The sequence below is a fragment of the Rubrobacter aplysinae genome, from assembly GCF_001029505.1.
GTDB classification, from domain to species: domain Bacteria; phylum Actinomycetota; class Rubrobacteria; order Rubrobacterales; family Rubrobacteraceae; genus Rubrobacter_A; species Rubrobacter_A aplysinae.
Window position 1 is genome coordinate 1 of record NZ_LEKH01000005.1, and the last position, 205,890, is coordinate 205,890.

Here is a 205,890-nt window from a genome sequence, read left to right on the forward strand (position 1 = left end):
TGGTAAGCTCAAGTGCTTCCGGCGTATCGCCACTCGTTACGATAGGAAGGCCCTGTACTATAAGTCTTTCGTGTATCTGGCAGCTTCTCTAATGTGGCTATGATCCGCAAATGTCGATTCTGCCTAGGCGGTAGAGTCGAAGACGGCCGCAGGGTCTACGACATGAATCTCCTCGTTCAGGAAGCGGCTGCCGAGGCTCGCGAACTCATCGGGGTCCGCACTGCACACGAATGTCGAGGCACCGGTATCCTCCGGGTCGCGCGGGCGGCGCAGGTAGCCCCTGCGCGAGAGTATCCGGCCGACCTCTAAAGCGGTTTGACCGGCGGAGGAGATCAAACGCACCTCCGGCCCGAGGGCGCGGTTGATGGGGGCCGAGATCAGGGGATAGTGGGTGCAGCCGAGTACAACAGCGTCCACCTCGCTCTCGCGGAAGTGGCGGGTGTAGCCCTGGAGGGCCTCGTCCAGCTCCCGTCCTTCCACTATGCCCCGCTCTATAAGCGGCACGAGGTCCGGCGCGGCCTGCTCGTGTACCTCGATACCGGCGTCCAGGTAATGCACCGCCCGCCGGTAAGCCCGGCTCGTGACCGTCCCCTGCGTGGCGAGCACCCCGACGTGCCGGGTACGGGTCTCAAGCGCCGCCGCCCGGGCTCCGGGCTCGATCACGCCGACTACCGGCACGTCGAACTCGGTCTGGGCCGCCTTGAGCGCCGCCGCCGTGGCCGTGTTACAGGCGACCACGACGAGCTTTACGTCCATCCCGATCAGATACCGGATGATCTCGAACGCAAACTCCCTCACCTCCCGGAGCTGCCGCACCCCGTAAGGCACCCGAGCCGTGTCCCCGAAGTAGACGGTGTGCTCGAAGGGCAGCCGGTCCCGGATCTCCGCCAGCACCGTCAACCCCCCGACTCCCGAGTCAAAGACCCCTATGGGACGAGCGTCGCTCACGAGGCGGCATTATACCCGTTTACGAGTGGGGTGAGGGGTCCGGCAAAATCCCGGCGAAAAAGAAGCCCCGGTCCTTTGACCGGGGCCTGATGGTGGAGGCGGCGGGAGTTGAACCCGCGTCCGCAAGCGCGTCGTCCGTGAGATTTTACGAGCGTTGCACCCGGTTTAATCTTCGCCCTCACCAGCAGACCGGGGCGCCGCTGGAGGGGCTAGCCCGTTGAGTGTCCCCAGAGTGTCCCGGTGCCAGGACACAAAGGGTAGAGCCTGCTAAGCGACGCCGATACCCGGATCACAGGCTATCCGGGTCGACGGCTGCTTTTATTTAAGCAGCTACAGCCATTTCATCGTTGGCGTGTCTTTTTAGACACCGGCGTTTATCGAGTCTCCGGTGAACTCGACTCGTCTCACTGGACGCTGTCCGCTTCCGTCGAAGCCATAACGCCCCCATATAGACCACATTATACCGCCGCAAACTCTCGCTGCAAGCCGTCGGCTACGCCGGGGGTCAGACCCTGGAGCGCTCCTTTATGGCCTTCTCGGTCTCGCGCTGCATGGTCTTCTTGGCGATCTCGCGCCGCTTGTCGTACTCCTTCTTGCGGCTCGCGACCCCGATCTGGAGCTTTATCAGGCCGTTCTTGGCGTGCAAGTCCAGCGGCACTATCGTCTTGCCGCTCTCCTGACTCTTGCCCACCAGCCGCGCTATCTCCCGCTTGTTGAGTAGGAGCCTGCGCTGGCGGGTCGGGTCCTGCGTTACGTGGGTGGCGTTCTCGTACGGAGAGACGTGCGCCCCTACGAGGAACGCCTCTCCGTCCCGGATGCGGGCGTAGCTCTCCTTGAGGTTCGCCCGTCCGGCGCGGATGGACTTTACTTCCGGACCAGTAAGCTCTATCCCGGCCTCGTAGGTCTCCTCGATGGTGAAGTCGTGCCGGGCTTTCTTGTTCTGCGCGAATAGCTTCATCAGGCGGTTATTGTACCGCGAGAATTTTACGGATGTTACTTCAGATGTTACAGCCGCTTGACGACCCGGAGCTCCGCCCGGCGCATCAAGGGGCGCACGTCCAAGAGCTCCACGAGCACCCGGTCACCGACGCTGTAGGAGGCTCCTATCTCCGGGTTCGAGAGCACGACGCCGCTCTCCTCTAGCTCCCACCAGCCGGGTAGCTTGCTCACGTGGACCATGCCGGTCGCGCCCTCGTCCAGCTCGACGAAGAAGCCGAAGGACGCGGTGCCGACCACGGTGCCTTCGAGCGTGTCGCCGACCCGGTCGCGCATCAGCCACATCAGGGTGTAGTCGTCGGCGGTGCGCTCCGCGATGGTGCTCCGGTACTCACGGTCGGAGATCTCGGCTGCGGCCTCGTCGAGGTCCTCGGGCGGCGTATCCCCCAGAAGCGCCCGGTGCACGATCACGTCCGAGTAGCGCCGGATCGGGGACGTGAAGTGCGTGTAGTTCTCCAGGGCGAGCCCGAAGTGACCCATGTTGTGCGGCGAGTAGAACGCCCGCGGCAGAGAGCGCAGTATGAGGTAGTCCACCCCGGAGGCTTCGGTACCGGCCGAGATCTCTCCCAGCGTCTGTGGCGTCGGCTCGGCCTCGATGCCGAGCGCGGCGAGCCGCTCGCCGAGGGTGTCGAGGTCGTCGGCGTCGGGCTCCTCGTGCACCCGGAACACGCCGCCCTGACGCTCCAGGAGCATCCCGGCGACGGCGACGTTGGCCAGGATCATGAGCTCCTCTATGAGCTCGCGGGCCTCGGTGGAGTACCGGATGCCGGCCCTCACGGGCAGACGCTCCTCGTCTATCTCGTAGTCCGGCTCGCGCCCGGCGAAATCCAGCTTGCCCCGTTGGGCCGCCTTTTTCTTCAGCTTGTGGGAAAGCTCCTGAGCCGCTCCGACGAGCTCTTTTTGAGGCACCTTGCCCTCACCGGAGAGGAAGCGGTCCACCTCCTCGTAGGTGAGCCGGGCGTCGCTGCGGATAATGCTGCGGTACGCGCGGCTGCTCGTGAGATCCCCCGCCCCCGTGACCTCCATCTCGACCGTCACCGCCACCCGGTCCTCGTCGGGCCGTAGCGAGCACACGTCGTTTGAGAGCCGCTCGGGGAGCATCGGGGCGACGGTGCCGGGCAGGTATACGGAGTTTCCGCGCCGCCGGGCCTCCCGGTCGAGCATGCCGCCGGGCTGCACGTAGTGGGTCACGTCGGCGATGTGGACCCAGACCCGGTAGCCAGGCTGCCCGTCCTCCCCGCTCTCGGCTCCACCCTCGCCGCCGGGCGTGATCCGCTCTACCGAGATGGCGTCGTCGAAGTCCTTGGCGTCCGCGCCGTCTATGGTAACCGTGGGTAGGCTACGGAGGTCTTGCCTATCCGACGTATCAGGCTCGCGCCCGGCGACCACTTCCGCCTCTTCGCGGGCCTTCTTTCCGAAGCCTCGTCGGGTGTCTATGGAGGCCAGGAGGGCGTCGTATACGTTGCGCGGGTCCTCAGAGGAGCCGAAAACCTTCGTGACCTCGCCCCGCAACGACCGGCCCTTCTCGCGGGCGTTGACGAGCACCAGGTCTCCGGCCTCCGCCCCGCGCCGCAGCTTGCGGGCCACGAGCACGGGCCGTCGCTCGTCGGAGAACATGGGCTCGGCGACGGAGTACTTGCCCCGGCTCACGAGCAGCGCCGGGAGTATCACGGCGTTACCTGGGGCTCTGAAACTCTAGAAACGGATAACACAGGCGGAGTCTAACACGGGGCCCGGGCGCGGCTCCCGACGCGGGCCGGCGGCTGTCTGGCACCGCTAACCGATAGGCAGGTCGCGTACGGAGCCTTCGAGGGCGATGGTGCCCTCGCCGGTCTCGACGCCGGTGACCTCGCCGTTGAACGGCAGGTTCTCGACCGGGTAGCCGAAGTCCGTGCCGGAGAGTATGCGGTCGGTCACGTCCTCCGGCAGCGGGGTGCCGAAGGCGGCGGCCTCCTCGGGGTCGAAGACGATGCGGCCGCCTTCGACGTCCACCGGCCCCCGCACGGAGATGGGCACGCTGACGCCGAGAACCTGAGCGGCAGAACCCACGGTAAGGTTTCCGCCGGAGATCCCGATCCGGCGCACCGGCACCGACTCGATGCCTACGCTCGCGATGCGCTCTAGCTCCTCTTCCGAGAGCACGACCCGGATGTCTCCCGACAGAGGGTTATCCGTGATCAGGGTTCCCTCACGCAGGCTCCGCCACGGCTCGACCTCGAAACTACCCAGCCGCATGCGCACCCGCTCCGGCCGCACCCCGGCGAACTCCGGCTCCCGCAGGATCACCTCCCCGGAGTCGAAACGCCCGGCGAGTATCTCGTACGCCGGGTCCGAGGAGAGGCTGACCTCTGGCGTGCGCGAGAGCCCGAGGTTGCTCTCGAGGTTCCGGGCCACCATCCCCTCGACAAGGGCGGGGAGGAAAGTGTAGGCCCCGATCACGAGCACCGCCACGACGAGCGCGACGAGTGTGATAAGCCCGATCAGTACGCCAGACGTCCACGAGACCTTCCGCGTCGGGACGTGGGGCCGCTGCTCTGACGTGGGTTAGCCCCCGTCGCGGGTCTTTAGATAGGCGTAGATAAAGGAGTCGAGATCGCCGTCGAGCACCTTGTCCACGTCCGCGCCGCTAGCCTGCTCGCCGGTGCGCAGGTCCTTTATGCGGCGGTCGGGGTGCAGGGTGTAGGACCGGATCTGGGAGCCCCAGCCTATATCCGACTTCTCACCGGCCTGCGCCGCCATCTCCCGATCCAGCTTCTCCTGCTCCAGCTCGTACAGCCGGGCGCGTAGGATGCGCATGGCGACCTCTCGGTTCTGGTGCTGACTGCGCTCGTTCTGACACTGCACCACTATCCCGGACGGCTGATGGGTGATGCGCACGGCGGAGTCGGTCTTGTTGACGTGCTGGCCGCCAGCCCCCGAGGCCCGGTAGGTGTCCACCTTGAGGTCCTTCTCGTCTACCTCGACCTCCACGGCGTCGTCTATGACCGGCGCGACGGCGACCGAGGCGAAGCTGGTGTGCCGCCGCCCGCCGGCGTCGAACGGGCTGATGCGCACCAGCCGGTGCACCCCGCGCTCGGCGGCCAGGAGACCGAAGCCGTAGTCTCCGTCGGAGCCGACGGTGTAGGTGGCGCTCTTGAGTCCCGCCTCCTCTCCATCGGTGTGCTCGATTACGGAGAGCTTCAGTCCCCTCGTCTCGGCCCAGCGCCGGTACATGCGGGCCAGCATCCCGGCCCAGTCCTGAGAGTCCACCCCTCCCGCACCCGAGTTTATGGTCAGGATCGCCGGCCCCTCGTCGTAGGGGCCGTTGAACATGCGAGCGGCCTCCTGCTGCTCGACGGTGGCCTCTATCTGCCCGACCTCCCGCTCGACCTCGCCGAGCATCTCGGGGTCGCCGTCGTACAGCCCGAAGAGCTCCTCCGAGTCGTCGAGGCGTCCCCGCAGGCTCTCCAGAAGCGCGATGCGCTCCTCTATGCGCGAGAAGCGCGAGGATACCTCCCGGGCCTCCTCGGGGTCGTCCCAGAAGCCGGGGTCGCTCATCTCCTCGGAGAGCTCGGCGGCGCGCTCCCGCAGCCCTTCGAGGTCGAAGAAGGTTTCGAGCTCGCCCAGGCGGCGGTCGAGCTCCGAGATCCTCTCCGCGAGCTCTGCCACTACCTCCGCTGGCTCCGGTCCTCGTGGCTTACGTCGCGGTGCCCGTTCTGGCCCTCATTCGGGTCTTCTCCGTTTGTCGCCTCCTCGCCGGAGCCCTCTGGCAGGGTGTCGTCCGCCGCGGCCCGCGTGGTGTCGCGCCGGGGCTCGCCGGAGGCGGCGGCCGCGCCGTGACACTTCTTGTACTTCTTGCCCGAGCCGCACGGGCAGGGGTCGTTGCGCCCGACCTTCTGCTCCACCCTGCGGGGGGCCTTCGGCTGCGGGTCGGGCTCCTCCCCGCCGCCGCTGTAGGAGAGTTCCTCCTCTTCCTGGGGCTCCGGCAGCTCGACGTTCTCGATGCGGTAGATGTAGGTCACGTAGTCGGCTTTAAGACCCTGCTGCATCTCCACGAACATGTCGTAGCCCTCGCGCTTGTACTCAACAAGCGGGTCACGCTGGCCGAGGCCGCGCCAGCCGATGCCCTCGCGCAGGTAGTCCATGTCGTAGAGGTGCTCGCGCCAGCGGGAGTCTATGATGGAGAGGAGCGTGATGCGCTCGGCCTCCTCGAAGCTCGCCACGCCGTCGGTGCGCTCGAAGCCGCGCCGGGCGAGCTCCTCCATCCGCGCGTCCCACTCGGAGCGGCGCTCCTCTAGCTTCGCCGCCGCGTCCTCGACGACCATCTCGGTTATACCCTCGGCGTCCAGGCTCTCCCGGTCCAGGTTCTCGAAGTCTATGGAGCTCGGGTAGAGGCGGTTTACCTCCGTGGAGAGCGCTTCGAGGTCCCAGTCCTCCGGGTACTTCTCCTCCGAGACCTGCTCGGCGACGGTGTCGCGCAGGATCTCGTCGGCGTAGGCGAAGGTATCCACCTGCTCCCCGTTCAGGATCTCCCGCCGCATCTCGTAGATCACCTGCCGCTGCTTGTTCAGGACGTCATCGTACTCCAGGATCTTCTTCCGCGTCTGGAAGTTGCGGCTCTCGACCTGCTCCTGGGCGCGGCGGACGGAGTTTGAGATCATACCCGCCTCTATCGCCTCGTCTTCTTCGAGCCCGATCCTGTTTATGAGGCCCTGCATGCGCTCGCCGCCAAAGAGCCGCAGCAGGTCGTCCTCGAACGAGAGGTAGAACCGGGACTCGCCGGGGTCACCCTGACGCCCCGAACGGCCCCGGAGCTGATCGTCTATGCGCCGGGACTCGTGGCGCTCGGTGCCGAGCACGTACAGCCCACCGAGCTCGGCCACGCCGTCGCCGAGCTTCACGTCGGTGCCGCGCCCGGCCATGTTGGTCGCGATGGTGACCGCGCCCTTCTCTCCGGCCTCGGCGATGGTCTCGGCCTCGCGCTCGTGGTTCTTGGCGTTCAAGACGTTGTGGGGTATGCCCTGCTTCTTGAGCTCGACGGAGAGCTGCTCGGAGACCTCGACCGAGACGGTGCCGACCAGGACGGGCTGGCCCTTCTCGTGGCGCTCGGCGATGTCCTTTACGGCCTGGTTGTGCTTGCTGCCCCGCGTCTTGTACACGAGGTCTTCCTTGTCCTCCCGGATCATCTCCTTGTGCGTCGGCACGGAGACGACTTCCATGCCGTAGGTCTGGTCGAACTCGGCGGCCTCAGTGGCGGCGGTGCCGGTCATGCCGGCGAGCTTGTCGTACTGGCGGAAGAAGTTCTGGATCGTCACCGTGGCGACGGTCTGGTTCTCCTCCCTTATCTGCACGTTCTCCTTGGCCTCTATGGCCTGATGCAGCCCTTCGGAGTACCGGCGGCCTTCCATGACGCGCCCGGTAAACTCGTCGATGATGAGGACCTCGCCGTCGCGTACCAGGTACTCGTCGTCGCGCTTGAACAGCGTGTGCGCCCTGAGCGCCTGGTTGAGGTGGTTGACGAGGTTGCGGTTCACGTCGTCGTAGAGGTTCTCGATGCCGAGCATCTTCTCTACCTTCTCCACGCCCTGCTCGGTCGGCGAGACCTGGTTTTTCTTCTCGTCGACCTCGTAGTCCTCGCCTTCCGTGAGGCGCGGCGTGATGGCGGCGAAGCGGTAGTAGGTGTCGGCGGCGCTCTCGGGCATGCCGCTAATTATTAGCGGCGTCCGGGCCTCGTCCACGAGGATGGAGTCCACCTCGTCCACTATCGCGTAGTGCAACTCGCGCTGCACGAGACGCTCCACCGAGGTCGCAATGTTGTCGCGCAGGTAGTCGAACCCGAACTGGGCGTTGGTGCCGTAGGTGATGTCGGAGGCGTAGGCTTCCTTGCGCTCGTCGAAGCCGAGCCCATCCTGCACGATGCCCACAGTAAGCCCGAGGAAACGGTACACCTCGCCCATCCACTCGGAGTCGCGGCGGGCCAGGTAGTCGTTCACGGTGACGACGTGCGCCCCCCGGCCTTCGAGCGCGTTGAGGTATACGGGCATAGTAGCGGCGAGCGTCTTGCCCTCACCGGTCTTCATCTCGGCGATCTTGCCCTCGTGCAGCACGATGCCGCCGAGGACCTGTACGTCGAACGGGCGCAGGCCCAGGGTACGTTTCGCGGCCTCCCGGACCACGGCGAAGGCCTCGGGCAGCAGGTCGTCCACCGTCTCGCCGCCGCCTTCGCTATCCAGCCGCTCCCGGAACTCCTCCGTCTTGGCGGCGAGCTCCTCGTCTGAGAGGGTCTCGACCTCCGGTTCGAGGGCGGACACCTCTTCGACGCGGCGCTGGAGGGCCTTGACCTTGCGGCCCTCGCCCATGCGCAGTATCTTCGTTAGCAGGTTCGACAAGGGCACACTACCTTACTGCGGCCTCCTACACTCCGGGGTTACACTCCCGGCGTGCGGCCGCCTCGCTCTACCGTGTCCGTACCGTATCAGTTGGCGGGATCTATCTTACAGGCTCTATGAGGCCGTAGTCTCCGTCGCGCCGCCGGTATACCACATTTATATCGCCGGTCTCGGCGCTGGTAAAGACGAAAAAGGCGTGATCCAGGAGCTCCATCTGTAGCGCGGCCTCCTCGGAGGTCATGGGCTTCATCTGGAACTGCTTGGTACGGACTATGCGGGTCTCGAGTTCGTCCTCGGTCCTGGTGGCCGCAGGTGCGGCTCCGTCTTCGGAGACTTTCGCCTGGCCCTTCTTGCCGTGCCAGCGGTCGATCTGGCGCCCCCGGTAACGCTTTACCTGACGCTCCAGCTTCTCGTACATGCCGTCTATGGAGGCGTACATGTCCCCGGAGGCCTCGCGGGCCTTGAGGACGCTGCCGTTGATGAACAGCGTGGCCTCGGCGACCTCCGGGTCGGGTATGGAGGAGTTCCGCTGGTGGAAGAGCTCCACCTCGGCCCGCGCGTCGCTCTTCTCGTCGTCGAAGAACTTGTGTACCCGCTCGACCTTCTCTCTGGCGTGACGCTCCAGGGCCTCGGTGAGAGAGATGTTGCGCCCCTTGACCGCTACCTCCACGAGCCGCTCCCTTCCTGTTACGGGACGGTGAAAAGATCGCCGGGAACCGCTCGGCCCCGTAATATCATCTCACCGGCCAGACTTCCCTTGTGCGTGTTCCCCGTATCTTAGCAGGCCCGGCAGAGGCTGAGGCAGTGGACCTCGCCCGCTCCGGCCTCTTTCAAAGCCCCGGCGCACTCGCTCAAGGTGGCGCCGGTGGTGAGCACATCGTCCACCAGCAGCACCCTGCCGCGCACCGGACCCTCGACCCGGAAAGCGTCCCGCACGTTATCCCGCCGCTCGGAGGCCGTTAGCTCGACCTGATCCCGGGTGGCCCGCACCGCCCGGAGCGCCTCCGCGCATTTTGCTCCCAGGCTCGCCGCGACCTCCTGGGCGAGCACCGCGGCCTGGTTGAAGCCTCTCTTGGCCAGGCGTGAGCGGTGGAGCGGCACGGGCACCACGGTGTCGAACCCCGCCTCATCCCTGACGGAGCCCACCATCAGCGGGGCGGCGAGCCGCGGCGCGACGGTCAGGTAGGCCCGGTACTTCAGGGCGCGCACGATCTCCTCCCCCACACCCTCGTACCTGAGCGGCGCGCGGGCAGAGTCGAAAGAGAGATCACGCCCCTTGCAATCCTCGCACACCGGCGTGTCGAAGGCCGTCGGCAGCCCGCACCGGCGGCATACCGGAGGCTCAATTACGGGCAACACCCCGTGGCACCCGGCGCAGAGCAGATCGCTCGCCCGCCCACCGCAGCCGACGCACCGCTGCGGATAGAAAAGATCCGTCAGTGCTTTTACATAGCTCCCGGATATCGGCCCTGACCGGCTCCTCATCGAGACCCTAGAAGTTCAGGCTGCGCGGCTGCAAGACGACCCCTGGGTTCACCCTGAGCCCCTGATCCAGTACGTTTCCCTCCCCTATGACGGCCTCCGCACCCAGCACGGAGAGGCCGCGCACGATGGCGTCTTGCCCCACCCGGACCTCCGGCCCGATAACGGAGCCGCGCACCACGGCTCCGGGCTCTATCTCGGCCCCGTCCAGCACCACGCTGCCCTCGACCGTCGCGCCCCGGCCGATCCGGCAGCCACGGCCGAGCGAAGAACGCCCCCCGACGGTCGCACCTTCCTCGAACACGCAATCCGGCGCTATGGAGAGCGGCGGCAGGAGCTTTACGCCCTTGCCTACCTTCGTAGAGGCGTCTATCTGCAGGTACTCGAAGCCCGGCTCGGTGCCGACTGCGCCAGAGAGCACGTCGTGGGAGGCCATGAGGTAGCTGCGAGGTGTGCCGACGTCCCGCCAGTAGGCGCTGGATACGTGGGCGCGTAGCGTGCCCCGGGCCTGTAACTCCGGGAAGATTTCACGCTCTATGGAGACTTCCTGATCCGCCGGGATCATCTCCAACACCTCGGGCTCCAGCACGTAGATGCCGGCGTTCACGAGGTTCGTCGTCACCTCGTCGTAGGCCGGCTTCTCCAGGAAGCGATGCACCTGCATCTCCGAGTCCACCTCTACGAGCCCGTAGGCGGTCGGGTCCTCGACGCTGGTGAGGGTGATCGTGGCCTGCGCCCCGGACTCCCGGTGGGCTTCGAGCAGCTCCCCGAGATCCAACCCGGTCAGCACGTCGCCGTTGACCACCACGAGCGGCCCGTCTCCCCGGTCCAGATAAGGCTCGGCGTTCTTGAGCCCGCCCGCCGTCCCGAGCGGTCTGTCCTCGACGGCGTAATCCAGTGAGAAACCGTCTAGGTCTTTGCGATCGGCGAAGTAGGCCTGGATCGGGTCCGGTAGGTATCCCAGCGAGAGTACGGCCCCGTCGAGCCCGCCGCGCCGCAGGAATTCCACCATGTAGCCCATGAATGGCTGGTTGCGCAACGGCACCAGCGCCTTCGGGATGTGGTACGTGATCGGGCGCAGCCTGCTGCCCTGCCCCCCGACTAGAATAACGGCTTTCATACTTTCATAGCTCCCTCATAGGAGAGCCAGCTTACAACAGACCGGAGGCCCCGACCAGTGCGGTTAGCGGCACGATCAGCACCGCAAACCCGACCGTCGCCGCCGCGAGAAGATACACCGAGAACCGCACCGCCCCGTCGTCGGCGTCTCCACCGCCGGACTCGCCCGGGTCGGTGGCCGGCTCCTCAAATACCATGCTGCGGAGGATGCCGAAGTAGTACGGCACCGAGAGCACGCTGTTCACCACGACCGCCCCGACTACGACGTACACCGCAACCGATCCCGACTGCGCGCCGGCGATGATCACCCACAGCTTGCCGAAGAACCCGGCCAGCGGCGGAAAGCCGAGCAAAGACGCCATGAAGATGCCCATCGCAACCGCCACACCGGGCCGGGTTTTTATGAGGCCGTTGTAGCTTTTTGCGTCCTCGCCGACGAGATCTATGACCAGGAACGCCCCGAGGTTCGTGACCGCGTAGGCCGCCGAGTAGATCAGGACCGCCTGCACCGCCGTCCCCAGCGCCGGACCCTGGAGCGCGGCGAAAGCCGCCAGGATGTAGCCCGAGTGCGCGACCGAGCTGTACGCGAGCATCCTTCTCACGTTTCGCTGCTGCAGGGCGAAGAGGTTGCCGACGAACATCGTGGCGATGGAGAGGAAGACCATGATCCCGGTCCACGTCGGCGTGGCCTCGGGCAAACCTTCGAGAAGTATTCTGAGTAGCACCGCGAAGGTCGCCGCCTTTGGCGCGACCGAGAGGAATGCCGCCGCGCTGGTCGGCGCGCCCTGGTAGGCGTCCGGCGTCCAGAAGTGGAACGGCACCGCCGAGATCTTGAACGCGAACCCGCTGACCGCGAGCGCGAGCCCCAGGAGCGCAACCGGGGTCATACCAGAGGAGAACGCCGTGCCGATCTCGGATAACGCGGCGGAGCCCGCGACGCCGTAGATCAGGACGAACCCGTACAGCAGCACCGAGGAGGCGATCACGCCGGTCACGAGATACTTCATCGCACCCTCGGAGCTCTCGCGCCGTGAACGGTCGAAGGCCACCAGAGCGTAGGACGGAATAGTCGCCAGCTCCAGCGCTAGGAAGATGCCGAACAGGTCCCTCATGGAGACCAGCAGCAGCGCCCCGACCACGACCGAGAGTATTAGTGCCAGATACTCCGGCTCGTCGTCCGTCCGGGCCGACCACCGCGACGCCGCGATGATGGCGAACAGCGCCGCGCCCGCGACGACCAGCTTGAAGTACAGCGCGAAGTTGTCCACGACGTAGCCGCCGCCGAAGAAGCTGCCGGAGAACCCGCCTACGAACAGCGCCGCCGCGGCCACGAACGTAGCCGCCGCCCCGAGCGTGGCCAGCCCGGCGGTGAGTCCCTTCGAGGAGGGCGCGAAAGCCCCCACGAGCAATACCAGCATCGTAAACCCGAACGCCACGAGCTCCGGCAGGAGCCCGAGGAAAACCGCGGGCGAGACGCTCATACTAGCTCCCTCCTATCGCGGATATTACCGATTGCACCGCCGGTTGCTGCACCCCGATCAGTATCCCGGGGAATATGCCGAGCACCACCACTAGCGCGGCGAGCGGCGCTATCGCGGACATCTCCGTCCGGTTCGCGTCCTTTATATTCTCGTACTCCGGGTTCTGTATCGGGCCGAAGATCACGCGCGCCAGCATGTACAGCATGTACACCGCGGACATCAGTATCCCGAGCGCCGCCAGCGCGCCCTGCACCGGGTACGCCTCGTAGCCGCCCATGATGCTCATGAACTCGCTAACGAACACCGCGAGCCCCGGCAGCCCCATCGCCGCCAGGGCCCCGAGCGCCAGCAGCCCCCCGGCCCACGGCATCCGGCCTATAAGACCGCCGAGCTCCGAGATCCGGCGTGTGCCGGTGCGGGAGGCGATCACGCCGACCAGGATAAACAGCAGCGCCGAGTAGATGCCGTGCGTCACCTGCTGCAACACCGCCCCGTTCAGCCCGAGCGCGTTCGTCGAAGCCACCCCGAGCAGGATAAACCCGAGCGTCCCGATGGAGGAGTACGCGATCAGGGCCTTGAGGTCCGTCTGGGCGAAGGCGACGAACGCCCCGTACAGGATGTTTATAACCCCGAGAGCGGCGAGATACGGCAGGAACGGCGCTACCCCCTGCGGCAGCAGCGGCAGGGCTATCGCGATCAAGCCATAAGTCCCGAGCTTCGGTAGCACCCCGGAGAGCATCACGTTCGTCGAGGTCGGGCTGGCGACGTATACGTCCAGCAGCCAGCCGTGCAGCGGAACCGCCGGGACCTTCACCAGCAGCCCGAGCAGCACCGCCGCGGCGACGGCTATCTGGGCGGTGCGGGAGAGCCCGCCGCCGCCCTGCAGCGCGTCCATCGCGAAGCTGCCGCCGAGGATGCCGAAAGCCAGGAACCCGGCGAGCATCACCGTGCTCCCGAGGAAGGTATAGGTGAAGAACTTCGTGGCTGCGGGCCGCCGGTTCTCGTCGCCCCAGAAGCCGACCATCAGGTACATCGGCACCAGCGTAAGCTCGAAGAACACGTAGAACAGCACCAGGTCCTGGGCGGCGAAAACCCCGAGCATTCCGGCCTCCGCCACGAAAAGCAGTGCGAAGTACTGCCGGAGGCTCCGGTCCACGTCCCACGAGGCCGCCACCGCGATGATCGCGAGCAGCGCGGAGAGGGCGAACATCCCGAACCCGAGCCCGTCCAACGAGACCCGGTATCCGACGTTTAGAGCCTCGATCCAGGTAACGTCCTGCGATAGCACGCCCGCGCCGAGTCCCGGACCGTAGGCGAAGTAGATGAACACCACCAGCGCCAGCGGCAACGCGGCCACCCCCAGCGCGGCGCGGCGCACGGAGGACGCCCGCGTCGTCACCGGGAGCCCGAGCATGAGAAGCGTCCCGAGTAGCGGGAGCAGGATGGTTATCGTCGTGATCACAGCCTGACCCCCACCGCTATGACGGCGACGGTGAAGATGGCTATCAGACCCGCCACCAGCACCACGCCCTGCGCCCCGGCGACTACCCCGATGGCCAGAGCGCCGAGCAGCAGGAACAGCGCGTAGCTCTGCACCGCGCCCCCCTGCATCCCCCGCAGCCTCTCGCCGGTCCAGCCCACACCACGGCTCAAGCCCTCGACGGAGCCCCGGATTACGCGCCGGTCGAACGAGCCCGCCACGCGCGCCAGCCGCTTCGCGCTCCGCACGAAGAGCACGTCGTACAGCGTGTCGAAGTACCAGCCGTTCTCCAGAAAGCGGTACGTCCTCGGCAGCCGCCTCGCCATCGCCTCCGCGAAAGCGGGCTTCCTCACGCATAGCACGTAAGCGAGCCCTATGCCGGCCAGCGCCACGAGGGTGGAGACGATAGCCATTATGTAGTTGAACGGGTGAGGTTCGAGCCCGAGCGCCCCGCTGGCGAACTCACTCGGCGCCACGAAGCCCCCGAACCAGTCGGCCCCCGGCAGACCGACCCAGCCGCTCCCGATAGAGAGCACGGCGAGCGCGATCATGGGCACCGCCATGACCCCCGGCACGTCCACCGCGTTCCGCGCGGCCTCGGACTTCGGCTCGCCGCCAAAGGTCATGAAGATCGCCCGGAATATGTAGAACGCCGTGAGCAGGATGGTCACCACCGCGAGGGCGAACAGCACGTAATGCCCGCCCGCCAGCGTCTCCGAGACTATCGCCTCCTTGCTCCAGAACCCGGAGAACGGGAACACCCCGGCCAGCGAGAGTCCGGCTATGACCATCACCCAGAAGGTGACCGGCATCCGGCGCCGTAGGCCGCCCATGTCGGCCATCTTGTAGCTGGCGAGCATGTACCCGAGTCCGCCCGCTATGAGGAACAAAAGCGCTTTGAAGAACGCGTGGTTGAAGATGTGGAAGACCCCGGCGGAGTACGCCCCGACCCCGAGCGCGAGCATGATGTAGCCGAACTGCGAGATAGTGGAGTACGCGATGACCTGCTTTATATCCTTCTGCACCAGCGCCATCGTCGCCGCCATGAAAGCGGATATGGCCCCGACGTAGGCGACGGTCAGCATGGCCGCCGGGCTCTGCACGAAGATATCGTAGGTCCGGGCTATCAGGTACACGCCGGAGACGATCATGGCCGCGGCATGGATCAGGGCCGAAAGGGGCGTCGGGCCATTCATGGCGTTCGAGAGCCACACGTGTAGCGGGAACTGCGCGCTCTTGCCGGTACATCCGAGCAGCACCATTATTAGCGCCACCGTCAACAGCGTCGGGGCTATGAACCCGGACTGCGCCGCGTCGGAGATGCCCGTAAACGAGACGGTCCCCGCCTGCCGCCAGAAGATGATGATCCCGATGAACAGCGCCGTGTCGGCCACCCGGTTCACGATGAACGCCTTTAGCGCCGCGTAGGTCGCCGCCGGCCGCTCGAAGAAGAAGCCGTGGATCAGGTACGAAGTGGCCCCGACGAGCTCCCAGAAAAGATACAGCTGAATGAAGTTCGGCGACACGACGAGCCCGAGCATCGAGGCGGTAAAGATGCTCGCCACGGCATAGTACCAGGCGAAGCGCGGGTGCCCTTCCATGAACCCGCCGGAGAATAGCTGCACCATGAGGCTCACGAAGCACACCACCACCAGCATCACGGCGGCGAGCGGGTCCACGTACACGCCCATCGGGAAAGCGCCACCGTCCCCGAGCTGTATCCAGGGGACCGCGTAGTCTATGGGTCCCGCCGGCACCCCCGGCAGCCAGCCCGCAACGGAGGCCAGCACCGTTACAGAGAACACCAGCGCGCTCGCCACGGCGAAGACCGAGACGTACTGCGCGTTCTCCTTGAGATAGCGCCCGAAAAAGACCAGGATGACGAACGAGAGTATCGGCAGGGCCGGTATCGCGGCGACTATTAGCTGTCCCCCGACGCTATCCGCCATCTAGCTTCTCTCCCCGCGCATACGCCGCAACGCCACTCCTACCATTTCGCTACCACTTCATTACCATTTCATCAGGTTCGCCTCGTCCAGGTCCACCGTGCGGCGCGCCCGGAACACGGCGAGCACGACCGCGAGCCCTACCGCGACCTCCGCTGCGGCGATGGCTATGATCAGGACCGCGTAGCTCGCCCCGGCCCCGTTCGCGCCGGGCAGATAGTCCGCAAAGGCCACGAGGGTAAGGCTTACGCCGTTGATCATCAACTCCACGCACATGAAAACCACCACGGCGTTGCGCCGGATGAGCGCCCCCCAGGCCCCGATGGCGAACATGAGCGCCCCGACCACCAGGTACGCCTGTAGCGGCAGCGCCGCCGTGAGCGTCCCGCTCGCAGACTCCAGAATCCCCTGCACTACGCCTCCTCCTGGTCGGCGTCGCGGCGGCGGCTAATCACTATGGCCGCCACTATCGCCACGAACAGCAGGACCGCCGCGACCTGGAAGAGCAAGGCGAAGATCTGGGGCCCACCGCCGACGCCGAGCAGGTTTTCACCGAAGGTCTGCATCTGCCGGGGACCGTTTCCGGGGCTCACGCTGCCCCAGTCCTGCACGGTGAGGAAGTACGAGAGCACGGCCCCAAAACCGAGCGCGACCGCGAGCCCGGCCCACACCTGACGGTTGAGGATCGTAGCGAACGAGCGGGCAGAAGGCCGCTGGGTGAACATGATGCCGAAAAGCATCAAGACCGTTACCGCACCGACGTAGATCAGGAGCTGAAACGCCGCGAGCGCCGGGGCGTTCAGCATCACGAAGAACCCCGCCACCCCGAGAAAGGCCCCGGACATGAACAGCGCCGAGTGCACGATGTTACGGCTGAGTACCACGCCGAGGGCGCAGATCAGGGTCATACACGCGAGGAAGATGTACGCGACGATCAAGCCGCGTCCTCGCCGGGCTTCTCCTCGGGGCTCTTCTCGGTATCTCCCTCGGCGGCCTTTTTGCCCTTGGGCTTTTCGCCTTTCGCGCCATCCTTGGCGCTTTTCTTGGGCTTCTTCTTGGTCGGCGGCTGCGGGTCTATCGTCGGGTCCACCGGGCGCTCGCCGAACTGCCGGGCGAGCTCGAGGCGGTTGTAGGCCTGAACCTCGAACTCCTCGGTGTGGTAGATGCAGTTGACCGGGCAGACCTCGACGCACAGGGAGCAGTACATGCAGCGCGAGTCGTCTATGACGAAGCCTATGGCGTAGGGCTTGGGCTTGCCGGAGCCGTCGAAGTCGCGTTTCTCCTGCTCGATGGAGATGCAGTGGTCCGGGCAGACCCTCATGCACTGCAGGCACGCGATGCAGCGGTCCATGTCCACGGTGAGCATGCCACGCGCACGTTCGGGCAGATCGCGCTTGTACTCCGGGTACTGGCGGGTGATCTTCTTGCTGAAGAGGTGCTTGATGGTTATACCCATACCCTTCAGCGTGCCCTGTCCTAGCTGGGGCAATCTACGAAACCTCCATCCCTTCCGTCACTTCCTTGTCTTCAGTATCCAAGTCTCTAGAAGATAGCCATCCACGCGGCGGTCACGAACAGCCAGATGAGCGCGCCCGGCACGAGCACCTTCCAGCCAAAGTCCATGAGCTGATCCATGCGCAGACGCGGCACGCTCCACCGGATCCACTGGAAGGTGAACATTATGATCGCCGCCTTCATGCCGAACCAGAACCAGTTGAACACTCCGAGGTCCATGAAAGGCAGTGGCGGCTGCCACCCGCCCAGGAAGACCGTCGCTACGATGCCGCTCATGAGTCCCATCCCGGCAAACTCCGAGGCCTGTATGAGCCCCCAGGTCATGCCCGAGTACTCGACCATGTAGCCGCCCACGATCTCACTCTCGCCCTCGGGCAGGTCGAACGGGACGCGCTTTGCCTCCGCTATGGCGGACATGTAGAAGATGAGGAACATCGGCAGCTGCGGCCACACGTACCAGTGCCAGAATCCGCCGCTCTGGCCGTTCACCACATCAACCAGTGAGAGGCTGCCCGTGATCATGATGACCCCGAGCAGACTCAGGATCAGCGGCACCTCGTAGGAGATCATCTGCGCCGCCCCGCGCAGGGCGCCGAGCAGCGAGAACGTCGAGCGGCTGCCGTAGCCGGCCATGATTACACCCAGAGCCCCTATGGAGGTGATCGCCACGAAGAACAGCAGCGCGATGTTCATGTCGGCGATTACGGAACGTTCCGTAAACGGGACCGTCATCCACACTATCGCCACCGGGATGAACATGGCTATCGGGGCGGCGAGGAAGATCCACAGGTCCGCCCGCGCCGGGGAGAGATTCTCCTTGGTAAACAGCTTCAGTATGTCGGCGAGTGGCTGGAAAAGCCCCCGCGGCCCTACCCGGTTCGGCCCGTACCGGAGCTGTATGTACCCGGCGGTCTTGCGCTCGCTCATTACGAGTATCGCCGAGAGGTTCAGCGTCAGAAAGAGCACGCCGGCAAGGCCGACTATGAAGCGGAAGGGCTCCTGGTTCAGAAAGTCGAGAAAGCTAAACAATCCCTGCCCCTACTTGTCCCAGCCGCCGCTTACCGGGTCTATCAGGCCCATGATCGGCATGATGTCCGGCAGATAATGCCCGGGCACTATCTCCTGCAGAAGCTGCATGTTCACGAAGCTCGGGTCGCGGTAGTGGACGCGGTAGGGACGGTCCGAGCCGTCGCTTACTATGTGTACCGCGAACTCCCCGCGCGCGCCCTCGACGCGGCCGAAGCCCTCACCCTCTGCGGGCCGGATGCGGCGGCCCATGTCGGCCATGACCTCGCCCTCGGGCAGCATCTGGAGCACCTGCTTGATGATCCTGATGCTCTGCATACACTCCGCGATGCGCACCCGGTACGAGGCCTCCACGTCCCCGGCTTCGTCCGTGACGACGTCGAAGTCCACCCGGTCGTACCAGCCGTAGGGATAGTCGCGGCGCACGTCGAAGTCCACACCGGTGCAGCGTAGGGGCGGCCCGGTAAGGCCCATCTCAAGGGCCTGCTCCGGCGTCATCTTACCGACGTTTCTGGTACGGCCGATGAAGATCTCGTTACCCTGTATGAGGTCCACGAGGTCGGGCTGGAAACGCTCCTCAAGTCCCTCGATGAACTCCCAGATCTTCTCCGGCATTCCGGGCGGCAGGTCGGCCTTCACGCCGCCGATGCGGAAGTAGTGGTACATCATGCGCACGCCGGTGATCTCCTCGAAGATGTTCTGCAACCGCTCCCGCTCGCGGAAGGCGTACAGGATCGGGGTGAACGCCCCGAGCTCCAGCATCAGAAAGCCTATCGAAGGTATGTGGCTCGCCAGCCGCATCAGCTCGCTCATCAGCACCCGGATGGCCTCGGCGCGGGGCGGTATCTCCGCCTCCAGCAGATCCTCTACCGCCAGCACGTACCCGTGCTCGTTGTGGATGTTCGCCAGGTAGTCGAGGCGATCCGTCAGCGGGATGACCGCCGGATACATCCGGTTCTCGGCGATCTTCTCCTGGCAGCGGTGCAGGTATCCCATTACGGGATCGCAGCGCACCACGGTCTCGCCGTCGAGCTCGAGTATCAGCCGCAGCAGGCCGTGCATGGCGGGGTGCTGGGGGCCCATGTTCATGTCCAGCGCCTCCAGCCCGAACTCGTCGCGCACGTCGGGACCGGAGAGCCGTCCGGTCTTTCCGCTCAGGCTCGGCTCTAGCTGGTGGTCAATGCGTTCCTTGTCGAGCATCTAACGCAACCCCTCGAATGTCCGTCTGGTGCTGATCTCGAAGCTCTTTACGAGCGGGTGGTGGTCGAAGTTGTCCTGCCACATGTACGGCCGGCGCAGATCGGGGTGCCCGGCGAATGCCACGCCGAACATGTCGTAGGCCTCCCGCTCGTGCCAGTTGGCCGTCGGGTACACGGCGGTGGCGGTCCCGATCACAGGCTCCTCGCCCTCGATGGCGGTCTTGATCATCACGCGCCCGCCACGCAGGTCCAGTAGCTCGTAGGTAAACTCGAACGAGCCTTCGCGGTCAACCACGGTGATGAACGAAAGGTGGATTATGCCGAGATCCTCCTTCGCGGTGGCGAGCACGGACTGCAGGCTCTCGGGAGGTATCACGACCTTCAGGGCGTTGCCCTTCGTGTCGTGCTCTTCCAACTCGTGCCGATCCCTGAAGCCTTCCAGGTAGCGCTCCAGTCGGGTGTCGAGATCCCCCTCGGGCAGGCTTATCGCCATCTACTCGCCGCCCCTCTTCTCTCCGTTTTCCGCGCCATCGTTCTTCTGAGAGCCGCTCTCTTCGTTCTCTTTGCCCTCAGACTTTTTCTCGGCGGTCGCGGTGGCGGACTGCGGCTCGGTGTTCTCGGCCTTCCCGGCCTCTTCCGACTTCGCCTTCTCGGCCTCCTTGCGGGCCTTCTCCTCGGCCTTGAGCTTCTTCTTGGTCTCGGGCGGGATCCAGCCCACATCCGTCTGCGGGCCGGGCGGCATGCCCTTGCGCTCGAACACGTAGGTGCGGGGCATCTCTTTTATGCCCGCCGGGCGGTCGGCCTTGCCCTCGCTGATGTTCGCGTACTCGCGCTCGGGCAGGTACTCCTGGATCTCACCCTCGTCGTCCACGAGCGCCGGGCGGGGCTTGTCGTAGCGCACCTGTGAGTCCCGCTCTACCTTCTTTTGTAGCGTGAGGATACCGTAGATCAGGGCCTCGGGCCTCGGCGGACACCCGGGGACGTACACGTCGACCGGAATCACCCGGTCCGCCCCCATGAGCACCGAGTATCCGTCGAGGAACGGACCACCCGAGATGGCGCAGGCCCCCATCGCTATCACCCACTTGGGCTCTGGCATCTGCTCGTACAGCCGGGTCATGCGCTCGGCCATCTTGGTCGATACGGTGCCGCTGACGATCATCACGTCGGCCTGTCTCGGGGAGCTCATGAACGGGCTGCTCCCGAACCTCTCGAGATCGTTGTGCCCCATGCCCGTGCTCATCATCTCTATGGCGCAGCACGCCAGCCCGAACTGCAAGGGCCACAAAGAGTTCTTGCGGGCCCAGTTGAACACCCGATCCGTGCTCGTGGTTATTATGTTGGGCTCGCTGAAGCTCTGCATTACACCCACTTTAGAGCCCCCTTCTTCCACTCGTAGATAAGCCCCACCGTAAGTATCCCGACGAAGATCGTCATCTGCACGAAGCCGTACAGCCCGAGGTCGCCGTACACCACGGCCCACGGAAACAGAAACAGCGCCTCGACGTCGAAGATGAGGAACGTCAACGCAAACACGTAGTACCGCACCGGAAACGGCCTCCAGGGGTCCGTCACCGTCTTCTCGGAGGTCTCGTAGGTGGCCCGCTTGTCTACGGAGCCCTGTCTGCTGGGAGAGAGCAACCGAGCCAGTACCATTACCACGGCCACGAAACCCGCTATGAGCAGGAGAGATATACCGAGATAAGCATACACGGCCCCGTAAGCCATCTCCTGCTGTACCAGCGCCAACAACACGGACCCCAACGATCAACTCCTCTCTTATATGCCGCAAATATACTCGTGTCACAAACAACTTTCAAGGAGCTACTATGAGTAGCAAAATGCGTTACAAGCCCGGCGCGTACCGCCCGGCCCGGGTTTGGGGCAGCGGTTTTCCGGGCTTTACCAGAGCTTTATCCGAGCTGCTTGAGCGGGGGTTGCGGAGCCTCGTGTTTGGCCCGGCCGTTGCGGGAGAGTATCTGGACGAACTGGACGAGCATCTGGCGGTAGGTTTCGAGGGAGCCGGAGAGCACGTGCTCGCGGGGACCGTGGTGACCGCCGCCGACGGGCCCGAACTCCACGCCCGGGACCCCGGCTCGCTGGAAGTAGACTATGTCGGAGGCCCCGTGGCGGCCGACGCTCACGGGGTTGCCGTGAAAGTGGCGGGCGGCCACCTCGCGCAGGGCCTTGACGAAGGGGTTGCGGCGGGAGACGTAGGTCGGCTCGCGGGAGAAGAGTACCTCGGCGTCGGCGGGGAGTTCTATGGAGCGGATCTGGCGCAGTATCTCCCGGGGCTCCTGATCCGGCAGATACCGGATGTCCAGCTCGTAGGAGCAGGTGTCGGGGACCCGGTTTATGACGTCTCCGCCGTGTATCTTTGCCAGGTTGACGCTCGGATGCGGGAAGAGGTCGCTGCGTTCGGAGGCGAACGGTAGCTCCTGCACGCGTCTGTAGTGCTCGTGGGCCAGCAGCACGGCGTTCTTGCCGAGCCAGGGCTGTGAGCCGTGGGCGCTCTCGCCGTGGGTGGTGATCTTCAAGTCGAGCACGCCCTTTGCCTGGACCCCGACGTGGAAGTCCGTCGGCTCTCCGGTTATAAGAAAATCCCCGGTGTGGCCGTTGTCTATGAGCACCTCGGCCCCGTTGGCCCCGCCGTACTCCCGCTCCTCGTCCGGCACGATGAGTAGCTCCACCGTGCCGTTGCAGCCTATGGAGTGCAGGTCCTTGACCGCGTACATCATGGCCGCTAGCGCGCCCTTCATGTCGTAGACGCCGCGGCCGTACAGCTCGCCGTGCTCCTCGACGGCTTCGAACTGCTCGTCACAGCCGGGTACCACGTCGGCGTGGCCGTGGAGCAGTATGCGCGGTCCCCCGGAGCCGACCCGGGCCACGAGCGAGGTGAGCTCGCCGGCCGGCCCCGCTCCTTTGTAGAGTGCGGTCTCTATGCCGCGGGCGTCGAACCACCCGCTGATGAAGTCCATCGCAGACTCGACGGCCGCCGGGTGGTGAGACCTGTACCGGACGAGACGCCGGGTTAGAGAGAGAACCTCACCTCTGTCGAACCCGCCAACCAGAAAACCTGCACCGTCCTAGATTTCCTAACACTTTCCAACACAAGACACGAAGCCGTGTACGAAATTGTGTTCTTAACGCACGTAGACATACTATCATCCTCGCGGCGGGATGGATCAGGCTTCGACCGAGGCGCCAGACTGGAAGACGACGCACGCGCCGAGCGAGGAGAGCTTTTCCTCGAAGCCGTCGTAGCCGCGGAGTATGTGACGGGCGCCGTCCACCGTCGTCGTACCCGAGGCGAGGAGGCCGGCCATCACCAGGGCCGCCCCGCCCCGCAGGTCGGGGGCCTCTACGATGGTGCCGGAGAGCTGATGAGGGCCTTTTACGAGAGCCCGGTGGCCGCCGAACAGGTCTATACCGGCGTCCATGCGGTTAAGCTCCTCGGCGACCTGCAGCCGGTTCTCGTACACGTTCTCGGTGATGATCCCGGCCCCGTCCACCTGCGTGAGGAGCACCATCATCTGGGCCTGTAGGTCGGTGGCGAACCCCGGAAACGGCAGCGTGGAGACGTCCACGCCGCGTAGATCCCGCGGGTCCTCCACCCGGACCCGCAGGCCCCGGCCGTCGGCCACGTTTTCCACGTCCAGGCCCATGTCGTGTAGCTTCTGGAGCTCCATCTTGAGATGCTCGGGCCGCGCGCCCAGCACGGTCACGTCGCCGCCGGTGGCGGCGGTCGCCATCACCAGGGTTCCGGCCTCTATCCGGTCGGGCATCACGTCGTGCTCGGCCGGATGAAGCTCCTCGACGCCCTCTATGGTTATGAGCTCCGTACCGGCCCCCTCGACGTGGGCTCCCATGGCGTTCAGGAAGTCCGCCAGGTCCACCACCTCGGGCTCGCGGGCCCCGTTCTCTATGGTGGTGCGGCCGTGGGCGAGCACGGCCGCCATCATCACGTTCTCGGTGGCGGTAACGCTCGGGTACTGGAACACGATCTCGGCCCCGTGCAGGCCGCGCGGCGCCTCGGCCTTTATGAAGCCGTGGTCGAGCTCGATCTCGGCCCCGAGCGCCCGCAGCCCGTCGAGGTGGAAGTTGAACTTTCTGAGGCCCAGGTTGCACCCGCCGGGCGCGGAGACCTCGGCCTCCCCGAACCGGCCTACGAGGGGGCCGAGCACGACGAGACTCGCCCGCATCTGGCGCACCAGCTCGTAGGGGGCCGTGTAGGAGTCTATGCGGGCGGCGTCCACGTGTAGGGTGTCGCCTTCGAAGTCCGCCTCCGCGCCCAGACCATCCAGCACGGCGCACATGGTGTCCACGTCCTTTATTCGCGGGACGTTGTGCAGGGTGCTCCGTCCGGGGGCGAGCAGGGCGGCCGCGATCAGCTTCAGCGCCGCGTTCTTGGCCCCGGAGACCTCCACCTCCCCGTGGAGCCTCTGGCCGCCTTCTATAAGGAACCTATCCGTGTTCTCCAATTTAGCTCTCCCTCCCAAGAGAGTGTGGGTAAATCTAGCTTATACAAGCCCAGTGCTTCTTACCCCCCTAACCCTGGCCGTACTCCCGCGCCACCCGTACCAGGCTCTCCGCCACCTTCACGCGACGGTCAAAGTCACGCTCGGCCCTTTCGGGGTCCTCGCTCTCGGAGATCCCTTCCGAGCGCTCGCGCTCTATCTCCTCTATACGGCTCTCGGCAGCCTCTACGTCTATCTCCCCGGCCTCGACCGCCTCCTCGACCAGGATCAGGGCCAGGTTCTCGGAGACCTTGAAGAAGCCGTCGGAGGTTCCGTAAACTCGGGTCTCATTCCCCTGCTTGATGCGCACCGCCCCGGGCTCCGCGGTGGAAACCACGGGGGCGTGGTCGGCGAGGACGCCGAGGTCCCCGTCGGCTATGCGAACTATCACCCGGTCCACCTCGCCGTCGAAGACCATGCTCTCCGGAGTTATAACCCGGCAGAATAGCTGCCGGCCTCCGGTTCCGCGGCTCTCCGTCAACCTGCTACGCCTCCTGCTTCTGCATACTCTCGGCCTTCTCGACCGCCTCTTCTATGCCGCCGACGAGCAGGAAGGCCTGCTCGGGAAGCTCGTCGTGTTTGCCCTCCGCGACCTCCTTGAAGCCCCGGATGGTCTCCTCCAGCGTACAGAACTTGCCCGGTATGCCGGTGAACTGCTCGGCGACGAAGAACGGCTGCGACAGGAACCGCTGCAGCCGCCGGGCGCGGCCCACGATCACCTTGTCCTCCTCCGAGAGCTCGTCCATGCCCAGGATCGCGATGATGTCCTGAAGCTCCTTGTAACGCTGCAGAATAGCCTTCACTTGCTGGGCGACCTCGTAGTGCTCCTGACCGACCACGTTCGGGTCGAGGATGGTCGAGGACGAGGTCAGCGGGTCGACCGCCGGGTAGATACCCTGCTCCACGAGCCCGCGCGAGAGCTCCACCGTGGAGTCGAGGTGGGCGAACACGGTGAACGGCGCCGGGTCGGTAAAGTCGTCCGCCGGCACGTACACGGCCTGGAAAGAGGTGATCGAGCCATTCTTGGTCGAGGTGATCCTCTCCTGCAAACCGCCCATCTCCGTCTGCAAGGTCGGCTGATAACCGACCTCCGACGGCATCCGGCCCATCAGCGCGGAGACCTCGTTGCCGGCCTGCACGAAGCGGAAGATGTTGTCCACGAAGAACAGCACGTCCTGGCCCAGGACGTCCCGGAAGTACTCCGAGAGCGTCACTCCGGTCAGCCCAACGCGGAAGCGGGCGCCGGGCGGCTCGTTCATCTGGCCGAACACGAGGCCCGTGTTCTTGAGGACCCCGGCCTCCTCCATCTCGCCGTACAGGTCATTGCCCTCACGGGTGCGCTCGCCGACCCCGGCAAAGACCGAGGTGCCCTCGTACTGCAGGGCGATGTTGTTTATGAGCTCGGTGATGAGCACCGTCTTGCCCACGCCGGCGCCGCCGAAGAGCCCGGCCTTACCGCCCCGGCGCACCGGGCAGAGGAGGTCTATGACCTTGATGCCGCTCACGAACTGCTCGGCCTGGGTGGTAAGCTGATCGAAGCTCGGCGCGGTCCGGTGTATCGGCCAGTAGTCATCGGCGCCCTCAATATCACCGGCCTCGTCCACCGGGTTACCGAGCACGTCTATAACGCGCCCGAGCACGTTCTTGCCGACGGGCACGGTTATGGGCTGTCCGCTGTCGCGCACGTCTATGCCGCGCCGTAGACCGTCGGTCGCGCCCATCGCCACGGTGCGCACCACGTCGTCTCCGAGGAGCTGCTGCACCTCCAGGGTCAGCTCGTGCTTCTCACCCTCCTCGGGCTCGAACTCGACGAGCAGTGCGTTGTAGATCTCCGGTATCTCCTCGGCCTCGAACCGGACGTCCACGACCGGACCCTTGACCTCGATGATCCTGCCGAGCCCGCCCCGGGCGTTATGCCCATCGCGCCCTGCGCCCTGCTCCGCCGCTACTCCGCGGCCGTTGCCACTGCTCTCCGCCATCTCAAAGCTCCTTATCCATACTTCTCCGGCTTCTCTAGCGCCATCCAGAGGCCCTCTAGCCCGTAGATAGCGCCTCCGCGCCGCTGGCTATCTCTAGTATCTCCTGGGTGATCTGGGCCTGCCGCGCCTTGTTCATCTGCATCGTGAGCCTCTCCGACAGGTCGTTGGCGTTGTCGGTGGCGTTCTTCATCGCGGTCATCCTGGCTCCATGCTCTCCGGCGGCGCTTTCGAGCAGCGCCTGGAAGATAACCGTATCCACGTACCGGGGGATCAGACGCGACAGCACCGTGTCCGCGTCGTCCACGTACTCGAACGGGAGGTTAGAGGACCACTCTCCGCCTCCGGACTCCTCGTCCGCGGCCTCGACGCCGGGCGCCACCGGTAGCAGTCGGGTCACGGTCGGCTGCTGCACCAGCGCGCTCTGGAAGCGATTGTAGACGAGATACACTTCGTCGGCCTCTTCGCGCTCGAACGCGCGCGTCAGATAGTCGCCTATCTGCTGGGCGTTGGAGTACTCCGGCGCGTCGGAGAAGCCGGAGAAGGTCTCCAGGAGAGGAATCCGCCGGAACCTGAAGAACGCCTCCGCCTTGCGGCCGCTGGCGACCTGCTTTAGCTCCGCGCCCCCACCCACCCCGCTCGTTCCGCCTTTCTCTTGCCTGAGACGCATGGTGGTCCTGAGAACCTGGGCGTTGAAGCCGCCGCACAGTCCACGGTCGGCGGTGAGGGTGGCGACGATGGCGGAGCGCGACTCTCCCCGGCCCGCCATCAGCGGGTTGTTGCTCGTGGACTTGCGGGCTATCTCCCGCATCATCTCCTCCATATTGTCGGCGTAGGGCCTCGCCCTGCCGACCCGGGCCTCGGCCCGCCGGAACTTGACCCCCGAGACCGTCTGCAGGGCGGAGAAGACCCGGCCCTGGTTGCGTACCGTATTCCTCTGACGTTCGAGATCCCTGAAGGAGGCCAATCTCTAGCCGCCCTGCTCCCCGGAACCCCCGGAGCCTTCGGAACTTTCAGCCTCGCCTTCCGGCTCGCCCGCAACGACGTTTGCGATGGTTCCGGTGTCGAGCGGCCGGTAGCTCTCGCTGAACCTGGCGAGCGCCTCGTCCAGCTTCTGCTTCGTGGCGTCCGACATCTCTTTCTCGTCCCGGATGGCGGCGAGGACCTCGCCGTGGGAGTCCCGGAGACGGTCCAGGAGCTGGGACTCGAAGTCCAGAACATTGTCGGGCTCTACGTCGTCCAGGTAACCGTTCGAGGCGGCGTAGATCACGGCCACCTGCTCCTCGACCGGCATCGGCTCGCCCTCGTTCTGGGTCAGTATCGCCGTCAGGCGCTCGCCGCGGGAGAGCGTGGCCTGGGTGGCGGCGTCGAGGTCGCTGCCGAACTGCGCGAAGCTCTGCAGCTCGCGGAACTGCGAGAGGTCAATGCGCAGGGTGCCGGCGACCTTCTTCATGGCCCTGATCTGGGCCGACCCGCCGACGCGGGAGACCGAGTTACCGGTGTCTATGGCCGGCCGCTGGTTGGAGTTGAAAAGGTCGGCGTCGAGGAAGATCTGGCCGTCCGTGATGGAGATGACGTTGGTCGGGATGTAGCTCGATATGTCCCCGCCCTTGGTCTCGACTATGGGCAGCGCCGTTAGAGAGCCGCCACCACGCTCGTCGGAGAGCCGGGCCGCCCGCTCCAGGAGCCGCGAGTGCAGGTAGAACACGTCGCCGGGATACGCCTCGCGGCCCGGAGGCCGCCTGAGGAGGAGCATCATCTGCCGGTAGGCGGTCGCGTGCTTGGAGAGGTCGTCGTAGATCACCAGGGCGTCCTCGCCCCGCTCCATGAAGTACTCGCCGATGGCGCAGCCGGCGTACGGGGCCAGATACTGCGCCGTCGCGGACTGCGAGGCGGAGGCGTTGACGATGGTCGTGTACTCCAGCGCCCCGGCCTCTTCGAGCTCGCCCATCACACCCGCTATGGAGGAGTCCTTCTGGCCGACGGCGACGTAGATGCACTTAACGTCCTGGTCGCGCTGGTTGATTATGGTATCTATCGCGATGGAGGTCTTGCCGGTCTTGCGGTCGCCGATTATGAGCTCCCGCTGACCCCGGCCTATCGGGATCATGGAGTCTATTGCCTTGAGCCCCGTCTGCAGCGGCACGCTGACCGGCTGGCGGCGGATGATCCCGGGAGCCACGACCTCGACGTCCCGATCCTCCTCGAAATCTATCTGGCCCTTGCCGTCCATCGGCTCGCCCAGGGGCGTGACCACCCGGCCGAGCACGCCGCGACCCACGGGGATCGAGGCAAGCTCCCCGGTCCTGCGAACCGTCGAGCCCTCCTGGATGTGACGGTCGTCGCCCGCGATGATCGCGCCGACGTTGTCCTCCTCCAGGTTCAGCGCGAGCCCGAGCACCTTCTCCCCGCGGGTGTCCTCGAACTCCAGCATCTCCTGATACATCACGTTCGACAGCCCGAATACCTGGGCGATGCCATCGCCGACCTCCAGAACCTGCCCGACCTCCTCGGTGCGGACCCGGCTCTCGTAGTCCGTTATGGCGCCCTTCAGAATGGAGGAGATCTCCTCCGGCCTCAGCCTACCCACTTGCAACACCTCTCTCAAGCATCTTGTCCCGGAGCCTCTCTAGCTGCGCCCGGACGCTACCGTCCACTCGCCTGCCGCCAAACTTGAAGACCGCGCCGCCTATGAGGCCCGGGTCCACGCTCTGCCGGAGCAGTACCTCCCGGCCCTCTAGTATCTTGCCCAGCCTCTCCTTTATGCTCCCGAGCCTCTCCTCGGAGACCTCGACCGCCGTGACCAGCTCGACCTCCATCCTGCTCAGGTGCTCCTCGACCATGCTCTCGTAGCTTCGGACCGCGTCCTCCACGATCTCGGTGCGGTCATTGTCGGAGAGCAGCTTCAGGAAGTTGCGCGAAGACAGGGTCATGCGCTCTGTAAGGCCGTCTATGGCCCGCCGCTTCTGGCTCTCCGGCAGCTGGGTGCTGTGATAGAAGAGCCTTAGCTCGTCGTTCTCGCCGAGCGACCCGATAAACCCTTGCAGGTCCTCTAGCGTCTGCTCGAGCTCCTCGCGCTCGACGGCGGCCCCGAACAACGCCTCGGCATAGGTGGATGCGGCGCTCACGCGAACCTACCTACCGCCGGGAGTGCCGGAGGCGGCCATCTCGGAGTCCAGGTCGTCGAGGGCCTGTTCAATGAGCCGCTCGTGCTCGTCGCGGTCCACCGCGCGGCCCAGGACCTGCTCGGAGGCCTGTATGACCATGCCCGCAGCCTCCTGCCGTACCTCCTGGAGCGCGGCGTCCCGCTCGCGACCGATCTCCTCCCGCGCCCGCTGGATTATGCGGTCGCTCTCCTCGCGGGCCTCGGTCCGGGATCGCTCTAGCTGGGCCTGGCCCTGCTTGCGAGACTCGTCGAGAATGCGACGGCCCTCGCCACGGGCCTCGTCTATCTGCCGCCGGTACTCCTCGAGGAGGTTCTGGGCCTCGCTCCGGGTCCGCTCGGCCTCCTCTATGGCCTCCTCTATCTGACTCTGGCGCTGCTCGATCCTGTCCCGGATCGGTGGGTACACGTACCTGTACAGGAGGAGCAGGAGGATAATGAAGGTGATTATCTCCCAGAATATGAGGCTGGTATTCGGGAGGTCAAAGATTCCGGTCTCGTCCGACACGCGCCCTCCTTTCCCTGGTTAGTTTCGCAGGTCCTTACGGGACTCTAAAGGACGAAAGCGATGAGAATTGCGAACACCAGGCCGTAGAGCGCGAACGCCTCGACCAGACCTATGCCCAGGAACATCCACACCCGGGACTGCTCGAAGGCCTCCGGCTGGCGGTGGATGCTCGCGATGGTCTGGCCCAGCAGGTATCCCATGCCCGCGCCGGGACCGATCACCGCCGCGCCGGCCGCCACGCCGGTGCCCACGTACTTCATCGCCTGCTCTATGTCGCCCGAAGCCTGGAGCAACCCTAGTATCTCCACGGTTTTTAGCAGCGCCAGTATATCCATCTAACTTGCTCCCCTCTCTTTTCTTACTTTTCTTGACTATCTTCTTATCCGACTTACTGAACTACCTACCTTACCAATCGGCCCGGCAAGCGCGGCCGGCCTCACGCCGCCTCGACCCAAGAAACCGCGCGGACGAAGCGGCGGCGTCCGGGCCTTTGCCGCTTACCCGGGCACCTTAATGAGAATCCCCCGCGAACATTGCCATCTCGATGTAGACCTGGGTGAGTATAGCGAATATATACGCCTGGAGCACGGCGACGAAGATCTCGAACGCGTAGAAAACCAGCGCTGCGGGCACCGAGACCGGAGCCATAAAGGTCCCGAAGGACAGTATGAAGCTCAGAAACACGAAGATTATAAGGTGGCCCGCGAGGATGTTGGCGTAGAGCCGCAGCCCGAGTGTCAGCGGCTTGGTGAACTCCTGCAGTATCTCGGTAAAGAACATGAACGGGACGAAGATCGCCTTTACCGGCAGTCCCGGTATCACGAAGCTACCGAGGTACCCCTTGGGCCCGTTGCGCTTGAAGCCCTGATACTGGGTTATGAGGAACGTCAACAACGCCAGCGTCAGGGTAAAGGAGATGTTGCTCGTCACCGGATAGCTGTTCGGGATCAGCCCGATCAGGTTCAACGTCAGCACGAAGATGAAGATCGAGAGCGTATACGGGAAAAACTTCTTCCCATCCTCTCCGAGCTGCCCGCCCAGGGAGTTACGCCCGAAGCCGTATATCTCCTCCACGATCACCTGATAGGCGCCCGGGCGATCCTTGAGCAGCCGGGAGCCGACGAACAGTATCAAAAAGGTCACGATGGCCCCGATCCACAGGAACCAGGTGATCTTGGTTATAGAGATGTCTATCGGCCCTAGCTCAAGGGGTATCTTCCAGGCATCCTGGCCCACCTCCCAGGTGTGCAGGATCTCATGCCTCACCTCTTCCTGGCTGAGTTGGGCCAGCGCAAACAGGCTCATCTACTCACTGCCTCCACTCCGTCATGTCGTTGTCGGGCGCCGCTTTCGCGCCGGTCTCGCTCATCGCCTTCATGAACCCTGGTAAGAGCACCGTGTTCTCCGTCAGATATACTCCGGCGAAGCCTCCGAGCATGGCGACTCCTGGCCATAGCCCGAGATAAGCGGGTATCCCGAGAGTCACGGCGACGAAAATATACCGTACAAAGAAGGTCGCCGCTCCCAGCATCCGCCACAATCCGGGACCTTTCGTTAACAAAGACACGGTTAACGCGGTAGAAAAGAGGCTCAACACCCCTATAGCCGCGCCATGCCAGAAGGCACCGGCCTGGGAACCGCCGTACACGTAGAAGAGCACGCCGCCGACGAGAACGGCCATGCCCGCTATCCAGAGCGAGGAGCGGAAGGCCAGCATCCAGTGCCGGCTCATCGGCCGCGCTCCTCTTCCATCTTCTTGATGGCAAAGTAGATATACAACATCCCCAGCGCGAACCCGGCAACCAGCCCGACGAGCATGAAAAGCGGCAACGTATCCAGCACCCGGTCGATCAGGAACCCTCCGGCCGAGAGCCCGACGATTATCATGAAAAACGAAAACCCCACCCCGATCAGGCGCGCATAACCGCTGCCTCTGTTGGTTCGGGAGTCGGAGTTAGCCATTGTTACCTAATATAACCCAGCCTCCACATTGCGGCAAAGGCTACAGTCTCTGGCGCGCGAGACGCTCGTGACAGTTTCCACGGCCTGTCCGGGCTCGCGGCCTAGCCGGGTTCGGGGAGTTGGATCATCTCCAGGCCGCCCTCTTCGGCGAGCTCGACGGCCAGTGGGTCCGGATATCCGCCGGTGTAGTACACCTCTGTGATACCAGCGTTCAGGATCATCTTCACGCACAGAAGGCACGGCTGGTGGGTGCAGTAGATGGATGCGTCACGCACGGATACGCCGTGATAGGCGGCCTGTATGAGGGAGTTCTGCTCGGCGTGCAGCGTGCGCTGACAGCTCTCGCGGCCATCTACGATGCGGATCAAACACCCGACGTCCTCGCAGTGCGGCATTCCGGAGGGACTGCCGTTGTAGCCGGTGGTGAGTATCCGCTTGTCGCGCACCACGACCGCCCCGACGGCGAGCCGGGGACAGGTGGAGCGGGTGGCGACCTCTCTGGCGATGCGCATGAAATACTCGTCCCAGGAGGGCCGGGCCGCCTGGACTCCGCTGGCAGAGAGCCCCTCCGGCGGCTCGGCGGGGTTCCTAGAGGGTTCCATACAGCCTGTCTCCGGCATCGCCCAGGCCCGGCACTATAAACGCGTTCTCGTCCAGCTCCGGGTCTAGAGCAGCGGTGTAGAAGTGTACGCCGGGGTGCTCGGCGGTTACCCGATCCACCCCCGGCCCGGCGGAGACGGCGTGCAGGCAGGAGATCCAATCAGCCCCGTACTCTTTTAGCTTTGTCAGCGTAGCCGATAAGCTGCCGCCGGTGGCGAGCATCGGGTCCAGCACGATAACGAAGTAGCCCTCGAGGTTGCCCGGCAGGTTCACGTAGTACTCGACCGGCTGGGCGGTCTGCTCGTCCCGGAAGAGCCCGACGAACCCGACGGTCGCCTCGGGCAGGAGCGCCAGGGCCCCGTCGAGCATCCCGAGCCCCGCGCGCAGCACGGGCACCAGGCACACGGGGCCGGCTATCTCCTGGGCCTTGGTCTCCGTGAGCGGGGTGTTTATGCTCGCCGTCCTGGTCGGCATGCGGCGGGTCGCCTCGCCGACCAGTATAAGGGCCATCTCCCGCATCGCCTGCCGAAACTCACGCTGGTGCGTCCGCTCGTCGCGCAACACCGCCATCTTGTGGCGGCTCAGAGGCTCGTCAACGACGTGGACGTTGCCGCTCTCCGTCCCCGGCAAGCCTCCGGGATTTTGGGGACCTTCAGGCATAAAGCGGGAAAGACTCCGTTAGCGAGGCGACGCGCCTGGAGAGGCCCTCGGTCTCGCCACGGGAAGCGTGGACGATGATGTCCGCGATCTCGCGCATCTCGGCGGTGCCCATACCGCGAGTCGTCATGGCGGCCGTCCCGAGCCTGACGCCGCTGGTCACGGTCGGGGACTCCGGGTCGTTCGGAACCATGTTCTTGTTGCAGGTGATCCCGACCCTTTCGAGGTTCTCCTCCAGCTCCTTGCCGGTGGTGTCGGACTCGCGCAGGTCCACGAGGTTCAGATGGTTGTCCGAGCCGCCGCTAACGAGGCTCAGGCCGCCTTCGAGCAGGCCGTCGGCGAGCGCCCGGGAGTTCTCGACGATGCTCTCGGAGTAAGCCTTGAAGTCCGGCTTCAGGGCCTCTCCGAAGGCCACGGCCTTGCCGGCGACGGCGTGCATGAGGGGGCCGCCCTGCATACCGGGGAAGACGCGACTGTTGATCTTCTTCCCGAACTCCTCGCGGGCCAGGATCATGCCGCCCCGCGCCCCGCGCAGCGTCTTGTGGGTCGTGGTGGTCACGACCTCGCAGTGGGGCACCGGCGAGGGGTGTACGTCGGCGGCGACGAGCCCGGCGATGTGGGCCATGTCGGTCAAGAGATACGCGTCCACGGCGTCGGCTATCTCGCGGAACTTCTCAAAGTGTATGGTGCGCGGATAGGCGCTGGCGCCGGCTATGATCATGCGCGGCCTCTCCTGCTCGGCGATCTCCCGCACGGCGTCGTAGTCTATGTAGCCGTCCTCGCCGACGCCGTAGTGGACGAAGTCGTAGGTCCGGCCCGAGAAGTTGAGGTGCATGCCGTGGGTAAGATGCCCGCCGTGGGCGAGGTCCATCGCGAGCACCTTGTCGCCGGGGTCTATCAGCGCGGCGTAGGCGGCCTCGTTGGCCTGGCTGCCGGAGTGGGGCTGCACGTTGGCGTACTCGGCCCCGAAAAGCTCCAGAGCCCGGTCTATGGCGAGGGTCTCTACCTTATCCACCTCTTCGCAGCCACCGTAGTAACGCTTACCCGGATAGCCTTCTGCGTACTTGTTGGTAAGCACCGAGCCCTGTGCGGCGAGCACAGCGGGCGAGGCGAAGTTCTCGCTGGCTATGAGCTCGATAGTGGCGCGCTGACGATCCAACTCTCCATCCAACGCCCCCTGAACCTCGGCGTCAATGACCTCCGTATACGGGCCTATCATCTGTTAATACCTCCGGTTGGGTGTAGCGGAAGATCCGGGAACTTTCCGGCGCTGACATCCTGACTGCGGCGTTTCGAAATCCTACAATTCGCCGGGTGCGCCGGACGCGCCCGAGGACTGGCCTCTGTCTCGCGGCCGGTATCCTCCACTCCGGTCGTTTGTCCAAAATGGAGTATACCGGCTCCGGATACTCTGCTCAACGGGCTTGACCCGACCTGCCCTACTCCTGCTCCCGGGCCATGCGAGAGAGCGTCTCCTCGGATAGCCAGGGTGTCCGGCGCAGGAGCCGCGCCTTGCCGCCGCCGGACAGATCCACGACCGCAGAGGCCTCTCCGCCGCCGGCCGCTCCTTCCACCACGAGGTCCACGGAGCGCGAGACCTCTGAGGAGACCTCGGCGAGAGTGCCCGGCGCGGGCTGACCGGCGAGGTTGGCGCTGGTCGCGTAGAGCGGCCCACCGTACGCCGCGAGCAGCTCACGCACCACGGCGTGATCCGGCACCCGGACCCCGATGGTCCCGCCGTTTCTGGGGTCTGGCGCGTCGAGAACCAGCGTCAGGGGCCCGGGCCAGAATCGCCGCGCGAGCTCCCGAGCCAGCGGCGGAACGTCCGCGGCTAACGAGAAGGCCTCCGTGGCGGAGGCGCAGAGCGCGGCCACGGGCTTCGCAGGATCGCGGTTTTTGATCTCCGCCAATCGAGCCAGCCCGCTCTCCCCGGCCACGAGCCCGACGACCGTGTCCGTAGGCACGAGCGCCACCCCGCCGCCGCGCAGCTCCTCTCCGGCCCGGGTGGTGTCCGCGACCTTCAACGCGGGCCTCTCAAGGACGGCCGAGCAACACGGCTCGCACGGCTCTGGTCAGGTCGGTTCGGGTTCCGAGCGGCTCATACCCGGCGTCGCGGCCGAGACTCTGTACGGCCTCTGCCTGTCCATCCCCGACCTCTAGCACTAAACGGGCATCGGGGGCGAGAAGCGGGGAGGATTCCGCGAATATACGGCGATACAAGTCCAGGCCGTCGCCACCGCCGTCCAGCGCGGTATGCGGGTCCCAGTCCCGCACCTCGGGCTCTAGCCGGTCCAGCTCCGCCGTCGGCACGTAGGGCGGGTTGGAGACGAGCACGTCCACTCCGCCCGCCAGCGAGTCCAGACCTGCCGCGAGGTCGGCGTGGTGGAACCGGGTACACCTGCCGGCGCGGGCGGCGTTTTTGCGGGCGACTCGCAAGGTCTCTCCGGAGAGGTCCGAGGCGTGGACCTCGCATGCGGGACGCTCGTCGGCGATAGAGACGGCTATCGCCCCGGAGCCGGTCCCGAGATCCAGAACCCGGCATCCCCCGCCGAGGCGATCCACGGCCTCCAGAGCCGCGTCCACGACGCTCTCGGTATCGGGGCGTGGGATCAGGGCCTCCGCGCCCAGCTCCAGCGTCAGGTTGCGGAAGTACGCGTGGCCCAGTATGCGCTGCACGGGCTCCCGCAGCCTCCGGCGCAGCACCCAGCTCTCGTACAACGCGGCCTTATCACCGCAGAGGGGCTCCGGGATCAGGGAGAGCTCGCCCCGTGGCCGCCCGACGAGCTCGGACATGAGTATCTCGGCCGAGGCCAGCGGCTCCGGTACGCCAGACTCCTCCAGCATGCGCGCCGCCTCCCGCACGGTGTTACGGGGAGTACCGGTGTGCACCGCGTCGGCCAGGAAGCCGGTCTGCTGCTTCGGCTGGCTCAAGATGTTTCGGCTAGGCTCCGGCACCGTTGCCCTGATGGGTCTCATCTCCGGTCGAGAGCTTCTCGGACCGCTCCTGGGCCGCCAGAGCCCGGGTAAAGTCCTCCAGGTCGCCGCCCAGGGTGGCTTCGAGGTTGTGGGAGGTCACGTTCACCCGATGGTCGGTGATACGGCCCTGCGGGAAGTTATAGGTTCGTACCTTCGACGACCGCTCCGCCGTGCCGGCCTGGGCCTGGCGCAGCTCGCCCTCCTTCTCCCGCTGCTCGGCCTGCTCGCGCTCCAGCAGCCGGGAGCGGAGGATGCGCATCGCCTGCTCCTTGTTCTGGAGCTGGCTCTTCTCGTTCTGGCAGGTCACGACCACGCCGGTCGGCTTGTGGGTCAGCCTCACGGCGGAGTCGGTGGTGTTCACGCTCTGGCCGCCGGGACCGCTCGAACGGTAGGTATCCATCTCCACGTCGCTCTGATTCAGCGCGACGTCCACGCTCTCGGCGGCGGGCAGCACGGCCACGGTGGCGGTCGAGGTGTGGATGCGGCCCTGGCTCTCGGTCTTGGGGACGCGCTGCACCCTGTGGGGACCGCCCTCGTGCTTGTACACGGAGTACGCGCCGTCGCCGGAGATCTCGACCGACACCTCCTTGAAGCCTCCGGACTCAGCCTCGCTGGAGGAGAGCATCCGGTGCTTGAAGCCCAGACGCTCGGCATAGCGGACGTACATCTCGTACAGCTCTCCGGCCCAGATCGCGGCCTCGTCGCCGCCGGTTCCGGCCCGAATCTCGAGGATTATGTCCTTGTCGTCGTTGGGGTCGCGGTCTATGAGCTCGAGACGCACCCGTTCGGTGAGGTCTGTGACCCGCTCTTCGGCCGCCTCGGCCTCTGCGGCGTAGAACTCCCGCTCCTCGGTGGAGTCGGCGGAGGGCATCAGCTCCCGCGCCTCCTTCTCCTCCTGTATAGAGGAGAGCAGCGTCTCGCACATGTCCGCCCCACGCTTTAGCCGGGCGTGCTCCCGGGCGACCTCCGCGTAGCGTTTCTGGTCTGAGTAGATGTCCGGCTCCGAAAGCTCGTCATTAAGCTCCCGATAACGGGCCAGTGTCTCCTCCGCTAGTTTTACGACTTGTCGATCCAAGAGCCTCTCAACGACTTTCCGAAGTTCCCAGGGTTCCTAGTCATCCAAACGCGGCCGGAAACGCCTATAAACAGCTATATAACGAGCTTGTTGGTGGCCTCGTCCGCTTTGGCCTGCGACGCCTCTTCCAGACCCACGACCTTCTGCAACGAGGCCATCGCGACCTCGACCATGTCGTCCGACGGCTCGCGGGTGGTCAGCCGCTGCATCATGAGCCCCGGCCACACCAGCACCCGCACGACGGCGTTGTCCTGGTGCCGCGCGCTCCACATGATGAACTCGAACCCGAGCCCGGCGACGAGCGGGATCACGAGTACCCGGCTGAGCACCATGAACAACCACCCGTGCGTGCCGAGCAGGGCGAACACGAGGATGGACAGCACCAGCACGTACAGCACGAAGCTCGTGCCGCAGCGGACGTGGCTCGTGTCGAAGCGGTGTGAGCTCTCCGGCACCATCTCGTCGCCGGACTCGTAAACTTTAATGGCCTTGTGCTCCGCGCCGTGATAGGCGAAGAAACGCTTTATATCCCGGCTAAAGGCGCTAATGACCAGGATGTAGCCTATAAACACCCCGATCCTGATAACACCCTCGACTACGTTGAAGAGCACCGGATTCTCTATGGCCTGACCAAGGAGCGCCCCGATGCCCTTCGTGCCGAGCACCGGCGCTACGAGGAAGAGCAGAAACGCGAGCCCGAGGCCCACGAGCATGGTAAGCGCGATCTCCTTCTTGGAGAGATCCTGCTCCTCGCCGAGAGCTATGTTGGTCGATCGCGTAAGCGCCCTCATGCCGAGGAAAAGCGTCTCGCCCAGCGAGAGAAAGCCCCGCACTATGGGCAGGCGGAATAGCCGGCTCTTCTTGGTTACCGAGGTAAAGCTATCAGACTCGAGCTCTACCTCACCGTTCGGGTTCCTGACGGCGATCCCCCAGAAGTTGGGGGATCTCATCAGGACGCCCTCCATTACCGCCTGTCCGCCTACCCTCATGCCGGGTCTCTAGCTCTGGTTGTTCTGATTGCTCTTGTTGCGCTGCAGCCGGTTCTGGAACCGCTGCACCCGGCCGCCAGAGTCCACAATGCGCTGCTTGCCGGTGTAGAACGGGTGGCAATTGGAGCAGACGTCGACGCTGATCGAGCCACTCTCCTCGGTGGAGCGGGTCTCAAACTCGTTGCCGCACGTGCAGTGCACGATAGTCGTGTTGTAGTTCGGATGTATGCCGGTCTTCATGCAAGCCTCCGCTTTCGTACTTTCGTATTTTCCAGGGTACCGGCTAATTATAACGCCGGGTAACGCTACAGGGTTATACCACCACTGTCCACGGGGCTCTCCGGGATCACGTACTCTCCGGGGAGCCTCGGGGAGATCACCCCTCGCACTAACTGATTCTTACGTTTTTACGCTTCTACTGCCGCTACTGCCGGACCCGCTGTAGCTCGCGCAGGAACTCGGCGTTTGAACGAGTCTCCTTGAGCTTCTGGATGAGGAGCTCTATCTTCTGGCCGGAGTCCAGGGCGTTCAGGATGCTGCGCACCTGCCACACCCGCTGCGCCTCGGCGCTCTCCATAAGGAGCTCCTCCTTGCGCGTCGAGGAGTCCTCTATGTTTATGGCCGGGTAGGTCCGCTTGTTGGCGAGCTTGCGGTCGAGGTGGAGCTCCATGTTGCCGGTGCCCTTGAACTCCTCGTAGATCACCTCGTCCATGCGGCTGCCGGTCTCCACGAGCGCGCTGCCGAGGATGGTCAGCGAGCCGCCATGCTCGATGTTGCGCGCAGCGCCGAAGAACTTCTTCGGCGGATACAGCGCCGCCGAGTCCACGCCACCCGAGAGGATGCGCCCCGAGGCCGGAGCGCCGAGGTTGTAGGCCCGGGCGAGGCGGGTAATGGAGTCGAGCAGGACCACCACGTCCTCGCCGTCCTCGACCATGCGCTTGACGCGTTCGAGCACCAGCTCGGCCACCGCGATGTGGTTGTCAGCGGGCTGGTCGAAGGTCGAGGATACGACCTCGGCCTCGGCAACGCTCCGCTCCCAGTCGGTGACCTCCTCCGGCCGCTCGTCGGCCAGGAGGACGAGGAGCTTGGTCTCCGGGTAGTTCGCCACGATGGACTGCGCGATCTGCTTCAGGATCGTCGTCTTACCGGCCTTCGGCGGCGAGACGATCAGACCCCGCTGCCCCTTGCCGATTGGCGCTACGAGGTCTATTACGCGCGGGGCCAGGTCGTTTGGCTTCCACTCCAGCCTGAGCCGGTCTTCCGGGTATAGCGGGGTGAGGTCGTCGAAGTTCTGGCGCTTGCGGCCCTTCTGCGGCTCCTTGCCGTCCACGGACTCTATACGCACCATCGCCGGGTACTTCTCGCCCTCGCGGGCCTGCCGGATCTGGCCGACCAACTTGTCTCCCCGGCGCAGGTTGAAGCGCTTGATCTGGCTCGTGGAGACGTACACGTCCTTGTTGGACTGGCTGTAGCCGCTGGTCCTCAAGAAGCCGAACCCGTCGGGCAGCACGTCGAGGACGCCGCTCTGTAAGGACTCTTGCCCGTCCTGGGAGCCGTTCTGGGAGCCGTCCTGACGGCCCTCCTGACGCTCCTGCTTTTCCTGGCGATTCTTTCCCTTCGCCTTGCCGTTCTGCTGGCCCTGCTCCTGGCCGCCCTGCTGGCGGGGCTTTTCCCGGCGGTCCCGCTGCTCTCGGTGCTCCCGTTGCTGGCCCTGCTCCTGACGCTGTTCTTGAGACTGCTCCTGCTGAGGATCCGGCTTCGTGCCCTCCTCCGTGCCAGCCTCCTGAGGGATGAGCGGTTCCGGGTCGGGGGAGCGGGCGGGCTCCTGGGTAATCGTACCGGCCTCAGACTCGGGCGAGCCGTTACCGCCGGACCCATCCGCCGCCTGGCCGTTGCCGGCCTCATGCTGTCCACCGGCTTGCTCGGTGGCGGCCTTGTAGATCACCTCCGCCAACTCGGGCTTGCGGTACTTCCGGTACCGCGGGATACCAAGCTGGGCGGCGATCTGGTGCAGATCGCTCAGGCGCTTGTTCTCCAGGGTGCCTAGCTCCGTCATATTCTTCTACCTCTCATGGTGTCTTCGTGGTTTCTCTGTGATCTCTGTGATTTCTCTGTGCGTTCACTGTGTACCGGCTAGCGATGGGGAGGGCTCTGGGCGAGCCTCCGGGATACTTTCTCGTCTCTATCAGGTGCGGTCCGCGGCTTCCAGCGAGGGGAGCCCGGAGGGGCTAGAGTTGGAAACCCTGCATGCCAGCCTCGGGTTCCAGCGCGTGAATGGTATCCAGGAATCTTATCACACGAGGCTTGGTGGACATCACCAGGGTGTGGGTCCTCCCGCCTCCCCGGAAGTATCTTACACTCTTTAGCGTGTCTCCGGCGGTGATGCCGGTGGCCGCGAACACCACCTCCTCGCTCTGGATCATGTCGTCCAACGTCAGCTTCTTCTCGAGATCATCCATCCCCCGCTCCTTGAGCATCTCGACCTGCGACCGCTGCGTGGGCCACATCCTGGCCTGCATCTCGCCGCCGAGGCACCTTATGACCGCGGACGCGAGTATCCCCTCCGGCGCCCCGCCGATCCCGATAACCGCGTGGAGCTCGGAGCCCCGGACCCCCACGTCTATCGCGGGCGTAAGATCGCCCTCGGCCCGGATCTGTATCCGGGCTCCGGTCTTGCGGATATCCTCTATAAGACCTTCGTGCCGCTCCCGGTCGAGCACCGCGACCGTCATCTCGGAGGGCTTGCGGCTCAGGGCGTCGGCTATGGCCCGCACGTTCTCTTCCACCGGGGCGTCTATATCTATACACCCCTTCGCCCGGGGGCCGACGATGATCTTGGACATGTACATGTCGGGTACCTGGAGCATGCTGCCTTCGGGCGCGACCGCGACGGCCGCGATGGAGCCGGGCTGACCTTTGGTCAAAAGCTGCATCCCCTCCACGGGCTCGACGGCCACGTCTACCTCCGCCCCGCCGGCCCCCAGTTTGTCTCCGACGCCGAGGATGCCGCTTCGCAGCTTCAGGGGCTTCATGCTGCCGCTCTCGTCCAGACGCTCCTCGCGCAGTATCGCGACGTGGCAGGAGTTCGGAATCCCGCCGAGCCCCCGCTTGAAGGCCTCGGTGGCCTGGGTGTAGGTCTCCTCCGGCGAGCCGGCACCCTCCTGACGACCCGCCGTCAGGGCGACCTGCTCGGTTACCGAGGCGTACTGGATGGCCGAGTCGCCTATGGAGTTCTCATGGGAAACCCTGGTGCTCATCTTAGAAGCTCCCGTATCCTCCCGTACCGGCTACGCCCCAGGATGGGCGACTCTCCGCCGCTCAGAGCTTTCGTCGGAATCGGGCGAGACGTTAATCCGGCCACTCGGCGTATCCCCTACGGGTGCGCGGAGGTAACCGGTGTCTGCCCTACACTTCTATTCTATACCAGCCACCGGGCCCCGGCCAACGTAATCGGCCAACATAGACGACGTAAAGCCAAGGGACAGAGATCAGAATATAGAGCCGCCCTAGAACTCCGAGGCGGATGCCCTGGCGAGGCCGAGCAGCGTCGTGTCCAACCCTTCTCCCACGGGTTCGTTGTCGCAGTATATAACCGGCTTGCCCTCGCGCTCGCCCCGGCGGGCCACAACGTCTATTGCGGCGGCCTTGATCTCGGTCAGATACGCGTCGGCGGCGGCCAGCCGGTCGAGGTCCTCCTCCAGACGCCGCCGGTCGGAGAGCGAGCCCGAGACCCCGACCACCTCACAACCGTACTCGGCCTCCAGGTAACTCCCCAGACGCTCCAGTACAGACTCTGGCGCGGTCGAGACGTACGCCACGCGCAGTCCCCGCACGTCGCCGACGGGCCTGGGCCGGAACACGGTCGATATCACCTCCATCTCCGGCTTCAGCTCCTGTACGGCGCGTGTGATCTCCTCCACCCGACCCGGTCCGGCCATCGGCTCCTCGCTCATGGTCAGCAGCAGCACGTCGCAGAGCAGAACCCGGTATGCCCCGAGGTAGCCCGTTATGTACTCCGGGTCCTGGTGGGCGCCCGCGACGAGCACCCTCCTCCCCACCTCGACCGGCGGGACCACGGCCCCGGAGCCGTCGAAGATCGTCATCCGCGTATCCAGCGCGTTGGCGAGCTTCGCGCCTTCGAGCACGTTGGACACGAAAGGCTCCCCGGCGAGCCCGCCGCCGCAGCGCCGACAGCCCACCGTCACCACCCGGCTCAGGGCCGCCGTCTCATAGTAGTCGCTCGCGGCGTGGGCCCCGCGCTCCAGCGCCTCCAGCAAAAAGCTCCCGCCCACCTCCATCTTGCCGCCCTCCACGATCTCGGGCTCCGGCGGCCCGCCCCGGCCCATCGAGACGACGCCCGGGGCGAAGCCCTCCGCATCCAGCAGCCGCGCGACATACCCGGCGACGGCCGTCTTGCCGACCCGCTTGCCGGTCCCGGCCACCGCGAGCGCGGGCTTCGTGGAGATTTCCCTGAGATCCGGCGGCCGGAGCTCGAAATCCGCCCCGATGTACCGGGCTCCAGCGCGCAACACGAACGAGGCTATCCGCATCCTCTCCCGGTAACCGATAACGGGCTCGTCCGAGAGGTCCACCACCGCCTCCACCTCGTATAACGAGAGCGCCGTACGCACTGCGGACACGGGGTCTTCTGGATCATCTCCTCTTACTAGTGGCATCCCGTAATCGGTCTCCGAGCCGATCTTCTCCGTGCCGCCGAGGAAGGCCGCCGCCACCGCCTCCGCGCCCCGGCTTTCTCCTACGCTCCGCATCGCCTCTATGACCACCGGCGGGTAGTGCTCACCGTCTATCAGGAAGAGCGTGCGCATGCGGGCTCCGGGTACTGTCCGGTTTTCTAGTCGCCGGTTTCGGGGTCGCCGCCGGGCAGGCCTCCGCCCACCACGTCGGCGGGGTCTCTGGCGAGCTCCTGGGCCACGTTCTCCCCGACCCTGGTGTACTCGTGGGTCTCGGCGTTGAAGTCCACAGCGAGCTCCCGCTCCTTGAACGGGTACTTCCGGAACACCCGCACGCGGCCGTCCTCGATCTCGATGACGTTGTAACAGGGCCGGGTGTTGCCCCTCAGGCGAGTAGTGGAGGCGGTCCCGGCGTTCACCAGGAACATGTTCTCCATCTTCCAGGAGTGCGGCACGTGCTTGTGGCCCATGAGCACCAGGTCCACGCCGACGTCGTTCAACAGCTCCAGCAGATCGCCCGCGTCGAAGATGATGTTCCGCTCGCGGCCCGTGCCCGGTATCGGCACGAGGTGATGGTGGACCACGAAGATCTTGAGCTTGTCCTCGGCCTCGGCAAACGCCTGCCGGATGAAACCGTAGTGCTCGCGCCCGACCCTACCGTCGTTGAGATCCGGCTCCGATGAGTCCACGCCGACCATTATCGCCTCGTTAAAGTCTATTACCGAGTAACGCTCACCGAACAACCGCTCGAAATGTATGTAGCCCACGTTGCGCGAGTCGTGGTTTCCGGGGATGACCATCACGTTGTCGCACTTGAAGCGTCTGACGTACTCGGCGGAGGTCTCGAAGTCCTGCCGGTAGCCCGCGTCGGTGAGGTCTCCGGAGACGACTACCGCGGTAGGCTCCAGGTCGTTTATCTCCAGGATCGAACGCTCCAACAGATCCGGTATAAAGTACGGGCTGCCGCAGTGGATGTCCGAGATCTGGCATATGGTTAGCCGACCTTGTGTGCCCATGCCCTCCCCGAGCCTTCTACAGCGAGCAAGATCAATTTGGAGCCATCGTGGAGCAGTACGGGTTTCAGTATAGCAAAGCGCCGCCCGCACAATCCCGGCAGACACTATCCACGTCTTCTTACATCTTCTCCGGCGCGACGACCCCGAGCATCCCCAGCCCCGAGGCGAGCACGGACTTCGTGGCGGCCGAAAGCGCCAGCCTGCGCCGCTGCACCTCCCCGTCGTCCACCAGCACCCGGTGCACCGTGTAGAATTGATGGTAGCGGGTGGCGAGCGTCTCCAGATAGGTCGGCAGTGGATGCACCTCCCGCTTCTCGGCGGCGTTTCGCACCACCCTCGGGAAGTCGAGCAGCTCCAGCAAGAGCGCCCGCTCCTCGGCGGCGAGCCTCCCTGTGGGAACCTCCTCCACCGACTCCGGAGAGACCCCCGCCCGGCCGAAGATGCTGGCTATCCGGGCGTGGGCGTACTGCACGTAGAAGACCGGGTTCTCCTCGGACTGCCGGATGGCGAGGTCCAGGTCGAAGTTCATCTCCGTCTTGTGAGACGAGCGGACGAAGAAGTACCGGGCCACGTCCTCCCCGACCTCGTCCACGAGCTCGTCCAGCGTCACGAAGTTGCCGGCCCGTTTGGAGACCTTCACCTCCGCGCCCTCTCGCAACAGCTTCACGAGGCGCACTATCTCGACCTCCAGAAACTCTGCGTCCACCCCGAGCGCCGCGAGCCCGGCCCGGATGCGCGGCGGGTACCCGGCATGGTCCGCGCCCAAAATATCCACGGCGACGCCGTAGCCGCGCTCGTGTTTGTCGAGGTGATAGGCGAGATCGGGGGCCATGTAAGTATAGGTGCCGTCGCTCTTTACCAGCACCCGGTCCTTGTCGTCGCCAAGCCCCGATGAAGCGAGCCACAACGCGCCGTCCTCCTCGTAGGCGTGGCCGCTCTCCCGGAGACGCTCGACCACGCCGTCCACCGCGCCGGAGTCGTAGAGGCTCTTCTCGTTGAAGTAGCCGTCGAACGGGCTGCGGATGCGATCCAGGGTCTTCTTGATCCCGGCCATGCACCAGTCGGCGGCGAAGTCGCTAATAGCCGTCAGCGCCTCCGCGTCTTCAGGGGCGAGGTACCTCTCGCCGTGCTCGGCGGAGAGGTCCCGGGCTATGTCTTCTATGTACCCGCCCCGGTACAGGGCGTCCGGGTCCTCGACCGGCCACTGCGTTCCGTGGAGCGCGGCGTAGCGGACGGCGACGGACTCGCCGAGGAGCCGGATCTGGTTCCCCCCGTCGTTGAAGTAGAACTCGCGCGTCACGGGATAACCGGCCGCCGTCAATAGACGGGCGAGCGAGTCGCCGTAGGCGGCGTGGCGGCCGTGGGCCACGTGTACCGGACCGGTGGGGTTGGCGCTGACGTACTCCAAGAGCACCGGCTCGCCGCGAGTCTCCGTGGTGCCGTAGCCCTCCCGGTCCCGCAGGAGCACCGCGAGTTCCCCGCACAGCGCCTCGTCGGTAAGCCAGAAGTTCACGAAGCCGGGCCCCGCGACCTCCACGCGGGCGGCGAACGGGGCCTCCACGGTCTCGGCTATCTTCTCGGCAACCTCTCGCGGGTTGCGCCGGAAAGCCTTTGCGTTGGCGAGGGCGAGGTTCGAGGCGAGGTCCCCGTTTACCGGGTCGTTCGGGCGTTCGACGTGGACCTCCGTAAGCTCTACGCCGTACGCCTCTCTGGACGCCTGCCGGAGCGCCCCGGCGACCCTCTCCTCGAAGCTCAAATATACTCCTCGCTGTCTCTAGATCTCCGGCTATAGCAAGCCGTATGTTAGCACCCGGCGCAGATATTACGTCTCCCAGCGCCCTCTCTACCCTCTGTCCCCTCTCTTCTTACTACCAGTGATATTTCTCGCCCCGCTCTATCTTCACTCCACGGTACACCTGCTCCAGCAGCACCACCCGCGCCAGCGCGTGCGGCAGCGTTATCTCCCCGAAAGACCATGCTTCGTCGGCCCTCGCGAGCACCTCCGGCGAGAGGCCGAGCGGGCCCCCGAGCAGGAACGCCACGTGGCTGCGGCCGGCGGTGCCGTAGGACTCCAGCCTGTCGGCCACCGCTTCGGAGGCGAGCCTGCGCCCCCGCCCACGGTCCAGCGCCACGGTGTAGGCGCCGTCCGGCAACTTCTTCAGCAGCCGTCCGGCCTCCGCCGAGACAACCTCATCGGCAGAGCGGCGGTTCATGTCCTCCTCCGCGACCTCTATCACCTCCACCGGGAAGTGCCGTCGCAGCCGCTTTGCGTAGTCCTCGGCGCCCTCGGCGGCCCAGCCCTTCAACCGGCCGACCGCGACTATCGTGGCGCGGCGTATCATCGGGCGTGGCTCACGGGTTGCGGCTCATTCGACCTCGAAGAGCCTATCTCCGGCTCCTGCGGCAGAGGGCCTGGAGGAAGGCTCGTACCCCGCCGTGTAGCGGTAGACATACTCGCGCCCCGCGAGCGGCTCTCCGACCTCGATCCAGGGCGTCGGACGCCCGGCGACGGCGGCCCGCACCCGGAGGTCCGCGTGTCCGGCACTGCGGAGCACGCTCCGGGCCGTACCGCAGGCCCGGGCGGGAGAGTTGTTTTTCTCGGAGAGATGGGCGAGCACAAGGTCCTTTAGACCGTGAGGCACCAGCGCGAGCGCGGTCCCGACGGCCTGGGCGTTCGAGAGATGTCCGACCGGCGACGCGACGCGGCGCTTCAGCTCCCGCGGGTAAGAACCGCCCCACAGCCAGTCCTCGTCGTGGTTGGCCTCGATCACGGCCGCCTCCACGCCCCGCATCCGGCTCATTGCGGCCTCCGGAACTTCGCCGAGGTCCGTGGCTATCGCGGCCGCGGTCTCGCCGTCCGAGATACGCAGGCCGTAGGTCGGGGTGTCGTGGGGCACCTCGAAGAATACGGCCTCGAGAGCACCGAGCGCGAGGGCCTCCTCCGGCTCCACCAGGCGCGCGCCGAGCTCTTCTCCCACGCCCGGCGCAGAGTAGACCGGCACACCGCACTCCCGCGTCAGCCTCGGCACCCCGGCGGTGTGATCGCCGTGTCCGTGGGTGAGCAGTAGCGCCCCCACATCGTCGAGGCTCCGGCCCACGAGGCCGAGCAGCTTCACCAACTTGCGGCAGGATACGCCCGCATCCACCAGGACCCCCGGTCCCGCAGTAGGCTCGACGTAGGCGGCGTTGCCCGAGCTGCCGCTGGAGAGCACGGTCAGACGCAAAGGGTCACACGCAAAAGAAGGCGCATTGTGGTCGTAGATAGAGGATACGAGGAGACTAGCACACCACTCTGGCGTTACGTGCGTTACGCTGCCGCGCCGGTTAGCTAGCCGTGGTATCGCCCTGGATAAGCTCACCCTGGACCACGATGCGTTCCTTGTAGTCCGGCAGGGTGCAGGTCTGGAGGGTCAGAATGCTGCCGCCGCCCTCGGGCGGGTTCATCACCTGGACGTTATCCGATCCGACTACGTCCTTGCTGGTGATGCGGTACACGTACTCGCTGCCCGCGGCATCCGCGACGGTAACCTCGTCCCCGGCGGCGAGCTGGTCCAGGTCATAGAAGATCTTGTCCGAGCGAGTGCCGGGATAACCTATACGATGTCCGGCAATGTACGTGTTCGCCCCCTGCTGCCAGGGGAACCCGGTCGCCGGGACGTGGATCACGCCCTGCTTGAGCTTCTCCTCGGTGGTGGAGTCGAAGGCCGGCACTGACTCGAGGCCGAGCTTCGGGATGGTCAGGTAGAGGGTCTTGTCCTGCGGCCCGCCCGGGTCCCGGCCGAAGTTGAACGGCTTGACCGCCGGTACCGCGCCGGCGGAGGTGCCGGTCTGGATCTGCTTTACCTCGGAGCCGGTCTCCTTACCCCAGGCTTCCGGTTCCTGAAAGCCCGTGCGCTCCTTCTCGGAGAGCACGTCCTCGGGCTCTACGGCCTCGACCTCCTTGCCGGAGTTGGTCGTCTCCGGGGCGGAATCCTGGCCCTGCTGGGAGCCCTGCGCCCCTTCCGAAGAGCCCTGATCCGAGCCGCCACAGGCGGAGGCTAGGAGGATGAAAAAAGACAGGAGCAGGGCGGCGATTGCGGCCCTGCTCCTTGTGTTAGCGAATCGTGTCAAGGTTGCGGCCGGGTCGCTACTGGGCGACGCCGCCGGTGTCCGGCATCTCGGCCATGCCCATGAACGGCGCTATAGCCGCGAGGACCTGATCCTTGGTAAGCGCCTCCGGGAACGCGGTGTTCGCCGGCGGCACCACACCGATCAGGTCGTTGACGGCGACGACGTGCTCGCCCTCTATAACCTCGATGCTTCCGGCCGCGGCTAGTACCTCCGGGCTCTGGATCATCGGGCCCGCGCCGAGGTACGCACCGACGCCGACAGGCTCCAGGGTGGCAGCCGTCTCCAGAATGGCGGCCTGGCTAGCGAGCGCAGAGTCCGGGAAAGTGAACTCGGGCTTGGCGACCGGGGTTCCGCCAGCGTCCTGAATCAGACTGCTTACGGCGTCTGCGTGGGCTAGCTCGTGGTCGCGGAGGTTGGTTACCACCGCGAGAGCCTCGCCCGCGAGCATGCCGGAGTTAACCGCGAGAGTGTAGAACTCCGCCTCCAGGAACTCCAGAGTAAGAGCGAAGTTGGCTATCCCGATGTCGCCGCCACTGGTGCCGTACTGGGCGAATGCCCGCGGGGTTAGCGCCGCCGCACCGGCCGCCGCGCCAAAGCCGGCGACGGCGAGGGACTTGAAGAAGTCCTTCCGGGTCCTGGGCTGCGCCAGGGCGCTAGCCTCCGGGACGTTAATTACTGGCTTGTCCATAGCTGGTTAGTCTCCTCCCTTTCTAGAGCCCGAAGGGTGCCACTGCCTGCTGGACCTCGTTCAGAGGCAGCGCCTCTCCGAAGGCCAGGTTGTTCGATGGCACGACGCCCTGCAGAATGTTGATGGCCACCCGGTGCCGGCCCTCGGCGTTGTGGATCGAGAGCGCGGGCGCCAGGTACTCGGAGCCTATGAGCGCCGGAGCGGCACCCTGGTAAGCGCCGATACCGACCGGCTCGAAGGTGGCCGCGAGATCCAGGAACGCCGCCGGATCGGCGAACACGCCCTGCGGGAACGTGAAGTTCGGCGTAGCCGGAACCGGCTCCCCGATCTCGTTCAGTATCCCGGCCAGCGCGTCGGCGTGGGCCATCTCGTTGTCTCGGATCTCCGCGATCTGCGCCTGGGCGTTACCCGAGAACAGACCGGCGTTGACGCCCATATCGTAGAACGTGCCCTCGAGCAGCTCTAGCTGATAGGCGAGCGTTACTATCGCAGCCGGCCCGGCCGCGGCGTAACCCTCGTGCGCGGCGTGCGCCGGACGGGCCATGAAGCCTACGCCTCCGATGCCCGCCGCCGCCAGGGCCGCGCCACCGGCGGCGGTTACCTTGACGAAGTTGCGCCGCGAGAACTCCTTCTGGCTCAGGCCATCCGGAGCGAGGCGGCTCTCCGCTTCACTCATCACGCATTCTCCTCTCTTTCTTCGGCTCACAAACTCCGAATATCTTCCACTTCACCCGTCTCTACGTGTCTCGTCAGGCGCCGGATCACACCGGCTTCCTAATAATTTCCTCCCCCGGCACACGTTTCGTGCCCGTCGTTAACACTTAATCGCTAAACGTTAACATAGTATAGTGTTTGTGGTAAGGGAGATGGTTCCCGTAATCTCCAGTAGCATGGGCAGCATAGATAAAGTAGCCGAGTTGGCGCCAGGGGTTGATCCGGCCCCGGCCCCGGTTCCGTATAGCGGATATTGGCGGACAGTAATTGGCGGACAAGACCAAAAAGTATCTGCTCCTCGCGGACGAGGACCTCATCTCCCTGGTCGAGGCTGGCGACGCCGAGGCTCTGGCCGGGCTCTATGACCGGCACGGCCGTTCGGCCTACTCTCTGGCGTACAGGATGATGGGAGAGCGGCAGTCTGCGGAGGATCTCGTACAGGACTCGTTCATCAAGGTCTGGAGATCCGCCAGAAGCTACAGGGCCGAAAGAGGCAGCGTGCGCACCTGGATACTCTCCATCACCCACAACCGGGGCATAGATCACCTCCGCTCTACGGCCAGCCGCCGCAGGACCCAGGAAAGAGTCGAGGGCTCCGCCGAGACCACGCAGCAGAGCGAGGCCTTTGCCGAGACGTGGCGCAACTCCCAGCGCAGTCAGGTCCAGGAGGCCCTGAAGACGCTTCCGGAGGAACAGCTAAAGATACTGGAGCTAGCCTACTACTCCGGCTACACCCACGCCGAGATCGCCGAGATGCTCGACCTGCCGCTCGGCACGGTCAAGGGCCGCATGAGACTCGGGATGAAGAAGATCAAAGCCTTCTTCGACGCCAAGGGCATGGCGGTGCCGCTGTGAGTACCGTGAGTGAACTGTGAGCGAAATGGGCCGCATGGATCACGACCGCTTCGAGGAGCTAAAGGAGGCGTACGCCCTGGACTCTCTCTCCGAGGGGGAGCGTCAGGAGGTGGAGCGTTACCTGGCCGAGAACCCTTCCGCGCGGGCGGAGGTGGAGGACCTCTCCCAGGTAGCCGCCCTGCTCGCCCTCGCCCCCCGGGAAGAGGAGCCGCCCGCCCGGTTGCGCCGGAACCTGATGAGCCGGGTACGTTCGGAGGCAGAAGATTCGGAGAGCGGCGAGACGAGCGGTAGCGCCGAGTTCTCCGGCCGTGGCCGCGAGCACCGTGGCGGCCGGGCGCGGCGTCTTCTCGGAGCCCGGAGACTGGCGGCCGCCGCTGCCGTCGTGGCCATCGTCGGGCTCGGGGTGTGGAACGTCTCGCTCCAGTCGGAGGTGCAGGACCTCCGGGACTTCCAGATGAGCGCCTACGAGCTACAGGGCTCGGGCGAGGCGGAGTCGGCGCACGGCCAGGTCGTGGAGATAGGAGACAGGGGCGCGATGATGGTGGCGGCGGACCTTCCGAGCCTCCCGGAGGGTAAAACGTACGAGATGTGGAGCATAAAGGGGGACAAACCGGAGTCCTGCGGCCTCATCAAACCGGGCAGCGGGCTCACTGTCGAGGGAGTGGACGAGCCGCTCTCGGGGGCGGAGCAGTTCGCGATCACCGTGGAGCCCGAGGGTGGATCGGAGCAACCGACGACAGAGCCCGTGATGAGCGCGGACCTCACCAGCGGAGCTTGAGCATCCTTCCTCCTTCCGGTCCACCGTGGCCGCTGCCGTGGCCGCTGTATTTTTTCGGGGCGACTCGCGGCTTCTGTGGCGCGGGTTTTTGCCCGGCTCGGCGGCGAGGCCGGGCGTGCGGGTCCGGGTAATTCCGGGTAACAGCCCATGATCCGGCTCGGCTACCCGGCGCAGAACCTCTCGCTCCCCGCGTCCACCAACCACACGCTCCGGCTGGCCAATCTGCCGGATGCAAACCGCGTCCGGTCGCTGGTGCGGGAGAACCTCCGGGCGCTGGAGGAGATCCTGCACTGGAACGCCGGGCACGGCGTGTCGCTGTTCAGGATCGGGCAGAGCCTGATCCCCTTCGCCTCGCACCCGGACTTCCCGTACGACTGGGCCGTGGAGCACGCCCCGGATCTGGGGCGTGCCGGGAGCCTGGCGCTCTCACTCGGCGTCAGGCTCTCTTTCCATCCCGGACAGTACACCCAGCCCGGCAGCCCCAGGCCCGAGGTGGCGGCGCGCAGCGTGATGGAGCTGCGATACGTGGCCCGGGCTCTCTCTTTGATGGGCAGCCCGGACGGCGTCGTGGTGCTACACCTCGGCGGGGCCCACGGGGACCGGGAAGCCGCCAAGACCCGGTTCGTGGAGGCGCTAAGGCACGAGGAAGAGGTGCTCCGCTTTCTCGCCCTGGAGAACGACGAGCGCACCTGGACCGTGTCCGAGACGGTAGAGGTGTCCCGCCGGCTGGGCGTCCCGGCCATCGTGGACACCCTGCACCACGCGCTCAACCCCGGCGGCCTGAAGCTAGTGCAGGCCCTGGACCTAGGCCTCCCGACCTGGCGGACACGCGGCTCTAACCCGAAGCTCCACATCTCCTCCCAAGACCCCGAGAAAAAGCCCGGGGCCCACGCCTGGGCGATACACTCGGAGGACTGGTCAGGCCTCGTCGAGGCGCTGGAGGCGGTAGACAGCCGGAGCGCGGACGTTATGGTGGAAGCCAAGGGCAAGGAGTTGGGCCTGCCCGACGTCGGTGCTAGTCGGTACTAATGAGTCACGTAGAGAGCCCTGAGGGCCAACGGAGGAGACGGAGATGATGAACCCGGCGTGGGAGGAGATACGTGGGCTGCTGGGCGAGGCCCGCAACGTGGCGGTGGTTGGACTCTCCAACGACCCGTCGCGTCCGAGCCACGACGTCGCCCGGGCCCTGCAAGGCTACGGGTTCAGGATATTCCCGGTAAACCCCACCTTGAACGGTCCGGTGCTCGGCGAGAGGCCCTACGCCTCGGTGCGGGAGATACAGGAGCGGATAGACATCGTGGACGTTTTTCGCGGTAGCGAGAAGGTGATGCCCGTCGCCGAGGACGCGGTGGCGGCCGGAGCCCGGATGCTCTGGCTGCAGCTCGGCGTTATCAACGAGGAGGCGGCCTCATACGCCGCGGGCTCCGGACTGACCGTGGTATCCAACCGTTGCCTGAAGGTGGACTACGCCGCCCTGGCCGGAGCGTAGAATGAGCTTTTTCGAGGCGCGCATCTTCGGGTAAGATGAGACGCGTAACCACATGCGGTGCGCGTAACGGCGCGCAAAACACGCAAAATACGGGAAACCGGGTCGAGACCCGGAGAAGGAGGTAGGTTTGCCCCGCACCCACGCTGTAGAGCCGGAGAACGCCCCGGAGCAGTCCAAGCCACTGATCGAGGAGGCCAAGAAGGCGGCCGGAGGACAGGTGGTCAACTTCCACCGGCAGATGGCGGTGGCCCCGGCGGCCTTCAAGGGCTACCTGGACCTGGCCGGCACCCTCGCCGGAGGGGCCCTCAGCCGCAAGGATCAGGAAGCAATCGCGATAGCTATCTCGGACAAGCACGGCTGTACCTACTGACTGTCGGTCCACTCCGCAGTTGCGGAGCAGATGGGCCTCGACGAGTCCGAGCGCGGCAAGGTGCAGCGGTTCGAATCCGGTGATCCTGGCAGGGCGGCCCTGCTGAGGTTCGCCTACGAGGTAGACGAGACCCGCGGTCACCCCTCGGACGACGCGTTCGGGAGCCTCCGGGACGCCGGCTACACCGACGAGCAGACGCTCGAGATCATCGCGCACGTCGCCCTCACGACGTACTCCAACTACATGAACGACTCCATCGGCACCGAGCTCGACATACCGGTCGTCGAGCCCGTACAAGGCTCGTAGCCCACTTGCGGGGGCGGGCCTACCTGTCCGCTCCCGCACGTCTCCTACCAAAAGACACAAAAGACACGAAAGGCCGCGATGCCCCACGCTATAGGCTTCGACATCTACGGCACCCTGGTAGACCCCTTGGAGATGACCCACGAGCTCCGGGCGCTGGCCGGTGACCGGGCGGAGCGCATGTCCGAGCTGTGGCGGCAGAAGCAGATCGAGTACGCCCTGCGCCGGGGTCTGATGCGCGACTATCAGAGCTTCGGGGTGTGCACGGCCCAGGCCCTGAGATACGCTGCGGAAGCGGTGGACGTGGAGCTGCCCGAGGCCGAGGAGCGGCGGCTGCTCGAGGAGTATCAGAACCTCCGCGCCTTCGCGGACGTTGGTCCAGCCTTAGAGAAGATGAAGGCGGACGGTCACCGGATGGTCGCCTTTTCCAACGGGGTGGAAGAGACGGCGAGGACCCTGCTGGAGCGCGCCGGTATTCTGGATCACCTCGGAGGGATGGTGAGCGTGGACGACCTCGGCACCTTCAAGCCCGACCCTCGGGTATACGAGTATCTCGCGCAACGCCTACAGAGCCCGGTAGAACAGACGTGGCTGGTATCGAGCAACCCGTGGGACGTGATCGGGGCCAAGACCGCCGGTCTCAGGGCGGCCTGGATAAGGCGCTCCCCCGAGGCCGTCTTCGACCCCTGGGAGGTCGAGCCGGACCTCGTGGCCGGGGACCTGCTGGAGCTTTCGCGCTCCCTCTCTCCCGCCTCCTGAGCGGCCGGCTGGGCCGGCTACGCCGGTTATACGCCGCGCTTGTTGCCCCAGAGCAGGACGTGTAGCTGGGGCAGCATCGTGGCCTCGTTCCACCCGTCGGAGATCACCTTCTCCACCAGCCACTCGTAGCGATCCAGGAGCTTCGCGTTATCCGGCTCGGTAACGTCGTCCGGCTCCGGTCCGGGCGGGTCGTCGTTACCCACCTGCAGGTACATGGGCACGTCCGGGTGGCTATGCCCGACCTCGCGGGCATACTCGTAGTCGGCGTCGTCGAATACCACGACCTTCAGAGAGGCATGCGTATCCTTACCGGCGGCGTCGAGGCAGCGCGCGAGGCGGCTCCAGTCGGTCCTCATCCCGGAGCTCGGCGGCTTCGGGGAGACGGTCAGGTAGTCGAGAGCCGCGAACCAGTCCTTGTGGATGGTGCCCTGGGTTTCGATGGCGAAGGTGTAGCCACGCTCGCGGCCGAGCCTTATAAGCTCCCCGAGTGGCTGTATAGCCGGGTTGCCGCCAGAGAGGGTGACGAGGATCGGCTCGCCGCCGGAGAGGCGCTCGACCTCGGCGAAGACCTCCTCGGGGCTCAGGCTGCGCCACTGATCGCGGTACTCCGGCAACACGGCGAACTTCGAGTCGCACCAGCGGCACCTGTAGTCGCACCCGCCGGTACGCACGAAGACGGTCGGCTTGCCGATCACGGCCCCCTCGCCCTGTACAGTGGGCCCGAAAATCTCCGATACTGCTATCTTGTCCCGGCTGGAGCGGCTCAACGGTTAGTTCCCCGCTCCTCCGGGACGATACTCGGCCCAGGTCTTCGGGGTCTCGCTGACGCGCACGGCGGCCACCTCGGGCCAGCGGTCGGCGGCGAACTCGTAGAGGAACCGCGCTACGTTCTCGGCGCTGGAGACCGTGCCCCCGGGCAGCACGTCGTCCAGGTGCCGGTGGTCGAGCCGCTCGTCTATAAAGTGCTTCAGAGGGCTAAGCTCGCCGTAGTCGCGGACGAAGCCGTCGGCGTTCAACTCCGCGCTCTCCAGCACGACCTCCACGACGTAGTTGTGGCCGTGTATCCGGGCACAGGGATGGCCCTCTGGCAGATGATCCAGCCTATGACTCGCCGAGAACGAGAATTGCTTGGTGATCCGGTACATGGAGCTATTGTATATGCGGGGCTAGGCCCGGTACCGCGTGGGGTCTGGCACTCCGGCTCGGGCGAAGGCTTCCTTGCGCTCGTTGCAGGTGCCGCAGAGGCCGCAGTGGATGTCTCCGCCCTCGTAGCAGCTCCAGGTCTCCTCGAAGGGCACGCCGAGCCTCGCCCCGGTCCGCACGATGTCTTCCTTACCACCGCTTATGAAAGGGGCATAGAGAGACAGGCTCTCGTGGCCGAAGCCCTCGACGGCCCTGGCCTGCATGGCGGCGAACGCCTCGGTGAACTCGGGCCGGCAGTCGGGGTAGACGTAATGATCGCCGGTGTGCATCGCGGCCGCCACGAGGGCCGAGCCGTCGGTCACGGCGGCGCCGTAGGCTATGGAGAGCATGATCGCGTTCCGGTTCGGCACCACGGTTATACCCATGTTCTCGGCCGCGTAGTGGCCGTGGGGGACCTCCACGTCGTCGGTCAGGGCGGAGCCGGACAGCAGCCCGCCGACCCCCCGGATGTCCACCGCGTCGAAGCCGGCCCCGAGCCGTCCGGCGCAGCGCCGGGCATAGTCGAGCTCCTTGCCGTGGCGCTGGCCGTAGTCGAAGGCGAGCAGGCGCAGCCCGTAGCCCTGACTAGCAAGCAGGTAGGCCAGGGTAACGGAGTCGAGGCCGCCGCTTACGACGGCGACGGCGGTCTCCCCGCTGGCCTCTCTACCAGCCGCCATGTTCTCCACCGTATTCTCCGGGAGCAATCCGGGGTCTAGCCTTCTTCCCTGCCGGGCTCTTTCCAGGCCCCGGCCTCGGTCCGCTGTGAGAGCGCGAACTCGAAGCGCAGGATGTCGCCCTTCTCCGTGCCCTCGGGCAGCTCGGAGAGCGAGACCTGTAGCTCATCCTCACCCACGAGGAGCCTTGCCTGATCACCCTCCACATTGTCTACGGTCGCGGTAAGCGCCAACTCGTCCGTCCTTCATAATTTGGGTAGTGCACTGGATACGCCGCGACTATTCTATGCCACGAACCCGGGTTTGCACGGTGAGCTTTCACGGTTGGCCCGGGTGGGAGCACACGATCCGGTACGGGAAGATGGATCACGATGTCTCGCAGCCGGGTCCGGAAGGCGGGATCTCTTGCGGAAGGATGAGCTCCCGGCGGCGGACTCCTCTTCGGTGAGGGCAGGGTTCCCGCGCCGGGTCAGTGCACCGCCTTTTCCCACTTACGAGCCGGGCACGGAAGCGCCGCCAGATACACCCGGCGGCGCTCGGACCCCAGGCGGAGCCGTGCGAAGCTCTACCGCTTGCTCATCGGGACGTAGTCGGCGTCCCGGGCGCCGGTGTAGATCTGACGCGGGCGGGCGATCTTCATCTCGGAGTCGTTCAGGAGCTCGGTCCACTGGGCGATCCAGCCCGAGGTCCGCGCCACGGCGAACATCACGGTAAACATGTCGGTCGGGATGCCCATCGCCTCGTAGATCAGGCCCGAGTAGAAGTCCACGTTCGGGTAGAGCTTGCGGCTGGTGAAGTACTCGTCGTCCAGCGCCCGCTTCTCGAGCTCGATTGCTATATCCAGCCAGGGACTCTGCTTGTTGGTCGCCTCCAGCACCTCGTCCACGTCGTCGCGGATGATCCTGGCCCGCGGGTCGTAGTTCTTGTACACCCGGTGGCCGAAGCCCATGAGCCGCTCGTCGCCCCGCTTGACGCCTTCGAGGAAGTCCGGCACGTTCTCCACGGAGCCGATGCGCTGCAGCATCCGCAGCACCGCCACGTTAGCCCCACCGTGCAGCGGCCCGTACAGCCCGGCTACGCCCGCTCCGATGGCCGAGTACGGGTCCACCCGGGAAGACCCGGCCACCCTCACGGCGGCGGCCGAGCAGTTCTGCTCGTGATCGGCGTGCAGGATGAACAGCTTGTCGAGAGCCCTTTCGAGGCGCGGGTCCGGCTCGTAGCGCGGCTCGGCCATCTTGAACAGCATGGAGAGGAAGTTTCCGGCGTAGGAGAGGTCGTTGTCCGGGTAAACGTACGGCAAACCGAGGCTGCGGCGATAGGAGAACGCGGCGAGGGTCGGGATCTTGGCGATCAGGCGCACCGCCGCCATGTAACGCTCGCGCTCGTCGTCTATGTTCGCCGCGTCGGGGTAGAAGGTCGAGAGCGCGCCCACGCTGGAGAGGAGCATGCCCATGGGATGGGCGTCGTGCCAGAAGCTGCCCATGTGCTCCTTGATGTTCTCGTGCACATATGTGTGGTGTGTAATGTCGTGGGCCCACTGATCGTACTGCTCCTGGTTCGGCAGGCTGCCGAAGATGATCATGTACGCCACCTCTAGATAGGTGGAGTGCTCGCAGAGCTGCTCTATAGGGATTCCCCGATGCTCGAGGATACCCGCGTCGCCGTCTATGTAGGTAACGGCGCTACGACAGGCTGCGGTATTGGTAAAGCCCGGATCGTAGGTCATCATTCCGAAATCGTCTTCGGAGACCTTGATCTGGCGCAGGTCCATCGCCCTCACGGTGCCGTCCGTGACCTCGACGTCATAGCTCTTACCGGTGCGGTTATCCGTTATGGTAAGGCTGTCGTTGCTCTCCGTCGTCGAGTCAGCGCCGCTACCCGTGCTCTGCAAACCGTCCGTCACCTCTACCGCCCCTTCCTTAACTTCTTTAAGCCTGCCTCGTCCCTTGGCAGGGAACAAAACTTTCGGAGTACCCGGGCTTCAGAAGCCTTGTACTCCGAGATATCCAACTTACCCAATTATCGCTCACCAACCACAAAACGGAAAGCACCTCCCCCGAACAGACCCCGAACAGACCCCGAATCCCCCGGTCTGCGGCCACGGGAGTCTCTCCAGAGCCCGGCCGTAACCCAACCATAACCCGGTAAAACACGCCGGAAACACCCGATCTACTGCCACCTAAGCCCGCTACCAGAAGCAGGCAAACACTCGCCGGCTACCCACCACACCGCCCCCGCCGGCCCAGCTAGAAACCCCAACGTCCGTGCACCTCTCCCGGCTTCTTTTCCAGCTACCCTTTGGCTCTATTCGAGTGCGCTCCGGCAGCCCGATCGTGACCCGTAAGCAGGCTACCCGGGCGTTGCATAATAATTCTTAAAACTTGAAACGGAGTGGCATATCCTTATACTGTCCTCTAACTACTTCCCGCTCGGATTCGAGGGATCGCCGTAGGGAAGCCGAATCGGGGACGATTCAGAGCATCGTCCAGAGATCCCGCAGGCGACCAAAGGAAGGTACATGGGAAGATTACAGGAGCATTTCAGGCAGCACACCAACCCGCCGGTGTTCTTCATCTCGGCGGCGGTGGCCATAGCGTTTGTCTTGTGGGGAGTGCTGGCCTCCGGTAGCCTGGGAACCGTGGCGGGAGGCGTGTTCGCCTGGATCGGCGAGTACGCCGGATGGTGGTACATGCTAGCCGCGAGCGCCTTCTTGATCGTGGCGCTATTTTTGGCGTTCAGTAAGTTCGGAAGCGTAAAGATGGGCCCGGATGACGCTAGACCAGAGTTCGGGACTTTCGCGTGGTTCTCGATGCTCTTCACCGCCGGCATGGGCATCGGGCTCGTGTTCTTCGGCGTGAACGAGCCCGTGAGCTTCCTCACGGACCCGGCCGCTCCGGTCGGCGAACCCGGAACCGCCGGTGCGGCAGTGGAGTCGTTCAGGTATACGCTCTTCCACTGGGGCCTGCATCCGTGGGCGATCTACGTCGTACTGGGTGCCGCGCTCGGGTACTTCGCCTTCCGGCGCGGCCTACCTTTGAGGCCTTCCTCGGCTTTGTACCCTCTCATAGGCGATAGGATCCACGGCAGCGTCGGAAACGTCATAGACATCCTGGCCGTGTTCGGCACCCTGTTCGGCCTGGCCACCTCACTCGGGCTCGGTGCGGGACAGATCTCCGCCGGTCTTAGCAGCACGCTCGGTACGCCGGACAACGTCTGGGTGCAGGTCGCCGTTATCGCCACGCTGACCCTGATCGCCGTGGGTTCGGTGTTATTCGGCATTGATAAGGGGATCCGGCGTCTGTCGCTGGGTAACCTCGTTCTGGCTGCCATCCTGGCCGTAGTGGTGTTCGTCGTAGGTCCGACGCTGGTCATACTGCAGTACTTCACCTCGGGTCTCGGCAACTACCTGCAGACGCTACCGCAGACCAGCTTCAACATGTTCCCCGGAAACGCCGCCGCCCAGGAATGGAACGCCGGCTGGACCATCTTCTACTGGGGCTGGTGGATGTCGTGGTCACCGTTTGTCGGCATGTTCATCGCCCGCATCTCCTACGGCCTGACCCTGCGTAAGTTCATCGTGGGCGCCATGATCGCCCCGACCCTGGCCTCCACTGTGTGGTTCGCCATCTTCGGCGGTGGCGCAATGAGCCTCGTCGTCAGCGGCGGCAACCAGGCCCTCGCGAACGCCGACAGTACCAGCGCCATGTTCACGTACCTGAGCGCGCTGCCGATAGCCGGAGTCCTCGCGACGGTGCTCTCACTCCTTGCCATCGTGGTAGTGGCCCTGTTCTTTGCGACTTCCTCGGACTCCGGCTCGTTGGTCGTAGACATCCTCACTAACGGCGGCGACCCGAACCCGGACTGGAAGCAGCGTCTGTTCTGGGCGGTAGCCGAGGGTACAATAGGCGCGATCCTGCTCGTGGCCGGTACGTTCGCGGGCGGCGATCCACTAAGCGCCCTGCAGTCCGCCTCCGTATCCGCCGGGCTGCCGTTCTCGATAGTCCTCGTGCTGGTGGCCATAGGTCTCCTAAAGGGACTCTCCGAGGAGAGGGCGGAGCAGGCCGCGCCCGAGCCGGGCAGGTCCGCCACTCCTCATCCCGGCGGCGCCCGCACCTCGGGCCGCGCCACCGCGCCCCAGCAGGTGCAGCAGATGAGCTCGGAGAACCCCACGGAAGGCGGAAACCGCAGCAGCTAGCTCATACCGCAGGCGACTACAAGCGGCTACAGGCACGGCGTGCCGGACACGCCGGCTAGAGCTAGAGAGACCGCCCGTTGCGCAAAGCGTGCAACGGGCGGTCTCTTTCCGTTAAACTCGAAAACGTGGGACACAAGGATGAGTAGTTGCTAGAGGCCGGATCTGGCAGACAGGAGGATTGGGATATGGCTCGGAGAAACCCTTTCAGGGGGTTCACGGACCTCATCAGCGAGACAAACCGCGCGACGGAGAACTGGATGACCGGCACTAACGCGTCGTCCGAAGACCCCAAGCAGGGTCAGGCGACGGCCTGGGCCCCGGTAACGGACATCTTCACCCGGGGCGAAGACATGGTAGTGCGGTGTGACCTGGCGGGCGTGATGCGCGAGGACCTCGACATCACTCTCTCCAACGGAATCCTCACCATCTCGGGCGAGCGCCGGGTCCCCGAGGACGAACGCGACTCCTCCTTCTACGTTAGCGAGCGCAACTACGGGTTCTTCAGGCGCAGCATGAGCCTCCCCGAAGGCGTGGGCGAGAAGGACATAGAGGCGCTGTTCGAGGAAGGCGTTCTGGAGGTCGCGATCACGGGTGGAGCCCAGCTACCCTCGCCCCGCCGCATCCAGATAGGCGGCTCGGGCACCTAGAGGACATGAAGCTCCGGGTATCAGAGCTTTAGGGTATTCACGGCAGGGGCCAGCTGGCACGGAGTCGGCTGGCCCCTTTTTAACTTTCGAGAGTCGAGCCAGAGTAGGGTCCGCCCCGTGGCGGCAGGCCCGCGCGGCCGCGATTATCCGCCGGCCTCGAACATCACCTCACCGGTTTTTACTCTCTTCCTTTTTACGCCGGAGACTCTAAACTCGTCGGCGTTTGCGACCACCACCGGGGTAATCGGGTCGTAGCCTGTGGAGCGTATGGTCTGGAGATCCATGCAGACTATGGGCCGTCCGGCCTCCACGACGTCACCCTCGGCGGCGAGCTTTTCGAAGCCCTTGCCGGCAAGCTCTATAGTGTCAAGCCCGAGGTGCACGATCAGCTCCATCCCGCCGCTTCCGCAGTCGGCGAGCAGGCCGAACGCGTGGCCGCCTTCGAATAGCTTGGTGAGCCTGCCGGAGACCGGCGCCACCACCTCTCCGCCCTCATCCGGTACTATAGCGGCCCCCTCGCCCGCCATGCCTCCAGAGAACACCTCGTCGGGCACCTCGCTCAAGGGCACGACACTCCCGCTCACCGGGGCCAAAACCTCCAAGGAAGATCCTTTCTCTACGAGTTCCGGGACGGCGCCCATCATCACACGGCGACAGGATTCACGGCACGACCGCGGTATGATCATGGCGCAGCCGGGGCACGCCCCTCCACACCGCGCCGCCCCTACAGGCCGGAGACTCTAGCATCAACTCCGTCTCCGGTGCAGATAGGGTACATATAGGAGACCACGCGAGGGCCGGTGGCGGGTTCGGGTGTGATCCGTGCTGTAGTAACATCTTCTGCCAGTGAGTCCTCCCGCCCGAAAAGTTCCCGTAACGGTAGCTAGAGAGGTGACACCGGCTCTTGCAGGAGCGGCTCTAGCCCTGCTGTTCGCCACGTTGTACCTGGGTACCCTGGCCCCCACCGTCCTCTACTTCGACTATCCGGAGATGTTCGACTCCGCCATGTTACAGGCCGCGGCTCCGGTGCTCGGCCTCGGTCACCCGACCGGGTACCCGACGTACATGATGCTGGCCCACCTGTTTACCTACCTACCGGTGGGTGACGCGGCGTACCGGGTCAACCTACTCTCCGCCGTGGCTGGCGTCGTGGCGGTCGTGCTGGTGTACCTGGTCGGGCTCAGGCTTACCCGGCGCGTCGTCGCGGCCGCGGCCGGTGCGCTCGCGTTCGGGCTCGCGCCCATCTTCTGGAGCCAGGCAGTTATCGCCGAGGTTTACACGCTGAACGCCGTCTTCATAGCCTCCGTACTGTACGTGTTGCTGGCGTGGCGAGATAGCGGGCGTGACCGTCACCTGCTGCTCGCGGTTTTTCTGATGGGGCTCTCGCTAACCCACCACCTGACGAGCGCCCTGATGTTGCCGGCGACGCTGCTCTTCGTGTACCTCACGGACCGGAGCCGGTTGCGGAGCGCCGGGCTCTGGATCAGGGGTACAGGGCTCTTCGTCCTCGGGCTGCTGCCATACCTGTATTTGCCGGGCCGGGCCGCGGCGGACGCCCCGCTCAACGAGGCCGACCCTTCGAGCGTCGAGCGTTTCCTGCTGCTGGTTAGCGGGGGCAGCTTTCTGCTGAAGAACCTGCTCGACGTCACTGGTAGTGCCCCGGCGGGGTCATCCGGCGGCTCGCGCCCGGATCTATGGCACGGTCTAGGTGAGGCCGGGGCCCGGGCGCTGGAGAGGCTCGCCCCTACCGGAGTTTACGTGGTGGGCCAGTTCCCGGCGCTGGTCCTGGTTGCCGGAATAGCGGGGCTCTCGTACCTCCTGGTCACGGACCGGGCTATGGCGGCGATGCTGGGCATCCTCTTTCTCGGCTGGCTCGCCCACGCTCTGGCGTATACCGTCTCGGACTTCTACGTGTTCTTTATCCCGGCCTATCTGATCTTCGGTCTGTTCGTGGCCTGCGGTACGGGACTTCTCATGCGGGAGACGGAATCTCTGACCCGCCGGATGTCTCGCCGGAGCGGCACCGCGCTCGTGGCCGGTCTCTGCGCGCTCGTGCTCGCCATTCCGCTGGCGCGGGCCCCGGAGACGTACGCCGCAGAGGACCGGAGCGGGGACTACCGGGGGCGCGAGATCCTGGAAACCGTCGCGGCCCAGGCCGAGCCCGACGCCACCATACTGCACCACCGCAGCTCGCTGTGGTATCTGGTGCTGGTCGAGGAGAGGAGGCGGGATCTCACGCTCGTGGACCCATTCGAGACCTCCTGGGTCCGGCAGACCGACCTCGTGTGGCCCGACGACCTGGACGCCGGAGAGTCGGCCTCCCGCTACGGAACGGGGGATCTCTCGGGCGTGGATTCGGCCAGGATCGCCACCCGTAAAGGCCCCGTCTATCTGCTGAATCAGGGGACGGAGGACGTGGGCGAGTTCCGGGAGGCGGGGTTCAAGGTAGAGCCGGTGGATGAGAACGGAGTGCTGTACGAGCTAATACCGGGCAAAGGCACCAAGGAAGCACGGGGCGGGCGGTCGTCGTGATGATGTCGGGTGTATCGCATACACTATCCGGCGACGGTATCCTGGTTACGGCCAGAGACGAGGTTCGCGAAGTTCGCGGGGTAAGACGTTGATTCGAGGGATTCGAGGTGAAGTTCCGCGGAAAAAGCCCGGTGCGAGGCGTAGCCGCCACCTTGGTGGCGCAGCGGTCTTCGTCCTGCTCGCGGCCGTGACCCTGCTGGTGTATCCGGTCCACAACCTCGCGGGAGGCCTCTCCCGGGACGGGGCCATCTACCTCTACAGCGGCCAGCAGCTACTCGAAGGCGTACCACCCTACGTGAGCGTCTTCGACCACAAGGGGCCGCTCACGCCCATGATCTCGGCCCTCGCGCTCCTGGTCGCCAAGCTCTTCGGCGCCTCCCAGGTCGTTACGGTCAGGGTGATATTCCTGATCTGCGGGTCACTGACAATCGCGGCGGTTTACTTCCTGAGCCGCCACCTCCTGCGGTCCATGAGCGGTGCCGTGTTCTCCACGCTAACGTTTATCGGGTTCTTCTCCTTTGCCCGGTACGCGGTCGCGGAGCCGGAGGCCAAGACGCCGATGCTGCTCTTCCAGTCGCTCTCGCTGCTGTTTACCTTGCAGAAACGCTGGTTCCTCGCCGGGCTCTGTGGCTCTCTGGCGGCGCTCGTGTGGCAGCCGATGGCCGTGTTCGCCCTCGTAACCGTTCTCTTGGCGGCGGCCCGTCCGGGCGATGCTGGTAGACGCGCGGCCCTGTTCAGGGCCGTCGGTGGGGTGGCGGTCCCTGTGGCCGTCGTGCTGGTGTGCTTCTATCTCTGGGGGGCGCTCTATGAGCTGTTGAACGGCACCATAATCTTCAACCTCCTCTACCTGGACCAGGAGCGGCTCTCACTGGTAACCCAGATACTCGACGCCGCACAGGCGATCTTCGTGGGCTATAGCTCCCTGCTGGTCCCGCTGACGATAGCCTCCATGCTCGTGATAGCCGTCGCGGGGTTCGCGGCGGTGATCCGGCTCTACGTGGTGAGGATCAACCGCATAGTCACGACGGGTGAGCCGGTGAAAGAGCTGCTGGACAGCCGGTATGCCCCGCTGCTCCTCTCGCTACCGTTCCCGGTTGCGTGGTCGCTTTTGGACTTCCAGGGCTACCCGGACTTCTACGTCTTCCTCCCCTACGTCGTGGTCGGCTTCGGGGGGGCTCTGGATCTGGCCGTGCGCCGCATATCGCGCAGGTACCGCCTGTCATACCGCCTGTCTCTACTAGAGGCCCGGAAGGTGGTATCGGGGGGCTTTATGACGGCGCTCGTCCTCGTCGCGCTGGTAAGCTCGATGATAGTCGTGAGCCCGGCGCAGCGGGCGAGCTCCCTGAGCATCCAGGAAGACAGCCTGAGCCCCACGGACCTCCAGGATCAGCGCCAGGCGGCCCGTGAGATCGAGCGCAGGTACGGCGAGGACGCCCGGATAGTCTCTATCGGCGTGCCGCAGCTGTTAGTACTGCTGCACGAGACGAACCCGAACCCCTACGCTTTCGTCATCCGGGGTATAGACCAGGAGATAGCCGAGACCACGCCCGGCGGCTTCGACGGCTGGCTGCAAGAGCTACGGGGCTACGACCCGGACGTGATCGCCCTCGGCCCGACCACCGGCGACTACGAACCCTTGCTCCTCAGGTGGCTCAACGACAACTACAAGCGAGAGCAGATCGGACCCTGGACCCTCTACGTCGAGCCCGACCGGGCAAGAGGAGGTCTCGCCGAGCCTGGTCTCCCGGACGGCTCTAAGCCTCAGATCCGGGAGATATCGAGCGTGGACACGTGAAGCCAGCCTACCCAGCGCCTTCGAAATGCCTCAATGCAGGGAAGGCAGGGTATTAATTTAGCTCGCTACTTTATCTCGTCACGCCAAGCGCCTCTCTTTCGCCGTTGACGGCGGCCTGGGCCGCGGCTAGCCGGGCCACCGGCACCCGGTAGGGCGAACAGGAGACGTAGTCCAGCCCCGTCTCGTGGAAGAAGCGGATGCTCTCCGGGTCGCCGCCATGCTCGCCGCAGACGCCCAGCTTAATGTCGGGGCGGGACTCGCGGCCACGCTTGCAGGCCATCGCCACCAGCTCGCCTACCCCGTCCTGATCCACCGTCTGAAACGGGTTCTTCTCCAGAATGCCGCCCTCAAGGTAGCTGGCGAGGAAGGCGCTCTCGGCGTCGTCGCGGGAGAGGCCGCAGGTGGTCTGGGTGAGGTCGTTGGTGCCAAAGGAGAAGAAGTCGGCCTCCTGGGCTATCTCGTGCGCCACGACGCAGGCTCGCGGTAGCTCTATCATGGTGCCGATCCTGACGGGAGACTCCGGCCCGAGGACCTCGCCTACAACGGCCTCGATCTCGGTCCGGATCCCGGCCAGCTCGGTCCTGAAACCGACGAGCGGGACCATGATCTCGGCGATGGGATTCAGGCCTTTCTCCCTAGCATTCTTCGCGGCTTCGGCTATCGCCCTGGCCTGCATCCGGTACAGCCCGGGGCGAACGATCCCGAGCCTGCACCCCCTCAGGCCGAGCATCGGGTTCGCCTCTTCCAGACTCTCCACCACCCGCAGTTGCCGTCTTATCTCGGTGGCTTCGCTGGACTCCTCATCCCCGAGTTCGGCGAGCCTCTCGTAGAGATCCACCGAGTCCGGCAGGAACTCGTGCAGCGGCGGGTCGAGCAGCCTTATGGTGACCGGCAGGCCGTCCATCTCCTCCAGAATGCCCTCGAAATCGCCGCGTTGTAGCGGTTCGAGCCTGGAGAGTGCGTCGGTGGTCGCCTCGTCGGTGTCCGAGAGGATCATATCCCGCACGATCTCCAGCCGGCCCTCTTGCATGAACATGTGCTCCGTCCGGCACAACCCAATACCCTCTGCGCCGAGCGACCGTGCCCGGTTCGCGTCCTCCGGCGTGTCGGCATTCGCCCTCACGCCCAGATCCCGGGTCTCGTCCGCCCAGGCGAGCAGCCGCTCCAGATCCCCGCTCATCTCGGGCTCGACCAGCGGCGCGGCGCCCTCCACCACCCGGCCTGTAGAGCCCTCGATGGTGATGGTGTCCTCTCCGGTAAATGTCTTGCCGTCTATGCTAAAGCCTCCTGCAGAGGAGTCGATCTTCAGCGCCTTGCAACCGGTCACAGCCGGGATACCGAGCCCCCGGGCGACGACGGCGGCGTGGCTCGTCATGCCTCCGAGAGCCGTGAGAGTCCCTTTTGCGCGTACCATGCCGTGTACGTCGTCGGGGGTGGTCTCCTTGCGCACCAGGATGACGCTCTCTCCGGCACCACCGCGTTCTTCGGCCTCATCTGCGGAAAACACCACCTTTCCGGTGGCAGCGCCCGGAGAGGCGGGCAATCCCTCGGCGAGTATCTCCAGCTCGGCCTCGGGGTCTATGTAGGGGTGGAGCACCTGGTCCAATTGGCTCGGGTCTATCCGCGTTACGGCCTCCTCGCGGCTGATGATGTCTTCCTCGGCCATCTCGCGGGCGATCTTGAGCGCGGCGGCCGCCGTGCGCTTGCCGCTGCGAGTCTGGAGCATATACAGCTTGTCCCGCTCGACGGTGAACTCGATATCCTGCATGTCCCGGTACTCGTTCTCCAGCCGCCGCATGGTTTCGAGTAGCTCCCCGAAGGCCCGGGGTAGGAACGCCTCCATCTCCGCGATCGGCTTTGGAGTGCGGATTCCGGCCACCACGTCTTCGCCCTGGGCGTTGAGTAGAAACTCGCCCCAGAGGCCCTGATCCCCGGTTGAAGGATCGCGGGTAAAGACGACGCCCGTGGCCGAGCTGTCTCCCATGTTGCCGAAGACCATCGCCTGTACCGTAACGGCAGTCCCAGAGTCGTCCGGGAGATCGAACTCCTTGCGGTAGGAGATTGCGCGCGGAGTGTTCCAGGAGTCGAAGACCGCCTGTATAGATAGCTCTAGCTGCTCTCTGGGATCCTGCGAAAAAGAGCTCCCGGTCTCGTCTTCGACGACCCGCTTGTAGCGCTCTATTAGCCCCTTGAGATCCTCTGCGGAGAGATCCGTGTCGTCCTCCGCCCCGGCCTCTATCTTTAGAGATTCTAGCTCCGCTTCGAACTTCTCGTGTTCCACCTTTAGGACCACGTCGCCGAACATCTGGATAAATCGCCGGTAAGAGTCGTAGGCGAAACGTTCGTCTCCGGTGCTGGCAGCGAACCCTTCCACCGCAGCATCGCCCAGTCCCAGGTTCAGGACGGTATCCATCATCCCCGGCATGGATACGGTGGCCCCGCTGCGAACCGAGACCAGCAGAGGGTCCTCCGAGTCCCCGAGCCGCTTGCCAGCCGACTCCTCCAGCTTACCGAGCTGCCGCTCTACCTGCTCGACGATCTCACCGGAGAGCCCGCCCGCCGCCATATAGTCCCGGCAAGCCTCAGTGGTAATGGTAAAGCCCGGCGGCACCGGCAGGCCCAGGCTGCTCATCGCCGCGAGCCCGGCCCCCTTGCCGCCCAAAATCTCCTTCGAGGCTAGCGCCTGCTCGGAGCCCTCGGAGAACTCGTACGCGAATGTACCCCTCGCAACGGTCATGGTATCCCTTTCCCCTTACCGGCGAGCCCGGAGCCTGATCCACCCTGATTTACTGGATCAGGCATTCTTGTCAGATATCCCGCAGCCCCTTCTCTATACCGGGTTTCCGATAACTTGCGGGCTCTAGCCTCTCACTCCGGCTCGCCGTCGAGAGTTTCGGCCAGAGTCCACCGGTCTCCGGGAGGAAGCCGGCTCGGTCGCTTTGCCGACCTGAACCGGCCTTCTCCCAGGCCTCTCCTTATAAACACGCACTCACTACGAATCATTCCCCGCGAATCCGGTACTTCAGATCTCGGACACCACCTTCTTCGCCTTGGGGATGGAGGGCGCGCTCATAGAAAGCTCTTTGACCCCGAGCTCCACGAGCCTCGGTATGAGCTCGGGGTCGGCGGCGGCCTCTCCGCAGACCCCGGCCCATATGCCAGCCTCCTCGGCGGCCTTACAGGTCATGCCTATCAACTTGAGCACGGCGGGGTGGTCCGCACCCTGGAAGTGCCGCAGGCGCTCGTTGCCCCGGTCAGCGGCCAGGGTGTACTGAACCAGGTCGTTGGTGCCGACGGAGAAAAAGTCCACCTCCCGGGCTATCTCCGCGGCGCACAGCGCCGCCGCCGGGGTCTCTACCATCACCCCGACATCCACGGAGCCGAACTCGACGCCTTCTTTCTTGAGCTCACCCCGGCACTCGTCCAGGAGGCTCCGCGCCGAGCGCACCTCCTCGGAGTTCACGATCATGGGGAACATCATCTTGACGTTGCCGTGGGCAGCGGCCCTCAGGAGTGCCCTTAGCTGGGGCTTGAAGAGCTCGGGCACGTCCAGGCACATCCTTATGCCACGCCACCCGAGGAACGGATTCTCCTCTTCGGGCTGCTCCACGCCGGGCAGATCCTTGTCTCCCCCGACGTCCAGGGTGCGGAAGACGAGCGGCTTCTCACCGAATGCCTCGGCGGCACTGCTGTACACCTCGTACTGCTCTTGTTCCGTGGGTAGCTCGTCGCGCTCCATGAACAAGAACTCCGTGCGAAAGAGCCCGACGCCTTCCGCCCCCCAGTCAAGGGCCTCCTTGGCCTCGTCCGCGGAGCCCAGATTCGCGGAGATCTCGACGCGCCGGCCGTCGCTGGTGCGGCCCTCGACGCTTTTGTACTCCTCCAGGGCGGCCCGCTCTTCTTCCAGGCGCTCTTTGAGGCGCTGTATGTCTTCCAGGGCCTCGTCGTCCGGGTCGGCTATGGCGTAGCCCTCGCCGCCGTTTATGGCCACGGTCTCGACGTCGAGGGCTTCTTCGAGGTTGACGCCCACGCCGACCACGGCCGGGATGCCCATCGAACGCGCCATGATCGAGACGTGAGACGTCTTCGAGCCCTCGGCGGTTACGAAGCCCAGGGCCATGCCTTTCGGGACCCGCGCCGTGTCGGACGGCGCGAGGCTCCGGGACAGTATTACGGACGGCTCCTGCAGGGCTTCCAGACTCGCGAAGGTGTCGCCCGTGATCTCGACGGCTATCTGGCGTACTACGTCGCGCACGTCGTCGGCCCGGGCGGCCATGTACGAATCCTCCATGCCGGCGAACATCTGGGCGTACTCCTCGCCCACCGCGAGCACCGCCGACTCGGGGCTCTCCCCGTTTCTCACGCGCTCCGCGACGCCTTCGGCAAGCTCCGGATCCTGGGCGAGCTCGATGTGGGCGTCGAAGATCGCCGCCTCGTTATCGTTGCCGTTATCGCGCATCTTCTCCGCGGTCTCCGAGAGCTTCGGGACGACGGACTCGACCGCGTTGTCGAAGCTTTGCACCTCCTCTTCCTCGGTGCCGGGGACGATGGTCTCGCGCTCCGGCTTGAACTCTCCGGGGCTGTGTACGAAGACCGGACCCACGGCCACGCCCTCGGATGCCGCAACGCCGGTGAGCTTGCCCTTGAGTTCCATGAGTAATCCCTTCCCTAAGCCTACGTGTCTTTCCCTTCCGCGCTATCTTCCTATGTGGCCTCCGTAATGAGGGCCGCCAACCGGTCTACCGCCGACTCTTGGTCGTCGCCCTCGGCCCGGATAACGAGCTTATCTCCCTTTTTAGCGCCGAGGCTCATGAGGTTCAACGAGCTCTTTGCGTTGGCCTCGGTACCATTTTTTACGACTTTTATATCCGAGCTGTACTCCTTGGCCGCCTTTACGAACTCCGCGGCCGGGCGGGCATGGAGCCCCTCTTCGGGTACTATCGTGACCTCTTCTTCCTTCACCGCGCGCTCCCTTCTATCTTTTTTCTATCTCCTCGAGTACGAGCTCGACTAGCGGGTGATCTTCTGAGATACCGGCACACTGAGCAAGCGTCGCGCGTTCTCCGCCAGAGTGGATCATCTCCTGCAACTCTACCGCCTCCTCGTCTCCAGAGTCCTCGTAGCGCAGCACGGCACCGATCACCTCCGCCAGGTGTACGGGCTCCACGCCACGCTCAAGTAGCTGCGACGCCGGTGATACCAGGCGCTCCTCGCGGCCCAGCTTGCGGATCGGCGTGCGTGCCACCCGGGTAACGTCGTCCGAGATGTAAGGGTTGCGAAAACGGGCCAATATCTTGTGCTTGTACCGGTCGTGATCTGCCTCGTCGAAGTCGTGCTTCTCCACCAGCAGACGCCCGGTCTCACCCAGCACCCCGAGCACCTCTTCCCGCAACGAGTCATCCTCGACGCTTTCGGCGATGGTGGACCAGCCACGCGCGTAACCAAGGTAGGCCACCGCCGCGTGTCCCGTGTTAACGGTAAAGAGCTTCCGCTCGATGTATGGTGCCAGCTCGTCTACGTACGTGATCCCCTCGACGTCCGGCCTCTCGCCCTTTATCCGGGACGTCTCGACCACCCACTCGTAGAACGGCTCGACGGAGACGTCCAGACCCTCGTTACTCTGCTCCGGCACGATCCTGTCGACCGCCGAGTCAGGGAAGGCCGAGACGCGCTCTACGTCTCCGGCGCTCTCCTCCGGGACGTGCTGCATAACGTACCCCCGCAGCGCCTCACTGCCGCCGACCATGTTCTCGCAGGCTATTACGTTTACGGGCGGCGCACTGGCGCGAGCGCGTTCGGCAAGTCCGTCCGCGATTATCCCGCTAATCGCGGGCAGGACGTTCGGGCCCACGGCGGTCGTGACGAGATCGGCGCCCGCCACTCTCTCGACCACCGCCTCTTTATCGTTCCCGGAGTGCAACGCGGTAACCCCGTCCACGGGAATGCGCTCTCCAGACTCGTCGGCCAGGATCACGTCGTAACGCCGTTCCTTTTGCAGGGCGTCCACGATCTTGTCCTGTACGTCCACGAAGGTGATCTCATACCCGGCCCGGTTCAACACCTGGCCGATAAACCCCCGGCCGATGTTGCCGGCACCGAAGTGTACGCTCCGCATCTAGGCCACGTCTTCGAAGAACGCCATCAGCTCCTCCTTGCTCTGTGCGTGGACGATCTTGTTTACGTTCTCCTCGTCCGAGCACACCAGCGCTATGTTGGAGAGGATCTCCAGGTGCTCGTCGCCTTTACCGGCTATCCCGACTATCAGCTTCGCGACGTTACCATCGCCGTACTCCACACCTTCGGGGACGGTGATGATAGAGAGCCCCGACTGCGACACCCACTGTTTGGAGTCGCTGGTTCCATGAGGGATGGCCACCGCGTTACCCATGAACGTCGAGACCGACTCCTCCCGCTCGAACATCGAGTCTATGTACTTTTCCTCGACGTGGCCGTTCCCCACGAGCAGCTCGCCGGCGCGGCGTATAGCTTCCTCCTGATTGCTCAGGCTGGCCCCCAACACTATGTTCTCCTGACTCAGTATCTCTGACATCCGCAAGCTCCTTTCACGAGTTTTGTGCATTCTGTAAGTACCGGAGGATCCTCGGTCCTACGATAGTTTGTCGTGTAGATAGCGGCCAAAGATATTTTCGAGCACCTCCACTATGCGCTCCTCGGAACCGGACTCGAACGCTTCACGCTCCGCGGGCTGCTCGACCATCGCGACCGAGATCTCGCTGATGGCCTCCAGGGCCACGGGAGACAGGCTCATCGGCGCCACCATCAACAGGCTCCTGTGAATATCCATGTCGGCATCATCCAACCCCTTTATCTCTAGAGGCTCGTCTTCGAATGCATGTACCGAGAACGATGGCCGGGAGACGGAGCCGTCGCGGGCGTGAAACAGGGCCAGCGTGGTATCCGGTATACCCACGCCCCCGAGCTCCATCCTCGAGATCAGGCTACCCTCCAGGCTCTGTGGGTGCGTGACGAGCCCTCTACCAGCGAGGGAGGCGCACATCTTCCGAACCGCCTCGGTGAGCGATCCTTCCGCCTCGTGCTCGGCGAGAAACGCCTCGTCCACTAGCTCGGCCACGACCTGCGTCGCCTCCACCATCCGGTGGAACCTCTCCTGACCGCCACCGAAGACCTTCAGGGACTCGAAGGCGGCCCGGTTCGACGGCCGGGCGCTGATGCTCTTCTCCCTGAGATGGCCCCGTATCCGCTCCACCTCATCGCCCGAGAGAAACGGCTGTACCTGTACGTAAGAATCATCGGGTATAGGCAGCGGCACGGTGGAGATGATCAGGTCGAAGCCGCCGGTATCCAGCTCGCCCAGCTCAAAGAGCGAGGAGTTTTTTATGGTCTGTATCTGGGGGAAAGACGTCTCTAGCCGGGAAGCGAGCATCCGGGAGGTTGCGATACCGCTGGAACAGAGTACCAGTACGTGCCGGGGAAAGCCCCCCTGGGCGCGGTCCAGGGCCGCCCCGAAGTGCATGGCGACGAACCCGACCTCCTCCTCCGGGACGTTCTCCTGTACGAACACCCGCTTCATACCCTGGCTAACCAGCTCGAATAGCGCCGGATAGTCTTGCTTTACCTCCGCGAGTAGCGGATTGTGGATGCCCATGCTCTCTTCGAGCCGCTGTATGGCCCGCCCTATGTGCGCGAGAAGTCCCGTATACAGAGGGCTGTCGTCTCCAAGCTCTACGGCGGTCTGGTCTTCCACGTAATGGATCAGGGCCTTCACCTGAGAGGCTATCTTTATGTCGGCGGTCTCGAAGTAGTCTTTTAGAGACTCGTCCTCCCGGAGCTTGGTGCCGCGTAGATGCATGGTCACGTAACCGATCTCCTCGGCAGGTAACTCCAAGACAAAGCTCTCTTCCAGGCTTCTAACTAGGCTCAGGGCGTAAGCGTACTCCTCCGTATTTTGAAGTCTCCCCAGCATCCCGCCGCTCATCTCGATCTCCCCTCCCGAAAGACGCCGCTCGACCATCAACGCGACGTGGACGGTCAGGCTGGCGAAGGCGCTGTCGGTTATGGGGTACGGAAGGGTACGGGCAATCTCCTGGGTCAGCGCTCTAACTTTCCGCAGGCGCTCCTCATCGATGAGTTTCATCAGGCGCCCCGTCACACCGCTCGTCTGCCGCACCGGAGACTGGCTTTCGACCCTTACAGACTCTTCAAAGTCTGAAGAATCCCCCTCGGACTCACGGGGACGGGGGAGCAGAGCAGTCTCGTCCAGGCTCTCGAACACCAGCTGGCTCATGGCCCGGCGGCGATCGTCTTCCCTGCCAGAGATCTCGACCCCGTAGTTACGCTTGCGTAAGAGTGAGAGGCCGTATTCGGAGATCCACCTTTCGGACTCGTCGAGGTCGCGGCTGACCGTTCCGACGGCGACGTCGAGCCCGCTCGCCAGGGCCCGGAGCTTGATCGGCTGTCTCGCGGAGAGCAGTGTACTGAGCAGCGAGAGCTGTCGCTCTTGTGGAGGCAGGCTGACCGGCCCCATCGCGCCTAGGGCTTCGAGCGCCTCCTCCCGCCTCTCCGCAGAACCTTCCAGGCTAAGCCCTCTCCCCGATTGCCTGACGAGCCTCAGCCCTTGCGAATCGAGGAATTCCGATACGGGCTGCAGATCCCGGTAGACGGTGCGGGCGCTCACGCTGAGCCTCTGCGCCGCGTCATCGGCGGTCAGGCCCCTGGGATGGCGCAGCAGGACCTCGGCCAGACGTATCTCCCGGACCGAGAGTCCCATTGCGCCTTTTTCCCCGCGTTCCCGCCGTCCCGTACTAGACCCGGGCCGAGGAAAGCTGGCCGATAAGCTCGTCATACTTCGGGCTGCCCAGGAAGTTGTCCACCGAGATGTGGTGCGCCCCGGGTACTTTCTGCTGGGCACGTCCAGTCAGGTCCTTGTGGGTTATGACAACGTCGGCGTCGCTCGGGAGGTCGTTGATCGCCACGTTCTTGACCTCTATATCCGTCAACCCGGCCTTCTTTGCCTTGTCGCGCACCAGCGAGGCGCCCATCGCGCTCGACCCCATCCCCGCGTCGCAGGCGAAGATGACCTTGTCCACGCTGGCGTAGTCGAAGGACTCCTCTTCGTCTCCGGCGGTGACCACACTGCTCTCTTCCTCGGAGGAGCCATTTGAGCTAGAACCTGCACCCGAGGTTCCAAGGATCTCGGCGCCTGTGCTCTTGCTGCCCTTCATCTCCTCCATCTGCTGCGTGGCCTGGCTAAGATCCTGCTGATCTTCCGGGCTCGCTGGAGAGCGCCGGATAATCACCGAAGCTACCAGGAAGGAGGCGGCGGTGGCGGTGGCGACGCCCACTAGTACGCCAATGAAGTTACCGGGGGGCGTGAGCGCCAGTATAGCGATGATGCTACCGGGCGCGGGCGTGGAGACGAGCCCGACGTTGAAGATGGACTCTACGAAGAGGCCGCTGGATCCACCCGCGATGACCGCAAGAACCAGCGCCGGCTTCATCAGAACGTAGGGGAAGTAGATCTCGTGTATGCCGCCGAAGAAGTGGATGATCGCGGCACCGGGGGCGGAAGCCTTCGATACACCGCTACCCACGAACCAGTACGCGAGGAGCACACCAAGACCAGGGCCGGGATTCGTCTCTACCAGGAAGAGTATGGATTTACCCGCCTGACTCGCCTGATCCAGGCCAAGCGGGGTAAGGACTCCGTGGTTTATCGCGTTGTTCAGGAACAGCACCTTCGCCGGCTCGACGAAGATGCTCACGAGCGGCAGCAAGCCCAGGTTGATTATGAACTCCACGCCTCTGCCGAGGGCGCCACTCAGCGCGCCGACGATGGGCCCGACCCCGTACAGTCCGAGTATCGCGAGGCCGCCACCGAGTATCCCGGCGGAGAAGTTGTTGACGAGCATCTCGAAGCCCTGCCGGATCTTGCCTTCGAGCAGGCCGTCGAAGCGTTTGATCACCCAGCCGCCGAGCGGGCCCATGATGAACGCGCCGAGGAACATCGGGATGTCGGTACCGACTATGACGCCCATCGTGGCTATACCACCGACGACGCCACCACGCACCCCGTAGATCATTCGCCCGCCGGAGAAGGCGATGAGCAGCGGCAGCAGGTAGATGATCATGGGGTCTACCAGCCCGGCCAACCGCTCGTTCGGGAGCCACCCATCCTCGATAAACAGGGCCGTGATCAAACCCCACGCGATGAACGCCCCGATATTCGGCATCACCATCCCACTGAGATAGCTGCCGAACTTCTGGACCTTTACCCTGATGCTTGTGCCGGTCGACTCGCCGCCGGCGGTTCCCGCCTGAGCCATCGTCCTCTCCCTCTATCCAACACGCTCTACTCCACCTTTAACGAGCAGTTTACGAGGATAAATTCGTTTGTGCAATTAGTTATTAATGTTGTTCCGGCATGAGAGTTGTTGACAGAATAGTTGTTTTTGGCGGTTATTGACGGTTGTTGGCAAGATCGGGTTTAGGGTTTTTGAGGACGTTCCTGGGTCTCTGCCCCGTTCCACGGAATCGGGTCCGCTCACGCGCGGCGAGAGGCGCGAGCGTCGAGCCCGGAAGAAATCAGAACCCGCCGAAGAGGTTGTCGAAGGCTAGGCGGGCTCTTCTTTGGAGATCAGCTCGGCCAGCGCGCTGGTGGCCGCTTCGGCGTCCTCGCCTTCGGCGAGTATCTTGATGGTGTCTCCCTTTTTGGCCCCGATCGTGAGAATCTGCAGGGAGCTCTTTGCGTTTGCTTCGCGCTCGTCGTGCGAGATCTTGATCTCAGAGGAGTATTTTTTGGCTTCCCGGACGAATACCGCGGCCGGACGGGCGTGCAGACCTTCCACGGGGCCCACGGTTGCCTCTTTCTCTACCATACGTCTTCCTCCTCGCGCGGGCCTACTATTATGGGAATGTGTCTAGTCGTGCCAGTCCAGGCTCCCGCCGGACGGCGCTCATACGTCCACTGTAGCGGATGCGGAATGACACTTCACGCCCGTTCACGTCCGGGACGGGGCCCGCAGCCGATCCAGCGCACCCGCCACCTTCTCACGCACCTCCGAGCGGCTGGTGAAGTTCTGGATGGCGACCACCGGCGCGCTCTCATTCACCAGGGTCGCGCTGAACTCGTCGGTGACGAATATGAGGTCGGCCCAGAGACCGGCGGCGTCGCCAGCGTCCACGACCTCCAGCTCGTACCTCGCTCCCCGGGCGTCGAGAGCCTCCTTTATCCTGTCTCCGATAATGTCCCCGGCCCCGAAATCCATTCCGCATACGGCGCATATCCTGAGCACGCTCACCAACCCCTTTCGACCGGCCGTCTCACCCACCTCGGTCCCCGTAAGCTACGCCTTCCGGCAACGAGGTGTGGCGTGTGAAACCAGGGCTCTCTGTCTCCCTTTTGCTCGCCGGGCCTGTTTAGCCGACGATCCCTTCCTATGAGAATTGTACATTTCGCTCCCCCGGCCGACATGGTTTCACACGCCGCACGGTCACCGGCTACCGGTTCTCCACGGGACCCGGGCGCAACGGTAGCCGGAGCACGTCCGGCTCAACCGCCGGAGTCCCCGCTCTTTTGGAAGAGGGGCCGCAGGTCGTCTAGCTTATCGTAGGTCCACCACAGGTAGTTGCGGGTGCCATTCTCCCGCAGGGGATGGAGGTCCTCGTGTTCGGGGTCTTCTATGAAGTCCTGAAACGCCTGCTTCGACGGCCACTCTACGAGCACCATGACGCGTCGGGGCTCCACCTCCGGCTCCTGCTCGTATGCGCCGTCGAGCCCGCCGAGAGCCACGACCTGGCCGCCGTGCTTCTGTACGGCCGCCACCGAACGTTTGGAGTATTCACGGTACAGATCGTTATCCGCGAGATCGAAGAGATTAAGCGCGTAGAAAGCCATGCAGCCCCTCTCGTGTGCGTGCGCACAGCCAGGGTCCGGCCGTGCTTCCGGGATGTACAACGAGTGCCATCGTACTCCAAATAGCGTCCCTACACCGCCGGCCTAACGACCGGTACCGGTCGGCCGGGAGGAGTTCCGGGACGTCCTCTCGGCGAGCGTGCGGGCCCCGTGGATAACGCTCCGGCCGGGTTGTCCGGCGCGGACGACGGGTACGCCCAGGAAGGCCTCCATCACGGGCTCTCTTCCGACTGCATCCCGCGCCAGGCTCACGAAGAGGTCGGAGCGCGTCACCCCGCCGCCGAGCACGACCACGCCGGGGTCGAAGCTATAGATAAAGTTTACGAGCGCCTTTCCGAGGTACGAGGCCGCCTCCTCCAGCGCCCGGTGCGCGACGGGATGACCCCGTTCTGCGGCGTACGCGACCGCGCGCGAGTCGGTCTCCCCGGGGTCCGGCGTCCAGCCGAGCTCCAGGGCACGCCGGGCTATCGCCGGGCCGGAGGTCAGGGCCTCGACACAGCCGGCGCGGCCGCAGCCGCATACCGGACCGCCGGTCTCCAGCACGGTATGGCCGAGCTCCAGCGCGAATCCCCGGTTGCCGCCGAAGATTTCTCCCCCGCTCACCAGCCCGGCTCCGACGCCGGTGGAGACGGTAACGTAGAGCACGGAGTCGTAGCCCTTGCCGGAGCCGTGATCCCACTCCCCCAGCGCCCCGAGGTTACAGTCGTTCTCGAGCGCGGCCGGGGCCCCGAGCTCGCCGGCGAGGCCGTCCGCGAGGCGTAGGCCCCACCACTCACGCGAGAGGTTCGGGGGGTTCAGGATCACACCCCCCAGCGGATCCAGAGGCCCCGGGCATCCGACTGCCACGGCCTCTACATCCTGCCCACCCGCCACACGGCGCACGGACTCCGCCAGATCCCGTACCAGCTCCCCGGACCCCGGAGTGGGGCTTTCCTCGCTACCGGCAGGCTCCCTCTGGCCGCTCTCGTAGACCTCGATCAGGGTCTTGGTGCCGCCGATGTCTATGGCAGCTACCGGGGACGCCACGCCCGTGGACCTTCCCGGCCTAGAACCTGCCGCGGCGTTCGAGAACCTCGATCTGGTACCCGTCCGGGTCCTCGACGAAGAAGAACTTGCCGAGCACCTCGCCGCCGAACTCGAGCTCTTTCACGTCGCGGGGCGCGAATCCGGCATCCTCGAAACGGGCGTGCTCGGCCTCGACGTCCTCGACGCGAAACGCTACGTGACCGTAGCCGTCGTCGTGACCGTAGGGCTTCTCGCGGCCCTCGTTCAGGGTGAGCTCCAGCTCGTGATCGGCCTCCTCGTTCGAGAGATACACGAGTACGAAGCCGCCGAGGTCGTAGCGGTTCGCGACCTCGAGCCCGAAGGCCTCCCGGTAGAAAGAGATGGACCGGTCGAGATCCAGCACCCGTACCATCGTATGTATCAGCTTCGCCAAAGCATCCTCCTCTCGTCCTGTTCCCGGACCATTTCCGCTACTCCCTATGAACTCCCGACTCTATCTTAGCGTCTAACTCGATGTCCAACGCGCTGATACATCCCGGGGCGTTCCACAGCCGTACAGTGCACAGGGAGACCCGGTACGATCCACACAGCTACCCGGTGAAAGTTCCGCAGCAGACCCGGATTATATAGGGAGGGGACGATGCAAGAGAATGGTGGGCGTCTGGTACAACAGGCCAGGATAGTGCTGGACTTCAACTGGGCCGGCGCGTACACCAAGCCGAGCCCGAGGCTGTATCCGCACCAGTGGTCCTGGGACTCGGCGTTTATCGCGCTCGGCTACGCGACCTACGATACCTCCCGTGCCTGGCGGGAGCTGTCCAGCCTCTTCGCCGGCCAGTGGTCGAACGGGCTATTGCCCCACATCGTCTTCAACCCGGAGCTTAACAACTACTTCCCCGGCTCCCGGGTGTGGCGCACGGAGCTCAGCCCCCACTCCCCCGGGGAAATCCGGACATCCGGCGTGGTCCAGCCTCCGGTACACGCCATCGCCGCCCGCCGGGTGTACGAGAGGCTGCTACGGGAGGACTCCGCCGGCGCCGAGGCGTTCGCGGAGCAGATCTACCCGGCTCTCGCCGCCTGGCACGGCTATCTGCACCGGGAGCGCGACCCCGATGGCACGGGGCTGGTATATATCCGGCACCCGTGGGAGTCCGGCATGGACAACTCGCCGCTGTGGGACGGGATACTGCAGCGCATCAGGCTCCGGCCCGGTCAGGTACCGGAGTACCAGCGGCTGGACGTCGGCTTCGTGGCGGAGGAGGACCGCCCCGTGGACGCCGAGTACGACCGCTACATCCACCTCGTCCGGCACGCGGCGGACCGGGGCTATGACGAAGCGGCGATCCGCGAGGACGCGCCCTTTCTGGTCTGGGACGTGCTCTTCAATACCATCCTCTGCGCCGCGGACCGGGATCTCGCCGCCCTGGCCCGCTCCGTCGGAGAAGACCCCACCTCCCACGAGGCGGCCGCCGACGCCACTGGACGCGCCATGAACGCCCGGCTCTGGGACGAGGAGAGCGGCCTCTACCTGGACCACGATCTGGCCGCCGGGAGAGACATAGAGGTCTACGACGCCCTCTCTAGCTTGCTACCGCTCTACGGCGGCATCCCGGACCCGGGGCGCGCCGGGAGGCTGGTCCACAACCTGGAAAGCTCGGGGTTCTTTGTGGGCGGGGACGGCTACCCCGCCCCGAGCTACGCCCGATACGGCTACGGCTACTCGCCGGTAAAGTACTGGAGGGGGCCGGTCTGGATCAATACGAACTGGCTCCTGATGCACGGGCTCCGGCGTTACGGCTACGAGGAACACGCCGAGACGTTGAGGTCCACCATCGTCAGTCTCGTACAGAGATCCGGCTTCCACGAGTACTTTCATCCCGCCACGGGCCGGGGCCACGGCTCGGACTTCTTCTCCTGGACCGCCGCCCTGCTACTTGACGTTCTGAGCATGGGAGATACAGATCATGCCTACTGATGTTTCCTAACAAAGAGGACGTCCGCAACCCGGACAGTGTTCCAGGTTTACGGCTTCCTGCTCGGCTGAGAACCGCCCTGTAGCCTCCGGATTCTTTGTGAAGCCAGAGGCAGATACAAAAACTCTCGGGAGACTTTATAGGTTTAGTTGAGGAGAGCCGACGAGCGGACTCGAACCGCTGACCTGCTCATTACGAATTGGATTTGGCCTCATATCGCCGCATGCCGCTGAGTCCGCAAAACCCCTATTTTAAGAGGAATTCGCGCCTTTTGAGAGGTGGCGGAATGTCGTCGAGTACCGTCTCATGTCGTTCCGGTTGGCATCAGCGTTGGCATCAAAATCGGCAAGGATTAGCTCGCTCATTATACGAAAGTCTAGCGACCATAGCCGTACGTTTAGAGGCAAGATCCAGTAAGTTGTGTGCGTACCTCTTGGAAAATCTTGTCTTCAATCACCGCTTTTGTCATTTTCTGTGAGGTTGGGTTCGCTCTGGCGTGCTTGGCGTAGCCTGCTCTTGATGCTACGTATGGACTCGTGACAGTTATCGTCTAGTTCTCTACTTACAGCCACCTTCTCAAGATGCCATCGCTTCAGCTTCAGAAATCTACGCTCTGGTATCTTCGGTAGCTCACGGGAGTCGAGGTAACGCTCCTCGATTTGCCTAACAGATTCTGCAGTCAAAACGTCGGCAGCATCCAAGTGCCGCCCAACTTCGTACTTGGCCTTTGTATAGTGGCTTACGGCCTGACGGTGGCTGGCAGCTTTCGCAGCCGGCTGCCAGGCAAGATTCAATAGGGTAATTAGAAAATTGATGATGGCCGCTATGCCGGTAGTCCATTGGAAAGCAGCCGTTGAAACCCCGGTCGTCCTCTGCACAAAGTCAGCAGCAAATACTAACGACAACAGAACCACGGCTAGTAAGAGAGAGCCAAACGTTAGGGTGACGCTCCAGCGGCCATAATGATCGCTTAACCAACCATGCATCGATGCCTGCTGGTTTGAGAGCCTTAGTACCCTTCGTAGTCGCCCAACCAGGGGGTCAGCCGATGCGTCCGCCACCAAACATATCCTCCCAGTTCGAGATACGCCGCTGCCTGTCCGCATCCTCCATCCGCTGCACAATTCTTCCTAAGAAGCGGGAAGCACGCTGTCGCTCTTCGCTACCCGCAACTCCCATGTAGTCGTCCACATGGACGGACTGACCTGTCCGGTCTCTGACCGGAGACTTGACGCTCTCAGCGGCGCTCCGACATAGGTGCGTGAGCATGTCTTTGTAACTCGTGCCTCCATCATAGGCTTCGAATGCCTGTACGGCCAGCGACTCCGTATGGTAGCCAGAGAGCCTAGCGTTCTCGGGTATGCTCTCTTGGGCCGCCTTGAAAAGTTTGATGGTAGGTACCACCCGATTGGCGCATCTACGATTAACCTCAGTTAGTTTGCGAGCGAACGCCTCGGGCCGGATCACATTGCTCCAACCATTGCCCGACGGCTTGGGTATCCTTACCCCTCCGCCGCTAGTGGATAAGGCGGGTAGAACTTGTAGTTCGTGTCCGTCGGAGTAGCGAACCGTGATAGCAAGCTGCCCAGGAGTGACATCTGTATTTGGAAGACGTTGTTTGATGCGGGCGGCGAAACGGTGCAGGAGCTGTTGAGGGGACAGTGAAGTGAGTGACGGATCGTTGATCCGGGCCAATAGGTCGACGTCACTGAGCCCGTTGACGTAAGTGTGCTTCTGAGTTGATCCACCGAACAAGAGGTCAACGGTGCCCTCCACATCAGACTCCAGCGCCTTCTTCAAAGTCTCGATGTGCCGCCTTATGATCTCGACGTCTCTATCGCTGTATTCGCTTACCGCTTCTTGGAGCAAGGCGTTCACCTGTGCGTCATAGGAGCCGCGCTCTGCCGCCGCTCCGGCGCCGCTTACCAACTGGTCGAGTCCGCTCGATGTACGCCGAGATGCAGTCTCCGCGTTTCTACTGCTACCACCCACGCTAGCCCTCCTTTTTAAATTTCGAGCCCCGCCTCTCTGACCAAGCCGAGCACTTTCGGTAGATGTTCTCGCCAAGAAGAAAACTCTTCGAGCGAGAGCGTATCGCAGTAACCAGTCATACCCCTGTTGAGATCACGAAGCGTACGCAGGTTCCGAACCCATCGTGCCACTAGGAGATCCGCATCTCGGAACTTCCACTCCTCACGCAGGATCGCATCGACCTGACCATACAACGGAAGCCCCTTAGAGAAAGCGAGACGCAGCCAGGTCAATCCATCGAACACATCCGCCCCACACAGGAAGTAGGAAACAATGGATAGGGGCTCCATACACCCGAAGACGTGTATGGGAGTCTCCGAGTCCGCTGCAAGCAGCGCGGCCCTTATCCGCAACAGGTTGCAGCACCGCTCAAGCAGGGAGTCACCAAGTTCCTTCTCCGTCACCCCTAAAAGTGAGAAGTATGCGGCAACCTCGTTAATATTCTTGACTAGGTCGTCTACGTTCATGAACAAGGAACCGTCTTCCGGCTTACATAAGAAGTCAGAGGCATATTGCGGATAATCGCAGAATAGAGTTCTTGCCTCCTCTACCTGCATCATAAGCGGACTAGGATCAGCGTGATCAAAACTGACCATCACTAGCTGGGATAATGGTGAAAGCCCGTCCAGTACTGTTCGGTAGTCTTCTAGCGACCACGGGCGACCACGACGGTCGTCGTTATAAACCTCGTCCGGATCGTAGATTAGCTTCGCTTCGTAGCCACCGCTATCTATGAAGAGTACGTCAGAGCAGTAGATATCCTGTCCGGCCAGGGGTCCGTAGCTGAGATCGTAGGCACTCACCAAGGAAGCCTCGAAAATTTCATCTCTCATGTTCAGATGTATGCCGGAGATGTCGGGGAAACCGCGGCTGGAGAATGACGGCACGAGTAGCGGCGTGAATGCCCCAACGATCGAGATCGTACGTCGTTTACATGCCTCAGAAGCCTTCATATCCCTCGCCCAGCGTTATGCGCTCTTTGCATGAGCTGCACTCGCCACATGAGTTATTGGATCGCTCGCAGCTAAAAGTAAGATCTACCGGTACTCGATGGCGAAGACAAAAGTCGAACACATCCCGCTTGGTAAACTCCAAAAACGGAGCTTCGACCTGCACCGTGCCACTAAAGTATCCGTCAAGAAGACGCTGTATGTCAGTTAAGAAAGAGGGCGAACAGTCATAATAGGGCGTTCCTGAGTGAATTCCGATAGATAACCTACCCTCTGTACTGTCGAGGATGCTGGCAACTCCGAGAAGGAGCACAGCATTTCTGCAAAGATACTCACCGCTAACACTTACGATAGGCAGCCCAAGTTCAATACTTTTCACCGGCACATCGTAGTGTATGCCCACTTCGCAAATGGCTCGTCGCTCTGCCTCGCCACTGGGTTGTCCATAGTCGAAGTGGATCCCCTGAATAATATCTCCTCGGGAGAGATAAAATGGTATCAAGGCAGTCGAGTCTATCCCTCCCCCGAGAAGAACACAGACCTCCTTCAATGTCTGTTTTGTCATTAGTGTAATCGTACCCGACTATGCACTAGATCCGAGTCCAAATTCGCAACCTGCAGTACCTTGTGAGCACACTGCCTGCGATTGTTAGCGCCAGCTATTGCACTCATGTTACTGCCCACTCCCGGGAGAGTACTTCCGCCTGTTCCAGTACGGTCTTGGTGGCCTGCTCCTGCTTGTCCGGCGGGTAACCGTTCTTTCGCAATATTCGCTTCACGAGTACTCGCAGGTGCGCGCGGACGTTCTCGCGCATGGTCCAGTCTATGGTTACGTTCTCGCGGACGGTGGTTACGAGCTCCCGCGCTATGGCGCGCAGGGTCTCGTCGCCCAGGACCTCGACGGCGCTGTCGTTGACACCTAGGGCATCATAGAAGGCGACCTCTTCCTCGTTCAGGCCAAGTTCTTCGCCGCGTGCGTTGGCCGCGCGGATCTGTCTCGCAAGCTCTATGAGTTCCTCGATAACCTGCGCCGCCTCGATGGCACGGTTCTGGTAGCGGCTGAGCGTCTGGCCCAGCATCTCCTCAAACGACTTGGCTTGCACGACGTTCTTGTGGTGGCGCGTCCGGATCTCGCCTGAGAGAAGCTTGTTTAAGGTCTCGATCGCAAGGTTGCGCTGAGGCATGCCCCGCACCTCGGCGAGGAAGCTCTCGGAGAGGATCGAGATGTCCGGCTTTTCGAGACCGGCGGAGGCGAAGATGTCCACTACGCCCTCGGGCGCGAGCACTCGCGAGACGAGCTGTCGTACGGCGTGGTCCAGATCCTCGTTCGTGCGCGTATCGCCGGGGGTGCGCTTCGCCAGCACGGAGCGTACAGCCTGGAAGAAGGCGACGTCGTCCCGGATGCGGAGCGCCTCTTCGTGCGGGGCAGCCAGCGCGAACGCGCGGGACAGGTCCCGCACGGCGCCGAGCAGCCTGCCCTTGCCGTCCTCCTGCGAGAGGATGTGCTCCTGGGCCTGGGGTAGCAGGCTCAGGCGCTCCTGCGGGGTGCCCTCTATCCACTTCGACCAGTCGAAGCCGTGGAAGAGGTTCAGGCAGCCCTCGTACTTCTCCAGCATGGCCGAGACCGCCTCATTCTGGTCTATCGCGGTCGTGCCTGTACCGCCGCTCTCGGTATACGTCGCAAGCGCCCGCCTCAGCTCGTGGGCGAGGCCGAGGTAGTCCACGATCAAGCCGCCGGGCTTGTCCCTGAATACGCGGTTCACGCGGGCGATGGTCTGCATGAGCCCGTGAGCCTTCATCGGCTTGTCCAGGTACATGGTGTGCAGCGAAGGCGCGTCGAAACCGGTGAGCCACATGTCCCGGACGATGACGAGCTTGAACGGGTCGTCCGGGTTGCGGAAGCGGTTGGCGAGCGCCTCGCGGCGGGCCTTGGTGCGGATGTGGGGCTGCCAGTCCTGTGGGTCGGAGGCCGAGCCGGTCATCACGACCTTGATCTCCCCCTCCTCGTCCCCCTCACCGCGCCAGTGCGGGCGGAGCGCCACGATCCTCTCGTAGAGGTCCACGCAGATGCGGCGGCTCATGCCGACGACCATCGCCTTGCCCTGCATCGTCTCCAGCCGCCGCTCGAAGTGCTCGACGATATCCTGAGCGACGAGGTCAAGCCGCTTCTCGGAGCCGACGATGGCTTCGAGCTGGGTCCACTTGCCCCTGAGACTCTGGGCGCGTTCCACGTCCTCGCCCTCGGTCACCTCCTCGAAGTCTTCGTCGAGCGTCTTGCTGCCGACCTCGTCCAGCTCCAGCTTCGCCAGGCGGCTCTCGTAGTAGATCGGCACGGTCGCCCCATCCTCGACGGCGCGCTGGATGTCGTAGACGCTGATGTAGTCGCCGAAGACCCGGCGGGTATCCTTGTCCGTCAGCTCCAGCGGCGTGCCCGTGAAGCCGATGTACGAGGCGTTTGGGAGCGCGTCGCGCATGTGCCGGGCGAAGCCGTCTATGAAATCGTACTGGCTGCGGTGGGCTTCGTCGGCGATGACGACTATGTTCCGCCGCCGCGAGAGCACGGGGTGCTGGTCTCCCCTCTCCAGCGGCAGGAACTTCTGGATGGTGGTGAAGACCACGCCGCCCGCGTCCACCGCCAGCTTCTCGCGCAAGTCGTCCCGGCTTTCGGCCTGCACCGGAGGCTGGCGCAGCAGGTCGCGGCAGCGCGAGAAGGTGCCGAAGAGCTGGTCGTCCAGGTCGTTGCGGTCGGTTATGACGACGACCGTGGGGTTCTCCATGCGGGGCTCGCGGATCACCCGCCCGACGTAGAACGCCATGGTCAGGCTCTTGCCGGAGCCCTGCGTGTGCCACACCACGCCCGCGCGCCGGTCCCCCGGCTCGCCGCCGGACTGCCGCCACGTCTCGTACCTCCCAGGGCTCTCGGCGACTTGGCCCGTCTCCTCCCGTGCCTGCGAGGCGCGCAGCGTCTCCTCCAGTGCGACCCCCACGGCGTGGAACTGGTGGTAGCCCGCGACCTTCTTCTCCAGAAACTCGCCACCCGAGTCCTCGAAGAGGATGAAGTACCCGATCAGATCCAGCAAGCGCCGCCTGTCGAAGACGCCCTCGATCACGACCTGTAGTTCCGGCAGGTTGGAGTCGGCGAGCGTTTCGCCCGAGATCGTGCGCCAGGGCTTGAACCACTCCCGGCCGGAGGTGAGCGTGCCGATACGCGCCTCCATCCCGTCCGAGACGACGAGTAGCTCGTTGAACGCAAACAGGGTTGGCAACTCCGCCTTGTAGGTCTGGAGCTGTGCATAGGCGGACCAGATCGTGGCCTCCTCCGCCGCGGCGTTCTTCAGCTCGATCAGGGCCAGCGGCAGCCCGTTGACGAACAGCACCACGTCCGGCCTCCGAACGTGCCGGTTCTCGCTCACAGTAAACTGGTTGACCGCGAGCCAGTCGTTGTTATCAGGACCTTCGAGGTCCAGCACCCGCGCCTGCGCCCCACCGATTGAGCCGTCCTCCCGTCGGAACTCCACCGTCACCCCGTCCACCAGCATCCGGTGAAATGCCCGGTTGCGCGTCTCCAGCGCCGGTCCCTCGAGCCGAGTGAGCTTACGGAAGGCTTCGTCGATGGCCTCGTCGGGAAGCGCAGGGTTTAGAGACGAGAGTGCCTGAGTCAAGCGCTCTTCTAGAACAACTTGATCGTACGTTTGCCGTTCGGCGTCTGGGTCTTCACTAGAGACAGCCCCGAGGCCGTGCCCGATTGTCCATCCGAGAGCCTCTAACCAGGCAAGTGCAGCCTCTTCAACGGCAGATTCGTTGAACTCTTGACGGATCATGCGGACTGCCCCTCATCTTTATCATAATTTGCAGATTCGCAAAGTTCAGCCCCTACCTCACGGTAGAATGCCTCGTCTAAAGTAAACAGGATCTCGCTTACGCTGTACTTCCGGCCGCTAATGTTCACATCATCGTATACATTGTTTATAGCTTCATCATATTCCACGTCGTTCTGAGGAGCGGTAGGGGAACGTTTCTCAATCTCTTCTGATATGTGTTGTTCTGTATCTGTAACGTCATATAGGGTACTAAACACCCACAATGCAGCTTCGCGTATACCTTCGAGTTCGTATCCCTGGGGCACTGTCGCACCGCCAGAATGATACTGACCGTTTCGCACATCGTGGTACCAAACAAACTCGGCCTTCTCGCAAACCAGCGACAAGTCTCGGGACGAAATCTCTTCCATGAAGAAGTCGATTTTCGTATGGTAATTACTTAGCCATTGTTGGATGTCAGCTCTTGCGTATTCCCGGTTCAGACGCTGAATAGGATGTAGGGTTAAGTAAGTACTTATCGCAACTTCGATAGCATTATCATAGCTAATCACAGCCATTCTACGGTCGAAATCTTCCCCTCTTCCCCATTTCTGTAATGGGTCTCCGCATGTACGAGAAGCTCAAAAGGACCCCGCGCCCACGGCCTTAGCGTACTCATTGAGACTTCTCAACAATCTGTTGCGCATCCGAAACTCCCAATTCGCCGGAGATAAGCTGGGGTAGTAGCGCACTGCGAATATGAGCAAGGGTGACATTCTGCGCCTCGTTGCTATAGATACTTTGAAATAGGGACCCTATTACGTCATTGTATACTTCAAGAAGCTTTTCTGGTGGCATTGTGAATCGGTATGATTCCACCGCACCTTTAGCAAGGTGAAGTACAGTAGTACCCGTCGTATGAGCGTACGTGTGGTCGGTAAATGCAGTGGACTCAAAAATGCCGTAGAGAAAAGGTATTGACAAAGACTTGTTCCGAGGCCGAGCAATAAGAGTGTCAAGAGAGGCTACTAGCGTAGTGTATTGGCTGCTATTATGAACGACCGCAGGTCGCCCGATGACTTCAGCCGCCTGAGTAACATCCGTACAAGCGACTACAAGCTCTCCCGGATAGATTAGCTGTTCAGGCTTATAGTCACCACAATACGGTTTGAGTCCGTCGGCCCGGTAGCCGCCACCACGAGCAAAGGACTTGAGAGTGACAAGCGCGGTTCCGCTGTCTTGCAAATCTTTACTCCTGTACGATCTTCCCTTTACAAATTGAACGTGATCACCAATCGCTTCCACGTTCCAACCCGCCGGAATCTTGCCTAACTCGGAGTCCTCGAGGCGATCTGGGAAGAGGTCGGTGATGTGTTTGGGGAGGCCAGAATCCCGGCCTTCGGCTTTGGCGCGAACGGGATCGAAGTCCACAAACCACGACTTGAAGATCGCCCGTGCCATCTCCTCTAGCGTCTCGTTCGTGCGGCGGTTCATCTCGATCTTGTCGTCCAGCGTTCCGAGAACTTGGGCGATAGCTCGTTGTTCAGTCAGATCACTTGGAAAACTAACATGAGCTTGATGGAGATGGTTGCGATTGATTCCAGGTACGGCTGCCTTATCGGAATAAGATAAGAAGTTAATAGTCGCAGGAAGTAGCTTACAAATCTTGGATCGTTCCCCTTAAAGTCGCGGACATAGAGGGTAGTGTTGAGCGGCCAAAAATTATCTGCAATGTAGAAGACCTCTCCAAGAGTACCGTATCGTCCTGTCACCACCCCTGGCCCTGGCACTTTAGCCTCCGAATGGTAGCCTGTTACCCCCGAGGAAGATACTATAGGGCTCGTGCCTTGAGTGCGAAGCCGCTGTGGGAGATCATAGCCGCGTTTCAGCTCAACTAGGTCTCCCAAAGTAGCGCTTCGCCACTCACCTGCCATACTCAGACTCCTTCAAGAGCGATTCGGAATTTTCAAGCAGCGAGGGAACTTCGTTCTGGACGATAGCCCAGACTATCTCGGTGTCTACCTCCGCGTACTCGTGGATGATCCGGTTTCGGAAGCCCACGATCTGCCGCGCGGGGCCGATGGACTCTTCCAGGTCAGGGAAGCGACGGGTGGCCTGACTCATAGCCTCGCCCACTACCGAAAGTTCTCGCTCGACCGCCCGCCGGAGCATCCGGTCATGCTCGTAATCAGAGAACTCCTTGCCCTGCACGTACTCCAGGATGGCCCGGCAGCGTCCGTGATGTCCCACAGGTAGGCTTCCCGGCTACGCTGCGGCATAGAGGGTTTCCTGCTCCTCCTCTATGCTCCTGCGCAGATAGGGGTTGCGTACAGCCCCGATCTCCACCAGGTCTACGCGCCGCCCGAACAGGCCTTCCATATCCTCTGGGAGCCCGAAGTAAGAATCCGCGTGCTCCCGGGGAGTCATGGGCGCGAACTCCACGGCGAGGTCCAGGTCGCTCTGCTCAGGGTCGAAGTCTTCCCGGAGCGCAGAGCCGAACAGGGCCAGACGTTCGACCTTATAGCGGTCACACAATGCCTTCAGCTCGGGCTTTCTGGCTTCGATCAGCTTGGTCACGGCTCAGTCCTTCTTCCCGACAGGATAGCCCAGGCCCCGCAGGTTCGTGCGAATCTCCTTCTCCAGTCTCTCCGACTCTGCGAACTGCTCTCCGAGCGTCGTGGTGAGCCGCTGCATCTTCTCCTCGAACGGCTCGCCATCGTCCTCGGCGGCCTCGGCCCCGACGTAGCGTCCCGGGGTGAGGACGTGGCCGTGGCCCCTAATCTCTTCGAGCGTCGCCGACTTGCAGAAGCCCGGTACGTCCGAGTACTCTCCCGCTCTCTCTATAGTATCGGGCTCACCGCGCCAGGCGTGGTAGGCGTCTGAGATGCGGGCGACGTCCTCACTGGCGAGCCTGCGGTGGGTGCGGTCCTCCATCTCGCCGAGCTTGCGGGCATCAATAAAGAGCACCTCGCCGCGTCGGTCGCGGAAGCGGTGGTTCCTCTTGTCGCGGGCAAGGAACCAGAGGCAGACCGGGATCTGGGTGGAGTAGAAGAGCTGCCCCGGCAGGGCGACCATACAGTCCACGAGGTCCGCCTCGATGATGTTCTTGCGGATCTCCCCCTCCCCGGACTGGCTCGAGGACATCGAGCCGTTGGCGAGCACGAAGCCCGCCGTGCCGGTCGGTGCGAGGTGGTGGATTATGTGCTGCACCCAGGCGAAGTTGGCGTTGCGCGCGGGCGGCACGCCATACTGCCACCGTTTGTCGTCGCGCAGCAGCTCGCCGCGCCAGTCGCTGACGTTGAACGGCGGGTTTGCGAGTATGTAGTCGGCCTTGAGATCCGGGTGACGGTCGTTGTGGAAGCTGTCGCCGTGGACGATCTGGCCTTCGATGCCGCGAATGGCGAGATTCATCCGCGCGAGCCGCCAGGTGGTGTAGTTGGACTCCTGGCCGTAGATGCAGTTGGACTCCTGGCCGTAGATGCTGATGTCGTCCAGCCTGCCACTGTGCTCGGTGACGAACTCCTCCGACTGCACGAACATCCCCGAAGAGCCGCAGCAGGGATCGTACACGCGGCCTTTGTACGGCTCCAGCATCTGCACTAGCAGGCTTACGACGGAGCGCGGCGTATAGAACTCGCCACCCTTCTTACCCTCGGCGCTAGCGAATTGGGCGAGGAAATACTCGTACACGTCTCCGAGTACGTCCCTGGAGCGGCTCTCACTGTCGCCGACGGCTATGTTGCTTACGAGGTCGATGATCTGTCCGAGACGCTCCTTGTCGAGAGCCTGCCGGGCATAGTCTCTGGGTAGCACACCATTTAGCGTAGGATTGTCCCGCTCTACGCCCGACATGGCATCGTCTACCAGCGAGCCGATGGTGGGCTGGCGGGCCTGGGACTTGAGATGCGACCAACGCGCCTCAGGCGGCACCCAGAAGATACCTTCCGCCCGATACTCATCCGGGTCTTCAGGATCGGCGCCCTGGGAGATCTCAGCTTCGAGCTGCGCGTACTTCTCCTCGAAAGCATCGGAGATGTACTTGAGGAAGATCAGACCCAGAACGACGTGCTTGTACTCGGCGGCGTCCATGCTGCCGCGCAGAGCATCGGCGGTCCGCCAAAGCTCGGCCTCAAGCCCGGCATTGGTGGCTGTGCCGTTTCCGGTTGCTTTGTTTACGCTCCCGCCCTCGGCTCGCATCCCCTCTAGGGGATCTTGATTAGCACTCAATCTATACCCAAACCATTTTGCGCAGCATAGATCTTTGTAAGTTCACACCACTCAACCAGTACGGGAAATAGCAGCAAACTCTTGATAATCGAACCTTCTTCTTCTCTTATAGTCTTCAGCAAGCCGCGTAGCTCAAAATAGTTCAAGAGCTCTTCGTGTCTCTTCCCACCTTACCGCAGACCGTTCAGTATACGTACTAGCCAACCCTCAGACCAGCCGTGATCCACCCGATTCCGAGTCTCGGATAATTATTCGATACCAGGAGTCTAGACCTTTAGCATCCACCGCTATAGGTCGGAAGCCATGCCCGGCGATAACCACTACGCCGCTACCAGTCCCCGGGATGAAAACGGTCTCAAGCCCCCCGCTCTGCCCCCGACCTTGCTGACCGGAGAAGTATCGGCGTTGATCTAGACTCTCTATTCCGGACATCTTTTTATGCCAAGCCATAGTATATCTGGCGATACTATCGAGAAGCGATCAGTATCTCAGTAGCAAGTCGGCAATGCAGGGTAGGCTTCATAAACGTGAGCTTATTGGCAGGTCCCTACCTTCGATAGCAGCCGGCCGCGGCGACCCACGCCCGGGCTATGATGTCATCGGATCAGTTCGTTCCATTCAGCAACTCGAACTCGGCCACGAGCAGGTCATGGTCGCTCTCCAGATACTTCTCGTCAGTGGCGAAGGCTACGGACTCGTCGTTCGGGATCTTGTTGTGAACCTCCGGTCCTCGGTAGCGGGTCCGAGAGGCCACAGGAGGCGAGCAGGTGGTCCAGCATCCGTTTCTGCCCACGGTGGAACAGCGTATAGCGGGTGGGCTCGGGGATGCTCCGCTCACAAGGAACCATGACCCTCGCAGCGAGACCGGCATTGCCTGTCTCCTCGACGTCGCCTTGGATCGCCTTTACCGGGGCTTCCTCCGGTCGGCGTTGAGGTCGCCGCACACGGAGATGAAGGCATTCTCGTCGGCGTCGAAGATCTCGCCTATCAGCATGCGAGTCTCCAGAACCTGCCCCACCCACTTCTTCGAGGAGGGGAAGAACCCCTCGGCCCAGCCGACGACCGTCTTTCAGGTGTAAAAGTCCTTCTTCTGTACCTCGATGGGCGTCGGGATGCGGCTCTTGAGGTGCAGGTTTATAACGCTCAGCGTTTTGCCCCCGCCCAGCTCGACGGTGGCGCGCAGGATCGGACGCTCATAGCCAACCTCGTCGGCCTCCTCCTGCGCGTTCACTTCCTGCAAGCACAGAGCGTCCGCATCCAGCAGCCGCCGCAACTGGAGACGCATCACCTCGATGCGAGCCTCCAGAGTAGGTCCGCTCTCATCGGAGGGCATTTCGTCGAGATTCTCCAGGTTGCAAGTGGCGATACGCAGCTTCTCAGACATTCTCCCTTCCGCGCCGCTCCGCGTCCAATGCTCGTGCGCTCGACGCTGCCCTATCGTTCGGGCGCATCGTAAATGTGTAACGCCCGCTCGCGACAATATACCGAAGCGGCCGCAGCGGGTCCGAAGCACGGTCCTTTCGCCCCGAGAAGTTTGAGCTTTTTGTTAAACTCAGTTTAATAACTGCCGGGAGGTGATGTATGGCCGAGAAGCGTCAGCTAAAGAGGATCGGGGGCTCGCTGATGGTCAGCCTGCCGCCGGAGGCCCTCGCGGGGGCGAGGCTCTCCGAGGGCTCCGAGGTACGGGTAAGAACCGAAGCTGGTCAGGTGATTTTGGAGCCCGTTGCGCCAGCCCCTTCTGATGATCTGGTGGCTTTCGCCGAGAGGTTCATGGACCGTTACGAAGCGGCTTTCCGCGAGCTCTCCGACAGGTAGAGTTTGGAGGGAGTACGGCCGACGGTCGGAGAGGTGCTTTTTCTGCACTCGGTCGTGATCGGCACCCACGGGGGCTCAGAGGGAGTCAGGGACGTAGGGGCGCTTGAGGCTGCGGTCCATAGGCCATGGGGCGCGTCGTTCGGTCGGGAGCACTTTGAGAGCGCGTGGAGCAGGGCTGCGGCGCTGACAGAGAGCATTATCAAGCGGCATCCGTTTGTGGATGGCAATAAACGCACTGGGGTGTTTGCCGGAGTGAGGCTTCTGGATCTGGCAGGCTATGAACTCGTGGCTACGGACGAGGAGTTGGTACGGCTAGCTGTCGGGGTAGCGGAAAGGAAGATGGACATAGAGAAGATCTCACAGTGGTTTGCCGACCACACCGCGGCGAATCAGTAGCAGACGAGAGCCGGGGGGCCATCAAGAGCGAGGTCGCGCGAAGCGCGGGTGAGCCACCAACATTCATGCTTTCCGGCGTACGGCGCAGTTCCTCCGATTTCCACGGGCTGACGGCCGGATCTCTGTCCGGCCGCCGCTCGCGGTTATTGGTTTTCAGTATTCGGACGGTAACAGCAGGCAAGTGCTCGACCTGTCGGACTCGGTGTATGTTATGTGGAGTTAGGCATGAGCTAGTAACGCTAGCCCTGGATATCCGGTTAGGCGACTCTGGGAATGTGTTTTGGGGTGAATTCGTAGGAGGAGATGCCAGCGTATTCTAAGAAGCGAAAGGAGAGTAGGCCACCACGTGCCAGACTTCCCCGGCCTCGCCTTCTCTTAGCTCCATCTGGACGAAACCGGCGGTCGAACCGTCCGTGCGGCTGACCTCGACGTGCAGTCCGCGCCCTCCGTCGTAGGTGAAGTCCACGACTCCCACGCGCCCGGCCTCGACGCCAAGCTCCGGTACGTCCTGCGGAATGGGGAACGTGTCGAGTTCCTGGTATGTGTACGTCCTGGGCATGGCATCGATATTCTAGCGTCTATGTGCTGTTCTGTTGACAGAGGCTAGTCCACCACTGGTTGTGCGGTGGAAAGCCGGGGAGCATCGGTAGAGATAGCAGGGTCGAAGGCCCAGCCGGTGAGCACCGGCCCCACCTCGCCGTTGGGTCCCTGGAATCGGGGGATGACGACCTCCCACTCCCGCACTAAGCGTCTGGGCTCCTCGACGGTCTTACCGGGGCGCTCCTCGGGCGTGCCCTGCGTGAGCTGTTCGCGGATCAGGCGCTCCAGCAGATCGGCGTCGTCCTCCTCGAAGCCAAAAACGCTGTTCCATAGCCGGAACTTGTTCCGCCCGACGGGGTGGTCGGGAGAAAGCAGGTAGTCTTCCAGCTTCTGGCGCGGGATGAGGCCGGACGCGAACCACTCGACTGGCGGCGGCTCGGAAGGTGGACCCTGGGTGCTCATGAGCTGAAAATCCTACGTCATCCCGGAGAATGCTGCTCCGAGCTTCCGGCGAGGTCGGACTGGTCCGGGCGAGCCGCCGCCGACTTACGCTGCCCTCAGATCCGGCGTCACTCCTCCGAGTTCCACGAGCAGACGGCGGGATCTGCAATCCCGCCGCCGCTCGCGGCTCCTTTTCTCAATACTCGGACGGCAAGAGCAGGCAGGTGCTGGACCTGTCTGCTTCGGTGATGATCCAGGTCCGCTCTTCGCCGATGGGGTAACTCGATAGGATGCGGAAGCCGTGCTTTACGCTGCGCTCGTTCTCGCGGGCGTCCTCTGGCGGGATCTCTCCCCAATCTCCTGACTGGTGACGGCCGAGAAGCTCTACCGGCGAGACGCCGGAGGCCTCCAGGGCCTCCAGCGCGCCGGGCGTGGCTACGATGCGGCCGAGCGTAAAGCGGGCGGCCATTAGACGCCCTCCAGCTAGTAGCCGGTCCTACCGCCAAAGGTCAAGGGCGGCGCTCCGATGATGTGCGGGTGGTAGCTACCAACCTTCCGCTCCTTCGCCCACTGCCGGATAAGGTCGCCGGCGTCCTCTGGGTCGTCGGTCTCAGCGGTCGCCTGCTCGCAGACCGCTATCGCGTCCAGCTTCCGTGCGGGTACGCCCATGAAAGCCGTCCGCAGATGAAACTGCCTGATGCCGTAGTCCTCTTCGAGCAGTTCGAGAAAACGGTAGTCGCAGTACCGGCGGGCGCGCTCGGCCTTCTCACGGTAGATCACGGCCGCGTAGATGTGCTTGCACAGCAGCCCATCCTCGGAGCACCTCTGCTGATAGTCCGGGCAGGTGCAGGTCTCCTCGCGGAGATCCACCGTGTAGGCATCGGCGCTGCATCCGGGGACGAGGTAGGTCTGAGGGCCTACCTTCCTGATCTCTTCTCCGCGCTCGTTGTAGAGGCGCATAGCCCGCTCTGCGCGGGCCCTCTCGTGTACACTCACTTCGGCCATTGGGTCACTCCCCTGTGGTCCGGGCCTCGGGGTGTTGGAGCACCGCCGGGGCCGATTTTCTACTCCAGGTCCCCAACAGGAACCTTTGCCATGAAGGCTCGATTCCGGCGGCAAGGAGCGGAGTCAAGGGTGGGTCCCGAAAAGTTTTTGTGGAGCCCCGCGGAGCAAAACCCGGAGGGCGGTCAGGCGAAGCCTGGCCGAGTTTTCGGGTGCCCTTGACGGAGGGACGCCGCCGGTACGCTGACAGGCGGCAAAGGTTCGATACACGCCAGCGGAGAAAGCATCGAGGTTACCCCCAACGGATCCAGCCTCTACAAGCGGGGAGCGGGCGCAGCCCGCTGGCCGCGCCTCCACGTCTCTCCTACCGCCAAGAAACGCATAGGGGCTCTGGGCGACCTGGCGAAGCCTGGGCGCCCTGTGGCCCGTACCACAGGGTCGCTTGCTACTATTGCCTCGCGCTTACAGAAGTAGCGTTATTCGGAAGCTCACTCGTCCAGGGGGCTCTGGAGAACCCGTACCAGCTCTTGGGCTGCGTAGACTCGGTTCCGCCGGCGCCCAGTTATCTCTTCCAGCAGTCCTTCTGCCTCGAGGGACGACACCAGCCGGCGCGCCGCCTCGAAAGAAATACTCAAAGCGTTGGCTAGCTCCCGTATGTCCGTCACAGGACGAGCGAATAGATGGTCCAGGGCCGAAATCACGTTTGCTCCGCTGCCCGCCTTCTGGAAGCGCTCCCGGTAGGATTCGCGCAGATCGAAGAGCTTCCCAGCTCGCCGGGCCGCGTCGCGGGCCTCGGTGACCACGCCTCGTAGAAAGAAGAGCAGCCACTCCTCCCAGGCGCCTCTACGGCTGACGGCGAGCAGATGATCGTAGTACGACTCGCGGTGGCGCTCGAAGTAGGCGCTAAGGTACAAAAGCGGCTCGGGCAACAGGTCGCGCTCGATGAGCATGAGCGTTATCAGAAGCCGCCCTATACGGCCGTTGCCGTCGAGGAAGGGATGTACGGCCTCGAACTGATAGTGGACGAGGGCGATGTCCACGAGATGCGGCAGCCTGGTCTCCTCGTGAATGTACCGTTCAAGCTTCCCCAGAGAGGATGAGATCTCACCCGGGGGCGGGGGCACGTAGGTGGCCTCTCCCGCTTCCGCTCCCGGGGAACCTATCCAGTTCTGTACGCGGCGGAACTCTCCCGGAGCGCGCTGCGCCCCTCTTACGCCTTCCATCAGGATCTCGTGCATCTCCCTCAGAAGCCTCAAGGAGAGCGGCATATCCTGTAGCCGTCCCATACCATGCTCCAGCGCCCGCACGTAGTTCTGGACCTCCTGCACATCCCCCTCTGCTCCGGCGAGCCGAAGAGCGGAGGCTCGGCCTCAAAGGCGTAGAGGTCCACAAGCGAGGCCTGGGTACCCTCGATGCGGGAAGAGAGCACGGCCTCGCGCCTCAGAAAGGGCCGGGTCAGCAGATAGGGATTCGGCAGGGTGCGGCTCAGGCCGGCCAACTCGCCCAGAGCGCGGTCGGCCTCCGACAGAGCCCGGATTAGCCGGGGAGAGTACTCCAGATCCGGTGGAAGAGGATCCGGCACGAAGGCCCATGCCCGGTCTCCGATGGATACGAGCTGTCCAGATTTGTCTGGTGTGAAATCCTCCTGGTGCATTGCGAGGCTTATTCTACACAATTGCCCTTTTGTTGAATAACTCTGCTGCTATTCAACGCCGGTTGTGTGAGAGTCGAAGGCTCATTCACTCTTGCGGGAGGATTGCGCTCTGATTCATCAGCCTTCCAGGAGGACGAGGGTTTTCCTCGTCCTCCTGGCCTACATTCGTGTCTCCCCGTTCTCCCGGGTAGCGCCGCATCTAACCGCACTATTTTGGCGGCCAGCTTCTGCGTACAGACTTCGTGGAGCGGTGCGTGAGTAGGCCATTAGTCTCCGACGGGAACTCGCTCGGATGTTCCTTGAACACGAAGAAATCGTCCTGGCGATAGCTCTGTGCCAGCTCCTCGACCTGTTGCATGGCCTTCTCGTGGGCGAAGAACAGGTAGACCCGGTCTATATTCGGGTCAGCACAGTAGCTGTCGAGGATGGACTCGTAGGCGGAGAGCCTGCTCTTGCTGACGTGCGTAAGCTCGAGCCCGACCGCCGCGACAGCGCCACTGTCTCTGAAGAACAAAACACCCTCGGGAGTCGCCGGCCAGGCCTTATGAGCGCCCGGGCTGGAAGCGGGCAACTTGCGACCTAGCTTCTCTTCCCGCTCTGCCCTGACCTCCTCGCTCATAAGCTCGCGGCCGGTTATCCACTCCGCCCGGCCGCCAAGCGAGTCCATCATGTTCTGGTAGAGACCTACCATCTTCTTGTAATAGTCGAGCCCGTGCGCCAGGTCGATTACAGACACGTCAGGGAGGTTACTCATTCCCGCGGCTTCTTCTCCCTCGCGGGTTATCCGGTAGACGGTCTCCGAATCGCTCTGAAAGTATTGGACATTGGCGTCGATCATTCCTTCCCGACGCATAAGCTCGAGCTGGTCGCAAGCCCGATCCTCGGAGTCGAAGAACCGCTCTGCCGCCAGAGAAAAATTGCTCTGGGCGAACAGATTCTTCCAAATTGGATACCGATTCATTAGCTGCTTCACATCGGCCGCGATGAACCTCGCAAGGAACTGCAGCACCTCACGCTCGAGATCGCGGTTTCTCGGAATGCTCGTGGACACACGGGAGGACGTAGGCTTTCGGTTCCGTAGGTCCCGGCCCGGCTGACGCCGCTCTTCGTTGACTACCTCGAGCGGCTCTTCCTCGCCTCCTACTATCTCTATGCCTTCCGGTACGATCTCCGGCTCTTCTGAACCAGGAAACACTCTGCGATTTGAGGAGTTACCAGTCTCCGATGAGGAGGACAAACTCCTAGACTCAGTCTTCTCGGAGGCGCTAACGGGAGCCGGGACGATCGCCGCTACCCGGGCGGGGTCGAGATACACCGGAGCCCGATGACCATCGCGGGCGGTGTAGGTGCATTTCTGCAGCCCGCCGTCTTGAGAACCCCCTTCTAGCTCGATATCGGCATCTTCGGCCAGCAACTCTATCGGGGTTCTGCCGTCGTCGAAGTGGATGGTCACCTGATACATACCTGCCTCCTCTAGTACGCTGTTTTCTATACTCAGCTTCATTTACCTATCAGCCACCCGTGATCCAGTTCTTCACGGCGTCTTTCCGCCGCTGTTTCTTCTCCTCTTTTTCCCGTACCGCCTGACGATTGGCCGATGCTGCTTCGATGATCGCCTCTCTAAGCTTTCGTTCGCGGTCTCCCCGGGAGAGGTTGCTACCCCCAAGCTTTCTGGCGACCTCGTCTTGGACACGGCGCTGCTCCTCCTCTGTCAGGTAATCCAGGGCCTGCTCGTAGAGCTTCTTTTGCCTTGCCTCCTCCTCGCGCTTGCGCTGTTCTTCTCTCTCGCGGAGTTCCTTCTCCTCCTGCTCGCGGCGGCGTTGTTCCTCGGCGCGCCGTTTGCGCTTCTGCTGCTCTCTCCACTTGTTCATGGGCGGAAGCTCAGGACGGGCGGCACCGTGGAAGCGTAGGTTTAGGTGGTCCGCGCTCTGGCGCCTTTTCGCTCTATCATCGACAACCTTCTGGGCTTCGGCGAGCGCCCTCTTCCTTTTCTTCTCGGAGAAGAAGTACCAGACGACGCCGTCCACCTCGCCATCGCTGTCGAAGTAGTCCTCGAGCTGCTCTCCCAAATCCCAGTTGCGAGAGTCGTCAGGTATGTGGCTCCGGTGGCGGCCTGCGTACTTCTCGCACGCCTCGTAGTAGCGCTGGGACTCCTTACCACTAACCTCAAGTTCGACCGCCCAGCGCTCCCCGCCCGGTCCCAGGAGGAGGCCGTCCGGAACCCGCCCTATGCTCATCCCGGGTTTCAGGCGGCTGCGGATCATACGCTCTGTGATCCAGCCTTCGAGGTCATAGCCCGTGAGGCCGAGAGCGAGGTCAACGACCTGCAGGTCGTGCTCGTAGTCCCGCTTGTCCAGGCTCGCTGGAACCAGGTCAAGCCCGACCAGGGCAAGCCCCCGCTTCGTGGCCCGGTACACGCCGTGATCGCCGACCCAGGTGTACCGGTGCTCCAGGAACCCGGCCCCGCAGAGCTTGCGCAGCCTCCTGTAGACGGCCTGCTCCGACACTGTTCTCAGCCACCCGGTCTCATCAAGGTAGTCGAAGGCGAACAGCTTGAGCTGCGGCATAGTCACCCACCCGTTTACGCCGGCCATCCAGACGATATTCCGGTCTCTGGGCTGGATCCTGATCCCCTTCCGAATCCGGCTGACAGACGCAACAGAGGCTGCGGCTTCACGAGACGCCATGTATCCTCCCCTCAGACCACGCTCTGTCTATGCCCGACCAACGTGGGCGCTCTTCGCAGCGACTGGAAAAGTCCGCAGACCCACACCCAGAAACAGCAGGTAGGGCGAGTAAGCTGTGCAAGAAACCACCTCACCATAATTCCTTTACCTAGGAGGGATGCGAGATGTTCAGGTTGTTGAGAAGGCTGTAGTTTCGGGCTCAACAACTTCCTAAACACCGGGTCCAACGAGTTCAGGAAAGCTTCATCTGTTCGGGACGCATGGTTCATCGTCATCCAATCGTGTTCGTAGTTGCATATTGGACACTTCCACTAGCTCAGAAAGACGTCGACGCCCGTACTGTCGGCATTCCCCCGAGGATGGGATACTCATGGTTGGCCAACCAGCCTCTGCCGAGACTCCTCCAGACGGCGACGAAGCCTCGCTTTCCTTATGCCGCATCTTCAACCCTCCTCCAGTTCCAGCGCGGCTTGCGGGTCATTGGAGACGGCGCGCCACGCCTCGGCGAGCTTCCCGCCAAGCTCGTAGCGCGTAACCTCGGCATAGGTTTCGCCGTATATCTTGGCGGAGGTCGGGAGGCGCACGCGCAGCGTGGACCCGAGAAGCTCTGCGCCTACACACCAGGGTCCGAACCACGGCGGCACCTCCTCCGCTTCCATTAGCGAAGAGGCTACCCTCAACCACGCGGACTCGGCTTCAGACAACTCGGACATGCTTTCATCTTCTTCTGTTTGATCTCTATGGGTATTCTCTGAATTAGAAGGTGAGTTTTCCGCATACTCGTTGGCGGTTTGTTCTTGATCTTGCTCGCCCGTACCCTGCAATCTTGAATGCTCGTGCTCCCCATCCTTGTCTGGGGCTTTTCCGCAAACTTGAGAATCCTGAGGCTCGTCGATCAGCTCGAAGAAACGGTGCCAGTTGATCCGATAGTGCAGCCGCGCGGGGACGCCGCGCCGGCTCTCCTCGATCACGCCCTTCCGTCGTAGCGCCTTACGGGCGCCTTCCTGTTCGTAGCGGGTCATGGCCGTCTCGGCCTCCAGTTCGGACTGGGTCTTCCAGATCCAGGCGCCGTAGCCGGCCTCGGAGTCGTTCTTGGTGTTCGACCAGAACGCTACCTGCTGGAATAGTAGGGCGGCGTTGATCCCGCCAAATAGCCGGGCAAGCTGAGGATGGAACGCTACGGGTTTATCCGACAGCAGCCCCCGCATACGTTCATAGGACCGCACAGGCTACCCGAAGAGGCCACCGTGAGGCTGATGCCCCGCCTCCTCGCGCTGCTCGGCGAGCCAGGCTACTACGTCGCTACGCCTGACTATCCTGTTTCGCCCGACCCGATAAGAGGCGATCTCGCCTGATTGAAGAAGCTCGTATGTCTTCGTGCGCCCACACCTCAATAGTTGAGATACCTCTTCCGGCTTCAAGAACTCGGCGCTGGTAGCTTCCTTCTCCATAGACTCCCTCCTACATCCCGTTACATCGCACACACTACTACACATTCTTGAGTAGTGCAAAACGATATGTACAAATCTCTGCTGGTATCATATGGTGTTGGAGACTGGCTACGAAGTGAGAGTGCGGAGGGAGATGGAAGAGAGAGACACGCGGTTACTCAAGGGGACACTGGACATCTGCCTACTGGCGATGATCGAGGAGAAGGATTGCTACGGGTACGAGATGATAAGTACCCTGCGGGATAAGGGTTTCCCTTTGGCTAACGAGCGCAGCGTCTACCCCTTGTTGGGGAGGCTCGAACTCGACGGGCTAATCGAAGGGTACCTGCAGGCCTCTAACGACGGTCCTGCTCGAAAGTATTATCGAATTCAGCCCGAGGGTTGCACTCGCTTACGCGAGCGAGCGAGGAGAACCTTCGAGATCTACGAGCTCGCCAGAGAGATAGTCACTGAGAGGGTTGATCTTGAGCAGCAAGTTTCTACATGATCACGTCGACAATTATGTAGCTGAGTGTGTAGAGCACTGGACCCGAGCGGGCCTCTCCCGACGGCGCATCGAGCTATTGAAAGGCGAGATGGAGCCCAGCATCCAGGCCGCGACAAACAGGGGCCAAGCTCCCGAAGAGGTGATGGGCTCTCCTCGCGAGTGGGCGGAGTTGCAGTATGAGCTATACAGTGAAGAACTATCACCTCGGCAACAGCGGACTTTCAAGTTGCTGGGCTCGGTGTTTCTCTTCCTCTTTATAGGAACACTTGTAATCGTGGCCCAGCACGTCTTCCACTCGAAATGGGCCTTCCCGCTCGTCCCCGGTTTCTTCGCGTGGCCGATCTTTCTGGGAGTCATTGTTTTCCTGTCCAAGTCCGCCAGGGTGACCTCTTCTATATTCAACCCGGCGAAGCGCAAAGGCAACCTCACCCACGGAGACTACCTGATCTACGCCTCAGGCTTTCTCCTGGGTATCCTAGTCCCGATCAGGAACTTAGGAGAGGCCTCTCCGGGACTTATCGAGTGGCACTGGTACTACAGTCTGGCGCTGGTCATCCTCACGGCCTTCGTCGGCGCGATGTTCTTCAGGCAGGACCCTACACGCCACGGTGAGAGCGATCCGGCAATAGAAGAATCCCTAGGACTCTTCCCCAACGAGAAGGCCCAGCGGCAGCGGAACCGTAAGCTCAATCGAATAGTTCTGGCTTGCATCTCGTGGTCCGCGCTTTGTTTCGGGGTAGCATGGCTCCTCACTGCTCCCGCGACGCGCGAATCCGTTGGAATAGCCGTGATGATTTCCCTGTGCTGCTTGCTGGTTCTGGTCAGCGACGAGCTTGCCAGCAGGCGCCGAAACAAAAGCAGCGCTCGCGCATGACTCGAGCACAAGGAGGCCATCCTCTCGACGGATACCCCTCTTGAGCCAGAGTCCAGGTAAATGATCCAAAGGAAAATATTGCAACAAACCTGTAGTGAATATAGCAATGGTAGTGTACACTGTAGTGTGTCTTTTTGGTCTACACTTTTTACGTAGAGAGGCTGGCCGGGTGAAGTTTGTCAGTTCGCGGGAGATCAGGGTAAACCCGAAGCCCGTTTTCGAAGCGCTCGAAGATGAAGAAGTCGTACTCACCTCCCGGGGCAAGCCGGTGGCGTTGCTCCTCGAAGTCAGCGGCGATGATCTCGAGGAAACCGTTCGACTCGTCAGACGAGCCAAAGCTCAGGCCGCCACCTCCCGCCTGCGCAAGAGCGCCATGGAGCAGGGCGCGGATAAGTTGAGCCAGGAGGAGATAGAAGCAGAAATAGAGGCTACTCGTAGCGAACGCTCGGAACGGTGAGCCTGGAAGGGGTGGTGCTGGATACCAATGTCCTGGTGTCCTCTCTACTTAACAGTTTCGGAGCACCCGGCAGGGTGCTCGATCTGGTGCTAGCCGGTGAGCTAAGCGCCGCCCACGACGACCGCGTCCTGAGCGAATATCGGGAGGTGCTCTACCGGGAAAAGTTTGGCTTCTCCCCCAGGGACGTGGAGGGGCTTCTGGACTTTCTGGAGGCCGAGGGGATCAAGGTCAATCCGCCGGTGCTCGGCGCCGAGCTTCCAGACCCAAACGACTCTCCGTTTCTCGAGGTGGCTCACGCCGCAGGTGCCGTGCTCGTCACCGGGAACCTCAAGCACTATCCAGAGAAGGAGAGACAGGGTGTCGAGGTACTGGACCCAGCCACATACCTCCAGAGATGGCTCTCGCACGTAGGAGACTCTGAGTCGTAGAGGGAAAGGGTTTGTAGAGTGTCCAGGAAAAAGGCTAATGGAGAAGGCTCTCTGACCAAATACAAGGACGGCCGCTGGTGCGGGCGGTGTACGGTCACCAGGCCCGATGGGAAACAGAGACGCATAGCCGTCTACGGTCGCACTAAAGAAGAAGCCCGGATCAAGCTCACCAAGAAGATGGCCGAGAGCGACTCGGGCGTTGTCTTCGACGCTGAGAATCAGACCGTGGAGGAGTACGTTACCCGCTGGCTGGAGGACTCGGCCAAGGGCAACATCGCTCCTCGCACCTACCACAACTACCGCCTACAGCTAAACAGGCACATCATTCCCGCACTGGGTAAGCGCAAGCTCGACAAACTCACGCCGCCGCAGATCCAGCGCCTCTACCGCTCCAAGCTCGACGACGGGCTCTCTCCCTCGAGCGTCCGCTACATCCACGCCGTGCTGCACCGCGCCCTGGAGCAGGCCGTCAAGTGGCAGCTCATCCCCCGCAATCCCGCAGACAGCGTGGACCCGCCAAAGGTCCGCCAACAGGAGCTGCAGCCGCTGGACGCCGAGCAGGCGCGCAAACTCCTCGAGGCGGCAAGTGGGGACAGGCTGGAGTGCCTCTACGTCGTGTCCCTGACGATAGGCCTCCGGGCCGGGGAGGCGCTCGGGCTGAAGTGGTCGGACATAGACCTCGAAGAGGGCAAGCTGCGAGTAAGCCGCCAGCTACAGCGCATGAGGGATGGCGGGGGACTCGTCTTCTCGGAGCCCAAGAACGCCAGCCGCCGCACCGTGGACCTCCCCGAGAGAACAGTGGAAGCCCTAAAGCTCCACCGCAGGCGGCAGGCCGAGGAGAGGCTGATCGCGGACTCTTACGGGGATCAAGACCTCGTCTTCGCCACCACCAGAGGCACTCCCCTGGACGCTCAGAACGTAGTCAACCGTTCCTTCAAGCCCCTGCTAAAGCGGGCAGAGCTTCCTGACATCCGGTTCCATGACCTGTGGCATACCTGCGCAACCCTGCTACTCGGACGCGGAGTACACCCTAAGATGGTTCAGCACCTCTTGGGACACTCCACCATCGCGATGACTCTCGACCGCTACTCCCACTGGGTACCGAGCATGGGCAGACAGGCCGCGGACGGGATGGACGCCGCCCTCTCGTAGCGGCCGGTTGGCATCACGTTGGCATCAAAAAGCCCCCGGCCCGATCCGGGGGCTTTTCCTTTTCCCGCATTTGCAGGAAATTCGAGAGAGCCGACGATCCGATTCGAACGGACGACCTGCTCATTACGAATGAGCTGCTCTACCTGCTGAGCTACGTCGGCGTGGTGCGTAGGGAGTATATCGTAGGGGCCGGGGCTCGTCACGGGTCTACGTATTCCGGGCGACCAGCCACCTGAAGCGGGCGGTGGTAACGGTCTCGGCGCGCTGGTTCTTTACCGTTAGCCCAGAGGTCACGAGCCCGGCTTGATCCCGGCTCTCCAGATCGAGCACCTCGGTTTCGGCGTGTACGGTGTCTCCTATAATGGTCGGACGTCTGAAGCGCAGGCCCTCTATGCCGTGAAACGCCTGCACGGCTCCGGGCTTGAGGGTTATGAGGCCGGTAACGACGGAGAGCACCAGCATCCCGTGGGCGACGCGCTCTCCGTACATGGTCCCGGAGGCGTACTCGGCGTCGGTGTGAAGCGGGAACCAGTCGCCGCTCAGGGAGGCGAAGTTCACTATGTCCGTCTCGGTGATGGTGCGGGCAGGCGTGGTGTTGCGGTCGCCTACCTGGATCTCATCGAAGTAATGGCGTATCAATGGGCTCCTCTCGCTCGTGTGGTATTGGTGGAGGTTGGAGTGTACCGGAGAAAGGGCCGCGCAAGCCGCCGCACCCGAGCACTCCGGGCATTCATCTAAGGTGCTCCACGTCTCCGAGACCGGTGACGCGCCGCCCGTGACCCTCCAGCAAGAGGCGGGAGATCGAGCCGTTGGCAAGCTGCGCCTCCTTGCCGGGGACCTCGGGGCCGAGCTCCTCCACGAATAAGCTCCCGAGGAGCCCGCCGTGAGAGACCACTATCACCGTCTCGCCCGGTGCGTGATGCTCCAGGATTCTGCCCAGCGTCCGCCGGAGTCTCTCCAGGGCGGAGGCGGTGCTCTCCGCGCCCACGTACTCCCAGCGTTCCTCGTCCGGTAGCTCGAAGAAGCGGCGGGCGAGGCCGGGATGCCGAGCCTCGAAGCCGCTCCAGGTATGGCCCTCAAGCATGCCGCCGCCACGCTCAGTAAGATCGTCGAGGCACTGTATCTGCCCCGCCGGATAGCCCACCTCCGCGGCGATGACCCGGGCACTCTCGACCGCCCGGACGAGCGGGCTACTGTACACGTGGACCGGCTGGATGCCCAGTATACCGGCGAGCGAGCGTCCGGCGCGGTGCGCCTGATCCCGCCCCTCCTCAGAGAGCCCGTAGTCCAGCCGGCCCTGCCAGATGCCGGCCGCGTTCGCCGTAGAACGGCCGTGGCGCACGAGTAAAGCCTGCACCGCCTGCTCCTCCCAAACTTCCCGAACTTCCCGAACTTCCGGAATGTCCCGAGTTTCCTGATCACGCCTCACGTCACACCGGCCGAGATCGCCAGGACGTCTCCCACGTCGGGCAGGCCGTCCATGTGGCGGTGCCCGGCGGCCAGCGGCACGGCCACGAAGCCGAGGGAGACCGCAACACCGGCGGGTAGCAGGTATCCGAGTCCCAGAAGCGCGGCCACCACTGGCAGCCCGACGAGGATACCGAACACCGCCTGCAGATACCCGTAAGAGGCCGCCTCCCCGAGCGTGGCGCGCCCGGCCGGATACACGGTAAAGAAAGAGGTGAAGAAAGAGAGCAACGCCCGCACGATAGCCCCGGCTACCGCAGCCTGAGCGGCACACCCGAGACGCAGAGATATACCTCCTCCGCGGCGGCTGCAACGCGTTGGTTGGCGAGCCCGAGGAGGTCCCGGAACCGCCGGCCCTCCGGGCTCTCCGGCACGAGCCCCAGCCCCACCTCGTCACTCACGACCACCACCGGCGGGCCGAGCCCGGAGGCGTCGGAGAGAAAAACGTCCAACTCCCCAAGAACCTCCTCGTCGGACCCGGCATACATCCTCCCCGAGATCCAGAGGGTAAGCGAGTCCACGAGCAAGGCTCGCGAGCCTCCAGCAGTCCGAGCAGCGTCCGGCAGGCTCGCACCAGAGGGCCCGTAGGAGATCTCGAACGTGTCCCAACCGGCGGGCCGCCCACGGCGATGGTCCTCGATGCGCTGCCACATCTCCGCGTCGTCCTCCGGGGCCTCGGCGGTGGCCACGTACAGCACGCTCTCGCCGCCAAGCTCCAGGGCGAGACGCTCGGCGAAGCGGCTCTTCCCGCTGCGCGCGCCGCCGGTAACGAACGTTCGCACGCTCATGGCCGCTCTGACAGCTCTGCCCGCACGGCATCCACCAGACGCCGGTTCTCCTCCCCGCCCCGCACCGCGACCCGGAAGTGCTCCGGGCCCAGCCCCTCAAAAGGCTCACAGCCCCGCACGAGCATCCCGCACCGGGCCAGACGTTCCGGCATCCCCGCGGGTCCCCTGAGCAGCAGGAAGTTCGCGTCGCCCCCATACACCCTGAGCCGGGGTATGGGCCGGAGAGCGGAGATCATCCCGGCCCGGAGCTCCGACATCAGCTCGACCGATCGTGTCGTGAAGCCGGGTTCAGAGGCCGCCGATATCCCCGCGGCCTCGGCGGCTACGTTTACGGGCCACGAGGGCTGTAGCCCGCCGTACCGGTCGGCTTCCGGGGTGACGAGACAGCCGAGCCTGAGGCCCGGCACGCAGAAGAACTTGGTAAAAGAGCGCGCCACGATCAGGCCGGGGCCGGTACGATCGGCTACGCTCAGTTCCGGCGCGAAATCCGCGAAAGCCTCGTCCACCACGAGCGCCGCCCCGGCCTCCCGCACCGTCTCCGCGACTTGCAGCACCTCTTTACGCCGGATTCCGCCGCCGGTCGGGTTGTTCGGGTTGCAGAGGAAGACGGCGTCGCGCTCCGACGGCTCTCCCAGGGAGCTGTGGTCCAGCACGAACCGGTCTCCACTCTCGCGCCAGGCGACGCGTCGGACGACCTCCAGCCCGGCGGCCCCAGCGGCGGCCGCGTACTCGCTGAAGGTGGGGTCGAGGATCAGGGCCCGCCGGGCCCCGGAACGCGCCAGCCCGAGCGCGGCCAGGAAAAGCGCCTCCGTCCCGCCGTTGGTGGGCAGTATGGAGGCCGGATCCACTGCTAGATAACCCGCCAGAGCCCGGCGGAGCTCCGTATATCCCGGGTCCGGGTAGACCGTGGCCGAGGAGATCGCGGCCCGCGCCGCCGCCAGCGTACCGGAGGGAGGCCCGAGGGGATTGATGTTCTGGGAGAAGTCCAGAAAGTCCTCCCGGGCGAGCCCAAGCCGCCGGCTCGCGGCCGCGGCATGTGCCCCGTGATGCCGCCCGCCCGGGCTCTCCACCCATCCCTCAGCCACGCGCCACGATCTCCGCGGAACACAGTGCGAGCCCGAGGGCGAAGCAGGCTCGGCGCATGAGACGTATCGCCCGGCGGATGTCCCCGGGTCCGGGCCGCCGCCCCTCACCGATGACGGGTCCGGTACGCACCTCGCCCCCGTAGCGGCTGTCTCCGCCGAGCATGAGTCCCAGGGCACCCGCGAAGGCGGCCTCGGCCCACCCGGCGTTCGGGCTGGGATGGAGAGCGCCATAGCGGCGGGTGAGGCGGACGGTGCGGAGGGGGCTGCCGGACACGGCTGCCACCGCGAGCACGGTAAGCCGCGCTGGGAGGAGGTTCGCCAGATCGTCGAGCCGGGCCGGGGCGAGCCCGAGGTCCCGGTACACGCCACGGCGATAGCCGAGCATGGAGTCCAGGGTGTTCACCGCCCGGTAAGCCATCGCGCCCGGCGCGCCCCAGAGCGCCGCGAAGAGCATCGGGGCAACGACGCCGTCGCTCGTGTTCTCCGCGACCGACTCTACCGCGGCCCGGGCGAGCTCGGCCCCCGAAAGCTCCTCCGTGTCGCGGCCCACGATCTCACCCGCCCGCCTCCGGGCCGATTCGAGATCCTCTCTTTCGAGCGCCCCGGCAACGGCTTCCGCACCCGCCGCGAGGCCCCGCATCGAGAGCGCCAGCGACACGAGGCCGGACTCGACGAGGGGTCGGAGCCTGCGGGACACGAGCCCGAGGAGCGCGGCGGTTAGCGTCCAGGAGGCCACGGGCACTGCTATCGCGGCGGCCAGCCCAACCAGCCGCCGGGCGTCCCGGCTCTCGGCCCGGTGTCCGAGCCGGTCGAAGGCCGCGGCGGCCTCTCCCATCCACACCGTGGGGTGCAGCCGGGCCGGGGGCTCCCCGAGCGCCGCGTCCACGAGTAGCGAAGCGGGAGCCAGGTGGCTCAAGGGCCGATCTCGTCCAGGGTCGCCATCTCCGAGAGCACGCGGGCCGCCGACTGCACGACGGGCACCGCGAGCAGCCCGCCGGTCCCTTCCCCGAGGCGCAGTTCGAGGTCCAGTACCGGCCAGAGCCCGAGGCTCTCCAGGCCGGCCCCCGCCCCGGGCTCGGCGGACCGGTGCCCGGCGATCATGTGGTCTACGCAGCCCACGGCGAAGGCCCGGGCGGCCAGGGCGGCGGCTACCGCTGAGACCCCGTCGAGGACGACCGGCACCCGGTACACGGCTCCGGTCAGGATCAGGCCCGCGAGCGCAGCGTGTTCGAGGCCCCCGACCGCCGCAAGCACCCCGAGCGGATCTTCGGGGTCCGGCTCGTGCAGGGCGAGGGCCTCTTCTATGACACGCACCTTCAAGGAGAGCGTCTCGTCGTCTATTCCGGTGCCGCGCCCGGTAACCCCCGAGGGCGGCGCGCCGGAGAAAACGGAGATCAAGGCCGCCGCGGCCGTGGTGTTCCCGATGCCCATATCGCCGGGCACGAGGAGATCCACCCCGCCGCTCTCCACCAGCTCCTCGGCCACACCGGACCCGGCCATCACGGCCCGCGCGGCCTCCTCGCGTTCCATCGCCAGCCCACGGCTCATGTCCGCCGTACCGGGCCGCACCTTCGCGCTGCGGAGCATGGGATGGCGCGGGAGCTCGGCGGCCACCCCGACGTCCAGCACCGTTACCCTGGCACCGGCGGCCTTCGCGAGCGCGTTCGCCGCCGCCCCGCCGGCGCAGAAGTTCCCCACCATCGCGGCGGTCACCTCTGCGGGCCAGGGTGAGACGCCGCGCTCCAGAACACCGTGGTCTCCGGCGGCGATCACGACCGCCGGGCTGCCGGGCACGGGCGGCGGGCACTCCCCGGCGCTTCCGGCCAACCGCTCCCCGAGACTCTCCAGCCTCCCCAGGCTCCCCGGCGGCTTGGCCAGCAGGGCGTGGCACTCCCGGGCCGCCTCCGCCATCCGCCCGTCAGCACCCTCTACATCTTCCGCAAGCTCTTTTACACGGTCCTCGAAGGCCACACTAACTCCTAGTGGTGATGATGGCCGGGGCCATGACCGTGCTCGTGTTCGTGACCGGGCTCGTCGGGATGATAGTGGGGCGTGGCGGGCTTGCCGACCTGGGTCTCGAAGCCCGGCAGGGCGACCCGGTGTACGCATACGTCGCAGTTCATGCGGATGTCTCCGGCCACCGCTTCCCGGTAACGCTCGACGAGCAGGTCCGCTATCTCCGGCTCAGCCCCGAAGTACCCCGCGTAGCGCACCTCGACCTCCGGGTGATCACCGGCGAACGCCTCGCTCTGCTCCCGGATGCGCTCCTCCAGCACCCCGGTAAACAGGAAGTACGAGAACACGACTATCTTCTCCGCCCCGAGCCTGCGGCAACGCTCCAGGGCCTCGGTCACGCCCGGCGGGGTCATGCTGATGTAGGCGGGCTCGACGTCGCGGTAAGGGCGTCCTTCGTAGAAGAGGCGGGAGATCTTGGCGAGGTCCGAGTTCGCGTCCGGGTCGGAGGAGCCGCGCCCGACGACGAGCACCGCCGTGTCCTCCTTCTCCTCCCCGGCCACGACCTCCGAGACACGCCGCTCCATGAGCTCCAGAAGCTCGGGACGTACTCCGAGGGCCCGGCCGTACTGGAAGCCGAGACCCGGGTGAGACTGCTGCTCCCGCACCAGCGTCGCCGGGATGTCATCCTTGGAGTGTCCGGCGGCGAGCAGCATCAGCGGCACCGCGGCTATCCGCCTCGCCCCCTCGGCGGCGAGCTCCGTTACGCTCTCGGAGATCGGGGGCCTCGACAGCTCTATGAAGCCTCCACCGATGCTCATTTGCGGGTTGCGCTCCTTTACGAGCCCGACCAGCCGGTGAAACTCCTCCGCGCCCCGCGGGTCCCGGCTGCCGTGTCCGACGACCAGCATCGCCGGTTCCGTATCAATGTTTCTCTCCGATACGACACCAAGGCTCGTGTTTGATCTGCTGCTCAGGTTCCGCACGGTGGTCCTCCTCAGTCTCTTTCGTGGTGGTCGTGGTAGATCAGGGCGTTCACGGCCGCCGCCGCCACGGCGGAGCCTCCCTTTACACCGCGGTTCGCCGCCGCGGGCAGCCCGCTCCCGAGCAGCGCGGCCTTCGACTCCGCCGCCCCGACGAAACCGACCGGCAGCCCGACGACGAGGACGGGCCGGGCCTCCATCCCTAGCAGCTCGTACAGCGCCGTCGGTGCATTGCCGACGACCCACACCGCCCCCTCCCCGGCCTCTTCCAGATCCTCCAGAGCGACCCGGAACCCGGCGGCGGAGCGGGTAACCCCACTCTCCTGCGAAATCCGCCTGGCGCGCCCGTCCGCGACGTAGCTCGCGGTGCGGCCTGAGCGGCGGGCCGTGATCCCGGCCCCGACCATCCCGACGTCGCAGATTACGGGACTGCCTCCAAGCAGCGCCTCCCGCCCGCGTTCGAGCACCGCCTCGTCCAGAACCAGGCTCTCCGCGTACTCCAGATCCGCCGAGGCGTGGATCACACGCTCCGCGACGGCCCGCGAGAGCGGCGGAAGGTGAGAGAGGTCCACGAGTTCGCGCATTATGCGGTAGCTCTCCTCCTCTATGGGGTGGGCTTGTCTTTTTGGCCTCAAAGTCCTCTCCCGCCACCGGGAGCTTGCACATCTCGTACCTCTTGCACGAGGACCTGCTCTATGGCCGAGGCCGGGCATACCTCGGCGCACTCGGCGCAGGCGGTGCACCTGTCCTCCAAGACCAGTAGCGGCGAAGGGGAACCGCGCGGCGCGGGTCTTATCGCGTTCTCCGGGCACGTCTTTATGCAGGCCCCGCAACCGAGACAAGCGTCCGTAACCTCAAAGACACGCCTCACAGGGTATACCCCCGGGGCGTCACCATGCGGCCATCCATGACGCGGGTCTGCGAACCGCCCACGATCACCACGGTCAGCATGTCCACATCCTCCACCCGGAGCGACCCGAGATCCGTGACCTTTACCGTCTGCGTCGGGCGATAAGCGTCGGTCACGAGCCCTATAGGCGTCTCCCGCGAGCGGTGTTCGAGGAGTATGTCCCGGGCCTTGCCGAGCTGCCAGTCGCGCCCGCGAGAGCGTGGGTTGTAGAAAGAGACCACGAAATCCCCGGCCCCTGCGGCCCGTATCCGGCGCTCTATAGCCTCCCACGGCGTCAACAGGTCAGAGAGACTTATAGAGCAGTGGTCGTGGCCGAGCGGCGATCCCAGCAGGGAAGCCGCGGCGTTGGCGGCGGTTATCCCGGGGACCGAGATCACCTCCACCTCCCCATCCGCGTCGCCGAGGGCCTCCAGCGCCGGAGAGCCCATCGCGTACACCCCGATATCGCCGCTCGACACCAGCGCCGCGCTTCCTCCGGCCCTTGCTTCCAGGATGGCCGTCTCCGCCCGCTCTACCTCGCTCCCGAGCGGGGGCATCTCGACGCGGGTGCCGGGCCTGAGCACGTGTCTTACTCTATCGACGTACTGATCCAACCCCACCACCAGAGCGGAGCGCCAGAGCGCCTCGCGGGCCATCGGAGGAATGAGGCCATCGTCTCCGGGGCCGAGACTTATCAGGTACAGTCTCCCCCGCACAGGGGTACGGACGACCGCCACGGTCGCGTTGGCCGACTTCTGCTTCTCCACGACGAGCTCGCCGCCTTCCGCGAGAGCCGCCGCCTCCGAGACGCTCGGCGTGCCGACGGCTCTCATCACGGCCTCCGAGGGGTTCGGCGCCTCGATTGTCGAGAGGGCCTCGGCGGGGTAGAACGTGATCCCGACGCCCAGTATTGCGGCAGCCTCGTGCGGTCCGGCTTCGTCGCGCTTGGCCTCGACGCTCGCCAGACGGGCGACGCTCTTCTCCGAGAGCCCGGCTTCCCGGAGCGAGGAGCGCAGGAGCCCCAGTATCTCGTCGGCGGCGGCCCCCCGGCTACAGCCCACACCAACCACCAGAGACGACGGACGGTACACGACAGAGGGTCTGGAGGATCTACCGGGCGCCTCGATCCGGTCCGAGATCACGACGCTCGGCGTGCCGCTTCTAGGGCTTTCGGCACGTACTACGTTGTGCGGCAAGGGCCCGAGTGGCCAGCGCCTCTCGGAGACCAGGAGGACCTCATCACCGGACACGACGGCCCGTCCGACGGCGGCGAGATCCGGGCCGTCCTCGACGGTAAAGCCAAGTTCCGCTCCAAAAGCTCCGAGCGAGGGCGTCTCGACGGCCTCGCTCGCGGTGGTTATTACCGGCTCCGCCCCCAGGGATCCGGCAACGCGCCGGGCGAGCTCGTTCGCGCCTCCCTCGTGACCGCCGCACAGTGAGACGGCGAAACGGCACCCGTCGTCCACGGTAACCACGCCGGGGTCCTCGTCTTTATCCCCGAGAAGCCCCGATACGAGCCGGAGCGCGGCCCCGGTAGCCAGGAAGATCACGACACCGTCGCACTCTCTCCAGGCCCGGGCGACCGACTCCCGGACGACGCCTTCGTACAGCACCGCGTCCGGCCAGGAGTCACGCAGGTGCCGGGCGTTACGCCCGCCGTTCGCCGTGGCCGCCACGAGCCCGATCACGGCCGGCTCCCGGCTACCACGAAGACGGGGGTCTCGGCGGCGAGCCGGTGCAGATGTCCCACACCTCTCACCTTCGACGCCTGTAGCAGCGTCGTCTCCACCTCCAGGCCGCTCGACTCCAGGATCTCACCCGCCGGCACGACGCGCTCCAGCCCGATCAGGGTCAGCACCACGGCCCGCCGCGCCCGCGAGGCGCAGAGCCTTATCGTCTCCTCGAAACCGCCGCCGGTGCCGCCGATAAATACCGCATCCGGCTCTGGCAAATCTTCCAGAGCTTCCGGCGCGGCTCCCTCCACGACGCGGACGTAGACGCTGTGCCGGCAGGCGTTGCGACGCACGCGGTCGCAACTCTCGGCGTCGCGTTCTACCGCCACCGTAGCGGCCCCGAATCGGGACGACTCTACCGCAATAGAGCCGCTTCCAGCGCCCACGTCCCACACGAGGTCGCCGGGCCGGGGAGCCAGCCGGGCGAGCGCCAGCGCGCGGGGCTCGGGCTTCGTGATCATGGCCGAACGATGCTCGAACTCCTCCTCGGACAACGCCCAGCCACCGGCCCGCTCCGGGCCGGATATCCAGGGCTTATCCCCCACCCCGCACGACTCGTCCAATGAGAGCACGACATTCGGGTCTTCCCACGTCATCCCGGCAACATCTTCGGCGGCTCCCCGGAATACCCGCTCGCCGGGCTCACCGAGCCTCTCGGCCACCAGCAGAGTGCGTCTCCAGCCTTCCTCCTCCAGGCTCTCGGCGAGTCGGGCCGGGCCAAACTCCGGAGAGGTGAGCACGGCGACCTTCGGATACGCCCGGCAGACATTTACCGCCCGGCGGGGGTCGCGGCCGTGGGCGCTGACCGTCACGGCGTCGTCCCAGGGTATACCGGCGCGGGCGAAGGCCAGAGCGACCGAGGAAAGCCCCGGCGTCACGCTCAACCCGTCGCCGAGCCTCTCGGCCAGCACGCGTACGATACCGAAGTAGCCGGGGTCTCCAGAGGCCAGCACCACCGCCTCGTCCGCCGCCTCAAGCCGCGCCATGCTCCCGGAAAGGTCTCCACCGAGCACGGCGGCGCGCTCCGGCTCGACCCCCACGGCGTCCAGATGCCGCCGCCCGCCCGCGACGAGCTCCGCCCGGCGCAGTCTCTCCTCGCTCTCCAGGGAGAGCGGCGAGCCGTCCAGCCCGATAACGGAGATCCGGCTCAATGGCTCTCCCGAGCGGCGGTAGTAAGATCCAGCGCGCCGGCGCTCGCGCCCGCGGGCTCCAAGGTGTCGAAGTCGATCAGTATCACGTACACCTCTATCTTGCCCCCGGCATACTCCGTCAGGCACTCCGCCGCCCGCTCGCAGACGAGATCGCAGGCCCGATACAGATCGGCCTCGCGCCACAGCTCGTAGGCGTGGCGGGCCGTATTTGCGTCGTGCATCTTTGACACAAGCTCTCCAGAGCCGCCGGATTCACGCGTGATCTCGGCCAGTAGCTCGTTGTCCACCCTGGAGCGGGTCCAGTGGGTCATCATCACGCCGGCGGCGAGCTTCGAGATCTTGCCCGCCATCCCGACGAAGAACACCCGGCGCATCCCGTTCTCCAGGCCCTTCTTCATGGCGTGCCCGGTGAAGTCCCCGACCTCGATAAAGCAGATCTCCTCTAGCCCCGGCAGCAGGCGCATCGCCGCCTTCTCCGTGAGCCCGCCCGTCGAGAGCACGAAGGTGTCTCCCCCCTGAGCGCCCATCACGTCTACCGCCTGACCGACGCTGGCCCGCCACGAGGCGGTCGAGAACGGCCGCACGACGCCTGTGGTGCCGAGCACCGAGATACCGCCGACGATGCCGAGCCGGGCGTTCGTGGTCTTCTCGGCCATGGCCTCGCCGCCGGGGACGCTGATCTCGACCCGCACCCCACGCTCGTCCGGGTCCAGAGCCTCCTCGACGGAGTAGTGGATCATGCGCCGCGGCACGTCGTTTATGGCGGGTCCACCGACCTCTAGCCCGAGCCCGGGCCTGGTCACAGTCCCCACGCCCTCGCCGTTTACGAGCTCCACGCCGGGCTCCGGACGCCACGAGACGCGGGCCGTCATGTGCGCGCCGTCCGTCACGTCCGGGTCGTCGCCCGCGTCTTTTACGACTACCGCTTCGGCCCAGCCGTCGCCAAGCTCGCACCGTTCGACCTCGAACTCCACGCGGCGCTCCTCGCCCTTGCGCGGCAGCTTTATCTCGACCCTCGACTGCGGTTCGCCGGTCGCGAGCGCGGTCGCGGCGGCCCTGGCCGCGGCGGCGGAGCAGGAGCCGGTCGTCCAGCCGGTACGCAGCTTCTCAGTCTCCTCCGAGACGCGCCGCATGCTCGGCGGCATTGCGGGCTCCGTGATCCTGCGCCGCGACAATATCGCCTCCTAGGCCCTCGCGCCCCGGAACCGGTGCGCGAAGTCCGGGCTGTACAGGTGAGACCGGGTGCCCCCGGCGGCGAGGCCCGGCCCGACCAGGATCATGGCCTGCCGGTTAAACCCGGCGTCTCGGATACGCTCCGCTAGCTCCGAGAGCGGGCACCGGATAATAAGCTCGTCCGGCCACGTCGCCCGGTACACCACGGCGCACGGGGTATCCTCCGCGTAACCGCCCTCGATGAGGTCCTTCTGGAGCTCGCGCGGACGCGCCGCCGCGAGGAATATGGCCATCGTGGTGCCGTGGCGGGCGAACCCCTGGATGGTCTCGCCGTCGGGCATCGGGGTGCGGCTGGCGCGGCGGGTCACGATCAGGGACTGTGCGATCTCGGGCACCGTGAGCTCGCGGCCGATTGCCGCCGCCGCGGCCCCGAACGAGGAGACGCCGGGCACTATCTCCCAGTCCAGGCCGAGCTCGTCGCAGATCTCGATCTGCTCCAGCACAGCCCCCCACAGGCTCGGGTCTCCCGAGTGGATGCGGCCTATCGTAAGCTCCTCGCGCGTCGCCCGCTCGTACAGCTCCTGCACCTTCTCCAGCGGAACGCTGGTGGACTCGAAGATCTCCGCTCCCGGAGAGGCATGCTCCAGTACCTCCTCCTTGACCAGGCTCCGGGCCCACACCAGCACGTCGGACTCGCCGATGAGCCTCGCCGCCCGCAACGTCAGAAGGTCCTCCGCCCCAGGCCCCGCCCCTATAAACCAGACCTTGCTCATGTTGCTCATGAGTTCCTCGCTTCCCTGCTAGTGAAGATCACGGTGGATAGATACGGTCCCGTCTCGCCCGCCGCCTCCGCAGCCGGGCGCACCTCCTCGCCTTCCATGCCGAGCCGCGAGCCGTACACCGCCTCGTCGAGCCGCCCGCTCTCCCCGGCAGCCGAGAGTACCTCGGCGAGCCTGCCGCCCCCCTTGTAGCACACGACCGTGTCGCTACCGGCGAGCGCCTTCCTCAGAGCCCCCTCCCCGGCGTTGAACGGCAGGAGCGATAGCCGCTCCTTACCTTCCAACAGGACCGTGCCGCTACGCGAGGCGAGGTCCTGCATGGCGGTGATCCCCGGCACCGTGCGTACGCCGACTTCCGGCAGCCTCTGCAGGACGGCGCGCCACAGGTAGGTGAAGGTCGAGTACACGTTCGGGTCGCCGATGGTGGCGAAGGCGCAGTTTCGTCCCTCCGAGAGCGCGGCGCACACCTCCCCGGCGGCCCGCTCCCAGTTGCGCTCCCGCGCCTCCGCGTCGTCGGAGAGGGCAAACAGCAGCCGCCGGACGTTCCCCGGCTCGACGTGGCCGCGCACCACCGTCTCGGCCCGACCCGCCTCCCCGGTATCGCCGACGGGCACGAACACCGTACCGGCCTCCCGCAGCTCACGCAGGCCCTTGAGCGTCACGAGCTCCGGGTCCCCCGGCCCGACTCCGACTCCTACCAGCGTGCCGCTCACGAGCGCGCCCCGGACACGTTCGCTCTCGCGGCGCTCGAAACCAGCCGCCGCGCCACCCCGGGATACGCGGCCCAGTGGGTGTGCAGATAGCTCGCGTGGACCCCGCCCGCCACGAACCCCTCGCTCCGCCGGTCGTCGAACGTCCAGGCCGGCGCGGCCTCCCCCTCAATACCTCCCGCCGGGGGCCGTGTGGAAGAGTAGTGGAACTCGTGGCCCCGCAGCTCCGCGCCACGCCCGCACAGCGGGGACTCGGAGGCCGCGACCGCCTCCCGGTAACCCAGGGTGAGACGGCCGCCCATCTCTGACTCGGCTCCGAGCACGCCGCACATGGGCTTCCCGTCGAGCCCACGTGAGAGGTACATCATCCCGCCGCACTCGGCGATCACCGGTGCGCCGCCACGGGCGAACGCGGCCACCTCCCGCCGCAGCGGCTCGTTCTCCGAAAGCTCGGCTGTATACGCCTCCGGGAAGCCGCCACCGAGGTACAGCGCCCCCGCCCCCTCCGGCAAGGTCTCGTCGCGCAGGGGATCGAAGTGTACGACCTCGGCCCCCGCACCCTCAAGAAGCTCCAGGTTCTCCCGATACGCAAACGAGAAAGCCCGCCCGGCGGCAACGGCCACCCTCGCTGGCGCACTCTCCCCGCTCTCCGGGCTCCAGGGCTCGGCACGCAGCGGACCGGCGGAGCGCGCGAGGCGCATAACAGCCTCCAGGTCGCAGTGGCGCGAGACGGCCTCGCCCATTCTCTCTACCGACCGCCGCGCCTCATCACTCCGCTCGGCGGCCGGAACGAGCCCGAGATGCCGATCCGGGGTAGAGAGGTCCCCGCCCCGCCTCATCGCTCCCAGCACCGGGACGCCGAGCGGCTCTATCGCCTCGCGCAGCATCTGCTCGTGTTTGTCGGAACCGACCCGGTTCAGCACCACCCCAGCGACGTCCACCTCCGGGTCGAAGCTCCGGTAGCCGTGGACCATCGCCGCCGCCGAGCGCGCCATCGCCCCGGCGTCCACGACGAGCACCACAGAGGCGTTTAGCAGCTTCGCAACCTGCGCGGTCGAGGCCGTATCTCCGCCGCCGCCCTTGCCGTCGAACAGGCCCATGACGCCCTCGATCACCGCCACGTCCGCCCCTGCCGCCCCGTGGGCGAAGAGCCGCGGCACCAACTCCTCACCCGCGAGGAACGAGTCCAGGTTACGTCCCGGCCGCCCCGCCACCAGCGCATGATACGAGGGGTCTATAAAGTCCGGACCGACCTTGAATGGCGCAACGTCGCAGCCTTTTGACGCAAGCGCCGACATCAGGCCGGTGGCGACGGTGGTCTTGCCGACGCCGGAGTGGGTGCCCGCTACCACGAGGCGGGGTGTATGGAGGAGGCTCGCTACCACTCGATGCCTTTCTGGCCCCGGTGTCCCTCGTCCATGGGGTGTTTGATCTTGCCGACCTCGCTGACGAGCTCCGAGATCTCGACCAGCTCCTCCGGCGCGTCGCGGCCGGTGATTATGACGTGCTGGAAGCCGGGCCGGTCCTTCAGGAAGTCCACGACCTCCTGCGTGTCGACCCAGCCGAACTTCATCGGGTAGGTGAACTCGTCCAGGAGAAGCATGTCGTAGGTCTCGTCGCTTATGCGGCGCTTGACCTCCTCCCAGCCCTCTCGGGCGAGCTCGGCGCTGGTCTCGAGGTCCTCGACGGTCCAGGTCCAGCCGTCTCCCATCTTGAACCAGTCTATGTTGCCCAGAGTGTCGGCGGCCTTGTGCTCGCCGACCTTCCACTTGCCGCTCTTGACGAACTGGTACACGCCGATGCGGTACCCCCGCGCCCAGCCGCGCAGCATCACGCCGAATGCTGCCGTGGACTTGCCCTTGCCGTGTCCAGTATTCACCACCAGCATCGGCCGCTCGCGGTTCGAACGCCGTCTCAGACGCTCCTCCCGCGGCTTCCTGGTTTCTCCAGCTTCGCTCACGCCACGCGCCTCCTCTCTACTATCTCCACCAACGAATCCGCCTGTAACTCCTCCAACCTGATACACCGGGCACCCAGATGTCCGGCTATCTCCCGCGCGAGCCCGAGCCGGACGTTGCCGCCCTCGGTATCCACCACCACGGATGCTACGCCGGCGGCCCGCAGGCGTTCGGCAGCGCCTGCCGGGTCGGGCCCGGAGGTCGAGCGCCCGTCGGTCAGGAGCACGACCATCGGGCGTCGCTCCCTGTCCTGCAGCCGCTCGCGGAAGATGATCTCGGCTGCCCGTTCGAGGCCGGCGGCCAGCGGGGTGCGGCCCCCGGTCGGGAGCTCTTCGAGGCGCGGGGCGGCTAGGTCCACGCTGGAGGTCGGGGGCAGCAGCGTCTCGGCGGCGTCTGCGCGGAACGAGATCAAGGCTATCCGGTCCCGGCGCTGATAAGCGTCGGTCAGGAGAGATAGCGCCGCCCCTTTTACCGCCGACATCCGGCTCCGGGCGGCCATCGAGCCGCTCGCATCCACGACGAACAGGATCAGGTTCCCCTCCCGTCCCTCGCGCACCTTCTCCTGCAGGTCCCCTTCGCGCACTATGAGGCCGGCGCCGCTCCGCCCGCGCTCGCGCTGGTGTGGCGCGGCGGCCCGAAGCGTCGCCCCGACCGCTATATCGCGCGCCTCACCCCGGGGCTCCCGGTCGCTGACCGGCTGGCCCTCCTCGCTAATGGAGCGGCTGCGGCGTCCGAGCGGGCCTCCGCGCCCCTTCTCGGGCACCTCCAGCCGCTCGGGCCGGAAGCTCTCTGATGCGGAGTAGCTACTCTGAGCCCCACCCGGGCTCTCTGCGGAAGGTTGGCCGGGCTGGCCGCCGGAACCTCCGCCCTCCGGAGCATCGCCTCCCGGCTCATCGCCGGACTCTGGCGGCCCTCCGGAACCGCCGTCGGGCGGGTCGGGGTCTTCGGGCTCGGAGAGTGCGGACTCTATCTCCTCCGGGTCCACACCGGGCTGCTCGAAGGGGTTGCGCCGACGGCGATGTGCGAGCGCGAGCGGCGCGGCGCGGCGCACGTCGTCCACCCCCACCCTGTCGCGGCCCTCCCAGGCGGCGAGCGAGCGGGCGGCCTTTGCCGTTACGAGATCTCCCCGCATACCGTCCACCCCGAGACCGGCGCACAGGTTGGATACCTTGTACAGCACGTCATCGGAGACGTGCGTCGCGGACAACCGGTTTTGCGAAGCGGATACGGCCCCGGCGAGCTCCCTGTCGGCGGCCGAGAACTTGGCGGCGAACTCCGCCGGGTCGGCCTCGTAGTGCAGGCGGCGGCGCACCACCTCGACGCGCTCGTCCGCCGATAACGCACCGGAGGACTCGACCGAGAGCCCGAAGCGGTCCAGGAGCTGTGGCCGCAGCTCACCCTCCTCGGGGTTCATGGTGCCGACGAGTATGAAGCGTGAGGGATGTTTGAGACTCACGCCCTCGCGCTCGACGTGGTTCACGCCCATCGCCGCCACGTCCAACAGCAGATCCACCAAATGGTCGGAGAGCAGGTTTACCTCGTCCACGTACAGGATGCCCCGGTGCGCGGCGGCCAGTAGACCAGGCTCGAACGTCTTCTCTCCTTTCAAGAGCGCACGTTCGAGGTCTAGCGTCCCGGCCAACCGATCCGTGCTCGCCCCGACCGGAAGCTCCACCAGCCGCACCGGGCGCGTCTCGCGCGGCGCGTCCGCCGGATGCGGCCCCGCAGGACAATCGGGGTTCGGGCCGTCCGGATCGCAGGAGTACGGGCAACCGGCGACGACCTCGATCGGTGGCAGCAGGCTCGCCAGTGCGCGGACGGCGGTTGACTTGGCCGTCCCCTTCTCGCCGCGAACCAGCACTCCGCCGACCTCCGGCGAGACCGCGTTTAGCAGCAGCGAGAGCTTCAGGTCATCCTGCCCGACGAGCGCGCTGAACGGATAAGGAGCGTTCATCGTCTAACCGCCTGGTAGATGGCTAGCGCGAGCATAAACATGCCGCAAACTATCAGCGCGACCACCAGCGTCACGAATAGAGTCCACGACCTGAAAACGAACGGTAGTCCCACGCTCACCAGCACGCCGAAAGCGTACAACGCGGCTATCCAAAGATAGCGTGACGTGCGGCTTTGGCTCTGTGTTTCAGAACTACGCTCGTCTCGCCGAGCAGCGTTTCGCGGCGCGGTCAAGATCGGCCTCCCACGACGTAGGCTACGCCCAGGACGATGATCGCCACAAGGATAACGCCCGATGCCACGACCGCCACTGTATCCGGTAGTAGATTTGCCGAGAGTATGTTCAGCAGCAGCAACGCCCCGACCAGAGCGAAGGGTCGCACCGGGTTGGCCCGCAGCCACGCTCCGAGTCCTCTGAGACGGCTCATCGAGAGACTCCGGTTCCAGAGGCGTAGGCTCCGGCCAGTATCGCGAGCGCCAGTATCGTCATCCCGCCCGCGACCACGGCCGCCCAGCCGCCGAGAAAGGTCAACACGACCGTCTGGACCATCATGAGCAGAACCACCAGAATGACGAACCTGTACCACCCTCCCCGCAGCCACGAGCCGAGTCTTCGTATCAAGAGCTCTCCTCCAGCACGCCCTCGTTCTCCAGGTAGATCTCTTTCAGACTTTGCAGGTCATCAGGGTCCGGCTCGGCCCACATCCCGCGCTCGGCGGCCTCCAGCAGCCGCTCACTCACAGCACGCAACGCCCACGGGTTCGACTCCTGCATGAAGTCGCGCACCTCCTCGTCCAGCACGTACTTCTGGGTTACGTCGCGGTACATCCAGTCCTCCACCACGTTCGCCGTGGCGTCGTAGCCGAAGAGGTAGTCCACCGTCGCCGAGAGCTCGAACGCGCCCTTGTAGCCGTGGCGTTTCATGGCCTCGATCCACTTCGGGTTCGCCACCCGCGAGCGGAACACGCGTTTTGCCTCCTCGTCGAGGCTCCGGGTCTTCGGGCGCGAAGGATCGGCCGAGTCGCCGACGTAGCTCTTGGGGTTGCGTCCCGTGAGGGCGCGGACGGCGGCGATCATGCCCCCGTGATACTGGAAGTAATCATCAGAGTCGAAGAGGTCGTGCTCGCGGTTGTCTATGTTCTTTACCGCGACCTCCGTGCGCCGCAGGTTGGCCTCCATCGCCCCCCGAGCCTCGACGCCGTCGAGCCCCCTGCCGTAGGCGTAGCCGCCCCACACGGCGTAGACCTCGGCGAGGTCCTCGTCGGTCTGCCAGTTGCGGGCGTCTATGAGCGGCAACAGGCCAGCGCCGTACGCGCCCGGGGGCGAGCCGAAGATGCGCGTCGTGGCGGTGCGCTCGTCCGCGCCTCCGGAACGCTCCTCGTCGGCATGCTTCTTGACGAAGTTCATCTCCGCGGGCTCTTCGAGAGCGGCGACGGTGGTGAAGGCGTCGTCCATGAGGGAGATCAGGTTCGGGAAAGCGTCCCGGAAGAACCCGCTGATGCGCACGGTCACGTCGATACGCGGACGCTCCAGCTCCTCCAGCGGGATCACCTCTAGCCCCGTCACCCGCCGCGACTCCTCGTTCCACGTGGGCCGCACCCCGAGCAGCGACAGCACCTCGGCGATGTCGTCGCCCTGGGTGCGCATGGCGGCCGTGCCCCAGACCACGATCCCGACGGTCTCGGGGTATCGGGCCTCCTCGTCCAGATGCCGCTGCAGGAGGTTGTCGGCGAGCCCCTGACCGACCTCCCAGGAGAGAGCCGACGGTAAGCCCTTCGGATCCACCGAGTAGAAGTTGCGCCCGGTCGGCAGCACGTTCGTTAGACCGCGCGTCGGCGAGCCCGACGGCCCAGCCGGCACGTACCCGCCCGAGAGACCGCCTATCAGGTTCGAAAGCTCCTCCGGCGTGCGCGACAGCCGCGGTACTACCTCCTCGCAGGCGAAGCGCAGAGCACTCTCGACCCCCTCGTCCCGGAACCCCAGCACCGCCTCGCAGACCTTACCGACGGAACTCGCCTCCCAACCCCGTTCCGAGAGCGATAGAAGCAGCGCGTGCGACGCCTCCTCCAGCAGGTCGAGCAGGTCGGACGCCGTGGCGACGACGCCGGGGAAACGCTCCGAGAGTGCGGCGGGGGCTTCCGCCCTCGCGCCGCCGTCCCCGGCCAGGTCCGGCTCGTCCAGCCCGTAGGCGGCCCCGACGGCGCGCCGGAGGCCCGGCGTCTCGCCCGCCCCGAGACGCAGGATGGCGGCGAGGAGCTCGCGGAAGGGCTCTCCCTCCGGCGGCTCGCCGAGGACGTGCAGGCCGCCACGGATGGGGAGGTCCTTGATCTCGCACAGGTAACCATCCACCTTGGTGATGAAGTCGCCGAACTCGTCCGGCTTCTCCTCGACGCCGAGGTCCCGGTGGAGCTCTGCGTCCTGCATGGTCTCCCAGATGCGGGCCTCTATAGCGGGGAGCTTCGAGGGGTCCAGAGTCTCTACCTGGTAGTACTCGTCCAGCAACTGCTCCAGGCGCGCGAGGTCGTCGTAGGTCTCGGCGCGGGTCATGGGCGGGATGAGATGGTCCACCACCGTAGCGTGCGAGCGGCGCTTGGCCTGCGTGCCTTCGCCGGGGTCGTTGACGACGAACGGGTAGAAGAACGGCACGTCCGCTATCGCCGCGTCCGGCGCGCAGGATGCCGAGAGCCCGAGCGACTTTCCTGGCAGCCACTCCAGCGTGCCGTGCTTGCCGAGGTGGACCACGGCATCCGCGCCGAACGACCCGATCACCCACCGGTACGCCGCCAGGTAGTGGTGGGTCGGGGCCAGCTCGGGGTCGTGGTAGATGGCTATCGGGTTCTCCCCGAACCCGCGCGGCGGCTGGATGCCGACGAAGACATTACCGAACCGCAGCCCGGCCACGATTACGTCGCCGTCGTCCAGGTACATGTCTCCCGGCGGCGGTCCCCACTGCCGCACCACCGACTCCCGCAAGCCCTCGGGCAGCGTGGCGAACCACCCCGCGTACTCTTCGGCGGAGAGCCGTCCGGTCGCGCCGGAGAGCTGCTCCTCGGTGAGGAACTCCAGATCGTGGCCGCCGGCGGCGATGAGGGAGTGTATTAGCTCGTCGCCGTCGTCGGGGGCGTCGCCAACCTCGTAGCCCGCTTCACGCAGGGCGTCGAGGAGCCGGATCGCGCTCACCGGCGTGTCCAGCCCGACCGCGTTTCCGACGCGGGAATGCTTGGTCGGATAGTTCGAGAGCATCACGGCGATTCGCTTACCAGCATTCGGACTGCTAAGTCGGGCGAAGCGGGTTGCCAACCCCGTGACGCGGCGGGCGCGCTCGGGGTCGGCGCGGTATACCGTGACCGGGGCCGAGACCGGCGACTCGTCCCGCTCGCGCTCCTTGAACGAGAAGGGGACCGAGATCACACGCCCGTCGAACTCCGGTATCGCCACCTGCCACGCCGTGTCCAGCGGCGAGAGCCCGGCGTCGGACTGTAGCCACGCCTCACGGCTGGAGGTGGTGCAGATCCCCTGAACCACCGGCACGCCAAGCTCCTCGAAGGCGGGCACCTCCCATTCCAGCCAGCCATCGGGGCCGTCGCCGGAGTACGCGTCGGCGGCATTAGAGCCCCCGCTGGCGAGCACGGTGGTCACGAGGCACCCGATCCTGCCTTGGAAGAGACCCAGCGCGGGCACCTCTCCGCCGGGGTCGGCGCGCAGGGAGTAGCTGTACACCGGGAGCGCGTTGGCCCCGGCGGCCTCGATCTCCGCGACCAGCGTATCTATAAAGGCGGTGTTGCCGCTCATCCAGTGCGTGCGGTAGAAAGCCACCCCGACGGTGGGCCGCCCGGGGTCGTGCAGCGCCAACAGACCCTCTACGGATGAGCCGTGCGGCAGGCGCGGGTGGTACACCCCGGTCTCCGGCAGCGGCTCCGCGGCCTCGAAGCCGTAGCCCTCCAGCAGCACGGTGTCCGCCACGAACCGGAACAGGTTTGCGGTGTTCTTCACGCCGCCGTGACGCAGGTACTCGAAGGCCTCGGCGACCGCGCCAGACGGCACGCTGGAGGCGGCGGTCATCTCGGCATCGGGCTCCGCCTCGCCGCCGAACGCGAGCAGCGGTATCCCTCGCTCGTTACAACGGCGCTGTAGCTCCACGAACCCCTCCGGCCAGGCCTTGCGCCCGCCGAGCAGCCGCACCAGCACCACGCCAGCCCGGGGGAGCTCTGTATCCAGCAGCTCCAGAGGCTCGTCGTAGGCGGCGGGACTGGCGCACCGGACCTCGGGGAAGCTCTCGGGCAGCGACTCGACGGCCTTCGCGGCGGCCAGTATCTCGGTGTCCGCGGTCGTTATAAAGAGCAGCATCTCTAGAACCCCACCCTCATCGCTCACCATCCCGGTTGCGTCTCCTGCCCTCGGCATACGCCATCACAATCTCCCGGGACCACCACGTGATCTCCAGCCCAACCACCCCGCCGACGAAGATGGAGACCGTCCAGCGTCCGGTCAACGCGTAGAGCGCGCCAAAGATCGCCACGGCGGCTACGGAGAACAGGACTCCGGCGGCGGCTACCCCTCTCCAACCCGCCGCAGCCTCCGGGTCGCGCAGCCTCTCGTCGCGCTCTTCGAGACGCTGCATCGCGGCGGCTACCCTATCGTCGCCGGGATGCTTCCGCAGCCAGAGTCGCGCCTCCTCAAGAGCCTCGTCCGTCTCTGAAAGCGTACCCGCTGATTGCATGCGGGCCATCAAGGCGTCCCGCTCCTCATCCGGCACCGGCTTCGACCTCTGAGGGGTCACCTGACTCCGAGAGCCGACTGCTTATTACGGGCAGGCCCGGCGTGGGGCCGCCCTCGATCAACCGCACGAGCGCCTCCCGGTCAACGTGCTCCGAGACGAGGTCCGCCAGCACGTCGAACCTGCGCTCGCGGGCGGCGGCGAACGGCTCTTCTCCGGGCTTCCAGTCGAGGCCGCGTTCGGCGGCGACCCGGCGGAGCAGGGCCCGGCGAAACCCGTCGCATTCGAGCACGCCGTGCCAGGAGGTGCCCAGGGTATTTCCGAGGCGACAGCCCTCCTCAACTTCCTTACCCTTCTCGCCGTCATCGGTTACGAACAGCGGCTCGCCGCCCCCTACCCGGACCCTGCCATGCCGGATCTCGTACGCACTCACCGGGTCCGGGGCGTCTTTGCCGTCTCTACCAAAACCAACGGCCCATCCTCCGGGCCGGGAGAGGAGCTTCTCCTCCTCGAATACCGTCTCTACCGGCAGCAGTCCCAGCCCCTCCGTCTCTGGCTCGCCGCTCTCCACGCCGTCGCGAATACGGCGCCCGAGCATCTGGTATCCGCCACAGACCCCGAGCGTCGGCATGCCCCGCGCCGCGCGCTCGGTGAACGCGCGCGCCATGCCACTCCGGCGCAGGAGCGCGAGGTCCTCTACAGTGGCCTTCGTGCCGGGCAGGATCGCGAGATCGGCCCAGAGAAGCTCTTCCCCGGAGCCGGTAAACCTCACCGACACGCCCGGCTCGTGGGCGAGGGCGTCGTAGTCGGTGAAGTTGGAGATCCGGCCCAGCCGCGCCACGGCCACGCTCAGGTAGTCTCTCCCCGCCGGGGGTTTCACGACCGACGGGGAGTCCAGTGCGAGCGAGTCCTCCCCGTCCACCTGCGGCAGGGCCGGCGCGTGGGGCAGGGTGCCGAGCACCGGACGTCCGGTGAGGGCGGTTATCTTGTCCAGGCCGGGGGCCAGCACCGAGGGATCACCCCGGAAGCGGTTCACGAGAAAGCCGCTGAGGAGCGACTGATCCCGCCCGGAGAGCAGCGCGAGCGTACCGTACAGGCTGGCGAACACGCCGCCGCGGTCTATGTCGCCGACCAGCAACACCGGAAGGCGGGCCTCGCGGGCCAGGCCCATGTTGGTAATGTCGGCGCTGCGGAGGTTGATCTCGGCCGGGCTACCGGCCCCTTCGCAGACGACCACGTCGAACCGGCTGCGGAGGTCCTCCAGCGAGTCGAGCACCACGGGCATCAGCTCGCGTTTCATGTCCTGGTAGCTCCTGGCGGTCGCCATCGTGCGTGGCCTTCCCCGCACGACCACCTGAGACCCGCCCCCACCGGAAGGCTTGAGCAAGACCGGGTTCATCGCGGCCTCGGGCTCGGCGCGGGCGGCGGCGGCCTGGGCGGCCTGGGAACGCCCGATCTCGGCCCCCTCCCGAGTCACGAAGGAGTTGAGCGCCATGTTCTGCCCCTTGAACGGCGCGACCCCGACCCCCTCCCGGGCGAGCATGCGGCAGATCCCGGTGACCACCGCGCTCTTGCCGGCGTCCGAGTGTGTGCCGCAGACGAGGATGGCCCCGCTCATCGCGCCTCGGCGTTGCGGACCGTCGCGCCCCCACGCCCTCCAGCCCCATCACGCTCGGCCCGCCGGCAGAGCAGCCCGAATGCGCAGCCCAGGGCGGCCCAAAGCACCGCCTGGGTGCCGAGAGAGGCGAGCCGGAACTGCCACAGCACCGCGGCCTCCACGTCACCCGCGCCGCCCGCGGCGGGCAGCAGCGCGTACAGCGCCACGAAAGAGACGACCAGAAAGCCCGCCACCGACAGATGTCTCGCCGGATCCGAGGCCCCGGCCATGCGGCGCGAGATACGCCAGGCAAAGAGCACCGCCAGCAGCGAGAGCGCGACCATGACCAGATAGGCCGGGGTCTGATCCACGGTGGACGCCCCGCCAGGAGGACTCGGCGGGTACTTCAGGAACGGCATCGCGACCGCCCCGGCGAACGCGGCCCCGGCGAGCGCCAGGCTCCGCCGCCAGCTCCCGAGCCCGGAGCGCCCCCGCAAAAACGCCGAGACCACGCCGAATACTCCCCCCAGGGCCGCGCCGTAGAGCGCCGTACCCACGATCAGGCCGGTCTTCTGCACCCCACGCCCGAACACGTCTTCCCCGCCTCCCTCGTGCGATCCGCCATGAGCGCCATGAGCATCGGGGGGGGCGCCAGCGGTATCGCCGTGGTGCCCGGAGGCCGCCGAGGCCGCCATCGCGCGTTCGAGTGTGGGCTCCCCGAAAGCCAGGCCAAACAGACCGGCTAGAACGCCCGCTATCAGGCCCGCGGCCAGGCCGCGCGCCAGGAGCTTGCCTATCATTTTCTACCGGCCTAGTGGCAGGGTACGGCGAGCAGGTGCCGGCCGTCGTGGAAGAACGCGTGCAGGTAGTTGTTCGCCGTCGCGGCCTCCCCGATAAACGGCGTCAGAAGGGCCCCGTTATCGAACAATACGGCGAAAGCGACGAGCAGGATCAAGACCAGCACCGCCCAACTCCAGGCCGGCAGGTCCTTTACGGATACCGGCTTGCGGGCCGTGTTCTCCAGATTACCCAAAGCGACACTCCTTTCGGGATCCTCGTCCCGGATAGTGCTCGGACGGCGGCGGAGAAGTATCCTGGCTCCCGGTTCCTCGCCTCGCCCCGGCCTTCCCACACCTCGTGTGCAGTGGCCTCTTTCGGGGCTGGCTACCCGGTCACAGTGGCGGGACCGCGCCGGACTCTCACCGGCTTCCTCGTATCCACCGCGCCTGTCTTTTGTATCTGGCGCAGAAGTGTAGCCACAAGCGGGCTATCCTGTCAACACCGCAGAGGGTCCCTGCCGACGGCCACTACAGACCCCCTACACCTCGCGGTACAGCGTCTCGGCGGCCGAGATCGGGTCTAGCTCCCGCCGATACACCTTGTTGACGAGGTCCTCGTCCTGGCGGTCTAGCCTCTGGCGCATCCGGTCTTCGAGCTTGGCGCGGGTCCAGGAGAGCATGAACTCCTGTATCGAGCCCATTCTGCGGCGCTCCAGGCCGCCACTCTCCGTGAGATGTCCCCGGTGGTCGTCCACGGCCCGGCGCAGCTCCTCGACGCCCTCGCCGGCGTCGCCCCGGGTCATTACTATCTCGGGCAGGGGAGACTCGGGGTCCAGCTCGTGTCCGATCTCCAGCGCCTGCCGCGCCTCCCGGGCGGCGGCCTTTGCCTGCGGATGGTCGGACTTGTTTACGCAGATCACGTCCGCGACCTCCATCACCCCGGCCTTTAGCGCCTGCACCGCGTCTCCCGAGCCCGGCTGCAGTGCCAGCACCACAGTATCCGCCACCGAGGCGACCTCCACCTCTCCCTGCCCGACGCCGACCGTCTCGTACAGCACCACGTCTACCCCGTAAGCCTCCATCGCGAGCGCCCCGAGCTTCGAGGCTGCGGCCAGCCCCCCGAGGTGACCGCGGCTGCCCATCGAGCGGATAAACACCCCGGAGTCCAGAAAGTGGTCGGCGAGCCGGATGCGGTCGCCCAGGATCGCGCCCCGCGAAAACGGGCTCGACGGGTCCACCGAGATCACGCCAACCTCCATCCCTTCGGCGCGGTAGATCCGTATCAGCTCCGCGATGACGCTGCTCTTGCCGACCCCCGGCGGCCCGGTAAAGCCTACGCTGAACGCTCCCCCGGTGTACGGATACAGCCCCCGGACCAGCTCGGGCACGTCCTCCCCGCCGGTCTCCACGCGCGATATCGTCCGCGCCAATGCCCGCTTGTCCCCGTTTATCAGCCTCTCGACGAGACCCTGTACGCCCGCCTCTCTAAACAATAGACCCCCACGCAACCTACATCACGTACACGACGTAGAAACCAGCTCTCTGCCACCACTCTATACGTTTCCCTCCAAGTTACCCGCTTTCCGACCCGTCCGCCAGTGCCTCACAAACCTCCCGGCCACACGAAAAGCGCAAATTTTATATAAAGCTGTTGTTTTTTGTTCAGTTTTTGCTTAACATACGACTATGACCAATCAAACCAGCCAAAACATGGAAGATGAGGGCGTAGACGCGGGGGCTCCGGGCTACGAGATGGAGGAGTCTTTCGAGGCGACGGAGCCCGAGCATTTCCGGGCGGTTGCGGACCCCACGCGGCAGAAGATCCTGCAGCTCTTGAGGGAGCGGGCGGCGAGCACCAAGCAGCTCGCCGAGGCGTTCGGCATGAAGCCGGGGGCCATAGGCCACCACCTCAAGGTGCTCGAGGAGGTCGGGTTCGTCCGGGTGGTGAAGACCCGGCAGGTGCGGGCCATAACGGAGAAGTATTACGGCAACACGTACCGACGGCTGAGCTTTACCGCCCGGCACTTCTCCTGGTCCGAGGAGATACCCGAGATCAGCCCCCAGTTCCACCTCGAGCAGGCGATGGCCGAGTTCGAGGCCCCGGAGCTTGACAGGGTACAGGCCCGGAAAAAGGATACCGGGAATACCGTACCGATGTCCTCGCTGGTTCACGCGAGGATTCCGCCCGAGAGGGCCGAGGAGTTCGCCCGGAAGGTAACGGAGCTGTCGGAGGAGTTCGATCAGCCGCCGGTGCCGGGCGAGAAGGTGTACGCCTTTATCGCCGGCGTGTTTCCCACCAACCTCCCCGAGATACCGGACGACGAGCGTGACGACGAGTCAGGAGGGTGAGCATGGAGCCGGACCCGGATCAGCACCGGCACCTGATGAAGCACCGTATGGAGGAGCAGAGACGATACATCGAGCGCAGCAGAGCCGCCTCACGCAGTAGCTCCACCGGGAACCGTCTCTTGCGACACCTTCTACGAGGCCTTTCACGGCCCTTGTCGCGGGCGTTTCTCAAGCTGGCCTTCGCCCTGGACTCCCAGACGGCCTGGGAAGGTCTGAAAGAGAATCTATCCTCCCCGGATACGGCCTCCACGCCCGTCTCCATGACGGAACGCCGACCGGGATAGCCGGATCGAGGGTGTAGAATCATTTGTAGCGTTTCAGGGTACGCCTGTAGTGTACCAGGGTGTTTAGGGTGTAAAGCGTTGGGGAGACCACGGGAGGCAGGGTGGACATCTTCGATCTTCTCGCGGAGCACGATTACGAGGACCTCGTCTTCATCCACGACGGCCCGACGGGCCTGAAGGGCATGGTAGCCATACACGACACGACGCTCGGTCCGGCGCTCGGAGGATGCCGGATGTATCCCTACGCCGGCGAGCACGAGGCGGTGGTAGACGTGCTGAGGCTGGCTCGCGGGATGACCTACAAGGCGGCGGCCGCCGGGCTGGATCTCGGCGGCGGCAAGTCCGTGATCCTCGGCGACCCGAGAACCGACAAGTCCGGCGCGCTGTTCCGGGCCTTCGGACGGCGTCTGGAGACGCTCGGCGGCAACTACATAGCCGCCGAAGACGTCGGCACCTCCACGGATGACATAGCGTACGCCGAGCTGGAGACCGGCCACGTCGTCGGCCGGTCCCGCGAGCACGGCGGCTCCGGCGATCCCGCGCCGTTTACCGCGCTCGGCGTGATGCAGGGCATCCGGGCCTGTCTCGGAGAGGTGTACGGCACCCCCTCCGCGGAAGGCCGGACCGTGGCCATACAGGGCCTCGGGCACGTCGGATACCACCTGTGCAACCTGCTGCACAGGGAAGGGGCGCGTCTGATCGTCGCGGACGTAGACGGGGCCGCCGTCGCGCGGGCGGCCCACGAGCTCGGCGCCACGCCCGCGGACCCGGACGACATAATCGCCACCGAGTGCGACGTTTTCGCGCCCTGCGCCCTCGGGGCGGTGGTGCACGATGACAGCATCCCGAGGCTCCGCTGCTCCATAATCGCGGGCAGCGCGAACAACGTGCTGCTGGAGGACCGACACGGCGAGGCGCTGGCGGAGCGCGGCATCCTCTATGCCCCGGACTACATAATCAACGCCGGGGGCCTCATAAACGTCGCCGGGGAGCTCGGGGGCTACGATGAGGAGCGTGTCAGAATCCGGGTAATGGGCATCCACGACTCGGTGCAGAGGATCATCGCCCTCTCCAAACGTGACTCCGTGCCGCCCCACACCGCCGCCGACACGCTGGCCGAGGAGCGGATATCCGCCGCGCTATCCGACGGCCGCCCGGGCACGGGTCCCGCGCCCGGCAGAGCCTCCCGGCTGCACTAGACTCTATAACCGGGGCGTCCGGACGGACTCGCCGGATTCGCTAGTGTATCTTTTGGGGTAGATGAAGAAGATCTCCCGCCTCATACTCGCCGCGCTGCTCGTGAGCGCCGTCATAGACCTCGCGGGCTTCGCCTTCGGGCTCTTCTACGCCGGAGTCTTCTACGACAACCTCGCGCATTTTCTGACCACTTTCTCTCTCGTGGCGCTCGCGGCGGAGCTATACCTCCGGTACGAGATGAATCACCGCGGGGTAAGGAGGCGCGTAACGGCGGGCCGCGCTCTGGCGCTCGGGGCGGCGCTGGGCCTTATAGGAGGCGCCTCCTGGGAAGGAGTCGAGGCGGTGCTGGACCTCGCGTTCCCCGCCACGATCTACAACCCGGCCGTGGACTCGGCAGTGGACGTAATGTTCGGCGTCGCCGGGGGCGCGCTGGGAGTCTGGAGAACCGCCATACATTTCGGCCTGGCCTCTCCTTATTCCCTCTAGCAAACGTCTGGCTGATGCGGGCGATTTCCCGCATCCTTTTCCACGTTTCTCCGTCTACCCTACAGGACCGCTCAGAAGAAGCAAAAGAAAGTAGAGCGTCATACCGAAAGGGGTAACGTTGAAAGAGATACGAGCCGCCGACCAACCGGGACCGGGGTCGTGCTGCGACCCGGATAGCCCGTGCTGTGGAGAAGAAGCTTATTGCAGCGGTGACTGCTGCTAGTTAAGCTGCCAGGGGCCGGTGGGCGGCGCAGTGTAAATAGCCGTCCCACTGGCCTGGGACCGGTACCCGGCGGCACGAGGTTTACGGCATGAGAAACGAGTCGGATACAGCGTCATCCCCGGCGGATTGGGAGTCTCACCGGAGAGCCTTGCACCGTTTCGTAGGCTCTCGGGTAGCGGATTCCGCCGCTGCGGAGGACATCGTGCAAGAGGCCCTCACCAGAGCCGTCGCACGCAGAGACACACTGAGAGACGCCGGAAAGCTCCAGCAGTGGCTGTACCAGATCTCCCGCAACGTCATAGCGGATTATTACCGCTCTCGGAGGACCTTTACCGCATTTCCAGAAGACCTACCCGCGCTCCCGGACGAGCCCGTTTCCGGGCGGGGGCTCGCCGCCTGCCTGCCGTCCTTCGTAGAGCGTCTGCCCACGAAATACCGCCGCGCAGTGAGGCTATCCGAGCTGGAAGGACACACTCAAAGTGAGACCGCAGCCATGTTGAACCTCTCGCTGCCCGGAGCGAAGTCGCGGGTCCAGCGGGCTCGTGGAATGCTCGCGGCGATGCTCCGGGAGTGCTGTGAGCTGGAATTCGATGGTCGTGGCGCGCTCGTCGGCTACGAGCCGAGACGAAACCCCGAATGCTGCCGGGGGTGCCGCTGATCATCCGGGGCCCGGACTCAGGATAGCCCGGAGTCGGGTGACAGGCTCTCCAGCCGGCTCTTTACGGCGTTCAGGAACCCGAGCGCCGCGCCGCCGTCCAGGATGCGGTGGTCGAACGAGACCTCCAAGTTCATCATGCTCCGCACGGCGATCGCGTCGCCCTCGACCACGACCGGCCGCTTTACGACCGACTCGGCAGAGAGGATCGCCGCCTGCGGGTAGTTGATGATCGGGGTGGAGACCACGCTGCCGAGGGCGCCGGGGTTGTTTACCGTGAAGGTTCCGCCGGATACGTCCTCCGGCCGCAGGCTACCGCTTCTGGCCCGCCGGATCCGCTCGTCCACGGCGCGGGCGAGCCCGGTCAGGCTGAGACCGTCGGCCTCCGGGATCACGGGCACCACCAGACCCTCCCCGGTGTCTACCGCCACGCCGAGGTTGATCTTCTTTCGCAGCACGATGCTATCCTCGTTCCACACCGAGTTAAGCTCCGGGTGCTCCTTGAGGCTTTCCGCCACGGCGCGGGCTATGAACGGCAAGTAGGTGAGCCTGATCCCCTCCCGCCGCTCGAACTCGGCCTTGTGATGCTCGCGCAGCGCGGCGAGCCCCGTCAAGTCCGCCTCCACCATCGTCCACGCGTGGGGGGCCTCACGTTTGGCGAGCGACATCCGGCCCGCTATCGCGCGCCGGGTCGCCGTAAGCCGCCGCACCTCGTCGCCTTCGTGTACCTCCACTCCCCCAGGCTCCGATTGCTCCCGTGGCTCCTGTGGCTTCTGTGGCTCCGGTCGCTGCGGCGCTGCGTCATGGTCGGGGGTCTCCTCGGGCGGGGCTTGGCGCAGCCTCTGCACGTGACCCTCTATATCTTTGCGGGTGACGCGGCCGTCCAGCCCGGTACCGGACACCTCGGAGATGCTTACGCCGTGTTCGGCGGCGAGACGCCGCACCACCGGCGAGGACCGCTGCCGCCGCAGGCTCGCGGCGCTCCGATCGCCGCCGCCGTTACTCCCGCCGCGATCCACCTCCGGCTCGACGGGCTGCTCTGCCGTTTGGGCCGAGCCTCCGTTCCGGTCTGCGCTAGGCGTGTTGTGCGTCTCGTGTGTTTCGTGTGTTTCGTGTGTTTCGCGCGTCGCCGCGGCCGGTGTATCGCGGGAATCTTGGGGAACTTGCTCGGAGCCGCCTTGCGGGACGGCCTCCGGGTCCCGGGCGTCGCCGGGGGTCTGGAGCAGCAGGATCTCGGCCCCCACGTCCACGGTCGCGCCCTCCTCGACGAGGAACTGACGAACCGTACCGGCGAACGGCGAGGGTAGCTCGGCGGTCACCTTGTCGGTCTCGACCTCGCAGAGGGGCTCGTCGGCGGTCACCTCCTCCCCTTCGGCCTTGAGCCAGCGCAGGATCGTACCCTCGGTTACGCTCTCACCCAGCTGCGGCATGGTTACCGGCGTCGTCAACCTCTTACCTCCCTGGTATCCGCTAGTAGCGGGCTAGCTCCAGCATCGCGGCCTCGACGGCCTCTGCTCCCGGAACCAGATATTCCAGCATCGGCTTCGCGAAGCCGGCCATCGGCACGTCGGGCGCGCCGAGGCGCTTCACCGGCGCGTCGAGCCACTCGAAAGCCTCGTCGGCCACGAGTGCCGCTATCTCCGCCGACACCGAGCCCGTCACGTTCGCCTCGGACGCGGCGAGGAACTTGCCGGTCTTGCGCGCCGAGGCCAGGATCGTCTCGCGGTCCAGCGGATACAGCGTGCGCGGCTCGACCACCTCGGTCTCCATGCCGTGCTCCGTGGACAGCTTCTCCGCCGCCTCCAGCACCGAGTGCAGCACGATGCCGTAGGCGCACACGGTTATGTCCGTGCCTTCGCGGTGGACGCGGGCCGTATCTAGCGGGACCGGTTCCCCAGCGTCCGGCACCTCTTCCTTCACCAGGCGGTAGGCCTTCTTGTGCTCCATGAAGAGTACGGGGTTCGGGTCCCGGATCGCGCTCTTCAGCATCCCCTTGGCGTCCGCGGGGGTACTCGGGGCGACGACCTTCAGCCCCGGCGTGTTACAGAAGAACGCCTCCACCGACTGCGAGTGATACAGCGCGCCGCCCGGCACCGCGCCATAGGGGATGCGGAGCGTGATCGGGCACGGCCATGCCCCGCCCGAGCGGTAGTAGAACAACGCGGCCTCGTTCACGATCTGGTCGAAGGCGGGCGGTATGAAGTCGGCGAACTGTATCTCCGCGACCGGGCGCATCCCGTTCACCGAGAGCCCTATCGCGGAGCCCACGATCAGGCTCTCCGCCAGCGGCGTGTCCATGACCCGCAGCGGCCCGAACTCCTCCTGCAGCCCCTGCGTTACCCGGAAAACTCCGCCGGCCTTCCCCACGTCTTCCCCGAGCGTGACCACCGTCTCGTCCGAGCGCATCTCCTCCGCAAGGCCCTCGCTTATCGCCTGCAGGAGGCTCCTGGCGGCCACGGCTACGTCTCCGCGTACACGCCGCGGAGCACCGATTCCGGGGCGGCCTGCGGCGCGGCCTCGGCGTACTCCACGGCCTGGTCTATCTCGGCCTTGATCTCGGCTTCGAGCGCGTCCTTGCCTTCGGCGTCCAGCAGGCCAGCCTCCTCCAGGTACCGCTCGAAACGGGCTATCGGGTCCTTCTCGCGCCAGCCCTCGACCTCCTCGCGCTCGCGGTAGCGCCGGTCGTCATCGTCCGAGGAGTGGGCGGTCATGCGGTACGTTCTGGCTTCTATGAGGGTCGGTCCGCCGCCGCGCCGCGCCCGCTGTATCGCCTCATCCGCCGCCTCGTACACGCCGAGCACGTCGTTGCCGTCCACCGCCACGCCGGGGATGCCGTAGCCCGCCGCGCGGTCCGCGATGGAGCCCGCGACCTGCATCTTCTCCGGCACGGAGATGGCGTAGGCGTTGTTCTCGATCAGGAACACCACCGGCAGCTCCTGGATAGCTGCGAAGTTCAGCGCCTCGTGCCAGTCGCCGCTGCTGGTCGACGCCTCGCCGCCCGAGGTGAGCACCACGCCGCTCTCGGAGCGCATCTTGAACGCGAGCGCTGTGCCCACGGCCTGCGGATACTGCACGGCGACCGGCGCGGAGGTGGTCACGACGTTCAGCTCGCGGCTTGAGTAGTGTCCCGGCATCTGCCGCCCGCCGCTGTTCGGGTCCTCCTCCCGGGCGAGCAGGCTCAGGAACTGCTCCCGCGCGGACTGCCCGAGCGTGAGCATCATCGCCAGATCCCGGTAGTACGGATACAGGTAATCATAGCCGGCCCGTAGACCGTAGGCGGCCCCGACCTGCGCGGCCTCCTGACCCTGACAGGATATTACGAACGCCGCCCGCCCCTGACGATTTAGTATCCACATCCGCTCGTCTATCCTGCGGGCCAGCAGCATGCTCCGGTGGATGCTTCCGAGGTCCGCCTCCTGGAGACCTAGATCCTCGTGCCTGACCCGGGTTCCCTGTACGGCCATCCGCTCCTCCTCGCTATAGCTCCCTAAACTCTCTAAAGCTTCGCGGCCGCCGGACGGCCGCCCCCTCCCCTGGACTAAGGTTATTATAATAGAAGCTACACCGCTAACGGGGTGAGAGACCGCCATTTTAGTCCGAGCCCCGAACCGCCGGGGTTACAGGACGTTACGAGGTTCGATCCCCGGACTCAACACGAGCCCGCCTCCCGGAGGGGGCACACGGCGTACCGGCTTCGGCGACCCACTCGCACGAGAGCGCCCGGCCCTCCTGCGCGAAGACGAGCCCCGGCCCGTAAAGGCCCATAAATGCCCCCCGCAGCGTAAACCGTGCGTCCGGCGAAGATTTCAGCGGGTTTTTCCGCGCGCAGCACCTCCTGGTCTCCAGCGGAGGCTCCGCGAGCGATATGCGGAGGGAGATGCCAGGATCGGTGCCGCTACGCCGACAGGACCGGCGCACCGGGTAGCCTAGCCCTGCCGGGCCGGTATCGCCTCTCTGATGTACTCCACGGCGCGGGTGGTCGGGGTACCGGGGGTGAACACCTCTCCGACTCCGAGCTCCTTGAGCTTCTCGACGTCGCCTTTAGGGATGGTTCCGCCACAGAATACGGCCACGTCGTCCGCGCCCTGCTCTGCCAGAAGGTCCACTATCCGGGGCACGAGCGTCATGTGCGCCCCGGAGAGGATAGAGATGCCGATCGCGTCGGCGTCCTCTTGTATGGCGGCCTCCACGACCTGCTCGGGGGTCTGGTGCAGACCGGTGTAGATCACCTCCATCCCGGCGTCTCTGAGGGCGCGGGCTATGATCTTCGCCCCCCGATCGTGACCGTCCAGCCCGACCTTCGCCACCACCACCCGGATCGTTTGCTCCATATAAGTCTCCCTAAAATTCCCTACCAGTCCAGAAACACGCTCTGCTGCAGGCTCAACGCCTCGTAGGCTGCGAAACCCGCCAGCAAGACGGCGAGTATCGAGAGCACGAGCGCCGTCCAGGTTACCGCCTTCATCCAGACCTCCAGACTATATACACCCTATATAACCGGCGTCTCGCGGTAGGAGCCGAAGACCTGTTGCATGGCCGTCGAGATCTCACCCACCGTCGCGTAGGCCCGGACCGCTTCTAACACCGGATACATCGTGTTATCCCCGCTCCGGCACGCCTCCTGCACGGCTTCGAGGAGCCGGTCCACCTCCGCATTGTCGCGGCGGCTCTTGAGGTCCGTGAGGCGCTGCTTCTGGTCGCGTTCGACTTCCAGCGGCACCGCGTGGGTCTCGACCTCGGACTCCTCCTCGGCCTCGTAGACGTTTACGTTGACCATGTATCGCTTGCCTTCTTCGAGCTCGCGCTGGTACCGGGCGGAGGCCTCGGCGATCTCCCGCATCTGGTATCCGGCGTTTATGGCGTCTATGACGCCGCCGTGCTCGTCTATCGCCTCGAAGTACTCGTATGCCTGGCGCTCCATCTCGTCCGTGAGAGCCTCTACGAAGTACGAGCCTCCGAGCGGGTCTATGGTGTTGGTCACCCCGGTCTCGAGCGCCGCGATCTGCTGCGTTCGCACGGCGATGCGCACGGCTTCCTCGGTGGGCAGGGCGAGCGCCTCGTCCAGCGAGTTGGTGTGCAGGCTCTGGGTCCCGCCCAGGATCGCCGCCATGGCCTCGAACGCGGTGCGGGCGACGTTGTTGTACGGCTCCTGGGCCGTTAGCGACACCCCGGCGGTCTGAGTGTGGAAGCGCATCAAGAGGCTCTTCTCGCTCTTCGCCCCGTAACGGTCCCGCATCACGGTCGCCCAGATGCGCCGGGCGGCGCGGAACTTGGCGATCTCCTCGAAGAAGTCCAGGTGAGAGTTGAAGAAGAACGAGAAGCGTGGGGCGAAGTCGTCCACGTCGAGCCCGGCCTCTATCCCGGCCTCCACGTAGGCGAAGCCGTCGGCCAGGGTAAACGCGAGCTCCTGGGCCGCCGTCGAGCCGGCCTCGCGGATGTGGTAGCCGCTGATACTGACCGTGTTCCACTTCGGCATGTGCTCGGTGGAGTAGGCGAGCATGTCGCGGAACACCCGCATCGAGGGCTCCGGCGGAAACAGCCACTCCTTCTGGGCGATGTACTCCTTGAGGATGTCGTTCTGGTTCGTACCGGCGAGCGCCTCCGGCTGTACACCCTGCTTCTCGGCGGCCACCACGTACATGGCGAGCAGGACGTTTGCCGGGGCGTTGATGGTCATCGAGGTCGAGACCTCGTCCATCCCGATGCCGTCGAACAGCCGCTCCATGTCCTCCAGAGAGTCCACGGCCACGCCCTCGCGCCCGACCTCGCCCTGGCTCATGGCGTCGTCGGAGTCGAGGCCCATCAGGGTCGGCATGTCGAAGGCGACCGAGAGGCCATTCTGCCCGTTGCTTATCAGGTACTTGAACCGCTCGTTGGTGTCGGCGGCGGTGCCGTAGCCGGCGAACTGCCGCACGGTCCACAGCCTGCCACGGTACATCGAGGGATATACACCCCGAGTGTACGGGTACTCACCGGGGTAACCCAGCTTCTCGTCTTGGTCATCATCCGTATCCTCGGGTGTGTACAAAGGCTTTATGGGGATGCCGCTCATCGTCGAGAACTCGGCGTCGCGCTCGCCCTTCTCCCGGTACGCCGCTTCCCAGCGGCTCCGGGAGCTCTGAGAGTTTCGAGAATCCCGGGCGCCTCTTCGAGTATCCAAGCTGGTCTCCTCCTATTTACCAGACCCAGTTATGAGGACTGTAGCATACCGGTCCGGGGCGGGGTTTTGCGAGTCCTGGAAAGGGCTAGAAAGAGGAGCCGGGCTGCTCCAGAAACTCTTTCTCTTCGGCGGTGGACTCTCTGCCGAGCGTCTCGTTGCGGTGCGGAAAGCGGCCGAAACGATCAATGATCTCCTCGTGGCGCACGGCGTACCCGTAGACTGTCCGGCTCTGCTCGTCATCCCCCAGGGAGTCGAATAGCCTCAGAGAGAGGCGCTGGTCTTCCAGGTCCTCGCTGTGCTCGAAGGGCAGGTAGAAGAACCAGCGTTCCACCGGCTGTACGCGGGCGTCGTGGCCGAGGTCGAGGGCGGCCCGGGCGGTCGAGCGTGCCCGGGCGTCGGTCTCGAAGGCTCTGGGCGAGCCCCGGAACAGGTTACGCGGAAACTGATCCAGGAGTATCACCAGCGCCAGAGCGCCGTACGGCGTCCCTAGCCAGTCGTCGAGCTCGCCGGCGGCGGCCAGCTCGTGGTCGGCGGAGAACCTGGTCGAGATCTCGGCGTCGAACTCCTCGTCTTTCTGGAACCACGCTCCGCGGGGCCGCACGATGCCGTCTTCGGCCTCCCCGAACCAGAAACTCAGCACCTCCGAGGCCCTCTCCGGCGTTGCGGCTCCGGAGCTTTGACTCACCATACGCCTCTCCTCTCGAACTACGTCTTTTCTTCTACCATAGCTATTTTCCCCTATTATCACTCGCACTTCCCTCGCACCGGGGCACGACGCATCTTTGCGAGCCTGGTCACAATGACAGGAGGAGATAGAAGTTTGCAGGACCCCACACGACGTTTCTCGAACAGGGCCGACAGCTACGCCCGGTACCGCCCGGCTTATCCGGAGGAACTGCTGGATCTCCTCGCGGCAGAGTGCGGCCTCGCGCCGGGCTTGGCGGTCGCCGACGTGGGCTCGGGTACGGGGATACTGAGCCGGCTCCTGCTGGAGCGCGGCGCGGAGGTCTACGGAGTCGAGCCGAACCGCGAGATGCGCGAGGCCGGAGAGCGTCTGCTCGCCGGGTACGAAAATTTTACGAGCGTCGCGGGCACGGCGGAGGCCACGACGCTTCCCGGCAACAGCGTCGGACTCGTGAGCGCCGGACAGGCTTTCCACTGGTTCGATCCCACAGGGGCGCGAGAGGAGTTCGGCCGCATCCTGGTACCCGGAGGCCGGGTCGCGCTCGTGTGGAACAGCCCGTTGTACGGTGCGTCTCCTTTAATGCGGGACTACCGGCGACTTCTGGAGAGGTTCGGCACGGACTGGGAGAAGGTCACGCACCTGGAGGTTGACGCGGGGACGCTCCGGCCGTTCTTCGGCGGGAGCTTCGAGGAGCGGCTGCTGCGGAACCGGCAGACCTTCGACCGGGAGTCGTTAGAGGGCCGGCTGCTCTCCTCCTCGTTCGTACCGGGGCCGGGGGACGAGCGGTGCAGCCCGATGCTGGAGGAGTTGTCCGGCGTCTTCTCCCGACATCAGCGGGGCGGCGAGGTGGTATTCGAGTATGAGGTGCGGGTGTTCCACGGGAGTCTGGAGGGCTAGCCCCGCTCCAGGGAGGCGTGGTGGGCGGCGGCCCGCTCGACGTACTCCCGCGCGCCGCGCCGGATCTCCCGCAGTTGCTCGTCGGAGACCTCGCCGGCCCGCCTTGCGGGGAGGCCGAGGATCAGGCTGCGGGACGGAAACTCGCGGCCCTCGGGCACGACGGCCCCGGCCCCGACGACGGAGCCCGGCCCGATCCTCGCCCCGTTGAGGACGGTGGCGTTCATCCCTATGAGGCACTCGTCCTCCACGGTACAGCCGTGCAGGATGGCCCGGTGTCCGACGACGCAGCCCGCGCCGATGGCGGCTGGGAAACCGGGGTCCGCGTGCAGCACCGCCCCATCCTGGACGTTGGTGCGATCTCCGATCAGAATCGGCTCCGTGTCGCCGCGCAGCACGGCCCCGTACCACACGCTCGATCTCTCCCCCAGCCGCACGTCTCCAACCACCGTGGCCCCGGGCGCGACCCACGCCTCCTCCGCTAGCTCCGGGTAACGTCCCTCGAACGGCAGCAGCCCCGTCTCCGACCTCACCGCATAACCTCCCGGTGGCTCCCTTTCGACCTCTCGGCCAGCTTCATCCCGCCCCATCCCACCGGATAGCGCCGCAATCCCGGCGGCGTCACTGGCCGGAGAGCCATGAGCCCGTCATGTACAGCGCCGCGTACCGGCTGTTACCGACGCCGCTCGAAATGCTAGCATGGCGGTGGGTAGATAGGGAAAGCTCCACCGCGAGGCTCCGGGACACACGCCACGGGGCGTAGCGCGGTGAACAGGAGGAGGCATACCGGGTATGACGAATATCAGGGAGTACGAGGAGACCCGCGCGAACTTCAGGTGGGAGACTCCAGAGAAGTTCAACTTCGGACGGGACGTTATAGACAGCCAGCCGGCGGACAAACCAGCCATGATCTGGCTCGGCACGGACGGCTCAGAGCGCCGGCTGACCTTTGGCGACCTCTCGGAAGCCTCCAACCGCTTCGCGAACGCCGCCCGCGGGCTCGGGGTGCGGCGCGGAGACCGAGTGCTCGTGATAGTTGGCAAGCGGCCGGAGTGGCACGTCATACTCATCGGTCTCTTAAAGCTCGGGGCGGTCGCCATACCGTGCGCCGAGCAGCTCCGCTCGAAGGACCTCCGCTACCGCGCCGAGCACTCCGGCGCGACCACGGTAATATCCTCGGCGGCCGGCATGGAAGCGATAGACCCCATCCGGGACGAGCTGGACGACCTGAAAATCTTTATAAGCCTGGATGAGGATAACGGAGAGCACGAAGGCTGGGAGCCGTACGAGCGCCTGACCTCCGGAGCGTCGGACGCTTTCACCACCGAGGACACCGCCGCCTCCGAGGGAGCCCTGATGCTTTACACCTCGGGCACGACGTCCAACCCCAAGGGCGTGTGGCACACGCACGGCTATACCCACGCAAAGCGGGTCGAGGCTTACTACTGGCTGGATCTCTGGGAGGACGACCGGCTGTGGTGCACCTCGGGCACCGGCTGGGCAAAGAGCATCTGGAACGTGTTTCTCGGCCCCTGGAGCCACGGCGTCGAGCTATTCGTGCACGAGGGCGGCTTCGACCCCGCCGAGCGGCTGCGCCTGATCGAACGCTACGGGATCACGGTCCTGTGCCAGGCTCCGACCGAGTACCGGCTGCTCGCGAACTCCCCCGAGCTAGAGAACGCCGACCTCTCGAACATCCGGCACGCCGTGAGCGCCGGGGAGCCGCTGAACGCGGCGGTGGTCGAGCGTTTCCGGGAGCTGCACGGCCTGACCATCTACGACGGCTACGGCCAGACCGAGAACACCCTGCTCGTCGGCAACTTCCCCGGCATGGAGGTAAAGCCCGGCTCGATGGGCAAGCCGCTGCCGGGCTGCGACGTGAGGATAATAGACGACAACGCCGAGGAGACCCCGCCGGACGAGCCCGGTGACATCGCGCTACGTCCCGACATCCCGGCGATGTTCGCGGAGTACTACGAACAGCCCGACGCCACCGAAGCCACCCGCCGGGGCGAGTTCTACGTGACCGGCGACCGGGCCGTGCGCGACGAGGACGGCTACCTGTGGTTCATGAGCCGGGCGGACGACGTGATCCTCTCCGCCGGCTACCGCATCGGCCCGTTCGAGGTCGAGAGCGCGCTCATAGAGCATCCGGGGGTGGTAGAGAGCGCGGCGGTGGCCTCCCCGGAGGCCGACCGGGGCAGCGTGGTAAAAGCATTCGTCGTGCTCGCCTCCGGCTACGAAGGCTCCGACGAGCTGGTCACCGAGCTACAGGATCACTGCAAGAGCGTCACCGCGCCGTACAAGTACCCGCGCCGCGTCGAGTTCGTGCAGGAGCTGCCAAAGACGGCCAGCGGCAAGATCCGGCGCGTCGAGCTCCGCGACCACGAGACGACCGGACAGACGGCCGGTTAGACCACCCGGAGCCGTGTCCGACCGAGCTGAACCGAGCTGAACCGACCTAGCCGATATCGAACCCGCCAGGCATCTCCCGGGCCGCGAAAAGGTACGGGAACTCCCGGCGGGCCTCCTCCTCGGTGAACATCCCGATATAGCCCTCATCCTCTACGGTGGGCGCGATCCAGTACGAGCTCTCTCCCTCCGCGCCGTCCCACTCCCGGACCTGCACCCGGTAGCCTTCTTCGCCAGCGCGGGTAAACCGGTGCAGGATAAAGGAGATCCCTCCTTCGGAGCCGCCGCGGCCGACTTGCAGGTAGTCGCTTTGGGCGCCGTCAGGTTCGGACTCTACACTCCCGGCTACTCCGCCCAGAAACTCCCCCCACGACGACCACGCGCCTACCCCATCGAACTCTCCGGCTCCAACTGGTTTGAATCCCAATGCTGTCCCCTCAGAAGCCACTACGCATCTGCAAGGACTCATGATAGCTCCAGAAGCCGGTCTCTGGACGCACCAAGCTAGGCCAAGCTATAAATAGTGCTCCGGGTCCGTTCGCGGAGTAGGAACCGCTGCCTACCTCTATACGGCGGTGCCGCTTGGAGGGCATATCCAGGAACACGCTCAGGCCCAGTTCGGCCTGGACACCATACCCTGCTAACTTCATGGCTCTATGTCTTGAGGTAAAGACGGTCAGCACCTTTTTATTCCCACGCTCAACCACATCACCCTGCTCCTTTTCCTCTATTCTAGGGGGGCCACGTTATCTACCGGACTCTACAGCTTCTAACGTTGCAACACGGTGACCTCTTGCAGAGCTTTGGAGAAATAGCGGTGGCTTTTGTTAACTTCGCTCTGGTTGTGACCCGGTGGTAGCTGGAATCGGGATTATGTTTCTCTGTCCCTATGAGTCTCTCTCCCCGGCGCGCCTCGCCACCTCTCGATCTATCTCTTCCCTAGCCTCGGGAGGCGGCCCCTGGACGGTTAGCACCGCACCCCAGGACATGAACACCACCGGTTGCTCCAGGCCCGGCTTCACCTCCAACCCGTGAGCCCCGTAGCCTTCCAGGAGGAAAACCTCCGTCCTCGCCTCCGGCTCGCTCTTGACCGGCTTCGAGGGGTCTTCCGAGTCTGAATTAGGTCCGGACAGGTGGGAGATGAACACCCAGTATCCCACCCAGTCCGAGAGCACCGAGTTGCTTGAACCATTCTCTTGAGCCATCTACGCCTCCCTACTTCGATGCGGGCTCTGTTGGGAGAGCCCGGCGGACTGTCCAAATCTACGTAGAGCTACATGAACTCCATATTCATGCCGGCCCGGTTCACCTCCGCGGCTCCGGCTGCCGCTCCCCTCTCCGGCTGCACGGCCACGATGGCCTGCGTCGTGACGATGAGCCCGCCGATCGAGGCCGCGTGCTGTAACGCGCTGCGCGCGACCATCGCAGGGTCAACCACTCCGGCCTCGATCAGGTCCTCGTACTCGCCGGTGAGGGCGTTATAGCCCACGTTCCCATCCCCGCCACGCACCCTCTCGGCCACGATGGAGCCGTCGGTCCCGGCGTTGTGGGCGATCTGGCGTACAGGCTCCTCCAGCGCCCGGTGGATGATCTTGGCCCCCGTCAACTCGTCGCCGTCGAGCGAGGCGAGCATCTCTCCGACGGCCTTCTGGGCGTGCAGGAGCGCGACGCCGCCGCCCGGCACGACACCTTCCGCCAGCGCGGCCCGCGTGGCCGAAAGCGCGTCCTCTACGCGGTGCTTCTTCTCCCTCATCTCCACCTCGGTGGCCGCGCCGACCCCGATAACGGCGACGCCCCGGGAGAGCCTTGCGAGACGCTCCTGCAACTTCTCGCGGTCGAACTCCGCCGCCTCGACGGCGAGACGGTTCTTTATCTGATTCACGCGGGCCGCCACGGCTTCAGGGTCTCCGGCGCCGTCCACGAGAGTAGTGCCGTTCTTGGTAATCACCACACGCCCGGCACGGCCTAGCTGGTCCATGCGGATGTTTTCGAGTTCGAGGCCGCGCTCGTCGGTTATAACCTCGCCGCCGGTCAGGATGGCGATGTCCTCCAGCATCCTCTTGCGCCGCTCTCCGAATCCGGGAGCCCGGATCGCAACGGCGTCGAAAGTGTCACGCGTCTTGTTCGTGATCAGGAGCGAGAGCGCCTCGCCCTCGACGTCCTCGGCCATGACGAGCAGCGACTCGCCCGCTTGCCTCACCTCTTCGAAGATGCGCAGCACGTCCTGGAGGTTGCTGATCTTCTTGTCGGTCATCAGTATGTACGGGTCTTCCAGTACAGCCTCCATATGCTCCTGATCCGTAACGAAGTGCGGTGAGATGTAGCCCTTGTCCAGGTGCATGCCCTCGGCAAAATCCAACTCCATGCCCAGGGTATTGCCCTCCTGGACGTTTACCATGCCATCCTTGCCGACCTGATCTATGGCGTCGGCGATGGTCTCGCCCACCTCCCGGGAGCGGGCGGAGATGGAGCCGATTCGCGCAACTTCCTCCCTGGTCGTGATCCCGGTCGCCAGGCTCCTTATCTCTTCAACAGCGGTATCCACGGCCTTCTCGATGCCGCCCCGGACGAGCACCGGATTCGCGCCGGCGGCCACGTTCCTGATGCCCTCGCGGACTATTACCTGCGCCAGAATGAGTGCGGTGGTCGTGCCGTCGCCGGCCACGTCGTTGGTCCTGGTCGCAGCCTCCAACACGAGCTGTACGCCCTGGTTCTCGAACACGTTGTCGAGCTCGATCTGGCGGGCTATGGTAACCCCGTCGTTGGTAATCAGCGGCGTCCCGAACGTCATGTCCAGCACCGCGTACCGCCCCTTCGGCCCGAGCGTCCCCCTGACCGATCCCGCAAGTTTGTCCACACCGCGCCGCAGCGCCGCGCGGGCCTCGGTATCGTACGATAAATATTTGTGCGCCACCCCACGTCCTCCTCTAGTGGACTCTAGTGGCCGGCCCCCGGCCCTCTCTCACTCCTATTCTTCACCGGTACTTAGCCGCACCCCAACGGCCAATGCATGGTTCTTACGCTTCTTGCATTTGCAGTTTTAATGCTAGCAGAGCGGTATTGTTGGATAAAGCACAATACGGATTAGATTTCCCTACAATGCGGGAAACATGCGCCCGGAGGCGGAGCGATAATGTAGTCTGATACGAACAGTTGATATAGGTTGAAAGCTGCTTCCGGTAGTGTGTATGGGTGAGCAAAACCAGTGGTAGTCAGTGGTAGTGGCTTTCTTTTTCCTCTGGCGAAAGGAGCGGTAGATGTCCGAGGATTCCAGGGGCGAGTATCTCTCACCAAAGGAGTATAGCGAAAGTACCCTGAAAGCGGCCAGGATGTACCACCTGTGCGGCGAGGATGGAGATAGCTGGAGTTCCGTGGCGCTAGCCGTCTGCGCATTCGAGGGGCTACACACCAAGGATGGTTGGGAGTTCGTACTGACCAACCGCCGGGACATAGAAGACGTGGCCGAGCTCTTCGGGAAAGCCGGCTCCCCGGAAGAGTTCAGGGACGGTCTTATGGATCTCAAAGAGAAGGATCTGAAGCGTCGGATGGGCGTGGGATAGCGAAGCGACTTGCGCCCGGAAGAGAGCCAGGCTTCTGTGGTGCGGGCACTCACCAGGCTGGGATGGGAAGTACGGAAGACGCCAAGCGCGGTCATCGGCTCCCACGGCAAGCACTACGTGATGGTCAGCTTCGAGGGCGGGAAACCGTCGTCAATCATCATCTCCTACGTTGGGAAGGGCGGCGGCCTACTGAGCAGCAAGTGGCGGGGCTCGGAGCGTCTGCCCACACCCCGGAAAGTCGTCGAGGCGCTCTCATAGCACCCTACGCGGGGCGGGGACCAGCAGAGAAGAACACGGATGCAGAATCTGTCCAGGGTAGGGACGACGGAGCGCGAGAGAGATGCTGCTCGGGATGTCCGCGGAGCAGGAGATGAAATCCTCGGTGTCGGTACAGGGAGCGGCCTAGGTAAAGAAGTTCTTGCCGACTAACTCGTTCTCACGACCACTAACTTCTCCTTCGGCGGCGTTATAGCGCAAAACTCTGCCGGAGTTTCTGCCGGAGTGATCTATCTCTACAGCAATAGTCATAAAGGTTGAACCAGTGAGTAGAAGCCCAAAAACTCGAAGATCCCATAGGCACAGTCAGGCACCATGATCGCATCGGGGTCAATGTTTTTGATTTTCGCTGTATAGCTCCGAAGGTCAGCTCGTCTATCTCCGCCTCCCAATCTTAGCCAACTTATTCGCGGGGTTGTCGGAGTCGAACTTCACCAGTCTTTTATCTAGCCCCGGGGCTCCTCTATTTCTCTTAACCTTTACACGTAGAGGTGGGCGGCCTCTGAGAAGACCGCCCACCTCCAAAACGGGCCACGGCCTGGCGAAGCCTCTAAGATTCCGTGCCCGGCATCTTGTAGCCGAGCTCTTCGGCGGCATCCGCGGGATCCGCGAACAGCAAAACCCGATCGTCTTGCTTGATCATCTTGCCGTAGTGGGTGGAGGTCTCGACCTCGAAGTCCTCGGGTGAAAAATCGTCCTCGCCGAGCGCCTCGGCGATCTCGTCCATGTCGAACTCTAGTTTGTCGTTGGCGTCTATGCGGATCATGGCCGGATACTTGGTCACCTCCACGCCCGGCTTCTCGCCCATCACCTCAGCGATGATGTTGCCCTCGACGCTGGCGCTCATCGTGACACCGCACCTGTTCGACGAGGTGCGGTGATACTGTAGCTGTTCTTCGTTCATGCAGTCACCTCCCCGGGTACCGGCAGGCCAAGGTCAGAGAGGATTCCCTCGAACCTGTTCCTGACCTTCTCGAAGGACTCGTCGAAGCTCACCGGCTGCTGCTCGGGCTCGGACCAGATGGGCGCGAGCCCTCGGGCGGCGGCGAGGCTGTAGGGTACCCAGCGTTCGAGCCAATCTTGCATTAGCTGCCTGTTGTCCTCGCCGTAGACTGGGTCCTCTAGCATGTCCCGCATCATGTCCCTGGTGTAGGCCAGGTCGCGGTCGTTGAATTCCCTCTCGCCCACGCCTATTACCGACGGGGTGAGATAGTCGCCGTGGACGGGGGCGAACCGCATCACGAAGTGGCTGCGGAACAACTCACCGACGAGCGGCTCGAAAACGACGTTTGCGGCGAAGGTAGTCTCGGCCCAGTCCGTGGCGTTCATGATGCGCTCTACGTTCTCGCGCACGCCCTGCCAGGCGGGATCCTCCATCCAGGCGTCCTTGTGGGCCGTGCCATCGAACTTATCCGGGAACTGCTCGGAGAGCTCCAGATTGTACAGCAGTATGTCCTGTGCGCTGCGCAGCTTGTGCATGCAGTTCACGGATATCGCGTTGTTATGCATGTTTGACATGGCTGCGCGCTGGGCCGGCATGAACACGTACATCCCGAGGCCGTGATCGGCGTGGGCCCAGGTGGTCGCGTGCCGGGCCAGGATGTCGATCCAGCCGTCCTGCCAGTTCTCGAAGACGTTCTCGGACTTTGCGTTCTCGATGTTCTGGGTCACCTGGCGCACGGAGTTGGAGTTGTTGATGTAGTAGGTCCGCTCCCACTCCTCGTTGGGGTCGCGGAACCGGTGCCAGTCGGAGGACTTTATCTGTGTCCAGTCTGGATCGTAGCCTATGTCACCGTTGGCCCAGCCCAGGATCCAACCCTGCGTCAGGTACTTCTCCGGGTCGGGCTGTACGTCTACCGTTACGTCCTCGTACCTGGTCGCACGCCTTTTTTGAGGCGTGAAGTAGTTGTACGTCCGGCTGTCGGAGCCCGCGAACACGGCGGCCCCCGCCTCGGCGTCCGTCAGCGTGATCGGGGGTATGCTCCTGGTCCCTCTGCCTGCCCCTTTGTTGATTGTCTCTTCGCTCACAGACAGCAACCTCCTTTCCCTGTTGACCGCTGTCCTGCGCTCTACGCGAGTTCGTACCGCGAATGCTTCCGGTCGGGCCTCACCTCCTTCCCGGTTTTATGATCCGTATCACTCAGGCCCCTATCACCACATAGGCCCTCCCCCCTCTCTGCGGGCTCGTCGTGACTACGCATGTAACCCGATGGACCTAGCCGGCTCTACCGGGAAAATCAGGGCCGCTCTCCTCTTTGGTAGCCGTCCCCTCTGCTTCGCCCGTGGTGGTGAACTTGTCATAGTAGATGCTCTCCTCATCCAGGCCCTTCCTCATGAGCACCGGGATGGCGGCGTCTATCATGGGCGGCGGACCGGCGAGGTACGCCTCTTTCCCATTCAGGGCTCCTTCGAGGCGCTGCACCACGTCCGTTATAAGGCCCGTCTCGCCCTCCCAGCCGTCTTCCGGGACAGCCTCGGAGAGCGCCGGTACGAACCGGAATCCTGGTATCCTCTCCTCTATCTCCTTCAGCTCGTCCAGGTAGAAGAGGTCTTGCGGTGTCCTGGCCCCGTAGTAGTAGGTTGCGCCGCGCTCGATGCCCTTTTCGGCCATGTGCCGCAGGATGGAGAGTATCGGGGCCATACCCGAACCGCCCCCGATAAATACCATGTCACCTTCGGACTTCTCGCGCAGCGTGAACATGCCGAACGGCACCTTCATCGCCATCCGATCCCCGACCGAGATACCATCCTCTCCCTCTTCCAGAAGACTGGAGAAGCGCCCGCCCGGGAAGACCTTGATAATGAACTCCGCCCGCTTGTCGGTCTCGGTTGTGTTCGCCATCGAGTAGGCCCGGTGGGTTTCGGTGCCGGGGATGTAGAGCTCGGCGTACTGCCCGGGGATGAAGGTCATCTCAGGCGGGTCGACAAGCTTCAAGACGAGACGCTTTATATCGTGGGTGAGGGACTCTATCTCCTCGACCTCCGTGTACACGAGCTGGATCGGTATCCCCGTGTCCAGCATCTCCTCGCGGAAACTGAGAAGCTCCACTTCGAGGTCGCTGTAGGCGTGGGATCGGCACAATAGAACGAATCCCTCGTCACTCTCGAATTCGTTTAGCGCGAAGGTGGAGTAGTCGTCCATCTCCAGATCGCCGTCCAGCAGGAAGGACTTGCATGCCGAGCACTGCCCCTCCTTGCAACCGTGCATAAGCATCACACCCTGCCGGAAGGCTGCGTCCAGGATCGTCTCGTCCTCGTCTACCTCTATCTCTTTGCCAACCGGCTCAAAGTACACCTTGTGCTTGTTTCCCATTTTCACCCCAACTACGTTTGTAGTCCAAGAGCGACCCCTCACGGGCCGGTGTTTCCTTTCCTAATCAAGATCCTATACGCATGAAATATACAAGTCAAAAAAGTATCAACATATTCCCCTAATGTCGTAACTTGGGGATTTTAGTCCGTGGATGGGCGGTTTTCCAACAGTGTTGGAATCGAACACAAACAGGGAGGAGCGGGCCATCTGGCCCGCTCCTCCCTGGGGTCCAGCTGATGCCAGACGCGAGATGAAGCTAGCTAAGGGAGTGTATCGTGAAGCCTGACTTGTACTCAGCTATGTGCTTCTCTCGCTCTTCGTCGGACATCTGGTTGAGGAGGATGTTCGGGCTCTGGAACTCGATGCCCCGAGTCTTCTCCGTGGTCCACATCTTGTCGTCCTCGAAGATGACGTGCGGCTGCGGTACGAGGGTCTTGCCGTCCTCGCGGACGTAGCCGAGGTCATGCTGGATGTCGGCGAGGTCCCAGCCATGATACAGCGTCTCCCACTCGCGCTTGCCGGTCTGGCGGCCCATCGAGGGGGTCTGGCGGCCGTTGTACTCGCCGCGGAACGCGACCGTGTCCTGCCAGTGGCACCACTTGGAGCAGTAGGTCTTCCACTGATCGTCCACGTAATCGAAGATGGTGTCTTCCCTGATGAGGCACGGCACCATGCAGCTCCAGCAGCGGTGCGGGTAGACGTAGCCGGTATCCTCGAACGCGATCGGTTTGTGGCCGTTAGGCTCCGAGAGGGCGCTGTAGTGCTCCCACCACTGGCCGAATTTGTTGTACCAGCCCGGATACTTGTGCTCGAACCACTCGAAGTCTTCGTTGGTCATCGGGTCGATGCGCCAGTAGTTTACCGGCCAGCCCGTTGCGAAGAACTGCGCGACGTAGTGGTGGTAGAAGCCGTTCCAGATCCTGTCCCACGAGTCCTCGATGACGTCGTGCGGAATCTTGAGGCCGTACTTCTCGAGCGGCACCAGGTAGCTGCGATAGTAGTCGTCGTAGTACCAGCGGCGCCACATCTCGGCGTAGGACTCGCGATCCTTGCGGCGATCCTTGGTGCCGTAGTCGATGAACGTGCCGATGGCCGCGTCCACGACGCAGTGCTGATTCCACAAGGAGTAGATCAGGTCCCGCTCGAGCAGTTCCTTGTTCTCCTCGTGCTCCAGCGCCATGAGTAGCGTGCCGTAGCCGTTGTTCATGTGCCGCGACTCGTCTGACTGCACCGAGAGGAACACGGTCGGCAAGAGATAGTCGCCGTTTGCGGCGGCCTCGGAGGGCATCGCCACGAACAGGGTGTTGGTGAACGCCGTCTCCGCCACGACCTGCAGGTAGATGTTGCAGGCGGTGATGGCGTCGCCGGTTATGAAACCCTCGCCGAACTGACGGCCGATGGTGCCCGCGTAGTTATTGGAGAACGCCTTCTCGGTGATGTCGAACCCGGCGGGGTCGATGTAGTTCTTCATGTACTCGCGCTTGAGGTTCATCTGGATCGTCGAGTGGCGTACCTCGTCGATCATCTGGAACGCGAGCCCGTTGTGGATCTCGGCGTTCGGAACCGCTTCGGTAAGGAGCGGCATCGCCCGTGCGGCGGAGATCTCCGGGAACGGGATGATGGAAAGGAATAGCTTTTGCCACTCCATCCAGCGCGGCTGGACCTGACGCCACATGTTGCCGCGCACCGCCCCGTCTATAGCGCCGTAAACCCGATGGTCCTTCTCCTCCTGCATGGGGAAGTAGGACTGCATGACCTGCTTCATCGGGTCCTTCTGCGAACCCTTCTCAAGCTTGTAGTCCGTCGTGTACTTCGGGTCCTTGGTGACGTACGTCGGGTCCCAGGAGAGCTCCTGGATCTTGTTGTGTGCCTTCGTAACGCTCTTGCGCGCCACTAACCTCTCCTCCTTCCGGTAGCCTTTCCCCACCACGGCCGGGAGCCGCAGTGCCTCTCTAATATCAGCCTCGTCTCCTTACCATCGCCGGCAAAAGCCACTTTACTTACAGGACATAATAGGGAGGTGGAGGTGGACGGCAAGCAACATAACCTACTTTTCCAACAGTGTATTAAAAATTACTAAGATTCCGACCCCAGGTCTTGAATGTAGCTTTTGCTTCTACATAATTAAGACGTAGGGAAAGGTATTTCGCCAGGGTACATCGGTTGGGGCGGGGGTGTACGATTTACCCCGCTTGCCCGCTGTACCGGGAAGTCTCTGGCGCGGACAAGCGTTTGAGGGTGATATTAGTTGGAGACTGATGGCGGTGAGCGTTCCATTAGCGGCTCGTCCTACAAGAGGCAGGACGAAAAGTTCAAGAGCGTGCGCAGGGTCTTTAGGATCATGGACCTCGTTAGCGAACGGGGTGAGGATCTCACGGCCAAGCAGCTTGCCAGGGAGATCGGCACCAACCTTTCGAGCTGCTACTACCTGCTCGGCCTACTGGTCGACGAGGGATACATCGAGCGGGTTTCGCAAGGCGGAGGGTACAGGATTGGCCCCGCTTTACCATCGCTGCACCAGGGCAAGCCTAGGAGCGACTTTGACGCCAGGATAGAGCCCGCGGTCAAGGAGCTAGCCCACCGCACCCAGAGGCACGCGTACGCGGCGGTGCTCTGGGACGGAGAGGTGGTGGTGACCCAGGTAAAGTCCCCGCCGAGGAGTCCGCCTGTGGGGGTAGTAAAGGGGTTCCACGGTGCCTCGCACGCCCTGGCTCTGGGCAAGGTGTTGCTCGCCAGCCAGGGAGCCGAGTTCGTGGACGGCTACATAGACGATTACGGTCTGGAAGCCTTCACACCACGCACCATAGTGCGGCCTGCGGAACTTCACGCCCAGCTAAACAAGGTGCGCATGGTCGGAGTGGGTGCGGATTTCGAGGAGTTCGCCCGTAACCTCTGCTGTGTGGCGGCCCCGATCTACAGCGCCAGTGGGAAGGTAGAGGGGGCAATAGGTCTCTCCACCACGACCCGGCGCATTCGGGACGAAGGTCAGCGCATGACTTCGACGGTGCAGCGGGCAGCCGCAGAGGCTTCGACGCTACTGAGCGATGAACCCGACATCAAGGATGGCAAGAACCGGAAGAGCGGTTAAGAGCGGTAAGACGGGATCGCCGGGACAGCCGGCGGGAGGAGGAGCGAATGCCGAAGCTGGAGGTAGACGGGGTAGGGATCTTCGAGGTGGACGAGGATCAGCGGCTGGTGCTCGCCATCGAGGAGGATGCGGGGGTAGACATCCAGCACCAGTGCGGTGCCTACGCCCACTGCACGACCTGCCGCGTCGAGTTTCTCGAAGGCGAGCCGGAAGACATGACCGAGGCGGAGTTCGCGGCGCTCAGGATGCGGGATCTCGTCGGAGAGGCACGGCTGTCATGCCAGATACTCTGCGACCACGACATGAAGGTACGACCGCTGCTGACGGTCAGTGGTAGCAAGGCCAGCACCGCCGGCGGCAAGCCGGAGGAGGAGATCACACCCGAGCCCGTGTGGATGGAAGCACCGGAATAGCAACGGGGATCCGGCAATCAGGAGAGGAGGAGGCTCATGAAGGCTTTGGTCTACCATGGTCCCCAGGAGAAGAGCTGGGATTCCAAGCCGGAGCCCGGTATCGAGCGAGCGACAGACGCGATAGTCAGAATAGACACCACGACCATCTGCGGCACGGACCTGCACATACTCAAGGGCGATGTTCCCACGGTCGAAGAAGGGCGTACCCTGGGCCACGAGGCCGTCGGTACGGTAATGGAGACCGGCTCGGGCGTGGAGGACGTAGGCGAGGGCGACAGGGTGCTGGTGTCGTGTATCTCTGCCTGCGGGCGTTGCGAGTATTGCAGGCGAGGCTTGCAAAGCCAGTGCCTGAGCGGCGGCGGTTGGATCCTGGGCCATCTTAGTGGACGGGACCCAGGCCCAGTACGCCCGCACACCGTTCGCCGACACGAGCCTGTACAAGGTCCCCGAAGGCCTTTCAGACGAGCAGGTGCTGTTCCTATCGGACATCCTGCCTACCGGGTTCGAGATCGGGGTCCGAAACGGCGGCGTGAAGCCCGGAGACACCGTGGTCGTGGTCGGCGCGGGACCGGTTGGTCTGGCCGCGATAGCGGCCGCCAGGCTCTACGCTCCGGGTAGGATCGTCGCCGTGGACCTCGCCGACTCGCGGCTCGAAAGCGCCCGGGAGCTGGGTGCGGATGTGACCATCAATGGCTCCTCTGGCGACACGATAGAGATGGTAAAGGAGATGACGGACGGCCTCGGGGCCGACACGGTCATGGAAGCGGTCGGGGTACCCGAGACCTTCGAGCTGTGTACCGAGCTGGTGCGCCCCGGCGGACACGTCGCAAACATAGGAGTGCACGGCCAGCCCGCGACGCTCCACCTGGAGACGCTCTGGATCAAGAGCGTAACCATCACCACCGGCTTGGTGGACGCGTACTCCACTCCCACCCTCCTGAAGCTGGTCTCCGAGGGGAGACTGGATACGACGCCATTCGCTACTCACCGCTTCGGGCTGGAGGATATAGAGCACGCCTACGACGTGTTCTCCGACGCCGCAAACACCAACGCGCTGAAGGTAGTCCTGTCAGCCTCGTAGAGGATAGCGAGAGAGGAGCGACATGCTGGACCAGGGACAGCTTAACCAGGCGGTCGAAGGTCTCCGCAAGCTACACCGCGAGATGATGTACGGCGACAAGAAGATGTGGCACTTCGTGTCCACCGGCAATGACTTCCTGATCGCAAGACGGGAAGTGCAGGTCGCCGCACTCGACAAGTACAACCGCGAGCTGAGAAACGACGGCTCCCCCGAACTCCAGATAAGCCCGGCCGACTTTGCCAACTTCCTCTGAGTAAGACCTGGCGAACCACTGCCCTATGGTTCTGCCGGTAGCCCTACGCCAGCTTCCAGGGGGCCGGTCCCGCGAGCCTCCACACCCGGCTTTACTCCGATCTTATGGAAGGCCGGGGGAAGTAAAAACAGAGAACTAGAGGGTCTCAGAGGGTCTCACGCGAACATAAGATTAGATAAGATCAGAATTACGACACTTGATGCGCCTGGCATACGTTTTTCGCCAACTGTTGGAAAAGTCCTTTCGTAATATTGATCTCTTTGATCTACCGTATTACTCTTAGAGGCGGAAAGGGTTGCAACTACAATTTTAGTCTTGCATTCACGGGCGGGGCTAAGGTCAAGGAGGAGACGTGTACAGAAAAGACGGCGAAAGCTACTTTGTCGTTGATGAACACGTACATTTCTGGGATGCGAGTCCGGAGAACCAGAAGAATATACATGGCAAGCAGTTCATCGACTGTTTCCACGGCTATCAGACCGCTCTAAGCCCGGAGGAGTACATCTGGTCTATAGAGGACTTCCAGAAGTACTCCGAAGAGACCATGATGCGTAACCTCTTTGAAGAGGGCTACGTGGATAAGGCCATCTTCCAACCCACCTACCTCACGGACTTCTACGTAAACGGCTTCAATACCACGGAGCAGAATGCGGTGCTCGCCGAGAAGCATCCGGAGAAGTTCATCGTCAACGGCGCTTTCGACCCACGCGACGGAGAGAGAGGAATCGAGGACCTCGAAAGGCTCGTGGACAGATACAACCTCCAGGGCATCAAGCTCTACACCGCCGAGTGGAAGGGCGAATCCAAGGGTTGGTCCTTGAAGGACGAGTGGGCCAAGCGGTATCTGGAGAAGTGCCACGAGCTCGGCGTCAAGAACATCCACGTCCACAAGGGACCGACCATCCGGCCGCTAAACAAAGACGCGTTCGACGTCGCGGACGTGGACGAGGCCGCCTCCGAGTTCACCGAGCTCAACTTCATCGTCGAGCACATCGGGCTGCCGCGCCTGGAAGATTTCTGTTGGATCGCGGTCCAGGAGCCAAACGTTTACGCGGGGATGGCGGTGGCCATGCCGTTCATGCACAGTCGCCCGAGATACTTCGCCGAGATCATGGGCGAGCTTCTGTACTGGCTGGATGAGGACAGAATCCTGTTCGCCAGCGACTACGCCATCTGGCATCCCAAGTGGCTCGTCGAGCAGTTCGTGGACTTCCAGATCCCCGAAGACCTGCAGTCCGAGTACGGGACGCTCACCCCGGACATAAAGCGCAAGATCCTGGGCCTCAACGCCGCCGCACTCTATGACATCGAGGTCCCGGAAGAGGTCCGTCAGCCGGCCGCGGTCGCCTCCGGTAGCGAGAGCAGCTACCCGGAGAGCCCGCTGTAAATGCCGAACGGACCTACCGAAGCAGAGATCCTGGACGCCCTCTCGGGCGTCCGGGACCCCGAACTCGACGAACCTATAACGGACCTGAAATTCGTCGCCGGTCTCCAGGTGTCCGACGATAGAGTCGAGGTCCAGCTGCGTCTCCCCACCCCTTTTTGCGCCGCCAACTTCTCATATCTCATGGTCGCGGACTCCAGAGAAGCGGTGCTCGGTGTGCCCGGCGTCCGGGAGGCCCGGGTCTCTCTGGACGACCATTACGCGGCCGACGAGATCAACTCCGGCGTGAATGACGAGTTGGGCTTCGACGGGGCGTTTCCCGCCGAGGCCGACGGGCCAGACCTGGAAGAGTTGCGCGACACGTTCCGCCGCAAGTCATTCGTCGCCCGCCAGGAGAAGCTGTGCCGGAGGCTGCTTTCTCAAGGTTTCTCCCCGGCGGAACTCGCGGCCATGACGATCGGGGATTTGCCCGATTCGGAAGAGACAGAGAAGTATGTATCCCGGCGGGCGGAGCTCGGGCTTGATAACGGTACGGAAGCGCCGCTCATAGTGGACCCGGACGGTAGAGCTATACCTGAGGACGCGGTGATCGCACACCTACGGCGCGCCAAGATGAACCGTCTTAGCATCGAAGGCAACGCCGGGTTCTGCAGGAGCGTCCTCGCCAGCCGTTACGGCCTATCCGACATGGAGGAGAAGGCATGAAAGCAGCCAGGCTCTACGCCTACGATGAGAAGATAAGCCCGGACAGCCTGAAGGTCGAGGAGGTACCGGAGCCCGAGGCGAAGGGTCCGCTAGACGTGGTGGTGCACATCGGCGGTGCCGGACTCTGCCGCACGGACCTGCACGTAATAGAGGGTCAGTGGGCACCCAAGACCGGCATCGAGCTACCCTACATCCTGGGCCATGAGAATGCTGGCTGGGTACACGAGGTCGGCTCGGCGGTGACGAGCGTCTCCGTCGGGGATGCCGTGATCGTGCATCCTCTGATCACCTGCGGCCTGTGCCGCCCCTGCCGCGCCGGGGATGACATGCACTGCGTAGCACAGGAGTTCCCCGGGATCACCACCGACGGCGGCTTCGCCGAGTTGCTGAAGACCAACGCCCGAGCCGTGGTGAAGCTGCCCGCCGGCGTGGAACCGGCCGACGTGGCCGCCCACGCCGACGCCGGGCTGACCGCCTACCACGCCGTCAAGAAGGCCCGTATGGAGCTGTTGCCGGGCACGAAGGCTGTCGTGATCGGGGCCGGAGGCCTCGGGCACATCGGCATCCAGTCGCTAAAGGCGCTGACGCCGGCCGAGATCATAGTCGTGGATCGCTCCGAAGAGGCTCTGCAGGCGGCAAAGAAGCTCGGCGCGGACCAGACCGTAGTCGCGGACGGCGGGCACGTGGACACGGTCCTGGAGATGACCGACGGCGCGGGCGCGGATGCGATCATAGACTTCGTCGGCGAGGGCGGGGCCACGACGGACGGCTTCGCCATGCTAGGGAGGGCCCGCAATCACTACGTTATAGGCTACGGCGAAAACATAAACGTCCCGACGATAGACCTGATCTCGACCGAGCGCAGCTTTATCGGGAACCTCGTCGGCACCTACAACGACCTGGCCGAGCTAATGACGCTCCAGGCCCAGGGCAAGGTCACGCTCCAGACCCACACCTATCAGCTCGACGGCGTATCCGACGCCATAGCCGACCTGGAAGGCGGCCGCATACCAGGAGGCCGCGGCATCCTGGTCCCGAGCGCGGCGTAGAGGAAGCATGGAAGGCCGGTAGCTACCGCCGGCAACCCGGGGAGGCGTACCGTCTCCCCTCTTTCTCCGTCTCCATAGCTCCGGTCTTACCACTGGAGGTGAACTGCTCCCCGCTACTTTCTCCAGGGCGCAGGAGTGTGTAGATTTCCTGCACCGGTGGTAAGGAGCGACTGTCACGGTCCTTATGTACGATAAGCGGCCGTTCCGAGTACGGCTCGCCCCGAGGAGGTAGCACGTGAAGGTTGGCTACAAGCTGATAGCGGAGGCGTACCCGCCACAGGAGATGGTACGTCAGGCGGTACGCGCCGAGGAGGCCGGCTTCGACTTCGTCGAGATCAGCGACCACTTCCACCCCTGGTTCGACAGCCAGAACCACTCCGGTTTCGTGTGGTCCATGCTGGCCGCGATGGCGATGCGCACCGAGCGCATAGAGCTGGCGACCGGCGTCACCTGTCCCTTTATCCGCTACCACCCGGCGATAATCGCGCAGGCCGCGGCCACGACGGCGTTGCTGGCGGAGGACCGTTTCACTCTGGGAGTCGGGTCCGGAGAGAGGCTGAACGAGCACGTGGTCGGGCAGGGCTGGCCCCCGGTAAGCACGCGGCACGAGATGTTCCGGGAGTCGCTCGAGATCATCCGCCTGTTGTGGAGCGGCGGCTACCATTCCTACGAAGGCAAGCACCTGACGCTCGAAGATGCGCGGGTCTTCGACCTGCCCGATATCCAGCCCCGGATCGCGGTTGCCACCGGCGGCCCCGCCTCGGCCCGGCTGGCCGCCGAGCTCGGGGACGCCATCTTCGTGACCGAGCCCAGGACCGACATAACGGACGCCTACTCCAGAGCCGGCGGAGACGGACCGCGTTACGCCGAAGTGCCACTGGCCTGGGCCCCGGATGAGGCCGAGGCCGCCCGCTCCGCCCGGGAGCTTTTCCGTTTCGGGCTTACCGGGTGGAAAGTGCAGGCGGAGCTGCCGAACCCGCCCAACTTCGAGGCGGCGACCGCGTTCATAACGGAGGACGACATGCGGGAGGTCTTCGGCTGTGGCCCGGACGCCTCCAAGCATCTGGCGGTGGCCCAGCAGTTCGTGGACGCGGGCTACGACCACCTCGCCCTGGTAAACGCCGGGCCGGATCCGGACGGGTTCTTCGACTTCTTCGAGAAGGAGCTAGCCGCTCCGATGAGGGAGCTTACCCCCTCTGTCTGAGACCGGCTGACCTCCCCACCCTCTTGCGAAAACACGGCTTCAAACCCTGGTGGTCCGCACGAGCTCGGCGCGGACCACCAGCCGCTGCCGGTAATCCGGCAGGGTGCAGGTCTGCAGGCTGACTATGTTACGGCCGTCTACCGGCTCCGTGACCGATAGCGCCCCGGGACCGACCACCTTCCTTTCGAAGACCCGGTAGAGATAGCGTCGCCCGCCGCCGCGGAGCACGACGTTGTCGCCATCCCGTAAAACGTTGAGGTCCCGGAAGACGAGGAAGCTACCCGTGCCGGGATACCCGAGACGGTGACCCGAGATGTACACGTTGGACTCGCGGGCCGAGGGGAGCCCCGTGCCCGCCAGACGTACGGGCCCCTTCTTGAGCGCGGCTTCGTTACCGGACTGGGCGGTGGCAACCGGCAGGCCGTCTACCCGTTCCATCTCCGGCACCGATAGCCGTAGCGGGCCGGTACGGCTATCGCCGGCTCCACCAGGAACGGGAACGCGCAGCTCAAGGACCGTAAACACCGCCCCGGAGACCAGGAGAGCTAGGCCGCAGAGGATGAAGATGCCGCGCCATCCGGACACAAGCCGGCGGCCTTTCCTCGATCCCACGCTGGTCCAGTGTCCGAATCGTTCGATAAGTCTGGTATTCACGGACCGGATGATAACCGGGTTGGCCTACTACGAGCGAGCGTGCGGTTCGCGATGTTAATCTCCAGCTCTTTCTCTAACTCTCCCCTTCTATGCAATCTCGTGCCGGAGGCGATTTATCACAGCCCGCAGCCAGTCCCGATCCGCCCGGTTCAAGGCCAGCAGGTGCTCTATGGCGAGGGGCGGTCCGAGTGATCCGGGATACTCAGGGGCCTTCTCTAGTTCTGCTATCTGCCGCTCCCTGTCATCGAGCCTCTTTTCGAGGTACCCGGCTACCTCTTCTTTGGGCAGCTCGTCCAAGAACATGAGCCCCACGTCTCCGCTCATCAGGATACGGTCCGCGCCGGAGAGGTTCTCTCGTAACAGCCCGACGAACGCCTCTCGGCCCTCCGGCGTCACCTCGTAGACCTTGCGCGGCGGGCGGTTTCCCTGCTGCTCGGTCTCCGAGCGGACGTAACCGCCTCCCTCGAGGCGATCCAGGACGGCATAAGCGGTCGCCTTCTTCATCTGCGTCAGGTTACTCAAGTTCTTCTGGATGAACTCGTGGATCTGATAGCCATGCTGCCTCTGCTCCCTTACCAACCCCAGTATCAACAAATGCCGCTCGTCCATTCCGCCTCCAACCTCCGATGTTAATAATCTCACCTATTATAGTTATATTTATACTAGTCATGTTTGACTAATAAGCTCCGCGCGCTATTATGGTCATAGCTGACTAGTCAGAGTTTACTACAAGGGTTGCGGACGTTCTCCGTGGATGAGAGAGGAGGCCTAGATGGCTAACAGAACCAACACTGGCAGGGTGCTCCCGCTGCTGTTTTTCGGGGTTTTAATGGGGGCTCTGGACATAGCTATCGTCGGGCCGGCGCTCCCGGCTATAGGGCAGTCGTTCGGGGTGAGTGCGAAGGGACTTCAGTGGGTGTTCACGATCTACGTGCTTTTCAACGTGGTCGGGGTGCCGTTGATGGCGAAGCTGGCGGACAGAATTGGCCGGCGGGCGGTTTACGTCGGGGACGTGCTTTTGTTCGGTGTGGGGTCCATCGTGGTCGCCTCCGCGCCTTCTTTCTGGGTGCTGCTCGCCGGACGGGCGATGCAGGGCTTCGGGGCCGGGGGATCTTCCCGGTCGCGACAGCGATCGTCGGGGACGTGTTCCCGGCCGAGAGGCAGGGCCGGGCGCTCGGGCTGCTGGGCTCGGTCTTCGGGATCGCCTTTCTGATAGGTCCTATTGTCGGAGGAGCGCTCTTGCTGGCGAGCTGGCACTGGCTGTTCATAATCAACGTGCCGATAGCCGCGATCCTGGCGGCGTTCGCGCTCCGGCTGCTGCGCGACGATGGACCGGAGCAGAAGAGCCCGTTCGACTTCGCCGGTATGGGGGCCTTGGCCGTGCTACTGGGCGCCGTGGCGCTCGGCCTGAGCGAGATAGACGCCGACAGCTTCTTCGAGAGCCTCGCCTCCGTAGAGGTCTGGCTGCCGCTGCTCGTGGCTCTGGCGCTCGCCCCGGTCTTCTGGCGCGTCGAGCGCGGCGCGGGAGACCCCGTCGTGCGCGTGGGGCTGCTCGGCTCGAAGCAGGTCGTCGTCGCCTCCGCCCTGGCCATAGGGGCCGGGCTCGGCGAGGCCGGGGTGGTGTTCTTCCCCTCGATGGCGCAGTCGGCCTTCGAGGTCTCCCACTCGACCGCGAGCTTCATGCTACTGTCGGTGGTGGTCGCCCTCGGGGTGGGCTCCCCCGTGGTCGGGACCCTGCTGGACCGGCTCGGTTCGAGGCCCGTGGTCTTCGCGAGCGCGGCGCTTCTAACGGCCGGAATGGCGGGCGCGGGATTCTTCGCGACGAACCTTACGGGCTACTTCGCCTCCTCCGTGCTGGTCGGTCTCGGGCTCGCCGGCGTGCTCGGCGCTCCCCTGCGCTACATCCTGCTCGGCGAGGCCGGAACCTCGGAGAAGACTAGCGCCCAGGGGATACTCACCGTCTTTACCAGCACCGGCCAGCTCTCCGGCGGGGCGGTAATAGGCGCGGTCGCGGCCTCGATCGGAGGCGGGGTCGCGGGCTTTCAGGCCGCGTTCCTGGTGCTTGCGGTGGTGGCCCTGATCCTGACCCTGCTCTCCACGAGGCTCAAGGGCCACAAAGAAGAGCTCGCGACCACCCAGCACTAGAAGAGGAAAGGAGGAATGGCGAAGAAGTAGCTATACCGCATAGAAGCAAGAGCCGAGAAAGTCCAATCCACGAAAGGAAAAGAGCACCATGCTGGGATTCGCCATAGTCACGATCACCATCGCGTTGATTCTCTACACCATCGGAGTGTGGTCGGAGCGCCTGGGAGGACGCCTTAGGGGGTGGCACCTGATCTTCTTCTACGGCGGGCTCATCTTCGACGCCATCGGCACCAACCGCATGAGCGAGATCGCGGGCGGCTTCGAGCCGAGCCTGCACGGTTTTACCGGCCTCGTTGCGCTGATCCTCATGTTCGTGCACGCCGTATGGGCGACGGTGACGCTCTGGCGCGGGCATGAGAGCACGCTGGAGGGCTTCCACCGTTTCAGCGTCATCGTGTGGGTGATCTGGCTGATCCCCTACACTCTCGGGGCGCTCCTCAACACCGGCCTGGTTGGCTAAACCCGCAGGCTGCCTACATGGGCACGGAGCACCGCAGCACGTTCCGTGCCCTCATAGAACGAGCCAGCTTTGAATTTACCCGCAGTATCCAGAGTCGGAGAAATCCTCCCGCAAAGGTGCGCAGTCCACCCCGATTTTAGCGATGCTCGCCGCGGGACTCGAGGGCCAGAGCGAGGCTCCGGGCGGCGCTGATTCGCTACCGCCGGACTCGGAGTCAGCCCGGGCTCAGAACTCGGTCGCTGCGTACTTCGATATGAGGCGGCGCGAGCTTAACGAGCTTAACGTCGTGAACCACGCTAGCCCGTAACACGCCGGACTGTGCGGGTTCTGGTAAAGCTAGTCCGCGAGGCCTGGAATCCCCCGGACGCCGGTGGAGGATCTTACGGCGTCCAGTATCGCTGCCTGCATCGCCCATGCGGCCCAGGCTCCGACCACGTCCGTCGCGGCCTCGCGTCCGCTCTCACAGGCGACAGAGGCGGTGAAGACGGCGTCCCCGTCAACGCTGGTGTGGACCGGCCACACGGCGCGGGCGAGCCCGTCGTGGGCCATGCGGGCGACCTTGGTGGTATCGGTCTTGTCCAGCCGGGCGTCGGTGACGATTATGCCGAGCGTCGTGTTCTCGCCCCGGCTCCCGCCCGGCGCGGCCCTTTCCAGCAGAGACACCGTGTCGCCGGGCGTACCGTCTTTCAGTCGCGGCCCGGCTATTATCCCATCGGAGTCCCGCACGTCTCCGAAGGCGTTGACGACGGCGAGGGCGGCGACGGTCGCTCCGCCTTCCAGTACGGCGGAAGCCTCGCCGACGCCGCCCTTCATGGCCCGCTCAAGGCCCAGGACCTTGCCGACGGTCGCCCCGGTACCCACCCCGACGCTGCCGCGATCCAGCTTTTCGCTACGGGCCGATAGGGCGGCCTCGTAGCCCATTGCCGCATCCGGCCTCGCGGCGGCAGAGCCGACCATGAGGTCGAAGATCACGGCGGCCGACACGAGCGGTATGCGGGCGACGCCGAGATCCAGGCCCCGCCCCTGCTGCTCCAGCAGGCGCGTTACCCCGTCGGCGGCTGCGAGGCCGAAGGCGCTGCCGCCTGTCAGGAGGAGCGCGTGGGTGTCACGGACGCTGGCGGTCGGGGCCAGGCGGTCGGTCTCCCGGGTGCCGGGCGCAGAGCCCCGCACGTCCACCCCGACCACAGCGGGGGCGTCGAACAGGACCGCGGTGCAGCCGGTCAGGCCCTCCCGGTCATCGGCGTGACCGGCCCGGACGCCGGGGACGTCGCAGATACCGTCGAGCGGGCCCCGGCGTGGCTTTGCGGCCACGACTATCCTCTCTCCACGTGTCGAGGCCCGAGTATGCGGCGTCTGGCCCGCGAGAGGGCCTCTCCAAGCACGGCTTCCGGCGAGACGTTGTACGTTAGCGCGGCCTTCTCGTCCGTGGCCTCGGAGGCCGCCCCGGCCCAGTCGGCGCCCGGATACCGGCTGGCGAGTTCTCCAAGCTCGTCCGAGCGGTCAGTGTTCGCTGCGATCTCCGGGGCTCCGGCCGAGATCACGGCCGCGTCCCGGTACAGGAGGGCGAGGAGATCCAGCGCCTCCCTCACGGCCCCGTCCCGGGCGGCGCGTCCGGCGCGCTTGGCGGCGTCTTTGGCTCGGCGGTCGGGCTCCTCTGTCTCTCCGAGGTACGCGGACCCCCGCCTCTCCCCGACGGCCTCGGCCCGCTCCACGATCCGTGACGCGCCCTCGTGGCGGCTCTCGAAGTCTGCGCCGAAGTCTAGCCCGGCCCCGATCACGGCCTCTCTGAGATCCCGCAGCCCGTCCCCGGAGCCGTAGCGCAACGCGAGCCCGACGCTCCCTCGTCCGAGCGAGGCGGCGAGCCGGGCGTCGGCGTCCGGCACCCCGCGGCTGGAGAGAAAACCCGCAAGCTCTTCCTCCGGTACCGGATTGAAGCGTACGGGCCGGGAGCGAGAGACGACGGTCGGCAGGACGCCCTCCAGGGAGGCCGCCACGAGCACGAACACCGTCCCGGCCTCGGGCGACTCCAGAGTCTTCAAGAGGGCGTTGGCGGCCTGCACGTTCAGGGTGTCGGCCCGCAGTATGAACACGCGGCGTGCCCCCTCGAAGGGCCGCCCGGAGGCGAGCCTCACGACCTCCCTCACCTGGCCGATGGTGGTGAACGCGCCGTCCGGCTCCACCTCGTACAGGTCGGGGTGCAGGCCCCGCCGCGCGCGATCTTCGGCTTGCTCGTCTCCGCCCGCCACGAGCGCAGCCCCGAAGAGCCGGGCGACGGTCTGCTTTCCTACACCGGGTGGGCCGTGGAACAGGTAGGCGTGCGAGGGGCCGGAGGCGAGATCACGCTCCAGCGAGCCCAGGGCTCCGGTGTTGCCCAGAATTCCGGTGAAGATCTGGCCTGTCGTATCTGCCACGTCTACCGTATCTAACGTATCCGCCATGTTCTCCATCCGGGTCTTATCCAAGGTTACCTGCGGTTATCTGCGGTTATCTGCGTCGGACGAGTGTAACGAGGGCCGCGCCCAGGGCGACGCCGAGCCCGAGACCGATGCCGATCCCGAGCGCGGTGCTCTCCAGGGTAGCTCCCATCAGCACCCCGAGACCGGACCCCGCCAGGACTCCCGCCCCCACGCCGGCTCCCTCGCGCTTCTTGCGGTCCATTCCGCCTCCCCTACCCTTCGCGGCTAACCGGGGTGAGTATAGAGCAGATCGCGCACCTCCCGCAGCATGGCCTCAGCTAGCTCCCCGGGGGGGCTCGTCGCGTCGAGCCTCACCATCCGCTCCGTCTCTTTCTGCGCGAGCTCCTCGAAGCACTCCTCCGCCCGCCCCATGAAGCCCGCTCCGGCCCGCTCTATCCGGTCAAGCGAGGCCCCGCTCTCCCACGCCCGGCGCTCCCTCTCCGCAGCGTCCAGAGCCAGATAGAATGTCCGGTCTGGCACGAGACCGTCCACCGCCCACCCGTTGAGCCAGCGTACCGTGTCTACGCCCAGCCCCCGCCCGGCGCCCTGGTAGGCGAGGCTGGAGTCCAGGTAACGCTCGCACACCACGACCGCACCCTCCGCCAGCGCCGGACGCAGGCCGTTACGGACGTGATCCGCCCGGGCGGCGGCGTACAGGTAGGCCTCGGTCCAGGCGTCCACCTCGAGCTCGGGGTCGAGCAGAACCTCCCGGATGCGCTCGGCGGCCGGGGTGCCGCCCGGCTCCCGGGTAAACATCGTCTGCCCGAGAGCCGGCGTCTCTGAGAACCTCTGGCGCAGGAGCCGCACCAGAGTGCTCTTGCCGGAGAAGTCGAGGCCCTCGATGGTCACGAAGACGCCGTTTTCTCGAACTCCCGGGACCAGCTCTCCCCTGTGTCCTAGGCCACGGCCCGGCCGCCGGAGCCCCGGCCCGAGCCGCGCCTGGACGCCTCCACGTGCGCCTCGAAGAGAGCCCGCTGGGAGGCACCATACTCGGACGAGCCGCGCATGGCCTCGGCGTGCCACTGCACCCCGAGCAGCCAGCGCCGGGAGAAGTCCCGGCTCTCCAGGGCCTCGATCAGACCGTCCTCCGAACGTCCGACAACCGAGAGCCCGGCGGCCACGCTCTTTACCGCTTGATGGTGGTACGAGTTGACCTCCATGTGCTCCGTGCCGGAGAACTCGGCGATCCGGGAGCCCGGGGCCACCTCGACGCCGTGGCGCGGCACCCACTTGGGATCGGTCTGGCGGTGATCCACCCCGCGCTCGCCGAACTGCGCGGGCACGTCCTGATACAGCGTGCCGCCGAGGGCGACGTTCATCAGCTGCATGCCGCGGCAGATGCCGAACACCGGAAGCCCGGCCTCCAGCGCCGCGGAGAGAATCTCGAACTCGAAGGCGTCCCGCTCGGGGATAATCTGCGCGAGAGCGGAGTGCGGCTCCTCGCTATACGCCCGGGGATGCAGGTCGGTCCCGCCACTGAGCAGGAGCCCGTCCAGGCCGCGCACCATCGCCCCGGCTGCCCCCCGGGGATCGCCGGCGAGCGGCGGCAGCACCACCGGCACACCACCGGCCTGCTCCACCCCGCTCACGTAGTCCAGGTCCGCGCGCACGAACTCCCCCAGTGGGCGAGTCGCGCTCGTCTCCGTATCCTCTTTCAAGGTTGCCGTTACACCAATTACGGGACCCAAAGTCTGCTACTCTCCTATATGCTCACGGAACATAGTGGAATATGCTACCGCAAATCGGCGGCCGATTCCAAGCGGCCGTCACATGACTGCCATACGTAGTGTGCACGGGCCGCTCCCAGAATCATGGGTAGGCGGCCCGTGCACGTAGAGAGCCGGGCCTAGGTGGTAGAGCCCTCCAGCTCCTTCTCGCGGGCCTGCCCGTTGCCGGAGGAGCCGTCCTCCGTCACGCCGTCGCCGGACTTGGCATCCTCGCCGTCGTTGTTTTTAGACCCGGCCTCCTTGCGGGCGCGGGCTTTCTCGCGCTCCTCCTGCTTTTTGGGGCAGGACATGTCGATGCACGTGATCCAGGGCCGGCGCCCGCCGACGACCTTGATCTCGGGAGAGCCGCACGCCTCGCACAGGGTGCCCAGGGGTATGATCTCACCCCGCGGCGGCAGCGAGTAGGTCTGGTCGCAGTCGGGATAACCCTCGCAGCCGGCGAACCGCTTGCCGCTCTTCTTGGCGCGGCGCACGGTCAGGTTCAAGCCGCACTTCTTGCACGGCCCGAGCACCGAGTCCTCCCGGATACCGGCGCGCACCACGTCGGCGAACTCGTCCTGCACGCTTTCCAGCTCGCCATAGACCTTGCGCAGGACCTCCTTGGACCGGTCCACCACGGCTTCCTTACTCGTCTCGCCCTCGGAGATGCTGTCCATGCTCGCCTCTAGCTCGGAGGTCATCTCGTGTGTGGCGATCTCGGAGGCAAAGTCCGTGAGGGCCTTGGCGACCGCGATGCCGGTCTCCGTCGGTATCAGGGGATCGGCGTGGACGTAGCCCCGGTCGTAGAGGTTCTGGATGATGTTCGGGCGCGTCGCCTTCGTGCCGAGCCCGAGGTCCTCCATGACCTGTATGAGGCGACCCTGTCCGTAGCGTCCCGGCGGCTGGGTCTCCTTACCGATGACCTCGGCGCTGTTGACCCGCAGCTCTTGACCCTCGGAGAGGCTCGGGAGCTCCTCGTCGGCCCGGCGGCTATAGGGGTACACCCCGAGCCAGCCTTCCTCGGTGACGACCGTGCCGCCGGTGGTCAGCGTCTCGCCACCGGAGTCGAAGTTGAGCGTGGTGCGCAGCGTCTTTGCCGGGGCGGAGAGGGTGGCCAGAAAGCGCCGCACGACGAGCTGATAGATCTTCCACTGATCGTCGCGCAGCGCCTTCTTGGAAGCGTAGCCGGTCGGATAGATCGGGGGGTGGTCAGTCGTCTCCTTCTTGCCCCGCGTCGGTGAGAGCTTCTCCTTCTTGAGTAGCCCTTCGGCGTAGGAGCCTGCGCCCTCGACCTTCTTGAGGTAGCCGAGCGTCTCCCGCAGATCCAGCGAACGCGGGTACACGGTGTTGTCGGTCCGCGGGTAGGAGATGTAGCCGTCGGTGTACAGATCCTCGGCTATGCGCGAGGCCCGCGAGGGCGAGAAACCGAGGTTCGCCGCCGCCGAGAGAAACACCGTCGTGCTAAAGGGTGTCGGCGGCTTGCGCTGGGCCTCTTTCTGCTTGACCTCGGTGACGGTGGTGGCGTCCGTGATGTTGCCATGCGCGGTCCGGGCCGACTCCTCATCGTCGAAGCGCTCGGTCTGGTGGCGCACGGGGAAGTCCTGCGCGCCGTCGGATAGCTCGGCGTGCAGCTCCCAGTACGGCACGGGCACGAACGCCCGGCGCTCCCGCTCGCGGTCGGCTATGAGCGCCAAGGTTGGCGACTGCACTCGGCCCACGGAGAGGAACGCGCTACCGTAGCGTTTGGTTGCGCGGGAGACCCAGCGGGTCAGGGTAGCGCCCCAGATCAGGTCTATATCCTGCCGCGCCTCCCCGGCGGCGGCCAGGTCGTGCGAGACCTCCACAAGCTCGTCGAAGGCCCGGTTGACCTCCGGCCCGGTAAGCGCCGAGAACCTGGCCCGCCGGACGTGATCCTCTAGCTCCGGCTTGGCCTCCAGGACCAGCGAGAGCGCCTCCACACCGATGAGCTCGCCCTCGCGGTCGAAGTCGGTGGCCACGATCACGCTATCCGCCTTCTTCGAGAGCGAGCGGATGGCCTCGGCCACCCCCTTCTCGGAGACGGACTTGTGGATCTCGGCGTCTATGAGCGCGGAGGGCTCGACCTTCTGCCAGTTGGAGTACTCCTCCGGGTACTCGGGGTTCAGGACGTGGCCCTTGAGCCCGACGGACATGGCATCCTCGCCGTTCCAGGTGAAGCTGTGGTGGGGCACGCTACGATGCTTGCCGTCCTTCACCGGACCATCCGCGAGGAACTGGGAGATCTTCTTCGCCGCGTTTGCTTTCTCGGAGATAATTAATAGCATGTGCAGAGTTTATAACACGATGGTCAAACAGCGAAACCGGCGGGCCACCCGTATCGGAACGGCTTGAGACCCGGATCACACCACCCTTATCCTAACCCTGGGCAACCTCGGCCTCGGCGGACTCCACGGACTCGGTGGGCTCCCCTATCATGCGCCGCACCAGGAGCAGACCAAACAGCCCGAGCAGGGTGGCGAACCACAGCGTGGCGATGCGGATAACGAGCGTGAGCGCGACCGCGATCCCCCCGGCGAGCCCGGCCACGGTGCCGAACATCCCGGCCAGACCGGCCTCCGCGACCCCGATGCCGCCGGGCACGAAGCTCAGGGCCCCGGCGAGCGAGCTAACCGCGAAGATGAACACGACCACCAGGAAAGGCTGTCCGGCCCCGACGCCGACGGCGCAGAGGTAGACCGCCAAACACTCGAGGCCCCACGACGCAAACGAGATCACGGTCCCCACTATCATGGGCCGCGCCCCGAGCAGCGTGTTGGACGCGCCGTGGAAGTCTCCGACGTGCGGGGCCAGCTTGTCGAGCACCGGCAGTCGGGACATGACACGCTCGGCCAGCACCGAGAGCCGCTTGGAGCGCAGCACCGCGATGCCGAGCACGGTCATGCCCAGAAACAGCAGCAGCAGACCTGGACCATAGTTGAAAGCGAGCACCCCGAGCATACCCCAAAGGACCATCCCGGTCCCGTCCGTCGCCCGCTCGGCGACCACCGCCGGGGCCGTTCGAGCCACCGGATCTCCTGAGACCTGCTTCACGAAAAGGCTCTTTAGCACCTCCCCGAGCTTGCCGGGTGAGATCGCCATGGAGAGCCCGGCGGTGAAGATGGCCGCGTTTATGCCGGTGGGCAGCGAGATGCCGAGCACCTTCAGGTAGTAGACCCAGCGGAAGAAGCGCCCCACGTAGGAGAGCGCCACGAGGCCCAGGATCACCGGCACCAGGGACCACCGGAAGCCGTCGAGCGCGGCGCGCAGGTCACCGAACCCCGAGATTATGAAAAGGACGAGGTACACCGCGACCGCGAGGACGATGGCGAGCAACAGGTTGCGTTTCAGGCGCTCCAGCAAGCCCGGCTCCTCCTAGGCGGTGTAGATGACGCTCATCACGACGGCCAGCCACAGCAGCAGCGTCACCTGCAGGGGCCGGTCCTGGAGGAGCAGGGTGTCCGGGTTGCCGCCGCCGTCCCGGTGCACGAGCAGCATGTACCGGAACACGCCGTAGATCACGAACGGGATGCTCGCCATCATGAAGCGGTCCTCGTACTCGAAGAACGTGTACATCGAGTACGCGATGATCGTGGCCGAGAGCATGATGTTCATCATCTCGTCCAGCACCGGCACCGAGTAGTCCTTGAGGTTCCGCCGGTGGCCGGATGCCCCTTCTCCCAGGCTCGCGAGTTCGTGACGGCGTTTGGAGAACCCGAGAAAGAGTGTGAGTAGGCCGGTGCACACGATCAACCACGGCGACAGCGCCGTGCCGACCGCGGCGACCCCAGCCAGCGCCCGCAGCACGAACCCGGCGGAGATGCTCATCACGTCCAGGATACTCAGGTGCTTGAGGACGGTGGTGTAGAGCGCCTGCAGAGCTATGTACGCCGCCCCGGCGAGCCCGACCCCGACGTCGAGCGCGAACCCCGCGAGGAGCCCGCCCACGGCGAGTAGCGCGGCGAAGATCACCGCGCTCCTCACCGGGATCTCGCCGCTGGCGACCGGACGCGACTGCTTCTCGGGGTGCTTACGATCCTCATCCACGTCGAGCACGTCGTTGGCGGCGTAGACCGCACCCGAAAGAGCGCAGAATACCGCAAAGGCGAGCAGCGCCTTCAGGATGGAGCCCAGGACCAGGGCCTCACCAGAGAACACGAGACCGGCCAGCACGAACCCGTTCTTGGTCCACTGGCGCGGCCTTACAAGCTTTATATAGGCTCCCGGCCCCGCGAAATTACTAGATTCCATGAGAGCGGTTTCTACCACAAACCACCCCCGAAATCTCTAGCCCGGGCCCGCCTGTTGCATAATCGTCCGCATGAGAGGAAGAGAGGCTCGTGGCAAAGACTCTCGGGGGCCAGCGTCAGCTAGCCCGGCGGAACGGGAGGTCGTCGAGAGCCGGACCATCGCGGGTATCTCCCGCGAGAGCCTTTTCAGGCGGCTCTCGGATGTGGAGCGTTTCCCGGAGTGGGGTTACGGGCTAAGAAGCGTGAGGCTGCGCCCCGCACCTCCTCCACCCTCCACACACTCTGGACCCACCATCCACAATGGCCTGCGAACTGGAGACCAGATCGAGTTCGGACTGCGCGCCGCCGGTATGGAGCACCACGTAACGAGCCTCGTCACCCGGATCGAGCCTCCCAGGCTCATAGAGTGGCGCTACCTCTCCGGAGCCAGCGGATATGGAGGCTGGCTACTGGAAGACGTGTCCGGGGAAGCCGGTCTCACGGCACGCATGACGCTCTCCACCGACTACTCGGTGGAGCCGCCGTGGCTGGACAGGCTTGCCCACCGACCGTTCTTCCGGGGGCTCATATCCGACCTTATGGGGCGTTCGCTGCGGCGTCTCGCGGAAGGTCTGGAGCGCGAGTTCTAGACCCCGCTAGAGATCGTCGTCGTCCCTGTCGCGGTAACCATTCTCGTCCGGGTCGTTGCCGAAGTCCGGCGCCACCCTCGTCGAGCTCGGGTTCACGTACCGGGCGATAACGATGCTGACCTCGTACAGCCCGATCAGGGGCACTGCCATCAGGATCATGCTCATGGGATCCGCAGGCGTAAGCATCGCGGCGAGCACCGCGTTCACCACGATGGCGTGGCGGCGGTACTTCCTGAGCATCGGCGCGTCTATGAGGCCCAGCCTCGCCCCTATGTAGGTCGCCGCCGGCAGCTCGAAGGAGATGCCGAACGCCAACATGAAGCGCGTCACGAACGACAGGTAAGCCTGACCCTGGATAAACGTCTCGTAACGCGGGCCGCCGAAGGTGAGCAGGAAGTTCAGCGCGAAGGGCAGCACCACGAAGTAGGCAAAGACCATCCCGGCCAGAAACAGCGATGAGGAAAGGGCTATGAGGATGTAGGTAAACACCTTGCCCATGTCCCCGACCGCCGGGGCCACGAAGGCCCAGAGCTGGTAGATCAGGACCGGAACGGTAAACACGAACGCGGCGTAGATCACCAGCTTCACGTCCGTGAAGAACGCCTCGGTGACGCCCGTGATGATGAGGTCTCCCCCGGCTCCGGGGTTCAAAAGATCCCGCGACACCGCGGGCTCGACCAGGAAGTTGAAGAGCTGGGGTCTGAATACAGCCGCCACCACGGTGGCGACGACGAGGGCGAGGAGTATCTTGAAGAGCCTGGAGCGGAGCTCGTCCAGGTGCTCTATGATCGTCATCCGCGCCTCATAGCGCGCGCGTTCCTCCGCCTGCGGCGGGCTCAGGCGATTCGCCATCTAGGGTTTTAGCTTCTCTGCTCGGTCTTGCTGGCTCCGCTGGTCTCGTCGGAGGACTCGCTCGAGGAACCGTTAGAGGAGTCGTGCCCGGAGCGCGCGTCCTGGCCGCCGTCGGAGCTACCGGAGGCCGGGGCGTTGGCGGTCTCACTGTCCACCCGGCTCTCGTCGCCGTCCGAGCTCTTGTCGTCCTCCAGCTCGCCCGAGGCTCCCTGACGGAACTCGCGCATACCGGTCCCGAGCCCCTTGGCGAGCTCCGGGATCTTCTTCGCCCCGAAGAGCAGTAAGACTATTACCAGAACTATTATTAGCTGTGTTGGTCCTGGGGTCACCTTTTCTCCCTTCCTCTTAGCCGTCCTGGCTCGTGTTCCCGCTATCGTATCTACGGAATTATATAGCTTTACGGTACAGAAGGCGCGCTGGATTACCCGCCGGAGCCTCCTCCGCCCGAAGTTCCGCCTCCGGGACCGCCGGAGCCACCCTCGTCCAGCAGGCTCTGTATCCTGTCCTCGACCTGTCCGGCCTGCTCGCTATCTGGCTCGAGGTCGAGGTAGCCATTGTAGTACTGGATGGCCTCGCCGGGGTCCCCGGCCTGGTCGTAGGCGGAGCCCGCCTGCAGGAAGGCGTCGGCGTCCTCGGAGTCGCGCTCGGTGGCGGCGGCAAAGGCGTCCCCGGCCTTCCGAAAGGACTCGTCCCTCTCCCCCTCTGGCTGGGCCTGGGCCTGCTGCACCCGCGCCTGTCCCAGCAGCAGTGGTATGTCGGCGTTGTCGGGGGCGCGGTCCATGCCGTCCTCCAGGAGGGAGATACCCTTGCTGGACTGGCCGTCGCTGAGGTAGAGGGTGGCTAGGTCCGTGATCGCCTCCGGGTCCTCCGGGTTGTCTTCGAGGGTCTGCTCGGCCTCCTGTATCTGGGGGCCGAGGTCCTGGGACTGCTGTTGCTGACCCTGATCCTGCCCGCCGAACACCTCTAGCAGGTTGTAGCTGCCGGTGGCCGTGAAGCCTATGATCACGGATGAGAACAGGAACCCCACCGCGAGCACTATCGCGACGAGGCGGGTCCAGAAGCTCAACCTGTTGCGGTCCATCATCATGGTTGCGGCTGGATCTCCTCTGGAATACTAACGGTGCTAACGTCTTATCGAGCTGCACTCCGGCGTCCCGCTTCTCGGCGAGAGCCCGGCACCCCGATTGTATATCAGCCTCCGGCGTGCCACAGGTGGAGGCTGACTATAGCGTATCTCAGCCCGCTATGGCCTCGAAGGCGCGGCGGGCGTTGTAGGTGACCTCCTCCTCGTCGAGGGTCAGGCACTCTCCGTTGCGCATCAGGGGCTCGCCCTGCACGTACACGTCGCGCACGTCGCTGCCGAAGGCCGAGTACACCACGTTGGAGATCACGTCGTGTACGGGCTGCAGGTGCGCGGCGTCCAGGTCTATGGTTATGAAGTCCGCGCTCTTGCCGGCTTCGAGCGTGCCCGTGGTCTCGCCGAGGAAGGCGCACTCCGCGCCGTAGGAGGTACCCATCCTGAGGGCGGTCTCGGCGGGGACGGCGAGCGGGTCCTGGAGGGCGCCCTTGTGGATCAGGGCAGCTAGCCGGATCTCCTCCAGCATGTCCAGGTTGTTGTTGCTGGCCGCGCCGTCGGTGCCGAGCGAGGGCCTCATCCCGCGCCGGAGCATCTCCGGCACCGGGGCGACGCCGCTGCCGAGCTTGAGGTTGCTGCCGGGGTTGTGGGCCACCTTCACGTCGTGGCTCGCCAGGGTCTGTAGCTCTTCTTCGGTGAGGTGGACGGCGTGGGCGACGAGCGCGGGGCCGTCGAACACCCCGAGGCGGCGCAGGTGCTCGACCGGTCGCACGCCGTACTCCTCTACGTTTTGCTGTATCTCGGCCTCGGTCTCGGACATGTGGGTGTGGATCGGCAGCCCGAGGTCGCGGGCGCTCTCGACGAACCTCTCTATAAAGTCCGGCGGGCACGTGTACGGCGCATGCGGGCCCATCATCGCGGTTATGCGCCCTCCCGCCTGACCGTGCCAGTTCTCCGCGAAGGATATGGCTTCCCGGAGCTTGGCGTCCCGCTCATCCTCGGGGCCGAGCCCTATGGCTCCCCGGCACAGGCCCGCGCGCAGGCCGGACTCCTCGACCACGCCGGCAACGTGATCCATGTGGTCGTACATGTCCACGAAGCAGGTGGTTCCGCCCTTGATCATCTCCAGAGCCGCCAGAGCCGCGCCCCACCTGCCCTGCTCGGGACCGTACCTGCCCTCCATCGGCCACATCTTCTCCTCCAGCCAGGTCTTTAGCGGTAGATCGTCGCCGTAGCCCCGCAACAGGGACATCGCGGCGTGACCGTGGGTGTTGACGAGACCCGGCAGGAGCGCCTTGCCGCCGAGGTCCACCACCTCGTCATACGAGCTCGTGTCCTGCGGGGTGTCTCCGACGTGGGAGATGAGACCGTTCTCCACGGCGAGCGAGCCACCGGATACGGGCCCTGACGAGCCCTCCGCCATCGTCAGAACAACCGCGTTCGTAAAGAGACGTTTCAACCTGTGCTCCCTCGCAGTACGGATACATGGATAAGCAACTTCAAGCAATTCTGGGTCGGCGACCCGGCGAAAAAGGTTAGCATAATCAATCCCGGTACTCCCGGAAGCGCGGCGGTATCGGGCGAAGGTACCGGCCCAACCGGGCTCAGGTGTCGCGGCCCACTACCTCGCGCGCGATGGCTTCGAGGATAATCCTCTCCTCCGTCTCCGGGAGGAGCGTAAGGTCTTCGAGGGCGGCCTCGACCTCGCCACGGGCCCAGGCCTCGGTCTTGGAGACGGCGTCGGTGGCGAGCACCGCGTCTATCCCGGCCTCCAGCAGCTCGGGAGAGGGCTCGGGCTCGGCCAGGACGCGGCGTATTAGCCCGGCGTCGCCTTCGCGCAGGGCGAAGATTACGGGCAGCGTCACGGTGCCCTCGGCGAGATCGCCGCCGACGCCCTTGCCGGTTACGCCGGGCACTCCAGCGAAGTCCATCACGTCGTCCGACATCTGAAAGGCGACACCGAGGGCCTGTCCGTAGTTGGAGAGCGCGTCTACCTGCGGCAGCGAGAGCCCGCCAAGGGAGCCTCCGGCGACGCAGGCCGCCTTGAACAGGCCCGCGGTCTTCATGCGGATGTGATTCAGATACACCTCGACCTCCACCTCGGAGCCAGTCGAGCGGTACTGTTCGAGCTCCCCGGTCGCCAGCGCCTCCGAGGCTTCGGCAAAGGCCCGGATCAGGCGCGGGTCGCCTATGGCAGCGAGGTCCGAGAATGCCTCGGCGAACAGGTAGTCTCCTGCGGCGACCGCCTTCTCCCGGCCGTACGTGGCCACGGTGGTGGCCCGTCCGCGCCGGCTCTCTGCCCGGTCTACTATGTCGTCGTGGATCAGGGTCGCCGTGTGCAGAACCTCCACGGCGGTCGAGGCGCCGAGCACGGCGTCGCGGTCGGCCCCGCCCAGGGCGGAGCTAAGTATCAACAGCAGCGGCCGCAGACGCTTGCCTCCGGCGGTAAGCGCCTCCAGCGTCGGGGTTACGAGATTCTCGGGAGCCCGGCGCGAGACCTCGACCAGCGAGCCTTCGACTTCACGCAGGAGCCGGACCGCGTCGGGCGGCAGCGTCTCCTTGAGCTCCCCGGCGCGCCGGGCCACGCTGCGGCCATCGCCACTCTCGTACCGTCCGCGGTCCCGATCTCCGCTATTCAACTCCCGGCCCACGCGCTCCTCTCGACCCTTTCGTCCCGCTATGTAGCGTGATGATGCCGCCCGCGAGCCTCCGCCACTGTATGTTCCGTAACCCATTACGCTCCATTATTCCAGCTAAATCCTCGGGTGCTACGAACTCTTTCACGCTCGTCGGCAGGTAGGAGTACGCCCAGGAGTCCCCGGAGACCTTTGCCCCGAGCCAGGGCACCACGCGATCGAACCACAACCCGTAGAAGAGCGCCGGCACCCGCCCGGACGGGCGGGCTATCTCCAGACACACGACCCGGCCGCCGGGCCTGACCGCCCGCGACATCTCCCTGAACAGGGCGTCGAGGTTCGGGATGTTGCGTGCTCCGTAGGCTATGGTGGCGGCGTCGAAGGCCCCGCTCTCCGCGCCGGGCACGTCGTTTAGTACACCGTCCAGGTTGGTGGCGTCCCCCACCCGGTACTCGACGTTGGAGAGCGGTCTGCGACGGGCGGCGGCGAGCATCTCGCGGGAGAAATCCACCCCGAGGACGTGGCCCTCGGGTCCGGCGCGGCGGGCGAGGTCGCGGGTGAGGCTGCCGGTGCCACAGGCGAGATCCAGGACCCGCGAACCGGGCCGGACGCCGGCCTCGGAGATCACGACCCTGTTCCACACCCGGTTCAGTCCCCCGGTCATGAGCGTGTTCAGCAGCTCGTAGCGTCCGGCTATGCGGTCGAACATCTCCCGCACGAGCCGGGCTCGCTCCTCTCCCGAGGGCAGCGTTTCGGGGCCGTCAGACCCTTCCGTTCTCCGCCTATCCGTGCTGTCTTTACTCTCCGGTATCCCGGCCTCCGCTTTCCACGTTCCACGTCCGCCGCGTTTGTGGTCGAACCGGCCTCCATGCCAGAGGGCCAGCCAGCTACCCCGTCGTTCCTCTCCGGTAGATCGTCCCGGACTACGTGACGGTGGTACGGCCCGGTCCGTCGTGAGGCTCCAGGCTCTCCACCGCCTCGAGGATACGCTCCCCGCTGGCTTCCCGGCCCTCGCCGGTAAGTATGTCCAGGAGGCCGGTCAAATGCGGCATCCAGTGCCCGAATCCCACCACGCCCCCCGCGGAGATGCGGCCGGCCCCGTCGCGTATGAGGCGGCTCGCCACGGCTACGAACTCCGGCTCGTCCAGGCGTGCGATGGTGTCTATGGCCCAGGCGTAGGACCCGTCGCCGAGAAGTATCTGCTCGTCCCCGGCGACCTCCGCGGCGTAGTGGGCGTCGAAGCCCCGCTGGAGGTAGCCCAGGGCCTCGGCGACGGCCTCGCTCCGCTTGCGGTCACCGGAAGCGCCCTCCGCCGCGAGCCGGAACACCTCCCGGATCGGGACCAGCGGCGTTCTGGAAGTAGCCTCCACTATCCGGCTCCCCCGCTAGCGAACCACTCCCGGGCGGCCTCGGCGGCGCGGTCTATCTCGTCTTCGGTGTGGGCAGCGGAGATGAATCCGGCCTCGTACTGGCTCGGGGCCAGATACACGCCCCGGCTCATCATGTGCCAGAAAAAGTCCTTGAACGCCTCCGTATCCGAGGCCGCGGCGGACGAGAAGTCCCTTACAGGTCCCCCGGTGAAGAACAGGCTGACCATCGAGCCGACCCCGTTGACGCAGTACGGGTGGTCTCCGGCCTCGGCCGCCTCGGTCATGCCCGCCTTCCAGCGATCGCCCAGCTCCTCGAGGCGCTCGTAGAAGCCGGGCTCGGCGGTGGCTTTCAGGGTCGCGAGCCCGGCGGCCATCGCGAGCGGGTTGCCCGAGAGCGTGCCCGCCTGGTACACGGGGCCGACAGGGGCGACCATCTCCATGATCTCGGCCCGGCCGCCAAAAGCGCCGACCGGCAGGCCACCGCCTATGACCTTCCCGAGACACGTCATGTCCGGGGTGACGCCGTAACGCTCCTGCGCGCCGCCGCGCGCGACCCGGAACCCGCTCATCACCTCGTCGAAGATGAGGACCGAGCCGTACTGGCTCGCAACCTCCCGCAGACCTTCGAGGAATCCTTCTTCCGGCGGGACGCAGCCCATGTTGCCGCCGACCGGCTCGACGATTACGGCGGCGATCTCCTCCCCGATCTCGGAGAAAACCTCCCGCACGGCGTCGAGGTCGTTGTAGGGGGCGACGGCGGTGTCCTTCGCCGCGCCCTCGGTAACTCCGGGGCTGTCCGGTAGGCCGAGGGTCGCCACACCCGAGCCCGCCGACACCAGCAGGGCGTCGCCGTGGCCGTGGTAGTTGCCCTCGAACTTGAGGATCTTCTCCCGCCCCGTATAGCCCCGGGCGACGCGCACGGCGCTCATCGTGGCCTCGGTACCGGAGTTCGTTAAGCGGACCATCTCGACGGAGGGTACTGCGGCACAGATCTCCTCCGCGACCTCGACCTCGATCTCTGTCGGCGCGCCAAAGGTGGTGCCGCTGCGGGTGGTGCGCTCCAGCGCCTCGACGACCTCCGGATACGCGTGGCCCAGAATGAGCGGACCGTAGCTCATCACGTAATCCACGTACTCGTTGCCGTCCACGTCGAAGATGCGCGAGCCCTCGCCCCGGGCCGCGAAGACCGGGCTGCCGCCCACGGAGCGGTACGCCCTCACGGGGCTGTTCACGCCGCCGGGGATGTAGGCCTGCGCCCTCTCGGCCAACCGGGCCGACCAGTCCAGCGCGAGCGCCTCTTTAGCGCCGACGCCCATGCCGCTATCGCGATCTTCGCCGCGCAACTGCGATCCTCCTAGCAAGAAATCCTACGTTACGTATACCTCTAAGACCCCGAAAGGGCCGTAAAGCTGCTTACTCTAGCCTATCCGGCGACACGACGCCCGGCGACGAGCCCGGAGCGAGAAACTAGGAGAGCCAGCGCGCCACGTCGGGGGCGTGGTAGCTGAAGATCACCTCGGCCCCGGCCCGCTTTATGCCGGTCATGGCTTCGAGGACGGCGCTCTGCTCGTCCAGCCAGCCCTTCTCGGCGGCGGCTTTGATCATGGAGAACTCGCCGCTCACGTTGTACGCGGCGAGCGGCAGGTCGGTCGTCTCGCGTACCCGGCGCAGGATGTCCAGATAAGGCAGCGCGGGCTTGACCATGATCATGTCCGCCCCCTCCTCGACGTCCAGCCCGACCTCTCGCAGCGCCTCGCGGGCGTTGGCCGGGTCCATCTGGTAGCCGCGCCGGTCGCCGAACTCGGGGGCGCTCTCCGCCGCGTCCCGAAACGGGCCGTAGAAGCTCGACGCGTACTTGGAGGCGTAGGAGAGTATCGGGGTGTGCTCGAAGCCTTCGCGGTCGAGGTCGGCGCGCAGGGCTGCGACACGGCCGTCCATCATGTCCGAGGGTGCCACGACGTCCGCCCCGGCCTCGGCGTGGCTTACCGCCGTGCGCGCCAGGAGCTCCAGGCTCACGTCGTTCATGATCTCACCGCGCTCGGCGTCCACGACGCCGCAGTGACCGTGAGACATGTACTCGCACAGGCACACGTCCGTAACGACGAGCAGCTCCGGCACGGCGTCCTTTATGGCGCGGACGGCGAGCTGTATGACGCCCTCCGGGTCGTAGGCCCCGCTCGCCGCCTCGTCCTTTGATTCGGGTATGCCGAAGAGCAGGACGCCCGGTATTCCGAGCGAGTGGGCTCGCTTCGCCTCGGCGACGGCGTTGTTTATGGACATCTGCCGGATGCCGGGCATGGACGGTATCTCGTTGTCTACTTCCTGCCCGGAGGCGACGAACATCGGATACATGAAATCCTGGGGGGAAAGCTCGGTCTCGCGCACCAGACTGCGCAAAGCCGAGGTGCGGCGCGTCCTGCGGAGCCTCTGCTGGGGGAATGCCATGTCGTGTAGCCTCTCTGACGCGTACGATTGGAGGGAGGTTTACGGCCTCCGTGAATCAGAGTCTAACGCGCGCTCGCCGGCGCCTGTACAGGGACTACAAAGCGCCTAGCGCGCCGCGCCGGAGAGTAGACCGCGGACCGCGTTTATCAGGCCCGGTATGGTGTACTCCTCCGCCTCCGTAGAGACCTCCAGGCCGTGGCCGCGGGCGGTGTCGGCCGTGATCGGGCCGATACACGCGATACTCGTCCTGGAGGCGAGATCCCTGGCGCGCTCTTCTCCAAATGCCAGCACGAAGTTCTCGACCGTCGAGCTCGCGGTGAAGGTTATGCAGTCCACCTCGCCGGCCTCCAGGCGCGCGGCGAGGCTCCCGGCTCCCGCGTCCGAGGCAACGGACTCGTAGACGGGCGGCACGTCCACCTCGGCTCCGGCCTCACGCAGCTTCTCGGGCAGTATCTCGCGCGCGACCTTGGCCCGGGGTATCAGCACCCTCTCTCCCACCAACGATTCGCCGCCGATCTCCTCCAGCAGCGCCTCCGCCCGGTACTCGGAGGGGATAACGTCCACCCCCAACCCGCTTTGCTTCAGGCTCTCGGCGGTGGCCGGGCCGATGGCGGCTATCTTGGCCGCGCGTGGGACGGCACGGAGATCCAGGCCGTGCTCCCCGAGCCGCTCGACGAAAGCCTCTACCCCGTTCACGCTGGTGAACACCAGCCAACCGTAACCGTCAAGCTCACGTATAGCCTTATCCAGAGGTTTAAAGTCCTCCGGGGGCCGTATCTCGATGGTCGGGAACTCCACCACCTCGGCTCCGAGCGACTCCAGCTCCCGGGAGAGGTCTCCGGCCTGCGCCCTGGCACGGGTGACCACCACCCGCCGCCCGAAGAGCGGTCGGACTTCGAACCAGGAAAGATCTTCGCGAAGGCCGACGACGTCGCCGACCACGGTAACGGCGGGCGGCTTCAGGCCGGCTTCCTCGACACGATCCGCTATGTCCGCGAGGGTGCCGGTCACCGTGTGCTGCTCGGGCAGGGTGCCCCAGCGCACACAGGCCACGGGCGTGTCGGGGCTTTTGCCGGCGGCGGTTAGCCCGGAGGAGATCTCCCGCAGACGCCCGATGCCCATGTACAGGACCAGGGTGTCTGCGCCGTTCGCGGCCTTCGTCCAGTCCACGTCCTGGCCGTCCTTGGTCGGGTCCTCGTGACCGGTGATGAACGCGACGCTCGTGGAGACGCGGCGGTGGGTGACCGGGATCCCGGCGTACGCCGGGGCGGCGGCCCCGCTGGTGATGCCCGGGACCACCTCGAACGGGATACCGGCCCGGGTGAGGTCCAGCGCCTCCTCACCGCCACGCCCGAAGATGTACGGGTCGCCCCCCTTGAGGCGAACCACGCTCTTACCCTCGTTTCCGAGACGGACCAGCAGGGCGTTTATCTCCTCCTGAGACATCGTGGGCTCGCCGGGCTTCTTGCCGACGTAGATCCTCTCTGCCTCCGGCGGCGCGAGGGAGAGCAGGCTTTCGGGGGCGAGACGGTCGTAGACCACGGCGTCGGCGTTTTCGAGCAGGCGTTTGCCCTTGAGGGTGAAGAGGCCGGGGTCTCCCGGCCCGGAGCCCACGAGGTGGATCACGACCGGACCTCCCGGATCTCGGCCAGCACCGTCTCCGCACCCTGCGAGATGAGATCCCGCGCCAGCCGCCATCCGACCTCTTCCGGGTCCACCCCCTCGGCCTCGCCGCGGTACACCATTGCCCCGTCCGGCGAGGCCACGATGCCTTCGAGGCGCAGACCGCCATTCTCCGACTCATCCACCACGCTGCTCGCGCCTACGGGCAGGCGGCAGCCGCCCTCCAGCGCCCGCAGCATAGCCCGCTCGGCTAGCGCGGCCTTTTCGGTGGGCTCGTGGTTGAGCGTGGCGCGGATGCGGCCGTGCAGCGGGTGGTCTTGCCGAACTGCCACGGCGAGGGCTCCCTGACCGACGGCGGGCAGCATCACGTCCGGCGGTATAACGGTGTGGTTTACCGTTATGTCCAGCCCGAGCCGGACGAGCCCGGCGTGGGCGAGCACGAGGGCGTCGGCCTCCCCGTCGCGCATCTTGCGGATTCGGGTATCCACGTTGCCCCGGATATCCACGATGGAGAGATCCGGCCGGCGCCACAGTAGCTGCGCCTTGCGCCGCAGGCTGGAGGTCGCCACGACTGCGCCGGTGGGCAGCTCGTCCACGGTCCATCCGGCCTCTGAAACGAGGGCGTCGGCGGTACCGTGACGCTCTCCGATGGCCGCAAGACCTGTTCCTTCCGGCACCTCGGTCGGCACGTCCTTCAGAGAATGTACGGCCAGGTCTAGCTCCCCGCCGAGAAGAGCCTCGTCGAGCTGGCGGGTAAACACGTCACGCTGGTCTATCGCGGAGAGCGGGACGTCGGGGCGATGCTCGCTGGTGGTCTTTATAACGCGGACCTCGACCTCCAAGCCCGCCGCCCGCAGAGCGTCGGCGCAGGAGTCGGCCTGTACCAGGGCCAGCTTGGAGCCCCGGGTGCCGAGAACCAGGGTATCCGGCGTGACCGGCAAACTACCTCCGCTATCTCCCCGGATCGGCGTCCCGGCCCTCCTCGTGGAGAGTGATCTCCACGCCGCTCCCGGTGTCGAGGCCGAGCATGCGGCGGCGCGCCTCCGGGGACTCCGTCGGGTTGGACTCGGCGCGGGTCTTGATCTCGGATATGGGTCCGTGCAGCAGCTTGTTCACCAGCGAGTGGCTCATCTTCTCCACGGCCTCGGCTTGCTCGGCGGAGAGGTCCGCCTTCTTGAGGGCCTTGGAGATCTCGTGCTCTCGCACCTTCTCGGCCTCGTCGCGAAGCTCCTTTATGAGCGGCACCACGTCCAGGGTGGACATCCAGCCCATGAACTCGAACACGGCGGGCTCTATGATCTCCTCTGCCCGACGTGCGGCCTCCTCGCGCTCTCCGGCGTTACGGTCCACCACCGACTGCAGGTCGTCTATGTCGTAGACGTAGGCGCGCTCCAGGGTCTGCACCACCGGGTCCACGTCTCTGGGTACGGCGATGTCTACGAAGAAAAGCGGACCATCCCGGCGCGAGATCGCCCGGGCCACGTCCTCGCTCCCGACCACCCACTCGCCGGATCCTGTAGAGCTCACGATCACGTCCACCCCGGATAGCTCGTCGGCCACGGACTCGAAGTCCACGGCCACGCCTCCGACGCGCCCGGCCAGCTCTTGGGCGCGGGCCCCGGTGCGATTCGCGATGCGCACCTCGCCGATGCCGCGCTCCCCCAGGTTCCGGATTACCATCTCGCTCATCTCGCCGGCACCGAGCACGAGTGCCTTGCGCCCGGCGAGGCTCCCGAACACGTCCTCGGCGAGCCCTACCGCGACCCGGGGCACGGACAGCGAGCTATCCCCGATGCCGGTCTCGGTCCGCACCCGCTTGCCGACCCTCAGCGAGGTGTGGAACAGCCTGTTGAGCACCGACCCCGCGCTCTGCTCCTCCGTGGAAAGCCGGTAGGCGTCACGGACCTGGCCGAGTATCTGGGCCTCTCCCAGTACCATCGAGTCCAGCGAGCCCGATACCCGGTACAGGTGCCCGACCGCCTCGGAGTCGGTAAGCCAGTAGGTGCTCTCCTCAAGCTCGGCGCGGTCCACGCCCCGGTCCGCGGCCATGAGGTCCAGTATCTTGGACCTCACGCCATCGTCCTCGACAACGGCGTAGAGCTCGGTACGGTTGCAGGTGGAGAGCAGCACGGCTTCGGAGACCACGCCCTCGTCCTTTAGCCGCCGCACGAAGCCCCGACCGGCGCAGGGAGGAAAGGCGACCTTCTCCCGCACCTCTATCGGGGCCGAGCGGTGGCTCATCCCGAGAGCAGCGACAAGCACCTACGCACCGTCCTTTCCAACTCCTCGTCCGTCGCGCGCCCCTCGCGGCGCGCCTCTTCCAACTCCGACACTACCCCGGACCACTCCGGCCCGAAGTAGGGCTCCAGTTCCTGCCGGATCTGACGCGCCAGCGTCGGCGACGCGCCACCGGTCGAGACCGCCACCTGCAACCCGCCCCGCCTCAGCGTCGAGGGCAGGGCGAAGTCCCCGTCCGAGGGCCTGTCGGCGACGTTGACCGGGATACCGCGCTCGTTCGCCTCCCGGACAACCGCCGCGTTTACTTCCCTGCGGTCCGTCGCGGCGAACGCCAGCGTCGCCTCCGCGAGATCCCCGGCCTCGTACTTCCGGCGCTCGATCCCGACGCTCTCGACGTTCTCGGCTGCGAGGCTCTCCAGCGCCGGGTCTATCTCGGGCGACACGACCTTTACCAGTGCCCGGGACCGCGACAGGCCGAGAGCCTTGCGACCGGCGACCTTGCCGCCGCCGACCACCACGCACAGCCGCTCCCGGAGCTCCAGGAACACCGGGTACAGCGGAGAGGTACCATTTTCCACGTTCCCGATACCCTTCTCCCGTGACCTGGATGCGCGCGGCCTCAGAACTCTCTGAGCCCGCCTCGATGGGCAAGTCTAGCATAATCGTGTCAGACGCCGGTTTCACCTGAAAGAGTGTTGCATGCGCCCAATGCATGGACCGTGTAAAGGTTCACCCGACCCGCCGCGCACGAGGCTTCAGCCTTCTTCCGACGTCTCTTCCTTGGTCTTCTCCACCAGCCGGACACCGTCTATCTCCATCCCCTTGTCTACGGCCTTGCACATGTCGTAGATGGTCAGGGCGGCGACGTTTACGGCGGTCAGGGCCTCCATCTCGACGCCGGTGCGGTCGCTGGCGCGGGCCGTGGCGGTGATGGATATCCCGGACTCCTCGACCTCGAAGTCCACATCCACCGAGGTGAGCTCTATACCGTGGCAGAGCGGGATCAGGTCCGGCGTGCGCTTGGCGGCCATGATCCCGGCGATCCGGCCCGTGTTCAGCGCGTCGCCTTTCGGAAGCGCCCGCTCCCTGAGAAGCTCGACGGTCTCCGGGGCCAGGCTGATGCGGCCCGCCGCGGTGGCGGTGCGGCGCACGACGGCCTTCTCCCCCACGTTCACCATGCGCGCCCCGCCCTCGCTGTCCAGGTGCGAAAAGTCCGTCAAGCCGCCTCCGTTGTCGAGTATTAAGCGGAATGCGGGGGAATCGAACCGCCACGACCCGATCAGGATCGCAAACCGGTTTTGAAGACCGGCCGGGCCACCAGGCCCTCGCATTCCAGGGCGATTCTAATATACGGGCGTCTACGAGTGTCGTGTCGTCTCTTACCCGGCACGATGCCGGCGGGTTAGCACCCGCACGTCGCCGGTGCGGCGGGTGATACCAGCGGAGTCGGCGTACTCCAGCCAGGCCTGGGCGTACTTGCGGCTGGTACCGATACGGTCTCTGAGGCCGGCGAGTGAGATCTCACCCTCCGACAGACACACGCTCTTTACGTCCTGGAGTATCTCCGTAGCCTTCTCGGAGTCGGCGAGCATCTTATCCGAGAGCTGTACGGCCTCGTCGCGTTTGATCAGGAGCCTGGCGGCGGGCCCCATCTCCACGTCGGGGGGCTCCGCCCCGGCATCCCGTAGCGTGGCGGCGAGTTTCTGGGCCTCACGCTCTAGCTCCTCGGGGACCGCGTCCGCGTCCGGCAGGCTCACGCCGGACTCGCCGGAGTGGATCTCCCCCGCCTCTCCGGCGGCCCGGATCACGGCATCCGCGAGCCTCGCGCCGAGGCCGGTGGCGTTGCGGGCCTCGGCCACCGTCAGCTCCGGGCTCTCGGGGCTCTGCTCGGCTCGCCGGCCAAGCGCCCCGAGCAGCCGTTCCCGGGCCGTCTCCGCCTCTGCGGCGGGCGCGTAGATGCCGCCGAGGTCCAAGATCCCCTCTAGCCCCGGGGCCGCCGCGGCGATCTCCCCCGGCGTGGCGGAGAGCAGCAGAGACAGCTCTCCCGGTGTTATCCCTTCGGCCGGACTGCGGGAGACCGCGAGCGGCATCAGTTTGGAGAGATCTCCGCTTTCGAGCGCCGCGAGCCAGCCGAGATCCGGCCTGCGAGAGGTGGGGTCGGCGTCGAGCACCGTGCCGCCACCGGTGGTGATCTGGGGGCTGAGAGAGCGCAGCACGACCCTGTCGCCCGGTAGCGCGACGAGAGGCTCCTCGAGCACGAGCCGGGCCAGGGCGTCGCCGCCGGGCGAAACCTCCGGCGTGTCCGGCAGGCGCACGCGGGCGTTGGTGGAGCGTGTACCGTGGTACAGCCTGAGGCGGGTGCCGTGGACCAGGGGCGCGGCGCTCTCCAGCAGCCGCAACCGGACGTCGAGAACCCGGGCGGCGGCCACGGGCCTCGACAGCAGCACCTCCCCGGCAGTGAGATCGGACGTTTCGATGCCCGTGACGTCCAGCGCGGTGCGGGCCCCGGGATGGGCGGCCTCGGCCGGGCGCCCGTGATTCTGTACGCCGCGCACGCGGAGCGTCCGGCCGGAGGCCGTGTACAGGGTAGCTCCGGGCTGGATCTCGCCGGACCACAGCGTCCCCGTCGCCACAAGCCCGATACCCTTGAGGACGAACGCCCGGTCTACCGGCAGCCGGGTTACGGCCGCGTCATGCAGTCCGCCCGGCTCGGCGGCCGCCAACTCGTCCAGCGCCGCGAGCAGCTCGCCGGTCCCCTCCCCCGTCGCGCCGCTCACCCGGATTATGCGGGCCTCGATGCCGGTGGATTCCAGAAGCTCCTCGGCGTCGAGCTCGGCCAGCGAGGCTGTCTCCTCGTCCACGGCGTCGGGCTTGGTGAGGGCGACGACGCCGCGCTCCACCCCGAGGATACGCAGCACGTCCAGATGCTCGCGGGTCTGGGGCATCACCCCGTCGTCGGCGGCGACCACCAGGAGGAAGGCGTCCACCCCGGTAGAGCCCGCGACCATGTTCTTCACGAACCGCTCGTGGCCCGGCACGTCCACCAGGCTCACCCTCCGGCCGCCCGGCAGCGTTAGCTCCGCGTAGCCCGGGACGATGGAGATGCCGCGCTCGTGCTCCTCGTCCAGCCGGTCGGTGTCCGTACCGGTCAGGTAACGGACCAGGGTGGTCTTGCCGTGGTCCACGTGCCCGGCGGTGCCGATGGTCAGCGAGATGTTCTCCACGGAAGACCCGCTAGCCAACCTTATCTCCAGAGTCCCCGGCGGCACGGGTCACGGCCTCCACGACCCTGGCCTCGTCGCCGTCGAGCAGGGTGCGGGCGTCGAGCCACAGGCTGCCCTCGTACACCCGGCCTATTACCGGCACCGGGGCCTCGCGCAGCCTGCGCGCCAGCTCCTCCGGCCCCGTCGGCGGCAAGGCGAGCCGGACGGCGTGGGAGGGTATCTCGTGGATCGGCAGCGTGCCGCCGCCGCTGCGGGCGGTCGAGGCCGCAACGTCCGCCTCTATTCCGGGCACCGCTTCCTTTATCTTTTTCGCTATGGCGTGCGCCCGCCCCTCCACCTCGGTGGCCGGGGCGTGGATCATGCGCAGCGTCGGCAGCCCGGAGACGGCGGTCTCGGGGCCACGCAGGTAAGCGTCTAGCGTGGCTTCGAGCGCGGCGAGACAGAGCTTGTCTGCCCGTACGGCCCGGGTGAGAGGGTTCCTCCGCATCGCCCGGATCCAGCGTTCCTCCCCCATCACGATCCCGGCCTGCGGGCCGCCGAGAAGCTTGTCTCCGGAGAAGATGGTGAGGGCCGCCCCGTCGGCCACCGCGCCGCCGACCCGGGGCTCGTCCGCGACCGGCAACATCGCGCCGCTGCCGACGTCAGCGATCACGGGCGGGCCGAGCGTAGCGAGCTCCGCGACGCCGACCGACTCGGTAAACCCGACCGTCTCGAAGTTGGACGGGTGCACCCACAGGATGGCGCGGGTGTTCGCGCCGACGGCCCGCTCGTAGTCAGCGAGCCGGGTGCGGTTCGTCGTCCCGACCTCCACGAGGCGTGCCCCGGAGAGCTCCAGAACCTCCGGGATGCGGAATCCGCCCCCGATCTCTATTAGCTGCCCGCGGGACACTACGATCTCGGGCGGTGCCCCGTCCGAGCCCGGCGTCTCCGAGACCACGGCGGACAGGGCGAGCAGCGTCGCGGCGGCGCAGTTGTTGACCACCAGCGCGTCCTCCGCGCCCGTCAGGTTGCGCAGCAGCGGCACGGCATGATCGTAGCGCGAGCCGCGCCCGCCCGTAGACAGGTCATACTCCAGGTTGGAGTAGCCGCTGGCGGCGGAGATCACGGCCTCGACCGCCTCTTCGGACAGCACCGAACGGCCCAGGTTGGTGTGGAGTATGACGCCGGTCGCGTTCACCACCCGGCGCAGCCCCCGGCCCTCCAGGAGCCCGGCTGCCTCGCGCGCCACCTCTCCCTCCGAGACGCCGGGGGACCCGCCGTCCAGGATCTCACGCCGCGCCCCGTCGAGCACCTCGCGCACGGCCGCGGCCAGCGCGGGGCGGCCGTGGCGTCCGGCGGGCTCCGCCGCCGCCTCCGACCTGAGAACGGCGTCCACCGCCGGCAGGTCTCGCAGGCGCTTCGCGTCGACGTCTCTACCCAGGCTCCGCGGCTCCCCGTTCTCCGGCTCGTTCCACATCAGCGGGAGTATAACGCCTGCGTCCGGCGTGGGGCTGTGCCGGTTTCCGCTGTGCTAGACTGGAACGGTCTGGCCGGGATTTTTTGGCTCTGTGCAGGAGGATATTCGCGAGTGGGCAAGGGTTCGGCAAGGGTTCTCGTGGGCTTCGGTTTCGGGGCCAGCTTCGTGGGTGGCATAGCAACCGGAGTGTTCTTCTGCACGCCGGCGGCCCGCTGGGTGGGCGAGTCGGCGGCAAGCGGCGCGGGGGTCTCCGCGCGCTACCTGGGCCGGGGCACGCTCCGGGCGGCCCGGGGTGCGGCCCGGGCGGCGGAGTCCGGGTACACCAGGGTCCGGGGCCGGGAAGCCTACCTCGAGCGCCAGATAGAGGCTCTGAGAGGCCAGATCTCACACCTCGAAGAGCGGGTGCAGGACTCGGAGGACCACCCCGTAGCCTAACGGCCCGGCTCCCGCCGGGCCTCGCTCGTGGATCGCGTCAGAAAGACGCTTCAGCCTACCGCACAAACATCGAAAACAAGCACCGGGCATAGGCCCCAAAACGCAACCCTCCCGGCCCGCCTCTTATCAGAACTCGCCGTTCCTCAAGTCTCCAACACCCCATCCCGGGCGCGAGACGGGTGTAGAGGACTGAGTCCACGCTCGTACAATCTCGCCAGCCCTTCGAGGCAAGAGCCAGAGAATATACAAATATCTCTGACTCCCGAGTAGCCTGACCCCTTCTTTCCGCGGCCTCCCGCCACGCGCTGAAGCGGAACTACTCGCCGAAGAGCTTTCTCAGCCAGCCCGGTAGCGAACCGGTGGCGCCAGACTCCATCGCCCGCTTGTAGTCCTTGAGATCGTCCGGGTGAACCGGACTACCGGCCTCGCCGAGTACCGCGCGGGCGTCGGCGACGCGGTCCGCCGAGAGGCCGTAAGGGAACTCCACCTCTACGATGAAGTCGTTGTTCCAGCGCACACGATACACCCTGAGGCCCGAGACCTCGTCCCGCGAGAAGCGGCGGTCCAGCTCGGCGGCGGCCTCGCGGGCCTCCGACTCCCGCTCGAACTCGTAGCCTACGTTCTCGTCCTTCTCGCCGGGTCGCCCTCCGCTCTCCACCATGCCTCCTAGTGTCTACAGGGACGTTCCAGATCTAGAGACGTTCCATCCTGGTCATCCACAGGCCCGGGTCCCGGACCTCCGCGAGCGACGGCAGGGTCTCGGGGCGGGTCCAGACACGGTTCAGCCCACTCATACCCTGGCGGCTCACGACGGCGCTCGCGAACTCCTCGCCGAGCCGGTACTGCTCCAGCTTGGCGTCGAGCCCGGAGATACGGAACACCAGCGTCTCCAGCGGAGAACGCTGCATCCGGCTCTGGGACATGCGGCGGCTGAGGTGATCGTAATCCGGAACTATCGTGCGGCCGACGTTGTGCATCACGTAGTCCGAGTAGCCTTCTATCACGGACATCGTGGCCTGCATCTGGTCGAAGGCCTCGCGCTGGGAGCCGTTCAGGAGTAGGCGCTGCACATTCTGGCCCCCACCCTGGATGGCCTCCGCCAGCCGCCGGACGGCCTCCCGGAGCCCGAGCCTGTCGGCAAGCGGCGTCACCAGGTCCTCTAGCATCGTACCCAGATGGTCCCGCAGCCAGGGATAGCCCTCGAACTGCAGCGCGTGGGTCATCTCGTGCAGCACGATCCACAGTCGCAGCCCGTCCACGGGAACCCCGATCCGGCCCGCAGCCGCGACGATGTTCCCGTCCAGGAAGAACACCTCGCCCGGACCGCGCTCCTCGGAGCCGGGGGCCCCGTCGAGCGGCACGGGACCGGTGTCGTACTGGCCGAGCACCCGCGCGGAGAGAAAGCCTAGCAGGAGCCCGATCTGGGTGGTCAGCGTGGCGGCCCCGAAGGCCCAGGTGACGCCGTTGGCCCCGGCCGAGGCCCGCTGCGCCAGAGGCTCCATTAGCCGCCCGAAGCCCTGTATGTTGAAGTCTATCCACTCCGAGCGGTCGGCCACCCGCAGCCGGCGCCCGGCCTCCTCCGGGAGCTCGATGCCGGTAAACTCCGTCAGGGGCGCGAGGCTCCGGCTTACGGCGTCCGGGTAGTCGAAGGCTCCGGCCCCGGAGTCCGCCGCCGAGGGCTCGGTGCGCCGGGCGAGGGTCACGGCTATCCTGCGTACCGCTTCCCAGGCTATCATCGGGAGTCTACTCGTATACGGGGTATATGTGTCATGTCCGTCATTATATTACGCTTTGTCATCCCTCCCGCCCCGGCGTACGTATAGGGCGTGTAGAGAGCATAGAGGAAACGTACAGGCGCATGGAGGCGCACGGAAACCGTGGAGACACCCGGAGGCCGTGACCGAGCCGTTGTAAGCCGTATCCCGGAGGGGTATATTTAGCGTATGTTGGGCATAGGACCTACAGAGCTCGTGGTGGTCGCGGTGCTGTTCCTGATCATCTTCGGGCCCAGCAAGATGCCCCAGATGGCCCGGGACATCGGCAAGTTCGTCGGCCAGGCTCGTGGCGCGATAGACGAGTTCAAGGACGAGCTGACCGCCGAGGGCACGGACGACTCGGAGCGTCCGGCCCGCAGCCGCGAGGAGGGCAGCCGCCGGCGCGAGAACGGCCAGAGCCGGGCCGGCGCCTCCTCTCGTGGAAGCGGCTCTCGTAAAGACGGAGACCACCAAGAGGCAGGCGAGGCGGACGAGGCGGACCCTTCGGCCGAGGACTCCTCCGGGAACACGAATCGCGAGACCGCCGAGTACGATCTGTAGATCCTGTACAGCGGCCTCTCTACCGCAAAACCCTGTTATGCGGCCTGCCAGATAGCCGGACGTAGCAAGAAGCTCCTGTTTATAGGGGGCTAGGTCTCCACGGCGTCCCCGCTCGTCTCCGGGAGGTAGAGGGCGCGGTTCAGCGGGTTCTCGTGGTGGCTCCAGCCGCCGGGACTCACGTTCCGGGTCGTCTCCAGGAACATGGCGGCCCGGGCATCCAGGTTGTCTATGAAGTGGACCAGGAGCGCCTCCAGGGTCTTTGGCCGCTCGGGTGAGCCGTACTCCACCTCGCCCTGGTGAGACAGCAGGACGTGCGAGATGTGCATCGCGAGCTCCTCGGGAAAGCCCGGTAGCCGATCTATGTATCCCGCGACTATCCTCTCGCCGAGCACGACGTGTCCCAGCAGCCGCCCTTGCGTGGTGTAAGCGAACCCGCCCCGGCCCCAGGACAGCTCCCGAATCTTGCCGACGTCGTGGAAGATGGCTCCGAAGAGCAGCAGGTCGCGGTCCGCCGGGTAGAGCTCCGCGAGCGAGCGGGCGAGCCTCAGGCAGTGTACGGCGTGCTCCAGCAGCCCCCCGATGCGGGCGTGGTGCATGGCCTTGGCGGCGGGCGCGGTGCAGAACGCCTCCCAGAACTCCGCGTCGGAGACCATGAGCGCGAAGAGCTCGAACAGATGCGGGTTCTCTATCCCCTCGCCCGCGAGCTCCAGCTCGGCGGCGAGCGCCCGGCGGTCTTTCTCGGTCGCCGGTACGTAGTCCTCCTCGCTAACCTCCGAGGAGTCGAGTACCCGTAGCCTCTCCACCTTCACCTGGAGCATGCCCCGGTACTCGTGGGCGTGCCCCTCGACCTGGACGTACTCTGGCCCTTCCAGGCCGGATCTCAGCTCCGGCGGCAGCCGCCACATGCGGGCGTCCACCGTGCCGGTGCGGTCCCCGAGCTTTAGTGACAGATACGGCTCGCCGCGGCTGTCGGTGCGTACCTGGCAATCAACGGCGAGGAAGGTCGAACCCAGCCTGTTGCCGGGCGTGATCTCCTTTACCCAGTCTCTCTCCTTGCTCAGAGCCCCGCCCTTCTAGCAGACGAACCCGTGTATAGCCGGCGATCGTCTTATGTGATCTTTAACACTGATTACGGCCCCGTAGTCTAACTTATCCGTCAGGCGTCGCGGGAGAAGCGGAAAAGCCGTACTCTCGCTTCATCCGCAGGATGCGCCCGGCGGACTCGTATACCCGCTCGCGCGACAGCCCGCCGGACTCCACCGCCCGGACGACGGCCTCGTACGCCGCTTCCTGCTCGGCTGCGGTCCCGGAGAGTATCACCGCGTCAGCGCCGGCGCCCACGGCCTCGACCGCCGTGGCCGGCACCGGGCCGCCACGGGCGGCGGCCTCCATGCTCAGGTCGTCGGTCACGATCACGCCCCCGAAACCGAGGTCCTCCCGCAACAACCCTATCGCCTCCGGCGAGAGGCTGGCCGGTCGCTTAGGGTCTATAGCCGGGTAGATCACGTGCGAGACCATCACCATCGGGACCCCGGCGTCCACGGCCTCCTGAAACGGCGGGAGATCGTACTCGCGCACGGTCTCCCCGTCGTGAGGCACCACGGGACGTCCGGTATGGGAGTCGGCCGTGGCGGGCCCGTGGTTGGGGAAGTGCTTGGCCGCCGACACGACGCCAGCTTCCCGGAAACCCTCTACCGCGGCGGCACCCATGCGGCCCACAAGGGCGGGATCGTCGCCGTACGAGCGGCTGCCTATGGCTGCCCCGCCGCCAGTGTCCACCACCGGGGCGAAATCCGTGTTTACGCCGGCCCCGAGTAGCTCCCGGCCCATCGTGCCGGCTATGCGTCGCGCCTCGGTAGTGTCCCAGCGAGATCCCACCTCGGCGGCGGCCGGTTGCGGCGAGACCCAGGGAGCATTGGAGACGGGGCCGCCTTCGTGATCCACGGCCACCATCAGCGGCACGTCCGTCGCGGATTGCATCTCCGCGGTCAGGGACCGTACCTGGATCCCGGTTTGCATGTTGGGCCCGAAGAGCAGCACGCCGCCGACGTTTCGCTCCCGGATGGCGCGCCCGGTGTGGGGGCTCATGGTCGTCCCGTCCACACTTACGATAAACATCTGCCCCACGGCCTCCCGGAGGCTCAAGCTCTCCGCCAACCTTTCTCCACTCCTCTTTACAGTCGCTGTACCCGGGCCACCGGTTGACCCGGATGTGTGGCCGGTCTCTGGGCTTGCAGAGGATCGCCCACCACCGTCGCCGGCGCAACCCGGCATCAGGAGCAGGGGCGCGATCAGGGCGGCGCACACCGCGATGGCGAGCGGTGCTCCCGGCACGAGCCCTCTCCCGCCAACGTTATCCGGCGGCCCCTCGTCTCCTTGCGGCGGCATACGACGGAGAGTCTACCGCTGAGAAGAAGGCGGTTCCTGGGGTATGCTCCGGGGAGATGATCGAGCTTACCTACGAATCGGGGACCCTGATCGCTTCGGGCGCGCCCGCCGGGGAGCTGTCCGGGATCTTACCGGATGGGTTCGTGTACGACGGCCGCACAGAGCAGTGGCGGGCCCCAGCGGGGGCCTACCGGCGGACCGCGCTCGGTCTGCGGGGCTCGGGGGTGGAGTTCCGGGACGGGGCGGCTCGCTTCGGGCCGCTGGAGCTGGAGTCCCGCGTCGCGCTGGAGCCCCGTCCATATCAGGAGGAGGCGCTCGCGGCGTGGCGGTCCGCCGGTCTGCGCGGCGTCGTCGTGCTGCCAACCGGTGCCGGAAAGACGGCCGTGGCGGTGCGGGCGATGGAGCGGGTCGGACGCAGCACGCTCGTCGTGGTGCCCACCCTGGCGCTTATGAAGCAGTGGTACTCCGTCCTTTCGGACGCTTTCGAAGGATCGGGGCTCGACCGGGTCGGGTTGCTCGGCGGCGGCTACCACGAGATACAGCCCGTCACCGTCACCACCTACGACTCCGCCTACATCCACGCCGAGCGTTACGGTGACCGCTTCGCCCTGGTCGTCTACGACGAGGTCCACCACCTGCCGTCTGCGAAATACGCCCTGATCCCCGAGATGCTCGTCGCACCGTACTCGCTGGGCCTCACCGCCACGCCCGAGCGGGCCGACGGCGGACACGAGGAGCTGTCGGCGCTGGTCGGAGAAGTTTGTTATCGGCGCTCGGCGGACGAGATGGCGGGTACTTACCTCGCGCCCTACGAGCTCATCCGGCTCCCGATACAGCTGACCGCCCACGAGCGATACGAGTACGCCCAGGCCGAGACGGTGTACAAAGATTTTCTGGAGAAGCACCGGCTACCGATGCGCTCACCCGAGGACTGGCAACGGTTCATCATGGTCGCCTCCACCGGGCATTCGGGAGGCAGGGAGGCGCTGCTGGCTGCGCGGCGGCGGCGGGACATACAAGCAGCGGCCGTGCGAAAGACTGTTACGCTGGAGACGCTCCTCAAACGCCACTGGCAGGAGCGCACCATCATATTCACCAAGAGCGTGGAGGAGGTATACGCCCTCTCATCGCGGTTCCTGATACCATCGCTCACCTACGAGACGCCGGCGAAGGAGCGGAAGGAGATCCTGGACCGCTTCCGCGAGGGCCGCTACCGCTGCATTATCGCCTCGGACGTCTTGAACGAGGGAGTGGACGTGCCGGATGCGAACGTCGCGATCATCCTCACCGGCTCGGGCTCCCACCGCGAGTACGTGCAGCGCCTCGGCCGCATCCTGCGCCCCGGAGAAGACAAGCGGGCCATCCTGTACGAGCTCGTCACCACCGGCACCGGCGAGGAGTACGCCTCCCGCCGCCGCAGAGGTCAGAGGGAGGGCGGATAGTGCTCCGCGGCGAGCACGTCATGGCCCGCCTCTACCGGGGACGCCTGCAGCCCCACCGACTCTCGGCCTCCGACGAGCGAACCACGGAGACGGCGGAGGCGGTGTGCCGGCTGTACGAGGACCACGTCGGACGCCCGCGCCGGGAGCTCGAGGAGGCGGTCTCCGCCGCAGAAGAGGAGCTGGGGCCACGCCTGGACCCGCGCCGGGGCTTCAAGGTGGTGCGGGCGCTCGCCAAGCTGCTAGAGGAGAGATCCGAGTGGTCCGAACCCACCGTGTCCGACCCGTACACGCTACGCACCCGCATATTCGAGCTTGCCGCCGCCCTACCCGAGCCTCCCGCTACCGAGCCCGGTCTGCTCGGCTCCCCCACCCGCGACGACGTCCTCTCCCAGGTCGCCCGCGAGACGGGGCTTGAGGACCCCGCGTCCGCGATGTTCGCTGACCGCCAGGGTGCGCAACTGCTGGCGGGCTTCGACCGTCCCGCACCAGAGGAGCTAATAGACCGCTACAACGTGGCCCAGGTGCAGGCGCTGCTCTACTCCGCGAGCGCCCTCACAGTGGACCTCGGGGCGCAGGCGGACGCCCGGCTCGTCTTCCACTACGTCAAGCTGCTCGGCCTCGTGTACCGACTGGAGCCGCTGGACGACGGCTACCGGCTTACCCTGGACGGGCCGCTCTCCATCTTCGGCGGCACCCGCAAGTACGGCCTAAAGCTCGCAAAGCTCCTACCGGGGCTGCTGCTAACCTCACCCTGGAGCCTCTCGGCGGACGTCGCCTGGAAGGGCCGGCAGGCCGAGCTCGCGCTGAACTCCGAGAAGAGCGGTTTGCGCGGGCATTACCGGGGCCCGCAGGACCTGGAGCCCGATGACGGCGGTGTGCGCGAGGCTTTCGAGAAGGCGTGGGAGCGGGCGAAGGGCACCGGAGAGTGGGAGCTAGAGGAGGCGCCGGGGATAATCCCGTTCCCCGAGCGTCGCACCGCACTGGTGCCGGACTTTACGATACGCGACGCGGAGACGGGCAAGACGGCGCATCTGGAGATACTCGGCTTCTGGACGGAGACGCAGCTGATAGAGCGGGCGGCCATGATCCGGGCCGCCAGGGTTAAAGGCCACCGGCTGCTCGTGGCCGCCTCCGACCGGCTCGGCCCCTCCCGCGAGACGCTGGAGGAGGCCGCCGGCGGAGAGGTGATCCTCTTCAAGAATCGCCTCGATCCGCGCGACGTGCTGGCTGCGCTGCAGGAGACGGACGGCCAGAGCTTTGCCGACACCTGAACGCCGAGTGCTGACGGCTATCCGGGCGAGACAACCAGCTTGCCGAAAAAGCTTTTCTCCTCGAACTCCTTCTGAGCCTCGTTTATCCGCGAAAGCGGGTACACGCCTGCCAGCAGAGGCTTTATCCCACCGCGCTCCACGTAGCCCACCAGGTCGGCGAACTCCTCATGGGTGCCCGCGGTGGACCCGATCAGCTCCAGTTGCTTCAGGTACAGGGTGCGGAGATCCAGGCCCACCAGAGGCCCCGCGATGGCCCCGGCGGTCACGTACCGTCCGAAGGGCCTGAGCGACCTGAGAATCTCGGAGAAAGCCTCGCCGCCGACAACGTCCGCCACCACGTCTACCCCAAGGCCCTCCATAGCCTCGGATACCGACTCGGAGAGATCCTCGTCGCCGCGCGTGATCACGGCCTCCGCACCGAGCTCTCGCGCCCGCTCCTCCTTGCCGCTCCCCACGAGCGCCACCGTTCTAGCGCCCCGGACCCGCGCGAGCTGCAACAGGGCGGATCCCACCCCGCCGGAGGCGCCGGTGACCAGCAGCGTCTCGTCTTGCCCCACCCGGGCGCGGTTCAGCATGCCTTCGGCGGTGAGGTAGGCTGTGGGGAAGGTGGCGAGCTCCTCGTCGGTCAAGGAAGTGTCTACGACGTAGGCGTTAGGGGCGGGCACGGCTACGTACCCGGCGAAGCCTCCGTCACGCTCGCTGCCTATCATGTCTGCCTCCGCGAGCCTCTCCCTCCCCTCTCCGGCGTAGACCACCGGGTCCACTAGCACCCGCTCGCCGATGCGAGCCTGCGGCACGCCCTCGCCCACCTCCGCTATACGCCCGGCGATGTCCATGCCCTGTATCCGGGGGAACCGCATCGGCCGGTCGCGGCGCCAGCCTCCCGTGGACTGCGGGTCGCTCTCGGAACCGTAAAGGCCCCTGCGGGTCCAGAGGTCGGTGTTGTTGACGCCCGTCGCGCCGACCTCCACCAGGACCTCGCCGCCGGCGGGCTCTGTAGCGGGCACGTCTTCCCGGTACTCCAGCTTCTCCGGCCCTCCGTGTCCGGTCAGTAATACGGCCTTCACGCTACCTCTCCCCTCTCCGGCATCCGGCTCGCTACTCCGGGGCTATGACCTCGATCTCGTCTCCCTCGTCGAAGTCTATTAGCTCGACCTCGCCGCTCGCGTAGAAGTCGTAGCGCGAGCGCGGCAACACGCCTTCTATGGAGTCCTCCACCTTGACGTCCGTAATGAGGCTACCGCGTCCCTTGCACCGGCGGCACTGCGTGGGCCGCCAGGCCGCGCCGTCGTCGCCGCGACCGCCGCAGTTCGGGCACTCGCGGAAGCCGGTGTAGCGCACGGTTATGGTTCGTTTAGCCATCAGCTTTCAGCCCTCGGACTCCGGTAGGTTTCGTCGCACGCCAGCATGCGGGACCGCCGTTACAGTGGCGAGGGTAGCATCCATGCGGGACGGTTTTGCGCGATAACGCCTCAGTGCTGGATCCAGTCCACGTAGGTGTTGCGATCTCCCTCCGGCCTCTCGCCGGAGAGCCAGTCAGGGAACCAGGTGTTTACCCAGAGGCGCATGGGCTCGCGTGGTGTATCCCCGCTCCAGCTCCCAAACGGCTCTCCATCCACGTAGAAGGTAACCTTTTGCGGGTAGAAGTCGAAGCGGTACTCGTGGAACCCTCCGGAGGGGTCGAAGGGGAGCTTTCTAGTCTCTGTGTACGTCGGCTCTTTCTCCAGGGCCCCGTCTTGGGTGTAGGTGGGAGTGTAGACGCTGAACATGACCCTGCGGGAGCCGTCGTTGTAGATCTCTACGTCTATCTCCTTCTCGTAATCCGGGGCGGCGTAGAGGAAGAAGGCCGTGATCGAGGACGGCGCATCCGGGGCCCGTAGCCGGGCGTGATAGGTGCCGTAACGGTACGGCTCCTCCGACCGGATCGCACCCCCGTCAAGCGTGCCCCCGGGGATCGTGATCCCGAGCCTCCCGTCCGCGGTGACGTTCTCCGGGGCCAAGCGGCTCCGCCCCAGCCTACGACCTACGGTCTCCCAGCGCCCGCCGTCCAGGTCGTCGAGTCCGTCCCGGAAGAGCCGGACGTCGAACGCGTCTTCCTCCTCGGCCTCCGCCAGCCGGGCGGCGTCTCCGTCTCCGGGTCGGCCGTCCCAGACGGCCATCTTCACCGTATAGGGGCCGGTGGTAAGCAGAGAGCCCGCCGGAATCTCCCACTCCCGCCGCAGCAATGAGGAGCCCTCTCCGGGGTCCAGGGTAACGGGGGCGAAGGGCGCGTCGTGCCACTCTCCGGCGTCGTCGCGCACGCTGTAGCCGACCCAGAAGGTCCGGCGTTCGGAGCCCGTGTTCTCGACCCTGACCGAGGAGGCGGCGGTTTCTCCGGCATGGTACGTGCCAGTCGCCGGGGAGAAACCGGAGATCACGGCCTCCGGTTCGTTCGGGCCCGCGCAACCACCTCCGGCGGCGAGCACGGACAGCGCTCCGCAGAGGGCGAGGACCGTTAACCTGCCGGTTATTGATCCACTCTGGATCTTTCGTCTAGCCTTTGCCGCTACTATCGGCGTCCCGCTTCACGGAGTCTATGGTCCTCTGGAGCATGTCCTCGAGCGAGAGCTCCGGTCGCCAGCCAAGCGTTCTCTCTGTGCGTCCCACGTCCGGGACGCGGCGCGGGATCTCCTCGTAGTCTTCGCCGTAGACTTCTTCGTGAGAGACGTGCTTTATGGCTAACTTTACGCCGGCCGCGGCTGCGAGATGCACGCTCACGCCCGCCCGCTAACCCTCATAAACCCTCCGCAGCACTCCGCTCATCTCTCCCCCTTCAAGCCCTTCGCGCTGGCTCACTCTCGACCGTATTACCGCCGCTCATCATCTTTCCCCGCGACACCTACCCGGCTCCTTCCTGGGCTAAAAGCGGGGCCGGGTATGGCGGCCGGATACGTGACCTGGGCGGAAACGGTACCGGAGCCTAGCAGAACGTAGCAGAATATTGCACGCTAATTTATTGCACGCCGTCTGCGAACACGCCTACCATGCGTGGCCAGCCAAGCTCCGGGTCCTTCTTAAAGCTTCGGGCAGCCGCAGCCGACAACCCGGCGCGGGAGCCGGATGAGCGCGATCCGTAATATAACCCGTAATATAACTAGCAACACATTCCGGGGGCCGGTTCGCTACTAGACTCGGCCGAGCCCTGGGTGGCGGGCCGGGCTTTGCTGCGCGGTCGGCGGCCGGGTAAGTTGGGTCGAAGGGTATCCAATTTTTAGAGAGGAGGCTAGGGCTTGGAGTTTTGGCGGGTAGCGGATCCGATACACTCGACGATAGACGCCACCTGGGATCTCAGGCTGATCCTGCTCTCGTACCTCGTTGCCTGCGTGGCGTCTTATACGGCGTTGGATCTCGCGGACAGGGTCATCAAGACCCGGCACCCGGGCATCCGCCGAATCTGGCTGGCGAGCGGGGCCTTCGCCATGGGGGTCGGCATCTGGTCCATGCACTTCACCGGGATGCTGGCCTTCGACATGGAGATGTCCGTGTCTTACGGTTGGCCCCTGACCCTGCTCTCGATGCTGGTCGCGATCCTCGCCGCCTGCTTCGCGCTGTTCATAGTAAGCCGCGAAAACTTCGGCAGGCACAACCTGCTCCTCGGCGGCTCCGTAATGGGGGTCGGCATTGTGTCCATGCACTACATCGGCATGGGGGCGATGAGGATGCCGGCGACCCTGAGCTACTCCCCGAGCCTCGTCGGGCTCTCGGTGCTGATCGCGGTCGCGGCCTCGCTTGCCGCCCTCTATCTGGCATCCCGCTTTAGCCGGGGCACCGTCAGGGCCTCCAGACTGATATTATTCAAGCTCGCGAGCGGCGCGATCATGGGCGGCGCCATCGTGGGCATGCACTACACCGGCATGTGGGCGGCCATATTCACGCCAACCGGAGGATCGGCGAGCGAAGGCGCGAGCCAGGTCCTGCTCGGGACCGCGATCGGGGTGGTAACGCTCATAATCCTCGGTATCGCCCTGATAGCCTCGATGGTGGACCGTAGGTTCGCGCTCCAGGCCGAGTACCTGGAGGCCAGCGAGCGGCGCTACGAGTCGCTCTTCGAGCACAACCCGGATGCGGTCTTCGTCATGGATCTCGAGGGGAGCTTCACCAGCGTAAACCGATCCGCGGTAGAGCTCTTCGGCTATACGGAGGACGAGCTGCTCCGGTCCCGGGGTAAGGACTTCGTCGTGCCGGAGAGCCTGGAAGAGCTCCGGGAGTGCTTCGACAGTACCGTCCGTGGCGAGCCGCAGAACTTCGAGGCCGCTATCTTCACCAAAGACGGCCGCCGCGTGCAGCTAAACTTCACCTACACGCCCATGATCCTGGAGGAGAGCATCAGGGGCGTCTACGGTATAGGCAAGGACGTAACGAAGCGCAAGGAGCTCGAGACGGAGCTGGAGCGCCAGGCCACCAGCGATCCCCTGACGGCCCTGCCGAACCGGACCCTCTTCATGGACCGGATGAGGCAGGCGCTGGGCCGGGCCTCCCGGAGCGAGTATCTTTTGGCCGTGCTCTTCCTGGACCTCGACAACTTCAAGTACGTGAACGACAGCCTCGGCCACGAAGTCGGGGACCGGCTGCTCATCGAGGTCTCCCGGCGCTTGCGGGACTCTCTGCGGGAGACGGACACCGCCGCCCGTATCGGGGGCGACGAGTTCGCCGTGCTGCTGGAGCAGCTCGAGGACGAGGCCGGGGCCGTGCGGGTGGCGCGGAGGATCTCCGAGAGCCTGTCGGAGCCGATCTTCATAGACGGCCGCGAGCTGCCGGCGTCATTTAGTATAGGCATAACCCTTGGCGGGTCCGGCGGAGAGGACCGGGAAGAACTCCTCGGCGACGCCGACACCGCGATGTACCGGGCCAAGCAGAAGGGCAAGAACCGCTACGAGATGTTCCAGCCGGAGCTCAAGGACGAGGCCAGAACGCGGCTGGAGCTTGAGAACGACCTCCGGTACGCCATAGACAACGATCAGCTCACCGTCCACTACCAGCCGAAGGTGTGGGTCGAGGACGGCAGCATCAACGAGGTGGAAGCCCTGGTGCGCTGGGAGCGTCCCGGACACGGCACGGTATCCCCGGCGGAGTTCATCCCGGTGGCCGAGGAGAGCGGGCTGATCAAACCCCTCGGACGCCAGGTGCTAGAGGAGGCCTGCCGCCAGACCAAAGCGTGGCAGGAAAGATACGGGTGGGAGGAGCTAACGATCTGCGTGAACGTCTCCCCCCAGCAGTTCTCGGACGCCGTGGTGGTCGAGGACGTCTCACGGGCGCTGCGGAGTACGGGCATTAGCCCGCAGGCCGTAACGCTGGAGGTTACCGAGAGCATGGTCATGGAGGATACGGAGTCCAACATGGGCACCCTCCAGGCTTTGAAGGGTCTGGGGATCGGGATCTCGATAGACGACTTCGGCAAGGGCTACTCTTCCATGACCCAGCTCAAGGGTCTCCCGGTGGACACCCTGAAGATAGATCGGGCCTTCATAGACGGCCTCGAGCACAGCTCCGGCAGCATAGCCATCACCAACACGATTATTACCCTGGGCCGGGATCTGGGCCTGAAGGTCGTCGCAGAGGGCGTCGAGACCGTCGAGCAGTTGTCGAACCTGCAAGAGCTGGGGTGCGATCTCGCCCAGGGCTTCTACTTCTCGAGGCCCCTGCCGGACCCCGAGATGGCCGGGCTGCTGGAGAGCCGGGCCCCGCTCGGGAAAGACGACGTCCGGCGGGCCACGAAGGCTTACGGCTACTTCGCCCAGGCCAAAAGGGCCTCGGAGAAGGCGGAGCTGCTCAACCGCGCGGTCTCCGCCAGCATGGAGGGCGTCGTCATAACGGACCACAGGGGGCCGGATAGCCCCATAATCTATCTCAACGAGATGTTCGAGAAGATGACCGGCTATTCGGCGGAGGACGCTCTAGGCTACAACTGCCGCTTTCTGCACGGCGACGACCGGGCCCAGCCGGAGTTGTACGGTCTACGAGATGCGATCGAAGCCGGCAGGGAACACACCTGCGTCCTGCGCAATTACCGCAAGGACGGCACCCTGTTCTGGAATGAGCTCCGGGTCGCGCCCGTGTACGACGGCGGGGGCACCCTCACCAACTACATCGGGGTCCAGAACGACGTCACCGAGCTCGTCCGGGAGCGCGAGGAGCTGCGCAAGAGCGAGAGCCAGCTCCGAACCATACTGCTCGAAAACGCCACGGACGTGGTCCTCATACTCGACGCCGAAGGTACGATCCGGCACACGATCCCGACCCTAGAGCCGCTGCTAGGCCACCGGCCGGAGGGCCTGATCGGGACCCCGGTCCTCGGAAACGTACACCCGGACGACGTGCACCGCCTCCGGAAGTCGCTGCACGGGGTGCTGGACCACGACGGGAGCCTCCCGCCGCAGGAGTTCAGGTACCGCCACGCCAACGGCTCCTGGCGGACCCTCAAGACCACCGCGCGCAACCTCCTGGACGAGCCGAGCGTCGGCGGCATCGTGATAAACGTGCGCGACATCTCCCACAAGCCGACCCCCGAGGGCTCCGGCGAGGCGGTCCCCGGCGCCGGACTCTACGCCAGAACCCGCAAGCCTTAGAGCCCGGCGCTCCGGAGAGCCGCCGGCGTCACGCCCCCGTACTCCCGTAGACTCGGAGACGCACCGCCGGCCACCAGTTAACCTGCTCCCCATTTGCTCCTTATTTAGCGCCAGCTGGTCTGGTACGCTTCCTGCTCCTCGGTGCGGGTCTCGGGTACCACACCGAGGGTGTCGAGCTTGGTTGAGGCTACCAGCTGGTCGAGCTCGGCCGGGATGGGCTGAAGGCCGGAGGGGATGTCTTTGGAGTTCTTCGCCAGGTGGTGGGCGGCGAGCGCCTGCACGGCGAAGGTAAGGTCCATGATCTCCACGGGATGACCATCTCCACCAGCGAGGTTCACGAGCCGGCCCTTGACGATGACGTGGATGTTGCGGCCGTCGGGCATCTCGAACTCGGTGATGTTGTTACGCACCTCGCGCTCGGCCTTTGCGTTCTCCTCCAGCCAGGCGACGTCTATCTCGTGATCGTAGTGTCCAGCGTTAGCCAGAATCGCGCCGGTCTTCATGCGCTCGAAGTGCTCGGAGTTCAGGACCTTGAGGTTACCCGTACCGGTGACGAAGATGTCCCCGATCTCGGCGGCGTCGAGAGAGTTCTGGATCTCGTACCCCTCGGCGTAGGCTTCTAGCAGCTTTACCGGGTCGGGCTCGCACACGATGGTGCGGGCTCCCATGCCCTTGGCGTACTTGGCGAGGCCGCGGCCGACCCAACCAAAGCCCATCACCACGACCGTCTTGCCGGAGATAAACAGGTTGGTGTTGTACATCAGGCTAGAGAGCGAGGAGTGGCCCGTGCCGTAACGGTTGTCGAACATGTGCTTGCACAGCGCGTCGTTCGCCGCGAGCACCGGGAACGGCAGCACGTCCTCGGCGTCCATCGCCTTTAGCTTCAGGATGCCGGTCGTGGTCTCCTCGGAGGCCCCGATCACGTTATCGAGTAGGTCCGGGCGCTTCTCGATCATGCGCCCGACCAGCTCGGCGCCGTCGTCGACCATGATCTCCGGCGCGGTCTCGATGGTCTGCTCCAGGTACTGCTCGAACTCCTCGTCCGATGGGTCGTGGGTGGCGAAGACCCGCACACCCTGCTCGGCGAGGGCGGCGCACACGTCGTCCTGGGTCGAGAGCGGGTTCGAGCCGGCGACGGTTACCTCGGCCCCGGCCTCGTTCATTAGCTGCGCCAGGTAGGCGGTCTTAGCCTCCAGATGGATGCACATTGCGACCTTCTTGCCCGAGAGCGCCCCGTCGGCGAGCTGGTTCTTGAAGATGGTGTTAAGAACCGGCGAATGCTGGGCGGCCCAGTCAATCTTCAGTCGCCCCTTCGACGCGAGCGAAGGGTCCTTGATCACGGAATCCTTGATCATATCTCTCCTGTTCTCTTCCGAGCTGCTCTGCACTACTCTGCTCTGCTTTTTCTTGATCCACCTTACGATACAAGGCTCTCACATATTACATGCCTTTTCAGGTCTTCACACCTACCTCGAAGACGTTGGAGCATTTTTGAGCATACTGCCTCCGCTTCTAGCTACCGCCGTTAGCTGCCCCTACTGTATCCGGTATCCACTCCGTCCCAGGCTTTCAGCGCCCGGCGCAGCTCGCCGGGACGGTTGGTCATTATGGAGTCCGCGCCCAGCTCCAGCAGCCGGAGCATCCGTCGGGGCTCGTCTATCGTCCAGATGTCGACCCGGACGCCGCGGGCGTGGGCGGCCTCCACGAACCGTCCGGTCGCGAACTCCACTCCCCCGTACTCCACCGGGACCTGCAGGGAGTCGTAGGGCGGGTCGAGGAGCCCTTCGAGCCGGAGCAGGCTAAACGCGTAGAATCTGGCGACCTCCCACTTGGACGCGGCGGTCGCCACATGAGGGCCCTCGCCGACGCCGGAGAGCAGGCGGAAGCGGGAGATCAAGCCCCCATCCTGGGAAGCTACGAGCACGCGGTCCCGGGCTCCGGCGCGGTCTATCTCCTGCAGCACGGCCCGCTCGATTCCGGCTTGGTCCTCTTTTATATCCAGGTTCACCGTCATGCCGGGGAACTCCCGTAGCACTTCCCGCAGCGTCGGTATGCGCACCCCCTGGCCGCGGTACGGGTGACTCTCTTTCGCGCCGCCGGGCGCCGTGTCTCCGGGTGTGTCGTCCGGCGCGAATCGGTAACCCGCGTCCAGCGAGCGCAGCTCCTCCAGCGTTCTGTCGCGCACCGCCCCCGAGCCATCTGTCGTGCGCCCCAGCATCTCATCGTGGATGGCGACCACGTGGCCGTCCCTCGAAAGGTGCACGTCCGTTTCCAGGCCCCCGGCGCCGGAGGCCCGCGCCTCCCGGAAAGCCTCCAGAGTGTTCTCCGGCGCGGCCGCCGAGGCTCCGCGATGTGCCACGTTGCGCGGCCACTCCTCCCCTACTGCGAGAGCCTCGTCCCGGCGGAAAGCGGCTACTGCCACGAGCACCGCGACCGCGGTCAACAAGAGGATCAGGCCCACCGCCATTATGTAGCGCCTCGTGTCCACCGGGCAAAGTTAGCATACGCCACGACGCCGGAGATCGAAAAGGCTCGTGATAAACTTGCCCGGCGTGATCCCATCCCGCCCAAAGCGCCTTCCGCGCCCCCCGAACCGGCTGCTGGTGGCCGCTACTATTTTGCTCCCGGCACTCATCTTCGCGCTAGGGTAAATCGACATTTGAGATAGCATCACTTCACTCGCGGACAAGAGACCGAGTGAGGTAGAGATGCCTAAACGCTACGAGCTTACAGACAAGCAATGGCACCAGATAGAGGATCTGCTACCCGG

The 205,890-nt window shown here is 65.0% G+C and carries 209 protein-coding genes, 2 tRNA genes, 1 other RNA gene, 5 pseudogenes and 1 riboswitch; of the genes and pseudogenes, 46 read left to right on the plus strand and 171 right to left on the minus strand.

The window, feature by feature from the left end; genetic code table 11:
• Positions 1–103 (plus strand): annotated as a pseudogene (locus ABD53_RS17630) (IS5-like element ISNeu3 family transposase); the annotation flags it as partial.
• Between the two features lie 20 nt (positions 104–123).
• Here ABD53_RS17630 and murI read toward each other — a convergent pair.
• The 51 genes and pseudogenes from murI to ABD53_RS15805 all read right to left on the minus strand — a co-directional run bounded on the left by murI (position 124) and on the right by ABD53_RS15805 (position 49,164).
• Positions 124–948, minus strand: a complete 825-nt coding sequence (gene murI / locus ABD53_RS06445; RefSeq protein WP_047864973.1) for a glutamate racemase — start codon at positions 946–948, stop codon at positions 124–126.
• Positions 949–1,038: 90 nt separating this feature from the next.
• Positions 1,039–1,394, minus strand: a transfer-messenger RNA (tmRNA) gene (gene ssrA, locus ABD53_RS16475).
• A 59-nt stretch (positions 1,395–1,453) separates the two neighbouring features.
• On the minus strand, positions 1,454–1,906 hold the full coding sequence (gene smpB / locus ABD53_RS06450) for an SsrA-binding protein SmpB (RefSeq protein WP_047864974.1): 453 nt from the start codon (positions 1,904–1,906) through the stop codon (positions 1,454–1,456).
• A gap of 47 nt (positions 1,907–1,953) precedes the next feature.
• A complete protein-coding gene (locus ABD53_RS06455; protein WP_053057755.1) occupies positions 1,954–3,615 on the minus strand; it encodes a ribonuclease R family protein in 1,662 nt (553 codons plus the stop codon).
• 105 nt (positions 3,616–3,720) lie between these two features.
• On the minus strand, positions 3,721–4,395 hold the full coding sequence (locus ABD53_RS06460; protein ID WP_047864975.1) for an LmeA family phospholipid-binding protein: 675 nt from the start codon (positions 4,393–4,395) through the stop codon (positions 3,721–3,723).
• Positions 4,396–4,488: 93 nt separating this feature from the next.
• Complete coding sequence (gene prfB, locus ABD53_RS06465; RefSeq protein WP_053057756.1) at positions 4,489–5,592, minus strand: peptide chain release factor 2; 1,104 nt, start codon at positions 5,590–5,592, stop codon at positions 4,489–4,491.
• Positions 5,593–5,756: 164 nt separating this feature from the next.
• Positions 5,757–8,312, minus strand: a pseudogene (gene secA / locus ABD53_RS06470) (preprotein translocase subunit SecA); the annotation flags it as partial.
• A gap of 100 nt (positions 8,313–8,412) precedes the next feature.
• Positions 8,413–8,982: a ribosome hibernation-promoting factor, HPF/YfiA family gene (gene hpf, locus ABD53_RS17860; protein ID WP_047864976.1), complete on the minus strand. Its 570-nt coding sequence runs from the start codon at positions 8,980–8,982 to the stop codon at positions 8,413–8,415.
• Positions 8,983–9,089: 107 nt separating this feature from the next.
• On the minus strand, positions 9,090–9,797 hold the full coding sequence (locus ABD53_RS06480; RefSeq protein ID WP_047864977.1) for a ComF family protein: 708 nt from the start codon (positions 9,795–9,797) through the stop codon (positions 9,090–9,092).
• A gap of 7 nt (positions 9,798–9,804) precedes the next feature.
• Positions 9,805–10,914: a sugar phosphate nucleotidyltransferase gene (locus tag ABD53_RS06485; RefSeq protein ID WP_047864978.1), complete on the minus strand. Its 1,110-nt coding sequence runs from the start codon at positions 10,912–10,914 to the stop codon at positions 9,805–9,807.
• A gap of 31 nt (positions 10,915–10,945) precedes the next feature.
• Positions 10,946–12,394: an NADH-quinone oxidoreductase subunit N gene (locus tag ABD53_RS06490; RefSeq protein ID WP_053057758.1), complete on the minus strand. Its 1,449-nt coding sequence runs from the start codon at positions 12,392–12,394 to the stop codon at positions 10,946–10,948.
• 1 nt (position 12,395) lies between these two features.
• Positions 12,396–13,856 carry a complex I subunit 4 family protein gene (locus ABD53_RS06495; RefSeq protein WP_053057759.1) on the minus strand — a complete coding sequence of 487 codons (1,461 nt, stop codon included), beginning with the start codon at positions 13,854–13,856 and terminating at the stop codon, positions 12,396–12,398.
• The gene (gene nuoL / locus ABD53_RS06500) at positions 13,853–15,823 is read right to left on the minus strand and encodes an NADH-quinone oxidoreductase subunit L (protein WP_047864979.1); all 1,971 of its coding nucleotides are present in this window, start codon (positions 15,821–15,823) and stop codon (positions 13,853–13,855) included. Before nuoL ends, ABD53_RS06495 begins: the two co-directional genes overlap by 4 nt.
• Positions 15,824–15,883: 60 nt before the next feature.
• The gene (gene nuoK, locus ABD53_RS06505) at positions 15,884–16,234 is read right to left on the minus strand and encodes an NADH-quinone oxidoreductase subunit NuoK (RefSeq protein WP_235401408.1); all 351 of its coding nucleotides are present in this window, start codon (positions 16,232–16,234) and stop codon (positions 15,884–15,886) included.
• A complete protein-coding gene (locus tag ABD53_RS06510) occupies positions 16,234–16,758 on the minus strand; it encodes an NADH-quinone oxidoreductase subunit J family protein (RefSeq protein ID WP_053057760.1) in 525 nt (174 codons plus the stop codon). The genes nuoK and ABD53_RS06510 overlap by 1 nt, the downstream gene beginning before the upstream one ends.
• The gene (locus ABD53_RS15795; protein ID WP_053057761.1) at positions 16,755–17,309 is read right to left on the minus strand and encodes a NuoI/complex I 23 kDa subunit family protein; all 555 of its coding nucleotides are present in this window, start codon (positions 17,307–17,309) and stop codon (positions 16,755–16,757) included. The genes ABD53_RS06510 and ABD53_RS15795 overlap by 4 nt, the downstream gene beginning before the upstream one ends.
• 53 nt (positions 17,310–17,362) lie before the next feature.
• A complete protein-coding gene (nuoH, locus tag ABD53_RS06520) occupies positions 17,363–18,364 on the minus strand; it encodes an NADH-quinone oxidoreductase subunit NuoH (RefSeq protein WP_084709370.1) in 1,002 nt (333 codons plus the stop codon).
• A gap of 9 nt (positions 18,365–18,373) precedes the next feature.
• Complete coding sequence (locus ABD53_RS06525) at positions 18,374–19,561, minus strand: NADH-quinone oxidoreductase subunit D (protein ID WP_053057762.1); 1,188 nt, start codon at positions 19,559–19,561, stop codon at positions 18,374–18,376.
• Positions 19,562–20,053 (minus strand): NADH-quinone oxidoreductase subunit C, encoded by a 492-nt coding sequence (locus ABD53_RS06530; RefSeq protein ID WP_053057763.1) that lies wholly within the window; start codon positions 20,051–20,053, stop codon positions 19,562–19,564.
• A complete protein-coding gene (locus ABD53_RS17865; RefSeq protein WP_200900326.1) occupies positions 20,054–20,923 on the minus strand; it encodes an NADH-quinone oxidoreductase subunit B in 870 nt (289 codons plus the stop codon).
• A complete protein-coding gene (locus ABD53_RS06540; RefSeq protein WP_047865132.1) occupies positions 20,923–21,288 on the minus strand; it encodes an NADH-quinone oxidoreductase subunit A in 366 nt (121 codons plus the stop codon). Before ABD53_RS06540 ends, ABD53_RS17865 begins: the two co-directional genes overlap by 1 nt.
• Before the next feature lie 185 nt (positions 21,289–21,473).
• Positions 21,474–22,538, minus strand: coding sequence for a M20 family metallopeptidase (locus ABD53_RS06545; RefSeq protein WP_053057764.1), 1,065 nt, complete (start codon positions 22,536–22,538; stop codon positions 21,474–21,476).
• A gap of 207 nt (positions 22,539–22,745) precedes the next feature.
• Positions 22,746–24,041 (minus strand): UDP-N-acetylglucosamine 1-carboxyvinyltransferase, encoded by a 1,296-nt coding sequence (gene murA, locus ABD53_RS06550; RefSeq protein WP_047864981.1) that lies wholly within the window; start codon positions 24,039–24,041, stop codon positions 22,746–22,748.
• A gap of 67 nt (positions 24,042–24,108) precedes the next feature.
• Entirely contained in the window at positions 24,109–24,558 is a 450-nt protein-coding gene (gene atpC, locus ABD53_RS15800) for an ATP synthase F1 subunit epsilon (RefSeq protein ID WP_053057765.1), read from the minus strand.
• Positions 24,559–24,562: 4 nt separating this feature from the next.
• Entirely contained in the window at positions 24,563–26,056 is a 1,494-nt protein-coding gene (gene atpD / locus ABD53_RS06560; RefSeq protein ID WP_084709371.1) for a F0F1 ATP synthase subunit beta, read from the minus strand.
• 55 nt (positions 26,057–26,111) lie between these two features.
• A complete protein-coding gene (atpG, locus tag ABD53_RS06565) occupies positions 26,112–27,020 on the minus strand; it encodes an ATP synthase F1 subunit gamma (protein WP_047864982.1) in 909 nt (302 codons plus the stop codon).
• 3 nt (positions 27,021–27,023) lie between these two features.
• Entirely contained in the window at positions 27,024–28,643 is a 1,620-nt protein-coding gene (gene atpA, locus ABD53_RS06570) for a F0F1 ATP synthase subunit alpha (RefSeq protein WP_047864983.1), read from the minus strand.
• Positions 28,636–29,181: an ATP synthase F1 subunit delta gene (atpH, locus tag ABD53_RS06575; protein ID WP_047864984.1), complete on the minus strand. Its 546-nt coding sequence runs from the start codon at positions 29,179–29,181 to the stop codon at positions 28,636–28,638. The genes atpA and atpH overlap by 8 nt, the downstream gene beginning before the upstream one ends.
• Before the next feature lie 6 nt (positions 29,182–29,187).
• A complete protein-coding gene (atpF, locus tag ABD53_RS06580; protein WP_047864985.1) occupies positions 29,188–29,724 on the minus strand; it encodes a F0F1 ATP synthase subunit B in 537 nt (178 codons plus the stop codon).
• Between the two features lie 44 nt (positions 29,725–29,768).
• The gene (gene atpE, locus ABD53_RS06585; protein ID WP_235401410.1) at positions 29,769–30,059 is read right to left on the minus strand and encodes an ATP synthase F0 subunit C; all 291 of its coding nucleotides are present in this window, start codon (positions 30,057–30,059) and stop codon (positions 29,769–29,771) included.
• A gap of 175 nt (positions 30,060–30,234) precedes the next feature.
• The gene (atpB, locus tag ABD53_RS06590; RefSeq protein ID WP_053057766.1) at positions 30,235–31,029 is read right to left on the minus strand and encodes a F0F1 ATP synthase subunit A; all 795 of its coding nucleotides are present in this window, start codon (positions 31,027–31,029) and stop codon (positions 30,235–30,237) included.
• 4 nt (positions 31,030–31,033) lie between these two features.
• Positions 31,034–31,456 carry a hypothetical protein gene (locus ABD53_RS06595; protein ID WP_047864986.1) on the minus strand — a complete coding sequence of 141 codons (423 nt, stop codon included), beginning with the start codon at positions 31,454–31,456 and terminating at the stop codon, positions 31,034–31,036.
• The gene (locus tag ABD53_RS06600; protein ID WP_047864987.1) at positions 31,453–31,686 is read right to left on the minus strand and encodes an AtpZ/AtpI family protein; all 234 of its coding nucleotides are present in this window, start codon (positions 31,684–31,686) and stop codon (positions 31,453–31,455) included. The genes ABD53_RS06595 and ABD53_RS06600 overlap by 4 nt, the downstream gene beginning before the upstream one ends.
• 101 nt (positions 31,687–31,787) lie before the next feature.
• Positions 31,788–32,288, minus strand: a complete 501-nt coding sequence (locus tag ABD53_RS06605) for a deoxycytidylate deaminase (RefSeq protein ID WP_084709372.1) — start codon at positions 32,286–32,288, stop codon at positions 31,788–31,790.
• On the minus strand, positions 32,275–32,916 hold the full coding sequence (upp, locus tag ABD53_RS06610) for a uracil phosphoribosyltransferase (protein WP_235401412.1): 642 nt from the start codon (positions 32,914–32,916) through the stop codon (positions 32,275–32,277). The genes ABD53_RS06605 and upp overlap by 14 nt, the downstream gene beginning before the upstream one ends.
• A 22-nt stretch (positions 32,917–32,938) precedes the next feature.
• Positions 32,939–34,162 carry a serine hydroxymethyltransferase gene (gene glyA / locus ABD53_RS06615; protein ID WP_047864989.1) on the minus strand — a complete coding sequence of 408 codons (1,224 nt, stop codon included), beginning with the start codon at positions 34,160–34,162 and terminating at the stop codon, positions 32,939–32,941.
• A 220-nt stretch (positions 34,163–34,382) separates the two neighbouring features.
• Positions 34,383–34,967 carry an L-threonylcarbamoyladenylate synthase gene (locus tag ABD53_RS06620; protein ID WP_053057767.1) on the minus strand — a complete coding sequence of 195 codons (585 nt, stop codon included), beginning with the start codon at positions 34,965–34,967 and terminating at the stop codon, positions 34,383–34,385.
• Between the two features lie 10 nt (positions 34,968–34,977).
• A complete protein-coding gene (prmC, locus tag ABD53_RS06625) occupies positions 34,978–35,874 on the minus strand; it encodes a peptide chain release factor N(5)-glutamine methyltransferase (protein ID WP_053057768.1) in 897 nt (298 codons plus the stop codon).
• A 10-nt stretch (positions 35,875–35,884) separates the two neighbouring features.
• A complete protein-coding gene (prfA, locus tag ABD53_RS06630) occupies positions 35,885–36,994 on the minus strand; it encodes a peptide chain release factor 1 (RefSeq protein ID WP_047864990.1) in 1,110 nt (369 codons plus the stop codon).
• Positions 36,995–37,068: 74 nt separating this feature from the next.
• Positions 37,069–37,983: a DUF1385 domain-containing protein gene (locus ABD53_RS06635; protein ID WP_047864991.1), complete on the minus strand. Its 915-nt coding sequence runs from the start codon at positions 37,981–37,983 to the stop codon at positions 37,069–37,071.
• 9 nt (positions 37,984–37,992) lie between these two features.
• The gene (gene rpmE / locus ABD53_RS06640) at positions 37,993–38,223 is read right to left on the minus strand and encodes a 50S ribosomal protein L31 (protein ID WP_047864992.1); all 231 of its coding nucleotides are present in this window, start codon (positions 38,221–38,223) and stop codon (positions 37,993–37,995) included.
• Positions 38,224–38,407: 184 nt separating this feature from the next.
• Complete coding sequence (rho, locus tag ABD53_RS06645) at positions 38,408–40,039, minus strand: transcription termination factor Rho (protein WP_047864993.1); 1,632 nt, start codon at positions 40,037–40,039, stop codon at positions 38,408–38,410.
• Positions 40,040–40,211: 172 nt separating this feature from the next.
• Positions 40,212–41,240, minus strand: a complete 1,029-nt coding sequence (locus ABD53_RS06650) for a fructose-bisphosphatase class II family protein (protein ID WP_047864994.1) — start codon at positions 41,238–41,240, stop codon at positions 40,212–40,214.
• Positions 41,241–41,489: 249 nt separating this feature from the next.
• Positions 41,490–42,809 carry a hypothetical protein gene (locus tag ABD53_RS06655; RefSeq protein ID WP_047864995.1) on the minus strand — a complete coding sequence of 440 codons (1,320 nt, stop codon included), beginning with the start codon at positions 42,807–42,809 and terminating at the stop codon, positions 41,490–41,492.
• A 26-nt stretch (positions 42,810–42,835) separates the two neighbouring features.
• On the minus strand, positions 42,836–43,690 hold the full coding sequence (locus ABD53_RS06660) for a metallophosphoesterase family protein (RefSeq protein ID WP_084709374.1): 855 nt from the start codon (positions 43,688–43,690) through the stop codon (positions 42,836–42,838).
• A gap of 118 nt (positions 43,691–43,808) precedes the next feature.
• On the minus strand, positions 43,809–45,446 hold the full coding sequence (gene argS, locus ABD53_RS06665; protein WP_047864996.1) for an arginine--tRNA ligase: 1,638 nt from the start codon (positions 45,444–45,446) through the stop codon (positions 43,809–43,811).
• A gap of 112 nt (positions 45,447–45,558) precedes the next feature.
• Positions 45,559–46,032 carry a 23S rRNA (pseudouridine(1915)-N(3))-methyltransferase RlmH gene (locus ABD53_RS06670; RefSeq protein WP_047864997.1) on the minus strand — a complete coding sequence of 158 codons (474 nt, stop codon included), beginning with the start codon at positions 46,030–46,032 and terminating at the stop codon, positions 45,559–45,561.
• 24 nt (positions 46,033–46,056) lie between these two features.
• Complete coding sequence (locus ABD53_RS06675) at positions 46,057–46,914, minus strand: MBL fold metallo-hydrolase (protein ID WP_053057769.1); 858 nt, start codon at positions 46,912–46,914, stop codon at positions 46,057–46,059.
• A gap of 100 nt (positions 46,915–47,014) precedes the next feature.
• A complete protein-coding gene (locus ABD53_RS06680) occupies positions 47,015–47,800 on the minus strand; it encodes a class E sortase (protein ID WP_047864998.1) in 786 nt (261 codons plus the stop codon).
• A gap of 16 nt (positions 47,801–47,816) precedes the next feature.
• Positions 47,817–48,488, minus strand: a complete 672-nt coding sequence (locus ABD53_RS06685) for a ferritin-like domain-containing protein (RefSeq protein WP_053057770.1) — start codon at positions 48,486–48,488, stop codon at positions 47,817–47,819.
• Between the two features lie 22 nt (positions 48,489–48,510).
• Positions 48,511–49,164: a ferritin-like domain-containing protein gene (locus ABD53_RS15805; RefSeq protein WP_053057771.1), complete on the minus strand. Its 654-nt coding sequence runs from the start codon at positions 49,162–49,164 to the stop codon at positions 48,511–48,513.
• A 305-nt stretch (positions 49,165–49,469) separates the two neighbouring features.
• Here ABD53_RS15805 and ABD53_RS06695 point away from each other — a divergent pair, with 305 nt between their 5' ends.
• The 7 genes from ABD53_RS06695 (at position 49,470) to ABD53_RS06720 (ending at position 53,756) form a co-directional block, all read left to right on the plus strand.
• Complete coding sequence (locus ABD53_RS06695; protein WP_047864999.1) at positions 49,470–50,057, plus strand: sigma-70 family RNA polymerase sigma factor; 588 nt, start codon at positions 49,470–49,472, stop codon at positions 50,055–50,057.
• Positions 50,058–50,082: 25 nt separating this feature from the next.
• Positions 50,083–50,835, plus strand: coding sequence for an anti-sigma factor (locus ABD53_RS06700; RefSeq protein ID WP_235401428.1), 753 nt, complete (start codon positions 50,083–50,085; stop codon positions 50,833–50,835).
• A 147-nt stretch (positions 50,836–50,982) separates the two neighbouring features.
• Positions 50,983–51,864, plus strand: a complete 882-nt coding sequence (gene uvsE / locus ABD53_RS06705; protein WP_047865001.1) for a UV DNA damage repair endonuclease UvsE — start codon at positions 50,983–50,985, stop codon at positions 51,862–51,864.
• 43 nt (positions 51,865–51,907) lie between these two features.
• Complete coding sequence (locus ABD53_RS06710) at positions 51,908–52,324, plus strand: CoA-binding protein (protein WP_152670627.1); 417 nt, start codon at positions 51,908–51,910, stop codon at positions 52,322–52,324.
• A 127-nt stretch (positions 52,325–52,451) separates the two neighbouring features.
• The gene (locus ABD53_RS15810; RefSeq protein WP_053057772.1) at positions 52,452–52,694 is read left to right on the plus strand and encodes a carboxymuconolactone decarboxylase family protein; all 243 of its coding nucleotides are present in this window, start codon (positions 52,452–52,454) and stop codon (positions 52,692–52,694) included.
• 30 nt (positions 52,695–52,724) lie between these two features.
• Positions 52,725–53,000 (plus strand): carboxymuconolactone decarboxylase family protein, encoded by a 276-nt coding sequence (locus ABD53_RS15815; protein WP_053057773.1) that lies wholly within the window; start codon positions 52,725–52,727, stop codon positions 52,998–53,000.
• A 78-nt stretch (positions 53,001–53,078) separates the two neighbouring features.
• Positions 53,079–53,756: a haloacid dehalogenase type II gene (locus tag ABD53_RS06720; protein ID WP_047865002.1), complete on the plus strand. Its 678-nt coding sequence runs from the start codon at positions 53,079–53,081 to the stop codon at positions 53,754–53,756.
• 26 nt (positions 53,757–53,782) lie between these two features.
• Here the strand turns inward: ABD53_RS06720 and queE are convergent, their stop codons facing one another.
• From queE to ABD53_RS06745, 5 genes are all read right to left on the minus strand, one after another.
• Positions 53,783–54,523, minus strand: a complete 741-nt coding sequence (queE, locus tag ABD53_RS06725) for a 7-carboxy-7-deazaguanine synthase QueE (RefSeq protein WP_047865003.1) — start codon at positions 54,521–54,523, stop codon at positions 53,783–53,785.
• A gap of 3 nt (positions 54,524–54,526) precedes the next feature.
• Positions 54,527–54,901 (minus strand): 6-pyruvoyl trahydropterin synthase family protein, encoded by a 375-nt coding sequence (locus ABD53_RS06730; RefSeq protein WP_047865004.1) that lies wholly within the window; start codon positions 54,899–54,901, stop codon positions 54,527–54,529.
• Between the two features lie 21 nt (positions 54,902–54,922).
• Positions 54,923–55,615 (minus strand): 7-cyano-7-deazaguanine synthase QueC, encoded by a 693-nt coding sequence (gene queC, locus ABD53_RS06735; RefSeq protein ID WP_047865145.1) that lies wholly within the window; start codon positions 55,613–55,615, stop codon positions 54,923–54,925.
• A gap of 35 nt (positions 55,616–55,650) precedes the next feature.
• A complete protein-coding gene (locus ABD53_RS06740) occupies positions 55,651–55,845 on the minus strand; it encodes a DUF3006 family protein (RefSeq protein WP_047865005.1) in 195 nt (64 codons plus the stop codon).
• Between the two features lie 332 nt (positions 55,846–56,177).
• Positions 56,178–57,515, minus strand: coding sequence for a citrate synthase (locus ABD53_RS06745; protein WP_084709376.1), 1,338 nt, complete (start codon positions 57,513–57,515; stop codon positions 56,178–56,180).
• Between the two features lie 615 nt (positions 57,516–58,130).
• Between ABD53_RS06745 and ABD53_RS06750 the strand changes: the two genes are divergently transcribed.
• Together ABD53_RS06750 and ABD53_RS06755 are read left to right on the plus strand one after the other, a co-directional pair.
• Positions 58,131–59,807 carry a BCCT family transporter gene (locus ABD53_RS06750; RefSeq protein ID WP_053057774.1) on the plus strand — a complete coding sequence of 559 codons (1,677 nt, stop codon included), beginning with the start codon at positions 58,131–58,133 and terminating at the stop codon, positions 59,805–59,807.
• Between the two features lie 185 nt (positions 59,808–59,992).
• Positions 59,993–60,454, plus strand: a complete 462-nt coding sequence (locus ABD53_RS06755) for an Hsp20/alpha crystallin family protein (protein ID WP_047865007.1) — start codon at positions 59,993–59,995, stop codon at positions 60,452–60,454.
• Between the two features lie 143 nt (positions 60,455–60,597).
• Here ABD53_RS06755 and ABD53_RS06760 read toward each other — a convergent pair whose 3' ends face one another.
• Positions 60,598–61,056, minus strand: a complete 459-nt coding sequence (locus ABD53_RS06760) for a PTS sugar transporter subunit IIA (RefSeq protein WP_053057775.1) — start codon at positions 61,054–61,056, stop codon at positions 60,598–60,600.
• A gap of 289 nt (positions 61,057–61,345) precedes the next feature.
• On the opposite strand from ABD53_RS06760, the gene ABD53_RS06765 reads away from it, so the two are divergent.
• Both ABD53_RS06765 and ABD53_RS06770 read left to right on the plus strand, forming a co-directional pair.
• Positions 61,346–62,986 (plus strand): glycosyltransferase family 117 protein, encoded by a 1,641-nt coding sequence (locus tag ABD53_RS06765; protein WP_152670628.1) that lies wholly within the window; start codon positions 61,346–61,348, stop codon positions 62,984–62,986.
• 88 nt (positions 62,987–63,074) lie between these two features.
• Positions 63,075–64,781 carry a DolP-mannose mannosyltransferase gene (locus ABD53_RS06770; protein WP_152670629.1) on the plus strand — a complete coding sequence of 569 codons (1,707 nt, stop codon included), beginning with the start codon at positions 63,075–63,077 and terminating at the stop codon, positions 64,779–64,781.
• Positions 64,782–64,851: 70 nt separating this feature from the next.
• On the opposite strand, the gene ppdK is transcribed toward ABD53_RS06770, so the two are convergent.
• From ppdK to ABD53_RS06830, 12 genes are all read right to left on the minus strand, one after another.
• Positions 64,852–67,518, minus strand: a complete 2,667-nt coding sequence (gene ppdK, locus ABD53_RS06775) for a pyruvate, phosphate dikinase (protein WP_047865010.1) — start codon at positions 67,516–67,518, stop codon at positions 64,852–64,854.
• Between the two features lie 285 nt (positions 67,519–67,803).
• A complete protein-coding gene (gene ptsP, locus ABD53_RS06780; RefSeq protein WP_047865011.1) occupies positions 67,804–69,435 on the minus strand; it encodes a phosphoenolpyruvate--protein phosphotransferase in 1,632 nt (543 codons plus the stop codon).
• A gap of 50 nt (positions 69,436–69,485) precedes the next feature.
• Complete coding sequence (locus ABD53_RS06785) at positions 69,486–69,743, minus strand: HPr family phosphocarrier protein (RefSeq protein WP_047865012.1); 258 nt, start codon at positions 69,741–69,743, stop codon at positions 69,486–69,488.
• 13 nt (positions 69,744–69,756) lie between these two features.
• Positions 69,757–70,896, minus strand: a complete 1,140-nt coding sequence (locus ABD53_RS06790) for a mannitol-1-phosphate 5-dehydrogenase (protein ID WP_047865013.1) — start codon at positions 70,894–70,896, stop codon at positions 69,757–69,759.
• Positions 70,897–71,331, minus strand: a complete 435-nt coding sequence (locus ABD53_RS06795) for a PTS sugar transporter subunit IIA (protein WP_047865014.1) — start codon at positions 71,329–71,331, stop codon at positions 70,897–70,899.
• A gap of 57 nt (positions 71,332–71,388) precedes the next feature.
• Positions 71,389–73,530 (minus strand): BglG family transcription antiterminator, encoded by a 2,142-nt coding sequence (locus ABD53_RS06800; protein ID WP_047865015.1) that lies wholly within the window; start codon positions 73,528–73,530, stop codon positions 71,389–71,391.
• 34 nt (positions 73,531–73,564) lie between these two features.
• Entirely contained in the window at positions 73,565–75,085 is a 1,521-nt protein-coding gene (locus ABD53_RS06805) for a PTS mannitol transporter subunit IICB (RefSeq protein WP_047865016.1), read from the minus strand.
• Positions 75,086–75,373: 288 nt separating this feature from the next.
• The gene (locus tag ABD53_RS06810) at positions 75,374–75,637 is read right to left on the minus strand and encodes an HPr family phosphocarrier protein (RefSeq protein ID WP_047865017.1); all 264 of its coding nucleotides are present in this window, start codon (positions 75,635–75,637) and stop codon (positions 75,374–75,376) included.
• A 123-nt stretch (positions 75,638–75,760) separates the two neighbouring features.
• Positions 75,761–76,027 (minus strand): PTS sugar transporter subunit IIB, encoded by a 267-nt coding sequence (locus ABD53_RS06815; protein WP_047865018.1) that lies wholly within the window; start codon positions 76,025–76,027, stop codon positions 75,761–75,763.
• 284 nt (positions 76,028–76,311) lie between these two features.
• Entirely contained in the window at positions 76,312–76,656 is a 345-nt protein-coding gene (locus ABD53_RS06820; protein ID WP_047865019.1) for a DUF1330 domain-containing protein, read from the minus strand.
• A gap of 102 nt (positions 76,657–76,758) precedes the next feature.
• The gene (locus tag ABD53_RS06825) at positions 76,759–77,700 is read right to left on the minus strand and encodes an ROK family protein (RefSeq protein ID WP_053057776.1); all 942 of its coding nucleotides are present in this window, start codon (positions 77,698–77,700) and stop codon (positions 76,759–76,761) included.
• 19 nt (positions 77,701–77,719) lie between these two features.
• Entirely contained in the window at positions 77,720–78,112 is a 393-nt protein-coding gene (locus ABD53_RS06830) for a VOC family protein (RefSeq protein WP_047865020.1), read from the minus strand.
• A 207-nt stretch (positions 78,113–78,319) separates the two neighbouring features.
• Here ABD53_RS06830 and ABD53_RS06835 point away from each other — a divergent pair, with 207 nt between their 5' ends.
• Positions 78,320–79,654, plus strand: coding sequence for an amylo-alpha-1,6-glucosidase (locus ABD53_RS06835; RefSeq protein WP_047865021.1), 1,335 nt, complete (start codon positions 78,320–78,322; stop codon positions 79,652–79,654).
• Between the two features lie 447 nt (positions 79,655–80,101).
• On the opposite strand, the gene ABD53_RS16870 is transcribed toward ABD53_RS06835, so the two are convergent.
• The 13 genes from ABD53_RS16870 to ABD53_RS17460 form a co-directional block, all read right to left on the minus strand.
• Positions 80,102–80,713, minus strand: a complete 612-nt coding sequence (locus ABD53_RS16870; protein ID WP_152670630.1) for a hypothetical protein — start codon at positions 80,711–80,713, stop codon at positions 80,102–80,104.
• Positions 80,694–81,644, minus strand: coding sequence for a CBASS oligonucleotide cyclase (locus ABD53_RS06840; RefSeq protein WP_047865022.1), 951 nt, complete (start codon positions 81,642–81,644; stop codon positions 80,694–80,696). Before ABD53_RS06840 ends, ABD53_RS16870 begins: the two co-directional genes overlap by 20 nt.
• Positions 81,645–81,658: 14 nt before the next feature.
• Positions 81,659–82,636: a hypothetical protein gene (locus ABD53_RS06845; RefSeq protein WP_047865023.1), complete on the minus strand. Its 978-nt coding sequence runs from the start codon at positions 82,634–82,636 to the stop codon at positions 81,659–81,661.
• Positions 82,623–83,198, minus strand: a complete 576-nt coding sequence (locus tag ABD53_RS17935; protein WP_084709378.1) for a 7-cyano-7-deazaguanine synthase — start codon at positions 83,196–83,198, stop codon at positions 82,623–82,625. Before ABD53_RS17935 ends, ABD53_RS06845 begins: the two co-directional genes overlap by 14 nt.
• A gap of 103 nt (positions 83,199–83,301) precedes the next feature.
• Complete coding sequence (locus ABD53_RS06850; protein ID WP_047865024.1) at positions 83,302–86,454, minus strand: type I restriction endonuclease subunit R; 3,153 nt, start codon at positions 86,452–86,454, stop codon at positions 83,302–83,304.
• On the minus strand, positions 86,451–87,005 hold the full coding sequence (locus tag ABD53_RS06855; protein ID WP_152670631.1) for a hypothetical protein: 555 nt from the start codon (positions 87,003–87,005) through the stop codon (positions 86,451–86,453). The genes ABD53_RS06850 and ABD53_RS06855 overlap by 4 nt, the downstream gene beginning before the upstream one ends.
• Before the next feature lie 103 nt (positions 87,006–87,108).
• On the minus strand, positions 87,109–87,927 hold the full coding sequence (locus tag ABD53_RS06860; RefSeq protein WP_053057777.1) for a restriction endonuclease subunit S domain-containing protein: 819 nt from the start codon (positions 87,925–87,927) through the stop codon (positions 87,109–87,111).
• A 53-nt stretch (positions 87,928–87,980) separates the two neighbouring features.
• Positions 87,981–88,367: a restriction endonuclease subunit S gene (locus ABD53_RS17450; protein WP_200900312.1), complete on the minus strand. Its 387-nt coding sequence runs from the start codon at positions 88,365–88,367 to the stop codon at positions 87,981–87,983.
• Positions 88,357–88,683 (minus strand): HepT-like ribonuclease domain-containing protein, encoded by a 327-nt coding sequence (locus tag ABD53_RS06865; RefSeq protein WP_084709379.1) that lies wholly within the window; start codon positions 88,681–88,683, stop codon positions 88,357–88,359. The genes ABD53_RS17450 and ABD53_RS06865 overlap by 11 nt, the downstream gene beginning before the upstream one ends.
• Before the next feature lie 15 nt (positions 88,684–88,698).
• The gene (locus tag ABD53_RS06870; RefSeq protein WP_047865026.1) at positions 88,699–89,010 is read right to left on the minus strand and encodes a nucleotidyltransferase family protein; all 312 of its coding nucleotides are present in this window, start codon (positions 89,008–89,010) and stop codon (positions 88,699–88,701) included.
• Between the two features lie 3 nt (positions 89,011–89,013).
• Positions 89,014–90,630 (minus strand): class I SAM-dependent DNA methyltransferase, encoded by a 1,617-nt coding sequence (locus tag ABD53_RS06875; protein ID WP_047865027.1) that lies wholly within the window; start codon positions 90,628–90,630, stop codon positions 89,014–89,016.
• Between the two features lie 634 nt (positions 90,631–91,264).
• Positions 91,265–91,414 (minus strand): hypothetical protein, encoded by a 150-nt coding sequence (locus tag ABD53_RS17455; protein ID WP_200900313.1) that lies wholly within the window; start codon positions 91,412–91,414, stop codon positions 91,265–91,267.
• Between the two features lie 315 nt (positions 91,415–91,729).
• Entirely contained in the window at positions 91,730–92,044 is a 315-nt protein-coding gene (locus ABD53_RS17460) for a hypothetical protein (protein WP_053057780.1), read from the minus strand.
• A 197-nt stretch (positions 92,045–92,241) separates the two neighbouring features.
• Between ABD53_RS17460 and ABD53_RS06885 the strand changes: the two genes are divergently transcribed.
• Together ABD53_RS06885 and ABD53_RS06890 are read left to right on the plus strand one after the other, a co-directional pair.
• The gene (locus ABD53_RS06885; protein ID WP_047865028.1) at positions 92,242–92,475 is read left to right on the plus strand and encodes an AbrB/MazE/SpoVT family DNA-binding domain-containing protein; all 234 of its coding nucleotides are present in this window, start codon (positions 92,242–92,244) and stop codon (positions 92,473–92,475) included.
• Between the two features lie 3 nt (positions 92,476–92,478).
• Complete coding sequence (locus tag ABD53_RS06890; protein ID WP_047865029.1) at positions 92,479–92,871, plus strand: type II toxin-antitoxin system death-on-curing family toxin; 393 nt, start codon at positions 92,479–92,481, stop codon at positions 92,869–92,871.
• Between the two features lie 316 nt (positions 92,872–93,187).
• Here the strand turns inward: ABD53_RS06890 and ABD53_RS06895 are convergent, their stop codons facing one another.
• The 10 genes from ABD53_RS06895 to ABD53_RS06935 form a co-directional block, all read right to left on the minus strand.
• Positions 93,188–93,430 carry a hypothetical protein gene (locus ABD53_RS06895; protein WP_047865030.1) on the minus strand — a complete coding sequence of 81 codons (243 nt, stop codon included), beginning with the start codon at positions 93,428–93,430 and terminating at the stop codon, positions 93,188–93,190.
• A gap of 44 nt (positions 93,431–93,474) precedes the next feature.
• Positions 93,475–93,873: a DUF6883 domain-containing protein gene (locus ABD53_RS06900; protein ID WP_047865031.1), complete on the minus strand. Its 399-nt coding sequence runs from the start codon at positions 93,871–93,873 to the stop codon at positions 93,475–93,477.
• Positions 93,874–94,048: 175 nt separating this feature from the next.
• A complete protein-coding gene (locus tag ABD53_RS06905; protein WP_047865032.1) occupies positions 94,049–94,321 on the minus strand; it encodes a hypothetical protein in 273 nt (90 codons plus the stop codon).
• A 14-nt stretch (positions 94,322–94,335) separates the two neighbouring features.
• Positions 94,336–94,857: an SWIM zinc finger family protein gene (locus tag ABD53_RS06910; protein WP_047865033.1), complete on the minus strand. Its 522-nt coding sequence runs from the start codon at positions 94,855–94,857 to the stop codon at positions 94,336–94,338.
• A 485-nt stretch (positions 94,858–95,342) separates the two neighbouring features.
• A complete protein-coding gene (locus ABD53_RS06915; RefSeq protein ID WP_200900314.1) occupies positions 95,343–96,182 on the minus strand; it encodes a Fic family protein in 840 nt (279 codons plus the stop codon).
• Entirely contained in the window at positions 96,107–96,508 is a 402-nt protein-coding gene (locus tag ABD53_RS17465) for a Fic/DOC family N-terminal domain-containing protein (protein WP_200900315.1), read from the minus strand. Before ABD53_RS17465 ends, ABD53_RS06915 begins: the two co-directional genes overlap by 76 nt.
• 208 nt (positions 96,509–96,716) lie before the next feature.
• Complete coding sequence (locus ABD53_RS06920; protein ID WP_152670632.1) at positions 96,717–97,970, minus strand: hypothetical protein; 1,254 nt, start codon at positions 97,968–97,970, stop codon at positions 96,717–96,719.
• Positions 97,971–98,019: 49 nt separating this feature from the next.
• The gene (locus tag ABD53_RS06925) at positions 98,020–99,195 is read right to left on the minus strand and encodes a hypothetical protein (protein WP_152670633.1); all 1,176 of its coding nucleotides are present in this window, start codon (positions 99,193–99,195) and stop codon (positions 98,020–98,022) included.
• Positions 99,196–99,638: 443 nt separating this feature from the next.
• Positions 99,639–100,421, minus strand: coding sequence for a hypothetical protein (locus ABD53_RS15830; protein ID WP_152670634.1), 783 nt, complete (start codon positions 100,419–100,421; stop codon positions 99,639–99,641).
• A gap of 3 nt (positions 100,422–100,424) precedes the next feature.
• Positions 100,425–100,646 carry a helix-turn-helix domain-containing protein gene (locus ABD53_RS06935; protein WP_047865036.1) on the minus strand — a complete coding sequence of 74 codons (222 nt, stop codon included), beginning with the start codon at positions 100,644–100,646 and terminating at the stop codon, positions 100,425–100,427.
• Between the two features lie 133 nt (positions 100,647–100,779).
• Here ABD53_RS06935 and ABD53_RS06940 point away from each other — a divergent pair, with 133 nt between their 5' ends.
• The 5 genes from ABD53_RS06940 (at position 100,780) to ABD53_RS06960 (ending at position 104,044) form a co-directional block, all read left to right on the plus strand.
• The gene (locus ABD53_RS06940) at positions 100,780–101,133 is read left to right on the plus strand and encodes a PadR family transcriptional regulator (RefSeq protein WP_053057783.1); all 354 of its coding nucleotides are present in this window, start codon (positions 100,780–100,782) and stop codon (positions 101,131–101,133) included.
• On the plus strand, positions 101,111–102,007 hold the full coding sequence (locus ABD53_RS06945; protein ID WP_152670636.1) for a hypothetical protein: 897 nt from the start codon (positions 101,111–101,113) through the stop codon (positions 102,005–102,007). The genes ABD53_RS06940 and ABD53_RS06945 overlap by 23 nt, the downstream gene beginning before the upstream one ends.
• A gap of 169 nt (positions 102,008–102,176) precedes the next feature.
• Positions 102,177–102,464 (plus strand): type II toxin-antitoxin system Phd/YefM family antitoxin, encoded by a 288-nt coding sequence (locus ABD53_RS06950; RefSeq protein WP_047865038.1) that lies wholly within the window; start codon positions 102,177–102,179, stop codon positions 102,462–102,464.
• 14 nt (positions 102,465–102,478) lie between these two features.
• A complete protein-coding gene (locus ABD53_RS06955) occupies positions 102,479–102,892 on the plus strand; it encodes a putative toxin-antitoxin system toxin component, PIN family (RefSeq protein WP_268778273.1) in 414 nt (137 codons plus the stop codon).
• 18 nt (positions 102,893–102,910) lie between these two features.
• Positions 102,911–104,044 carry a tyrosine-type recombinase/integrase gene (locus ABD53_RS06960; protein WP_053057784.1) on the plus strand — a complete coding sequence of 378 codons (1,134 nt, stop codon included), beginning with the start codon at positions 102,911–102,913 and terminating at the stop codon, positions 104,042–104,044.
• 88 nt (positions 104,045–104,132) lie between these two features.
• Here ABD53_RS06960 and ABD53_RS06965 read toward each other — a convergent pair.
• The 28 genes from ABD53_RS06965 to meaB form a co-directional block, all read right to left on the minus strand.
• Positions 104,133–104,205, minus strand: a tRNA-Thr gene (locus ABD53_RS06965).
• A gap of 46 nt (positions 104,206–104,251) precedes the next feature.
• Entirely contained in the window at positions 104,252–104,683 is a 432-nt protein-coding gene (locus tag ABD53_RS06970; protein ID WP_047865039.1) for a MaoC/PaaZ C-terminal domain-containing protein, read from the minus strand.
• Between the two features lie 91 nt (positions 104,684–104,774).
• Positions 104,775–105,401, minus strand: a complete 627-nt coding sequence (locus ABD53_RS17225) for a histidine phosphatase family protein (protein ID WP_053057785.1) — start codon at positions 105,399–105,401, stop codon at positions 104,775–104,777.
• A gap of 68 nt (positions 105,402–105,469) precedes the next feature.
• Positions 105,470–105,751: an adenosylcobinamide-GDP ribazoletransferase gene (locus tag ABD53_RS17230; protein ID WP_160309639.1), complete on the minus strand. Its 282-nt coding sequence runs from the start codon at positions 105,749–105,751 to the stop codon at positions 105,470–105,472.
• A gap of 11 nt (positions 105,752–105,762) precedes the next feature.
• On the minus strand, positions 105,763–106,299 hold the full coding sequence (locus ABD53_RS06985; protein WP_047865041.1) for a bifunctional adenosylcobinamide kinase/adenosylcobinamide-phosphate guanylyltransferase: 537 nt from the start codon (positions 106,297–106,299) through the stop codon (positions 105,763–105,765).
• On the minus strand, positions 106,296–107,384 hold the full coding sequence (locus ABD53_RS06990) for an aminotransferase class I/II-fold pyridoxal phosphate-dependent enzyme (protein WP_053057786.1): 1,089 nt from the start codon (positions 107,382–107,384) through the stop codon (positions 106,296–106,298). The genes ABD53_RS06985 and ABD53_RS06990 overlap by 4 nt, the downstream gene beginning before the upstream one ends.
• Positions 107,377–108,300 carry an adenosylcobinamide-phosphate synthase CbiB gene (gene cbiB, locus ABD53_RS06995; protein WP_047865042.1) on the minus strand — a complete coding sequence of 308 codons (924 nt, stop codon included), beginning with the start codon at positions 108,298–108,300 and terminating at the stop codon, positions 107,377–107,379. Before cbiB ends, ABD53_RS06990 begins: the two co-directional genes overlap by 8 nt.
• On the minus strand, positions 108,297–109,355 hold the full coding sequence (gene cobT / locus ABD53_RS07000) for a nicotinate-nucleotide--dimethylbenzimidazole phosphoribosyltransferase (protein ID WP_200900331.1): 1,059 nt from the start codon (positions 109,353–109,355) through the stop codon (positions 108,297–108,299). The genes cbiB and cobT overlap by 4 nt, the downstream gene beginning before the upstream one ends.
• Before the next feature lie 8 nt (positions 109,356–109,363).
• On the minus strand, positions 109,364–110,248 hold the full coding sequence (locus ABD53_RS07005; RefSeq protein ID WP_047865157.1) for a sirohydrochlorin chelatase: 885 nt from the start codon (positions 110,246–110,248) through the stop codon (positions 109,364–109,366).
• Between the two features lie 86 nt (positions 110,249–110,334).
• Positions 110,335–110,955, minus strand: a complete 621-nt coding sequence (locus ABD53_RS07010) for a precorrin-8X methylmutase (RefSeq protein WP_235401418.1) — start codon at positions 110,953–110,955, stop codon at positions 110,335–110,337.
• Entirely contained in the window at positions 110,952–111,191 is a 240-nt protein-coding gene (locus tag ABD53_RS16495; RefSeq protein ID WP_084709386.1) for an ATP-binding protein, read from the minus strand. The genes ABD53_RS07010 and ABD53_RS16495 overlap by 4 nt, the downstream gene beginning before the upstream one ends.
• Positions 111,188–112,897, minus strand: a complete 1,710-nt coding sequence (gene cobJ, locus ABD53_RS07015) for a precorrin-3B C(17)-methyltransferase (protein WP_047865043.1) — start codon at positions 112,895–112,897, stop codon at positions 111,188–111,190. The genes ABD53_RS16495 and cobJ overlap by 4 nt, the downstream gene beginning before the upstream one ends.
• Positions 112,894–114,093, minus strand: coding sequence for a bifunctional cobalt-precorrin-7 (C(5))-methyltransferase/cobalt-precorrin-6B (C(15))-methyltransferase (locus ABD53_RS07020; protein ID WP_047865044.1), 1,200 nt, complete (start codon positions 114,091–114,093; stop codon positions 112,894–112,896). Before ABD53_RS07020 ends, cobJ begins: the two co-directional genes overlap by 4 nt.
• A complete protein-coding gene (locus tag ABD53_RS07025; protein WP_047865045.1) occupies positions 114,090–115,238 on the minus strand; it encodes a cobalt-precorrin-5B (C(1))-methyltransferase in 1,149 nt (382 codons plus the stop codon). The genes ABD53_RS07020 and ABD53_RS07025 overlap by 4 nt, the downstream gene beginning before the upstream one ends.
• Before the next feature lie 39 nt (positions 115,239–115,277).
• Complete coding sequence (gene cobM, locus ABD53_RS07030) at positions 115,278–116,048, minus strand: precorrin-4 C(11)-methyltransferase (protein WP_053057787.1); 771 nt, start codon at positions 116,046–116,048, stop codon at positions 115,278–115,280.
• The gene (gene cobI / locus ABD53_RS07035) at positions 116,045–116,758 is read right to left on the minus strand and encodes a precorrin-2 C(20)-methyltransferase (RefSeq protein ID WP_047865046.1); all 714 of its coding nucleotides are present in this window, start codon (positions 116,756–116,758) and stop codon (positions 116,045–116,047) included. Before cobI ends, cobM begins: the two co-directional genes overlap by 4 nt.
• Positions 116,755–118,140 carry a cobyrinate a,c-diamide synthase gene (locus ABD53_RS07040; RefSeq protein ID WP_047865047.1) on the minus strand — a complete coding sequence of 462 codons (1,386 nt, stop codon included), beginning with the start codon at positions 118,138–118,140 and terminating at the stop codon, positions 116,755–116,757. The genes cobI and ABD53_RS07040 overlap by 4 nt, the downstream gene beginning before the upstream one ends.
• A complete protein-coding gene (cobO, locus tag ABD53_RS07045; protein ID WP_047865048.1) occupies positions 118,134–118,715 on the minus strand; it encodes a cob(I)yrinic acid a,c-diamide adenosyltransferase in 582 nt (193 codons plus the stop codon). Before cobO ends, ABD53_RS07040 begins: the two co-directional genes overlap by 7 nt.
• Positions 118,712–120,667, minus strand: a complete 1,956-nt coding sequence (locus tag ABD53_RS07050; RefSeq protein ID WP_047865049.1) for a putative cobaltochelatase — start codon at positions 120,665–120,667, stop codon at positions 118,712–118,714. Before ABD53_RS07050 ends, cobO begins: the two co-directional genes overlap by 4 nt.
• Positions 120,664–120,807 (minus strand): hypothetical protein, encoded by a 144-nt coding sequence (locus tag ABD53_RS17235; RefSeq protein WP_160309640.1) that lies wholly within the window; start codon positions 120,805–120,807, stop codon positions 120,664–120,666. Before ABD53_RS17235 ends, ABD53_RS07050 begins: the two co-directional genes overlap by 4 nt.
• Before the next feature lie 89 nt (positions 120,808–120,896).
• Positions 120,897–121,094, minus strand: coding sequence for a hypothetical protein (locus tag ABD53_RS07055; RefSeq protein WP_047865050.1), 198 nt, complete (start codon positions 121,092–121,094; stop codon positions 120,897–120,899).
• Positions 121,091–121,288, minus strand: coding sequence for a hypothetical protein (locus ABD53_RS07060; protein ID WP_047865051.1), 198 nt, complete (start codon positions 121,286–121,288; stop codon positions 121,091–121,093). Before ABD53_RS07060 ends, ABD53_RS07055 begins: the two co-directional genes overlap by 4 nt.
• Positions 121,285–125,043 carry a cobaltochelatase subunit CobN gene (gene cobN, locus ABD53_RS07065; RefSeq protein WP_200900316.1) on the minus strand — a complete coding sequence of 1,253 codons (3,759 nt, stop codon included), beginning with the start codon at positions 125,041–125,043 and terminating at the stop codon, positions 121,285–121,287. The genes ABD53_RS07060 and cobN overlap by 4 nt, the downstream gene beginning before the upstream one ends.
• The gene (locus tag ABD53_RS07070; RefSeq protein ID WP_047865052.1) at positions 125,030–125,422 is read right to left on the minus strand and encodes a hypothetical protein; all 393 of its coding nucleotides are present in this window, start codon (positions 125,420–125,422) and stop codon (positions 125,030–125,032) included. The genes cobN and ABD53_RS07070 overlap by 14 nt, the downstream gene beginning before the upstream one ends.
• Entirely contained in the window at positions 125,412–127,001 is a 1,590-nt protein-coding gene (locus tag ABD53_RS07075; protein WP_047865053.1) for a cobyric acid synthase, read from the minus strand. The genes ABD53_RS07070 and ABD53_RS07075 overlap by 11 nt, the downstream gene beginning before the upstream one ends.
• Positions 126,998–127,780: a CbtA family protein gene (locus tag ABD53_RS07080; protein ID WP_047865054.1), complete on the minus strand. Its 783-nt coding sequence runs from the start codon at positions 127,778–127,780 to the stop codon at positions 126,998–127,000. Before ABD53_RS07080 ends, ABD53_RS07075 begins: the two co-directional genes overlap by 4 nt.
• Before the next feature lie 11 nt (positions 127,781–127,791).
• Entirely contained in the window at positions 127,792–128,013 is a 222-nt protein-coding gene (locus tag ABD53_RS07085) for a CbtB-domain containing protein (protein ID WP_047865055.1), read from the minus strand.
• A gap of 37 nt (positions 128,014–128,050) precedes the next feature.
• Positions 128,051–128,235, minus strand: a riboswitch (cobalamin riboswitch).
• Between the two features lie 63 nt (positions 128,236–128,298).
• A complete protein-coding gene (meaB, locus tag ABD53_RS07090) occupies positions 128,299–129,252 on the minus strand; it encodes a methylmalonyl Co-A mutase-associated GTPase MeaB (protein WP_047865056.1) in 954 nt (317 codons plus the stop codon).
• 193 nt (positions 129,253–129,445) lie between these two features.
• Here meaB and ABD53_RS07095 point away from each other — a divergent pair, with 193 nt between their 5' ends.
• From ABD53_RS07095 to sigZ, 5 genes are all read left to right on the plus strand, one after another.
• Positions 129,446–130,108, plus strand: coding sequence for a transcriptional regulator (locus ABD53_RS07095; protein WP_084709387.1), 663 nt, complete (start codon positions 129,446–129,448; stop codon positions 130,106–130,108).
• 2 nt (positions 130,109–130,110) lie between these two features.
• The gene (locus tag ABD53_RS07100; RefSeq protein WP_047865058.1) at positions 130,111–130,392 is read left to right on the plus strand and encodes a hypothetical protein; all 282 of its coding nucleotides are present in this window, start codon (positions 130,111–130,113) and stop codon (positions 130,390–130,392) included.
• A gap of 101 nt (positions 130,393–130,493) precedes the next feature.
• On the plus strand, positions 130,494–131,591 hold the full coding sequence (locus tag ABD53_RS07105; protein WP_047865059.1) for a Glu/Leu/Phe/Val family dehydrogenase: 1,098 nt from the start codon (positions 130,494–130,496) through the stop codon (positions 131,589–131,591).
• A gap of 61 nt (positions 131,592–131,652) precedes the next feature.
• Entirely contained in the window at positions 131,653–132,075 is a 423-nt protein-coding gene (locus tag ABD53_RS07110) for a hypothetical protein (RefSeq protein ID WP_047865060.1), read from the plus strand.
• 311 nt (positions 132,076–132,386) lie between these two features.
• The gene (sigZ, locus tag ABD53_RS07115; RefSeq protein WP_084709388.1) at positions 132,387–132,956 is read left to right on the plus strand and encodes an RNA polymerase sigma factor SigZ; all 570 of its coding nucleotides are present in this window, start codon (positions 132,387–132,389) and stop codon (positions 132,954–132,956) included.
• 17 nt (positions 132,957–132,973) lie between these two features.
• Here sigZ and ABD53_RS07120 read toward each other — a convergent pair whose 3' ends face one another.
• The 6 genes from ABD53_RS07120 to ABD53_RS07145 all read right to left on the minus strand — a co-directional run bounded on the left by ABD53_RS07120 (position 132,974) and on the right by ABD53_RS07145 (position 139,801).
• On the minus strand, positions 132,974–134,401 hold the full coding sequence (locus ABD53_RS07120) for a dihydrolipoamide acetyltransferase family protein (protein WP_047865062.1): 1,428 nt from the start codon (positions 134,399–134,401) through the stop codon (positions 132,974–132,976).
• Positions 134,402–134,423: 22 nt separating this feature from the next.
• Positions 134,424–135,410 carry an alpha-ketoacid dehydrogenase subunit beta gene (locus ABD53_RS07125; protein WP_084709389.1) on the minus strand — a complete coding sequence of 329 codons (987 nt, stop codon included), beginning with the start codon at positions 135,408–135,410 and terminating at the stop codon, positions 134,424–134,426.
• Between the two features lie 2 nt (positions 135,411–135,412).
• On the minus strand, positions 135,413–136,417 hold the full coding sequence (locus ABD53_RS07130) for a thiamine pyrophosphate-dependent dehydrogenase E1 component subunit alpha (RefSeq protein WP_047865063.1): 1,005 nt from the start codon (positions 136,415–136,417) through the stop codon (positions 135,413–135,415).
• 462 nt (positions 136,418–136,879) lie between these two features.
• Positions 136,880–137,284 (minus strand): cobalamin B12-binding domain-containing protein, encoded by a 405-nt coding sequence (locus ABD53_RS07135; protein WP_047865064.1) that lies wholly within the window; start codon positions 137,282–137,284, stop codon positions 136,880–136,882.
• Positions 137,285–137,442: 158 nt separating this feature from the next.
• Entirely contained in the window at positions 137,443–139,113 is a 1,671-nt protein-coding gene (locus ABD53_RS07140) for an acyl-CoA mutase large subunit family protein (RefSeq protein WP_047865065.1), read from the minus strand.
• 85 nt (positions 139,114–139,198) lie between these two features.
• On the minus strand, positions 139,199–139,801 hold the full coding sequence (locus ABD53_RS07145) for a DUF924 family protein (protein WP_047865066.1): 603 nt from the start codon (positions 139,799–139,801) through the stop codon (positions 139,199–139,201).
• Positions 139,802–139,933: 132 nt separating this feature from the next.
• On the opposite strand from ABD53_RS07145, the gene ABD53_RS07150 reads away from it, so the two are divergent.
• Positions 139,934–140,695 carry a class I SAM-dependent methyltransferase gene (locus tag ABD53_RS07150; RefSeq protein ID WP_053057788.1) on the plus strand — a complete coding sequence of 254 codons (762 nt, stop codon included), beginning with the start codon at positions 139,934–139,936 and terminating at the stop codon, positions 140,693–140,695.
• On the opposite strand, the gene ABD53_RS07155 is transcribed toward ABD53_RS07150, so the two are convergent.
• Positions 140,692–141,225, minus strand: a complete 534-nt coding sequence (locus tag ABD53_RS07155; RefSeq protein WP_200900317.1) for a gamma carbonic anhydrase family protein — start codon at positions 141,223–141,225, stop codon at positions 140,692–140,694. The genes ABD53_RS07150 and ABD53_RS07155 overlap by 4 nt on opposite strands.
• Before the next feature lie 259 nt (positions 141,226–141,484).
• Here ABD53_RS07155 and ABD53_RS07160 point away from each other — a divergent pair, with 259 nt between their 5' ends.
• Complete coding sequence (locus tag ABD53_RS07160) at positions 141,485–143,107, plus strand: acyl-CoA synthetase (protein ID WP_047865068.1); 1,623 nt, start codon at positions 141,485–141,487, stop codon at positions 143,105–143,107.
• A gap of 46 nt (positions 143,108–143,153) precedes the next feature.
• Here ABD53_RS07160 and ABD53_RS07165 read toward each other — a convergent pair whose 3' ends face one another.
• The 3 genes from ABD53_RS07165 to groL form a co-directional block, all read right to left on the minus strand.
• Positions 143,154–143,531 (minus strand): hypothetical protein, encoded by a 378-nt coding sequence (locus ABD53_RS07165; protein WP_047865069.1) that lies wholly within the window; start codon positions 143,529–143,531, stop codon positions 143,154–143,156.
• Between the two features lie 460 nt (positions 143,532–143,991).
• Positions 143,992–144,309, minus strand: coding sequence for a hypothetical protein (locus tag ABD53_RS07170; RefSeq protein WP_047865070.1), 318 nt, complete (start codon positions 144,307–144,309; stop codon positions 143,992–143,994).
• A 68-nt stretch (positions 144,310–144,377) separates the two neighbouring features.
• Positions 144,378–146,018, minus strand: coding sequence for a chaperonin GroEL (gene groL / locus ABD53_RS07175; RefSeq protein ID WP_047865071.1), 1,641 nt, complete (start codon positions 146,016–146,018; stop codon positions 144,378–144,380).
• A 343-nt stretch (positions 146,019–146,361) separates the two neighbouring features.
• Between groL and ABD53_RS07180 the strand changes: the two genes are divergently transcribed.
• Both ABD53_RS07180 and ABD53_RS07185 read left to right on the plus strand, forming a co-directional pair.
• Entirely contained in the window at positions 146,362–146,664 is a 303-nt protein-coding gene (locus ABD53_RS07180) for a hypothetical protein (RefSeq protein ID WP_047865072.1), read from the plus strand.
• Between the two features lie 9 nt (positions 146,665–146,673).
• The gene (locus tag ABD53_RS07185; protein WP_152670638.1) at positions 146,674–146,922 is read left to right on the plus strand and encodes a hypothetical protein; all 249 of its coding nucleotides are present in this window, start codon (positions 146,674–146,676) and stop codon (positions 146,920–146,922) included.
• A 568-nt stretch (positions 146,923–147,490) separates the two neighbouring features.
• Here ABD53_RS07185 and mimD read toward each other — a convergent pair.
• From mimD to ABD53_RS07205, 4 genes are all read right to left on the minus strand, one after another.
• Positions 147,491–147,844 (minus strand): propane 2-monooxygenase effector subunit MimD, encoded by a 354-nt coding sequence (gene mimD / locus ABD53_RS07190; protein ID WP_047865074.1) that lies wholly within the window; start codon positions 147,842–147,844, stop codon positions 147,491–147,493.
• The gene (locus ABD53_RS07195) at positions 147,841–148,968 is read right to left on the minus strand and encodes an aromatic/alkene monooxygenase hydroxylase subunit beta (RefSeq protein WP_200900318.1); all 1,128 of its coding nucleotides are present in this window, start codon (positions 148,966–148,968) and stop codon (positions 147,841–147,843) included. Before ABD53_RS07195 ends, mimD begins: the two co-directional genes overlap by 4 nt.
• A 187-nt stretch (positions 148,969–149,155) precedes the next feature.
• Positions 149,156–150,253 carry an NADH:ubiquinone reductase (Na(+)-transporting) subunit F gene (locus ABD53_RS07200; RefSeq protein WP_047865075.1) on the minus strand — a complete coding sequence of 366 codons (1,098 nt, stop codon included), beginning with the start codon at positions 150,251–150,253 and terminating at the stop codon, positions 149,156–149,158.
• A gap of 256 nt (positions 150,254–150,509) precedes the next feature.
• Positions 150,510–152,147, minus strand: a complete 1,638-nt coding sequence (locus ABD53_RS07205; protein WP_047865076.1) for a ferritin family protein — start codon at positions 152,145–152,147, stop codon at positions 150,510–150,512.
• Between the two features lie 354 nt (positions 152,148–152,501).
• Here ABD53_RS07205 and ABD53_RS07210 point away from each other — a divergent pair, with 354 nt between their 5' ends.
• The 8 genes and pseudogenes from ABD53_RS07210 to ABD53_RS07245 all read left to right on the plus strand — a co-directional run bounded on the left by ABD53_RS07210 (position 152,502) and on the right by ABD53_RS07245 (position 159,430).
• On the plus strand, positions 152,502–153,341 hold the full coding sequence (locus ABD53_RS07210; RefSeq protein ID WP_047865077.1) for an IclR family transcriptional regulator: 840 nt from the start codon (positions 152,502–152,504) through the stop codon (positions 153,339–153,341).
• Positions 153,342–153,388: 47 nt separating this feature from the next.
• Complete coding sequence (locus tag ABD53_RS07215; protein ID WP_047865078.1) at positions 153,389–153,754, plus strand: 2Fe-2S iron-sulfur cluster-binding protein; 366 nt, start codon at positions 153,389–153,391, stop codon at positions 153,752–153,754.
• Between the two features lie 36 nt (positions 153,755–153,790).
• Positions 153,791–154,835: pseudogene (locus ABD53_RS07220) on the plus strand (zinc-dependent alcohol dehydrogenase family protein).
• Positions 154,836–154,857: 22 nt separating this feature from the next.
• Positions 154,858–155,088 carry a hypothetical protein gene (locus ABD53_RS07225; RefSeq protein WP_047865079.1) on the plus strand — a complete coding sequence of 77 codons (231 nt, stop codon included), beginning with the start codon at positions 154,858–154,860 and terminating at the stop codon, positions 155,086–155,088.
• Between the two features lie 352 nt (positions 155,089–155,440).
• Positions 155,441–156,475 carry an amidohydrolase family protein gene (locus tag ABD53_RS07230; protein WP_047865080.1) on the plus strand — a complete coding sequence of 345 codons (1,035 nt, stop codon included), beginning with the start codon at positions 155,441–155,443 and terminating at the stop codon, positions 156,473–156,475.
• The gene (locus ABD53_RS07235) at positions 156,476–157,177 is read left to right on the plus strand and encodes an iron-sulfur cluster assembly protein (RefSeq protein ID WP_047865081.1); all 702 of its coding nucleotides are present in this window, start codon (positions 156,476–156,478) and stop codon (positions 157,175–157,177) included.
• The gene (locus ABD53_RS07240; RefSeq protein WP_047865082.1) at positions 157,174–158,226 is read left to right on the plus strand and encodes an NAD(P)-dependent alcohol dehydrogenase; all 1,053 of its coding nucleotides are present in this window, start codon (positions 157,174–157,176) and stop codon (positions 158,224–158,226) included. The genes ABD53_RS07235 and ABD53_RS07240 overlap by 4 nt, the downstream gene beginning before the upstream one ends.
• A 235-nt stretch (positions 158,227–158,461) precedes the next feature.
• Entirely contained in the window at positions 158,462–159,430 is a 969-nt protein-coding gene (locus ABD53_RS07245) for a TIGR03557 family F420-dependent LLM class oxidoreductase (protein ID WP_047865083.1), read from the plus strand.
• Between the two features lie 39 nt (positions 159,431–159,469).
• Here ABD53_RS07245 and ABD53_RS07250 read toward each other — a convergent pair whose 3' ends face one another.
• On the minus strand, positions 159,470–160,015 hold the full coding sequence (locus ABD53_RS07250; RefSeq protein WP_047865084.1) for a class E sortase: 546 nt from the start codon (positions 160,013–160,015) through the stop codon (positions 159,470–159,472).
• 156 nt (positions 160,016–160,171) lie between these two features.
• Complete coding sequence (locus ABD53_RS07255) at positions 160,172–160,693, minus strand: PadR family transcriptional regulator (protein ID WP_047865085.1); 522 nt, start codon at positions 160,691–160,693, stop codon at positions 160,172–160,174.
• A 220-nt stretch (positions 160,694–160,913) separates the two neighbouring features.
• Between ABD53_RS07255 and ABD53_RS17940 the strand changes: the two are divergent.
• From ABD53_RS17940 to ABD53_RS07265, 3 genes and pseudogenes are all read left to right on the plus strand, one after another.
• Positions 160,914–161,533, plus strand: a pseudogene (locus ABD53_RS17940) (MFS transporter); the annotation flags it as partial.
• Between the two features lie 186 nt (positions 161,534–161,719).
• Entirely contained in the window at positions 161,720–162,229 is a 510-nt protein-coding gene (locus ABD53_RS17945) for an MFS transporter (RefSeq protein ID WP_235401434.1), read from the plus strand.
• A gap of 88 nt (positions 162,230–162,317) precedes the next feature.
• Positions 162,318–162,689: an HsmA family protein gene (locus ABD53_RS07265; protein WP_047865086.1), complete on the plus strand. Its 372-nt coding sequence runs from the start codon at positions 162,318–162,320 to the stop codon at positions 162,687–162,689.
• Between the two features lie 336 nt (positions 162,690–163,025).
• Here the strand turns inward: ABD53_RS07265 and ABD53_RS07270 are convergent, their stop codons facing one another.
• The 8 genes from ABD53_RS07270 to ABD53_RS07300 form a co-directional block, all read right to left on the minus strand.
• Positions 163,026–164,000, minus strand: coding sequence for a P1 family peptidase (locus tag ABD53_RS07270; protein WP_047865087.1), 975 nt, complete (start codon positions 163,998–164,000; stop codon positions 163,026–163,028).
• 2 nt (positions 164,001–164,002) lie between these two features.
• Positions 164,003–165,127 carry a DNA polymerase III subunit gene (locus ABD53_RS15835; RefSeq protein ID WP_160309641.1) on the minus strand — a complete coding sequence of 375 codons (1,125 nt, stop codon included), beginning with the start codon at positions 165,125–165,127 and terminating at the stop codon, positions 164,003–164,005.
• 46 nt (positions 165,128–165,173) lie between these two features.
• A complete protein-coding gene (locus ABD53_RS17475) occupies positions 165,174–165,347 on the minus strand; it encodes a hypothetical protein (protein WP_200900321.1) in 174 nt (57 codons plus the stop codon).
• Between the two features lie 23 nt (positions 165,348–165,370).
• Positions 165,371–165,994 (minus strand): dTMP kinase, encoded by a 624-nt coding sequence (gene tmk / locus ABD53_RS07280; RefSeq protein WP_053057790.1) that lies wholly within the window; start codon positions 165,992–165,994, stop codon positions 165,371–165,373.
• Between the two features lie 47 nt (positions 165,995–166,041).
• Entirely contained in the window at positions 166,042–166,833 is a 792-nt protein-coding gene (locus ABD53_RS07285) for a gamma-glutamyl-gamma-aminobutyrate hydrolase family protein (RefSeq protein ID WP_047865088.1), read from the minus strand.
• Between the two features lie 158 nt (positions 166,834–166,991).
• Positions 166,992–169,154 carry a DNA topoisomerase I gene (locus ABD53_RS07290; protein WP_053057792.1) on the minus strand — a complete coding sequence of 721 codons (2,163 nt, stop codon included), beginning with the start codon at positions 169,152–169,154 and terminating at the stop codon, positions 166,992–166,994.
• A gap of 91 nt (positions 169,155–169,245) precedes the next feature.
• On the minus strand, positions 169,246–170,229 hold the full coding sequence (locus tag ABD53_RS07295) for a lysylphosphatidylglycerol synthase transmembrane domain-containing protein (protein WP_047865089.1): 984 nt from the start codon (positions 170,227–170,229) through the stop codon (positions 169,246–169,248).
• Positions 170,230–170,241: 12 nt separating this feature from the next.
• Positions 170,242–171,117 carry a decaprenyl-phosphate phosphoribosyltransferase gene (locus ABD53_RS07300; protein WP_047865167.1) on the minus strand — a complete coding sequence of 292 codons (876 nt, stop codon included), beginning with the start codon at positions 171,115–171,117 and terminating at the stop codon, positions 170,242–170,244.
• Positions 171,118–171,187: 70 nt separating this feature from the next.
• On the opposite strand from ABD53_RS07300, the gene ABD53_RS16500 reads away from it, so the two are divergent.
• On the plus strand, positions 171,188–171,745 hold the full coding sequence (locus ABD53_RS16500; protein WP_084709392.1) for an SRPBCC family protein: 558 nt from the start codon (positions 171,188–171,190) through the stop codon (positions 171,743–171,745).
• 6 nt (positions 171,746–171,751) lie between these two features.
• Here the strand turns inward: ABD53_RS16500 and tatC are convergent, their stop codons facing one another.
• From tatC to selA, 17 genes and pseudogenes are all read right to left on the minus strand, one after another.
• The gene (tatC, locus tag ABD53_RS07310) at positions 171,752–172,597 is read right to left on the minus strand and encodes a twin-arginine translocase subunit TatC (protein WP_053057793.1); all 846 of its coding nucleotides are present in this window, start codon (positions 172,595–172,597) and stop codon (positions 171,752–171,754) included.
• Between the two features lie 131 nt (positions 172,598–172,728).
• Positions 172,729–172,926, minus strand: a pseudogene (gene tatA, locus ABD53_RS17670) (twin-arginine translocase TatA/TatE family subunit); the annotation flags it as partial.
• A 92-nt stretch (positions 172,927–173,018) separates the two neighbouring features.
• Positions 173,019–173,684, minus strand: coding sequence for a tetratricopeptide repeat protein (locus ABD53_RS07320; protein WP_047865091.1), 666 nt, complete (start codon positions 173,682–173,684; stop codon positions 173,019–173,021).
• Positions 173,685–173,832: 148 nt separating this feature from the next.
• A complete protein-coding gene (locus tag ABD53_RS07325; protein ID WP_047865170.1) occupies positions 173,833–175,095 on the minus strand; it encodes an amidohydrolase in 1,263 nt (420 codons plus the stop codon).
• A gap of 181 nt (positions 175,096–175,276) precedes the next feature.
• Complete coding sequence (locus ABD53_RS07330) at positions 175,277–176,311, minus strand: polyprenyl synthetase family protein (RefSeq protein ID WP_160309642.1); 1,035 nt, start codon at positions 176,309–176,311, stop codon at positions 175,277–175,279.
• Complete coding sequence (locus ABD53_RS07335) at positions 176,304–177,026, minus strand: ubiquinone/menaquinone biosynthesis methyltransferase (protein ID WP_053057795.1); 723 nt, start codon at positions 177,024–177,026, stop codon at positions 176,304–176,306. The genes ABD53_RS07330 and ABD53_RS07335 overlap by 8 nt, the downstream gene beginning before the upstream one ends.
• Positions 177,027–177,231: 205 nt before the next feature.
• A complete protein-coding gene (locus tag ABD53_RS07340) occupies positions 177,232–177,678 on the minus strand; it encodes a hypothetical protein (protein WP_047865092.1) in 447 nt (148 codons plus the stop codon).
• Complete coding sequence (gene hemL / locus ABD53_RS07345) at positions 177,678–178,994, minus strand: glutamate-1-semialdehyde 2,1-aminomutase (RefSeq protein ID WP_047865173.1); 1,317 nt, start codon at positions 178,992–178,994, stop codon at positions 177,678–177,680. The genes ABD53_RS07340 and hemL overlap by 1 nt, the downstream gene beginning before the upstream one ends.
• A gap of 151 nt (positions 178,995–179,145) precedes the next feature.
• The gene (gene hemB, locus ABD53_RS07350; protein ID WP_047865093.1) at positions 179,146–180,123 is read right to left on the minus strand and encodes a porphobilinogen synthase; all 978 of its coding nucleotides are present in this window, start codon (positions 180,121–180,123) and stop codon (positions 179,146–179,148) included.
• Positions 180,124–180,228: 105 nt separating this feature from the next.
• Complete coding sequence (cobA, locus tag ABD53_RS07355; protein WP_047865094.1) at positions 180,229–181,749, minus strand: uroporphyrinogen-III C-methyltransferase; 1,521 nt, start codon at positions 181,747–181,749, stop codon at positions 180,229–180,231.
• Positions 181,746–182,687, minus strand: a complete 942-nt coding sequence (gene hemC, locus ABD53_RS07360; RefSeq protein ID WP_047865095.1) for a hydroxymethylbilane synthase — start codon at positions 182,685–182,687, stop codon at positions 181,746–181,748. Before hemC ends, cobA begins: the two co-directional genes overlap by 4 nt.
• Positions 182,688–182,697: 10 nt before the next feature.
• The gene (hemA, locus tag ABD53_RS07365) at positions 182,698–184,008 is read right to left on the minus strand and encodes a glutamyl-tRNA reductase (RefSeq protein ID WP_152670640.1); all 1,311 of its coding nucleotides are present in this window, start codon (positions 184,006–184,008) and stop codon (positions 182,698–182,700) included.
• Positions 183,984–184,562, minus strand: coding sequence for a precorrin-2 dehydrogenase/sirohydrochlorin ferrochelatase family protein (locus ABD53_RS07370; RefSeq protein ID WP_053057797.1), 579 nt, complete (start codon positions 184,560–184,562; stop codon positions 183,984–183,986). The genes hemA and ABD53_RS07370 overlap by 25 nt, the downstream gene beginning before the upstream one ends.
• Positions 184,563–184,739: 177 nt before the next feature.
• Positions 184,740–185,204, minus strand: coding sequence for a cyclic pyranopterin monophosphate synthase MoaC (gene moaC / locus ABD53_RS07375; protein ID WP_152670641.1), 465 nt, complete (start codon positions 185,202–185,204; stop codon positions 184,740–184,742).
• 24 nt (positions 185,205–185,228) lie between these two features.
• A tRNA-Sec gene (locus ABD53_RS16875) sits at positions 185,229–185,318 on the minus strand.
• A gap of 45 nt (positions 185,319–185,363) precedes the next feature.
• On the minus strand, positions 185,364–187,226 hold the full coding sequence (selB, locus tag ABD53_RS07380; protein WP_047865096.1) for a selenocysteine-specific translation elongation factor: 1,863 nt from the start codon (positions 187,224–187,226) through the stop codon (positions 185,364–185,366).
• Positions 187,219–188,664 carry an L-seryl-tRNA(Sec) selenium transferase gene (gene selA, locus ABD53_RS07385; protein WP_053057798.1) on the minus strand — a complete coding sequence of 482 codons (1,446 nt, stop codon included), beginning with the start codon at positions 188,662–188,664 and terminating at the stop codon, positions 187,219–187,221. Before selA ends, selB begins: the two co-directional genes overlap by 8 nt.
• 111 nt (positions 188,665–188,775) lie before the next feature.
• Here selA and ABD53_RS16880 point away from each other — a divergent pair, with 111 nt between their 5' ends.
• The gene (locus ABD53_RS16880) at positions 188,776–189,099 is read left to right on the plus strand and encodes a hypothetical protein (protein WP_047865097.1); all 324 of its coding nucleotides are present in this window, start codon (positions 188,776–188,778) and stop codon (positions 189,097–189,099) included.
• 316 nt (positions 189,100–189,415) lie between these two features.
• On the opposite strand, the gene ABD53_RS07395 is transcribed toward ABD53_RS16880, so the two are convergent.
• Entirely contained in the window at positions 189,416–189,760 is a 345-nt protein-coding gene (locus ABD53_RS07395) for a hypothetical protein (RefSeq protein WP_047865098.1), read from the minus strand.
• Positions 189,761–189,791: 31 nt separating this feature from the next.
• A complete protein-coding gene (locus tag ABD53_RS07400; protein ID WP_047865099.1) occupies positions 189,792–190,835 on the minus strand; it encodes a zinc-dependent metalloprotease in 1,044 nt (347 codons plus the stop codon).
• A gap of 207 nt (positions 190,836–191,042) precedes the next feature.
• Here ABD53_RS07400 and ABD53_RS15840 point away from each other — a divergent pair, with 207 nt between their 5' ends.
• Positions 191,043–191,414: a Sec-independent protein translocase subunit TatA/TatB gene (locus tag ABD53_RS15840; RefSeq protein ID WP_053057799.1), complete on the plus strand. Its 372-nt coding sequence runs from the start codon at positions 191,043–191,045 to the stop codon at positions 191,412–191,414.
• Between the two features lie 89 nt (positions 191,415–191,503).
• Here ABD53_RS15840 and ABD53_RS07410 read toward each other — a convergent pair whose 3' ends face one another.
• Together ABD53_RS07410 and nagZ are read right to left on the minus strand one after the other, a co-directional pair.
• Positions 191,504–192,331 (minus strand): 3'-5' exoribonuclease YhaM family protein, encoded by an 828-nt coding sequence (locus tag ABD53_RS07410; protein WP_152670642.1) that lies wholly within the window; start codon positions 192,329–192,331, stop codon positions 191,504–191,506.
• A gap of 232 nt (positions 192,332–192,563) precedes the next feature.
• On the minus strand, positions 192,564–193,802 hold the full coding sequence (gene nagZ / locus ABD53_RS07415) for a beta-N-acetylhexosaminidase (protein WP_084709410.1): 1,239 nt from the start codon (positions 193,800–193,802) through the stop codon (positions 192,564–192,566).
• Between the two features lie 56 nt (positions 193,803–193,858).
• On the opposite strand from nagZ, the gene ABD53_RS07420 reads away from it, so the two are divergent.
• Both ABD53_RS07420 and ABD53_RS15845 read left to right on the plus strand, forming a co-directional pair.
• A complete protein-coding gene (locus ABD53_RS07420) occupies positions 193,859–195,244 on the plus strand; it encodes a DEAD/DEAH box helicase family protein (protein ID WP_053057801.1) in 1,386 nt (461 codons plus the stop codon).
• On the plus strand, positions 195,244–196,515 hold the full coding sequence (locus ABD53_RS15845) for a DUF790 family protein (protein ID WP_053057802.1): 1,272 nt from the start codon (positions 195,244–195,246) through the stop codon (positions 196,513–196,515). Before ABD53_RS07420 ends, ABD53_RS15845 begins: the two co-directional genes overlap by 1 nt.
• Before the next feature lie 17 nt (positions 196,516–196,532).
• Here ABD53_RS15845 and ABD53_RS07425 read toward each other — a convergent pair whose 3' ends face one another.
• The 4 genes from ABD53_RS07425 to ABD53_RS07440 all read right to left on the minus strand — a co-directional run bounded on the left by ABD53_RS07425 (position 196,533) and on the right by ABD53_RS07440 (position 199,272).
• Positions 196,533–197,582: an alcohol dehydrogenase family protein gene (locus ABD53_RS07425; protein WP_047865101.1), complete on the minus strand. Its 1,050-nt coding sequence runs from the start codon at positions 197,580–197,582 to the stop codon at positions 196,533–196,535.
• 31 nt (positions 197,583–197,613) lie between these two features.
• On the minus strand, positions 197,614–197,877 hold the full coding sequence (locus ABD53_RS07430) for a hypothetical protein (protein ID WP_047865102.1): 264 nt from the start codon (positions 197,875–197,877) through the stop codon (positions 197,614–197,616).
• A gap of 110 nt (positions 197,878–197,987) precedes the next feature.
• The gene (locus ABD53_RS07435) at positions 197,988–198,980 is read right to left on the minus strand and encodes a glycoside hydrolase family 16 protein (RefSeq protein ID WP_047865103.1); all 993 of its coding nucleotides are present in this window, start codon (positions 198,978–198,980) and stop codon (positions 197,988–197,990) included.
• Positions 198,981–199,047: 67 nt separating this feature from the next.
• The gene (locus ABD53_RS07440; protein ID WP_047865104.1) at positions 199,048–199,272 is read right to left on the minus strand and encodes a hypothetical protein; all 225 of its coding nucleotides are present in this window, start codon (positions 199,270–199,272) and stop codon (positions 199,048–199,050) included.
• Between the two features lie 512 nt (positions 199,273–199,784).
• Here ABD53_RS07440 and ABD53_RS07445 point away from each other — a divergent pair.
• Positions 199,785–203,120, plus strand: a complete 3,336-nt coding sequence (locus tag ABD53_RS07445; protein ID WP_053057803.1) for an EAL domain-containing protein — start codon at positions 199,785–199,787, stop codon at positions 203,118–203,120.
• 104 nt (positions 203,121–203,224) lie between these two features.
• Here ABD53_RS07445 and ABD53_RS07450 read toward each other — a convergent pair whose 3' ends face one another.
• Together ABD53_RS07450 and ABD53_RS07455 are read right to left on the minus strand one after the other, a co-directional pair.
• A complete protein-coding gene (locus tag ABD53_RS07450; protein ID WP_047865181.1) occupies positions 203,225–204,475 on the minus strand; it encodes an adenosylhomocysteinase in 1,251 nt (416 codons plus the stop codon).
• Between the two features lie 170 nt (positions 204,476–204,645).
• Positions 204,646–205,608 (minus strand): glycerophosphodiester phosphodiesterase, encoded by a 963-nt coding sequence (locus ABD53_RS07455; RefSeq protein ID WP_152670644.1) that lies wholly within the window; start codon positions 205,606–205,608, stop codon positions 204,646–204,648.
• Positions 205,609–205,890: the final 282 nt, after the last annotated feature.

Bases quoted from the DNA above. Each gene is read 5' to 3' on its own strand.
- smpB (WP_047864974.1), bottom strand. From the start codon at position 1,906: ATGAAGCTATTCGCGCAGAACAAGAAAGCCCGGCACGACTTCACCATC.
- ABD53_RS06480 (WP_047864977.1), bottom strand. From the start codon at position 9,797: ATGAGGAGCCGGTCAGGGCCGATATCCGGGAGCTATGTAAAAGCACTG.
- ABD53_RS06485 (WP_047864978.1), bottom strand. From the start codon at position 10,914: ATGAAAGCCGTTATTCTAGTCGGGGGGCAGGGCAGCAGGCTGCGCCCG.
- ABD53_RS06490 (WP_053057758.1), bottom strand. From the start codon at position 12,394: ATGAGCGTCTCGCCCGCGGTTTTCCTCGGGCTCCTGCCGGAGCTCGTG.
- nuoL (WP_047864979.1), bottom strand. From the start codon at position 15,823: ATGGCGGATAGCGTCGGGGGACAGCTAATAGTCGCCGCGATACCGGCC.
- ABD53_RS06525 (WP_053057762.1), bottom strand. From the start codon at position 19,561: ATGCTCGACAAGGAACGCATTGACCACCAGCTAGAGCCGAGCCTGAGC.
- ABD53_RS06530 (WP_053057763.1), bottom strand. From the start codon at position 20,053: ATGGCGATAAGCCTGCCCGAGGGGGATCTCGACACCCGACTGGAGCGC.
- ABD53_RS17865 (WP_200900326.1), bottom strand. From the start codon at position 20,923: ATGCAGAGCTTCAGCGAGCCCAACATAATAACCACGAGCACGGATCGG.
- ABD53_RS06540 (WP_047865132.1), bottom strand. From the start codon at position 21,288: ATGGCTTACGGGGCCGTGTATGCTTATCTCGGTATATCTCTCCTGCTC.
- ABD53_RS06545 (WP_053057764.1), bottom strand. From the start codon at position 22,538: ATGGACTTCATCAGCGGGTGGTTCGACGCCCGCGGCATAGAGACCGCA.
- atpD (WP_084709371.1), bottom strand. From the start codon at position 26,056: ATGGCGGAGAGCAGTGGCAACGGCCGCGGAGTAGCGGCGGAGCAGGGC.
- atpE (WP_235401410.1), bottom strand. From the start codon at position 30,059: ATGGATATACTGGCGCTGCTAAAAACCGTGGAGATACTAGGGTTGCTC.
- atpB (WP_053057766.1), bottom strand. From the start codon at position 31,029: ATGAGCCTGTTTGCGCTGGCCCAACTCAGCCAGGAAGAGGTGAGGCAT.
- ABD53_RS06595 (WP_047864986.1), bottom strand. From the start codon at position 31,456: ATGAGCCGGCACTGGATGCTGGCCTTCCGCTCCTCGCTCTGGATAGCG.
- ABD53_RS06600 (WP_047864987.1), bottom strand. From the start codon at position 31,686: ATGGCTAACTCCGACTCCCGAACCAACAGAGGCAGCGGTTATGCGCGC.
- ABD53_RS06605 (WP_084709372.1), bottom strand. From the start codon at position 32,288: ATGGAACCCTCTAGGAACCCCGCCGAGCCGCCGGAGGGGCTCTCTGCC.
- glyA (WP_047864989.1), bottom strand. From the start codon at position 34,162: ATGATAGGCCCGTATACGGAGGTCATTGACGCCGAGGTTCAGGGGGCG.
- ABD53_RS06635 (WP_047864991.1), bottom strand. From the start codon at position 37,983: ATGAGGGTAGGCGGACAGGCGGTAATGGAGGGCGTCCTGATGAGATCC.
- rpmE (WP_047864992.1), bottom strand. From the start codon at position 38,223: ATGAAGACCGGCATACATCCGAACTACAACACGACTATCGTGCACTGC.
- rho (WP_047864993.1), bottom strand. From the start codon at position 40,039: ATGACGGAGCTAGGCACCCTGGAGAACAAGCGCCTGAGCGATCTGCAC.
- ABD53_RS06650 (WP_047864994.1), bottom strand. From the start codon at position 41,240: ATGAGCACCAGGGTTTCCCATGAGAACTCCATAGGCGACTCGGCCATC.
- ABD53_RS06655 (WP_047864995.1), bottom strand. From the start codon at position 42,809: ATGCGCACGCTCTTCCTGATAGACGGTGAGCACTACCCGCCGGTGGTC.
- ABD53_RS06660 (WP_084709374.1), bottom strand. From the start codon at position 43,690: ATGGGCACACAAGGTCGGCTAACCATATGCCAGATCTCGGACATCCAC.
- ABD53_RS06670 (WP_047864997.1), bottom strand. From the start codon at position 46,032: ATGATACGCCGCGCCACGATAGTCGCGGTCGGCCGGTTGAAGGGCTGG.
- ABD53_RS06685 (WP_053057770.1), bottom strand. From the start codon at position 48,488: ATGGACAAGCCAGTAATTAACGTCCCGGAGGCTAGCGCCCTGGCGCAG.
- ABD53_RS15805 (WP_053057771.1), bottom strand. From the start codon at position 49,164: ATGAGTGAAGCGGAGAGCCGCCTCGCTCCGGATGGCCTGAGCCAGAAG.
- ABD53_RS06700 (WP_235401428.1), top strand. From the start codon at position 50,083: ATGGGCCGCATGGATCACGACCGCTTCGAGGAGCTAAAGGAGGCGTAC.
- uvsE (WP_047865001.1), top strand. From the start codon at position 50,983: ATGATCCGGCTCGGCTACCCGGCGCAGAACCTCTCGCTCCCCGCGTCC.
- ABD53_RS06710 (WP_152670627.1), top strand. From the start codon at position 51,908: ATGATGAACCCGGCGTGGGAGGAGATACGTGGGCTGCTGGGCGAGGCC.
- ABD53_RS15815 (WP_053057773.1), top strand. From the start codon at position 52,725: ATGGGCCTCGACGAGTCCGAGCGCGGCAAGGTGCAGCGGTTCGAATCC.
- ABD53_RS06720 (WP_047865002.1), top strand. From the start codon at position 53,079: ATGCCCCACGCTATAGGCTTCGACATCTACGGCACCCTGGTAGACCCC.
- ABD53_RS06730 (WP_047865004.1), bottom strand. From the start codon at position 54,901: ATGTACCGGATCACCAAGCAATTCTCGTTCTCGGCGAGTCATAGGCTG.
- queC (WP_047865145.1), bottom strand. From the start codon at position 55,615: ATGGCGGCTGGTAGAGAGGCCAGCGGGGAGACCGCCGTCGCCGTCGTA.
- ABD53_RS06750 (WP_053057774.1), top strand. From the start codon at position 58,131: ATGGGAAGATTACAGGAGCATTTCAGGCAGCACACCAACCCGCCGGTG.
- ABD53_RS06755 (WP_047865007.1), top strand. From the start codon at position 59,993: ATGGCTCGGAGAAACCCTTTCAGGGGGTTCACGGACCTCATCAGCGAG.
- ppdK (WP_047865010.1), bottom strand. From the start codon at position 67,518: ATGACCGTTGCGAGGGGTACATTCGCGTACGAGTTCTCCGAGGGCTCC.
- ptsP (WP_047865011.1), bottom strand. From the start codon at position 69,435: ATGGAACTCAAGGGCAAGCTCACCGGCGTTGCGGCATCCGAGGGCGTG.
- ABD53_RS06790 (WP_047865013.1), bottom strand. From the start codon at position 70,896: ATGCGGAGCGTACACTTCGGTGCCGGCAACATCGGCCGGGGGTTTATC.
- ABD53_RS06795 (WP_047865014.1), bottom strand. From the start codon at position 71,331: ATGTCAGAGATACTGAGTCAGGAGAACATAGTGTTGGGGGCCAGCCTG.
- ABD53_RS06800 (WP_047865015.1), bottom strand. From the start codon at position 73,530: ATGGGACTCTCGGTCCGGGAGATACGTCTGGCCGAGGTCCTGCTGCGC.
- ABD53_RS06805 (WP_047865016.1), bottom strand. From the start codon at position 75,085: ATGGCTCAGGCGGGAACCGCCGGCGGCGAGTCGACCGGCACAAGCATC.
- ABD53_RS06810 (WP_047865017.1), bottom strand. From the start codon at position 75,637: ATGGTAGAGAAAGAGGCAACCGTGGGCCCCGTGGAAGGTCTGCACGCC.
- ABD53_RS06815 (WP_047865018.1), bottom strand. From the start codon at position 76,027: ATGGATTTCGGGGCCGGGGACATTATCGGAGACAGGATAAAGGAGGCT.
- ABD53_RS06820 (WP_047865019.1), bottom strand. From the start codon at position 76,656: ATGGCTTTCTACGCGCTTAATCTCTTCGATCTCGCGGATAACGATCTG.
- ABD53_RS06835 (WP_047865021.1), top strand. From the start codon at position 78,320: ATGCAAGAGAATGGTGGGCGTCTGGTACAACAGGCCAGGATAGTGCTG.
- ABD53_RS06845 (WP_047865023.1), bottom strand. From the start codon at position 82,636: ATGAAGGCTTCTGAGGCATGTAAACGACGTACGATCTCGATCGTTGGG.
- ABD53_RS17935 (WP_084709378.1), bottom strand. From the start codon at position 83,198: ATGACAAAACAGACATTGAAGGAGGTCTGTGTTCTTCTCGGGGGAGGG.
- ABD53_RS06850 (WP_047865024.1), bottom strand. From the start codon at position 86,454: ATGATCCGTCAAGAGTTCAACGAATCTGCCGTTGAAGAGGCTGCACTT.
- ABD53_RS06860 (WP_053057777.1), bottom strand. From the start codon at position 87,927: ATGAACCGCCGCACGAACGAGACGCTAGAGGAGATGGCACGGGCGATC.
- ABD53_RS17450 (WP_200900312.1), bottom strand. From the start codon at position 88,367: ATGGCAGGTGAGTGGCGAAGCGCTACTTTGGGAGACCTAGTTGAGCTG.
- ABD53_RS06875 (WP_047865027.1), bottom strand. From the start codon at position 90,630: ATGCGAGCCGAGGGCGGGAGCGTAAACAAAGCAACCGGAAACGGCACA.
- ABD53_RS17460 (WP_053057780.1), bottom strand. From the start codon at position 92,044: ATGTCTGAGAAGCTGCGTATCGCCACTTGCAACCTGGAGAATCTCGAC.
- ABD53_RS06885 (WP_047865028.1), top strand. From the start codon at position 92,242: ATGGCCGAGAAGCGTCAGCTAAAGAGGATCGGGGGCTCGCTGATGGTC.
- ABD53_RS06895 (WP_047865030.1), bottom strand. From the start codon at position 93,430: ATGCCCAGGACGTACACATACCAGGAACTCGACACGTTCCCCATTCCG.
- ABD53_RS06900 (WP_047865031.1), bottom strand. From the start codon at position 93,873: ATGAGCACCCAGGGTCCACCTTCCGAGCCGCCGCCAGTCGAGTGGTTC.
- ABD53_RS06905 (WP_047865032.1), bottom strand. From the start codon at position 94,321: ATGGCCGCCCGCTTTACGCTCGGCCGCATCGTAGCCACGCCCGGCGCG.
- ABD53_RS06910 (WP_047865033.1), bottom strand. From the start codon at position 94,857: ATGGCCGAAGTGAGTGTACACGAGAGGGCCCGCGCAGAGCGGGCTATG.
- ABD53_RS17465 (WP_200900315.1), bottom strand. From the start codon at position 96,508: ATGCACCAGGAGGATTTCACACCAGACAAATCTGGACAGCTCGTATCC.
- ABD53_RS06920 (WP_152670632.1), bottom strand. From the start codon at position 97,970: ATGTATCAGGTGACCATCCACTTCGACGACGGCAGAACCCCGATAGAG.
- ABD53_RS06925 (WP_152670633.1), bottom strand. From the start codon at position 99,195: ATGGCGTCTCGTGAAGCCGCAGCCTCTGTTGCGTCTGTCAGCCGGATT.
- ABD53_RS06935 (WP_047865036.1), bottom strand. From the start codon at position 100,646: ATGGAGAAGGAAGCTACCAGCGCCGAGTTCTTGAAGCCGGAAGAGGTA.
- ABD53_RS06940 (WP_053057783.1), top strand. From the start codon at position 100,780: ATGGAAGAGAGAGACACGCGGTTACTCAAGGGGACACTGGACATCTGC.
- ABD53_RS06985 (WP_047865041.1), bottom strand. From the start codon at position 106,299: ATGAGCGTGCGAACGTTCGTTACCGGCGGCGCGCGCAGCGGGAAGAGC.
- ABD53_RS07005 (WP_047865157.1), bottom strand. From the start codon at position 110,248: ATGCTGGTCGTCGGACACGGCAGCCGGGACCCGCGGGGCGCGGAGGAG.
- ABD53_RS07025 (WP_047865045.1), bottom strand. From the start codon at position 115,238: ATGCCGCCGAGCATGCGGCGCGTCTCGGAGGAGACTGAGAAGCTGCGT.
- cobM (WP_053057787.1), bottom strand. From the start codon at position 116,048: ATGAGCAACATGAGCAAGGTCTGGTTTATAGGGGCGGGGCCTGGGGCG.
- ABD53_RS07050 (WP_047865049.1), bottom strand. From the start codon at position 120,667: ATGAACGCTCCTTATCCGTTCAGCGCGCTCGTCGGGCAGGATGACCTG.
- ABD53_RS07055 (WP_047865050.1), bottom strand. From the start codon at position 121,094: ATGAGCCGTCTCAGAGGACTCGGAGCGTGGCTGCGGGCCAACCCGGTG.
- cobN (WP_200900316.1), bottom strand. From the start codon at position 125,043: ATGGTGAGCGATGAGGGTGGGGTTCTAGAGATGCTGCTCTTTATAACG.
- ABD53_RS07075 (WP_047865053.1), bottom strand. From the start codon at position 127,001: ATGAGCGGGGCCATCCTCGTCTGCGGCACACACTCGGACGCCGGCAAG.
- ABD53_RS07080 (WP_047865054.1), bottom strand. From the start codon at position 127,780: ATGATAGGCAAGCTCCTGGCGCGCGGCCTGGCCGCGGGCCTGATAGCG.
- ABD53_RS07095 (WP_084709387.1), top strand. From the start codon at position 129,446: ATGACCAATCAAACCAGCCAAAACATGGAAGATGAGGGCGTAGACGCG.
- ABD53_RS07100 (WP_047865058.1), top strand. From the start codon at position 130,111: ATGGAGCCGGACCCGGATCAGCACCGGCACCTGATGAAGCACCGTATG.
- ABD53_RS07110 (WP_047865060.1), top strand. From the start codon at position 131,653: ATGAAGAAGATCTCCCGCCTCATACTCGCCGCGCTGCTCGTGAGCGCC.
- sigZ (WP_084709388.1), top strand. From the start codon at position 132,387: ATGAGAAACGAGTCGGATACAGCGTCATCCCCGGCGGATTGGGAGTCT.
- ABD53_RS07130 (WP_047865063.1), bottom strand. From the start codon at position 136,417: ATGGCCGTACAGGGAACCCGGGTCAGGCACGAGGATCTAGGTCTCCAG.
- ABD53_RS07135 (WP_047865064.1), bottom strand. From the start codon at position 137,284: ATGGAGCAAACGATCCGGGTGGTGGTGGCGAAGGTCGGGCTGGACGGT.
- ABD53_RS07145 (WP_047865066.1), bottom strand. From the start codon at position 139,801: ATGGTGAGTCAAAGCTCCGGAGCCGCAACGCCGGAGAGGGCCTCGGAG.
- ABD53_RS07160 (WP_047865068.1), top strand. From the start codon at position 141,485: ATGACGAATATCAGGGAGTACGAGGAGACCCGCGCGAACTTCAGGTGG.
- ABD53_RS07170 (WP_047865070.1), bottom strand. From the start codon at position 144,309: ATGGCTCAAGAGAATGGTTCAAGCAACTCGGTGCTCTCGGACTGGGTG.
- ABD53_RS07180 (WP_047865072.1), top strand. From the start codon at position 146,362: ATGTCCGAGGATTCCAGGGGCGAGTATCTCTCACCAAAGGAGTATAGC.
- mimD (WP_047865074.1), bottom strand. From the start codon at position 147,844: ATGAACGAAGAACAGCTACAGTATCACCGCACCTCGTCGAACAGGTGC.
- ABD53_RS07200 (WP_047865075.1), bottom strand. From the start codon at position 150,253: ATGGGAAACAAGCACAAGGTGTACTTTGAGCCGGTTGGCAAAGAGATA.
- ABD53_RS07215 (WP_047865078.1), top strand. From the start codon at position 153,389: ATGCCGAAGCTGGAGGTAGACGGGGTAGGGATCTTCGAGGTGGACGAG.
- ABD53_RS07225 (WP_047865079.1), top strand. From the start codon at position 154,858: ATGCTGGACCAGGGACAGCTTAACCAGGCGGTCGAAGGTCTCCGCAAG.
- ABD53_RS07235 (WP_047865081.1), top strand. From the start codon at position 156,476: ATGCCGAACGGACCTACCGAAGCAGAGATCCTGGACGCCCTCTCGGGC.
- ABD53_RS07240 (WP_047865082.1), top strand. From the start codon at position 157,174: ATGAAAGCAGCCAGGCTCTACGCCTACGATGAGAAGATAAGCCCGGAC.
- ABD53_RS07255 (WP_047865085.1), bottom strand. From the start codon at position 160,693: ATGGACGAGCGGCATTTGTTGATACTGGGGTTGGTAAGGGAGCAGAGG.
- ABD53_RS17945 (WP_235401434.1), top strand. From the start codon at position 161,720: ATGGCGCAGTCGGCCTTCGAGGTCTCCCACTCGACCGCGAGCTTCATG.
- ABD53_RS07265 (WP_047865086.1), top strand. From the start codon at position 162,318: ATGCTGGGATTCGCCATAGTCACGATCACCATCGCGTTGATTCTCTAC.
- ABD53_RS15835 (WP_160309641.1), bottom strand. From the start codon at position 165,127: ATGGCGGATACGTTAGATACGGTAGACGTGGCAGATACGACAGGCCAG.
- ABD53_RS17475 (WP_200900321.1), bottom strand. From the start codon at position 165,347: ATGGACCGCAAGAAGCGCGAGGGAGCCGGCGTGGGGGCGGGAGTCCTG.
- ABD53_RS07290 (WP_053057792.1), bottom strand. From the start codon at position 169,154: ATGCTATTAATTATCTCCGAGAAAGCAAACGCGGCGAAGAAGATCTCC.
- ABD53_RS07300 (WP_047865167.1), bottom strand. From the start codon at position 171,117: ATGGAATCTAGTAATTTCGCGGGGCCGGGAGCCTATATAAAGCTTGTA.
- ABD53_RS16500 (WP_084709392.1), top strand. From the start codon at position 171,188: ATGAGAGGAAGAGAGGCTCGTGGCAAAGACTCTCGGGGGCCAGCGTCA.
- tatC (WP_053057793.1), bottom strand. From the start codon at position 172,597: ATGGCGAATCGCCTGAGCCCGCCGCAGGCGGAGGAACGCGCGCGCTAT.
- ABD53_RS07320 (WP_047865091.1), bottom strand. From the start codon at position 173,684: ATGATGATGGACCGCAACAGGTTGAGCTTCTGGACCCGCCTCGTCGCG.
- ABD53_RS07325 (WP_047865170.1), bottom strand. From the start codon at position 175,095: ATGGCGGAGGGCTCGTCAGGGCCCGTATCCGGTGGCTCGCTCGCCGTG.
- hemL (WP_047865173.1), bottom strand. From the start codon at position 178,994: ATGGGCGTCGGCGCTAAAGAGGCGCTCGCGCTGGACTGGTCGGCCCGG.
- hemB (WP_047865093.1), bottom strand. From the start codon at position 180,123: ATGGCATTCCCCCAGCAGAGGCTCCGCAGGACGCGCCGCACCTCGGCT.
- selA (WP_053057798.1), bottom strand. From the start codon at position 188,664: ATGTGGAACGAGCCGGAGAACGGGGAGCCGCGGAGCCTGGGTAGAGAC.
- ABD53_RS07395 (WP_047865098.1), bottom strand. From the start codon at position 189,760: ATGGTGGAGAGCGGAGGGCGACCCGGCGAGAAGGACGAGAACGTAGGC.
- ABD53_RS07400 (WP_047865099.1), bottom strand. From the start codon at position 190,835: ATGATAGCCTGGGAAGCGGTACGCAGGATAGCCGTGACCCTCGCCCGG.
- ABD53_RS15840 (WP_053057799.1), top strand. From the start codon at position 191,043: ATGTTGGGCATAGGACCTACAGAGCTCGTGGTGGTCGCGGTGCTGTTC.
- nagZ (WP_084709410.1), bottom strand. From the start codon at position 193,802: ATGCCGCCGCAAGGAGACGAGGGGCCGCCGGATAACGTTGGCGGGAGA.
- ABD53_RS07420 (WP_053057801.1), top strand. From the start codon at position 193,859: ATGATCGAGCTTACCTACGAATCGGGGACCCTGATCGCTTCGGGCGCG.
- ABD53_RS07430 (WP_047865102.1), bottom strand. From the start codon at position 197,877: ATGGCTAAACGAACCATAACCGTGCGCTACACCGGCTTCCGCGAGTGC.
- ABD53_RS07450 (WP_047865181.1), bottom strand. From the start codon at position 204,475: ATGATCAAGGATTCCGTGATCAAGGACCCTTCGCTCGCGTCGAAGGGG.